The organism is Pantoea sp. M_9 (assembly GCF_008631385.1).
Lineage (GTDB): Bacteria > Pseudomonadota > Gammaproteobacteria > Enterobacterales > Enterobacteriaceae > Pantoea > Pantoea eucrina.
The window spans coordinates 1-175,079 of record NZ_VWUF01000007.1 but is presented as its reverse complement, the minus strand read 5'-3'; the positions used below and the strand labels follow the sequence as shown (position 1 = coordinate 175,079).

Sequence of the window (175,079 nt, the reverse complement as noted above, 5' to 3'; positions counted from 1 at the left end):
ATGCGGGAATAGCTCAGTTGGTAGAGCACGACCTTGCCAAGGTCGGGGTCGCGAGTTCGAGTCTCGTTTCCCGCTCCAGAATCTGTTTTGTAGTAACCTCTTTGCGGGAATAGCTCAGTTGGTAGAGCACGACCTTGCCAAGGTCGGGGTCGCGAGTTCGAGTCTCGTTTCCCGCTCCAGTTTTCTTATTCACGATTGTTTCCTGCCTGCGGGCGTCATCAGACATTAAGCACTGCTTTTGCTCTTTCTGCAGTCTGCGTTGTTCTGAACATTACACACGCTGTGTCAGCGTCGATATTGCCGATGGTTTGCTGCATACCGCTGCAAGTTATCCACAATTAGCCCGCGCCTGAAAGGCGGCGTTATACCCATCATGCAAAACCCTTTTAAACAGAGTTATCCACAGGCTCTGGCTCGACGCCTGCGCATTATTCAGCAAATATAAGTTTACAAATCACAGTTAACTTACTGTTATTTATATATAAATTAGTATTTCATTATGTTAATGGCCCCTATAGACCACTTGCGCCATTGCGTCACTGTTTTTGTGAAAAAATCTTATGCACAGCGTGTGGACAAGCCTGTGTGCAGCAGATGCGCTCAATCATGCATCACGTGTCAGACCCTTTTCCACGGCGCGGACTAAACGCAGCGTTTTCGCAGGCTGCACCTCAACAACCTCAGCTGCGCGCTTCTGCTGCTGCTGATTCAGCGCCCAGTCAATATGCTCATCCAGCAGCGGATCTTCACCGCGCCGCTGCTGCAGCGCCGCCACGCATTCAGCTGACCAGGGGGCGTTACCCAGCGCTACGGCAATGTTGCGCAGCCAGCGCAGATGACCAATCCGCCGAATCGCCGAGCCTTCCGTCACGCGCAGAAAACGCGCTTCGTCCCAGCCAAACAGCGCGGTCAGCTCTGGCGCATGCAGAACCGCACGCGGTGAAAAGTCCGCTTCATCCGTCAGCTGGCTGTAGCGGTTCCAGGGACAGATCAGCTGGCAGTCATCACAGCCATAAATACGGTTGCCGATTAGCGGACGCAGCGCTTCTGGGATGGCGCCTTCCAGCTCAATGGTGAGATAGGAGATACAGCGCCGTGCATCCACAACATAGGGCTCCACAATGGCCCCGGTCGGGCAGATCGTCATGCAGGCGACGCAGCGGCCACACTGCTCCTCCTGGGGAGCATCCACCGGCAGCGGCAGATCGATCAGCAGTTCACCAAGGAAAAACCATGAGCCCGCTTCACGATTCAGAATCAGTGAATGTTTTCCGGTCCAGCCGAGGCCCGCTTTCGCCGCCAGCTGCCGCTCCATGACGGGAGCGGAATCGACAAACGGGCGAAAATTGAGTTCACTGCAGTGCGCCTGGATCATTTCTCCGAGCTTTTTCAGACGATTGCGCAATACTTTGTGATAGTCGCGACCCAGCGCATAGCGGCTGACGTAGCCAAGCTGAGGATTTTTCAGGGTTTGGGCAAAGGCCGCTTTTGCGGGCAGATAGTTCATGCGGACGCTGATCACCCGCAGCGTGCCGGGCAACAGTTCATGCGGACGCGCACGCATCATGCCGTGGCGCGCCATCCATGCCATCTCACCGTGATACTGCTTGTCCAGCCACGCCTGTAGCTTTGGCTCTTCGGCACGTAAATCGGTATCGCAGATGCCGACCTGCTGAAAGCCGAGGTCGCGCCCCCACTGTTTAATCTGTTGAGCAAGCTGTTGAAGATCGAGAGGGTATGACATGAGAAACCAGGCAGTTGATGCAAACGCGCGCAGTTTACCACACTCTGTCTGGCCTGCGCAGGCCATGGCGCAGCTGGAGCAGGATGCAGCAGACAGCCTGGGGCTGACGCTTTATGAACTGATGCAGCGCGCCGGTCAGGCGAGCTTTACCCTGGCGCGTCAGAGCTGGCCAGAGGCCGGACACTGGCTGATCCTGTGCGGCCACGGCAACAACGGCGGTGATGGCTACGTCATTGCGCGGCTGGCTCAGGCAGCCGGTATGGCGGTCACGCTGCTGGCGTGTGAGGGCAGCAGGCCGCTGCCTGATGAAGCACGGCAGGCGCGTGAAGCCTGGCTGGACGCAGGCGGCGAGATCCATGCCGCAGACAGCCCGTGGCCGGAGCAGGTCGATTTGATTGTGGACGCGCTGCTGGGCACCGGCCTCAGTCGCGCGCCCGCGGCACCTTATGCACCCCTGATTGAAGCGATCAATCAGCACACCGCGCCGGTACTGGCTATCGATGTGCCGTCCGGCTTACTGGCGACGACCGGTGCCACGCCAGGCGCAGCGGTTGTCGCCAGTCGCACGCTGAGCATGATTGCGCTGAAGCCGGGTCTGCTGACGGGGAAAGCACGCGATCATGTCGGTGAGCTGCACTGCGATACGCTGGGCCTTGATGCCTGGCTCAGCGGGCAACAGGCGCCTGTCCGGCGCTATGCAGCGGAGCACCTGACGCGCTGGCTTAAACCGCGCCAGGCGACCTCACATAAAGGCGATCACGGACAGCTGCTGATTATTGGCGGCGACAGCGGTACCGCCGGCGCCATCCGTATGACCGGCGAGGCGGCACTCCGCAGCGGTGCCGGACTGGTGCGCGTGCTGACGCAGGCTGATAATATCGGTCCGCTTATTACCGCACGCCCCGAGCTGATGGCTGATGCATTTACGCACGAAAAACTGCATAACGCGCTGGCGTGGGCGGACGTCGTGGCGATTGGGCCGGGTATGGGACAACGCGACTGGGCACAGCAGGCGCTGCAGCAGGTCACGGCCTGTGAAAAGCCCATGCTTTGGGATGCAGATGCGCTTAACCTGCTGGCAATCAATCCGGATAACCGTCAGAATCGCATCATTACGCCGCATCCTGGCGAAGCGGCCCGGCTGCTTGGGGTAAAAACCAGTGAAATCGAGCACGATCGCCTGCAGGCCGCGCAGACCCTGGCCCGGCGTTATGGCGGAGTTGTGGTTCTGAAAGGCGCCGGTACGGTCATTGCCAGCGCCGCGGGCGAGATCGCTATTGCTGATGTGGGTAACGCCGGTATGGCGTCGGGCGGCATGGGCGATACGCTGAGCGGTATCATTGCGGCCCTGCTGGGCCAGCAGCTTTCGCTGTTTGAAGCCGCCTGTGCGGGCTGCGTGGTACACGGCGCAGCGGCCGATGCAGTTGCCCGCCAGCACGGAACGCGCGGTATGTTAGCCACTGATTTGTTTGAGCAACTGTGGCAGTTTGTTAATCCAGAGATGATGCAATAATAACGCATGAAAACCTGTGTAATTTCTTTGCCCGATGAGGCGGCAACCCTGAAAATGGGTGCGGAACTGGCTCGCGTTTGCAGCAGCGCGGCGGTTATTTATCTGTATGGCGATCTGGGCGCCGGTAAAACGACGTTCAGCCGCGGCTTTTTGCAGGCGCTCGGTCATCAGGGCAACGTTAAAAGCCCGACCTATACGCTGGTTGAGCCCTATGAAATTGGCGATCGTACCCTCTATCATTTCGACCTCTATCGCCTGGCCGATCCGGAAGAGCTGGAGTTTATGGGTATCCGCGACTATTTCAGCGGTGAGGCGCTCTGTCTGGTTGAATGGCCGCAGCAGGGCGCCGGCTTTCTGCCCGAGCCCGATCTGTCACTGACGCTGCGTTATGCAGAAACGGGGCGTGAAGCAGAAATCACGGCGGTTTCTGCGCACGGTGCCGTGCTGCTGGAGCAGATGCAGCAGGGAGATCCGGCATGAAGCCACGGATAAAAAGCATCGTGCTGGCCGTGCTCTGCCTGTTTTCCGCTACGTCATTTGCCGCCACGCTTTCAGATATTAAAGTTGAGAACGGGGCGAATCAGGCAACGGTGACGCTCAGCTTCAACGGCCAGCCGGTATACGGTTTTTTCCCGCTCCATAACCCTGACCGGGTGGTGCTGGATATTCGCCAGAGCGGCACGATCAAAGGGCTGCCGCTCAGCTTCAGCGGTGAAAACATCGTGCAGCGCATTCGCAATAGCCAGCCTAAAGATGCCCAGAGCATCCGGCTGGTGTTTGATTTAAACCAGTCCACCAAAACGCGCGCGGCGACGCAGCGTGACGGCAATAACTATCGCGTGGTGTTTACTCTGCGCGGCACCCGGCCGGTAAACCGCAGCAGTGCCGCAGTCGCGCCGGTTACCGCTGCGCGCCAGAGCGCCAGCGTCGCCAGCAGCCAGGGCAATCCGTTTGATGGCAATCCGGTCACCGCGGTGACCAACAGCAACACCACGATACGTCCGGGCGGTGCGGTTACCCTGAACGATGCGGTGATTGTAGCCATTGACGCCGGTCATGGCGGGCAGGATCCGGGCGCGATGGGGCAGCGCGGGCTGCGGGAAAAAAACGTTACTATCGCTATTGCACGCAAGCTTAAAGCGCTGCTGGATCGGGATCCGATGTTTAAACCGGTGCTGACGCGCAACGGCGATTACTTTATCTCGGTGATGGGACGTTCAGAGGTGGCCCGCAAAGAGAACGCCAATCTGCTGGTCTCTATTCACGCCGATGCAGCGCCAAACCACTCGGCAACCGGCGCTTCCGTCTGGGTGCTGTCAAACCGGCGCGCCAATAATGAAATGGCAAACTGGCTGGAGCAGAAAGAGAAACAGTCTGAGCTGCTGGGCGGAGCGGGCGATCTGCTGGCGAACAGCCAGGCCGATCCCTATCTCAGCCAGGCAGTGCTGGATCTGCAGTTCGGCCACTCACAGCGCGTCGGTTATGACGTAGCGGTCAAAGTTCTGCAGCAGTTACGCGGCATCACGCCGCTGCATAAACGGTTGCCGGAGCACGCCAGCCTTGGCGTATTGCGTTCACCCGATATTCCATCTTTACTGGTTGAAACCGGCTTTATCAGTAACGCCGGGGAGGAGCGGCTGCTTGGCAGCAGTGCGTACCAGGAAAAAATTGCGCTGGCGATCCATAAAGGCCTGCGCAGTTATTTCCTCGCACATCCGTTACAGTCCGTCCCAAAGCAGGAAAACCGGCCGCTGGACAGCGCACCAGCGGTTAGCGTCGCCAGCAATCCGGCCAGCGGAACCGTGCAGTATACGGGCGTGACGCAGCGCCACACGGTCACGCGCGGCGAAACGCTGTCGGGAATTGCCGCCAGGTATGGGGTCAGCATGGCGACGCTGCGCGATCTCAACAACCTGAAGCGCGACGTGGTCTGGGTGGGGCAGCGCCTGAAAGTACCGGCCGGCAGTCGCGTCAGCACCACGGCTGCACGCCCGGCGCGCCACAAAGTGGTTCGTGGTGATTCGCTGACGGCCATTGCCGTGCGTTACGGCGTGAGTCCGAAAGCGATTATGCAGGCCAATAATATGAAGTCAGACAATGTAATGCTGGGGCAGAATTTAAAAATTCCTCAATCCTGATCGCTGGCCTTCGGGCCAGCAAGCTACAAGGATCACCACCATGCCTATACAGATTTTACCGCCGCAGCTGGCAAACCAGATTGCCGCTGGCGAAGTGGTTGAGCGTCCGGCATCGGTTGTAAAAGAGCTGGTGGAGAACAGCCTCGATGCCGGCGCAACGCGTATCGATATCGATATTGAAAAAGGCGGAGCCCGGCTGATTCGCATCCGCGATAACGGCTGCGGTATTCCCAAAGCAGAGCTGGCGATGGCGCTGGCGCGCCACGCCACCAGTAAAATTGCGTCGCTGGACGATCTCGAAGCGATAGCCAGCCTCGGCTTTCGCGGTGAAGCGCTGGCCAGCATCAGTTCGGTTTCCCGTCTGACGCTGACCTCACGCACCGCCGATCAGCAGGAAGCGTGGCAGGCGTATGCCGAAGGGCGTGATATGCAGGTCACCGTTAAGCCGGCGGCCCATCCGGTGGGAACCTCGCTGGAGGTACTGGATCTGTTCTACAACACGCCGGCCCGGCGCAAATTTATGCGCACGGAAAAAACGGAGTTCACCCATATTGATGAAGTGATCCGTCGCATTGCGCTGGCGCGTTTTGACGTCGCGATTTCGCTGACGCACAACGGTAAACTGGTGCGTCAGTACCGCGGCGTGACGCAGACGTCGCAACAGGAACGCCGTCTGGGGGCGATCTGCGGTACGGCATTTATGCAGCATGCGCTGCGTATCGACTGGCAGCATGACGATCTGGCGCTGCGCGGCTGGGTAGCCGATCCGGCTGGCGCGCGGCAAACCCCGGATCTGCAATATTGCTACGTCAACGGGCGTATGATGCGCGACAAGCTGATCAACCATGCTATCCGTCAGGCCTGGCAGGACCAGGGGGGCGACGATCAGCAGCCTGCCTATGTACTCTATCTGGAGATCGACCCGCATCAGGTTGATGTCAACGTTCATCCTGCCAAGCATGAAGTGCGCTTTCACCAGTCGCGACTGGTGCATGACTTTATCTGGCAGGGCGTGATGAGCGTGCTGCAGGCGAGCCGCAGTGCGGAACTGCCGGAAGTCGCGGCAAGAGAGCCTGCTGCACCGTGGCAGCCAGAGAACCGCCAGGCTGCCGGCGGTAACCATTTTGCTCAGCCTGCCGCTGCGCCATCCCGACATGATGACGAAGCCGCCAGCTCGCGCGATCGTGCGCCCGCCCGTAGCGGAAACGCGGGCGCAGGCTGGCAGCATAAAGAACCCGCGTACCGCGCCCGTGAGGGCGCTGCGTATCAGCAGCTGCTGAAAACGCCCTCCGCCGCGCCTGCAGCACCGGCTCCGGCAGCACCACAGAAAACACGCGAGCCTGCAGATGCACCGCTGGCCGCGCACGCGCAGAGTTTTGGTCGCGTGCTCAGCGTCATCCGCGAGCGCTATGCGCTGCTGGAGCGGGGCGCAGTGCTCCAGCTGCTCTCGCTGCCCGTCGCCTCGCGCTGGCTGAAACAGGCGCAGCTTCAGCCGGGGGAGGAGGGGCTGCGGCCGCAGCCGCTGCTGATACCGGTACGCCTGAAAATTGCCGCCAGTGAGCAGGAAGTCATTACCACCCGGACTGCGCTGCTACAGCAGATGGGCATTGATTTACAGCGGGATGGGCAGCATGTCACCCTGCGTGCGGTGCCTTTACCGTTAAGAACACAAAATTTACAAATCTTGATTCCAGAACTGTTAGGCTACCTGGCCCGGCAGCAAGAGGTTTCTGCGTCCATGCTGGCCCAGTGGCTGGCACGTCGTGAGGATGCAGAAGAGCCACACTGGAATCACTCGCAGGCGATTGCGCTACTGGCGGAGCTGGAACGGCTCTGTCCGCAGCTGCTGAAGTCGCCGCCTTCAGGTCTGTTACAGACCCTGGATATTGAGAGCGCGATTAACACGTTGAAGCATGAGTGAACTAAACCAGGCTGGCCGGCCAAAGGCTATTTTTTTGATGGGGCCAACCGCCTCCGGCAAAACCGCGCTGGCCATTGCATTACGTCAGCAGCTGCCGGTAGAGCTGATTAGCGTTGACTCCGCCCTGATCTATCGCGGGATGGATATAGGAACGGCAAAACCTTCAGCTGAGGAGCAGGCGCTGGCTCCTCACCGTCTGCTGGACATACGCGATCCGGCGGAGAGTTATTCTGCCGCTGAATTTCGTCGCGATGCGCTGGCAGAAATGGCGGAGATTACCCGGGAAGGTAAAATTCCGCTGCTTGTTGGTGGAACCATGCTCTACTTTAAGGCGTTGCTTGAAGGATTGTCGCCGCTGCCCCCGGCCGATCCGCAAATACGTCAGCAGATAGAGCAAACGGCGGCTGAACAAGGGTGGGAAACCCTGCACCGCCAGCTGTGTGAAATCGATCCGGTCGCCGGCAGTCGTATTCATCCGAATGATCCGCAGAGACTTTCGCGAGCACTGGAAGTTTTTTTTATTTCGGGTAAAACTTTAACGGAACTGACAAAAACGTCCGGTGAAGCGCTACCCTACGATGTGCACCAGTTTGCGATCGCTCCGGCGCATCGTGAAATGCTGCACCAGCGCATTGCATTGCGTTACGACCAGATGTTAGCGTCAGGCTTTGAGGCGGAGGCTCGTGCCCTTTTTGCGCGAGGTGATTTGCATACGGATATGCCTTCCATTCGTTGTGTCGGTTATCGCCAGATGTGGTCTTATCTTTCAGGCGAAATCAGCTATGACGATATGGTTTATCGGGGAATTTGCGCCACCCGGCAGTTAGCCAAGCGCCAGATGACCTGGTTACGAGGCTGGGAAGGTGTGCACTGGTTAGACAGTGATGCGCCTGAAACAGCTCGCGACACGGTACTTCAGGTAGTTAGTGCTAAGCAGGGCTGATTGTGTACAATTGATCGGTTAGCGTGCGCAAATTTTTACGCAGTTTTTCTGAACCACGGTTCTTAAGTAACAAACAACAAGCATATAAGGAAAAGATAGAATGGCTAAGGGGCAATCATTACAAGACCCGTTTCTGAACGCACTGCGTCGTGAACGTGTTCCGGTTTCGATTTATCTGGTGAACGGCATTAAGCTGCAGGGACAAATTGAGTCTTTCGATCAGTTCGTTATTTTACTGAAAAATACAGTGAGCCAGATGGTGTATAAGCATGCCATCTCTACCGTGGTTCCTTCACGTCCGGTTTCGCATCACAGCAATAATGCGGGCGGCAGCGGTGGCAGCAACTACCACCACGGCGGAAGCAATCAGAGCGCTCAATCGCAGCCACAACAAGACGGCGATAGCGCAGAGTAATTTTGCGTAGCCGTAAAGCCAGGGTCGGGGAGCAGTCGGATTTCCCGTCCTGGTTATTTTATTTTAGCGAGGTTATAGCTTGTTTGACCGTTATGATGCCGGTGAGCAGGCCGTACTGGTACACATCTGGTTCTCCCAAGACAAAGAGCTGGAAGATTTGCAGGAGTTTGAAACTCTTGTCTCTTCTGCGGGCGTCGATGCACTGCAGGTAATTACCGGCAGTCGTAAAGCGCCACATCCCAAATATTTTGTCGGTGAAGGAAAGGCAGTTGAAATTGCCGATGCGGTAAAAGCGAGTGGAGCATCGGTCGTATTATTCGATCATGCCTTATCTCCTGCTCAGGAACGTAATCTCGAGCGTCTGTGCGAATGTCGTGTTATCGATCGCACCGGCTTAATTCTCGATATCTTTGCCCAGCGCGCCCGTACCCATGAAGGGAAATTACAGGTCGAGCTGGCGCAGTTGCGCCATCTGGCTACCCGCCTGGTGCGCGGCTGGACACACCTTGAACGTCAGAAAGGCGGTATCGGACTGCGCGGACCCGGTGAAACACAGCTGGAAACCGACCGGCGCTTGCTGCGCGGTCGCATCAGTCAGATCCTGTCACGGCTTGAGCGCGTTGAGAAGCAGCGTGAACAGGGGCGTCAGGCGCGTGCTAAAGCCGATGTGCCGACTGTTTCGCTGGTGGGCTACACCAACGCCGGAAAATCTACCCTGTTTAATGCGGTAACCTCTGCCAATGTGTATGCAGCGGATCAGCTGTTTGCCACGCTCGATCCAACCCTGCGCCGTCTTAATGTCGCCGACGTAGGCGAAGTGGTGCTGGCCGATACCGTCGGTTTTATCCGCCATCTTCCGCACGATCTGGTCGCGGCGTTTAAAGCAACGCTGCAGGAGACCCGCCAGGCAACTCTGCTGCTGCACGTCATTGATGCAGCTGATTTACGCGTTACCGACAACATTGACGCCGTAAATGAAGTGCTGGCTGAAATTGAGGCGGATGAGATCCCCTCGCTGCTGGTTATGAACAAAATCGATATGCTGGACGGGTTTGAACCCCGTATCGACCGCGATGAAGAGCAGCGCCCGACGCGCGTGTGGCTCTCAGCGCAAAACGGAGCCGGTCTGGAGCTACTGTGGCAGGCGCTCTCAGAACGGCTGGCAGGTGAGATTGCGCAGTATGAACTGCGTTTGCCGCCTGAAGCAGGACGTCTGCGTAGCCGCTTTTACCAGCTGCAGGCGATAGAAAAAGAGTGGAATGAAGAAGATGGCAGTACGGGTTTGCAGGTGCGTATGCCGATTGTTGACTGGCATCGTTTATGCAAACAGGAGCCGTTGCTAACCAGTTATATTGTTTGATATTGCCCAAACGCCTTTATCTGACACATGAGAATGGTGCTGTAAGTATGACTGCAGGCTGTCTGCGCCGGAACAGAGTTTCGCGGGCGCAACGTCAACTGCGCGCATGACCGGATGCTTACCTCTGTAGCGAATCCGGCGGCGGGCAGGCAGTTCACTACGCGGCGGCAGGCGACGTGAAAGGTAAAACACGTAAATACAATAAATGGAGTAGAAACATGGCGTGGAATCAGCCCGGAAATAACGGACAGGACCGCGACCCGTGGGGAAGCAGCAATAATCAAGGCGGCAACTCTGGGGGGAATAAAGGAGGGCGCGAGCAGGGGCCTCCCGATCTGGATGATATCTTCCGTAAGCTGAGTAAAAAACTCGGCGGACTGGGCGGTGGCAAACAGAACGATAACGGTCAGCGCAGCGGCGGTAGCGGTGGCAAACTGGTTGGCATTGTAGGCGCAGCCGTAGTGATTATCTGGGCGGCGAGCGGGTTCTACACCATCAAAGAGGCGGAACGCGGCGTTGTAACCCGTTTTGGCAAATTCAGTCATCTGGTTGAGCCTGGTCTCAACTGGAAGCCGACATTTATTGATAACGTACGCGCTGTCAACGTTGAAGCCGTGCGCGAGCTGGCTGCATCAGGTGTGATGCTGACATCCGATGAAAATGTGGTACGCGTTGAGATGAACGTCCAGTATCGCGTAACCGATCCGGAGCGCTATCTCTATGCAGTGACCAGCGCCGATGACAGCCTGCGTCAGGCCACTGACAGCGCGCTGCGTGGCGTGATTGGTCGCTCCACTATGGATCGCATTCTGACCGAAGGGCGTACCGTGGTGCGCAGCGATACACAGCGTGAGATTGACGAAACGATTCGTCCCTACAATATGGGGATTACGCTGCTTGACGTAAACTTCCAGGCGGCGCGTCCACCGGAAGAGGTAAAAGCCGCGTTTGACGATGCGATCGCCGCACGTGAAAACCGTGAGCAGTATGTGCGTGAAGCAGAAGCCTATGCCAACGAAGTGCAGCCGCGTGCTAACGGTCAGGCGCAGCGTATTCTGGAAGAAGCGCGAGCGTACAAAGAGCGTACCGTACTGGAAGCGCAGGGTGAGGTTGCCCGTTTTGCGCGTCTGCTGCCGGAATATAAGGCGGCTCCGCAAATCACCAAAGAGCGTCTCTATATCGAAACCATGGAGCGCGTGCTGAGTCATACGCGTAAAGTGCTGGTTAACGATCGCAGCAACAATCTGATGGTACTGCCGCTCGACCAGCTGCTGCGCAACGGCCAGTCAGGCAGCCAGAGCGGTCAGAACAACACTAACCTGATGAAATTGCCTTCGTCGCCAGGCAGCAGTGCCGATCGCAACAGTAACTCATCATATAGTCCGGACAGCGTCATGGACCAGCGTCGCGCAAACGCGCTGCGCAACGATACCCAGCGCGAAGGGAGGGAGTAACCGATGCGTAAGCCAATCATCGCCGTAATTATCGTAGTGCTGGTGGTGCTCTACGCGTCACTGTTTGTTGTGCAGGAAGGCCAGCGCGGTATCGTGCTGCGTTTTGGTAAAGTTCTGCGCGACGACGAGAACAAGCCACAGGTTTATTCGCCGGGTCTGCACTTTAAAATTCCATTCATTGAAACCGTGAAATCGCTGGATGCGCGTATTCAGACCATGGATAACCAGGCCGATCGCTTTGTCACTAAAGAGAAGAAAGATCTGATTGTTGACTCTTATATCAAGTGGCGTATCAGCGACTTCAGCCGCTACTATCTGGCAACGGGCGGTGGCGATATCTCTCAGGCTGAGGTGCTGCTGAAACGTAAGTTCAGCGACCGTCTGCGTTCAGAAATGGGTCGCCTTGATGTGAAAGATATTGTGACCGATTCGCGTGGCCGTCTGACCACTGACGTACGCGATGCGCTGAACACGGGCAGCGCGGGTAACGATGATGAAGTCCAGACGCCGGCAGCAGATGATGCCATCGCCAGCGCTGCCGCACGCGTTGAGCGCGAGACCAACAGCAGCGAGCCTGCGCCAAATCCAAACAGTATGGCGGCGCTGGGTATTCAGGTTGTTGATGTGCGTATTAAGCAGATCAATCTGCCAACCGAAGTCTCTGACGCTATCTACAACCGTATGCGCGCCGAGCGTGAAGCGGTTGCGCGTAGCCAGCGTTCGCAGGGTCAGGAAGAGGCAGAAAAACTGCGTGCGCAGGCTGATTACCAGGTAACCCGTACGCTGGCTGAAGCGCAGCGTCAGGCGCTGATTTCGCGCGGTGAAGGGGATGGTGAAGCCGCCAAGCTGTTTGCGGATGCTTTCAGCCAGGATCCTGACTTCTACGCGTTCATTCGCAGTCTGCGGGCGTATGAAAGCAGCTTTGCAGATAATCAGGATGTCATGGTGCTGAGCCCGGATAGCGATTTCTTCCGCTATATGAAAGCACCGACTAACGTTTCACGATAAGCGCTTATAAAGGCAGGGCCGACACTGATGTCGGCCCTTTTTTTTGGATAACGTATGAATTCAACCATCTGGATGGCGCTTGCGCTGGTGCTGATACTGGAAGGCGCAGGGCCGATGTTAATGCCGCGACTCTGGCGGCGCATGATCCTTTCTCTGACGCAGCTGCCTGACCGCCTGCTGCATCGCTTTGGCGGTGGACTGGTTGTAGCAGGCGTGGTGATTTACTGCCTGTTCAACCGGCATATGCAGGGATAATCGCGCCGCTTACCGGTTAAATTGTGCCTGCCAGGCTGCGCCTCCCCAACATGTTGTGAGCTGAACAAAAGGCAGGCAAAAAACAGCGCAAACGTGTGCTAAAAGTGCTGAAACTGTGAAAAACCGATGGTAGAATCCATTTTTAAGCAATCGGTGATTTTAGAAATGGGTAAGAACGTCGTCGTACTGGGCACCCAATGGGGTGACGAAGGTAAAGGTAAAATCGTAGACCTTCTGACTGAACGCGCTAATTATGTGGTGCGTTACCAGGGTGGCCACAATGCAGGCCATACACTTGTCATCAACGGTGAAAAAACCGTCCTCCACTTAATTCCTTCTGGCATCCTGCGTGAAAATGTTACCAGCATCATTGGTAACGGAGTTGTACTGTCACCTGAAGCGCTGATGAAAGAGATGAATGGCCTGGAAGCGCGCGGTGTGCCGGTACGTGAACGTCTGCTGATTTCTGAAGCCTGCCCGCTGATTCTGCAATACCACGTTGCAATGGATCTGGCACGCGAAAAAGCGCGCGGTGCCAAAGCGATCGGTACAACGGGCCGCGGTATCGGGCCTGCCTATGAAGATAAAGTGGCGCGTCGCGGCCTGCGGGTCAGCGATCTGTTCAACAAAGAGACCTTTGCAGCCAAGCTGAAAGAGATCGTTGATTTCTACAACTTCCAGCTGGTGAACTACTACAAAACTGACGCCGTTGACTACGAAAAAGTGCTGAGCGATGTGATGGCCGTAGCGGACATCCTGACCAGCATGGTGGTGGACGTGTCTGACCTGCTGGATGGCGCGCGCAAGCGTGGCGATCTGATCATGTTTGAAGGTGCGCAGGGTACGCTGCTGGATATCGACCACGGTACCTACCCCTATGTGACCTCCTCCAACACCACCGCAGGTGGCGTGGCAACCGGCTCCGGTATCGGTCCGCGCTATGTCGACTACGTGCTGGGTATCGTGAAAGCCTACTCTACCCGCGTCGGAGCGGGTCCGTTCCCGACCGAGCTGTTTGATGAGACCGGTGAGTTTCTGTGCAAGCAGGGCAATGAGTTTGGTGCCACTACCGGCCGCCGTCGCCGTACCGGCTGGCTTGATGCGGTCGCTGTACGCCGTGCTGTACAGATTAACTCGCTTTCCGGCTTCTGCATGACCAAACTGGACGTGCTGGATGGCCTGAAAGAGGTTAAAATCTGTGTCGGCTACCGTATGCCGGATGGCCGTGAAATGACCACCACCCCGCTGGCAGCTGAAGGCTGGGAAGGTATCGAACCGATTTACGAAACCCTGCCTGGCTGGAGCGAGACTACCTTTGGTGTTAAAACCGTAGAGGGTCTGCCGCAGGCCGCACGCGATTACATCAAGCGTGTCGAAGAAGTAACCGGTGTGCCGGTTGATATTATCTCAACGGGCCCGGACCGTAGTGAGACCATGATTCTGCGCGATCCGTTCGACGCATAATCTTCTCAGGCCGGACATGTTCCGGCCTCTGTTTATCCGCTGTCTGCTTCCGCTCACTCTGTTTTTTTCGGCTCAGGACCACACGGGCATGAAAAAAGCGCTCCGGGTTTTTCCGCACTGGTTTATCATCATTGTTAATCGAAGCGCGCACCTGGCGCTAAAACTAAAAAATCTGATGGTTTACTGAGGTATATGTGCAGCTAACAAGTTTTACCGATTATGGTCTGCGCGCACTGATCTACATGGCTACGCTGCCTGAGGGCAGGCAGACTAATATTAGTGAAGTCACCGATACTTACGGCGTATCGCGTAACCATATGGTAAAAATCATCAATCAACTGAGCCGGGCCGGCTTTGTAGCTGCTACACGCGGCAAAAACGGCGGAATTCGTTTAGGTATGGACCCGGAAAAAATTATTATTGGCGACGTTGTCAGAAAGATGGAGCCGCTGCAGTTAGTTAACTGTGCCACCTGCGCCATCACCCCAGCCTGCCGCTTACGTAAGGCGCTTAATGACGCCGTGCAGTTATTTTTGCAGGAGCTGGATAACTATACGCTGGCCGATCTGGTAAGAAACAACGATTCGCTCTACCACATCCTATTGTCCGAACCGCCGGTGGCAATCCACTCCAAATGACATCGGAGGAACCTAATGTCAAAAGATCCTTTTCAGGACAGAGAAGCTGAAAAATATGATAACCCGATCCCCAGCCGCGAATTTATTCTCGGGCTGCTGGAGCAGCGGGAAAAACCAGCCAGCCGCGAAGAGATTGCGGGGGCGTTAAACATCACCAGCGAAGAGCAGCTGGAAGCGCTGCGCCGTCGTCTGCGCGCAATGGAGCGTGACGGCCAGCTGGTCTTTACCCGCCGTCAGTGCTATGCGCTGCCGGAACGCCTCGACCTGCTGCGCGGCAAAGTGATTGGTCATCGTGACGGCTACGGCTTTTTACGCGCTGAAGGGCAAAAAGATGACTTCTATCTTTCCGCCGAGCAGATGAAATTTTGCCTGCATGGCGATGTGATCCTGGCGCAGCCAGGCGGAGCCGATCGTAAAGGTCGCCGTGAAGCACGCGTAGTGCGGGTGCTTGAACCGCGCAACAGCCAGATTGTCGGCCGCTACTTTACCGATGCCGGCACGGGCTTCGTGGTGCCGGACGATAGCCGCCTGAGCTTTGATATTCTTATTCCGCAGGACGCAACGCTTGACGCCCGGATGGGCTCTGTTGTCGTGGTCGAGATTGTACAGCGTGCCACGCGCCGCACCAAAGCTATCGGTAAAGTTACCGAAATCCTCGGCGACAATATGGGTACCGGTCTGGCAGTTGATATGGCGCTGCGTACGCATGAAATTCCGCACACCTGGCCGGAAGAGGTCGAAAAAGAGATTGCGAAGCTGAAAGAAGAGGTGCCGGAAGCGGCGAAGCAGGGACGTATCGATCTGCGTCAGCTGCCGCTGGTTACCATTGATGGCGAAGATGCACGCGACTTCGATGATGCTGTCTACTGCGAGAAAAAGCGCGGCGGTGGCTGGCGCCTGTGGGTAGCGATCGCTGACGTAAGTTACTACGTGCGGCCGGGTACGGCGCTGGATGACGAAGCGCATCAGCGCGGAACATCAGTCTACTTCCCGTCGCAGGTCGTGCCGATGCTCCCTGAGATCCTCTCCAACGGCCTCTGCTCGCTGAATCCGCAGGTTGACCGCCTCTGCATGGTCTGTGAGATGACTATCTCTGCCAGCGGTAAACTGACCGGCTATAAGCATTATGAAGCGGTGATGAACTCACACGCGCGACTGACCTATAACAAAGTCTGGAATATTCTGCAGGGGAATCCCGAGCTGCGTGAGCAGTATGCGGCGCAGGTAAAACATCTCGAAGAGCTGCACGCTATGTATGAGGTGCTGGAAACCGCACGCGAGCAGCGCGGTGGCATCTCATTTGAAACGGAAGAAGCGAAATTTATCTTCAACGCTGAGCGCCGTATTGAGCGCGTTGAGCGCACGGTACGTAACGACGCGCATAAACTGATTGAAGAGTGCATGATCCTCGCTAACATCGCGTCTGCCCGCTTTGTGGAGAAACATCAGGAGCCGGCGCTGTTCCGCGATCACGATCGTCCAAGTGAAGACAGCATTACCAGTTTCCGCACCGTACTGAGCGAGCTGGGACTGAGCCTGCCGGGCGGCGCAAAACCGCAGCCTGTGGACTACGCCGAACTGCTGGATCAGATCGCCGAGCGTCCGGATGCTGAGATGCTGCAGACCATGCTGCTGCGCTCCATGAAACAGGCGGTCTACGATCCGGAAAACCGCGGACACTTTGGTCTGGCGCTGGCTTCTTACGCCCACTTTACTTCGCCGATTCGCCGCTATCCGGATCTGCTGCTGCACCGTGCGATTAAATATCTGCTGGCAAAAGAGCAGGGCATGGAAAACGGTATCACTACGCCGAACGGCGGCTACCACTATGATATGCAGCAGATGCTGCAGCTGGGTCAGCACTGTTCGATGACCGAGCGCCGCGCTGATGAAGCGACGCGCGACGTTGCTGACTGGCTGAAGTGCGACTTCATGCAGGATCAGGTGGGCAATGTGTTTAACGGCGTGATCTCCAGCGTGACCGGCTTTGGCTTCTTTGTGCGGCTGAATGATCTGTTCATCGATGGCCTGGTGCATGTCTCCACGCTGGATAACGACTACTATCGCTTTGATGCCGTCGGACAGCGTCTGATCGGCGAATCGGGCGGCCGTACCTATCGTCTTGGCGATGCGGTGGAAGTGCGCGTGGATGCGGTGCACATGGATGAGCGTAAAATCGATTTCGCCCTGATCTCCAGCAAGCGCGTGCCGCGTGGCGAAGGTAAAACCGCGCGGGAACGCGAGAAGCGCAGCGGCAAGCCTGCCACAAAGCGCCGTCGCGACGCGGGTAAAAAAGGTAACTTTGAACCGGATGCGGCTTTCCGCGGTGAAAAGAAACCGGCTGCTGCGCAGAAAAGTGAGAAAAAAGGCAATAAAGTCTCTGAGAAAACCCGTAAAATCGCCGCCGCCACTAAGGCTAAGCGGGCATCAAAGAAAAGCAGCGCGACCTGATGGTCACCGGATTGTCCTGACGGGCAATCCGGGTATGCTTTACGCGCTGTACCGGATGCGCCGCCGCGCGCATCCTGAACCCGGATCTCAGCGATCGCTGTTCTAACCCAATCTTGAGCAAAATAATGAGCGAAATAGTTTTTGGCATTCATGCCGTGCAGGCGCTGCTGGAGCGCGACCCCCAGCGTTTTCAGGAAGTTTTCATTCTCAAAGGGCGCGACGATCGCCGCCTGCAGCCGCTGATTGCCGCACTGGAAGCTCAGGGTATTGTGATCCAGCTGGCTAACCGCCAGTGGCTCGATGCTCAGGTAGAGGGCGGCGTGCATCAGGGCATCGTGGCACATATCAAACCAGGTAAAAATTACCAGGAAGGCGATCTGCCCGATCTGCTGCAGTCGCTGGAGAAACCGTTTCTGCTGATCCTCGACGGCGTAACCGATCCACACAACCTGGGCGCCTGTCTGCGCACTGCTGACGCGGCGGGTGTTCATGCGGTCATCGTGCCGAAAGATCGTGCTGCACCGCTTAACGCCACGGCAAAAAAAGTCGCCAGCGGCGCTGCGGAAAACGTGCCGCTCATTCGTGTCACCAACCTGGCGCGCACGATGCGACTGCTGCAGGAATACAACATCTGGGTGGTTGGCACTGCCGGTGAGGCGGATCATACGGTTTATCAGAGCAAAATGACCGGTCCGCTGGCGCTGGTGATGGGGGCGGAGGGCGAAGGTATGCGCCGCCTGACGCGCGAACACTGCGATGAGCTGATCAGCATTCCGATGGCAGGCAGCGTCTCTTCGCTGAACGTCTCGGTGGCGACCGGCGTCTGCCTGTTTGAAGCCGTGCGCCAGCGCCAGGCGTGATCGGCACCGCAAAATATCAACAAGCGCTTTTCCCTCCTGTACGGCTCTCCTGAATAATTCAGACAGAGCAGGCTGCCAGACGGTTACTCTGCCTGGCAGCCTCGTCGCTATGATGCGTTATCATCAGGAGGCGCTATGTTTCATACCACTCATCACGTATTCAACCAGCCTCATCCTCTTTGCAACAGTAATCTGTTCACCCGCGACAGCGCGCTGTGCGATGCCGTGGTGCGCGAAGGCGCGGCCTGGGACCAGGCGTGGCTGGCGTCGGTTGGTCTGCAGCTTGGCAGCGCGGAATCGCTGGAGCTGGGACGGCTGGCCAATAGTGAACCGCCGGTACTGCAGCGCTATGATGCGCGCGGCGAGCGCATTGACGAGGTGCGGTTTCATCCCGCCTGGCACCTGCTGATGCAGGGCGTCTGTGCCAGCCGCTTACACAATCTCAGCTGGCAGCCTGATGCCCCGGCTCATGCCATGGTAGCGCGTGCGGCGCGCTTTATTCTGCATGCCCAGGCGGAAGCGGGTTCTCTCTGTCCGGTCACTATGACGCACGCCGCGCTTCCTCTGCTGCAGGCGCATCTGCCCGCAGCCTATGCGGACTGGCGCGCTGGCCTGCTGAGCGACCGCTACGACGCCCATCACCTGCCAGGCGGTCAAAAGCGCGGGCTGCTGATTGGCATGGGGATGACTGAAAAGCAGGGCGGTACTGACGTGCTGACTAACACCACGCGCGCTGAACCACTCGGGGTGCGTGCGCCGGGCGAGCCCTGGCGCATTACCGGTCATAAATGGTTTTTCTCTGTGCCGCAAAGCGATGCGCATCTGATCCTGGCTCATACCTCACGCGGTCTGAGCTGTTTTTTTCTGCCGCGACTGCTGCCTGACGGCACGCGCAATGCGCTGCGCATTGAGCAGCTCAAGGAGAAGCTGGGCAACCGCTCCAATGCCAGCGCTGAAGTGGAGTTTCAGGATGCCACCGGCTGGCTGATGGGCGAAGAGGGTGAAGGCGTCCGGCTGCTATTACGCATGGGCGGCATGACGCGCTTCGACTGCGCGCTCGGCAGCCACGGCCTGATGCGCCGCGCGCTGTCGGTGGCGCTGCATCATGCACAACAGCGACAGGTTATGGGCAAACCGCTCAGCGAGCAGCCGCTGATGCGCCTCCAGCTGGCACGACAGGCGCTGCAGCTTGAAGCGCAGACTGCACTGCTGCTGCGGCTCGCCCGGGCGTGGTCAGCGCCAGCCAGCGAGGCGGAGCGGCTCTATGCCCGGCTGTTTACGCCGGTAGCGAAGTTTGCCATCTGCCGGGCTGGTATGCCGTTTGTCGCGGAGAGTATGGAGGTGCTGGGCGGTATCGGCTACTGCGAACAGAGTGAACTGCCGCGGCTGTATCGCGAAATGCCGGTTAACAGCATCTGGGAAGGATCGGGCAATGTTATGTGTCTGGATATTCTGCGTGTACTGCAGCGCTATCCCGCATGCCATGCGCTGCTGCAGCAGGAGTTTGAGGCGGTGAGAGGCGCTAATCGGCATGTTGACCGCAGCTGGCGTCAGCTGCGTCTGCGGCTGCGTCATCCGCATGAAGCGCAGGCGCGTGACCTGGCGCAGGAGCTTTTCTGGCTGGCGAGCGCGGCGATACTGCTGAAAGTCGCAGAACCGCCGCTGGCCGATGCGTGGTGTGCGCTTGCGCTTGACGGGCGCGGCGCACGTGGCCCGGATGAGACGCTGGCCGCGCGTCTGCTACTGCGCGCCGGCGCTGCCTGAAGGCGCGCCGTAGAGAATCGCAGTGGCGTACCACAGGCCGGGAAAGGAGGTTTCATCCAGCATCACAATCTGATAATAGACAGCCCCCGCTTGGCTGGCGCGTGCGGCGATCGCGCGCTGTGCATCATCCGGTGAACCGCGCGTCGACGCGCTGATATTGCCCAGCTTCGGCAGCCCGGCGCTCTGCGCGCGCGAAATCTCCTGGGGCTGTGAGGCGGGCGGCGGCGGCGCCTGCGGGGTCGACTGCAGCGTTGAACATCCACACAGCACCAGACTCAACAGCAGTAACAGACGGGACATAACGGCTCCGGAAGTGCAGGGAAGATAGCTAAAGTGTAAGCCATCTTCCCGCAATCATCAGCTGTTGAGCCTGAACAGGCTGACCAGCGCCGTAAGATGATGCCCTTTCTCGCTCAGATGCCGGGCGGTGCTCTCGGACTGCATAACCATATCGCTGCTCTGATGCGTCGCCTGGCCAATATGGTTCATCGCCAGATTAACCTGACCGATACCCGCCGCCTGCTCCTGCGCCGCGATATTGATCTCATCCATCAGCGTTTTGACCTGCTCAAAATGCGTTACAATGTGGCTCATATTATCGCGCGTCTGCTCAGAGAGCGCATGGCCCGCCGCCACCCGCTCAATGGATCGGGCGATCAGCGTATCGATCTCTTTTGCTGCGCTGGCGCTGCGTTGCGCCAGCGCCCGCACTTCGGCGGCAACCACGGCAAAGCCGCGCCCGTGTTCGCCGGCGCGCGCGGCTTCTACGGCCGCGTTCAGCGCCAGGATATTGGTCTGGAACGCTATTGACTCGATCACATGCGTGATATCGGCAATACTCTGCGACGCAACCCGGATCTCCGCCATGGTTTCCGCTGAGCGTGCGACAGTGGCACCGCCCTGACTGACGGTACCGGCAGCTTCGCTCATCAACGCCATCGCCTGACGTACGTTAGCCGCGGTCTGTGCCACCGTGGCGCCAAACTCCTCCATGCTGGCGGAAGTCTCTTCCACGCTGCTCGCCTGACGGCCAATCTGCTCGCTGATGGTCGCGCTGCCGGCCGCAATCGTATCGGTGCCGTCACTGATCTCCTGAGCGGCGCCCCGCACCTGGCGCACCACTTTTTCCAGCCCGTCGCCAATGCCGTTGATGGCAGCCACCAGCTGGCCAACCTCATCACGTCGCGCTGAGTTAAGATGCGCCTGCAGGTTACCCGCCGCATACTCTTCGGCCAGATGGATCACCTGCTGCAGCGGGCGGGTAAGGGCGTGACGACAGTAAAAAACAAAGCCGGCAGCAAACAGCAGCACCAGCGCCAGGCCGATAGCCATAAACAGGTTGCGACTCTGCGTAACCGGCGCCAGCAGCGCGGCACGGCTGACCTCACCGGCAATAACCCAGTCCCAGCCCGGCAGCTGCTGCCACGCCAGCAGTCGGGTCTCACCGGCGTCCTCAAAGCTGAGCAGCCCGGCGGGCTGAGTCAGCAGCCGCTGCTGTACCGCCTCACTCCAGCGCGGCTGCTGACCCTCAGCGTGGCGGTCAAACAGGTAGGTGCCCTGTTTGCTGCCCGGCGTACCGTTCAGCACAAAGAAACTGCCGCTGTCACCGAGATGGCGCGCCAGCACTTTGTCGCGCATCAGCGCATACTGGGTATCGATTTTTACGCCGACAAATAGAATCGCAATGACGCTGCCGCTTTCATCACGCACCGGCTCATACTGGGTGATATAGCGATGCCCGAACAGCGTAGCCAGCCCGCGCCATGTGGTGCCTTGCTGCACGCTGCGCCAGGCGGCGCTGCTGCGATCCAGCCGGGTGCCAATGGCGCGGCTGCCATCCTCTTTTTTCAGCGACGTCGCGATACGCACGTAGTCATCGCCGTCGCGGACAAAGATGGTTGTCACCGCGCCGGTGCGCTCAAAAAAGTCATCCACGGCAATCTGATCGAGATTGAGCGTTTTCAGACCGGCACGCAGCACTGGCGTGCTCAGCTCGCCGGTCTGAACGCGGGTGCTCTCGTCACGGCTGAAACGTTTAGGTAAAAAGCTCTGGAACAGTCTGGTGTAGTTTGCCACCTCTTCGGAGAGCGTAGCGTTAAACAGCGTGGCCATTTCACTGATGCCCTGCACCTGATTGGTCATATCGTCGGTTGCCAGCTGTTCCAGCTGACGGGCGGCGTTATGGCTCAGGGTGAATGTCAGGACAAACAGTACGACGGCGACGCTGAAAGACGTCAATACAGACAGCCTGACGCCAAGGCTCAGGGCGCTGAGAGAAAGACGCTTCATAAAATACCTGTTATTTAGAATGGGGGAGAACGATCAACGGCAAAAACCGGCAAAGGTTTAGGGTGAAAAAGCAGCGACGTTAATCTGCTAACGCGCCGGCAGAGAACAGGTACACTCGGTATCAGATGCACGCTATTCAGGAGCGCTACCGTGATTGAACTGACAACAGAGACTCTGGCAGGAATCGAGTGTATTCATGCCGCACCCGCCGGTCAGCGGCAGACTCCGCTGCCCACCATTCTCTTTTACCATGGCTTTACCTCATCAAAAGAGGTTTACAGCTACTTTGCTGTGGCGCTGGCGCAGGCAGGATTTCGCGTTATCATGCCCGATGCAGAGATGCACGGGGCGCGTTATCAGGGCGACAGCGCGCTGCGCATGACGCGCTTCTGGGAAATTTTGCGTCAGAATATTGATGAGCTGCCGCAGCTGGAGCGCGCGCTGCGTGACAACCGCTGGATTGCCGGTGAACGTTTTGCGGTGGCGGGGGCCTCAATGGGCGGGATGACGGCGCTGGGAGCCATGGCGCGCTACCCGCATATTCAGAGTGTCGGCTGTCTGATGGGATCCGGCTATTTCCGGCAGCTCAGCGAGCAGCTCTTCCCGCCACTGGTGCCGAAAACCGCTGAGCAGCAGCTGCTGCTTGCCGCGCGCCTGGCGCCGCTGAGCGCTTACGATCCCGCCACAAAGCTGGCCCGGCTTGCCAGCCGGCCGCTGCTGCTCTGGCACGGCGAAGCGGATGAGGTGGTGCCCTTTGCTGAGACGCAGCGCCTTGCAGAGGCGCTACGCGCCACAGAGCAGGATGGTCAGCTTACATTTTTGTCTGAACCGCAAATCGGGCATAAAATTACGCCCGCCGCGCTGACCGCGCTGGTGGCGTTTTTTACACGTTCCTTCTGAGCAGCCGCCAGCGGTGGCTTCAGCGCTGCCCGGAGAGTCGATCGGCGGGGCGCTGCGCAGCGGTAAATGGGTTATCAGCCGGCGCATCCAGCCGGTTAACATAGATATAGCCTGAAGCCGCTTTGCTGCTGCTTCTCATCTGCTGCGCAGAGTCAGTAACGCTGGCCATGGCGGGGGAAGAGAGAAAGAGACTCAGTAAAGTGGCGACAATGACAGCTTTCATGATCGACTCCTCACCTGTAATACTTCATCAATCGCGCGCCCGGTGCATTGTTCAGGGCGCTTTTACAGAGTTTAGTTTTTAACCAGCGCAGCGCCAGCACGGCTTTTTGAACGCGTACCTCAATATTTTTGAAAAAACCCACGTAACAGGCTGAAGTGGCACGCTTAGCACAAAAAGGCGCGCTGGCTGGCACGCCTGCGCAAAACAGGCGAAATGTGCGCTTGTGTTTAGCCCCTGAGGCCAGTATGATTACGCGTCAATTTTTCAGCTGCATTCAGAGGTGTGTGTCATTCAACGATGATATGCAACCTATAACGTTCCTTGCTTCCATGGGCCGCAGCTGACCCTGACAGGAGGCTGAATAATCCGTAAGGAGCTATCGATGCGTCATTACGAAATCGTATTTATGGTCCATCCTGACCAGAGCGAACAGGTTCCGGGCATGATCGAGCGTTACACTGGTGCTATCACTGGTGCACAGGGCACGATCCATCGTCTGGAAGACTGGGGCCGCCGTCAGCTGGCTTACCCGATCAACAAACTGCACAAAGCTCACTATGTTCTGCTGAACGTAGAAGCGCCGCAGGAAGTGATCGACGAGCTGGAAACTAACTTCCGCTTCAACGACGCCGTTATCCGCAGCATGGTTATGCGCGTTAAGCACGCGGTAACTGAAGCTTCTCCGATGGTTAAAGCGAAAGACGAGCGTCGTGAGCGCCGCGAAGATTTCGCTAACGAATCGGCAGAAGAGTCAGATGCTGGGGATTCTGAAGAGTAATTCCCGATGACGGCAAATCAGCTGCGTCTGTCTGGCACTGTGTGCAGGACGCCAGTTAGAAAAGTCAGTCCGTCAGGGATCCCACACTGCCAGTTCATGCTTGAGCATCGTTCTGTGCAGGAGGAGGCCGGGTTTCACCGGCAAGCCTGGTGTCAGATGCCGGTGATTATCAGCGGCAGCGCCCATCAGGCGATTACTCAACATATAACGGTCGGCACGCAACTCACGCTCTCAGGTTTTATTAGCTGCCATCAGGCACGCAATGGCCAGAGCAAACTTGTGTTACATGCCGAGCAGATTGAATTGATAGATTCTGGAGACTAGCCAAATGGCACGTTATTTCCGTCGTCGCAAGTTCTGCCGTTTCACCGCGGAAGGCGTTCAAGAGATCGATTATAAAGATATCGCAACGCTGAAAAACTACATCACTGAAAGCGGCAAGATTGTTCCAAGCCGTATCACCGGTACTCGTGCTAAATACCAGCGTCAGCTGGCTCGTGCTATCAAGCGCGCGCGTTACCTGTCTCTGCTGCCGTACACTGATCGTCATCAGTAATCGGCAACTGTCCATTAACGACTTTAAGAGGATAAGGTAATGCAAGTTATTCTGCTTGATAAAGTAGCAAACCTGGGCAGCCTGGGTGACCAGGTTAACGTTAAAGCGGGCTACGCTCGTAACTTCCTGGTACCACAGGGCAAAGCTGTTCCTGCTACCAAGAAAAACGTTGAGTTCTTTGAAACTCGTCGTGCTGAACTGGAAGCCAAACTGGCTGACGTTCTGGCAGCTGCCAACGCACGCGCTGAGAAAATCAGCGGCCTGGGCACCGTTACCATCGCGTCTAAAGCAGGCGACGAAGGTAAACTGTTCGGTTCCATCGGTACCCGCGACATCGCTGATGCAGTTTCTGCAGCAGGTGTTGAGGTGTCTAAGAGCGAAGTTCGCCTGCCGAACGGCGTTCTGCGCACCACCGGTGAGCATGAAGTTGACTTCCAGGTTCATAGCGAAGTTTTCGCTAAACTGGTTGTGAATGTAGTTGCTGCATAATCTTATGCAGTGATGCGAAAACGCCGGCCCTGTGCCGGCGTTTTTGTTTCCGGCGCTTACTGAGCGCGGATAAAGGTGCCGTCGGGCTGACGGGTAAAGAGCACCGGACCGTTACTGCCATCAACGGTAAGACCGGTCACCACGCCGTCGCCATTCTGCCGAATCTTCACCTGCTGACCGCTCTGCAGCGAGCTCAGCGGTGAGCCTTCACCCTCTACGCGCGCCATAGCGAACACATCATTAACCGGCAGATTATTGTCCCGGAACAGCTGCGCCAGCGTCTGACCCGAGGCTACGCTGTAGCTGCGCCAGGTGCCCTGCGCATCAATAGCCGGCTGGCGGTTTTGCGGCGCAGAAGCGCTATCCTGATTACCAGAAAGCTCCGCCTGCATTGGCACCTCTTTCGGCTGACTCTCAACCGAACGTTCAACCGGATATTTTCCATTGCTGGTCGGCCAGAGAAACGCCAGCAGCACAATGATCAGGGCAATAACGATGCCGCGGCGATGAAGCGGCGGCAGGGGATCCATCCAGCGTACATCATCCAGCAGGTGCCAGACGCGCTGCAGGGCAGCAGGCATGCGGGACGGGGTATCTGTGGCCATAGGTGAATCCTCCTCGCCAGCGGTTTTATGCATTCTGGCTGGCAGCCAGCGTTGCAGCCAGGGTAACAGCGTTCGCGTGGTGCGCGTCCGGCGACGTCGTGGGGCAATCTGGCCCATGTTATCTCTCTTGTTTTACAGTATGGGCAATGACAGCAGGAAGTGCCCGCCAGCATTGAAAAATTTGACCTGCGTATTGTTTCTGTTTCGTCGCCAAATGTCATCACGCACCGCGTGAGATTTTACGCCAGCCGCGTGCGCTGCTATGCTGCCGGTTCACTTTTATCCGGGATTAAGGAATCAAGATGACGACCCCTTCATTTGACAGCGTCGAATCACAAGCAAGTTACGGTATCGGTTTACAGGTTGGTCAGCAGCTGCAGGAGTCTGGACTGCAGGGTCTGCAGCCTGAAGCACTGCTGGCAGGTCTGCGCGACGCGCTGGAAGGGAACTCACCGGCGGTTCCGGTTGATGTGGTACACCGCGCGCTGCGCGAAGTACACGAGCGTGCAGAAGGCGTGCGCCGCGAGCGCACCGAAGCGATGGCCGCACAGGGTCAGCAGTTCCTGGAGCAGAATGCTCAGCGCGAAGGCGTGAGCACGACGGAGTCAGGTCTGCAGTTTAGCGTAATCAAGCAGGGCGATGGCCCAATCCCGTCACGTCAGGATCGCGTACGCGTGCACTACACCGGTAAGCTGATCGACGGCAGCGTGTTCGACAGCTCCGTTGCCCGCGGTGAGCCAGCAGAGTTTCCGGTTACCGGCGTTATCGCTGGCTGGATCGAAGCATTAACGCTGATGCCGGTTGGCTCAAAATGGGAGCTGACTATCCCGCACAACCTCGCCTACGGTGAGCGTGGTGCCGGCGCCTCAATCCCGCCATTCAGCACCCTGATTTTTGAAGTTGAGCTGCTGGAAATCCTGTAACAGCTCCGCCGCCAGGGGCGCCATTTATGGCGCCCTTGTTGCGTACGGGGGCTGGAACCAGGGGCGCATTAATGCGCCCCCTACGGGTAGGCCGATGTAGGGGCGCCATTAATGGCGCCCTTGTTGCATGCGGGATTGAAACCAGGGGCGCATTAATGCGCCCCCTACGGGTGGGCCGGTACAGGGGCGCCATTAATGGCGCCCTGGTTACGTGCGGGATTGAAACCAGGGGCGCATTAATGCGCCCCCTACGGGCGGGCCGGTGTAGGGGCGCCATTAATGGCGCCCTTATTGCGTACGGGATTGAAACCAGGGGCGCATTAATGCGCCCCCTACGGGTGGGCCGATGCAGGGGCGCCATTAATGGCGCCCTGGTGACAGGCGGGGTCAGGGATGCTGCAGGTTGACCTGCCAGATAGCAAAGCCCGTCGCGTCTGTGCTCACCGGCTTCATCGGATAGTCAGCATACTGGTTTATAAACTGCGTTGCTTTACTGCCCGGTGCCGTTTCAAAACGAATATCCAGCGGCGTCTCGCTCTTTATGGGCGCTAAACGCCAGTTATGATCTGCCTGCGGCTGCACGGCGCCCTGTTGCTTGCTTTGGCTGCTGATATAGGCTGCCACCACGGCGCGATTCTCATCCGGTGAGGCAAAGGCGACAAACGGTTCGCCGGTACCAGCAAACTTACCGCCCCAGGCGCGATAATTATTGGTTGCCACAAGGAAGGTTGCCGCGGGATCAACCGGTTTACCCTGCCACGTAAGCTGGCGGATACGTGACGCATTTTGATTAATCAGGGCACATTCGCTGTCATAGCGGGCGGGCTGCGTCACGTCAATCTGATAATTCACACCATCTATCACGTCAAAATTGTAGGTGCGAAAATCCCAGTTAATCAGCGACTGCGGCTTGCTGCTGTGCGGGTCAATCTGATTAAACTGCCCGGCTGAGCACTCCAGCCACTCTTTAACCTGAGCGCCACTCACCTTCATTACAACCAGCGTATTGGGGTAGAGATACAGATCGGCGGCGTTGCGAAACGTCAGCTCACCTTTCTCAACCTCTACATAGCTTGCGGGATCGTTTTTGCGGCCGCCGACTTTAAACGGAGCGGCTGCCGACAGCACCGGCAGATCTCCCAGATCGGGATCGCCCTGAATAAAGCGCTCGGTATAGGCGCGCTGCGCGTTATTCACAATCTGCACGGTAGGATCGTCCTGCACCAGCGCCAGATAGCTGTACATCACATCGGCTGATTTGCCGATCGGTTTGGCGACAAACTCGCGCGTGGCGCGATGATCTTCCGCCAGTACCGCCACCAGCGCGGGATCTTCTGCCGCCAGCGATCGCTTCGCCGCTGCGTCATAAATCGGACGGGCAGCGGCGCTTCCCTGCGTCACCTGCCACGGCCCGCGATCGTTGCTCAGCACCAGATCGACCACGCCAAGATGATCGCCCCACATCCCCGGCATCACCGCGGGGATGCCGTTCAGCGTCCCCTGAGTGATATCCGCGCCTTTAATTGCAGCAAACTCTTTAGAGGGAAATATGGCATGTGCATGACCGAACATAATCGCGTTGATACCCGGTACCTGGCTCAGATACCACACCGAGTTTTCCGCCATCGCATGATAGGGCTCACTGCTCAGGCCGGAGTGGGGAATGGCAACAATAATGTCAGCACCTTTAGCGCGCATTTCCGGCACATAGCGTTTGGCGGTTGCGGTAATGTCATCAACCCGCACTTTACCCTGCAGATTATTGCGATCCCATACCATAATCTGCGGGGGCACAAAGCCGATATAGCCAATTTTAAGCGTGTGCTGAGCGCCGCTGCGATCGGTTACCAGGGTCTCTTTAATCAGATAGGGCGTAAACAGAGGCTTACCGCTGGCTTCATCAATGATATTGGCATTGACGTAAGGAAACCGTGCGCCTGCCAGCGCGCGCTGCAGATAAGGGAGGCCGTAGTTAAACTCGTGGTTACCCAGATTACCGACCGCATAATCGAGCGTGTTCAGCGCCTTATAAACCGGATGCACTTCACCCGGCTGCAGCCCTTTTGCCGCCATATAATCGCCAAGCGGGCTGCCCTGGATGATATCGCCATTATCGACCAGCACGCTGTTTTTGCGCTCGGCGCGCGCCTGCTGAATCAGCGTGGCGGTACGCACCAGGCCAAACTTCTCTGTGGATTTATCTTTGTAATAATCAAAATCCATCATATTGCTGTGCAGATCGGTTGTTTCCAGAATACGCAGATCCACAGTTGCAGCCTGAGCGGTAGCGGCTGCCAGACACAGCGCCAGTAACGACATGTTCATTCTGAACACGGCTCTCTCCTTGTTTATCTAATAGGCTTCTCAAAATAATGTAAAACCGTGACAAATTATCAGTTCAATTTGTGATAGATATCGGGGTTTTACTTTTTTTCCGCCACCGCAGGCGATTCAGCAATGCGCCATAGTTACCCTTTGCAATCTATGGTATTGATAATACGATCTATTATTGAATACGATGCCGGCAACAGACAGGCGGGTCTTTACCTGCCAGACTCTGAAGAGCAGCACTCCGGGTCGGAAAGCGCATTTCTGCGAAAATGAGGTGAAGCATGTTAGATAAAATTTGCCAGCTGGCGCGCGAAGCAGGCGATGCAATTATGCAGGTCTACGATGGCGCACAGCCGATGGACGTGACCCGTAAAGCGGATGATTCACCCGTTACCGCGGCGGATCTGGCCGCACATGATGTGATCATGCAGGGCTTAAAAACGATCGCGCCCGATCTGCCGGTCCTGTCTGAAGAGGATCCGCCAGCCTGGACGATCCGCCAGCAGTGGCAGCGTTACTGGCTGGTCGATCCGCTGGATGGCACCAAAGAGTTTATCAAGCGTAACGGCGAATTTACCGTCAACATTGCCCTGATCGACCAGGGTAAGCCGGTGATGGGTGTCGTCTATGCGCCAGCGCTGGGCGTGCTCTATTCAGCGGCAGAGGGTAAAGCGTGGAAAGAGGAGGCGGGGCAGACTACCCGCATTCACGTGCTGGATGCGCGGCCACCGCTGGTCGTCGTCAGCCGCTCGCACGCTGATAACGATCCGGAGCTGAAGGAGTACCTGACGCAGTTGGGCGAACACCAGACTACGGCTATCGGCTCATCGCTGAAGTTCTGCCTTGTGGCTGAAGGTAAAGCGCAGCTCTATCCGCGCTTCGGGCCTACCAATATCTGGGATACCGGCGCAGGCCATGCGGTTGCGCTGGCGGCGGGAGCCCACGTGCATGACTGGCAGGGGCGTACGCTTGACTATACGCCGCGCGAATCCTTCCTGAATCCCGGTTTCCGCGTTTCTCTGTTTTAATGCATCGGGAGGCGCACGCCTCCCGTTATTTACGGCTGCAGCAGAGAGCGAAGCAGCGTTATCACCTCTTTAACTTCATCCTGCGTCAGCGCGCCCTCTTTTGCAAAACGGATATGTGCCGTTTTATCCAGCACCACTACGGTCGATCCCCCTTTTCCCAGCTGCCAGGCTTTTCGCGCGCTGCCGTTGCTGTCGATAATGAACTGCGACCACGGGAACTGCGCTTTGTTACTTTCAATGCTATTGCGCACAAACATACCGGTCCCCGGAATGGCATCGTCGGTATCGACCAGCGTGGTGGTCTGATAGCGATCGTGCGGTAGCTGGGCTGCCTTGATCGCCTCGATCAGCGCCGCATTTTGCTCTTTAGCTGAGATGCGTCCGGCGAGATGCAGGATCACCCGTACCTTGCCGCTGAGCTGAGCGCTGTTCCACGGCTGATAGCTGAACTTATCCTGCTGATAGATCAGCTCGCCCCGGTCGGCAATGCCGACCGGCGGCACGCGTTCGCCGGTTTTAAAAGCGTGTGCTGCTGCCAGGCCAGGCAACAGCAGGGCGATCGCAAGCAGAGGAAGGGCCAGACGCATAGAGTGCTCCTTAGTGATCAGACCAGTTGGTCATATTTTTGTCATGGTAAGCGCGGATGATGCGCCTGTCGCGAAAACCTGGCAGCTTTGCAACCTGCGCCACAAATCTGTAACCAACAAAGGTTTATACTGGATTTTGTGAGCTGAATGACAGAGTTGTCTGTAATGATGTGTCAATTCAGTAAAAAATTCATGTTTCCGGAACCCGGATCAAAAATCCTGTTCTATATTTAGGCCTCATTTGCGCTTCATGAGTTCGTACCCATTTGGCAACGGCGAAGCGTATTACATCTGTTCAGGAGTTAAACAGCATGAAGATCTTCCAGCGATATAATCCGCTGCAAATTGCGAAATATGTGAAAACGCTATTTAAAGGAAGGTTGTATATCAAGGATGTTGGCGCGTTTGAGTTTGATAAAGGCAAAGTGATTTTGCCACGCGTTAAAGATAAACAGCACCTCAGCGTGATGTCAGAAATCAATCGTCAGGTGCTGCGACTGCAGGCTGAGTATAACTAAACGTTAAAATCAGGCAGTAAAAAGGGCGCCGCTGGCGCCCTTGATGTTTCTGTTTTAGCGCTGCGGCTTCATGGCCATGCGCTTATCGATCAGGAGAGGGATGGATTTTCATCATCGCTGGTTTTCACGCTGAGCGCCGGCGGGCGTTCGTCAATACGCGTTACCAGCAGCTGGTCGATACGGTAACTGTCGATATCCACTACCTCAAACTTATAGCCAGAGAACTTCACAAAGTCAGTGCGCTTCGGGATTTTGCGCAGCATATACATCATAAAACCACCGATGGTCTCATAGTTGCCGGACTGCGGAAATTCATCGATATCCAGCACGCGCATAACATCATCAATCGGGGTGCCCCCTTCGACCAGCCAGGAGTTCTCGTCGCGCGCGACAATCTGTTCTTCCAGCCCCTGACCCACCAGGTCACCCATCAGCGTGGTCATCACGTCATTCAGCGTGATGATACCTACCACCAGCGCATACTCATTCATGATCACAGCAAAGTCTTCGCCGGCGGTTTTAAAACTCTCCAGCGCTTCCGATAGCGTTAGCGTATCCGGCACAATCAGCGCCGAGCGGATCTGGACGCCGCTGTTGAGCGCCATGCTCTGATTACCCAGCACGCGCAGCAGCAGCTCTTTGGAGTCAACGTAGCCGACGATATGATCGATATCGCCGTCGCACACCAGGAACTTTGAGTGCGGATGCTGGGCGATTTTGGTTTTCAGGCTCAGTTCATCTTCACGCAGATCGAACCAGACGATGTTCTCGCGTGAGGTCATGGAAGAGGGAACGGTGCGCGACTCCAGCTCAAACACATTCTCAATCAGCTCATGCTCCTGCTTGCGCAGCACGCCAGCCAGCGCACCCGCCTCTACCACCGCATAGATATCGTCAGAGGTAATATCATCTTTGCGTACCATCGGCAGCTTGAAGAGACGGAAAAAGACGTTGGCGAGGCCGTTGAACAGCCAGACCAGCGGCCGCATGACCAGCAGGCAAAAGCGCATCGGATTGATGATACGCAGCGCGACGGCTTCCGGAGCGATCATGCCGACGCGCTTGGGCGTCAGGTCAGCAAACAGAATGAACAGGCTGGTCACGATGGTAAAGGAGCAGATAAAGCTGAGCTTCTCTGCCAGCTCAGGCTCCACAAAGCGGTTGAACAGGCTGCTGAAAGCGGGGGAGAACGCAGCGTCGCCAACGATACCGCCCAGAATCGCGACCGCGTTCAGGCCGATCTGCACCACGGTAAAGAACATGCCGGGCTGTTCCTGCATCTTCAGCACGCGCTGCGCGTTGATATTGCCTTCATCAGCCAGCAGTTTGAGTTTGATCTTACGGGCGGCCGCCAGCGAGATCTCCGAAAGAGAAAAAAAGGAACTGATGACAATCAGTAAAAGTATGACAAGCAGGCTATCTAGCATAAAAGATCCGTTGAGTTAATCACTTGTCATTTTTGGCCTGGGCAGCGCGAAGAGGGGTACGTCCGGTACACACCAGTCTGACAGGGCTATCCGTGCCAAAAATGTCTGCGCCAGTTCGACAATAGAAAGTAACGTCGGGGCAGAATTGAACGCAGGCAGGGCCTGCTGGTCGGTGATTATAGCAGCAGCGCCTGTCATGCCGCCAGAGGCACGATCGGTGACATCAGATTTATCCGACAGCAGCGCAGCGGTGCACAGAAGCACGGCATCCCGGTTGTATCACCGCGACCAATTACCGACAATAGCTATCAATTTGGCTTAGTCGTGGGTTTAACGTAGCCGCTTGTCCTAAAAGATGGCTATGCTGATGGGTAAATGGGGGAAGTGAAACCCTGCCTGACTGATTAACGCCCCTGCGGAAGGGGGGCAGGCATTGATAACAGGAGTACGCGTGCCGCGATTTCATGCTTATTGTTTGGCCAGCCTGCTGCTTGCTGCGCCTGCCGTTGAGGCAGCGAAAGTGCGACTGCAGGTAGAAGGTCTTACCGGGGATTTAGAAAAAAATGTCAGGGCGCGCCTGTCCACCATTGGCAGCGATGAAGTCTCCAGTGACGGGCGCTTTCAGGCGCGGGTCTCAAATGCCATTAAAGAGGGACTGCGCGCGCTCGGCTACTATGAACCGCAGATTGACTTTGAATCGCGTCCGCCCCCGCCACAGGGCGGCCGTCCGGTTCTGATTGCCCATGTGACAGCCGGCGAACCGGTGAAAATCGGCGGCAGCACCATTGTGATCGAGGGCGAAGCGAAAGACGATCCGGACTACCAGGCGTGGGTAAAGCAGGGCAGACCAAAAGTGGGATCGCAGCTGAACCACGGCACCTACGATAAATTCAAAAGCGGTTTCTCTAACCTGGCGCTGCGTAACGGCTATTTTGATGGTGATTTCAAAAAGAGCCAGCTCGGCGTCTCTGCAGAGCGGCGGCTGGCTTTCTGGGATATCGATTACGACAGCGGCCCGCGCTACCGCTTTGGCGACGTCAGCTTTGAAGGCTCGCAGATAGATGAAGCCTACCTCCATAATCTGGTGCCGTTTAAGAAAGGCGATCCCTACAGTTCACGCGAGCTGGCCGAGCTGAACCGCCGCCTTTCCGCCACCGGCTGGTTTAACTCTGTCGTGGTGGCACCGGAGTTTGATAAAGGGCGTAAAACCAAAGTGCTGTCGCTCAGCGCTGCACTTTCGCCGCGCGTGGAAAATACCATCGAAACCGGCGTAGGCTACTCCACTGACGTCGGCCCGCGCCTGAAAGGCACCTGGCGAAAACCCTGGGTTAACGATCGCGGCCACAGTCTTGCGGCCAGCGCCTATATCTCCGCGCCGGAGCAGCAGCTCGATCTCAGCTATAAAGTGCCGCTGCTGAAAAGTCCGCTGGAGCAGTACTACACCTTTTCCGGCGGCCTGAAGCGTACCGATCTCAACGATACGAAATCGGATACCACAACGCTGGCGATGTCGCGTAACTGGGACAGCAGCTCCGGCTGGCAGAAAGCGGTTAACCTGCGCTGGAGTCTCGATCACTTTACCCAGGGTAACGTGACCAACACCACCATGCTGCTCTATCCGGGCCTGAGCCTGAACCGCACGCGGTCGCGCGGCGGGCTGATGCCCACGTGGGGCGATTCACAGCGCTATTCGGTCGACGTTTCTGATACCACCTGGGGTTCCGATGTCGACTTCCTGATCCTGCAGGCGCAGAACGTCTGGATCCGTACGCTGGCGGATAAACACCGCTTTGTCGCACGCGGCAACCTGGGCTGGATTGAAACCAATAATTTTGAAAAAGTGCCGCCCGACCTGCGTTTCTTTGCCGGCGGAGACCGCAGCATCCGCGGCTATAAATATAAAAATATTTCACCGCGCGATGAAGAGGGCAAGCTGACCGGTGCCTCGAAACTGGCAACCGGATCGCTGGAGTATCAGTACAACGTCTCGGGCAAGTGGTGGGGCGCGGTATTTATCGACTCCGGGGAAGCGGTTAATGATATTAAGCAGAGTAACTTCAAGACGGGTGCAGGCGTAGGCGTGCGCTGGTCTTCGCCGGTCGGGCCCATTAAGTTTGATATCGCCCGGCCTGTTGGCGATGACAAGGAGCATGGATTGCAATTTTATGTCGGACTGGGGCCGGAACTATGAAGCTGTGGAAAAAGGTCCTGATTGGCCTGATTATTTTTCTGGTCGTTCTGCTGGGCAGCGTGGCGCTGCTGGTTGGCACGACGCCGGGTCTGCATCTGCTGCTGAAAGGGGCTGACCGCTGGGTGCCTGGTCTCTCAATCGGCAAGGTTGACGGCGGCTGGCGCAATCTGACGCTGAATAATGTGAAATATGAGATGCCGGGCGTCAGCGTGGATGCCGGGCGCTTTCATCTCGCACTGGATCTCAACTGCCTGCTGCACTCGTCGGTCTGCGTCAACGCACTCGCGCTGCAGGATGTCAGTGTGGTGGTCGACAGCAAAAAAATGACGCCGGCCAGCGAGCCGCCGCCGGAAGAGTCGGGCAGTACTAATCTCAGCACGCCTTATCCGATCGCGCTGCGGAATGTCGCGCTGCACAATATCAACGTTAAAGTTGATGATACGGCGATTTCACTGCTCGATTTCAGCACCGGTCTGCAGTGGCAGGATCGGGCGCTGACGCTCTATCCTACCCGTATCCAGAGCCTGCTGATTGCGCTGCCAAAAGCGGCTCAGGTGGCGAATGAAGAGATTGTTCAGCCGAAAGTTCAGCAGCCGCAGCCGGATGAAAAACCGCTGGGCGAAACGCTGCAGGCGCTGTTTGCCAAACCGCTGCTGCCGGAGCTGCCTGACTTCCGCCTGCCGCTGGATATCACCATCCAGTCGCTGCTCGGCGAGCAGCTGCGCATTACCGGGGATACGGATCTCACCCTCTCGCGCCTGCTGGTAAAAGCCAAAACGGCAGATACGCATCTGCAGCTGGAGACGTTTGATATCGATTCACCCCAGGGCCAGGTGAGCGCCCGCGGTGACGCGCAGCTGGCGGGCAACTGGCCGGTTAACTTCACGCTGAACGGCGCGCTGAATATCGATCCGGTTAAAGGCGAAAAAGTGAAGCTGACGCTGGGCGGTGAAATGCGCGACGAGCTGCAGCTGGGGCTGAACCTCTCCGGACCGGTGCGCGCGCAGCTTGCGGCGACGGCACAACCTGCCGTCGCTGAACTGCCGCTGTCGCTGACGCTGACCAGCCCGCAGCTGCGCTGGCCGCTGACCGGACCGGTGCAGTACCAGGCAGATAATTTCGACTATCAGTTCAAAGGCAAAGCTACCGACTATGTGATGTCGCTGCGTACGGCGGTAAAAGGCGAGGCGATCCCACCGGCAACGATTACGCTTGATGGCAACGGCAATGAGCAGCAGTTTACGCTGGATAAACTGCGCGTTGCCGCGCTGCAGGGCAACATCGATCTCTCGGCGCTGGTGGACTGGCGCAAAGCGATCAGCTGGCGCAGCGAGCTGACGCTGGCCGGTATCAATACCGCGAAGCAGTATCCTGACTGGCCTGCGAAGCTGGATGGCAAAATCACCACGCGCGGCAGCCTTTACGGCGGCAGCTGGCAGCTGCGCGTACCGCAGCTGGAGCTTAACGGTAACGTGAAGCAGAATGCCGTACGCGCGCAAGGCTCCCTGAGCGGTAATAGCTACAACCAGTGGAAAATTCCAGGCCTGAATGTGGCGCTGGGACGTAACTATCTGGATGTAAAAGGCGAGCTGGGCGATACGCTGAATCTGGATGCAATTGTGGATGCACCGCGTCTCGACAATGCGCTGCCGGGCCTTGGCGGCGTCGTCAAAGGGGCTATCAACGCGCGTGGCACGCTGCAGGCGCCGCAGCTGCTGGCCGATCTTACCGCTACCGGCCTGCGCTGGCAGCAGCTGCTGATTCGCCGCGCCACGCTGCAGAGCGACATTAAATCGGGTGAGCAGGTGGCCGGCAAGCTGCAGCTGCGCGTGGAACAGTTGCAGCAGGAGGCGCTGAAAATCAACCTGCTGACGCTGAACGCCGACGGCAGCGAGAAGCAGCATCAGCTGAAACTCAATGTTCAGGGTGAGCCGGTTTCAGGTCAGCTGGCGCTGAACGGCAGCTTTGATCGCCAGGCTGGCCGCTGGCAGGGGTCGCTGAATAATACCCGCTTTGATACGCCGGTCGGTGAGTGGCGCCTGACGCGCGCTATGGCGATTGACTATCTCAACAGCAAGCAGAGCGCAACCATTGGCCCGCACTGCTGGCAAAACCCCAATGCGCAGCTCTGCGTACCGGAACCGATTGAGGCGGGCGCGAACGGCCGGGCGCACGTTGTGCTGAATCGCTTTGATCTGGCGATGGTGAAGCCGTTTCTGACCGATGCCACCCGGCTTAGCGGTCTGTTCAGCGGAGATGTGCGCGTTAACTGGAGTGCGGACGGCGCGCTGCCAACCGGCACCGTGGCGCTGAAAGGCAGTGGCGTAAAAGTGGTGCAGGATGTGCAGGGCAATGCGCTGCCGATAGCGTTCGATACGCTGAACCTCAACGCGGCACTGCGTGACGGACGCGCGCAGCTCGACTGGCTGATCCGTATTGCTAACAATGGCCAGCTTAACGGCAACGTGCAGATCAACGATCCGCAGAACCGTAGACAGCTCTCCGGTAACATCGGCATCAGCAACATCTCCCTGGCGATGCTGAATCCGGCGCTGTCGCAGGGCGAGAAAGTGCAGGGCAGGCTCAACAGCAATCTGCGGCTGGGCGGGACGCTGCAGCGTCCGCAGGTGTTTGGCCAGCTCGGCCTGAGCGATGTCAACGCTCAGGCAAGCTTTATGCCGGTGACGCTGACGTCAGCTAACCTGAACATGGTATTCAACGGCATGAGCTCTACGCTGAATGGTCTGATTCAGACGCAGCAGGGCAGCCTGAATCTGGGCGGGAACGCTGACTGGAGCCAGCTCGATAACTGGCGTGCGCGTGTCACAGCGCAGGGCAGCCGCATTCGCGTTACCGTGCCGCCGATGGTGCGCATGGATGTCTCGCCGGATCTGGTTTTTGAGGCGACGCCTGCCGCGTTCAGCCTGGACGGGAAAGTGGATGTGCCGTGGGCGCGTATCACCGTACAGGAGGTGCCGGCGAGCGCTACCGGCGTCTCATCAGATGAGGTGATGCTGGATGAGAACCTCAAACCCATAGCGCCAAAAACGGCCGCTATCCCGATCAACAGTAATCTGGTGATCCACGTCGGTAATGATGTGCGCCTCTCCGCGTTTGGCCTGAAAGCGCGCCTCAGCGGCGACCTGAAGCTGGTACAGGATAAAACCGGGCTCGGCCTTAACGGGCAGATCAATATTCCGTCAGGCCGTTTCCACGCCTACGGGCAGGATCTGATCGTCCGCAAAGGTGAGCTGCAGTTTGCCGGCCCGCCGGATCAGCCGTATGTTAATCTGGAAGCGATCCGCAACCCGGATGCCACTGAAGATGACGTCACGGCGGGTCTGCGCGTGACCGGTCTGGCGGATGAGCCGAAAGTGGAAGTGTTCTCCGATCCGGCCATGTCGCAGCAGGAAGCACTTTCTTACCTGTTACGCGGTCAGGGACTGAACAGCGACGGCGACAGCAACGCATTAACCTCCGCGCTGGTGGGTCTGGGGGTTGCACAAAGTGGGCAGGTTGTGGGTAAAATCGGTGAGACGTTTGGCGTCAGTAATCTTGCGCTTGATACCACAGGCGTAGGTGACAGCCAGCAGGTTCAGGTCAGCGGCTATGTGCTACCGGGACTGCAGGTGAAATATGGCGTAGGTATCTTTGACTCACTGGCGACCCTGACCCTGCGTTATCGCCTGATGCCAAAACTCTATTTGGAAGCCGTGTCTGGTCTCGATCAGGCGCTGGATTTGCTCTATCAGTTTGAGTTCTAGCAATGCGAATAATTGTCTACGGCAGTTTACGGCGCAAGCAGGGAAATAGTCACTGGATGACCAATGCGCAGTGGCTCGGCGAGCACCAGATTAAGGGGTTTGACCTCTATAATCTGGGGCTTTACCCGGGTGTGGTGGAGGGCGACGGAACCGTCCTGGGTGAGGTATACCGCATTGATGCCAGCACGCTCGGTGAGCTGGATGCCCTGCGCTGCAAGAACGGCGAGTATAAGCGTCAGCTTATTCAGACGCCTTACGGCAGCGCCTGGCTGTACGTCTACCAGCGCTCAGTCGCGGGGCGACCGCACATTGCCAGCGGCGACTGGCTGCAACGCGATAACGCTGCAGATGCATAAATAAAAACACCGCCGTAAAGGCGGTGTTTTTTTATCGGTAACGCGCATCTCTGCCGGTCTGCCCGGCAAAGATTATTTCTGCTGCGCGCGCTCGAAAGAGGTGATGATTTCAGCTTTAGCCGCTTCTGCGTTATCCCAGCCGTCAACCTTCACCCATTTGCCTTTTTCCAGATCTTTGTAGTGCTCAAAGAAGTGGGTGATCTGCGCTTTCAGCAGCTCTGGCAGGTCGTTCACATCTTTAATGTGATCGTACTCTTTGCTCAGTTTGGTATGCGGCACCGCTACCAGTTTGGCATCTTCGCCAGACTCATCGGTCATCTTCAGAACGCCAACCGGACGGCAGCGGATCACTGAACCCGGCACCAGCGGATAAGGGGTTGGCACCAGCACGTCAACCGGGTCACCATCCAGTGACAGCGTGTTGTTGATGTAGCCGTAGTTGCACGGATAGAACATGGCGGTAGACATAAAGCGGTCTACAAACAGGGCGCCAGACTCTTTATCCACTTCATATTTGATCGGATCGGCATTCGCCGGGATCTCAATAATTACATAGATATCTTCTGGCAGATCTTTACCTGCAGGCACCTGGTTCAGACTCATCTGGCTTTCCTTCATTAGTCGTATGTTGAGTGACGGCTATTATAGCCAACTGACTCTGAAAGTATGCCCCCTTTTTGGCGTTTCGGAATGCTCCAAGCCCGCTACTTCGCCGTCACAAATAGCGAGACAATGCCTGCCGCAATCAGCGGCCCTACCGGCACGCCGCGAAAGAACGCCACGCCAATCACGGTGCCAATCAGCAGCCCGGCAACCACCGATGGCTGAATGCTCATAAAGCTGACGCCGCGCCCGCCGAGCCACGCAACAAATACACCAACCAGAATCGCCACGATGGACTGCCAGCTGGCAAATGATTTCAGCAGGGCGCTCACCGGCAGAGTGCCGCTCGCCAGCGGGGCCATGACGGCGACGGTCAGAATAATAATCCCCATCTGAATACCCTGTTTCTCCACGTAAGGAAAAAACTGCGCCAGCGGCGTGAGCTTGATGGCCAGCAGGATCAGAATCGAAATCGTCACAGCGCTGTTATGAACAAAATAACTCAGTATGGCGAGACAGATAAGGATCAGCGTTGAGGCGTAGGGGGCCATGATTTCTCCATAAATAATCAGCAGGCTGACAATGAGCCGTGCAACGGTTTGTCCGCTTTCCTTTATCAACCATCAGAAAAAATGGCGCAACCGGCTTATGCATAATTATCTCTGCTGCAGTAAAGAAAATTCACAGCATGAGCGATCATCATTCGCCCGATCGTCAGGCACCGGTAAAGTTTCCGCACGTCACAGCCGATAATTTCTTCGTTTAGGGTCACTGGATTCTCCCTTTTTTACCGCATACGGGAATTATCATGATTGCTCAGCTCTCGCTTCGCACTGCCTTACTTTCGCTGCTTATCTGCATGACGCTGCTGCTGCTGGCCGTCAGCGGCATGGGCATTTACGCCATCAATGCCGGTAATCAGTCGCTTAATGCCATCAATCGTATTCAGGGAATTGAACTGAACAGCCTTTATCAGAGCAATGCCGACCTGATGCGCGCACGCGCCAGCGCCGCGCTGGCGGTGCGTAAAATTGAGATTGGTCTGCTGGATGAGGGGACGGCCGTCACGAAGCAGGCCGCCGCGGACGTCGCCAGCTCGCAGCGGCATCTGCAGGCGTTTATCGACGCCGGCACGGTGACGGCTCACGGCAAAACGCTGGCGGAGGCGATCGCCGCCGCCTATAAAGCGTATCAGCAGGGTGCGGTTGCGCCGATGATGGCCGCGCTGGAAAAGCAGTATACCGATGAATATTACCAGGTACTGGAGGGCAATGTATCGCAGCTTGCTACCCGTTATGCCGGCGCGGTTAACGCATTCAGCCTCTACGCCGATGAGGTCTCTGCCGCACGGCTGGCGCAGGCGGCGCATAATGAGTGGCAGATGAAAATCCTGATCGGCATTGCGGTGGCGCTCACCCTGCTGCTGACCTGCCTGGCCTGGCTGCTGCTGCGTCAGGCGCTGCTGCGTCCGCTGGAGAGCGCCGTCCGGCATCTGGAGCAGGTGGCAGCAGGCGATCTGTCGCAGCCGCTGCCGGCTGCCGGGCACAATGAGATTGGCCGTCTGAATCAGGCGCTGGCCGCTATGCAGCGCGCGCTGCGCCACTCGGTGAGTCAGGTGCGCGAAGCGAGCCTGCAGATCGATACCGGCAGCCGCGAGCTGGCGGCCGGTACGGTGCATCTCTCACAGCGTACCGAGGAGTCTGCCGCCTCACTGGAGCAGACCGCTGCCAGCATGGAACAGCTCACCGCCACCGTGCGGCTCAACGCCGTTAATGCGCAGCAGGCAAATCAGCTCGCCAGCAGCGTCTCTGACACCGCTGGCCGCGGTGCCGAAGTGGTCTGCTACGTCATGGAGAAGATGCAGGAGATCACGCAGAGCTCCAACCGCATCGCGGATATCCTCAGCGTGATTGACGGTATTGCCTTTCAGACTAATATTCTGGCGCTTAACGCCTCGGTAGAAGCGGCGCGCGCTGGCGAGCAGGGCCGGGGCTTTGCCGTAGTGGCGAATGAAGTACGTACGCTGGCAGGACGCAGCGCCAGCGCGGCGAAAGAGATCCGGACATTGATCAGCGAGTCGCAGACGCGGGTGAAAGAGGGCAGTGAAATGGCGACGCGCGCGGGGGCGACCATGGATGAGATCGCCGGTGAAGTGATGCGCGTAACGACGCTGATGAAAGAGATCTCCGGTGCATCTGACGAGCAGAGTCGCGGTATTGAGCAGGTCAATATGGCGGTAACGCAGATGGATGAAGCGGCGCAGCAGAACGCGGCGCTGGTGGAACAGGCGGGAGCCGCCACCCGCCTGCTGGAAGCGCAATCGCAGCAGCTGCAGGCCTCAATGGCGCAGTTCCGCATCGCTGCGGCGTAAGCGCAAACCATAAAAAACCCGCTCAGCGGCGGGTTTTTTTATGGTCCGGCACGGCTCAGGCGCCGTGGTTATCCGGATATTCGCGGATAAAGCGCTCAACATCATCGACCATCGCTTCGTTACCACAGAAGAACGGGCAGCGCTGGTGCAGCGTTTCAGGCTGCAGGTCAAGGATACGGTTTTTACCGTCGCTGGCTTTACCGCCCGCCTGCTCGGCGAGAAACGCCATCGGGTTGCACTCATACAGCAGGCGCAGCTTGCCGTTGGGATGGCTGGCGGTGCTTGGGTAGAGGTAGATGCCGCCTTTCAGCAGGTTACGGTGGAAGTCTGCCACCAGCGAACCGATATAGCGCGAGGTATAAGGACGATGCGTGTCGATATCCTCTTCCTGACAAAATTTCAGGTATTTCTTCACGCCCTGCGGGAAGCGAATGTAGTTACCTTCGTTAATGGAGTAGGTGTAGCCCTTTGCCGGATAGGTCATGCGCTCGTGACTCAGGCAGAAAACGCCGAGCGACGGGTCATAGGTAAAGGCGTGCACGCCGACGCCGGTGGTATAGACCATCATGGTTGAGGAGCCATATACCACATAACCTGCAGCCACCTGCTGATTTCCCGGCTGCATAAAGTCCGCTTCCGTGATCGGCGTACCGGGTTCACTGATGCGGTGATAGATAGAGAAAATGGTGCCGACAGAAACGTTTACGTCGATGTTGGATGAGCCATCCAGCGGATCCATCAGTACCACATATTTGCCATCTTCTGAGCCTTCAAAGATAACAAACTCATCCTCTTCTTCAGAGGCGATGCCGGCAACCACACCACGCGCTTTCAGGGCAGCTTTCAGTTTTTCATTCGCGAAGAGGTCCAGCTTCATCTGCTGTTCGCCCTGCACGTTTTCCACGCCGCTGGCACCCAGAATATCCACCAGACCCGCTTTATTGATATCGCGGTGAATGATTTTAGCGCCCAGCTTGATGGAGGAAATCAGCGCCGTCAGTTCACCTGTGGCGTGAGGAAAGTCGTGTTGCTTCTCGACGATGAATTCGCCTAACGTTTTCATAACACATTCCCTGAATCTACGATGGAGTGGCAGCAGCTGTAACAAACTGCCAACGTATGCGTACGCAGTTTAGCCGATTGAACTTTAAAAACCATAGTCCTAATCCGTTTCTTCCCTTCAGACTCGGGGTTACACTGTGCGCCGAACTTTCAGTTAATGGATCTATTTATGCGCATTCACATCCTCGGCATTTGTGGCACTTTTATGGGCGGCCTGGCTATGCTGGCGCGTTCGCTGGGACATCAGGTAACCGGCTCGGACGCAAATGTTTACCCGCCGATGAGTACGCTGCTTGAGCAGCAAGGCATTGAATTAACTGAGGGTTACGAGGCGTCGCAGCTCGATCCGGCGCCAGACCTGGTGATTATCGGTAACGCCATGACGCGCGGTAATCCCTGTGTTGAAGCCGTGCTGGAGCGCAACATTCCCTACCTCTCCGGGCCGCAGTGGCTGCACGATTTTGTACTGCGCGATCGCTGGGTGCTGGCCGTAGCCGGAACGCACGGTAAAACCACCACGGCCGGCATGGCAGCGTGGATCCTTGAGGCGTGCGGCCTCGAACCAGGCTTTATTATCGGTGGCGTGCCGGGTAACTTCGACGTCTCGGCAAAATTAGGAAAAAGCCCATTCTTTGTCATTGAAGCGGATGAGTATGACAGCGCCTTCTTCGACAAGCGCTCCAAATTTGTGCACTACTGCCCGCGTACGCTGATCCTCAATAACCTTGAGTTTGACCATGCAGATATCTTCGACGACCTGCGCGCTATCCAGAAGCAGTTTCATCATCTGATCCGCATCATACCCGGTCAGGGCAAAATCCTGCTGCCGGAACACGATCATAACCTGAAGCAGGTGATGGCGATGGGCTGCTGGAGCGAGCAGGAGACCACAGGCGAACATGGCCACTGGCAGGCGAAAAAGCTGACGCCAGACGCCGCCCGCTGGGAAGTCTGGCTGGAGGGGGAGAAAGTGGCCGAGGTGAACTGGGGACTGGTCGGCGAACACAATATGCATAACGGCCTGATGGCGATTGCCGCCGCGCGTCACGTGGGCGTCAAACCGGCAGATGCGGGCGAGGCGCTCAGCAGCTTTATCAACGCGCGCCGCCGCCTGGAGCTGCGCGGTGAGGTCAACGGTATCAAGGTCTATGACGATTTTGCCCACCACCCGACGGCGATACACGCCACGCTGGCGGCGCTGCGCAGTAAAGTGGGCGGCAGGGCGCGCATCCTCGCGGTACTGGAGCCCCGCTCCAACACCATGAAAATGGGCGTCAGTAAAAACGATCTGGCGCCGTCGCTGGGCCGGGCAGACAAGGTCTTTCTGCTCCAGCCGCACCATATTCCGTGGCAGGTCTCCGACGTGGCAGACGCCTGTATTCCGCCTGCGCAGTGGAGTGCGGACGTCGATACGCTGACGGAAATGATTGTGAAAGAGGCGCAGCCAGGCGACTCAATTCTGGTGATGAGCAACGGCGGTTTTGGCGGGATCCATCAGAAACTGCTGGAGCGACTGGGACGCTAAGGCCGTGGCGTCCTGCAGGACGCCTCCGGAGAGAGTGCGGCCGGCAGGCCGCCTCTTACGCTTCAGCCAGCTCGCGCAGATACTGGAAGATCTGCCGGGCTGCTTTTGGCGTTTTATTCGCCGCCTTCTCTTTCTGCGCGTTGCGGATCATGCTGCGCAGCTGCTGCCGATCGGCCTGCGGATAGAGCGTGATCACCTCGGTCATCGCGTCGTCACCCTGATCGATCAGGCGATCGCGCAAATGCTCCAGCTTGTGGAACAGCGCCACCTGCTGGTTGTGACGGTTTTTCAGCTTATCCAGCGCCTGACGGATCGGATCTTCATCGCGCTGGCGCAGCATTTTACCAATCAGCTGCAGCTGGCGACGGCGACCCTCTTTCTTAATACGCTGCGCCAGCTCAATCGCATTGCGCAGATCCTCATCGAGCGGGATCTTATCCAGGGAGTTTTTCCCCAGATCAACCAGCTCGGCACCAAGGCGTTTCAGCTCTTCGGCGTCACGTTTAATTTCACTTTTGCTGACCCAGATAATCTCTTCATCTTCTTCTTCCTGATTATCCGGTACATCGTCGAGCCAGTCTTCGGGCTGCCTGGTCATCTCTTGGCTCCTTAAAAAAAGAGGCTAATCCTACCAGTTTATCGGGCGACTGCGAAATTGTTCTCTGAGTCTGATAGACTCAACAGATTCATACTTAAGATTAGACGGCAGGTCGATGAACGTATCTACTCAGGTTGCAGAACAACGTAAAGCGCTGGAACAGGCTGTCGCCCAGGCGCTGGAACTCGCTAAAGCCCACACCGATGGTGCTGAAGTTGCGGTGACAAAAACCACCGGCATCGGCGTCAGCACGCGCTATGGTGAAGTGGAAAACGTCGAATTCAACAGCGACGGTGCGCTTGGTATCACCGTCTATCATCAAAACCGCAAAGGCAGCGCCTCATCGACCGATCTCAGTCCCGATGCCATAAAAAGCACCGTGCAGGCAGCGATCGACATTGCGCGCTACACCTCACCCGATCCTTACGCTGCACCGGCAGAGCGTGAACTGCTGGCGTTTGATGCGCCCGATCTTGATCTCTACCATCCGTGGGAGATCGATGCCGATCGCGCCATCGAGCTGGCCGCGCGTGCTGAACAGGCGTCGCTGCAGGCGGACAAGCGCATCACCAATACGGAAGGTGGCAGCTTCAACAGCCACGTTGGCATCAAAGTGTTTGGTAACAGTCACGGCATGCTGCAGAGCTACTGCTCCAGCCGCCATTCGCTGTCGAGCTGTGTCATTGCCGAGCAGGATGGCGATATGGAGCGTGACTACGCCTACACCATCGGCCGCTCGATAGACGATCTGCAGAGCGCAGAGTGGGTCGGTAACGAGTGCGCCCGCCGCGTGCTGGCCCGCCTTGCCCCGCGCAAGCTGCCAACCATGAAAGCACCGGTGCTGTTTGCACCTGAGGTCGCCACCGGATTGTTTGGTCATCTGGTTGGTATGATTAGCGGCAGCAGCGTCTATCGCAAATCGACGTTTCTGCTCGACTCGCTGGGCCAGCAGATCCTGCCCTCATGGCTGACGATTCAGGAGCAGCCGCATCTGCTGAAAGGGCTCGCCTCGACGCCGTTTGACAGTGAAGGCGTGCGAACCGAAGCGCGCGATATTATCAAAGAGGGTGTGCTGCAGAACTGGCTGCTGACCAGCTATTCAGCGCGCAAGCTTGGCCTGCAGAGCACCGGCCACGCGGGCGGCATCCATAACTGGCGCATCGCCGGTCAGGGCCACAGCTTTGATGACCTCGTTAAACAGATGGGACGCGGCCTGATTGTCACTGAACTGATGGGCCAGAGCGTCAGTGCCATGACCGGCGACTACTCGCGCGGCGCGGCGGGCTTCTGGGTTGAAAACGGCGAAATTCAGTATCCTGTGAGCGAAGTCACAATTGCAGGAAACCTTAAAGAGATGTGGCGCAATATGGTTACGGTCGGTAACGACATTGAAACCCGCAGCAATATACAATGCGGATCGGTGCTGCTACCGGAGATGAAAATCGCCGGACAATAACGACATCGCTTTCAGAAAGCAGCCGGCAAGGCTGCTTTTTTTTGCCCGATAATAATTAAAAGGAACACGTCATGCGTAAGCATTTGATTGCAATGTTGTCTCTGTCGTTACTGTTCTCCTCTGCCAGCGTGCTGGCGGCAGATCTTGAACAGGATATGGATACGCTGAAAGAGAACCTGAGCGTAGTGAAGAAAACGGATGACGCGCAGGAGATGCATACTGCGCTCGGTAAAATGCGCCAGGCCGCGCAGGATGCCAAACAGTCAACGCCGGACAAGCTGGAAGGGCAGCCGGCGGATAGCGCACAGATCAAAGATTATCACGCCGGCCTTGACGCGCTGATTGCGCAGATTGACGTGGTCGACAAGCTCGCTCAGGCCAGCAAGCTGGATGAGGCAAAAGCCGAAGCGAAAAAACTGGAAGATATCCGCAACGCCAACCATAAGAAATTCCGCTGATACTCCGGGCCAGCCTGCGTGCTGGCCCGCTTTACCGATCCTTCCCTGCACGCTCCTCCGTAAATATATAACTTTTCCGCACGCCTGATGCATGCAAGCCGCCGGCATGCGCGATATGTGCTGTCTGCGATCTGACGCACCGCACGTTGCCACATTTCCGTTTCAGGGCGGAAAAAATGCGTCTCCACACGGCCGGACGGAACGCGTAGTTTGTTTTTTAACGCGAATTATCTGCCGTAAACAGGAGTAGAAGGGTGAGGAGTGATGCTGTCCCGCTGAACGCAGAAGCCGTTCAGGCGCTGGCGGATCGCATATTAAGTCAAATCGCGATCCTCTATACCGCGCACCAGATTAGCCCCACACCGGTGCAGCAGCAGATGCTGAATTCGCACGTTCAGGCGATGGCCAGCCGCTCGCTAAGCGGCGAGGCGCTGCCGGAGGTAGAAGCGGAGCTGTTTGATGATATTCCGCCTGACAGCCTGCAGCTGGCGCAACAGATTGTCGATCTGTTCGGCAATCTGCCGGTGGAAGAGGCCTGGCTGCTCTCGGTGCATATTGAAGTGGCGAAAAGTAACGACGCATAAACAGAGAGGAAGTGAACATGGTGACAGTGGTGATTGGCGATCGTCTGGGTAAAGGTCAGAAAGTGGCTGCCGGCATTGAAAAAGCGGGTGGACGCGCGGTGGTGGTGCCGGGCGTGGCAGCCGATATGAAGCTGGGTGATGTGATGAAAGCGGAAAACGCTGATTTCGGCATCTCTTTCTGCGGCAGCGGTGGTGCGGGTGCTATCACCGCGCAGAACAAATATGGCTATCGGGCGAAACATGGCATGCGCTCGGTAGACGAGGGCGTAACGGCGATTAACGAAGGGGCAACCGTGCTGGGCTTTGGTTTTATGGACAAAGAGGAGCTGGGCGAACGGCTGGTGCAGGCCTGGAACAAGAAGCACGGCAGCTGACGTATGAAACAGCACTATGAGACGCAGGTTATCGTGCAGGGAAAAGGCGATACCAAAGCAAAAGCCTTTGCCGATGCGCTCAGCAGCGTGCAGCAGCAGGTATTGCGCAACAGCCAGAAGCTGCTGCTGCGCATTGAGCCGCTGGATGTGCGGGTGCTGCACGCCAGGGTGCGTACCCGGCGGGAAAAGTTTCTGTTTTTTTTCCTGGCGCGCGAGCGGCATCACTACAGCGTTGAACTGGAAATCAGCGTCAGCGTCACCGTTATCGATATGGAAAGCGTGACATTTACGGCGACACCCTGAACGCGCTGGTCTGGTCGTTATCTCGCCAGGAGGGCAGGCTTGCCCGGCGCAACAATGACAATAAAGGGTACAACACTATGTTTCTCATCATTTTGTTTAAGTCGTTAATTATCGGCGGGCTGGTCGGCGTCGGGGTGGGAGCCGGCGCGGCGCGCATGTTCCACGCACCGGTCACGCAGGGCATGGGTGCATTTCGTACTCTGGGCGAGCTTAACTCGTGCGAAGGCGATCCCGCTTCCCATTTCTCTTTTGGTCTCGGCTTCTTTTTCAACGCCTGGGCATCCTCTGTGGCGGCTGGCTCCTTCACGCAGGATGTGGATCACCGCATTCTGCCGAACTGGGGTGCTGCGGCGCTGATGGTCAAAAATCGCAATGTGGCAGAGACGCTGCATAACCCGAAGCGTATGGCGATAGCGTGCGGCATCATCGGCATGATCGTCGTGGCTTTTCTGAACAGCACCGCCTCAGCCGTGCCGGCTGCGCTGCAGGTGACGGCAGTCAAGGTGCTGGTGCCGGCGGCTAACCTGCTGGTAAACACCGTCATGCCGGTCATTTTCTGGCTGGCAGCCATCGACGCCGGCAAAAAATCGGGCTTCTGGGCCACCATCTTTGGCGGCCTGGCACAGCTGATTATGGGTAATGCCGTACCCGGGCTGGTGCTGGGGATCCTGATTGGGAAAGGGGTAGAGGAGAGCGGCTGGAACCGGGTGACGAAAGTCATGATGGCGGCGATTGTGCTGCTGTTTGTACTGAGCGGCTTCTTCCGCGGGTTCGATATGAAACTGCTGCAATCTTTCCAGCTCGGCGTCCCTGGCTGGCTTGACATGATCCACAACAGCCTGAGCGGCAAATAAGGAGCCATCCATGAACGAACATGAAAATCGCGGCTTCTGGTATGCCGACTGGTCCTTCCCGATTTTTGTCGGTCTGCTCTCATCCGGCGTATTTGCCGGTACGCATATGTACTACCTCTACGGTATCGGCGCCTTTAACGAAGTGGCGTTTGTATCGATGCTACGCGCCGGCATGGAGACCGGCGTCTATGGCGCGGTCGCCGCGTTTGGCGCCAGCTTTCTGTTTGCCCGCATTATTGAAGGCTCGCTGGTCGGTATTCTGGATATCGGCGGTGCGATCCAGACCGGCGTCGGGCTGGGCGTGCCAGCGCTGCTGCTGGGTGCAGGCATTGTCTTTCCGGTCGCGAACTTTGCGGCTTCGCTGGTAACCGGTCTGGTGATCGGGGTGGCGATTGGTTACGTCATTATTCTGGCGCGCAAATTTACCATCAACCAGAGCGATTCCACCTATGGCACCGATGTGATGATGGGCGCAGGCAACGCCTCAGGACGCTTTCTCGGTCCGCTGATTATTCTGTCGGCGATGGCAGCCTCCATTCCTATTGGCCTCGGCTCGCTCGCTGGCGCCCTGCTATTTTACCTGTGGAACAAGCCGATTACCGGCGGCGCAATTCTTGGCGCCATGGTGCTGGGCGCGATGTTCCCGATTTCGCTGTAACAGGACGGGCGCCATGAATGGCGCCCCTACAGTAAAGATGTAGGGGGCGCATTCATGCGCTCCTGGCCGCAAACGAAGTGTGCCGCAGGGGGCGCATTCATGCGCCCCTGGCCGCAAATGAATTGTTCCGCAGGGGGCGCATTTATGCGCCCCTGGCCGCAAACGCAGTAAGGAGTAACCATGTTTGATCTGATTCTGCGCCGCGCACGCCTGTGCGACGAGCAACTGGTGGATATCGCCCTTCGCGACGGCAAAATCGCCGTCGTCGGCAACGTCACCGGCACCGCGCAGCAGGAGCGCGATCTGGCCGGGCGCTGGTACGTCAGCGCAGGCTGGATAGACAGCCACGTGCACTGCTATGCAAAATCGCCGGTCTACCACGATGAAGCGGACGCTGTCGGCGTTGCGCAGGGCGTCACCACCGTGGTGGATGCCGGCAGCACCGGCGCCGACCAGATTGATGACTTCCGGCAGCTGACGCGTCACGCCGCCACCGATGTCAGGGCGCTGATCAACGTTGCCCGCACCGGGATCGTCACCCAGAACGAACTGGCGGATATGCGACAGATTGATGAAGCGGCGGTGGTGCAGGCGGTCACGCGCCATCCCGGTTTCATTGTCGGCTTGAAAGCGCGCATGAGCAGCAGCGTGGTCGGGGAAAACGGCATTGCACCGCTGATCCGCGCCAAAGCGATCCAGCACGCTGCCGGCGATCTGCCGCTGATGGTACATATCGGTAACGATCCGCCGGTCCTGGAGGAGATCGCTGAGCGGCTGACCGCCGGCGATATCATAACCCACTGCTTTAACGGCAAACCTAACCGCATTCTCTCCGCGCAGGGTGAGCTGAAGGCGGCGGTCAGTCAGGCGCTGGCGCGCGGTGTCACGCTCGATATCGGGCACGGCAGCGCCAGCTTCAGCTTTGCGGTGGCGCGGCAGGCGATCGCCCGCGGCATTCTGCCCGATACCATCAGCTCCGATATCTACTGTCGCAATCGCCTGCACGGACCGGTACACAGCCTCGCGCACGTGATGTCTAAGTTCCTTGCGCTGGGCATGACGCTGCCGCAGGTGATCGCCTGCGTGACAACCCAGGCAGCGGCGGCGCTGCGCCTCAGCGGCAAAGGCGATCTGACGCCGGGCAGCGATGCCGATCTGACTATTTTCAGTGTGAATCAGGAGACCCGTCCGTTTACCGATGCAGAAGGCGAACAGGTGGCGGGAGAGCACCATTTTTTGCCGGTGGCTGTGACAGTGGCAGGCCAGTGGCATCTGACCGAAGAGGGAAAGCGTCATCATGTCTTCAGTTTATGAAAAATATCACCTGAAACAGGTGATTAACGCATCAGGCCGTATGACTATTCTGGGCGTCTCGACGCCGGCACCGGAGGTGGTGGAAAGCGTCAGCTATGGCCTGAACCACTACTTTGAAATGAAAGATCTGGTCAACCATACCGGTGACTACATTGCCGGACTGCTGCAGGCAGAAAGCGCCGTCGTGGTCTCCTGCGCCTCGGCGGGCATCGCTCAGTGTGTGGCCGGGGTCATTGTGAAAGATAACGCCTGGCTGCTGGATAACCTGCACGCGGCGCCGCTCACGGTTCCCCATGAGATCGTCGTGCCTAAAGGGCATAACGTGAACTACGGCGCGCCGGTCGGCACCATGGTCGCGCTGGGCGGTGGCCGGCTGGTGGAAGCGGGCTACAGCAACGAGTGTTCCGCTGCGCAGCTGGCAGCGGCGATCACGCCGGCGACGGCAGCGCTGCTCTACATAAAGTCGCACCACTGCGTGCAAAAAAGCCACCTCAGCGTGGCGCAGGCGGCAGAAGTCGCGCAGCAGCATGGCATTCCGCTGATTGTGGATGCGGCGGCAGAAGAAGATCTGCGCTGCTACTACCAGATGGGAGCCGATCTGGTGATCTACAGCGGGGCCAAGGCGATAGAGGGGCCCTCCAGCGGACTGGTGGTAGGGCGCAGCCGCTATGTCGAATGGGTAAAACGGCAGAGCAACGGCATCGGTCGTGCAATGAAAGTGGGCAAAGAGGGGATCCTGGGCCTGACGCAGGCCATTGAGCGCTACCTGTCGCAGCCAAAAACCAGCGGCAGCGAGATGGTTCAGCACATGACGCCATTTATCGACCAGCTTAACCAGCTGCCGGGCGTCACCGCGCGGGTGGTGTGGGACAGCGCCGGGCGCGACATTGCGCGTACAGAAATTCATTTCGATGAAGCGCTGACCGGCTGGGCAACCGGCGATCTCGTCCAGGCGCTGAAAAGCGGCGACATCGCTATCTATTTTCGCGGCTATAAGGCGAATGAAAGCATTATCGAAGCCGACGTGCGCAGCGTCACTGCCGCGCAGCTGCAGACTATCTTCAGCCGTATTGACGCGCTGCTGGCAGAAAGGAACAACGCATGAAGCTGACCCCCGATTTTTATCAGGATCGTCTCTGTCTCAACGTACTGGCGGGCACAAAGCAGAACGCACGCGACATCTGGCTGGCGGCAGAAGGACATGTTCTGGTTGGCGTGCTGTCAAAAAATTACGCCAGCCACGACGCGGCGCTGGCTGACATGCGCGATTACGCCGCGCTAATTGATAACGCGCTCTCTATCGGTCTGGGGGCTGGCGATCCGCGTCAGTCTGCTATGGTGAGCGAACTGGCAGCGGTGCTGCAGCCGCAGCATGTCAATCAGGTGTTTACCGGAGTCGCGACCAGCCGCGCACTGCTCGGGCAGTCGCAGACGGTGGTAAATGGTCTGATCTCCCCCAGCGGGACGCCAGGGAAAGTGAAGATCTCAACCGGTCCGCTAAGCTCACAGGCAGCGGAAGCGATTGTGCCGATCGACAGCGCCATCGCCATGCTGCAGGACATGGGCGGCAGCTCGGTAAAATATTTTCCAATGGGCGGTCTGAGCGCGGTGGCGGAGTATCGCGCGGTCGCAGAGGCGTGCGCCCGGCGCGATTTCTGGCTGGAGCCCACCGGCGGTATCGATCTGCATAATTTTGCGGAGATCGTGCAGATTGCGCTGGAGGCGGGCGTCAGTAAAGTGATCCCGCACGTTTACAGCTCAATTATCGACAGCGCAAGCGGCGAGACGCGCATTGACGATGTGCGCCAGCTTCTGGCAACGTGCAAGGCACTGCTGCAATAACTTCGTTACGGGTGAGGCTTTGTGAGATTTCCTAATCAGCGTCTGGCGCAGCTGTTTGCCGCACTGCAGCATGAAACGCTGCCGCAGGATGAGCTGGCACGGCGTTTCTCGGTCTCTACGCGCACGGTGCGCACCGACATTGCGGCGCTGAACGCGCTGCTGGAGCAGCACGGCGCACAGTTTGTGCTGGCGCGCGGCGCCGGCTATCAGCTGCAGGTGGCCGACGCGGCACGCTTTGATTCGCTGCAGCAGCAAAGCAGCGCGCCGCTGCGGGTGCCGCGCACCTCGCAGGAGCGGGTTCGCTATCTGCTCAGCCGCTTTCTTACCGCGGCCTGGTCACTGCGGCTGGAAGATCTCTCAGAAGAGTGGTTTGTCAGTCGCGCCACGCTGCAGGGGGATATGGCGGAGGTGCGGGAGTGGCTGGGTCGCTATCATCTGCATATCGAAACTAAACCGCGCTACGGCATGAAGCTGTTTGGCAGCGAGACGGCTATCCGCACCTGCCTTACCGATCTGCTGTGGCAGATCGATCAGGAGACGCCCGACAGTCCGCTGCTGAGTATTGAAGTACTGCGCAGTGATATGCTGACGCAGCTGCAGCCGCTGCTGCAGCACTGCCTCAGCCGTTACGCTATCCGTCTCAGCGATGAGGGCGAGCGCTACCTGCTGATCTACTGCGCGGTGGCGGTACGCCGCATCAGCGAAGGCTTTCCGCTCAGCGATCCGGGCGCAGAAGAGGTGGGCGAAGAGGTGCGTGAGGCGGCGCACGCGCTGGTGCATCAGCTGCAACCGCTTACCGGCAAAACCTTATCGCGGGCGGAGGAGAACTGGCTGCGCGTCAATATCGCCGCGCGCCAGATCCAGGCGCTGGAGCCAAGCACCATCAATGCAGATGACGCTGACGCGCTGGTGAGCTGGCTGCTGAGTTATATCAATACGCATTATGCCTACCAGCTGCAGCACGATGAGCAGCTGCGTGCCGATCTGCTTACCCATATCAAATCGATGATCACCCGGGTGCGCTATCAGATCCATATTCCCAATCCGCTGCTGAGCAACATCAAACAGCACTATCCGCTGGCGTGGGATGTGACGCTGGCTGCCGTCAGCAGCTGGAGCAAATATACCCCTTATACGCTGAGCGAAAATGAGATTGGTTTTCTGGTGCTCCATATTGGCGTGGGGCTGGAGCGGCACTATGACGTCGGCTATCAGCGCCATCCGCGCGTACTGCTGGTGTGCGATAGCGGAACCTCAACGCTGCGGATGATTGAGGCGCTGCTGCTGCGCAAATATCCGCAGCTGGTGGTCACTGCCCGGCTGACACAGCGCGACTACGCGCTGCGCGAGCGGATTGAAGAAGATTTTGTTATCTCTACGGTGCGGCTGCATGAAAAGAACCGGCCGGTGGTGGTGATGTCACCCTTTCCGACCGGCTTTCAGCTGGAGCAGCTTGGTAAACTGGTGCTGGTGGATCGCACCCGGCCGTGGATGCTGGAAAAATATTTCTCCGCGCAGCACTTTATGGTGCTGGATCAGCCGCTGACGCAGCAGGCGCTCTTTCAGCTGCTGTGCGATCGCCTGCAGGAGCAGGGCTTTGTTGCAGCAGACTTTTACCCGTCCGTGGTTGAGCGTGAAGCGATTGTCAGCACGCTGCTCGGGGATGGCATTGCGTTGCCGCACGCGCTCGGCCTGCTGGCGCAGAAAACCGCGGTCTATACCGTCATTGCGCCGCATGGCGTCAGCTGGGGTGATGAGACCGCCTGTGTGATCTTTCTGCTGGCCATCAGCAAACGTGAATATGAAGAGGCGATGGCGCTCTACGATCTGTTTGTCACCTTTTTGCGCGAACGTGCCATGCCGCGCCTGCGGGAGTGCCGTGACTTCGACCATTTTAAAACCGTGGCGATAGAGTGCCTGAGCCGCCCCTGACTAGGCCTGATTGCGCTTAGCCAGCAGCTTCGGGATTTCACGCAGGCACCAGGCTTTGGCTTCACCCATGCTGTCGCGACGCCAGGCCATAATAATATCCACTTCCCGCGTATACTCAGCGCTGACCACGCGCAGCCGGCCCTCGGCAATATCTTTCTCTACCATCGGATAAGGCATGGTGGCAACGCCCAGTCCCGCCAGCAGCGCCCGCCGTTTGTCATCCATGCTGCTGACCGTAAGACGCTGCTGCTTATCCAGCAGCTGTACCGTCAGCACCGGACGTTCACGCGCCGTGTCAGCGACGGCAATGCCGCGATATTTCACACGCGTGACTTCCGAAAGCGGCTCTGCCTCCTGATGAATAGGGTGGTCAGGGCTGGCGACATAGACGCTCATAATGGTGTAGAGCTTGCGGGTGTTGATCTCGCTGGAGGCGCGGAAGTGCAGGTCAGGTGCGATGACGATATCCGCCCGGCCCTGCTCCAGACGTTCCCACGCGCCCGCCAGCACTTCAGTGATCAGAGATATCTGCGTATTGGCTTTTTCTGACAGCTTGCTGACCAGCGGAAACAGCAGGTCGGTGGGGATGAGGGCCTCTGCTACGATAGTCAGCTGCGTTTCCCAGCCGCGCGCCAGCGCTTCTGCGTCAGTGGTCAGCTTATCTGCGGCCTCCAGCAGTACGCGACCGCGCTCCAGCAGCATCCGGCCCACGTTAGTGAATTTGGTGCGATGACCGGAGCGGTCAAACAGCACCACATCCAGCTCCTCTTCCAGCTTCTGCATGGTATAGCTCAGCGCAGAGGGAACGCGACCCAGCTCATCCGCTGCGGCGGCAAAGCTGCCACGCCGGTCAATCGCATCCATCACCCGTAACGCTTCTAACGTTAATGCACGCTCTTTAGCCATACTGATTCTCTGTCAGTAAATTTGAATATGCCAGGCAGATTAACTGGCTAACATTCCGCCGTCCAGCCTTTTACCATAAACCGATTAAGCCTGCAGTGAGCCTCTTCTGCAGTGCACCGGAGGTATAGCATGATGACAACCCGCTGCGCGTCCGCATGTGGCCAGGCTGATTTTGGCTGGTTGCAGGCGCGCTATAGCTTCTCTTTTGGCCACTATTTCGATCCCAAACTGATGGGATACGCCGCGCTGCGCGTGCTGAACCAGGAGGTGCTGGCGCCGGGTGCCGCTTTTCAGCCCCGCACCTATCCGCAGGTTGATGTGTTAAATCTGGTGCTGCAGGGTGAGGCGGAGTATCGCGACAGCGAGGGACAGCGGCTGACCGTACGGGCAGGTGAGGCGATGCTGCTGTCTGCGCGGCAGGGCGTAAGCTACAGCGAGATAAACCTCAGCAAAGATCGGCCGCTGACGCGCCTGCAGCTCTGGCTGAGCGCCTGTCCGGAGCGGGAAAACCCGCTGCAGCAGCGGATGATGCTCAATGGCGCATCGCCGCTGCTGCTGGCTTCGCCTGATGGGGCAGACCAGAGTTTGCAGCTGCGCCAGGATGCGAGAGTGTATCAGGTGACGTTAGCGCCGGGAGAGGAGCAGATTGTGCAGCTGCGCGGCGCGCGCGCGTACCTGCAGTCGATTCACGGCACGCTGGATGTGCGCAGCAGCAGCGCGAATCAGCAGCGGCTGCAGTGCGGCGACGGTGCATTTATTCGTGATGAGCAGCAGCTTATCCTGCAGGCAGAGACGCCGCTGCGTGCGCTGGTGATCGATTTACCGGCATAAAAAAGGGCGGCCAGCGCCGCCCTCACAGTAAGAATGAAGATTATTTCAGAATGGTAAAGGCGGTTGTCACGTGCTTCACGCCGCTGACCCGGCTGGCAACATCTGCCGCCGCCGTGGCTTCTTCCTGCGTGACCAGTCCCAGCAGGAAGACTTCTCCGTTTTCCGTTGTCACTTTCACGTTAGACGATTTGACCTGATCGCTGCCCAGCAGCTGCGAACGGATCTTGGTCGTGATCCAGGTATCGGAAGAAGAGGTGCCAAGGCTGACCTTCTCTCCGGTGCGGATCTCATTGTAGACCTCTGTTGCGCCGTCGACGCCCATAGCGATCTGTTTGGCCCGGCTGGCGAGATCGGCGGACGGTGCCTGGCCGGTCAGCAGCACTTTGCCCTGATAAGCGGTAACAATGACCCGCGCCTGCTTCTTAATCTGTTCATCTTTTGCCAGCGCGTTAGAGACGCGCAGCTCCAGCGTGCCGTCATCAACCTGCGTACCCACGGTGCGCGGGTCAGTGGCGGTTTTGGTGGCAACGGCGGCTCCGCCGGCAACCACTGCCACACAGCCCTGCAGCAGCATGGCGGTTAACAGCAGGGCGATAGCGTTCAATGCTTTCATGTGAGCTCCTTCAGTCATTCCTGGTGGGGAAAGAGAGTGTTATCGATCAAGTCGCACAGGCAGTTCAGCGTCAGCATATGCATCTCCTGAATGCGCGCACTGTGATGAGAGGGAATGCGGATTTCCACGTCATGCGGGCCGAGCAGGCCAGCCAGCTCGCCGCCGTCGTGTCCGGTCAGCGCGACAATGGTCATATCGCGCGTCACTGCCGCCTCAACCGCTTTGATGATGTCACGGGTATTACCCCGGGTTGATATCGCCAGCAGCACATCACCCGCCTGACCCAGCGCCCGTACCTGTTTGGCGTAGATCTCATCATGCAGCCGATCGTTGCCGATGGCGGTGAGCATAACGTTATCTGCGCTCAGCGCCAGCGCCGGCAGGCTGGGACGCTCGGTTTCAAACCGGTTAATCATGCTGGCCGCAAAGTGTTGCGCATTGGCCGCTGAAGCACCGTTACCGCAGCTGAGAATTTTATGACCATTCAGCAGCGACTGCACCAGCGTCATCGCGGCACGGGAGATCGCATCCGGCAGCGCTTCGGCTGCGGCAATCTGCGTCTGAATACTTTCAGTAAAACACGCTTTAATTCTGTCCTGCACAAGACCACCTGGTTCTATTCATCGGCATTAAAAGCAGCGGGCAGCCACGCCAGTTCGCGCCCGGTAATGGCAATGATGTCAAAACGGCAATTGACCGTCTCAAAACTGCCGCCGCGCGTCAGCAGCCAGAGCGCCGCTGCCCGCAGCAGCTTCTGCTGTTTCTGACGCGTCACGCTGGCGGCTGCTCCGCCGTAGCGGGCATCGCGCCGGTAGCGCACTTCTACAAATACCCAGCAGTCGGCGTCGCGCATAATCAGGTCAAGTTCACCTCCGCGAAAGCGGACGTTACTGGCGACCCACTTCAGCCCGGCGCGCTCCAGATAGTAACGCGCCTGCTGCTCATGCTCCGCGCCGATACGCTGGCGGTTTACTGTACCGGAACGACCTGTCCCTGGCGATACTGGTTCCATGCCAGCTTCCTGTTGATGACACAATCCGTGTCGGCGCTCAGCTTACCGGTGTTGCCATCAATGGCAAAGCCCGCTACCTGCCGCATCTGGTTAAACTGCGTTGCCAGCGTCCAGGCATCAATGCCCATTGCGTAGAGGCGCACCAGCGAATAGTCGTTGTTAAACGTCTTTGCAGCCTGCTGCATCAGGCCAGGATTAGCGCCAGAGAGCAGCGGAATATCGCTGTACTGCAGGCCTTCCATCTCCAGCCGGAAATCGGGACCAGCACCTGCCTGCGCGCTGCGCGAGCTGGCATAAAGCGCCGTGCTGTTGCGGCTGCTGGTGCGCATAGCGATCATCGGTTTGATCAGCTGCAGCTCATTCTGGCTGGCGACGATGTAAACGGCGTCCACACTACCGCCACTGCTGTCAGCCGCCGGTGCCGGAGCGCTACTCTGCGGTGCCGGGATCGTCAGGCCTGCGATGGCCACGCTTTGCGGCTGCTCCATTTGTATCGTCAGCGGCGTGCCGCTCAGCGCAATACCGGCTCCGCTGTTAATGCCCTGTTTCAGCTCGGCCACGCCACCAAAGCGCTGCTGCAGCACCGTGGCACCACCCAGCTGCTGCCACTCTTCTGCAAACGCTTTTCCGACCCGGTCGCCATAGCTGCTGCGCGGCAGCAGCAGCAGCGGCTGGCGCTTGCCCTGCTCATAGATATGGTGCGCCGCATCACGCGCTTCGTCTTCAGGAGAAAGCGCAAAATAGCAGATATTCGGATGGTTCTGGATCTGTTCCGGCTCGTTTAACGCCAGTACGTTGAGCGGGGTCTGGCTGTTTGCCACTTCTTCCACATGATTTTTCAGCAGCGGGCCAACGACCAGCGTGGCGCCATCCTGCTGCGCCTGCTGCATGACCTGAGCGATCGGCTGGCTGCTGGTATCGTACACTTTAATCTGTGCGCTGCTGGCGGCTGACTGAGAGGCTGGTGCAGCAGGCTGCTGCTGCGTGTTCTCCTGCGCAGGCATACTGGCCGCCGCCGGGCTAACCACGCTGTTGGCCGCTCCGCTATCCGCTGCTGCGTCCGGTGCAGGCTGGGCAGTGGCGCTTTCCGGCGCGCTGCTCTGTGCCGGGGCAGCCGCGCTCAGCACGCCATTTTTTGCATCGTTAAAGCCTTTCTGAATCGCACCCGCAAACACCTGCGCCTGACCGTTCAGCGGCAGCAGCAGGGCGATGGTACTGGTAGAGGCCTGACTGAAATTTTTGACCTGGCTGAGCTGCGCTGGCAGCGTTTTTGCCGCCGGGTTTTGCGGGTAGCGCGTCTGCCAGTCGCTAATGGCCGCCTTCAGCATCTGCGGATCCTGGCTGTTAGCGTGCCAGGTGTTGAGCAGATCGAGCCAGCCCTGCAGGGTATTCTCATCGGCATTGATGACAACGCTGTTAAGCTGATCCTGCGTCAGCTGGGTCAGCGCCTGCCAGGTCGCGTCGATGTTACTCTGGTGCTCGTCACCTTTTAAGAGCGGCTCCTGCGCGATATAGGCGCGCAGCAGCGCCAGCGATGGCCGGTTCTGCGCCGCGGCGATCTGCAGCGCGTAGTAGCGTACCTGCTGATCGGAAGAGAGATCGGCTGCCTTGATCGGGCTGAGCTGCTGCTGAGCGCCGCTGTAATTCTGCTGCGCAATCTGCAGCTGCGCGCGCAGCAGCTGCAGCTCCTGCTGCTGTACATCAGAGAGCTGCTGCGGCAGCTGGCCAAGCTGCGTCTGTGCCTGAGGATACTTTCCTTCCTTCAACAGGGCACGGATGGCAAGTAATTGCCAGTCGGTCTTGCTATCATCGCTGCTTTGCTGTGCCTGCTGCAGATAATAGTCAGAGCGTCCGGTTGCGGGCCCCTGAATATTGACGTTAGAGGTTTGCTGCGGACCCTGACCGCTACAGGCGGCCAGAATCAGCCCGGCGAGAAGAACAGGTACAAAGCGTCCTGCTTTACGACGTACGACTTTTGAAGGAAGCATACTGTATCCAGTGATGTTTTTTTCTTGATGCTCAATATTAAATCGGCAATTCGGATGAGACAATGAAACAACTCGATCGGGCAGAGATTTCTGCCAGTACGCTCTATATCGTTCCTACCCCGATCGGTAACCTGGGTGATATCACACAGCGTGCGCTGACGGTGCTGGCGAGCGTCGATCTCGTTGCAGCGGAAGATACACGTCATACCGGGCTGTTGCTACAACATTTCGCCATCAATGCGCGACTGTTCGCACTTCACGATCATAACGAACAGCAGAAAGCGGATGTGCTGCTGGCGAAGCTGCAGGAGGGGCAGAGTATCGCTCTGGTCTCCGATGCCGGCACGCCGCTGATCAACGATCCGGGCTACCATCTGGTGCGTCGCTGCCGCGAGGCGGGCGTGCGCGTTGTGCCGCTGCCGGGTGCCTGTGCAGCCATTGCAGCATTAAGCGCGGCGGGATTACCGTCCGATCGATTCTGTTACGAGGGGTTTCTGCCGGCGAAAAGCAAAGGGCGCTGCGATGCACTGCGCGCGCTGAGCGAAGAGCCGCGTACGCTGGTGTTCTATGAGTCAACCCACCGCCTGCTGGATACGCTGCAGGATATGGCAGCCGTATGGGGCGCCGCGCGCTATGTGGTACTGGCGCGCGAGCTGACCAAAACCTGGGAGTCGATCTATGGCGCACCGGTGGGAGAGCTGCTTGCCTGGGTGCGTGAAGATGAGAACCGGCGCAAGGGCGAGATGGTGCTGATTGTTGAGGGACACAAGGCAGATGAGGAGGCGCTGCCAGCCGAGGCGTTGCGTACGCTGGCGCTGCTGCAGGCGGAGCTGCCGCTGAAAAAAGCCGCTGCGCTGACCGCGGAGATCCACGGCGTGAAAAAAAATGCGCTGTATAAATATGCGCTGGCGCAGCAAGAAGAGTGACAAACGTGGTCAGATCGCCTATCATCCTGCGCCGAAGCTGACCAGACAGTCGCCGCTTTGTCGTCGTCCCTTTCGGGGGAGACAGGCAGAGGGGAGGAAAGTCCGGGCTCCACAGGGCAGGGTGCCAGGTAACGCCTGGGGGGCGCAAGCCTACGACCAGTGCAACAGAGAGCAAACCGCCGATGGCCCGGAAACGGGATCAGGTAAGGGTGAAAGGGTGCGGTAAGAGCGCACCGCGCGGCTGGCAACAGTTCGTGGCACGGTAAACTCCACCCGGAGCAAGGCCAAATAGGGGTTCACATGGTACGGCCCGTACTGAACCCGGGTAGGCTGCTTGAGCCAGTGAGCGATTGCTGGCCTAGATGAATGACTGTCCACGACAGAACCCGGCTTATCGGTCAGTTTCGACTTTTCAAATGAAAAGCCCCGCCTCGGCGGGGCTTTTTGTTTTGCGAGCCGCGAGTGCAGGTATTTCCGTTTCTCTCTGCGGCCCCTACGAATGATCGTAGGGGCGCCATTAATGGCGCCCGTTTCGTGTGCGGGTATTCGGTTCGCGGTTGTTCACAGGGCGCCATTAATGGCGCCCGTTTTGCACCCGATTAACCGCGGCCGTGGGGTTCATCCCAGTCAAATGCCGGACCGAGCGAAATCACGCCATTCGGGTTGATGGTCTTATGGCTGCAATAATAGTGATGGCGGATCTGCGGCAGATTCACCGTCTCTGCAATACCAGGCATCTGATAAATATCGCGCAGAAAGCCATTCAGATTGCGATAGTCACTGATGCGGTGCCTGTCGCATTTGAAGTGGGTGACATACACCGGGTCAAAGCGTACCAGCGTGGTCCACAGGCGCAGATCGGCTTCAGTCAGGCGATCGCCGGTGAGATAGCGATGCTGTCCCAGGATCTGCTCCAGCCGCGCCAGCGAATGAAACAGGGCGGTAACGGCTTCATCGTAAGCGGCCTGAGAAGTAGCAAAACCACTCTTATAGACGCCATTATTGACCGTATCGTAAATCCAGCCGTTAAGTTCATCGATCTTATCGCGCAGATCGGCAGGATAGTAGTCGCCGGCTCGTGCGCCCTGTGCATCAAATGCGCTGTTGAGCATGCGGATAATGTCGGCCGACTCATTGCTGACAATGGTGTGCTGCTGCTTGTCCCACAGCACCGGTACGGTCACGCGGCCGCTGTAGTGCGGATCGGCATGCAGATAGAGCTGGTAGAGAAACTCATGCTGATACAGCGTGTCGCCGGTTGCCTCCGGGAAGCTGTCATCAAACGTCCAGCCGTTCTCCAGCATCAGCGGATGAACCACGGAAACCGATATCATCTCTTCCAGCCCTTTAAGCTTGCGCATCAGCAGCGTGCGATGCGCCCACGGGCAGGCAAGTGAAACGTACAGGTGATAGCGATCGCGCTCTGCCGCAAAGCCGGGCTTACCGTCAGGGCCGGCGCTGCCATCAGGCGTGATCCAGTTACGCCACGCTGACTCTGAGCGTTTGAAACGCCCTCCGGTTGACTTTGTATCGTACCAGGTATCGTGCCAGACACCCTCAATCAGCTGTCCCATATGCCCTCCATAGAAAAAAGGGGCGAGGATGATCCTCTGCCCCTGTATTCAGTATATCTGCTGTAAGCTGCCTGCGCGCTTAACGGGCGGCGGCGGGCGCCATGCGCTGGCGGATCAGGCGATCAATACTCCAGGCGCCTGGTCCCACCAGACCCAGAACCAGGAAACCGCCAGCAATACTGAGGTTTTTCATAAACATCAGCTGGTTTACGCCTTCTGCAAAGTTGCTGTGAAACAGAAACGCGGTCAGCAGAGTAAAGCCTGCGGTAAACAGCGCGGTAAAGCGCGTCAGGAAACCAAACAGAATAGCCAGGCCGCCACCCAGTTCCAGCAGGATCACCAGCGGCAGCATAAAGCCTGGCACGCCCATGGCCTGCATATACTGCTCAGTGCCGGCATAAGCGGTAATTTTGCCCCAGCCGGCCGTAATAAACAGAATAGTCATCAGTACACGCGCGGCTAACAGTCCTGCATCTTCGAATTTTTTCATCATCTACTCCAGCGTAATTTTGTGGCAGGCTGAAAACCTGTCCGTTAATTTCCCGCTGCAACGCAGATAAACGTTCACCGGGCTGATGGAGAGAGATAATAATCGCGGCGCGAAAGGGTTGTAAGCAAGATAAACTGTCGAAGTTATTCAGGAATTCTGACGAAAAAAAACCGGACCTGCTGGTCCGGTTTTTTATAGAGCGGTTAGCGCCCCGGCATGGATGATTTAATCATACGCCAGGTGCTCCACAGGCCGAAGCCGCGTTTAACGAGGCGCAGCAGCCGGTTGGGGCTGCGCACTGACCAGATAGCCAGCGCGCTGCTGCCTATCGCCAGATAGCGGCGACAGCTGACCAGCGTCAGCCAGCCGCGATCGTAGCGGGCGGTATTTTCCAGCCAGTCACGTCCTGCTGCGCTTAAATCGAGCCGCTGCTGCTGAACCGTATTAAGGAGTTCATGAATGCGGGCTTCGCGTTCATAGCGACTGCTCATGAGCGGTCCTCCTCCAGTAATTTACGATCGGAATCGAGCTCTTTACGGGTATGACGCAGCAGCGTCGACTGACGCGATTTACGCAGCGTCCACAGACCAAAAATCAGCGCCAGCAAAAACAGTACGCCTGTGGTCACGCCGATTGCCATCAGCCGGTATTGCGCATCAACCGCCCAGATGATCAACACCATCAGGCTCATCAGCCCAAATGCCGTAAACAACATGGTCAGGCCAATCATGATCAGCATCTGGATCAGATTGGCTTTCTCTTCTTCCAGCTCAACAACGGCCAGCCGGACACGCGTCTCGACCATACTGACCAGCGTAGTCACCACGCGCTGACCGATGTTAAAGACCCCTTTGCCCGGGCCGTGGCTTTGCTGAGAATCGTTCATATCAACGACGCGAAATCAGAATGCCAATCAGCACGCCCACGGCTGCGCCAACGCCAACGCCGTGCCACGGATTCTCACGCACATAATCTTCCGCTTTCTCTGCGGCTTCGCGCGTGGATTTGGCAATACGCTCACCGGAATCGCCCAGGCGCTCGCGTGAACTTTCCAGTGCGCCGCGCGCTTTATGACGCAGGCGATCCAGCTCGCTGCGGGATTTATCGGCAGAGCTGCTTAATACTTCTTCCAGGGTGTCGGCCAGATTTTTCAGTTCGGCGCGCAGATGTTCAGATGTGGTGTCTTTAGCCATGAGAGTTCTCCATTACTTCAATTATTTATGTCCGATTAGTAAGGCTCTGCAGCCAGCTTTTTCAGCTCCTGCCGTGCCTCATCCAGCTTGCGTTCACGTTTTTCAATTTTGTCTTTGTCATCCCTGTCATCGCGCGCTTTCTTCAGCTCCTGCTCGCGCTCGGCCACCTTGTTCTGCTGCGACTTCAGACGCTCTGTGTGCGCTGATTTCAGCTGACGATCGCTGCAGCTGGCGCGAACTTCTGTCAGCGCCCGCTCCAGTCCGTTTACCCGGCGCTGATTATCGTGCTGTTTTGCCATTGCAATCTCATGCCGGATATCGCGCTCTTTTTGCTGACACAGCGACTCTGCCGCCAGCAGAGAGCCAGAGCAGGAGATAAGCATGGCACCCAGAAGAAGTTGTTTCATCACGTTCACACCTTCCATTGTTGATGAACTGCCGCCTGCCAGACAGGAGCGTATCCCGGCGTCGCGTCGGCTTGTGCTAACGTTAAGCATAGTCAGCCGGGGCAAAAATTCAAAAAAGACGAAGAGATAGCGGAGAAAAAGTATCGTCTGACCGCAGGTCAGACGATCGGATTAACTGTAGGTCGGGGGATTGGCGTCGCGTGGTTGCTGTGAAGCCTGCGGGCCGGCGGCCACAACAAAACCTTGTGGTAATAAGCGGCGCAATACCTTCTGCGCCGCCAGACTCTGTTCTTCATCTTCAAAGTGGATCACCAGCGCATCGCCTGCCGGCGTAATACTTTTAATGCGCACGCCCTGGGCGGAGAGCTGCTGATAAAGATAAAAGCCATCCGGCAGATTAGTGCCGCTATGCGCCACGCGAATTTGCACCACGGTTTCATGCTGCCACAGCAGCGGAGCGGCACCGGCCGCGAGCAGCAGCAGCAGGCCGCCGCACAGCCACGGCAGCAGCGGTCGGGTAAAGAGACGTCCTGTTTTCATTACTGCGCTTTCCCGTTTTGTCCTGCCTGACGCTTACGCCACAGCACGACCAGTGAGCCGACCAGGCCGATGACCAGCAGCGCCAGCGGCAGCATCATCAGAAAAAACATCAGCTCATCTTCGTAACGGCGAAACAGCGGCGTTTTTCCCAGTGCAAAACCAAGTACGGTCAGGATCAGTACCCACAGGAAGCCACTCATCCAGTTAAAGAACTGAAAGCGCGCATTGCTCAGGCCAGATAACCCTGCAATGGTGGGCAGCAGCGTGCGTACAAACGCAATAAAACGCCCAATCAACAGGGCAGAAAGACCGTGACGGTGGAACAGGCTATGGGCGCGCTGGTGATATTGTGCCGGCAGGTGTGAAAGCCATTTCTGTACTGTAGGGGTATTACCCAGCCATCGCCCCTGGATATAACTTACCCAGCAGCCGAGGCTGGCACCTGTAGTAAGAACCAGCAGCGTCAGGGGAAAACTCATTGTACCTTTGGCAATCAGCACGCCGACAAGGATCAGCAGACTGTCACCAGGCAGGAAGGCGGCAGGAAGCAGGCCATTTTCAAGAAACAGGATCATGAACAGTAAGCCGTAGATCGCCCACACCAGCGTGGGGTCAGAGAGCATCTCATAATCCTGCTGCCACAGGGCATGCAGCAGTGCTTTCAAAATATCCATCAATCTTTCCCGAACATCATTGTTAAACGAGCCCATCAGGGCTAAAGCGCAGGCAGAGGTGAGTTATACATTTTGGGTATGCCACCTGCGCAGGGGTCCGTATCCATACGGCTATGCGTGTTAAATTAGCGACTTTCTGACGCCCTTGTCGCAAACGGTAAAAAAAGGGCGATAACTGTAACAAATACTCCCTAATTCAGACAGTGCATTATGTCCGTTGTAGTGGAGTTTTACCCTTTGCTGTCAGGAGTAAAAGGAGCTTTACACGAGCTGACACTATTGCAGATTATCTGACCCCAGCTGCAGGTTGAGAATGTACAGATGCAGCCGTTTTTACGCGGTTCGGCTTAATTAACCAGCTTGCGGCAAACAAGTTGCACTTACGGTCAGAGGCTGTGTGATTTAGCGTAACGTTGCGCCGCCACCGCTTAGTATTTTCCAGATATGGCAACATTGCCAGTTTATGGCAGCAGTTTGTTACATGAGGCAGAAGGGAAGGATGGCAGCACAGCGGGTATGAAAGCGCGCGGCGCACAATGTGCGCCGCAGAGAAGAGGTCAGGCCGCGGTGCCGGGCTGGCGTTCCGCTTCTGCCTGGCAGACAGCCGCAGTGAACAGAATGTCGGTTGAGGAGTTCAGGGCCGTTTCCGCTGAGTCCTGCAGCACACCGATAATAAATCCAACGGCCACCACCTGCATTGCCAGGTCGTTGGGAATGCCGAACATATTGCAGGCTACCGGGATTAACAGCAGTGAGCCACCCGCTACGCCGGAGGCACCACAGGCGCACAGCGTGGCGACCAGGCTTAACAGAATCGCTGTCGGTACATCGACATTGATGCCCAGCGTATGCACCGCAGCCAGCGTCAGTACGGTAATCGTAATAGATGCGCCCGCCATGCTGATGGTGGCACCCAGCGGAATTGACACAGAGTAGGTGTCTTCATCAAGGTTGAGTCGCTTTGCCAGCGCCATGTTCACCGGGATATTGGCGGCCGAGCTGCGGGTAAAGAAAGCCGTCACGCCGCTTTCACGAATGCAGGTAAATACCAGTGGATAGGGATTGCGCCGGATTTTCTGATACACCAGCAGCGGGTTCACAATCAGTGCCATGAACAGCATGCAGCCAATCAGCAGGACCAGCAGGCTGCCATATTCCCACAGCGCCCCAAAGCCGGTAGAGGCCAGAATGGAGGCAACCAGACCAAAGATACCCAGCGGCGCGCAGCGGATCACGCAGCGCACGACCCACGTTGCCGCGTGTGAAGCGTCATTTAAAAAATCTTTGGTACCGGGACTGGCATGACGGAATGCCAGGCCAAGGCCCAGCGCCCAGACCAGAATGCCGATGTAGTTCGCATTCATCAGCGCGTCAAACGGATTAGCCACCATGCTCATCAGCAGGCCATGCAGCACCTCGGTGATCCCGGAAGGCGGCGTAATTGTCGTGTCGCCTGCAACGAGTGACAGCGTCTGCGGAAAGAGATGGCTGAAAATCACCGCAACCATCGCGGCAAACAGGGTGCTGAGCAGATAAAGCATAATGATGGGACGGATATTGGTTTTCTGTCCCTGCTGATGGTTAGCAATGGACGCGATGACCAGCACCAGAACCAGCAGCGGCGCAACGGCTTTCAGCGCCCGGACGAAGAGTTCACCCAGCAGGCCGGCGGCCAATGCAGCATCGCGTGACAGCCACGCCAGCGCTACGCCAGCCACCAGGCCCACCATGATTTGTTTGACCAGGCTGCCTTTAAACAGCACGCCTGCCACTCTGGAAAGGTTATTTTGCATATCGTGATCTTTTACTATCGGTCATGAGTGTGGTGCGCGTTTATTCCGCGCCAGAGGGTTTGCCCGGCGGAGTATAAGGAAAAGTGCTGGTGAGAAAAGCGATAATTCCGGCTTTGCGTGCGGGATCGATTTTTCAATCTGCTAAACAGAGGAAGTGTGACAGGGATAAAAAAGGGAAAGTCTCATTGAGGCAAAATAAAGCAGGGGCGATTTACGCCCCTGCAGAAGATTATGGTGAGATGCGCCGGCGGTCATTTCGGCGGTTAACCCAGGCGTTAATCAGCAGCGTTCCACCCAGAATAATGCCCACGACGCTGAGTGAGACAGCGACCGGAATGTGGTAGAACTCGACGATCAGCATTTTGATACCGATAAACACCAGCACGATAGCCAGACCATATTTCAGCATAGAGAAGCGCTCAGCCACATTTGACAGCAGGAAATACATGGCGCGCAGGCCGAGTATGGCAAACAGGTTAGAGGTCAGCACAATAAAGGGATCGGTGGTTACCGCAAAAATAGCCGGAATACTGTCGACAGCAAAAATCACATCGCTGAGCTCCACCATGATCAGAACCAGCAGCAGCGGGGTGGCAAACAGTACGCCGTTACGGCGAATAAAAAATTTCTCACCCTCCAGCGAATCGGTCATGCGCAGATGCTGACGCAGCCAGCGCACCACCGGTTTATCACCCACGGCCGTGTCATCCTCACGCGCCAGCGCCATCTTAATGCCGGTAAACAGCAGAAAGGCACCAAAAATATAGAGGATCCAGCTGAACTGCATGACCAGCCAGCTGCCGGCGAAAATCATGATGGTACGCAAGACAATGGCACCCAGCACGCCGTAAATCAGTACGCGCCTCTGCAGCTGGGGCGGAATAGCGAAGTAGCTGAACAGCATCAGCCAGACAAAGACGTTATCCACTGCCAGCGCTTTTTCTAGCACGTATCCGGTCAGGAAAGCGAGCGTCTGCGTAGTGGCAACCTCGCGCCCGGCGTGCGTATCGAGATACCACCAGAAAGCGGCAGCAAACAGCAGTGAAACGGAAACCCAGATCAGCGACCAGATAGCCGCCTGCCTGAACGACATAGTTTGCGCGCCGCGCCGGCCCTGCAGCAGCAGATCGATCACCAGCATAATCAGCACAACAACGGTAAAGCTGCCCCAGAGTAACGGTGTGCCTATCGATTGCATAATGGTGTCCTGTGCGAAAGTTAAAAAAAACGGCTCCGTCAGAAGACGTAAGCCGCTTTCATTACGCTGCAAGCGCTCCTCGCCTTCCGGCAAGGTCTCACTTACAACACAGAATCACTTCCGGGTTGCCTGACGACCGGATGCGCTACACATCGTAATGACGATCAATCAGCTGACAAGTTACTCCCCTTTGCTTAGAGAAAAATAGCGCAGCCGCTCTCCGATGCAATGCAGGACCAGTCATATTTAGCAATATTTACACTTCCTGGCGATCGGCGGGAAATACCACGCCGGTCTGCTGGCGGATGGTGGTCAGCAGTGCTGCTGTCAGCCGCGAAATTTCGAGGCCAGGGTGTGCGGTCTGCTGCGTTTCCACCAGGCTGGCAAACACCTCTGCTTCGTAGCGCATCGTATTGCTGTGCTGCGGCTGCGTCAGATTCTGCTCAGCACCGCTGCGTGGCAGTAGCCGCAGCTGCCGGCACTCTGCCAGTTTCTCAATGAGCAGCGAACCCTCTTCTCCCTGAATTTCACTCGGAATAGCGGAGTTGCTGACTTTGGAGTGCAGCAGAGTGACGTCAAACTCGCCATAGTGAAGTATCACGGTGCCGTGCGCATCTGTGCCGCTCGCCAGCAGCGTGGCTTCAGCCGTAACGCGCTGCGGCGCACCCCACAGCGTGACGGCAGCAGCGAGGCAGTAATAGCCAATATCCATGATGGAGCCATTGGACCAGCGCGGGTCAAACGTATTCGGGTTTTCACCGGCAAGATAGCGCGGGTAACGGGAAGAGTACTGACAGTAGCTGAACAGCGCCTTACGCAGCGTGCCCAGCTGCGGCAGGGTGCGCTGCAGCTGCAGAAAATTAGGCAGGCTGGCGGTTTTAAACGCTTCAAACAGCACAACCTGATGCTGTTGTGCGCAGGCGATCATCGCTTCGGCTTCACGCAGCGTGGAGGCCAGCGGTTTCTCGCAGATCACATGCTTACCGTGAGCCATAAACAGCAGCGCCTGTTCGCAGTGCAGTGCATTCGGACTGGCGATATAGACCGCGTTGATATCCGGGCATGCCGCCAGAGCCTCCAGTGAGGTGAACGTCAGCGGGCAGGCGTAATCTGCGGCAAAGGCGTCAGCCTGCTGCTGGCTACGTGAATAGACTGCGCTGAGCCTAAACCTGCCGCTCTCATGTGCCGCGTCAATAAACTGACGGGTAATCCAGTTGGTGCCGACAATCGCAAAGCGAATCACAGGTCTGCTCTCCTGACTAAATAAAGCCGCAGGGTAGCACGCGGCGGCAGGAAACCTGCCGGCACTATTTGATCCTGCGATCCGCATTCCAATATAGTGAGCCCTGTGTCTGAAAGCCTGCGAACGGGAGAGCCGGGTGAGCGGAAGCAAACATGCATTAAACTGGACCACGCTGCTGATCGCCATTCCGGTAGGGCTGATAGCCTCGCTGGTGACGCTGGCGTTTCGTGGCATCATCGATGTGATTAACCAGCTGCTGTTTAACAGTGACCATGAGATCACCGTGGCGATGCACGTCTGGCCATGGATCTTCTGGCCGCTGCTGGTGGGCGGCGGGGGCGTGCTGGCGGGCTGGTTCCTGCGCTATGCCGTCGCAATTGAGCAGCAGCAAACGGTAAAAACAGACTACCTGGAAGTGATTAACGCCAGGCTGGATGCCGTGCCGACGCGCACCTCACTGTTTCGCGCGCTCTCTTCAATCGCCAGCATTGGCAGCGGCGCTTCAATCGGTAAAGAGGGGCCGATGGTACAACTCTCAGCGCTCAGCGGCAGTCTGCTGGGACGCTGGCTGCCGGCATCGCTCAATCTGCGCAACAGCGACATTGTGGCCATGGCGGCGGCGGCGGGCCTCTCCTCGGTTTACCACGCGCCGCTTGCTTCGGCCATATTTGTTGCTGAAATTGCTTTTGGTATTTCAGCCCTGCAGCGACTGATCCCGCTGATTGTGGCCTCTGCGGTGGCGGTGATGACCATGTGGGCGCTGGGTTTTCGCAATGCGCTTTATCCGCTTGCCGATACGCTGTTTCAGATGGATGGGGTGAGCCTGCTGATGACAGTGCTGATTGGTCTGGTCGCGGGCGTTGCCGGCTGGCTGCTGATCGCGCTGATTGGCCGCAGCCGGCGGCTATTCAGCCGTGTGCGATCGCTGCCGCTGCGGCTTGGCGCAGGAGGCGTCGCTGTCGGCCTGCTGGCGCTGCTCTCCACGGATATTCTCGGCAATGGCTATGAAGTGATTGTGAAGATCATTGAGGGGCACTATGTCATCACCGGACTGCTGCTGCTGCTGCTGCTCAAAACGCTGGCGACAACCCTCTCCGTAGGCTCAAATGCCGTCGGCGGACTGTTTACGCCCTCGCTGCTGATTGGCGCCCTGCTCGGGGTAATTCTGGCGCAGAGCGCAGCCGCGCTGCAGCTGCCGGTAGGCGACACGCTGCTCTATGCAGCAATAGGCATGGCCGCCGTGCTGGCCGCTGTCAGTCAGGCTCCGCTGATGGCGATGCTGATGGTGCTGGAGATGACGCTTAACAGCAGCCTGCTGTTTCCGCTGATGATCGCCTCGGTGCTGGCTTCGATGGTGGTCTATCGCCTGCAGTCCGCCAGCACCTATCCGGTGGTCAGCCATCACCTGAGCCGTTCTGAAGCCTGGTATGATTTTGACCATATGCGAGTCGATCAACTGATTATTCCTGGTGCAGCGCTGCAGCCGGAAGAGTCGGTCGGACAGGCGCTGGCGGTCAGCTCGCTGAAGCGTGAACGCTATGTTTATGTACTGAATCAGGCGGAGCAGTTTCTGGGCGTGGTCTCCATTCACGAGATCTCACGCAAGGTACTGGCGCAGGAGATCACCCTGGACTCGCCGGTCAGTACCGTTATGGATAGCAACTTTCCCTGCATTTTTCAGGGACAGAGCATGCGCGAAGGGTGGGAGGCGTTTTCACGCGTGACGCTCGAGCGGCTGCCGGTGCTGAATAATCCGCAGGAGCGTCGTTTTATGGGCGCTCTGACCAAAACCAGTCTGATTCAGAAAGCGCAGGAGTTTCTTTAAGCCGCGTTGCCGCGCATCGCCTGATCGGTCATCCACAGGCGCGCGTCAAACTCCAGCTGATGATAATCAGGCTCCATATGGCAGCAGAGCTGATAGAACGCTTTGCTGTGCTCTTTCTCTTTGAGATGGGCAAGTTCGTGCACCACAATCATGCGCAGGAAAGGCTCAGGAGCAAGGCGGAAAAAGGTGGAGATGCGGATCTCCGCTTTGGCTTTCAGGTTGCCGCCCTGTACGCGGGAAATGGCCGTGTGCAGCCCCAGCGCATGCTTCATCACTTTGATTTTATTATCCCAGAGGATTTTGCTTACCGGCGGTGCGCTGCGCATATAGCGATTTTTTATCGCCTGCGTGTAGTCATACAGCGCGCGATCGCTGACCACATCATGCGTCTCAGGATAGCGCTGCTGCAGGAACGCGCCTAATCGCTGATGATCAATCAGCATTTGCACCTGTTCGAGGATATTTTCAGGGTAACCCTGCAGATAAATTAATGACATTGGGATTCCTGACGAAAGACAGTATACTGCGCCCCCCTTTTCAGGGCGAAAATTGCGCAAAGTGTACCACGCCGGAGATCCCATGAGCCAACTTGAACTGACCCATAGCACCCTTACGCTGGAGCGCTTTCCGCCGATGCGCGAAGAGAGCCCGTTACAGGCGTGGGATGCCGCCGATGAATATCTGCTGCAGCAGACGCTGCCGGAAGGTCCGGTGCTGGTGTTCAATGACAGCTTTGGGGCATTAACCTGTGGCCTGCAGGATCGGGAGATCTGGCACGTCAGCGACTCCTGGCTGAGCCAGCAGGCAGCCAGGCAGAATCTGCGCTTAAATGGTTTGTCTGACGATCGCATTCACTTTATTGACAGCCTGAGCGCGCTGCCTGCGGCGCCCGCGGCTGTCTTAATCAAAATTCCCAAAGCGCTGGCGCTGCTGGAGCATCAGCTGCGCGCGCTGCGCAGCGTGGCCACGCCAGAGACGCTGATTCTGGCGGCAGCCAAAGCGAAAGATATTCATAACTCCACCCTGCAGCTGTTTGAGCGAATTCTGGGTGAGAGCAAAACGTCGCTCGCCTGGAAAAAAGCGCGTCTGATCTACAGCCGTTACAGCGCGCCAGCGCTGGCTGAGGCGGCAGAAACTACCGTCTGGCCACTTGATGAGACGCCTTACCAGATCCATAACCACGCCAACGTCTTTTCACGCTCCTCGCTGGATATTGGTGCGCGGCTGTTTATGCAGCATTTACCACACAATATTGAAGGCGAAATCATGGATCTCGGCTGCGGCAACGGCGTGATTGGCTTAATGGCACTGGAGCAGAATCCGCAGGCTGAGGTGCTGTTTTATGATGAATCTTATATGGCGGTCGCATCCAGCGAGCTGAACGTCAGTGTTAACCGCCCGCAGGATCTGTCGCGCTGTCAGTTCCGCGTTAATAATGTGCTGAGCGGTTTTCCCTCCGACCGGCTGCATGCGGTGTTGTGCAATCCGCCGTTTCACCAGCAGCATGCGGTTACCGATCACCTGGCGTGGCAGATGCTGCGCGACGCAAAGCGCTGCCTGCAGTATGGCGGTGAGCTGCGCATCGTGGGCAACCGGCACCTCGGCTATCACCAGAAGATGAAGAAGCTGTTTGGTAACTGCGAACTGGTGGCGTCCAGCGCCAAGTTTGTGGTGCTGCGCGCGGTCAAACTACGCTGATCACAGACTCAGCGCCAGCGCGGTCGCCTGTGCAATAGCCCGCCGCGCGTCCAGCTCCTGCGCCACATCTGCGCCGCCGATCACCCGCACCGGTTTGCCGCGTGCGGCAAGCTCGTCAGCCAGCAGGCGCAGCGGCTCCTGACCGGCGCAAATCACAATATTATCCACGGCCAGCGTGACCGGTTTACCCTGGTGACGCAGATGCAGCCCGGCATCGTCAATGCGCAGATATTCCACATCCCCCCACATCTCTACGCCGTGCGCCTGCAGGCTGGCGCGGTGGATCCAGCCGGTGGTTTTCGCCAGGCCCGCTCCGGGCTTCCCGCCTTTACGCTGCAGCAGCCAGATTTGCCGGCCGGGAGAGGGCGGCCGGGCAGGAACAACGCCGCCGCGCGCCTGCAGCGTGCGATCGATCCCCCAGCGCTGGTAAAAATCCTCTGATGAATGGAGTAAATAGGCGGCCGTATCAAAACCGATGCCGCCTGCGCCGATAATGGCGATGCGCTGGCCCACCGGTTTTTTATGGCGCAGAAGATCCAGATAGCCGATCACGCTGGCATGATTGATGCCGGGAATAGAGAGCTGACGCGGCGTTACGCCGGTAGCAATGATAATTTCATCCGCGTCTGTCAGCTCTTCGGCACAGACCCGGTGGTTAAGCCGCAGCGTCACCTTCGCTGCCGCAAGCTGATGGCGGAAGTAGCGCAGGGTTTCGCTAAACTCCTCTTTACCCGGGATCTGTCGGGCGATACCAAACTGCCCGCCAATCTCCGCCTCCGCTTCATAGAGCGTTACTTTATGCCCGCGCTGAGCCGCCTGCAGGGCAAAAGCCATACCTGCCGGACCGGCACCAACCACAGCCAGCTGCTTCGGCTGCGTGGCCGGCACAACCGGCATCAGGGTTTCGTGGCAGGCGCGCGGATTGACCAGGCAGGATGTCACGTTGCCTGCAAAAATCTGATCGAGGCACGCCTGATTACACGCAATACAGGTATTGATAGCTTCAGGCTGACCCTGCGCCGTTTTGGAGACAAACGCGGCATCCGCCAGAAACGGCCGTGCCATTGAAACCATATCAGCAGTCCCGTCGCGCAGCAGGGCTTCAGCCACGTCAGGGTGGTTGATCCGATTGGTGGCAATCACCGGTACGGATACGCGTTCGCGCAGGTGGCGGGTTACCCATGCAAAGCCGGCTCGCGGGACACAGGTGGCTATCGTCGGGATGCGTGCTTCATGCCAGCCAATACCGCTGTTAAACAGCGTCACGCCACACGCTTCCAGCGCTTCAGCCAGTATCAGCGTTTCGTCCAGCGTGCTGCCGTGCTGCACCAGGTCGAGCAGCGACAGCCGGAAAATAACAATAAAGTCTTCGCCTGTGGCGTGGCGTACCGCCTGCGTCACTTCACGGGCGAAGCGCTGCCGCCGCTGCACATCGCCTCCCCAGGCGTCAGTGCGCTGGTTAGTCTGCGCCGTCAGAAACTGATTAATCAGATACCCCTCGGAGCCCATGATCTCTACGCCATCATAGCCCGCCTGCTGTGCCAGACGGGCGCAGCGGGCAAAATCGGCAATCGTCTGTTCAATTTCGGCTTCGCTCAGCGCATGCGGAGTAAAAGGATTAATAGGCGCCTGGAGTGCGGAAGGGCCTACCAGCGCACGCTGATAGCTGTAGCGTCCGGCGTGCAGGATCTGCAGCGCGATTTTTCCGCCCTGCGCATGGACCGCCGTCGTGATCTGACGATGCCAGCCGCACTGACTTTCATCGGTCAGCATCGCACCACCCTGAGCCACCACACCCTGCGCATTCGGCGCAACGCCGCCGGTTACAATCAGCGCCACGCCCTCGCGTGCGCGCTCAGCATAAAAAGCCGCCAGTCGCTCCGCACCGTCAGGGTGCTCCTCCAGTCCGGTATGCATTGAGCCCATCAGAAAACGATTTTTTAACCGGGTAAATCCCAGATCGAGAGGGGTAAATAAGCAGGGATAGTGCTCGATCATGATCGGGTACTCAAAAGTGGTCGGATGAGTTAACTCTAACGGTAATCGCGCATGATGGAAGAGGGGGACGCTGAGCTTGTGAGAGACGTCAAAAAAAGCAGGGCGGCGGGTTACGTACGAAGTATCAGCTTGTCTTCGTTACGCACGGGAAGGACCGGCGCGCCCTGAAAGGGTCAGAGTACGGGGCTAATGACTTAGCACTTTTTATATATCATCATGGATTCCTTTTTCNTCCGGGTAATTATCAGATCGCGGCAATATCTCTTCATTACAACTCGCCTGCGATTTAAATATTATAGTGGGAAAGTAATCAGGAAATAAGTCTTCAGATAGCGTCAGGCAGAGAATTTATCATTTTAATCGCTATTTTAATGTTATTAATAATGCTTGTTAAACATAGCGAACAGCTGAATGGCGCGATCGGGTGAGTGATATATATTGCGCGCCAGTCCGCACAAATAGCGGCAGCCAGCAGCCGGGGTGCCTCTTTTTCTGGATGGATTATCCTTTATTTTATTTGTGAAGCAGTGAGTTCTATATCTTAATAATTTTATATTTATCGGTTTTATATAATTACCTGAATAATCACATTGTGAAGGTGATTTTCCTGCTATTACCACTGAGTTAACTGAAAAGGTTAAACGATATAGCCCTTTTACCTGTCATATACTTTTAGAGGAGAGGCAGATTGGATTTAAACACTCAGCCAGTCCGTATTGCTGTTCTTGACGGTCATCCTATGATTCGTCTGGTTTTTGAGCTATGTCTGAAAAACCATCCCGATATTCACCTTGTTGCCGCCTGGTCTTCCGGCAGCGAGCTTTTCAGCGCGTTAAGTACGCACAGTGTTGATGTTCTGATTCTGGATTTCCTGCTGGGCGAGCGTGAAATTGACGGCCTGACGCTAATAAAGCAAATACGTAATCACTACCCGATGCAGAAAATGCTGGTTTTAACCTCTGCCGAAAGCCCGGCGGTAACAAGAATGGTACTCCGGGCCGGCGTAAACGGGTTTATCGGTAAAAGCCATCCCTTTGAAGAGGTGCTGGCAGCGGTCAGATCCGTTGCTGAGAATAACCTGTTTTTAGCCACGCACCTTGCTGAAGAGATCCAGACGCTGTATGCCATTTCCGGAAAAAAGGCGGACGATGATTTTGGTATCAGCTGTAAGCCGGTTCTTAACGAAAGAATAAGATTATTAAGCCCGCGTGAAGCAGAAGTGATCCGCTGCTTTCTTGATGGCATGAGCGTTTCACAGATTGCGGCCAAGTTCAGACGAAGCCGGAAGACGGTAAGCGGACAGAAGCAGTCGGCGCTGAAAAAGCTCGGCGTCCGTTCCGATTCGGAACTATTTAAATATAGCCGGGAGCTGCTGGCAGCCCGGTAATCGCGCAGGGCGGCCGCGCCCGGGTGCAGCAACCTGATAGCCAGTTCACGTTCCCGGTAACATCTTTTCTGTAACATCGTTCTGAGTGATGTTCATCACAGTTTTATCCTGTTTAACCCGTTTTTATAGTCATCACATCAGCAGACTCACAGGATAAACATGAATATTGAAACGCAATCCTGCGTTATTACCGGCAAAAAGCAGGTCAGTGTCGCACAGCAGCAGGTGCAATGGGATGGCTCCGGCACGCTGGTGCGTATTACGCGCGGCGGAATCTGTGGCTCCGATCTGCACTACTACCAGGAGGGAAAAGTGGGCAGCTTTGCGCTGCAAATGCCCATGGTACTCGGGCATGAAGTGGTTGGTTACGTCATTGAAAGCGACGATCCCCGCCTGCAGCCGCAGCAAAAAGTGGCTGTCAATCCGGCTAAACCCTGCGGTGAATGCAAATATTGTCAGCGCCAGCAGGAGAACCAGTGTACCGCCATGCGCTTTTTTGGCAGTGCAATGTATCTCCCGCACGTCGATGGCGGATTTACCCGGCACAAAGTGGTGGCGAGCAGCCAGTGCGTGCCTTTTCCACAGGATGCCGATGAAAAGGTGATGGTGTTTGCTGAGCCGCTCGCGGTCTGCATTCACGCCACGCATCAGGCTGGCGATCTTACCGGTAAGCGTATCTTTATCTCCGGTACCGGGCCAATTGGCTGTCTGATTGCCGCTGCCGCGCAGGCGCGTGGTGCTGCAGAGGTTGTCTGCAGCGATATCAGTGAACGTTCGCTGGAGATGGCGCAGCAAATGGGTGCCACGCAAATAGTTAACGCGGCAAGCGGCGATTTCACCGGCTGGATGGCGGATAAGGGTTACTTCGATGTTGCGTTTGAAGCGTCCGGCCATCCGGCGTCATTGCAGCGCTGCCTGGAAGTTGTGTGTGCCAGAGGCACGGTGGTGCAGGTAGGAATGGGCGGCGCATTTCCTGATTTCCCTCTCATGACGCTGATTGCCAAAGAGATAAATCTGACAGGGTCGTTCCGTTTTACGCATGAATTCAATACGGCAGTTGAGTGGCTGGCGCAGGGCGTTATCAACCCGCTGCCGCTCTACAGCGGAGAATACCCGCTTCAGGATAGTGATGCGGCGCTGCAGTTTGCCAGCGATAAAACCCGCGCGGCAAAAGTTCAGCTGACTTTTTAGGGAGATACTATGAACGCACTTTTTTCTCTGGCCGGCAAGCGTGTACTGCTGACCGGTTCAGCACGCGGTATCGGCTTTCTGCTGGCGCAGGGCCTGGGTGAAGCCGGCGCCGAAGTGATTATTAACGCGACCACAGCTGAAGGAGCTGAGCGCGCCGCCGCCGCCCTGCGTGAGCAGGGGATCACAGCCCGTGCCAAAGCGTTTGACGTAACCGATTCCGGCGCGGTGCATCAGGCGATCGATGAAATTGAAGCGCAGTGGGGCGCCATCGATATTCTGGTAAATAACGCCGGCATCCAGCGTCGGCGGCCTTTTCTGGAGTTTCCGGAGCAGGACTGGCATGACGTAATTGCGGTAAACCAGACCGCCGTGTTTTTGGTCTCGCAAAAAGTGGCGCAGCAGATGGTAACGCGCCAGCGCGGCAAAATTATCAATATCGGTTCAATGCAGAGTGAGCTGGGCCGCGACACCATCACGCCTTATGCGGCCTCTAAAGGGGCGGTCACCATGCTGACGCGGGGAATGTGCGTCGAGCTGGCGCGCTACAATATTCAGGTTAATGCGATTGCGCCGGGCTACTTTGTCACCGAGATGACGCAGCCGCTGGCTGACGATCCCGCGTTTACCGGCTGGCTGACTAAGCGTACGCCTGCTGCGCGCTGGGGTAAGCCGGAAGAGCTGATTGGTGCCGCCATCTTTCTGGCCTCTGCCGCCTCAGATTTCGTTAATGGCCATCTGCTGTTTGTCGATGGCGGTATGCGCGTAGCCGTGTAGTGCGTGGCCGGAGAGCCTGCCTGACAATATTTCAAACAGTGGAGATTCAGAAGGAAGCGCCAATCTCACCGCCTGGAGGCGCGGCTCCGCTGACGCTTAGCGCGCTTATCCACTGACCGGCCGTTCACAGGGCGGTAAAGCGATTAACGACGGCGGATCCACGAAAAGCGCGACTGGTATCCGATACTGAAGTGGGTATTGCGCCGGTAGCTGGATCCCGCCTCGGCCATACAGTAGGTACACACGTTGACCACATCAATCTGTGCCGGCGCGAGTCCGCGCTGCAGCAGGATGCTGCGCGCCAGCCCGGGCAGGCTGAACCACACCCCCTGCTGCTGCGCCAGCGCCTGCGCACGTACCGCCTGCGAATTCACGGGTTGCTGATGCGTCCACTGCAGCGGCGGCAGATCGCTGCGCTGCTGCATCTGGCGGATACGATCCTCGCCCAGCTCATAACAGCAGGGGCCAATGGCCGGACCGATAGCGACGCAAAGCGTATCGATCCTTGCGCCGCGTGCCAGCAGGGCATCCAGCGCGCTTTGCAGAATTCCGCTCAGCGTGCCGTTCAGCCCGGCATGGATCGCCGCCACCTGCTGCTGCACGGGATCGGCAAACAGCACCGGCAGACAGTCGGCAGTGTAAACCGCTACCGGACGGTTATCTTCAGCAATCACACCGTCAGATTCACAGCTTTTTGGCGGCCGGTTTTGTCCCGATAACACCACGCGGGCGCTGTGACGCTGATGCCCGTAAGCGGCAGCCTCAGGTGCAGGCAGGCCCGCAGGCTGAAAGGCATACTCCAGCCATGTCAGGCTATCCAGCAGCACTGAACGCGGACCGCAGATTCTACTCTCCATACTTCTCTCCTGTGACCTGAACGTAACTGGCGACTGCGCACAGCTTACGTTAACCGGTACGTTTTTACAGCGCTCCGGCAGATATCTTTCTCATCACGGCTAACGTTATGCGTTCGGCTTATGACTGCCCCTATCGCAGCGCTGTGCTTCACGATGGCCTGCGCTGAGATTGCCGGGCAGAGCCGGAGTAACTGCATAAAAGAGTGGGACGGTAAATAATTTGACCGCTGAAAAAACATCCGGCAGCGCAGGGGATTACGTTTTACCGTCAGAGCCACGCATATTTACATTTTGCGTTAGCTGCCAGGCGCTGGTGGCATTTCACAATATATAACCTGATTTTACGCCAGCGATGGGTGAATAGTTCTGATTTCTTCCGCGCATTACAGATTATTGCGCTAAGCATTAATTTTAATAACTAAGAACTATCCTGGTTATAGTGCGATTATTCACCAGCGCGGTGCACGCTGCTGCCCGATAATATGTATATTTTTGTCAGCCGGCTTCGTACTTTATTTTTCATGAGTTTTTACCCATTGAAATATAATAGCTTTAACTAATTATCCTCTTTTAAATATGCTTGCTTAAACTGACTTATTAATTACTTTTCCTGACTTTTATTTTACAAAACGGCTGCCGTCCCGCGGCGTTAAATAATAAAGATGCAACTTAAATCTTAAGCGGCTATAACCAATTTTTGTGAGGTGAAGCTGCTTTGTCCCCGCTGCGGAGGTTTACGGCCTCCTGCTCAGAGGGCGTTTATTATCTGCAAATCAGATACGCAGGCATAAAGAGAAGATGATTGTGATGATACAAAAACCGTTATCAGTGAAATATCGCGGCGCCGTTTTGCCGCGTCATAAATATAGCGCAGGTTGTGCTGAACACTACCCGCGTCATCTGTACCGCAATCAGCTGAGGATTATGTGCCATGAACGTTAAAACACTGCGGCAGGATATTCCGGCCGGGCTGGTGGTATTTCTGGTGGCGCTGCCGCTCTGCCTGGGCATTGCTCAGGCCAGCGGTCTGCCGCCTTTCGCCGGTCTGCTTACCGGTGTGATTGGCGGGCTGCTGGTAACCGCGCTGAGTCCGTCGCGTTTTGCAGTCAGCGGCCCGGCAGCAGGGCTGGTAACGATTGTGGTGGCGTCCATCCAGACGCTGGGCAGTTTTTCTGCTTTTCTGACTGCGCTGATTCTGGCAGGTGTCCTGCAGTGCCTGCTGGGCCTGCTGCGCGCCGGGCGGTTTATCGCGCTGGTGCCCGGCAGCGTGATTAAAGGCATGCTGGCCGCAATCGGCATTTTACTGATTATGCAGCAGATCCCGGTGGCGCTGGGCGCAGCCGGAGAGGGTGGGCTGGGGGCGCTGATGTCAGGCAATGTAGCGTTCTCAGCCAGTGCTATTGGGGTAGCAGCCGCGGGCCTGCTGACGCTCTGGCTCTGGACCACGCCGCTGGTTAAGTCAGTCAGGGTGCTCAGCTGGATCCCCGGTCCGCTGGTGGCGGTGCTGATTGGCTGTATGGCAACCCTCGCCGGAGACCGCCTCTTTCCGGCGCTGGGCGACGGGTTACCGCGTATCGTACTGCCTGCGTTTGACAGCCTTAGCGCGCTGGCCGCTGAGCTGGAAACGCCGGACTGGCTGGCGTGGCAAAATCCCGCCGTCTGGGTGGTAGCGGTCACGCTGGCGCTGGTCGCCAGCCTGGAGACGCTGCTTAGCCAGGAGGCGCTGAAAAAACTGCGTCCGCAGTATCCGGCTCCCTCGCCTGATAAAGAGATGGTGGCGCAGGGAATAGGTAACTTAACGGCAGGGTTACTGGGCGCAATGCCGATTACCGCCGTCATTGTTCGCAGTTCGGTTAACGTCAGCGTCGGTGCACAGAGTAAACTCTCAATTCTGATCCATGGCGTCCTACTGCTGGTCTGCGGCCTGTGGTTCAGCTCGCTGCTCAACGCGATCCCGCTGGCCAGCCTGGCCGCCGTGCTGCTTTATACCGGCTACAAGCTGGCGACGCCGCGCCTGTTTGCTGAGCAGATCCGGATGGGGTGGGCGCAGTCGGTGCCTTTTCTGGCCACGATTGGCGGCATCATCCTGCTGGGGATGCTGGCCGGTATTTTCCTCGGGATCGCCGTGCAGATCCTCTGCAGCATCTATCAGAGTCACCGCAATGCGCTGCAGCTGACCCGCCATGACGATCACTATGTGCTGCGCTTTCATCAGAACCTGACCTTTATGCATAACCCTAAGCTGCAGGGCGTGCTGGCAGAAATTCCGGAGAACAGCCTGGTGATTGTGGAGCAGGGTAACGCTGAATATCTCGATCCGGATGTGAAAGCGGTTCTGCGTGACTTTGGTGAGAATGCGCCGGAGCGGGGCATACGGCTGAGCCAGTGGCCGGTAGCCGTTAAGTAAGTGATTATGCCCGGCAAAAATCGGATATCACGGGTAGACGGTTTTTGTTCGGGCGCGGCATAATCGGCGGCAGAACGTCTGCAGGCCGGATGCCTTAGCCAGCCGAACAGGAGAGTAAACCCGAACCTGTTCGCTGAATTGGCACCGCGCGATGTGATGTTCAATAAAAGGGGGTGCCACTGCAACGCGGCAACGATTTCAGGTTACAGGATGCGGATGAATGCGCGTTTCGCTGTTTGATGAACATAACGATAAGAAAAATGCTCTCACGCTGTTCTTAATTACGCTCTTTTTCTGTTTTCTTGGCAGCCACCTGCGGGTTCCTGAAGAGTTTTCACTATTCTGGCCCGTCAATGCGCTGATTGCCGGGCTGATTGTCCGTCAGCCTTTTCTGCATACGCCCTCCAGCTATCTTGTTGCTCTGGCCGCGATGATTTTTAACGACACGGTCTTTTCAGGCTGGGCCTTTGCTGCTGTCACGATCAATATCGCCAATATTCTGTTTACGCTTGTCGCGGTCTGTATGCTGATCAGACCGTTGCAGACACCGGCTGCCAGCAGTCAGGTCGTCAACGCGATGCGCATTTTTCCCGCCTGTCTACTCGGGGCCGCTGCCTGTGCGACCTGGGGCGCCTGGGCGCAGGGCATCGATTTCAATGCGCGCTTTGTGGTCGCATGGGCTGACTGGTTCAGCGAACAGATCTCGACCTCGCTGATGCTGCTGCCCGTTATGCTGGCCCGCCCGCTGCGCAGCGTCTCTCTGCGTCAGCTGCTGACGCCGGCGACGCTGCTGCCGCTGCTCGCCGTGGTGCTGTCGCTGACAGCGGGCGCGCTGATTGGCGGTGCCGGCAGTCTGACCTTTCCGGTGCCGGCGCTGATCTGGTGTGCGATTGTGCTGCCTATGCCGGTCACCAGCGTGGTGATCCTGCTGACCGGTATTACAGAGATCGTGCTGGTTTCTCACGGCGTGATGAACATTCAGGGTAACGACGCGCTGTTGCCGATTGGCCACCTCACGTCGGCACGCCTCGGGGTGGCGACCGTTGCACTGAGCCCGCTGCTGGTAGCGGTCAGTATGGACGCTATCCGCCAGCTGAATCAGCGTCTGGCGCTGCGGGCAAACGTCGATGTGCTGACGCAGCAGCTGTCGCGCTCCGGCCTGTATGAACAGCTGAAACAGATGCCGTTTTCTCTGCAGCGCCATACCGGCGTGATCATGCTGGATGTCGATTACTTCAAAACCATTAACGACAACTTCGGACACGACGCCGGTGACAGCGTGCTGGAAGAGATTGGACGTCGCATTCAGCAGGTGGCGCAGCAGCAGGGCATGATCTGCCGCTTTGGCGGCGAAGAGTTTGTGATTGTGGTGTTTGATGCCGTGCCGGAACAGCTCTACCGGCTGGCGGAGTCCGTGCGTCAGGCGCTGGCGCGCGAAAAGTTCTGGATCAAAGGAAACAGCGTGACGGTGACGGCCAGCATGGGCCTTGCGTGGGATTGCGCGCGGCACGAGCGGGAGTGGCCGGAGGTGATCAACCGGCTGATTTCCGCAGCAGATAAACATCTCTATAGCGCCAAGCGCAACGGACGTAACCAGGTGGCGCCCGCCGCCGCGCTGAGCGCCAGTCATGTGGCCTGAGCGTTGCTTACATCGTGCTGGCTAAGCGCTGACGCTGCTGATGTCGCGCCTGCGCCAGCTCAATCAGGCGGCAGATCAGATCGCGATAGCTCAGATCTGCCGCCTGCCACAGCTTGGGATACATGCTGATATTGGTAAAGCCGGGCAGGGTATTCACTTCGTTCACCACGATCTCGTCGCGATCCGTCAGAAACACATCGACACGCGCCATGCCAAAACATTCGAGCGCTTTGAAGGCGGCCAGCGCGGTTGCCTGAATAGCCGCGCTGTTTTCCCGGCTGATGTTTGCCGGCACCACCACCTGCGCACCGCTGGCGTTGATATATTTGGTGTCATAGGCGTAGAACGCATCCTGCACCACCACTTCTCCGCACGGGCTCGCTTCCGGCGCGTCGTTACCCAGCACCGCGCACTCAATCTCACGCCCGTCAATCCCTGTTTCAATCAGGATTTTGCGGTCAAAACGGAACGCCAGATCGGCAGCAGCGTTAAACTCAGCGGCATCGGTAACTTTGCTGACGCCCACCGACGATCCCTGATTAGCCGGTTTGATAAACAGCGGCAGGCCCAGCTGCGCAATGACCGCTGCCGCGTCCAGCGTGTCGCGCTCTGCCTGCGTTACGCTGATCCACGGCGCAACGCGAAGGCCGGCATCACGCAGCAGACGCTTGGTAAAATCGGCTATTTGCAATATAAGGTTGGATTCTGTCTGAGTAGTTAAACTGGAATTAACCTCCCTTTTGTGCAAAAGGTGGTTGACAATCACTTGCTTGAAATTGTACTGTTTTGTGCAAAAGGTGGTTGGAGGCCAGAATGAACGAATTTACGGGATCGGCAGCTTCACAGGCTGACTTTATTTGGAAGAACGCGGAAGACCTGTGGGGGGACTTCAAGCATACGGACTTTGGCAAGATCATTTTGCCGTTTACCTTGCTGCGCCGCCTGGAGTGTGCGCTGGAGCCGACCCGCGAGGCGGTGAGAGAAGCGCATGACGCTTTCAAGGATGCCGATGTTGAGCTGGATACCATTCTGCGCTCAACCGCTGGATACCCCTTCTACAACACCTCTGAATACTCCCTTGGCACCCTGGGTAGCACCAAGACGCGCCGCAATCTGGAAGACTACATCGCACTGTTTTCGGATAACGCCCGCGCTATCTTCGAGGAGTTTGAGTTTGGCAATACGGTGATCCGGCTGGAGAAAGCGGGCTTGCTGTACAAGATTTGCCAGAACTTCGCCAAGATCGACCTGCACCCGGACGTGGTGCCGGATCGGGTGATGAGTAACATCTACGAACACCTGATTCGCCGCTTTGGTGCCGAGGTCAATGAAGGGGCCGAGGACTTCATGACGCCGCGTGACATCGTTCACTTGGCGACCGCATTGCTGCTTGACCCGGATGATGCCCTGTTTGAGGCCAGCCCCGGTTTGATTCGTACCCTGTATGACCCGACCTGTGGCACGGGTGGCTTCCTCACCGATGCCATGAACCATGTGAGCGACTACGGTAACCGCGACAAGATCCCGCCAGTGCTGGTGCCGCACGGGCAGGAATTGGAGCCGGAAACCCATGCGGTTTGTGTGGCTGGTATGCTGATCCGCCGTTTGGAGTCCGACCCTGGCCGCGATCTGTCGAAGAACATTCGTCAGGGCAGCACGCTGTCCAACGACCAGTTTGCCGGTGAGCGTTTCCACTACTGCCTGTCCAATCCGCCTTTTGGCAAGAAATGGGAGAAGGACAAAACCGCCGTCGAAGCTGAACACAAAAAAGGCGAGCTGGGCCGATTTGGGCCGGGCCTGCCGAAAATCAGCGATGGCTCCATGCTGTTTTTGATGCACCTGGCGAGCAAGCTGGAACTGCCGATCAACGGCGGTGGCCGCGCCGCTATCGTGCTGTCGGGTTCGCCACTGTTTAACGGCGGTGCCGCGTCTGGCGAATCGGAAATCCGCCGCTGGTTGCTGGAAAACGACCTGATTGAAGCCATTGTGGCTCTGCCAACGGATCTGTTCTTCCGCACCAATATCGCCACCTACCTGTGGATTCTGTCCAACAAGAAGCCGCAGGAGCGCAAAAGCAAGGTGCAGTTGATCAACGCCACCGACCTGTGGACTTCAATCCGCAACGAGGGCAACAAGCGCCGTATTGTCAGCGATGAGCAGCGCCGCCAGATTCTGGACATCTACGCCGCAGGCGAAACCGGTGCGCTTTCCCAGATGCTCGACTACCGTACCTTTGGCTACCGCCGTATCAAGGTCCTGCGCCCGCTGCGCATGACCCTGGAGCTGGATAAGGTGGGCATGGAGAGGCTGGAAGCCGAAGCTGCCTGGGAAAAGCTCTCTGACGCGCATCAGACATTCTGGCGCGAAGCCCTCAAGCCGCTGATCGGGCAAACGCAGCCCTATAGCTGGACAGAAACCTTTGTTAGGAACTCGATCAAGTCCGACGAAGCCAAGCAGCTCAAGGTCAAATCCAACAAGACATTGATCACCGCGCTGATCAATGCCTTTGGTCACAAAGACCCGAAAGCCGAGCCAGTCACGGATTCCAACGGCGAGCTGGTGCCAGACACAGATTTAACTGATTACGAGAACGTCCCCTATCTGGAGGACATCGACGACTACTTTGCCCGCGAAGTGCTTCCTCATGTGCCGGATGCCTGGCTGGATGAGAGCTTTACCGATGCCAGGGATGGTCAATTGGGCCGCGTTGGCTACGAGATCAACTTCAACCGCTTCTTCTACCAGTACCAGCCGCCGCGCAAGCTGCATGATATTGATGAAGACCTGAAGCAGGTAGAAGCCGAGATTGCGGCACTACTGGCTGAGGTGGCCAGCGAATGAGCCAGTATAAAGCGTATCCCGCGTACAAGGATTCCGGCGTAGAGTGGATTGGACAAGTGCCAGAAGAATGGAAAACAGGAAAATTGAAGCACCTAGGAACTTTAAAAGGAGGCTCTGGATTTCCAATTGATATGCAGGGGCGGCCTGATAATGAACTACCATTCTATAAGGTAGGTGATTTATCAAAATCACAAGATAACATCTCGTTGATTGGGTCTTCTAATACAATATCAAGAAGCGAAGCTAAAGATTTGGGGGCGACTGTATTTCCAAATAACACAATCGCATGGGCAAAAATTGGGGCTGCTTTATTACTTAATCGAAGAAGAATTTCAAGGACAGCATGTTGTTTAGACAATAACATGACAGGATTTATAGTTGACTCTAAAAAGGTTCCTGTTAAGTACGCTTTTTATTTGATGAATGCTATAGATTTTTCGTTCTTTGCTAGACCAGGAGCAGTTCCAAGTTTGTCTGAAGGCGAGCAATCTTCCATTCCAATTGCAATCCCATCTTATGAAGAAAGTCTTACCATCGCCGCCACCCTCGACCGCGAAACCGCCCGTATTGATGCGCTTATCGAGAAGAAAACCCGCTTTATCGAGTTGCTGAAGGAAAAGCGCCTGGCGCTGATTACCCATGCTGTCACCAAGGGCCTAGACTCCAACGCGAAGATGAAGGATTCAGGCGTTGAGTGGATTGGGCAGGTGCCGGAGCATTGGGAGGTCGTTCCAAGCACATGGCTATTTGTCGAAAGTAAAGAGCGAGCGCACGAGGACGACCAGCATCTTTCAGCAACTCAAAAATATGGGGTTATTTCTCTAGCAGAGTATGAACAGCTAGAAGGGCGGCAAGTCACCCATGCAGTGAAAAACCTGGAACAACGCAAACACGTTGAACTGGACGATTTTGTCATCAGCATGAGGAGCTTCCAGGGTGGTATTGAGAGAGTCAAAGCTCTTGGGTGTGTTCGCTCGTCTTACGTTGTTATACAGGCGGGAGATGGTGCAGATAAGAATTATTTTGCCTACCTGTTCAAGTCTGGATCGTACATACAAGGATTGCAGGCCACATCGAGTTTTATTCGTGATGGACAGGATCTTAACTATGGCAATTTTCGCCAAGTTAGACTCCCAAAGCCTGGCTCGGATGAACAAATGCAAATTGCAAAATTCTTGGATCAGGAAACGGCGAGGATTGATGCTCTTGCAAGAACAACAGAACAAAGTATCACCCTGCTCAAAGAACGCCGCGCCGCCTTTATCACCGCCGCTGTCACCGGCCAGATTGATTTGCGAGGAAAACAATAAATGCAATCAGCAGCACATCAGGAAAAACACTTCCAGCAATACATCATCGACCGGTTGGTAGAACAGGGCTGGAAGCTGGGTGATTCCAAGTTCTACGACACCGAGCGGGCGGTGTACCCCGAGGACCTGGAAAGCTGGATCAAAACCAGCGGCCAGCAGGAAAAATGGAACAAGCTGGAACGGCTCAACGGGGTAAAAACCTTTGAAGTGCTGATGGATCGCTTGGATAAAGCACTGGAGAAACAAGGCACCATGCAGGTGTTGCGCCAGGGCTTTTCCATTGCCGGTTGCGGCCTGATCGAGATGACCGAGGCCGCACCGGAAGACAAGCGCAATGCAGCAGTCATTGAGCGCTACCAGGCCAATATCCTGCGCGTGGTGCCGGAGCTGAAGTATCACCCGGCCCGTGAATTTGCCATTGATCTGGTGCTGTTTATCAACGGTCTACCGGTGGCAACCGTCGAACTGAAGACCGACTTCACCCAGTCCTGCGAAGCGGCCATGGATCAGTACCGCAATGATCGCCTGCCGTATGACGCCAAGACCAAACGCCGGGAGCCATTGCTGACCTTCAAGCGTGGGGCGGTGGTGCATTTCGCCATGTCCGACTCTGAAATCATGATGGCGACCAAGCTGGATGGAGAAAACACCTTTTTNTTCAATAAGGGGCGCAAGGACGAAAGCGGCACGGTACATGCGGGTAACCCGCCAGGTGAGATTAAGGCCGATGGTACCCAGGAATACCCGGTAGCCTACTTCTGGGAGGCGGTCTGCCAGCCGGATGCCTGGCTGCGGATTTTCCATAGCTTTGTCTACGTCGAGAAAAAGGACGTGGTGGATATTCAGGGCAACTGGTCGAAGAAAGAAACCCTGATTTTCCCGCGCTTCCACCAATGGACGGCAGTGAACCAGATGCTGGCCGATGCCCGCGAAAACGGCGCAGGCATGACCTACCTGTGTGACCACAGCGCCGGTTCCGGCAAGACCAGCACCATTTCCTGGACGGCCCATGACTTGGTGAAACTGCGCGAAGATAACGGCGACGCGGTATTTAACAGCGTGATCATTGTCACTGACCGCAATGTGCTGGACGGCCAGCTCCAGGACGCGGTGAAGCAGATTGACCATCAGTTTGGGGTGATCGCCGCCATTGACCGGCAGAAGTCATCCAAGTCCAAGAGCAAGCAGCTTTCGGAGGCATTGTTGTCTGGCACGCCGATTGTGGTGGTCACGATCCAGACCTTCCCTTACGCGATGGAAGCCATCATCACTGACAAGGCCCTGAAAGGGAAAAACTTTGCTGTGATCATTGATGAGGCGCATAACTCGCAGACAGGCTCTACCGCCGCTAAGCTGCAAGCCGCGCTGGGGATGAGCGGACAAGGCAAGATGTCCACCATGACGGTGGATGAACTGCTGGAGCAACTGCAAAAGTCCCGCGCCCGCCCGGACAATATCAGCTACTTCGCCTTTACCGGCACGCCCAAGCACTCCACTTTGATGCTGTTCGGTCGCCCGACAGATCCAAGCCAACCGGCCTCGGACGATAACCCGCCGCAAGCCTTCCACCTGTACACCATGCGCCAGGCAATTGAGGAGAAATTCATTCTCGATGTGTTGAACGGCTATGTGCCCTACAAAACGGCCTTCAACCTTTCCAAGCAGCTTGAAGACAGCAAGCGGGTGAGCGGCAAGGCCGCCAAACGCGCCCTGGCACAGTGGATGTCATTGCACCCCACCAATGTGACCCAGAAGGTGCAGTTTATCGTTGAGCACTTCACCAAGAACGTCGCCCACCGGCTGGATGGCAAGGCCAAGGCGATGGTCGTGACCAGCTCCCGTGCCGCTGCCATTCGCTACAAGAAGGCGTTTGACCGCTATATCGAGCAGCACAGCGAGTACGGCTTTATTCATTCACTGGTGGCCTTCTCCGGCAAGATGACCGGTGAGCAGGTGATGCACCAGGATGATGGCGAGTTCAAGGACGATGTGTTTATCGTCGATGAGAACGAGGAGTTCACCGAGCAGAGCATGAACCCGGATGTCCACGGGCAGGATTTGCGCTTTGCCTTTGACCGCCCGGAATACCGGGTGATGTTGGTGGCCGACAAGTTCCAGACCGGCTTTGACCAGCCCAAACTCGTCGCCATGTATGTGGACAAGAAAATCGCCAACCATGTGGAGATTGTGCAGACCTTCGCCCGCCTGAACCGGACGGCACCAGGCAAGGATGAGGTCTTTATCATCGACTTCGTGAACGACCCGGAGAACGTGCGCAAGGCCTTTGCCACCTATGACAAGGGCGCTCACATCGGCGAAGTGCAAGACCTCAATGTGGTCTACGAGATCAAAGAGCGACTGGACGAGCACGGCCTGTACGACGAGAAGGACTTGGCCGCGTTCAAGGAAGCCCGCTTCAAGACCATCCGCGATATCACCCATACTAAATCGCCGCAGCACAAGGCGCTGTATGCCGCTACGGCTGGAGCGACGGCCTTGTATAACGACAAGATGAAAATGCTGCGCGATGGCATGGCAACCTGGGAAGCAGCGTTTGAGAAGGCCCGCGCCAAGGGTGATGAGGCGGGCATGAAGTCTGCCGATCACCACCAGGATGAGTATGCCGAGCAAATCAAGGCGCTGATGGGCTTCAAGTCGGACCTGGGGCGCTTCTGCCGTACCTATTCCTATATCGCCCAACTGATTGATTTTGGCGACCCGGAGTTGGAGAACTTTGCCGCTTTCGCCAAGCTGCTGCAAAAGCGCCTGCTGCACGAAGCACCGGAAACCGTGGACTTGACAGGCCTGGTGCTTACTGGCTTCGACATCAATGCTCGACCCGATGACGTAGAAGACGAAGGCAAAACTCCGGTATTGCAACCAGCAGGTGCAGGCGGTGGTGGCGCGGCAGGCGACAAGCCGAAATTCGTCAAAGAGATTATCGAGAGGCTCAACAGCCTGTTTGGTGAGGCGACGCCGATCCAGGATCAGGTGGCTTTCGTTAATCAGATTTCAGCGATTGCCGGTGAAAGCGATGTCGTCATGGCTCAGGTGGAAAGCAACACCCGTGAGCAGGCCATGAAAGGCAACCTCCCTGGCGCTGTTCAGCAAGCGGTTGTTCGTGCTTTGTCCAGTCATCAGAAGCTGGCAACCCAGGTGCTCAAGTCTGACCGTCAGGGCATGACCGCATTGATTGATATGGTGTATGACCTGCTGCGCGAAGGCAAAGACATCGACCTGGATATGGATTAAGCCGATGCTTGACCTGCTGAATCTGCCAGGCATCAAGCCGGTCGATATGCGCCACGAAAGCAAGTGCCTTGTGATAGTTGCTGAGCCGGTAACGGTCGAGGTGCCGTTATGTGGGGACTGCAACACTCCTATGCACAAACACGGCACGCGCAAAAACAAGTTCATGGACACGCCGTTGTACATGGAGCCCGTCCGCCTTGAAGTTCAGCGCCCGCGCTTTCGCTGTGAGTCGTGCGGCAAAATGTCCATGCCGGAGTTGAGTTTTCTGGATGACAAACGCCGAGCCACCAAACGGCTGGTCGATGTCATTCGGCAACAGTGCCTGGGAACCACCTTCCATGCTTTAGCCGAGCAAACCGGTGTGGCGGTGAACACCGTCAAGAACATCGCTCACGATCTCATTGAGGAACTCTCCCAAACCGTTCGTTACGAAACCCCGGTCATCATGGGTATCGACGAAGTGAACCTGGCCGGTGGGTATCGCTGTGTAATCACCAACCTGGCAACCAACAACGTCTTTGATATGTTGGAGCATCGTACTCAAGAGCACCTGAAGCCCTTCTTCAAGGATTTGCCGGATGCTGACAAGGTGGAATGGGTCTGTACGGATATGTGGCGACCCTTCAAGCGTTCCTTTGCTCAGTATCTGCCCAACGCCAAACTGGTGATCGACAAGTTCCATGTCGTCAAGATGGCCTCTGAAGCCTTGGAAGCGGAGCGCAAGAACTATCAGGCACAGTTAAGCAAAGAAGATCGGATTTACGTCAAAAAGTCCATTCGCTGGCTCACCCTGAAGCGGCCCGGCAACCTGACGCCCGCAGAGCAAAAGGCGCTGGAGGTTGTAAAGCAGGCGATCCCAGAACTTGCCGTGGCCTATGACTTCAAGGAAACCTTCTTCTGCATCTACGACGAACCCGACAAGCAGAGCGCTCAGAACGCCTTTGAGGCTTGGGAGAACAGCCTGCCGCCTTATGGCATGNAAAAAACTGGTGAAAACGGTACACAACCATTACGACGACATCTTTGCCTACTGGGATGCGCCGTTCTCAATCACCAATGGGTATACCGAAGGGCTCAACGGCTTGATCAAGATGTCCAACCGGTTAGGTCGGGGTTACAGCTATGACATCATCCGTGCAAAGACGTTGTACTCCAAAGAAGCCCGCAAGGTCGGCAGTGGTATTCGAGCAGGACGAGGCAAGGTCGAGTATGGGCCGCACATTCCGACATTGTTGAGGCAGGCAGAAGGTGGAGAGTTGGATTAACGCGAGAGAGGGCGCGTCTGAGAATCCAACCAATGTTAGATTCTCGCAGGGTGGTAAAAAACAGAAAAATCCAACCAGAAGCAGCTTTTTTGTCCAACTAAGAATCAAGGGTTAGAATGGATGAATTCCAACCCTTGAATGCAAATAGCCGATTTATCGGGATCATCTGAGTTATCACGATAAAGGTCTCCATGCTTAAGCACGTCCATCGCGAGTTTTTCACCAGCCTCAGTATTGATTGTAAAGCTGCTGGCCGGCTCAACGGCACTTTGCACAATACCGACGCCTACATAACCTGTTTTTGGGATGTTAACCCAGACGCGTTGACCGGGCTGAAGCTGTTTTAAGGTCTGGCTGTACCAGCTTCCGCCACCGGCACTGATAAACCCGTAACGTCGCGCCTCTTCCCAGTTACGACTATTTGAGTCACCGAACGAGACATAGAACTCTCCGTTCCAGGGTTCTTTTGATTGGGCACTCGTACCTGCAGTGGCCTGAGAAGCGTTAGTTTGCGTCTCGCTGGGATCGAGAAGCCAGGCGCGACTTAAAAACTGCTCGTCCCCGTGCTGAAAGACTTTGAAGAACAGCACGTTAATAGAGATACCATTTTTGCTTAGATAGTCGACAATGCGTTCGGTGGACGGATCCAGTTCCGCCGCTACGATAATGATTTGATGTGACTGGTTAATAGACTCTTCTTCTAACTCAGTATTGAAACGTTGTTTAAAGGCGTCACCCAGATTACCGCCGCCAGAGAATTTTTCATAAATTTGTGACAGGCGGTCTGCGGTTAAATCGTCTACCCATGAAGCGTAATCCAGCGCCTGAGCGACTACCTCGCGCGGTGTGCGGTCGCGTTTCAGCTCTATCAGGATTAGCGAGGCATCAGGCGCTATCGCCAGCAGATCAATACGCCCCTTATCGAGCGTATTTTCCTGATGACCGATAATCATCCACTGATCTGAAAGAATGGTTGGGTCGTTCAAGATCATTCTTTCCAGCAAACTCTCGCTGGCCAGTTTGCTGATAGTCAGTGGCTGGGGGGTATCACCTACCCGCCAGATAGCATGATGAACCGGCATCGTCTGTTCCTTAGCTTAGCGCTGCGTCTGTGAGTACATTCGCCAGGTGTAGCTGGGTTTGCTGGGCTGATTGCAGTTGGGATTTTAGGCCGTCGCAAAGATTCAAAAGTGACATGTATTGATCTAAAATTCTACTTGACTCACTAATTGGAGGTAATGCAATAAAACATCCGCGAAGCTGAGTTTTATTTATTGACGCCAAATTTGTTGTTTGCTTGCTAGCACTCGCGAAATACTTTCGTGAAACCGATGAGTTCATAAATATTTCAACCCATTTGACATTCAACTCATTCATAATCGGTCTGGCTTTAAAAACATGGTTTTGATTAGCCATGTAAAATGAAGAGTCAGTCCAGACAGCAGTTCTTCCAACAGTATCCCAGTCACCGCCTTCTGTAATTAATAGATCATTTACTTTAACTTGATACTTGTCTTTTTCATCAGCAGGAATATCTATTTTTTTAATTTCCGATAAATCGAGATATCCCCGTTGAACATTTGCTACACGCAGATATGGTACTGAAATCAATTCTCTACCTACAAGGTTCCTACCTTTAGTTATACCACTTTGGATATCAACAGTATCTTCAAAGCGATACCACTCCCACCCTTCCGGCAACTCAAAAGGCTTTTCTTCGTCACTCACTGGCGGCAAAGGTTTTTGTTTTTTAATTTTACCTTCTTTCACCAGTTGCGCTTTTTCCTGCTCAATACGTTTAAGCAGTTCAGATGCAGGTTCATCGTTCGGATCCTGCGGCACCAGTTTACCCATCACCGCCAGTTGCAGAATGGTTTGCTTAAGTGCATCGATACTGGCTTCGGTGGTGAACAGCGTATCGAAATGCTGGCTGATTCGCGTCCAGTTTTCGGCTAATTCTTCAGCATTTTTGCTGTCGGTGAGTGTTGCCAGCAACGTTTCAACCAGCTGTGAATGTGCTTCCAGACTGGTCAGGGATTGCTGCTCCAGTTGGTCACAAAGGGACATGAGTTCATTTACTTTTTGAACGATATTTATTTGCTCATTCACAGGAGCTAGAGGTGTTAACGCATTTATTGCTTTATCAGTACCTAACCTTGGCATATTCATGCCATGTGTTGATTCGTTAGCGTATCTAATGAAATCAGGGGATTTTAGTAATATGCTCAGATATTCTGAAGTAATTCCGTTGAATGGTCTGACGGGAATTATCTCAGTGGTGCAAACGCCATCATCATCAGCAATAAATACTTTATTTAAATATGGGCGTAACTTTCCATATAGTACGTCCCCGCATGAAAATCTATTTTTTGAGCTTTTGAATGGGCGTTCGGCAAAAGTAACTCTATTTAAAAGTCTAGATGTTTCTTTTTCAATATCTTCGAGTTCAACAATCCATGTGTTTGAAGTGGTTTACTGAATTTGGCCACCTGAACAGAGGTGATATGCTCACCTCAGAACAATATAGGTGCACCAATGAAACGAAGAAATTTTAGTCCTGAATTCAAACGCGAATCCGCTCAGCTGGTTGTCGATCAAAACTACACCGTCTCTGATGCCGCTAAGGCTATGGATGTCGGTCTTTCCACGATGACAAAATGGGTCAAGCAACTGCGTGAAGAGCGTCAGGGCAAAACACCAAAAGCCTCTCCGATAACACCAGAACAAATCGAAATACGTGAGCTGAAGAAAAAGCTACAACGTATTGAAATGGAAAACGATATTCTAAAAAAGGCTACCGCGCTCTTGATGTCAGACTCCCTGAACAGTTCTCGTTAATCGGGAAACTCAGGGCGCGTTATTCAGTGGCCTCTCTCTGCCACGTGTTCGGGGTTCATCGCAGCAGCTACAAATACTGGCAAAACCGTCCTGAAAAACCAGACGGCATGCGGGCTGTATTACGAAGCCAGGTGCTGGAGCTGCATAACATCAGCCACGGTTCAGCCGGAGCAAGGAGCATCGCCACAATGGCAACCCAGAGAGGCTACCAGATGGGGCGCTGGCTCGCTGGCAGACTCATGAAAGAGCTGGGGCTGGTCAGTTGTCAGCAGCCGACTCACCGGTATAAGCGTGGGGGGCATGAGCACGTTGCTATCCCGAATCATCTTGAGCGACAGTTCGCCGTAACAGAGCCAAACCAGGTGTGGTGCGGTGATGTGACCTATATCTGGACTGGTAAACGCTGGGCGTACCTCGCCGTTGTCCTCGACCTATTCGCAAGAAAACCAGTGGGCTGGGCAATGTCGTTCTCGCCGGACAGCAGGCTCACCATGAAAGCGCTGGAAATGGCATGGGAAACTCGCGGTAAGCCCATGGGGTTAATGTTCCACAGCGATCAGGGCAGTCATTATACGAGCAGGCAGTTCCGGCAGTTACTGTGGCGATACCGAATCAAGCAGAGTATGAGCCGGCGCGGAAACTGCTGGGATAATAGCCCAATGGAGCGCTTCTTCAGGAGCCTGAAGAACGAATGGGTGCCGATGACGGGCTACGTAAGCTTCAGCGAAGCAGCTCACGCTATAACGGACTATATCGTTGGGTATTACAGCGCGCTCAGGCCGCATGAATATAACTGTGGGTTACCACCAAACGAATCGGAAAACCGATACTGGAAAAACTCTAACGCGGTGGCCAGTTTTAGTTGACCACTTCAAAGGAAGCCATCTTCAATGCCTTGTTTAAGCGAATAGGTATAAACCGGCTCACCGAAATAGTCCGTATTTGAGACCTCATGAGTCTCTTTCGGCGTCGCCGTTAAACCGACCTGAGTCGCACTACTAAAATATTCCAGAATCTCGCGCCAGGCACTGTCTTCAGCGGCGCTGCCGCGATGACATTCGTCAATGATGATCAGATCGAAGAAGTCACGCGCAACCTGCTTATACGCTTTTTCATGCTCTTCTGTTCCTGTCATTGCCTGATACAGCGCCAGATGGATTTCGTAAGCGGGATCGACAGTGCGGCCAGTGATTTTGGTCATTGCCTGACCAAAAGGCTGGAAATCGTTGGTACGGGTTTGATCAACAAGAATGTTGCGATCGGCAAGGAACAGAATGCGTTTCTTGTGCCTGCCTTTCCATAACCGCCAGATAATCTGGAAGGCGGTGTAGGTTTTGCCGGTACCGGTTGCCATCACTAATAAGATGCGGTTCTGGCCTGCTGAGATAGCCTCAAGCGTTTTATTGATTGCCTGAAGCTGATAATAGCGCGGCGATTTACCGGAGCCGTCGTCATAGTAGTCCTGCGTAATAACAGGCAGCTGTGCGGCGGTATAGCCTTTCCAGAGACAGAACTTCTCCCATAACTCAGCAGGCGTTGGAAACTCTTCAAGTATAATCTCTCGTTCCAGCTGATCGGGGTTCGTTTTGTCGTGAAATATGAAGCCATCGCCATTTGAGGCAAAGACGAAAGGAACCTCTAACAAGGCGGCATAACCCAGTCCCTGCTGCATCCCTTTGCCGATTTCATGCTTGTTTGCTTTCGCTTCGATCACTGCCAGCGGTAAACCTGGCTTATGGTAAAGCACTATATCTGCTGATTTGACTTTCTGACGGGATGCCAGTTTACCCCGCACAACTACCTTGCCATCACGTAACTTCACCTCCTGGCGAATTTGCGTCATATCATCCCATCCAGCCTTCTTGACCGCAGGCAGAATAAATTTAGTTACGATATCGGTTTCAGTCAGTTGAGCTTTGTTCACGCCAGCCATAGCATTTCCAGTCAGATAAATGTGAAGGAAGATGGACCGATTTTTGCACAAATAACGTGCTTCGTTAATGCCTTTAGCCAAGAAAATCAGAGCGGTGAGATCTTTAACCTTACTAAGTCAAATATGCAGCTTGGTGCTTTTTGTTAAACCTTCCTTATTGATTATTCTCTTGTGTTCATCACTGCTCAGAGTATGATTTTGCTATCCCGATGCTTACCGGTTGGGTTTCCCAGATAAAAAGGAAGCCTGTCTCCCGGTAAGGTCTGTCTCTGAATTCACTATCTTTAGTAATAAAAAACAGAACTCGTCACGATAGACATAATGACTTTAAGTGGCACGGCTTTTATTCCTGACAGACATTGAAAACAGACAGGTTGGTGAGTTCTTTTAATCTTTTGCTATGATCTACAGGGTTTGATATGGCGGAACACTCTTCTTCAATCGATGACAAATCTCAAGGTTATATCCTTAAATCACTTGAGGATATGCGGCGTAAATTGCTGGATTTGACTTCACGAAACCGGCTATTAAATTTTCCGGTTAACCAAAAGCACTCTTCATTACGTATCATCAATGAGCTGCCAGATCAGCTATTTCAAACCCTCAGGTCAGAACAGGTCATGCAGTTCGCTCCTGTTCCGGATCCGACCAAAGCACAGTTACAGCATTTTGGTTATCTGGAGAAAAATGCCTCTTCAGCAGAAGAGAAAGCAACGAAATCCTTACCCGATGCGAAAACCTGGGCTGGAAAATTGGGTATCAATACCAGCTATGAGTTGCTGAGTAGCGCTCAAAACAATATCTCATCAGAAGATTATGAGCTGGTAATCAAAGCAAGAGATGTCATCCTTGAGCATCTGCAAGAAAACGGGGGCTCTTTAGCAGGCATCAGAAGTACTGAGGCTAACTCTGGCCTTCCAGGCGAACATCTGGATGTTCTTCTTACCCGGCTTGGCTACAAAGATATCGGTGAGTTTGAGCGCGATACGAAAGCGGGCAAGCCGTTGCGTAAACCATCAGTTCAGGCATCCCTGACCGATGACCAAATTCAGACACTTTACTATCCAGCCGAGCTGGAAGCCGTGTTGCGCTCTATCCATGGTAAGGCGCAGGTCGCAATTGAAGAGACGGGGGCCGGTATTCTCTATTTGTCCCTTGGCTTTCTGGAATGGTATGAAAGCGAAGATTCAGATAAGGCTCGACTTGCTCCACTCTTTACTGTTCCGGTGACGCTTGAGAAAGGTAAGCTCGATCCACAGGCCGGCCTCTATCGTTACCACTTACGTTATACCGGGGAAGACATTATCCCTAATTTGTCGCTGCATGAAAAATTACAGGGCGATTTTGGTATTGCTTTGCCCAGCCTTGATGACGAGATGTTACCTGAAGCTTACTTCAAACAAATACAGGCAATCATCGAAAAGAATAAGCCGCGCTGGAAAGTGCGTCGCTACGGAGCATTGAGCTTATTAAACTTCAGCAAGATGCTGATGTATCTGGATCTTGATCCAGAGCGTTGGCCTCAAGGCAGTCAAAACTTACTGAATCATGAAGTGATCAAACGCCTTTTTACATCTCAGGCAGGAAATAATTCGAATACAGGAAGCTTGTCCAGGGAGTATTCGATAGATACTCTCGATAACATTCATGAAAAATTTCCGCTTATTTATGATGCCGATAGTTCGCAGCATAGCGCTCTGATTGATGCTGTAAACGGCGAAAATTTGGTAATCGAAGGACCACCAGGGACGGGTAAATCACAAACAATAACGAACCTTATTGCCGCTGCGATGCTAAATGGTAAAAAGGTTCTCTTTGTTGCGGAAAAGCTCGCTGCGCTAGAGGTGGTAAAACACAGGCTCGATAAGGCGGGATTAGGTGATTTTTGTCTGGAACTTCACAGTCATAAATCGCATAAGCGTAAGGTTTTAGAGGATATTCAGAAAAGGCTGCATAATCCGTCATTGCAAAAAACGCCTGCGCAAATTGACGCAGAGATTTCACGCTATGAAGATTTAAAGAGTCAGTTAAACAGTTACGCTCAGGAAATTAATGAGATCTGGAGGCATACCGAGCTTACTGTTCACCAGATTTTGACCGGGGCGACACGCTATCGACGCGAACTGGGTATCGATCCAACTCAACTGCATATAGAAAACCTTTCCGGGCAGAAATTGAATCGCGTGGCGCAGTTAAGACTACGTGACCAAATCAAAGAGTTTAAAGATGTCGTTGTGGAATTTCGTCAACAGGTCGGTGAGCAGGCTGAACTATTGGAGCATCCTTGGTATGGCATCAATAACGTCGATATCCAGCTTTTCGACAGTGATAGAATTGTTTCAGTTCTGAATGAATGGAATGTAGCGCTAATCTCATGGCAGCAGGCACTCTCAGATTTTCTAAATCAGTATTCGATTGTTACTGCCAACCATGACGAAATGAGCTGGCAGACTCAGTTAGTTGAGTTGTCCGGTCGACTTCCGGATCTGCCCGCTGAAGCTGATTTTCAGGCTTACGCTAGGCTTGATGACAATAAGGTTGAACATTTAAAAAATTGGTTGATGGATTTCAATGTCGTTCAGGCTGATTATCGTCATATGGCTGACTACCTGATGCCTGAAAAATTGCGTCTCCTTGAGGAAGGGACTTCTGCGCCTGACTTCCCGAATATCGCTAAAACGTTTGGTCTGGATAGCGTGACCACGCTTGCTGATGTCGTACGTCTGATTCGTAGTTTAGAGCAAATGCATACTTCTTTTGAATCAGATCGTGAGCATCTTTCCGCACTACTTGAATCTTTACCATCTTCTGTTTCCGAAAGATTTCCTGTTACTCCGCAAGGTTTTAGTCAAATAGCGACATTTATTTATGTTGCATTTGAGCTACCTGGCGATTTAGTTAAATACAGACATGAAAGGTTCGATGATGATGGTATCGAGCCGCTGATCGAAGAGTTAAGCCAGCGGTTGACATCGTTACAGACCTTGCGCGACCAGTTAAAGTCACGCTTTGTACTGAATAAAGTAACTGATGATGAACAGCTGAAGACTATTGAAAGCAGCTTGCACGACTCTGGCTTGTTCAGCTGGTTAAGCGGCTCATGGCGACAAGCCAAAAATACGCTAATCGGCTTATCCAGCGAACCTAATACAAAATGGAAAACGCTTTATGATGAACTGCCCAGGCTTCGTCAGTATGCTCAAGAACTAGCTGAGTTTGAGGCACGTAATTTTAGCCAAATTTTCGGTGAGCTTTATCAAGGATTAGAAACCGAGCCGAGCCAGATGCGGCAGCTTCGAGACTGGTATAGCAAAGTGCGTAGTGTCTGGGGGATCGGCTTCGGCGCTAACGTTGCCATAGGCAGCGCTTTACTCACTTTGGATAGCCAGATTTTCAAAGGCATCCAGCAGTTAAAACATCAAGGTGTAGATACTCAAATCTCGCAGCATCTCACCAAACTGAAAGAGTATGAGAAAACTATCCCGTCAAACGTTTTATTTCCTGAAAACGTTCAAACACTGACCGGTGACACAAATATTTTTTCACCTCTTATAGCGAACCTTAAGGATGCACTGTTTCCAATACAGCAATGGTTTACAGCTGAGCAACTTACTTTGGAGACAGTAAATGAAAAGGTCGTCATCTTGCATCAAATACAAGAAAAGCAGAGTGCTATAAGTGAAGATACCTTGCCTGGCGATATTTTTTCGATAGCCAATGAAATAGCTTTTGGAGCAAGTGAAGATAACACGCGTCTTCTAAATGTGATGAGTGAAACTATTACTTTTACAGAACAAATGCGTGAAGAAATCCACAATTCTGATTTGGCTGATGCAATCAAAAAGTTATCCGGCGGCGATGAGTACCGAAGCCTACAACAGCATTTAAACACCCTTGAGCACAAGTGGGGAATTCAAACAGACCGGCAAGTGAATTTTGCACAGGAGACTCATCTTGATATTGTGCAATGGCAGCAACGATGCCAGGATCGTCTCTCCGCATTAATAGAGCGTAATAAAGAAGCTATATCTAAACCTCGATGGTTAAATGGTTGGCTTAATTTTACCCGAGTATCTAAAGCTATTGAAAGTAACGGGCTACAGCGTATCCGTGATGCGATCATGAGCCATACACTTGCAATTGAACACATTGATACCGGCTTGCAGATGGCTATTTTCGATCAGCTGGCGCGCGAAGTTGCATCTGAACGTCCGCATCTTCTGCGGGTATCGGGTAATAGCCGGAGCGCCATGCAGAAAACATTTCGTGACTATGACAAGGCGCTTCAGAAACTGCAGCGTGAACGTATCGCAGCCGTTATTGCGAGAAACCCGGTTCCCCAAGGTGCATCAGGGGGAAGAAAAGCAGACTATACGGAAATGGCTCTTATCAGAAACGAGACTGGCAAGAAGACGAGGCATGTTCCGATTCGTCAACTTATTAATCGAGCCGGTCGCGCACTGCTCCAGTTGAAGCCCTGTTTTATGATGGGGCCAATGTCTGCGGCTAATTACCTTCAACCGGGTGACATTGAATTTGATCTTGTTGTGATGGATGAAGCTTCACAGGTTAAGCCTGAGGATGCGTTGGGAGTTATCGCGCGCGGTAAGCAAATTGTCGTAGTTGGTGACCCTAAACAGCTTCCGCCAACCAGCTTCTTTGATCGTGCAGGCATTGATGATGATGACGAAGACACCGCTGCAGTAAGTCAGACTGACAGTATTCTTGATGCCTCTTTGCCGCTTTTCAAAATGCGCCGTTTAAGATGGCATTATCGTTCTCAGCACGAGAGCCTGATCGCCTACTCTAACCGTCATTTTTATAACAGTGATTTAGTGGTTTTCCCATCACCTAACGCTCATGCTCCAGAGTATGGCGTTAAATTCAGCTTCGTTAAAAACGGCCGTTTTATTAATCAGCATAATATTGAAGAAGCTCGAGTTATTGCCAAAGCTGTGGCTTTACATGCAATTCATTCACCTGAGGAGTCTTTGGGGATCGTAGCCATGAACTCAAAGCAGCGTGAACAAATTGAACGAGCCATTGACGAAATGTGTCGTGAAGACTCTCAAGCTGAGGCGGCTATCGATCGATTAAGAACGAAAAGCGATGCACTCTTTGTTAAGAACCTCGAAAACGTTCAGGGCGATGAGCGTGATGTCATCTTTATTTCGTTTACTTATGGGCCGGGTGAGGCCGATGGCAAAGTATATCAACGCTTTGGCCCTATCAACTCAGATGTCGGCTGGCGTCGCTTGAACGTTCTTTTCACTCGTTCCAAAAAAAGGATGCATGTTTTCAGCTCAATGCGAGCGGAAGATGTTCAGGTAACAGAAACATCTAAGCGTGGCGTTCAGGCCTTACGCGGCTTTTTGCACTTTGCTGAAAAGGGCAACATGGATGGGCTTTCTCAGATTACCGGAAAAGCGCCGGATAGTGATTTTGAAGTAGCCGTTATTACAGCGCTGGAAAGTGCTGGCTTCCGTTGTGAACCTCAGGTCGGGGTAGCCGGATTCTTTATTGATATTGCGGTTCGTGATCCCGGTAAGCAGGGACGTTATTTAATGGGGATTGAGTGCGATGGTGCAACTTACCATTCTGCTAAGTCCGCTCGTGACAGGGATCGCTTACGGCAGGATGTGTTAGAGGGACTGGGATGGCGGATTCGTCGTATATGGTCCACAGATTGGTTTAGTAATCCTGAAGAGATTTTGGAACCTATTATTCGTGAATTACATCAATTAAAAACCACAGTTCCTGAACATGAATATTCTGAAGAGCAGGCTATCGAACAGTTAGTTGTTGAAGAACATGAAGTCAGTACGGATGTATCAGCTTTTAGCGATAGTGCCGAGCCGCTTAGATTGCGGCTTGAACGTTTTGCCAGAGAGGTGATAGACATAGAGTGTCCCTATATTGCAGATGAAAATAAATTGCTACGCCCTGCTATGATTGAAGCTTTAGTTGAGCATCAGCCGCTGTCACGCTCTGAGTTTGTAGAGCGTATACCTAAATATCTGCGTGAAGCGACCGAAAGCAAGATGGGTAAGACTTATTTAGATAGAGTTTTGTCTATCATTGACGGAGAAGGATTAGAGTAAAATTTTACAGTGAGGCAAGGAAGCCTCTTGTAACTTATCTGCATCCGGTTTTTATAAAGGTTATACATTTTTTAAGAATGCTTGATCATTACGTTGTTTACCATTTGGTGGTTTTTATCACTGTTTCGGTGATCAGTTTTGTGATCACATTTTCACACTAATCCCTACCAAAAAATCACATCCAGGGCTTGATCAACATTGGATCAAAAAGCCTTGTAGGAAAGTTAAAGAGATACTGTCTGGCCGTCGTGACGTTTATGGGCGCATTGGATCATTTCTCTTGCCCGATTAAATGACTTTTTTGCCTNTTTCCATTAAAGGAATTTCTCATTCTGCCGATTCAACGATGAGTGCTGTGTATATGATCGGCGCGCCTGAACCAGTCAACAACTTTAGGCTCTGGGTGACGCGGAGGGCTGCGGTCAGAAGTTTTACCTGAGCGGTTACTGCCCACGCTGCGTATTACAGCCGCGCCAAATGGATCAATTCAAAAGGATGCTGCATGTCTGTTGCCAGTGAGACCTCTACGCAGGTCTATAAAAAAATCTCGCAGGAAGTAGAACGAATTCTCGACAACCTGACCCTGCCTGTAAACGACCCTGCCTTACAGAAAGCCAACAGCAATGCCCGCCTTCAACTTGAGAGTTTCCAGACGCGCCTGAACGAGGCAATTGACAGCCTGCGTTCTAATGCTGAATGGGAGACGTTTACCATCGCCTTTTACGGGGAGACGAATGCGGGAAAATCAACGGTCATTGAGGCACTGCGCATCCTGCTCCAAGAGAATACAAAGCTCACCCGGCAGGCAGCGTTTCGCCAGTTTCAGCAGCAACACGATCTCTCACCAGAGGCGCTTGAAAACGCTGATCGGGCTTTAAAAGAAAACGAAGCATTAGCAGCCTCTCTAAGTCAGGCCCTGGCGGAGGTGCGAGGCCGCTACTCAGATCGCGAAGCTGAACTCGATAAAGAATTGTCGCGGCTGAGTACGTTGATTGAGGATCAGAAGACGCGCTGGTCAGCAATACGTCGGCTACTGGCTCTTTGGATCTTATCTCAAGAGCAAAAGCAGTGGCGTCAGGCGAAACAGAAGCAGCAGGCATTAGAGGCAGAAATTCATCAGGAAACACAATCGTTTGCCGTGCAGAAAGCGGACTGTGATGCACAACGGCAGACGATGCTGAAGCAGCGCGCGCGGATGGATGAAAAGTTTGCCGAACTGAACGCACTGGCGGACGGTGAAATCATCGGCACGGGTATGTCCGATTTCACCTTGGACGCCACTCTCTATCCTTTTGAGTCGTGCGGTCAGCGCTTTGCCCTGCTGGACGTACCCGGTATTGAAGGTAAGGAGAGCAAGGTGCGCGAGCAGATACAGCGCGCGGTCGAGAAAGCGCACGCCGTTTTTTATGTCACCAGTAAAGCCACGGCGCCGCAGAAAGGTGATGAGGATAATCCCGGCACACTGGAGAAAATCAGGTCACATCTCAATGCGCAGACTGAAGTCTGGACGTTGTTCAATAAGCGTGTAACGAATGCTATGGCGCTTGGAAGACCCCTCGTTAATGAGGATGAAGCGCACAGTATTCAGGATCTGGACGACAAAATGCGCGAGCAGTTGGGTAAAAACTATCGTCAAACGCTGGTTGTCAGCGCCATGCCTGCTTTTCTCAGTCTGGCCGAACACCTGGTCCCCGGTGGGCCCAACGCGAAGAGTCGCGATAAGTTCCTGAAAGCCTTTACCCCGGAAGAATTGCTCGAAAAAACGGGCGTTTCAGCGCTTGCGCGCGTACTGACACAACAGCTTGTCGCCGACAGCAAGTCAAAAATTGCCCGATCGAACATACAGAAAACCCGCGTTGTGCTGGATGACATTGCCGCACAGGTGAGCGTGCTGCAGTCAGACACCTACGCAAAACTTGTCTGGCAGCTTAATGAGGACAAAAACAGCGCACACAAGCAGCTTGATCACGCACTGAAATCACTGCGCCAGCGTCTGATTGACCGCGCGGAGGAGAGCGTTAGTCGTTTCCGCAATCATGCGCGCGAGCGTATCTATAAAGTGATTGACGGTGATATCAGTAACGATCGCTTTAAAAGTGAGCTGGAGGCCATGATTAGCCTAGAGCACGCTTCGCTTGAAAAGTCTCTTCCAGGGATACTTAAAGCCGAACTTGAGCGCTTTCAGTCAGAGATCAGTGACATTGTTGCGCAGTTTCAGCAGCACGCTCGCGGGATCCTCAATACCTTTTCACGCCTCCAGACGCACAGATTCAGCAGTAATATTCCCCTCACGATTGATATCGATAACGGCATCAACGTCACGGGACTTCTGGCGACACTCGCGGGCGGCGCGCTACTTTTCTGGAACCCCGCCGGGTGGCTTGTCCTCGGCCCGGCGCTGGCGAATCTGGCATTTGCGGCCTACAAAGCCCTGCGCAGCATGATCAGCTCCAGTTACAAAATGTCTCAGCAGAAGCAGTCCGCTGACAAAAATCTCAGCAATGTGGCTGCCCACATGAACGACGCCATTGTCGACGGCATTCAAAAAGCCTTCCCGGAGCTGCAAGAGAAAATCGCTGAGATTAAAGACATGCTGGAGGAGCCTGTGAAACAGGTTTCGGGCATCAATGAAATCCTGATCCAGGCCGCGGCCGGATTACGCCTTTTATCCACTGGAATTGATTTTTCTGGAGCGAAGTAATGGAAAAAACGCTGGATGTTTTTAAAGCGCAGCAGTCCCGCAATGTTCACATTCTGGATGAACTCACCGCCTTTCTTGAGCAGGGTGAGAAGGTCGGCGTCCCGGTCGATGTGCAGCTCATCAATAAAATTGAAGCGGCCAAAGAGAATGCCGCGAACGGGAAATTAAAAATCGCGCTGATTGGAGGGTTCTCCGAAGGGAAAACCTCAATAGCTGCCGCCTGGATGGGGCGTCTCGATAAAGCGAGCATGAATATCAGCCATCAGGAATCTTCCAACGAAGTCAAAGTGTACGACGTGGGATCGGACTTTGTCCTGATTGACACGCCCGGGTTGTTTGGCTTCAAAGAACAGTTCAACGAAGACACCCGGGCTGTCGAAAAATACAAGGACATGACCAAAAAGTACATCAGTGAGGCGCATTTGATCCTCTATGTCATGAACTCCACCAATCCGATAAAAGAGAGCCATAAGGCCGACCTTGAATGGCTCTTCCGTACCCTGAACCTGCTTGAACGTACGGTGTTCGTTCTCAGCCGCTTCGATGAAGTAGCGGACGTGGAGGATGAGGACGATTACGCCGCCAACGTAGAGGTGAAGCGCCAGAACGTGCGTGCGCGTTTGGACGACCTGATCGCGCTCACTTCCCTGGAACATGATGCGCTAAATATTGTCGCCGTCGCGGCTAACCCTTTTGATATGGGGACCGAATACTGGCTGGATAACCCGGAAAAATTCCGTGCGCTGTCTCATATCAGTGAACTGCAGGACGCGACGAGCGACAAGATAGAAAAAAGCGGGGGAGCACTGGCGCTGAGTGAAGAAACGAAAAAGAGTGTTATCAGGGATATCCTGACCCGGAAGCTGCCAGAAGCCATCGCGAATGATGTGCGTATCCGACAGGAAATAGAAGATCTCTCATCCATTCATGTCCGGCTCAGCAAAGAGCTGCTGACCATGCAGCGCGATATCGCGGAAGCGCGCATCAGTCTCAATAACTTTGTACTCGACTACTTTAAAGATTTGATACTTCGCGCCCGGGGCCTAAGTCTCGAAACCTATATGGAGTTTTTCGAGAGCGAAATCGGTGAGCAAGGCATCATCATTGATACCCGCCTGGACAACGAGTTCGCCCGCCGCGTGCAGTCCGTAAACAATGCCATCCAGAAGATGCATCTGGGCTACAGCGCTGAAATCAATCACTACAACGGCAATATGGCGGCGATGGGCAAGCAGGGTCTGAATTATGTCGTTAAGAGCAACTTAATTAACAGTGCAACCGTGATTGCCGCTCGTGATGGGGTGGTGTCCGTTGGTAAAATGGCCGGGTTAGAGCTGGGAAAATTGCTGAAGTTTAAACCTTGGGGAGCCATTAAATTTGCTAAAGGCCTGAACGGGGCGCTGGTGTTCGCCGGCGTGGCGCTGGAATTGTGGGATACCTACAGCCAGGCAAAGCGTGAGGCGGAGTTCAAAAAAATGATCGACTCCATGATTTCGAACTTTAACCAGCAACGCGATGGATTAATCAGTGTGCTGGGAGGAAGTGAATTCGCACGCGATTATTTTACCGGTTTCGCACTGATGCAGGATGAAATGGCGAGCCTTGAACGCGCAATGCAGGCGATTCAGGAGCAACAGTCACTCTTTGCCCGCTGGCGTGCGGATGCGGAAGCGATTGATGCGGAATACACGCGCGTGAACGACTAAGCTTCGGGAGAAAAAATGGACATTTTAGCGCTGGAAGCGTTGCTGAATCAGATGAAAAGCCTTCCCCAGCCACGTAAAACGGAAGCGAATATTTTTTCCTCAGGTGCCCGCGGGCACTATGAAAATCCTGTCAGCGATGTGCTGGCCTTCTTTCTCGATCCTGACGGTGGTCACGGGCTGGGGCCACTGGCGGCAGAGGCGCTGTTCAGCTGCATGGGGCTGGCAAACACGTTCAACGCCCAACTGTCCGCACCGCCTCAGCGTGAAGTCAGCACTGGAAGAGGGAACCGGATCGACATCCTGCTTGAGGGTGAAGACTGGGTAATGATCATCGAGAACAAGGTCTGGCATCTGCAGAATAATCCCTTTGATGATTACCTCACGTGCCTTCAACAGGAAGCGTATCAAGGCAAAACGCCCCTTTGCGTGGTGTTATCACCCAACGGTTGTGCGCCTGAGGGCTGGGTTGGGGTCAGTTACCGGCAGCTTACCGGTGCATTGTCTTCGCGGATCGGGGAAGACTATATGGCTTCATCATTAAACAAATGGCTGGTCATACTGCGTGAGTATGTCCTGCATCTGGAGTTACTTGTGAGCCACCCTGCTGTTACAACTGAAACCGAAGCGTTTGTTCTGACTAATCTCCATCGCATTGCAGAAATAGAAGAGCTCAAGAAAACCGTCATTAAAACGTTGTCCGGAGAATGCCAGCGTTACCTTACTGAACATTTCAGCGACAATGGCTATGAGATCAAAGCCCGTCTGACTAACTGGTCTGGCTTTCCGGTACTGCGCTTTAAATGTTCCCACTGGTTCTCACCTTCAGATGTGGTTCTGTATCTGAACGGAACGGTGGATGAGTGGTTTGAAGTGATCACTTACGCCTGCGATCTTGAAAATGAGCAGATGCGTGAAAGAGCGATCGCGATGCTCAACATCGAGGGAAGTGAGGAAGAGTATGAGGAAGAAGCCAACGGAAGAATTTTGGGTTTCTTTTCCTGCCATGTCCCGCAGGAAACCCCTAAATCTGAATTGCTTTCGGATCTGGCAAAGCGGATGACGTTACTGGATAACTTTGAGCGTGAGCTCCGCTGAGCTCTGTGGGACGGCAACCCGGCCCATTTTACGCTGGGTTTAAGAGGCGGCGCATGAATAACAGCGCGGCACCGGCTCAGCGTGGATTACGTTGCTTTGCGATGTTACTGACGTTGCAAAACTGAATTGGGCACGAGCGATTGTGACGTGCCTTGCCCGGATACGTTTTCAAATGATGCCTTGAAGATGGCAAAGAGCTTATTACATTAATTTTTAAATGTCTTATATGGAGAATGTATGGGGTTGTTCACTTTAGAAGAGCAGGAGTTTCGGGCAGTGTCGAAAACGACGTTTGCGCGCGAATCCATTCTTGAACGCAGAGATATCCAGTCGGCCTTAGCCAGAAAGATAAGCCATTTCGTTCCTGACTGCATGGTCATTCAGGAAGAGTTTAATAACTGGGAGGACAGTCAGCGCAGGATCGATTTGCTCTGCATCGATAAAAATTTCAATCTGGTCGTCATTGAGCTCAAACGTGATGAGCAGGGCGCCCATATGGAGCTTCAGGCAGTAAGGTATGCTGCTATGGTTTCGCAAATGACGTTTCATGAAGCTGCTGAGTGCTATCAAAAATATCTCGATAAAGAAGGTGTCGAAAAAAATGCAGAGAATGAAATCCTCAATTTCTGTGAGAGAGAAGAAAGCGAAATTGCTGATTTTAATACGCAGGTGCGGATTGTTTTAATATCAGCTGATTTCTCTAAAGAGGTCACAAACACAGTCCTGTGGCTTAACAATAATGGTCTTAATATCAGCTGTTTCAGGCTAAGTCCATATCTTCATCTCGACAAACTGCTGGTGAATTTCGAACAAATAATCCCGTTGCCAGAGGCAAAAGATTTTCTTGTCCGACAAAAGCGCAAAGAAATAGAAGCCATGAAGGCAAATGAAAAATCTGAGAAAGATTATTCTAAATTTGTTTTTAGAGGCGCGACATATAACAAGCGTAACTTGGCTTTTGAGCTTATAAGCGACTGGATAGCGGAGAATGAACCGGAGAATATAAACTCTGTTATATCGATCTTTGGAAAGGATGTTCATCGCAGTCTTATAAAGTTGGAATCAGACGTCACTCTGTCACGACGAAAGCGTTTTCATGAGGCGCCCATTGAGCTCATCTCTGGTGAGACGGTGCTGATTACCAACCAATGGAGTATCGGCTCTATTCAGCGGCTGATTACAACGTTTGAAAATCTTGGTTATAAAATAACCGGACAACGTCCTGAATGAGGCTAATGAGGGCAAAGAGCAAGATCTTGTATCAGAAATACCAGCTTTTTTAACCGTCTTGCTGGTTGAGGTGTGCATGTCCTGCTTTCAAAACTAACGTGCTAAGCCGATAGCAGTGCACGCTTCTTGCCCTCGACTTTAGCCGATTAGGCATAAAAAGCGCCCATAAGCCAGCCGTAGAGTTGGCGATAACCTGCGCTACGACTCGGCAGTCGTCTGGATTACTCGTGGCGATTCAGAAAACATAAATTAAGTCACACTGAGAAAATCTTAAAAACAATAAGCCGAACGTCCGACTTTGGCACAAAGCGGACTTGCAACAGGGTACACCTTCTGAGAGCGCATAGTGGAAATTTGCAAGGAATCACTGACATCATAAAGTTTTAATCAACGGGCAGTAGGTCTGTGAGCTTCGCCTCAGAGTTTTCCACTACCAGCAGCTTACTGCCTTATGCAGACGCACAGTCGCATGCAAAGCCGGGCATTTCATCATCAAGCGCCTATAGTGCTAACTGCCGCTGATTTCCAGAGCGGTTCACTAAGTTAAAACACAAGGTGTGTCTCTTTCTCACTTCAGTCAAGATATGCTTGTTTTATATACAAAAACTGATTGTAGGTTTTCAAATTCTGATCATTGCGTTGTTTACCGTTTGACGGTTTTGATCATTATCCAGTGATCAGAATTCATGATCATATTCTTCAGCGATGTGTTGAAAAATCATATCCAAGGCTTAATTAACATTGGGTCAAAAAGCCCAATGGGAAAGTTAAAAAGATACTGGCGGGCAGTGGTGACGTTCAAACCGTAAAAATCCGCATACTCTCTGACGTTACAATGCCTCAACCATGCATCACCGTAGTAGTTATCAAAATGCTGAGCCCAGATATTACTCATTGGCTGTCGCGACAACTGGCGATACGCTGTGCGTTGAGGAAGCTGATGCTCAGAAATGTATTCCTGAACCGTAAGCCGCTGCTGCTGGTGGAACTGCCGACGATGATAAACCCAAAACAGCACACGGATTGCTGCACCTCCACATTTATGCAGATTGTTGTACATCAAGCGTTTAGGAAGCTTATGCGCTTGTGCATATTGTTGCTGCGTTACGCCATTCAAAATCGCTTCACGACGATAATTTTGTTTGTGATATGCCCACTGGGTACGCCATGTCTCGCTCCAGAAGTTGTAATCCTTGTAATGCACGTCGCACTCTATGGCAGGCAGCAGGAAACGCTCAAACAACTCATCCAGCGTTGCAGGCAGAGCATGCAGGTGCTGCTTTCTTTGCATACGCTGTTCATCAGTCAGCGGCACAATTTCATAACCGGTTAGCCAATCAATGCCGCCTACATAAGTCTTCATCTTACGATTAAGTGAGTGAGGCAGCGAAATTCTAGCGTTTCTGCTTGTTTTGTTTTCCATCTTTATCAACTTTCAAAATATTTACAGCCAGCACGCTAACAACCATGGATTAACCAGATTAGCCGGGTAGTTACACAAATAGCGGCTTGCGGTGGACGTATTTAGGTAATACCAGCGGCAATACTGTGAAACGCTGATATTGCATGGCCAGTAATAGCGGTAATAACGCTCAAAATGACGGTGCCAGTGAGGGCTCAGTTTAGTACCAGCCACGACGCTATTACCGTCAGGCAGGCGGCCCCTGAGTGTACTAAAACGCTGCAGCGCTCGTCTGAGCGCCTTCATTGGCAGTGAGGCAGCCTTATCCAATTGTTGGCTATCTGACAAAGTTAGTGCCGTAGGCTTACCAGCAGAGTGCTCTGCGGGAGTGAAAAGCGAATCCAGCTTTCCGGGAAGAGGGCAATGCGCTTGTGCCCGATCAAAATGGGCAATCTGAGTACGTAATCGTGCAGTTTTAGTATGTTTTTCTTTTTTCAAATACGGGTAATGCCGGGTTCCGGAACGCGCGATGTCTTTAGCAATTCCTTCCTTAGAGTGCCGCTTAGCAAAGTAACTCACCCGCAGTAACAATGCGGTCATAGCCTCAGCATTGTTCTTTCGAATTAAGTAGTAACCATGCTTTGGAAACCAGACCGTTCCGCCCGTTGCTATTTTCCAGCGGCTCTCCACCAGCTTGTTAATTTTAAGAGGATGACGCACGTAGTTGCTATCAACCATCAACAGGTAATGATAATGCTGTGCTGGTGCCTGATTCTGTTCTCTTACCCAAAATACCCGAGCAAAGCTTTTGGGATACTCCTTCCTTAAAGCAGGAATCAATAGCTGATGAAAGCGGGTAATAACGCGGTTGTCAGCCGTGTATTGAGGCAGATGAAAATCATAACGGATTGCCAGAAAGCGAGAGCAACTGGCATAAGTTCTATCAACTGCCTTGAACAGAGAATTCATGATCTTCACATCCTGCTGACTCTCTTCAGGCATGACTGGCCAGAGAACATCGTCATACAGAAACTCGCCTTTAGCCCGGATATCCGGATAAACCGTTCTGCGCGTAATATTATTAATTACCGGCTCCTGATGGGCTGAATCCAGACTGCCAATTTTACTGTTTATCATAGGGTTACGGATGTATCAGAATCACGGATTGATAACGATTTGATGCGCTTGTTGTTTCAAATGGTTGCATCAGCAGATAAAAAGAAAGGCTGGAAATTCCAGCCTTGCTTAGAGGTTTAGCAGCAATTATCGAGCCACTGTTGATACTGTGTGACTGTCCAGCCCATAGTTCTGCCTGCACGTTTTTTTGGCGCAGGGAATTCACCACTGTTTGCCCAGCGGTAAAGAGTAGTACGACTGCAATTCAAAAGAGCCATCATTTCATGAATGCGGATCAGGCGTTGGGGCCCGGGAAGATGGCTGACAGTTGTAGATAAAGAGTTGATGTGTTTCATGTTAGGTCTCTCGGTAAAGAATTAAGATGAAACGTATCTTAAAAACCGAGAGAGTTTATGTCGTGGATACCTTAGAAAGATACCTTGGTGACCTTTGTTATCCTGCTGATTAAGATGACTTAATTTTTCTTGTTTTTTGCATCTGTCTCTTTTCAATCCGCAACTGATGAAGATCAGTCACGTCGCGTTCAAGCAGGCTAATCGCTTCCCGAAGATTTTTCAGGCATTGCTCTTCACTCATTGGAAAACACCCTTCCGCTGGCCAGAATAGCGGGATCTTACTTTCGACCAACCTCAAAAGCTCTGGCGCTTTTGGCAGTAGATCTTTTGAAGAGGTGAGCCTGTTTTTATCGTACAAACTGGCTATGACAGCAATGAGAAACTCTTCCCGTTTAGCTGCATAAGTTTCGGCTTTCTCTATAGGAGCAGCCAGACGTTTTTCCAGCGCCTCAATTTTTTCTTTAAGTACCAGGTTTTCGGCTTTTATGTCCGAGCTATCTTGTTCACTTGCCAGCTCTTCTGGTCTTGCCGTATCAAGTGTAATCCCAAGCGCAGCAGTAATTTCTGTACGAAGAAAACCACAATCAGCCAGCTTATTAGTATTCATGACATCATCTCTCACTGCTCGCAGTGCTGCCTCAGCATTCGGATAGTAATCAGGGGCACCTATGTTTGGTGCGCCGTGTTTATCTAAAAGCTGAAAAAAGGCAACTGGCGGAATGTCGCTCCAACGTCCATCACTAAACCAGTGAAGTGATGGCTGCACTTTTGCACTTCGATACTTTTTCAATGCCAGAAGACACAAGGCATTGTAACTTTGATCTGCGTAAAGTTGTTTAAGCTGTTCAAAAAGAGACTTAACACTGATAAAGAGTTCTGCATCTGACTGGTGCGCGAGCTGTTCTTTGCGCAGTTGCTGAATGGAATCGTCGAAACTCATAACTTGTTTTTGACCTGTAATCCTGGGATGGTTCAGATAAGGCTGTGTTGATGATTGAATCGAACGGCTGTAAGGCTTTTCGAAAACAGGAAATCAGGATTCTGGCAAACATCCAGACAGACATTTAAACCCAAGCTGCTTGCGTCACCCAGCCATTCACTTACGTCACCCACTACATCACCTGAATCGCATCCAAAGAAAAAGGAGTCAGACGATTTCTCATCTAACTCCTTGTTTTATTTGGTGGCCCCTGCTGGGTTTGAACCAGCGACCAAGCGATTATGAGTCGCCTGCTCTAACCACTGAGCTAAGGGGCCAGTAGTGCGGGGATTATAAAGTATCTGGCAGAGGCGATCCAGCGTTCACCGATCGGTTGATGAAAATTAGCACAATGGTGAGTGATTGATATTAATGAAAAAATCCGCCTGCTGCTGTGACAGGAGTGATTGCCACAACACTTTGAGCGTTTTTTTACTGCACAGGCGGTAAAAGAAATCGTTAACTGGTCGGGCGGCGGGCGCTGGGTTTTCACTTATCGCAATCGCCACGCTTTCCCCATCCCGCTGAATACTCTACGCTTTAAGCACGTTTACCAGGCATTCAGAGGCATATGCAACCCGACCACGACATTCGCGATATTCTCTCGCACGATCTGCAGGTGCTGTTCTGCGGCATTAATCCCGGCAAGTCATCTGCGCATACCGGTTACCATTTTGCGCATCCCGGCAACCGCTTCTGGAAAGTGATCTATCTGGCTGGCTTTACGCGCGAGCTGCTGAAGCCGGAGCAGGAGCGGCGGCTGCTGGAGACCGGCTGCGGCATCACCGCGCTGGTTGAACGTCCCACCACGCAGGCGAGCGAGCTGAGCGGTGATGAGCTGCGCGACGGCGGGCTGCGGCTGCAGGATAAAATTTTACGCTATCAGCCGCGGGCGCTGGCGGTGCTGGGCAAGGATGCGTATCAGCGCGCGTTCCGGCAGCGTAAAGTGGCGTGGGGCGAGCAGCCGCAGCCGCTGATGGAGACGCGCATCTGGGTGCTGCCAAACCCCAGTGGCCTCAACCGCGCTTCGCTGGAGGAGATGGTGGCAGCATATCGCCAGCTGGCGGATGCGCTGGGTCTGCCGGAGAGCGGGCAATAAAAAACCCCGGCGTGCCGGGGTTTTTGTTTTCCTGCAGACGATTAATCGTCGAGGAAGCTGCGCAGCACTTCCGAGCGGCTCGGGTGGCGCAGTTTACGCAGCGCTTTGGCTTCAATCTGACGGATACGCTCACGCGTGACGTCAAACTGCTTGCCCACTTCTTCCAGCGTGTGGTCGGTGTTCATATCGATACCAAAACGCATACGCAGGACTTTCGCCTCGCGCGCGGTCAGGCCCGCCAGCACGTCGTGGGTCGCAGAACGCAGGCTCTCAGAGGTAGCAGAGTCCAGCGGCAGCTCCAGCGTGGTATCTTCGATGAAATCGCCCAGATGCGAATCTTCGTCATCACCAATCGGCGTCTCCATGGAGATAGGCTCTTTGGCGATCTTCAGCACCTTGCGGATCTTATCTTCCGGCATCAGCATACGCTCAGCCAGCTCTTCCGGCGTCGGCTCGCGGCCCATCTCCTGCAGCATCTGGCGCGAAATACGGTTGAGCTTGTTGATGGTCTCAATCATATGCACCGGAATACGGATGGTACGCGCCTGATCGGCGATAGAGCGGGTGATCGCCTGACGGATCCACCAGGTGGCGTAGGTTGAGAACTTATAGCCACGGCGATATTCAAACTTATCAACCGCTTTCATCAGGCCGATGTTGCCTTCCTGAATCAGGTCAAGGAACTGCAGGCCGCGGTTGGTATATTTTTTCGCGATAGAGATAACCAGACGCAGGTTAGCTTCAACCATCTCTTTCTTCGCGCGGCGCGCTTTCGCTTCGCCGATCGACATGCGACGATTGATGTCTTTAACCTGTTCGATGGTCAGGCCGGTCTCTTCCTCAATCTGCAGCAGCTTCTGCAGCGAGCGCATGACATCTTCTTCAACATCTTTCAGCTTTTCAGACCACGGCTTGTTCATCGCCAGGGCTGCTTTAAACCAGCTCTCACTGGTTTCATTACCGGTGAACAGCGTAATAAAGTTCTTTTTCGGCATTTTGCACAGTTCAACACACAGCTTCATGATCAGGCGCTCTTGCGTACGCACGCGCTCCATCATTTCACGCATGTTGTTTACCAGGTAGTCGAACTGCTTCGGCACCAGGCGGAACTGCTTGAAGACTTCAGAAAGGTTGTTGATTTCGGCAACGGCATCAGCGTGGCTGCGGCCTTTCGCCTTAATAACGGTGCGGGCTGCTTCATACTGGGTGCGCAGCTCAAGGAACTTCTCGCGCGCCAGTTCCGGATCGATAGAGTTGTCGTCGTCGCTGTTGTCGTCGTCGTCGCTCTCTTCATCTTCCTCTTCGTCGTCATTGCGATCTTCTTCAGACAGCTCAGAACCAACGTGGGTGGCAGTGGGGGCGAGATCTTCTTCAGCGTTAGGATCGACAAAGCCGGTGATGAGATCGGACAGGCGCGATTCGCCCGCTTCCACACGATCGTACTGATCGAGCAGGTAGGTGATAGCTTCCGGATATTCGGCAACAGAGCACTGCACCTGGTTGATACCGTCTTCGATACGCTTGGCGATGTCGATTTCGCCTTCGCGCGTCAGCAGCTCTACGGTACCCATTTCACGCATATACATGCGCACCGGATCGGTTGTGCGCCCGATTTCAGATTCAACGCTGGATAAGACCTGCGCGGCCGCTTCTGCAGCATCTTCATCTGTATCGGAGCTGTTCTCATTCAGCATCAGATCATCGGCATCAGGGGCTTCTTCCACCACCTGGATACCCATATCGTTGATCATCTGGATGATGTCTTCGATCTGATCGGAGTCGACGATATCTTCCGGCAGATGGTCATTGACCTCAGCATAGGTCAGATAGCCCTGCTCCTTACCACGGGTGACAAGCAGCTTAAGCTGTGACTGCGGGTTTTGCTCCATAAGACGGTATCCACACTTCTGTTAATTAGATTGGTGTCGGTCGGCAGCGAGCCAACTATAACAGTGAAGGCATTATGTTTTTGCCGCTGCCTTCAACGCGGCCAGGGCTGCAGCCCCTTTTAGTTCGGCACTTAAGCCGCTTGATATTCGGTCTGAAATCGTTGTGCTCCGGTTCCGCTTATATGGCGTGTAAACCGAAAGCCGCAGGCCAGAACGGGGAATACTCCGCCATTCTGGCCTGGCTAAATCTTATTTTTTCGCTAATGCCTGGCTTAATGCCCAGAATTCGCGCCGCTCAGCGGCACTGAGCCCTTCGGTACGCTCACGCGCAATCAGCGCTTCCAGGCGCTGCTCCAGCGCAGCATCATATATGCTTGCCAGCGAGTCCTGAAACACCGCTTCGGCTTCCTCATCCACTATCATGTGGTTCCAGGTGGCCAGTGTTTCAAGGGGCTGGCTAAAATTTGTCCCGCGATATAACTCTAGTAGCTGTCCGGTCGTCAGGCCAGGATTCTCTGTGCAGCGGCTGACCAGGTCAACAAACAGCGACAGGCCGGCAAGTTTTGACTGCGCCAGCCCGTCAAGCGTGGGCACAATCGTCGCAAACTGCGGATTCTGCACCAGCAGCGCAATCAGTACGCGCATTGTGGTGCGCTTCAGCGGCGGCGCGACGGGCGGCGTCGCGTTTTCTGCCGCCTTTGGCATCAGCTTGTCTAACTGGTTATCGTCCAGAATGCCGAGTTTATTACCCAGCGTCTGGCGCATATAGATCCGCAGCGTTTCGCCCGGGATCTGACTAATCAGCGGCAGAGCAAGCGTCGCCAGCTTGGTACGACCATCGCGGGTGCTCAAATCCACCTGTGGCATCAGGCTGTCAAACAGAAACACCGAGAGCGGCATCGCCTGCTCCATGCGTGCTTCAAACGCTTCTTTTCCCTCTTTACGCACCAGCGTATCGGGATCTTCGCCATCAGGCAGAAACATAAAGCGTAGCTGACGCCCGTCATTCATGTAGGGCAGGGCGGTTTCCAGCGCGCGCCAGGCGGCTTCGCGACCGGCCCGGTCGCCGTCATAACAGCAGATCACCGTGTCAGTCGAGCGGAACAGCAGCTGAATATGTTCAGCTGTGGTGGAGGTCCCCAGCGACGCCACGGCATAATCGATGCCGAACTGTGCCAGGGCGACCACATCCATATAGCCCTCCACCACCAGCAGGCGCGCCGGCTGAGGATGGTTTTTTTGTGCTTCATACAGGCCATAGAGCTGGCGGCCTTTATGGAAAATCGGTGTTTCCGGCGAGTTCAGATACTTAGGCGTATCGTTACCCAGCACGCGTCCGCCAAAGCCAATCACGCGACCACGCTTATCGCGGATCGGGAACATCACGCGATCGCGGAAGCGATCGTAGCTGCGGCCTTTATCGTTGGTGACCAGCATGCCCGCTTCCATCAGCGACTCGCGGTCTTCCTGCTGCTCTCCGAAACGCTTCAGCACGTTATCCCAGCCGGCGGGCGCATAGCCAATCGCAAAGTGATCGATCACCTGCTGGCTGAGCCCGCGCGAGCCTAAATAGCGCTGGGCCGCCTCCGCTCCCGGACTGCGGAAGCTTTGCTGATAGAAACCATCCAGTTTTTCCAGCAGCTGGTAAAGACTCTGACGCTGATGACGCTCAATCGGGCTGGGGCCGCTGCCTGTTTCGTACGGCACTTCAAGGCCGTGCTGGGTGGCGAGTTCCTCAACGCTTTCCACAAATTCCAGACGATCGTGATTCATCAGGAAGTCGATAGCGTTGCCTTTGGCACCACAGCCAAAGCAGTAGTAAAACTGCTTTTCACCGCTGACGGTAAAAGAGGGGGTTTTTTCGTTATGGAATGGACAGCACGCGTGATAGTTCTTACCCTGCTTTTTCAGCTTAACGCGGGCATCGATAAGATCCACGATATCCGTGCGGGCAAGTAAATCATTGATAAAAACGCGTGGAATTCGTCCAGCCATAAGCCCCGATTTTTTCAGCTCTTAAACGGCAACAAGCCGCGCTTCCTTTCGGAAAGCACGGCCTCTTACTTGACTCTGTCTGCGTTTAACACGCGGCGGAAGCGAACTTCCGAAAGAAATTAGTACAGACGAGTGCGGCGTGCGTTTTCGCGAGCCAGTTTCTTGGCGTGACGCTTAACTGCTGACGCTTTAGCGCGCTTACGCTCGGTCGTTGGTTTTTCATAAAACTCACGACGACGAACTTCAGCCAGAACGCCTGCTTTCTCGCAGGAACGCTTGAAGCGACGCAGTGCTACGTCGAATGGCTCGTTTTCACGTACTTTAATTACCGGCATGTAACTCTCACCTCGATAAAATTCGGTTTTTGCTGCTGACTGCGGCGTCAGCACATTTCAAAATGGTGCAGCATTTTACTCCAGCCGGGGCCGGCTTGTAAAGCACCATGGACAATTTAGAACCAACAGGAGCGTTTGCCTGTGCGGCTGCCGGTTTTTTCAGGCCGTGGAGTATAGCGCACTCTTTGTGCGGCAGAAAAACACTTTTTCCCGTCAAAGTAGTCCGGCGGCAGATTTGCCTGTGCTACACTGCGCGCCGCAAGAAGAGGGTAATAAAGCTATGCGAGTTCTGGGTATTGAAACGTCCTGCGATGAAACCGGCATCGCGATTTATGACGATGCGTCCGGTCTGCTGGCGAATCAGCTGTATAGCCAGGTGAAGCTGCATGCTGACTACGGCGGCGTGGTGCCGGAACTGGCATCGCGCGACCACGTGCGTAAAACGGTGCCGCTGATACAGGCCGCGCTGAAAGAGGCAAGCCTGCAGGCCAGCGATATCGATGCGGTCGCCTATACCGCCGGTCCGGGTCTGGTGGGTGCACTGCTGGTCGGCGCCACGATTGGCCGCGCGCTGGCGTTCGCCTGGAATGTGCCGGCGGTCCCGGTACATCATATGGAAGGCCATCTGCTGGCTCCGATGCTGGAGGAGAATCCGCCGGCGTTCCCGTTTGTCGCGCTGCTGGTCTCCGGCGGACATACGCAGCTTATCAGCGTCACCGGTATCGGCGAGTATACGCTGCTGGGCGAGTCAATCGACGATGCGGCGGGTGAGGCGTTTGATAAAACGGCCAAGCTGCTGGGTCTGGACTATCCGGGCGGCCCCATGCTGTCGCGCATGGCGCAGCAGGGTGTTGCGAACCGCTTCCGCTTCCCGCGTCCGATGACCGATCGCCCGGGCCTCGATTTCAGCTTTTCAGGGCTGAAAACCTTTGCGGCAAATACTATTCGCGAGCATGACGGCGACGAACAGGCGCGGGCCGATATCGCCCGCGCATTTGAAGATGCGGTGGTGGATACGCTGATGATCAAGTGCAAACGTGCGCTGGAGCAAACCGGCTTTACGCGGCTGGTGATCGCCGGTGGCGTCAGCGCTAACCGTACGCTGCGCGCGCGAATGGCAGAGATGATGAGTGCACGCGGCGGCGAGGTGTTTTATGCCCGGCCTGAATTCTGCACCGATAACGGCGCGATGATCGCCTATGCCGGCATGGTGCGTCTGAAGGGCGGCACACGGGGTGAACTCGGCGTCAGCGTTCGTCCGCGCTGGCCGCTGGCGGAACTGCCCGCTATCTGAAAATAAAAAACCGGCGCGCAGCCGGTTTTTTTTATTCTTTCTTTTTTTTCCGTTTCCAGACGCGATTTTCCTGTCCGCGCCAGAGCCGCTGAATATTGTCATGATGCCGCAGCAGGATCAGGCAGGAGAGCATGGAAACCGGAAACGTAAACTGCGGCTTGAACCACCAGACGTAGAACGGTGCGATCAGCGCGCTGACAATGGCGCCCAGCGAGGAGTAGCCGCTCAGCAGCACGGTCAGCAGCCACGTTCCGGTCATCAGGCCGGTAAGATCCCAGCCAATCGGCGCAATCGCGCCAAACGCCGTCGCCACCCCTTTGCCACCGCGAAAGCGGAAAAAGATCGGATAGATATGACCCAGGCAGGCAGCTATTGCGGTCAGGCCAAGATACATAGGCGTTACGTGCAGCATCCAGGCGATCCAGACCGGAACCATCCCTTTGGCCACATCAAATATCAGTACCGCCGCTGCCGACGCTTTGCCGCCGATGCGCAGGACATTTGTGGCGCCAGGATTACCGGAGCCTGAGGTACGCGGATCGGGCAAGCCTGCGAGTTTACAGACCAGAATCGCACTGGAAATCGAGCCGCAAAGATACGCGAAAATAATCATACCAAGCGCGATAGCACTCATAGCGTCGTACCGTTCCTTTTGGGTCGTTTTGTTGCCGGTAAGCGTGGATAATACGCATAATCCGCCGGAAGTGGTATCCGGCCTGGCCAAAAACAGAGAGTGACATCATGGATATCGTATTTATAGAACAACTCACCGTGTTCACCACCATTGGCGTATATGACTGGGAACAGGGGATGCAGCAGAAGCTGGTGCTCGATGTCGAAATGGCGTGGGACAACCGGCGTGCCGCGGCCAGCGACGATGTCAGCGACTGTCTGAGCTATGCCGATGTCACCGACGCTATCCTCGCGCATCTGCAGGGAAACCGGTTTGCTTTGGTTGAGCGCGTTGCGGAGGAAATCTGCGATCTGTTGATGAATCGTTTCAAAACGCCCGGTGTGCGTATCCGGGTAGGTAAGCCGGGTGCAGTAGCCCAGGCGGCGAGCGTTGGCGTGCGTATTGAGCGCGGGACAATTCCTAAATAAACCCCCTGTGATTGCCATCACAATGAAACCAAATCAAATTATGGTGTGTCTTAGCTGAGGCCGTTGCGTTAAGCGAAACGAAGTAGCAGAAAACCCTAAGGTTTTCTTCAGAACGACGCCGGCATAATTTCAGGCGGTAGCAGTTTGCGACCGCCTTTTTACTGTTTAAAACGGATAGGGGAAAATTTTGATGGCAGATATGCATCAGCTATGGGTCGCTGCGATCCTCGGGGTTGTCGAGGGGCTGACCGAGTTTCTGCCGGTCTCATCCACGGGCCATATGATTATTGTCGGGCACCTGCTGGGATTTGAGGGCGATAAAGCAGAGACGTTTGAAGTAGTGATTCAGCTCGGATCGATTCTGGCAGTGGTCGTGATGTTCTGGCGACGTCTGTTTGGCCTTATCGGTATCCATTTTGGTCAGGAGCGTCATGAAGGCACCGGCACCGGTAAGCTGACGCTGATCCACATCCTGCTCGGGATGATCCCGGCGGTGGTGATCGGTTTACTGCTGCACGATCAGATTAAAACGCTGTTTAATCCGATCAACGTCATGTATGCCCTGGTGGTGGGCGGTGTGCTGCTGCTGGCGGCGGAGTTCCTGAAGCCAAAACAGCCAAAAGCGGTCGGCGTGGATGACATCACCTATCGTCAGGCGTTTATGATTGGCTGCTTCCAGTGTCTGGCGCTGTGGCCGGGCTTTTCCCGCTCGGGTGCGACAATTTCGGGCGGTATGCTGATGGGCGTCAGCCGCTACGCAGCGTCGGAATTCTCTTTCATTCTCGCCGTGCCGATGATGATGGGCGCGACCGTGCTGGACCTCTACAAAAGCATGGGCTTCCTGACGATGCAGGATTTCCCGATGTTCGCAGTGGGCTTTATTACCGCGTTCATCGTGGCGCTGCTGGCCATCAAAGTTTTCCTTGAGCTGATCAAGCGTATCTCGTTTGTATCGTTCGCCATCTATCGCTTTATTGTTGCAGCAGCGGTTTACGCCGTGTTTATGTAACAGCGGCTGCGCGGCGGGTTATGCCGGCCGCGCACCAATCAGCGTCTCTTCAATAGCCGCAATCCGGCGCCTGCCCAGCTCTTCCCGCACCTCTGCTCCTTTAAAGCCTGCTGCAATCACCTGCTGCACCGGTACTGCCTGCGCGAGCGCAAACGCCTGACGCAGATAGTTACCCTGCGGATAGGGCATACTTTCGAGCGTAGCGCGTCCGCGCGCGTCCGCCTCACTGGTCAGCGCCATCTTTTCCACCCGCTCCGGCTTACGCCAGGCGTCGATGCGATCAAACAGCGCCACCAGCGCCGCCGCTGACTGCCGCTCAATGGTGTGCACGATGTCATGGAACTCTGTCACGATCAGCGCCAGATCGCGTACGTGATTAGGGACGCGCAGCCGCTGGCACAGGGCGGCGACAAGCGGGACACCCGCCGGGCCATGACCGTGATGCGACGGCCACTTCTCAGGAGGAGTCAGCGCCTTGCCCACATCGTGAAACAGCGTAGCGAAGCGCACGTCGAGCTCATCAGAGAGCGCGGCCGCCAGCGTCAGCGTCATCAGCGTATGCACACCGGTATCGATCTCAGGGTGCCACTTCGGCGGGGCAGGAATGCCGTACAGATTATCGATCTCCGGAAAGAGCACCTGCAGTGCGCCACAGTCGCGCAGTGCCTGAAAATAGACCTGCGGATTGCGCGTCAGCAGCGCGTTTTCCGTCTCTTTCCAGACGCGCTCTGCCGTCAGATGCGCCAGCTCGCCGCTGGCTGCCATCTCTGCCATCAGCGTCTGCGTTTCAGCGGCAATGCGAAAGCCAAGGTGGGCATAGCGGGCGGCAAACCGCGCCACGCGCAGCACGCGCAGCGGATCTTCACTGAACGCTGCCGAAACGTGACGCAGCGTGCGGCTGGCAAGATCGCGCTGGCCGTGGCAGGGATCGATCAGGCTGCCATCTTCCGCCTGCGCGATGGCGTTAATGGTCAGATCGCGCCGCTGCAGATCCTGCTCCAGCGTGACGTCAGGCGCAAAGTGCGTGATAAAGCCGGTGTAGCCGCTGCCCTGTTTGCGCTCGGTGCGCGCCAGCGCATACTCTTCACGGCTGTGCGGATGTAAAAAGACCGGAAAATCGCGGCCTACCTGCTGATAGTTCTGCGCCAGCATCTCATCAGGCGTGGCGCCAACCACCACCCAGTCACGATCTTTTACCGGCAGCTGCAGCAAGGCATCACGCACTGCACCACCGACCAGAAAGGTTTTCACTCAACAACTCCAGAGGTATTCAGATAACTGCGCGTCAGGCGCCTGTTTCGTAATTGTTGCATACTTTGGCGGAAAAGCGGGCATGCGAAAGGGGGCATCTGGCGATCCCCCCGGACAAACGGCTGGCGTACGGCAGATTAATTCATCCAGCGATCTTTCTTTTTACGGCGCGGCACCATATGTGGCAGCAACAGCCCCAGCAGCAGGCCAACGCCCAGCACGCCGCCCCCGTACATAAACCACTGCATGATAATAGTGCGCTGTTTGTCATCCAGCTGTACGTTGGCTGCGCTCACTTTTTTCTGCGCCACGATCAGCTCATTTTTGAGCTTCTGGTTTTCCTGTTTCAGACCATCAATCGTGCCGTCGCTGTTAGCGACTTTGTTCTGCATTTCTGACGTGCGCTGATTCCAGCTGTTGTCGATATTAGCCAGCTTATCAGTCAGATCTTTAACCTGCTGCTCCAGTTGCGGCACGCGGGTGCGCAGACTCGGGGTCGCGCTGAGCTGCGACAGCGGGATCCAGTTGGTTTTGCCTTCTGCATCGCGGATTTGCGCATACTGCGCATCGCTGTTGGTCTGCAGTACGGTAACTTCTTCCCCGGCGTTCAGCTTACCGACCAGGCGATACTGATCGCCCGGACCGCTGCGTACCCAGGTTGATAACTCATCGGAGATATAACGCTTTTCATCGGCAGCGTGAGCGGGGGTGATGGCGCTGAAAGCCAGCAAAGAAAGGGCGGCAAGTGTAATTTTTTTCATTCGATGTCGTGTTTTCTTGATGGGCGTAAATTTACCGGCACAGTCTGGAGTTGCCTCGCATAAATCTGAATGAGAACTATCCTGGTCTCAATCCGGCGCGAAAAGGGGCGTAAAAGCACAAGAAAGCCGAGACAGCGTGCTTGTGGTGCATTACTCTCGCCAGATTAACCGTATAAGTGCCAGCAGCGTAGTAAATAAAAAATTATGACCACTGAAATCGAATTAAAGTTCATTGCCACCCCGCAGGCTGCCGCCACCCTGGCAGAGACACTGGCCGCCTGGCCGCATCAGCATGAAGCCGCTCGCGAGCTGACGAATATCTATTATGAAACCGACGACAACCAGCTGCGCCGCTGGGATATGGGGCTGCGCATCCGGGGGGTGGACAAGCGTTATGAGATGACGCTTAAGGCAGCGGGTCAGACGCTGGGCGGTCTGCATCAGCGCCCGGAATACAACGTGGACATAACGGCGCCACAGCTTGATATCGCCCGGCTGCCGGCAGAGATCTGGCCGCAGGGTACCGACATTGCCACCCTGCAGCAGCGGCTGCAGCCGCTATTCAGCACGCATTTCCGGCGCGAAACCTGGACGGTAGAGGCAGGTAACAGCACCATTGAAATTGCTTTCGATCAGGGCAGCGTGGCGGCCGGTGAACTTAGCGAACCGCTGTGTGAAGTTGAGCTGGAGCTTAAACAGGGCACGCCTGCCGATCTGCTCAGACTCGCGCAGACGCTGGCAGCGGGCGGCGGACTTCGTCCCGGCAGCCTGAGCAAAGCCGCGCGTGGCTATCAGCTGGCGCAGGGCGACGCGCTGCGTCCGGTTCGGGCGCTGCCGCTGCTGAAAGTGACGCCAAAAGCGACAGTAGAGCAGGGGATGATTGCCGCGCTCAGCGCCGCGCTGGATCACTGGCAGTATCATGAAGAGGTCTGGCTGCGCGGCAATCCGGCTGCGCGACACGCCGTGCTGGAGGCGCTGGAAACGCTGCGTCAGGCGTTTTCGCTGTTTGGTGCGCTGGTGCCGCGTAAGGCTAACAGCGAGCTGCGCCAGAAGCTGACCCGCCTTGAGGAGCTGCTGCAGGATGAGGCCATCAGTGCGGAAACCCTCTGTTTCTCTGCCACCTCAGTCGAGGCGCAGATGGCGCTGACGTGCTGGCTGGCAGAAGCGCAGTGGCAGCCGTGGATCGACAGCAAAAACCAGATCAAGCTGCAGGGCTCTTATAAACGCTTTTGCGACATCATGCTAAGCCGCGTGGCAGCGGATCTGCGGGAAACCTTTACGGATGTAAAACTGGTCAGCGAGTTTCAGGACAAGGCCACGCGCCTGCAGCGGCAGCTGCTGGCTGTCTGCCTGCTGGCGGCGGCGTATCCGGCTGAAGAGGTATGCCAGTGGATGGCGGGATGGCAGGAGCTGCAGCTCGCTATCCGGGAAAAACAGCAGCACGGCCTGATTCAGCTCGCCAGGATGGCCATGCGCCAGCCGCCTTTCTGGCTGAGCAGCGGCGTCAGGCGTTAACGACACTATGTAAAATTCAGGGAGAGAGGATGCAGTTACCGTTACCTTCGCTGATGCAGGCGCAGCTGGCCGGCATCGCAGAACGCCTGCAGCTGTCGCTGCCGGCGCTGACGTCTGAACAGGCTGGCGCGCTGGCCTTTAGTGACTTTATCGCAGATAACCTGCAGCAGCAGCCAGCATGGTGGCTGCAACTGCAGCAGCAGCCTCCTCAGCCTGATGAATGGCAGCACTATGCCCTGTGGCTGCGGCAGGCGCTGCAGCATGCGGATAGCGAGGCCGCGCTGATGCGTGAGCTGCGCCTGTTCCGCCGGCATATGCTGGTGCGTATCGCCTGGATGCAGGCGCTGCAGCACGCCACCACCGAACAGAGCCTGACGCAGCTTAGTGTACTGGCAGAAAGCCTGATCGCTGCCGCCCGCGATCGCGTGTGGCAGGATTGCTGTCGCGATTTCGGCACGCCCTGCAACGAGGCGGGCGAGCCGCAGCCGCTGCTGATCCTCGGCATGGGCAAGCTGGGTGGCGGAGAACTCAACTTCTCCTCTGATATCGATCTGATTTTTGCCTGGCCGGAGAGCGGCGTCACGCGCGGCGGACGACGCGAGCTGGATAACGCGCAGTTTTTTACCCGCATGGGGCAACGCCTGATAAAAGTGCTGGATCAGCCTGGCGTCGATGGTTTTGTTTACCGCGTGGATATGCGACTGCGCCCGTTCGGCGATAGCGGTCCGCTGGTGATGAGCTTTGCGGCGCTGGAAGATTACTATCAGGAGCAGGGGCGTGACTGGGAGCGCTACGCCATGGTCAAAGCGCGTTTGATGGGCGACGATCGCGGCGAGTGGAGCCAGGCATTGCAGCAGATGCTGCGGCCGTTTGTCTATCGCCGCTATATCGATTTCAGCGTGATTCAGTCGCTGCGTAACATGAAAGGGATGATCGCGCGTGAAGTGCGCCGCCGCGGCCTGAAAGATAATATCAAGCTGGGCGCCGGCGGTATCCGCGAAATCGAATTTATTGTGCAGGTGTTTCAGCTGATTCGCGGTGGACGTGAGCGCTCACTTCAGTCGCGCTCACTGCTGCCGGTACTGCAGGCCATTGGTGAGCTGGAGCTGCTGCGTCCGCAGCAGGTCAGTCAGCTGCATGACGCCTACCTTTTTTTACGCCGGCTGGAGAATCTGCTGCAGAGCATCAATGATGAGCAGACGCAGACGCTGCCGCAGGATGCGCTCAACCGGGCGCGTCTGGCGTGGGCGATGAACTGCGCCGACTGGGAAGCGCTGACGGCACAGCTGACGGCGCACATGGCCGCCGTACGCGCGGTGTTTGATGAGCTGATTGGCGACGATGCGCCGGACGTTGATGACCAGCCGGAACTGGCGGAATTTGCGGCACTCTGGCAGGACACGCTGGAGGAGCATGAGCTGACGCCGGTGGTGCCGCAGCTGAATGAAACGCAGCGGCAGCGCTTTTTTTACGTGCTTAATGACTTCCGGCAGGATGCCAGCCGGCGCACAATCGGGCCGCGTGGCCGGCTGGCGCTCGACCAGCTGATGCCGCGCCTGCTGGGGGAGATCGCTTCGCGTGAGGATGCTGACAGCGTACTGGAGCGCCTGACGCCGCTGCTGCTGGGGGTGCTGACGCGCAGCACCTATCTCGAGCTGCTGACCGAGTATCACGGCGCGCTGCGTCACCTGATCCGCCTCTGTGCCGCCTCACCAATGATTGCCAGCCAGCTGGCGCGCTATCCGCTGCTGCTGGATGAGCTGCTCGACCCCGCCACGCTGTATCAGCCCACTGCCACTGACGCCTACCGTGACGAACTGCGGCAATATCTGCTGCGTATTCCGGCAGAGGATGAAGAGCAGCAGCTGGAGGCGGTGCGCCAGTTCAAACAGGCGCAGCTCTTGCGTATTGCCGCAGCAGATATCGCCGGAACGCTGCCGGTCATGAAAGTAAGCGATCACTTAACCTGGCTGGCAGAGGCGATGATTGAGTCGGTGGTGCAGCAGGCCTGGCAGATGATGGTACAGCGCTATGGGCGGCCATCACATCTGACGCGTGACGATGAGCGCGGCTTTGCCGTGGTCGGCTATGGCAAGCTGGGGGGCTGGGAGCTTGGCTACAGCTCCGATCTCGATCTGGTGTTTCTGCATGATTGTCCGGAGAGTGCAGAGACCGACGGTGAACGCGTCATCGACGGACGGCAGTTTTATCTGCGTCTGGCGCAGCGCATCATGCATCTTTTCAGCACCCGCACCGCCTCCGGTATTTTGTATGAGGTGGATGCGCGCCTGCGTCCTTCTGGCTCAGCAGGCATGCTGGTCAGCACCTTCGACGCCTTTGAAGCGTATCAGCGTAATGATGCCTGGACCTGGGAGCATCAGGCGCTGGTGCGTGCGCGTATTGTCTTTGGTGAGCCGGCGCTGATGGCGCGTTTTACGCAGATCCGCCACGCTATTCTCAGCCTGCCCCGTGCGACAGCACCGCTGCGGAATGAGGTACGTGAAATGCGCGAGAAGATGCGTGCGCACCTGAGCAACAAACATAAAGGGCGCTGGGAGATAAAAACAGATGCAGGCGGTATTACCGATATTGAATTCATTGCCCAGTATCTGGTCTTAGCGTCAGCGGCGGATCGGCCGGCCCTGACGCGCTGGTCAGATAACGTGCGCATTTTTGCTCTGATGGCGGAGCACGATATTATGCCTGGCCAGGAAGCGCAGGCGCTGACGCATGCTTACGTCACGCTGCGTGATGCGCTGCATCATCTGGCCCTGCAGGCGCTGCCGGGTCACGTGGCACCGGATCGTTTTGCCCGCGAGCGCGGCATTGTCAACGCCAGCTGGCAGCGCTGGCTGGGCACGGTTGAGCCAGACAGTTGAGGCGTGCGGCGGCATCTTACCCTGCGGCGGGTATATGGTATTATCCGCGCAATATTTTGAGCGTAGTCTGGAGTCTCTGAAATGAAAGTAACACTGCCCGCGTTTGGCAAGGCCACCGTACTGGTTGTTGGCGATGTGATGTTAGACCGCTACTGGTATGGCCCGACCAGCCGCATTTCACCCGAGGCGCCGGTGCCGGTCGTCAAAGTGGATACCATTGAGGAGCGTCCGGGCGGCGCGGCCAACGTGGCAATGAACATTGCCGCGCTGGGTGCCGCATCGCGTCTGATTGGGCTGACCGGTGAGGATGATGCCGCGCAGGTACTGAGCCGCACGCTGGAGCAGGTTAACGTCAGCTGTGACTTTGTGGCGCTGAAGACGCATCCCACCATCACCAAGCTGCGCGTGCTGTCGCGCAACCAGCAGCTGATCCGGCTGGACTTTGAAGAGGGTTTTGATCAGGTCGATCCGCAGCCCATCCACGATCGTATGCGTCAGTCGCTGTCACAGGCTGGCGCGCTGGTGCTGTCAGACTACGCTAAAGGCGCACTGAGCAGCGTCCAGACCATGATCGGGCTGGCCCGCGAAGCGGGTGTACCGGTACTGATCGACCCCAAGGGCACCGACTTTGAGCGCTATCGCGGTGCAACCCTGCTGACGCCAAACCTGTCTGAATTTGAAGCCGTTGCCGGCAAATGTAAAACCGAAGCGGACATTGTCAGCCGGGGAATGCAGCTGATTGCTGACTATGCGCTCTCAGCGCTGCTGGTGACCCGTTCTGAAAACGGCATGACCCTGCTGCAGCCGGGTAAAGCGCCCCTGCATATGCCGACGCAGGCGCAGGAAGTCTATGACGTGACCGGCGCCGGCGATACGGTCATCGGCGTTCTGGCCGCGGTTCTCGCGGCGGGTGACACGCTGGAAAACGCCTGTTTCCTTGCCAACGCGGCGGCAGGCGTGGTGGTAGGCAAGCTGGGAACCTCCACCGTCAGTACGGTGGAGCTGGAGAACGCTATTCATGCACGTCCCGAAAGCGGCTTTGGCGTGATGACGGAGAGCGAGCTGAAAACCGCCGTGGCTCAGGCGCGTCAGCGCGGCGAGAAAGTGGTGATGACCAACGGCGTGTTTGACATCCTGCATGCAGGACACGTCTCTTATCTCGCCAATGCCCGCAAGCTGGGCGATCGGCTGATTGTGGCGGTGAACAGCGACGCGTCAACCCGACGACTCAAAGGCGAAACCCGGCCGGTTAATCCGCAGGAGAACCGGATGATCGTGCTGAGCGCACTCGAAGCGGTAGACTGGGTTGTGCTGTTTGAAGAAGATACGCCGCAGCGTCTGATTGCCGATGTGCTGCCGGATTTGCTGGTGAAAGGCGGAGATTACAAGCCGGAAGAGATCGCAGGCAGCAAAGAAGTGTGGGCCAACGGCGGTGACGTACGCGTGCTTAACTTCGAAGATGGCATCTCCACCACCAACATCATTAAAACGATCCGCAGTCACTGAGCAGACAGCCGGGGGCAGCAGCCACCCGGCTGATAATATTTACTGTGGCGTATCGATTTTACCGGCCGGATCGGGCGTCACCACTGCTGGCGCCGGTGCCGCCGGGCTTTCACTCTCCAGTTTCGCCAGACGCTGCTCCAGGGCTGCCAGCTTTTCGCGGGTGCGCAGCAGGACCTGAGTCTGGACATCAAACTCTTCACGGTTAACCAGATCCATACGGGTCAGCTGCGCCTGCAGAACCTGCCGGATTTTCTTCTCCACGTCGTCGCCAAAGTCGCGGATGCCTTTCGGCATCGCTTCATGGACCTGGCGCGCCAGTTGTTCAATTTTTTTTGTGTCGATCATGGTTATTTCCTGATTGCGGTGGCTGTGAGCAGCACGTTTTCCGACGGTACAAGAAGTAAGTGTAATGCCAGAACCAAAAAGGTTAAACCCGAAATCCGCAACGCATGATGTGCAAAAGCAATTGCACTTTTGTCGATTGCCCGTCCCGGTGAATAACGCTATAGTGATTTTGCTTATTCTCAGGGCGGGGCGAAATTCCCCACCGGCGGTAAATCAGCTTCTGCTGAAAGCCCGCGAGCGCTTTTGCTACCGAGCAAAAGGACAGCAGATCCGGTGTGATTCCGGGGCCGACGGTTAAAGTCCGGATGGGAGAGGGTAACGACATCAGCCGGGTTTATGCCCGCGTTACGTTTTTGCCATGTGTATTTTTCACGCACTCCTAAGCTCGCCCTGGTTCTGGTAACTCATAATATTTTAAGGTTAATTACCATGAATCAGACGCTTCTTTCTGAATTTGGCACGCCGGAACAGCGTGTAGAACGTGCACTTGACGCACTGCGCAACGGTCGCGGTGTAATGGTTCTTGACGATGAAAATCGCGAGAACGAAGGCGACATGATTTTTGCCGCAGAGACCATGACCACAGAGCAGATGGCGCTGACTATCCGCCACGGCAGCGGTATTGTCTGCCTCTGCATCAATGAGGCCCGCCGCCAGCAGCTCGATCTGCCGATGATGGTAGAGAACAACACCAGCTCTTACGGCACCGGATTTACCGTTACGATCGAAGCCGCAGCGGGGGTGACCACCGGCGTCTCTGCAGCGGACCGCATCACCACTATCCGCGCCGCGATTGCTGATAACGCTAAACCAGCTGACCTGCACCGTCCGGGACACGTTTTCCCGCTGCGCGCGCGCGAAGGTGGCGTACTGACGCGCGGCGGTCATACCGAGGCCACGCTCGATCTGGTCACGCTTGCGGGTTTCAAACCGGCTGGCGTTCTGTGCGAGCTGACTAACGACGATGGCAGCATGGCGCGCGCCCCTGAAGCGATCGCGTTTGCGCAGCAGCATGATATGCCCGTGGTGACCATTGAAGATCTGGTGGCTTACCGCCGCCAGCGTGAAACCCGTCAGGCCAGCTAAGGCTGGCATACAAAAGCAGACCAGCCGGAGGGCGGGAAATCAGCCCGCGCCGGCGGTCTGCAGCAGCGTCAGACTCAGCCCCATCACCGTCATCCCACACAGCACGCCATAGCTCGGGTTATTGTGCGGATCGATTTCGCGCGCCAGCGGCATCAGTTCATCCACCGAAAGTGCGACCATAATCCCTGCGACCGCGGCCATAATGGCGGCAATCACTACCGGCGACAGCGCCGGACCGAGCAGCAGAAAGGCAATGACGCCGCCCAGGATCTCCGCCATACCGGAAATACAGGCCCAGAACAGCGCTTTAGCTTTGGAACCGGTCGCCGCGTACATCGGCCCGGCAACCGCCAGTCCTTCAGGAATATTGTGAATGGCCACGGCTAAAGCGATGCCCAGCCCCAGCTCCATATCGCTGCTGGCGGTAACAAAGGTGGCAACCCCTTCAGGAAAATTGTGCAGGCTGATGCCCAGCGTCAGCAGCACAGCGGTTCGCTTCAGGTTAACCGGACGACCCTGAGTCGCCATCAGATCCTGCGGATGCTGATGCGGCAGCAGGCGATCCATCGCGAAATAGCCGATCAGACCGAGCATAAACATACCGTATCCCAGCATCGGTGACATTCCCGCAGTATGCAGCGCCGCTGGCAGCATCTCCATCAGCGAAATCAGTAGCATAATGCCGGCGGCGAAGCCGAGCGCAAAGGCGAGCAGGCGGTTTGATGGTTTTTGACCGAGAATGCCAAACAGGGCGCCAATAAAGGTGGCACCACCGGCCAGAATAGTGAGCAGTAAAGGCACCGACATAACAAGCTCCACGATGATAATGATTACCAGTTACATTATAATTAACCTTATAAAATATCGAGTTATTAAGCGTAAAGTTATGTCGTCTGCACTTGTTCAAATTTGCTGACAGACATTATCACGCATCTCCGCGTTTAAGTGGCCAGGCAAGCGCGTATTGTGGCGCTCATGAAAGCAACAGCGATGAGGTGTGAAAATGCGTGATGGCCGTATGCCTGCTCTGTTTCTGGGTCATGGCAGCCCGATGAACGTGCTGGAAGAGAACCGTTATACCCGGGTATGGCAGCAGCTGGGCAGAGATCTGCCGCGCCCGCGCGCTATCCTCGCTATTTCCGCGCACTGGTACACGCGCGGAACGCGCGTCACAGCCATGGAACAGCCGCGCACTATTCACGATTTCGGCGGATTTCCGCAGGCGCTGTTTGACGTGCGTTACCCGGCACCCGGATCGCCTGCGCTGGCGCAGCGCGTAACGGAGCTGCTGCCGGCGGCAGAAAAAGATGAGAGCTGGGGGTTCGATCACGGCTCGTGGGGCCTGCTGGCTAAAATCTATCCTGAGGCGGATATTCCGCTGGTGCAGCTCAGCGTGGACAGTACCCGGCCCGCCGCATGGCATTTTGAGGCCGGACGTAAACTGGCTGCGCTGCGCGATGAGGGGATCCTGCTGGTGGCGAGCGGCAACGTGGTGCATAACCTGCGCAAGCTGCAGTGGCAGGGGAGTGCGCCGGCGTATCCGTGGGCCGAAGCGTTTAACCAGTATGTGCGCGATAACCTGCACAGCGACGCGCCGGCAGCCGATCATCCGCTGGTTAACTATCAGCAGCATCCGGGCGCGGCGCTTTCGCATCCGACGGCTGAACACTATCTGCCGCTGCTCTATATTCTGGGCGCACGCGCAGCGGGTGAGGCGGTCAGCGTGCCGGTTGAGGGCATGGAGATGGGCGCCATCAGTATGCTGTCAGCGCAGGTGGGATAACGGCCCGCGTTGTCGCAGGCCGGAAAGGGGCGCACCGGAACGCGCCACCAGGTTAGCCGATAAAAGTATGCGGATAGAAGCGCGACAGATCCTGGGTGATCAGCGCCCGATCTTCGCGTAAGCCAATCCCCGCCGGCTGATCGTCTATCAGCCAGCTGCCAATCAGCGTATAGCTGTCGCCAAATCGGGGCAGCGCGCAGAACTGCTGGATAATCATGCCCTCTTCGCCATAGGGACCGTCAGCGCGCGCAATTTCGTTGCCGTTTTCAATAATACGGATATTGGCACCCTCACGGGAAAACAGCGGCTTCACCACATATTTATCCATCTGCGGCGCCTGGCTGTCATCAGCAAACCAGGCGGGCAGCAGATTGGGATGATCCGGGAACATCTCCCACAGTAGCGGCAGCAGGGCTTTATTGGAGAGAATGCTTTTCCAGGCGGGTTCCAGCCAGCGTACGCCGGCATCGGCCAGCTTGGTCGAGAACACCTCGCGCAGCATGAACTCCCAGGGGTAGAGCTTGAACAGGTTGCTGATGACGCGATCGTGCTGGTCGGTAAACTGGCCTTTTTCGCCCAGTCCAATCTCGTCGATATAGAGAAACTCGCCGGGAAGCCCCGCTTCTGTGGCGCAATCCTGCAGATACTGTACCGTCGCGCGATCCTCTTCCGTATCACGGCAGCAGGCAAAGTGCAGCCAGTTAAAGCCGTGCTGCTGCTGCAGGACCGCAAACCGCTCAATCAGCTTCTCCTGCAGGCTGTTGAACTGATCGCTGCCCGCCGGCAGGTTGCCCGCTTTAAGCTGATCTTCGAGCCAGATCCACTGAAAAAAAGCGGCTTCATAGAGTGACGTCGGCGTGTCGGCATTGTTTTCCAGCAGCTTGATCTCACCGCTGCCATCCCACACCAGATCCAGACGGGAATAGAGCGAAGGCTGACGCTGAGCCCAGGATTCGCGGACAAACTCCCAGGTGTGTTTCGGAATACAGAAGCGGGTCAGCAGCGCATCGCTGTTAACCACTTTTTCCACCGCCTGCAGGCACATCTGATGCAGCTCTGCCGTAACGGTTTCCAGCGTCTCCACCTGTGCCAGCGTGAACTGATAATAGGCCTCTTCACACCAGTAAGGCTCACCATACATCGTGTGAAACTGAAAGCCATATTCAGTGGCTTTTGCGCGCCAGTCCGGGCGTTCGCTGATAGCAATACGTTGCATACGGCGCTTAGCCTCCCAGCGAGCGACTGCTGGTGCCGCTGGCGCTGCTGCGCTGCATACTGTTTTGCTTCGCGACCGTCTCACCAAAGCCACCGCGGGTAATGGTTGAGGTCGTGGCCGGTTTAGGCGCCATCGCGGTTTTAGGCACGTTCATGGTGCGGCCAGAGGTCGCTGAGCCATAGTTTTTACCGGCGGCGTCTACGAACTGTCCGTTAGCCGGGCTGGCAGGCGTTTTAGGGGAAAACAGCGGCTGCTGAGCAAAACCGGCGCCGCCGCCCATCATACGTCCCATCATGTAGCCCGCCATCAGCGGCATCCAGAAGCCGCCGCTGTGCTGTGCTTCGGCATTGTTTGCAGTGGTGCCCGCACCCGCCTGAGCCGGTGCCTGCTGGCACTGATTTTCGCCAAATTCCGCCACGCAATCTTCGCGTGAGGCATATTTAGGCGCGGTGCGCTCCGCCTCTTTCAGCGCATTGTTATAAGCGGCTTTACACTGACCGCTCTGATCCGGATTGGCTTTCGCACAGTCGTCAGCATTCTGATAGAGCGAAACTGTTTCATCGCTCTGTTCACAGCCTGCCAGCATAAATACTGCGGTGACCGCCAGCGCGACGGGCGTAAGATGACGTGCCTGCCAGCCTTTACGAAAAGCGGCATGACGGATATTTTTTGTCCGTTTCATAATGATTATCCTGTACCCAGAGTTGCAGTCAGGATAGGTGATGCGAGGGGGGATTTAAAGCGCGAAGCCTGACAGGGCGCGGATCTTTACGTAGCTATACGTTCAAATGCGAAAGGGGCCGCAGGGGCCCCTTTCACTGTCAGCGGCTGAATGGATTGCCGCTGTTGCGCGCTGCCGGCTGAGCAGACGCCGCCGGAGCGGACGCTGCCGCCTGCGGTACGCTGTCGGCCTGTGCAGTCTGCTGGCTGTTTTCCGGCGCGACGACTTCAGGTGAGGTCGTCACCTCTTTGCCCAGCGCGCTGTTCAGCTGCTGCAGGTCCTGTTCATTGAGGGTGCCCAGCGCATATTTGATATTCAGCTGGTTAATCAGATAGCTGTAACGCGCGTTAGAGAGCTGCTGCTTAGCGTTAAACAGCGTAGTGGTCGCGTCCAGTACATCAACAATCGTACGGGTACCCACCTGATAGCCCGCTTCAGAGGCGTCGAGTGAGCTTTGCGCAGAGATCACCGCCTGTTTGTACGCGTCGATGCTGCTGATTGACGCATTCACGTTGTTAAATGAGGAGCGCACGGTCTGCACCGCGCTGCGATGCGCGCCTTCCAGCTGTTCGCTGGCGGCGACAAAGTTGTACTGCGCCTGTTTCACCTGCGAGGTCACTGAACCGCCGCTGTAGAGCGGTAATGAGAAGCTCAGGCCCACCTGATTTGAACCCGAGATTGAGTCGTTGTTGGTAATGCTCTGGTTCGCCCGGCTGCCGCTATATTTATTGTTAGACAGACCGGTCGACGCCGTCAGATCCAGCGTAGGCATATGGCCCGATTCAGCATAGCGGATCTGCTCACGTGCCAGATCCTGGCTCAGGCGCGCAGAGAGCAGGTTAAGGTTGCGGCTCTCAGCCTGCTTCAGCAGGCTGGCGACCGCATCAGGCCGGGCTGTTTTAAAGCGGTCAATGCTCAGGGATGCCAGGGAGAGGTAGTCCATCCCGGTGATCTGACGCAGCGATTCAACCGCATTATCCAGCGTGTTTCGTGCCGTTACTTCGTTCGCCAGCACGCTGTCATACTGCGCGCGGGCGTTCTGGACATCGGTAATCGCCACCAGGCCAACATTAAAGCGCTGCGTGGTTTGATCCAGCTCGCGATAAATGGATTGTTTCTGCGCTTCGGTATAGGAGAGCGTATCAATCGCATTCAGCACGTTGAAATAGGCGGTAGCGGTATTGAGGATCAAATCCTGCTGCGCAACCTGGTAGGTGACATCCTGAATGCCGGCAGTTTTTTCCTGCAGCGTCAGGCTACGCCACTTTGACATATCAAAAATCGTCTGCGTTAATTGCAGCGAGGCGCTTTTAGTGGTGGTGTTCAGGCCGCTGCTATCACGATAGCCGTTGTTATAGGTGTAATCTGCACCCAGGCCCAGTTGCGGCAGTAACGGGCTGCGCGCTTCGTTGATCTTTTCAAACGCAGCGTCGCGATCGGCGGCAGAGGCACGCAGATCGGGATTGCTCAGGCGCGCCTGCTGATAAACCTGCAGCAGGTTTTCTGCCTGGCTGGCAAGGCTGAATCCGCCCAGGCTCAGTCCAATAAAAAATGGGAGCAGTTTTTTCATTTGCATTCCTTTTGTTGCAGCCTGTGACGCGAAAAGTGCTGCTGCTAAGCCAAAAAATAATCGCCGATTTTACAGAGGCGCTGTCAGAGATAGGTTGGCTGAACGTGCCTTCTTTCCCTAATTTACGTAAATAATTCAGAAAGAACCACTCGGATGGAGCACAAGGGTTGGCTTTTCGATGCTCTATCCCAATCTGCATAAGGAACCAGACGATGGCGGGCGAAAAAAAATCCCCTGTGACTTTCACAAAAAACGATGTAGAAATTATTGCACGCGATACCCGTTATGACGGTTTTTTTTCCATCGTCAGCTATCGCTTTCGCCATCGCCTTTTTAATGGCGGAATGAGTGGTGAAGTGGTGCGTGAAGTTTTCGAGCGCGGACACGCCGCCGTGCTGCTACCCTATGATCCCCTGCGCGACGAAGTCGTCTTAATCGAACAGATCCGCATACCGGCTCTTGATTCCAGCGCCACACCCTGGCTGCTGGAGATGGTGGCAGGTATCATTGAGCCCGGAGAAACGCCGGAAGAGGTCGTACGACGCGAAGCACAGGAAGAAGCGGGCCTGAATGTCGGGCGCGTGAAACCGGTTATCAGTTATTTAGCCAGCCCCGGCGGCACCTCTGAACGGTTGTCGGTGCTGGTGGGTGAAGTGGATGCCAGCCTGGCAGAAGGGAACCATGGGCTGGAGGATGAGAATGAGGATATTCTCGTACATGTGGTGAGCCGCGAACAGGCTTATCGCTGGGTGGAAGAGGGGATTATTGATAACGCAGCTTCTGTCATTGCGCTGCAATGGCTGGCGTTGCACCATGAAACACTACGACGTGAGTGGAAGGTAAAATGAAACAGCGCTATACCCCTGATTTTCCCGAAATGATGCGCCTGTGCGAAACGAACTTCGCACAGCTGCGTCGCCTGCTGCCGCGCAGTGATGAAGCAGGCGCCTCGGTGCTCTATCAGGTCAACGGCGCCCGTTATCAGCTGACGATTGAAGAATCAACGCGTTATACCACGCTGGTTGAAATCCGGCAGGTGGCGCCGGCGGTAAGCTACTGGAGCCTGCCCGCGATGTCAGTGCGGCTCTATCATGATGCGATGGTCGCTGAAGTGTGTTCCACACAGCAGATCTATCGCTTTAAAGCACGCTATGATTATCCCAATAAAAAATTGCATCAGCGTGATGAAAAACATCAGATTAACCAGTTTCTGGCTGACTGGCTGCGCTACTGCCTGGCGCACGGTGCTCTGGCCGTGCCTGTTTGCTAAACGCGTCTGACGCATTGATGGCGTGGAGATTAAGGAAACGCTTTGGATAGCCTGCTCACATTTCCTGCGGCACCAGGATCCGCAATCCGGATCCTGCAGATCACTGATACCCATCTCTTCGCGGGGAAGCACCAATCTTTGCTGGGGGTTAACACCTGGGCGAGCTTCGATGCGGTGCTGGATGCCATCGCGGCACAGCAGCACGAATATGATCTGATTATCGCGACCGGCGATCTGGCGCAGGATCATACCGTGGAAGCGTACCAGCATTTTGTTGCCGGTATTGCCCGTCTGCAAAAGCCATGCGTCTGGCTGCCCGGTAATCACGATTTCCAGCCAGCCATGGTAAACACCCTTGCGGAAGCAGGAATAGCGGCAGATAAACACGTTCTGCTGGGGGAGCAGTGGCAGCTGCTGCTGCTCGATAGCCAGGTCTCTGGCGTGCCACACGGCATGCTGAGCGACTATCAGCTGGAGTGGCTGGCAGCGTCACTCACGCGGTTTCCTGAGCGGCACTCGCTCATCCTGCTGCACCATCATCCGGTGCCTTCCGGCTGTACCTGGCTCGATCAGCATAGCCTGCGTAATCCGCACCAGCTGGAAGCGGTGTTACAGGCTTTTCCGCAGGCGCAGCATCTGGTGTGTGGCCACATTCATCAGGAGCTCGATCTTCACTGGCAGGGGCGCCGGGTTCTGGCCTCGCCTTCTACCTGCGTCCAGTTCAAACCGCACTGCACCAGCTTCACCATTGACACGCTGGCCCCCGGCTGGCGCTGGCTGACATTAGCGGCAGATGGCTCACTGGAGACAGAAGTGAATCGTCTGCAGAGCGATATGTTCCGGCCGGACCTTGACTCAGATGGGTACTGATTGATGGCCACGCTGCTCTATCTGCACGGATTTAATAGCTCGCCGCAGTCAGCCAAAGCGACGCAGCTGCAGGCGTGGTGCGCCGCAGCGCAGCCGCATATAAATGTTCTGGTGCCTCAGCTGCCCGCTTTTCCGGAGGAGGCCGCCAGCCTGCTGGAAGAGTTAGTGATGCAGCATACCGGCGAACCGCTGGGGCTGGTTGGCTCATCGCTGGGCGGCTATTTCGCGACCTGGCTGTCGCAATGTTTTATGCTGCCAGCGGTGGTGGTGAATCCGGCGGTACGCCCGTTTGAGCTGCTGACGGATTATCTGGGCGAGAACCGTAATCCCTACACCGGCCAGCAATATGTGTTAGAGTCACGCCATATTTACGATCTGAAAGTGATGCAGATTGACCCGCTTGATGCGCCCGATCTGCTCTGGCTATTGCAGCAGACCGGCGATGAGATCCTCGACTATCGCCAGGCACTGAATTACTACAGCGCATGCCGGCAGACGGTTGAAGCGGGCGGCAATCACGCCTTTATCGGATTTGAACGCCATTTTACGCAGATAGTAGATTTTCTGGGTTTATCCCTCTCCTAAGCTGCGTCATGGGCTCCTTTTCCTCTTGTTCATCAGACAAATACAATGAGCCAATCAAACTATAATGCTGACGCAATTGAGGTCCTGACCGGCCTTGAGCCTGTGCGTCGCCGCCCGGGTATGTATACCGATACCACCCGGCCAAATCATCTGGGTCAGGAAGTTATCGATAACAGCGTCGATGAAGCGCTGGCGGGCCATGCCAGCCGGGTCGAGGTGATCCTGCACGCCGATCAGTCACTGGAAGTGATCGACGACGGACGCGGTATGCCGGTGGATATCCATCCGGAAGAGGGCGTACCGGCCGTTGAACTGATCCTGTGCCGGCTGCACGCAGGCGGTAAATTCTCCGGTAAAAACTATCAGTTTTCCGGTGGCCTGCACGGTGTGGGCATCTCGGTTGTCAACGCGCTCTCCACGCGAGTGGAAGTGACCGTACGGCGTAATGGTGAAGTGTATCGTATCGCTTTTGAGCATGGCGAAAAGGTTGAAGACCTGAAAGTGATAGGTACGGTCGCCAAACGTAACACGGGCACCAGCGTGCATTTCTGGCCTGACGTCAGTTTCTTCGACAGCCCGCGCTTTTCCGTATCGCGCCTGAAACATTTGCTCAAAGCGAAAGCGGTACTCTGTCCCGGCGTAGAAATTGTCTTTAAAGACAAAGTGAATAACAGCGAGCAGACCTGGCTCTATCAGGATGGTCTGACCGATTATCTGAGTGAGGCGGTCAACGGGCTGCCCACGCTGCCGGAAACGCCGTTTACAGGCAGCTTTGCCGGCGACGTGGAAGCGGTAGACTGGGCGCTGCTGTGGTTACCGGAAGGGGGCGAGCTGCTGACGGAAAGCTACGTTAACCTGATCCCGACTATGCAGGGCGGAACGCACGTAAACGGTCTGCGCCAGGGACTGCTGGATGCCATGCGCGAATTCTGTGAATACCGCAATATTTTACCGCGCGGCGTTAAGCTGTCAGCGGAAGATATCTGGGATCGCTGCGCCTACGTATTATCAGTAAAAATGCAGGATCCGCAGTTTGCCGGTCAGACCAAAGAGCGTCTCTCCTCGCGCCAGTGCGCGGCCTTTGTGTCGGCGGTGGTGAAAGATGCGTTCAGCCTGTGGCTGAATCAGAACGTGCAGGCGGCAGAAATGCTGGCTGAGCTGGCGATCTCCAGCGCCCAGCGCCGTATGCGCGCGGCAAAAAAAGTAGTGCGTAAAAAACTCACCAGCGGGCCGGCGCTGCCGGGCAAGCTGGCAGACTGCACCGCCCAGGATCTGAATAAAACCGAGCTGTTCCTGGTAGAGGGTGACTCAGCGGGCGGTTCGGCTAAGCAGGCGCGCGATCGCGAATACCAGGCGATTATGCCGCTGAAGGGAAAGATCCTGAATACCTGGGAAGTCTCTTCTGATGAGGTGCTGGCGTCGCAGGAGGTGCATGATATTTCCGTGGCGATTGGTATCGACCCGGATAGCGAAGATCTGAGCCAGCTGCGCTACGGCAAAATCTGTATTCTGGCGGATGCGGACTCCGATGGTCTGCACATCGCCACGCTGCTGTGCGCGCTGTTTGTGAAGCACTTCCGTTCACTGGTGCAGCAGGGACACGTCTATGTTGCGATGCCGCCGCTCTATCGTATCGATCTCGGTAAAGAGGTCTATTATGCGCTGGATGAAGATGAAAAAGAGGGCGTGCTGGAGCAGCTGAAGCGGAAAAAAGGCAAGCCGAACGTACAGCGTTTTAAAGGGCTGGGTGAAATGAACCCGCTGCAGCTGCGCGAAACCACGCTCGATCCGAATACCCGGCGTCTGGTACAGCTGACCATTGCCGATGAGGATATTGAGCAGACTCTGCGCGTAATGGATATGCTGCTGGCGAAGAAGCGCTCCGAAGATCGCCGCAACTGGCTGCAGGAGAAAGGCGATCTCGCCGATCTTGACGTTTAATGACGGCAGCGCGCGCTGAGGATAACACGGTGAAAATTACTCTCGAAGAGCTGCGCGCCTGGGTGGCGGTGGTCGACAGCGGTTCAATCACCGCCGCTGCAGAACAGCTGGAGCAGACCACCTCCGGTATCAGCCGCGCGCTCAGCCGGCTGGAGAGTAAGTTACAGACCACGCTGATGCACCGCACCACGCGCCGCCTGGCGCTGACCGATGAGGGCGCGGTTTTTCTTGAGCACGCCCGCCAGATCCTCACCTCCGTTGAGCGGGCCGAAGAGCAGATAGCCCGCCGCCGTGAGACGCCTGCCGGGCGACTGCGCATTAACGCCAATACCCCCTTTATGCTGCACGTCATCGTGCCGCTGCTGGCGGAGTTCCGGCAACGCTATCCGCAAATTGAACTTGAACTCAACACAGATGATATCGTTATCGATCTGCTGGAACAGCAAACGGATATTGCTATTCGCATTGGCGAACTGCGCGACTCGACGCTGCGCGCCAGAGTGTTAGGCAGCAGCGCGACGCGACTGGTAGCCAGTCCGGACTATCTGGCAAAACATGGCATACCCGATAGCGTAGCCGCGCTGAGCCAGCACCAGCTGATCGGGTTCAGCCAGCTGGATACCCATAACATCTGGCCCGTCTGGCAGCAGGAGGGGGAGTTTCTGCGTATTAAACCGACCCTGACCGCCTCCAGCGGCGAAACGCTGCGCCAGCTCGCCCTGCAGGGGCTGGGTATTGTCAGACTCTCTGATTTTGTCAGCCGGGAAGATCGCGAACAGGGGCGGCTGATTGATGTGCTGGCGAGCGAAACCCGGGAGCTACGTTTGCCGGTGCACGCCGTCTACTATCGCAACCAGACGCTGAGTTCGCGCGTCACCTGCTTTCTCGATTTCCTGCAGGAGAAAATCCAGCGTCAGCAGCTGATTTAAGCATTCGGGCGGCAGACGCTCCGGCATAGCCAGAGCGTTGCCTGAGGAGAGGATCAGCTGGCTGGTTCCAGCACCAGGATTTTCACATCCACCACGTCGTCTTTGATGCGGGCGCGGTGTGCATCCATATGCGGCATCTGCTGATGCTGCTCCAGCGCCCGCAGCGAGACCCACTGCTCCAGCATAAAGATGGAGTCAGGTGAGTTTTGCTTCCACGGCACCTGCGCCTGGTGGTCGAGCAGCGCATCATACTGATGGCAACCCTCCTCCAGCAGTACCGCCGGAATCAGCTCATTGATGGCATCCAGCACCGCCTGACGACGGCCCGGTTTAACACAAATTTCAGCGACGACTGTTAACATAGCGCTTCCTCTTTTCCCGTTGTGCTTACAGTTAAGCAAAGATTGCGCTGAGATGAGTCCGATAACGCGCAATATCGCGCGGCACATCGGGCTGTTTGATAACGTCGTTGCAGATAAAGGTGGGCAGCGCCTCCATTCCGAGGAACTGGTTGGCCTTATGGAAGTGCAGATAAAGACCATCCACGCCCACGCCTTCAAAGAACTGATCGGCTTCAGTAAAGGCTTCCAGCGGCGCGTTCCACGTCAGCGACAGCATATATTTTTTACCCTGAATCAGACCGCCGGAACCATACTTTTTGCTGGCGTCGCTGCGTGAGCGGCCATCGCTGGCGTAAAGTTTGCCGTGACCTTCAGTAAAGACCTCATCGATATATTTCTTCACCGTCCACGGCTCGCCCATCCACCAGCCCGGCATCTGATAGATCACCACATCGCTCTCCAGATACTTCTGGATCTCCTCTGCGACGTCGTAGTTACTGTCAGCCAGCGTAACAGAGACCTGATGACCAAGATCGCGCAGCTGGCTGGCCGCGACGTCGGTCAGCGTATGGTTGAGTTCACCTTTTGAGTGAGCAAAGGTTTTGCCACCGTCAATGATCAGAATATTGCTCATACTGTTTTGCACCTGAATGTTAGTTTGATACGGCACACTCTACGCGCGAAAGCTGCGGGGAAAAATGTGTCACGGGTCACAATACTGTTGCTTATAAAGCAATAATGCTTCGGCGTATGAAACACTCTGTGCGCAACCCGGAATTAAACTAAGAAGAGGCTATGAAAAAACAGGTCACTATCGCGCTGCTGCTGGTAACGGGCACGGCTCAGGCGCAGTCACGTCTCGATCTCATTCAGCAGCAGCAGACGCTGCGCGTCTGTACTACTGGCGACTATAAGCCCTACAGCTTTCTGCGCAGTGATGGAAAATATGAAGGGCTGGATATCAGCATGGCGGAGTCGCTGGCCGCCAGCCTGGGCGCCAGAGTCGCCTGGGTGCCAACCACCTGGAAAACGCTGAGCGCTGATTTTGTTGCCCGCCAGTGCGATATCGCGCTGGGCGGCATGTCGGTCACGCTGAAGCGCCAGAAAATCGCCTGGTTTGCCCGGCCGCTCGGCACTGATGGCAAAATCCCGCTGGTGCGCTGCGAGGACAAAGCGCGCTATCAGACCATTGCGCAGATCAACCGGCGTGAGGTGCGGGTCATCGAGCCTGCCGGAGGCACTAATGAAGCGTTCGTGCACAGTCATCTGCCGCAGGCTACGCTGCAGCTGGCAGAGAATACGACCATCTTTCAGCAGCTGGCGGATAAAAAAGCGGACGTGATGATCACCGACGCGTCTGAAGCGCAGTTTCAGCAACAGCACTATCCGTCGCTTTGCGCCATCAATCCGGATAAGCCGATGCAGTATGGTGAAAAAGCTTACATGCTGCCGCGCGATGATATGAGCTGGAAACTCTACGTGGATCAGTGGCTGCATCTGGCGACTGCCACAGGCGAATATGCGGCGATCCAGCAAGCGTGGCTGGGCAAAGCGCCCTGATGCGGTGCGCCGTCATAGCGGGTTTTCTGCAGCAAAATCAGCGGCTTTATTAGCGGGAAAAAGCGGCCGGATCCGCCTGCTGCGCTGCTGTTTTTTAACGCAAACCTTTCTGCCGCAGAGACACGGCTTCTCTGTGACTAACTCGCGTGAATAAGGTACTATCCTCGCCAAATGACCCGCCGGTGCGGGCCACGAAGTGAGGATGCAAACGTAATGAGCGAAATGACGCAGGATGGTGCAGAGCGTCTTGCCCTGCACAAGTTTACCGAAAAAGCGTACCTGGACTACTCCATGTATGTGATTATGGATCGCGCGCTGCCCTATATCGGTGACGGTCTGAAGCCGGTGCAGCGCCGTATCGTCTACGCCATGTCAGAGCTGGGCCTGAGCGCCAGCGCCAAATTTAAGAAGTCAGCGCGCACCGTCGGTGACGTGCTGGGCAAGTATCATCCGCATGGCGACAGCGCCTGTTACGAAGCGATGGTATTAATGGCGCAGCCGTTCTCCTACCGTTATCCGCTGGTCGATGGTCAGGGTAACTGGGGCGCACCGGACGATCCCAAATCCTTTGCCGCGATGCGCTATACCGAATCGCGCCTCTCTAAATATGCGGAAGTGCTGCTCAGCGAACTGGGTCAGGGCACGGTTGATTACATCCCGAATTTTGACGGCACGCTGCAGGAACCCAAAATGCTGCCGGCGCGGCTCCCCAACATTCTGCTTAACGGCACCACCGGTATCGCCGTCGGCATGGCAACGGATATCCCGCCGCACAACCTGCGCGAAGTGGCTGAAGCTGCAGTGCGGTTGATCGACAAACCCAAAACCACGCTGGATGAGCTGCTGGATATCGTGCAGGGTCCTGACTATCCGACGGAAGCAGAGATCATCACGCCGCGTGAAGAGATCCGCAAGATCTACCAGAGCGGGCGTGGATCGGTACGCCAGCGCGCCGTCTGGAAAAAAGAAGAGGGTGAGGCAGTGATCACTGCGCTGCCGCATCAGGTCTCCGGCGCGCGCGTGCTGGAGCAGATCGCCGCCCAGATGCGTAACAAAAAGCTGCCGATGATTGAGGATCTGCGCGACGAATCCGATCACGAAAACCCGACGCGGCTGGTGATTGTGCCGCGTTCTAACCGCGTCGATCTCGATCAGGTCATGCACCATCTCTTCGCTACCACCGATCTGGAGAAGAGCTACCGCGTTAACCTGAACATGATTGGTCTGGATAACCGTCCGGCAGTGAAAAACCTGCTGGAGATCCTCTCTGAATGGCTGGTCTACCGGCGCGATACGGTCACGCGCCGTCTGAATTACCGGCTGGAGCGCGTGCTGCGCCGCCTGCATATCCTTGAGGGGCTGCTGGTCGCGTTTCTGAACATTGATGATGTGATCCACATTATCCGCAGTGAAGATGAACCCAAAGCGGTCCTGATGTCGCGCTTTGCAATCAGTGAAACGCAGGCGGAAGCGATTCTGGAGCTGAAGCTGCGCCATCTTGCGAAACTCGAAGAGATGAAGATCCGCGGCGAACAGGCCGAACTGGAGAAAGAGCGCGATCAGCTGCAGGCCACGCTGGCGTCTGAGCGGAAAATGAACAGCCTGCTGAAGAAAGAGCTGCTGGCTGACAGCCAGGCATACGGCGACGAGCGCCGCTCGCCGCTGCACGAGCGCGAAGAGGCGAAAGCGCTGAGTGAAAATGAGCTGGTGAGCGCTGAGCCGGTAACCATTGTGCTGTCGCAGATGGGCTGGGTGCGCAGCGCCAAAGGGCACGATATTGACCCTGCCGGTCTGAGCTATAAAGCGGGAGACAGCTATCGGGCGGCGGCGCGCGGCAAGAGCAATCAGCCGGTGGCGTTTATCGACTCCACCGGACGCAGCTATACGCTCGATCCCACCTCGCTGCCGTCGGCGCGCGGGCAGGGGGAACCGCTGACCGGCAAGCTGACGCTTCCGCCGGGCGCAGTGATGGAGCAGGTGCTGATGGAAGCGGACGATCAGAAGCTGCTGATGGCCTCTGATGCCGGCTATGGCTTTATCTGTACCTTTGCCGATCTGGTATCGCGCAACCGCGCCGGTAAAGCGCTCCTGACGCTGCCGGAGAATGCGCGTGTCATGACGCCGCTGGCGGTCAATTCCGGCGATGACATGCTGCTGGCAATCACCCAGGCGGGCAGAATGCTGATGTTCCCGGTGGCTGACCTGCCGCAAATGTCTAAAGGTAAAGGCAACAAAATTATCTCAATTCCTGCCGCAGATGCTGCCTCCGGTGCCGACCGGCTGCAGTGGCTACTGATTCTGACGCCGGGCAGCACCCTTACCCTTTATGTGGGTAAACGTAAGCTGATCCTGCGCGATGAAGAACTGCAGAAAGTGCGTGCCGATCGCGGCCGTCGCGGCAGCGTATCACGCGGCCTGCAGCGTATTGACAGCGTTGAAGTCAACGCGCCGGCACGCCCTAAGCGTGACGCAAGTGCAGAGTAATCGGGTTATCTGCGAAGGAGTACTTTTTTGAGGACGCTATGTTACTGATTTTACGCGCGATAATTATTATCATCTATTCCGTACTGGTCTGTGTCTTCGGCAGCATCTGGTGCCTGTTTTCACCGCGCAACCCGCGCCATGTCGCGACGTTTGGCCATCTTTTTGGCAAGCTCTCCGGGGTGCTGGGCGTCAAAGTTGAACTGCGTAAGCCGCCGGAGGCGGCGAATTACGGTAATGCTATCTATATTGCAAACCATCAGAACAACTATGACATGATCACGGCGGCGAAAATCGTACAGCCGACCACCGTTACCGTGGGCAAAAAGAGCCTGCTGTGGATCCCGTTTTTCGGGCAGCTCTACTGGCTGACAGGCAACCTGCTGATCGATCGCGACAACCGTGCAAAAGCGCACGGCACTATCGGAGAGATCGTCGGGCAATTTAAAAAGAAGCGTATCTCGTTCTGGATGTTCCCGGAAGGCACGCGCAGCCGCGGACGCGGTCTGCTGCCGTTTAAGACCGGCGCGTTTCACGCTGCCGTCGCCGCTGGCGTACCCATTATCCCGATCGTCGTCTCCAATACGCATGGCAAAATTAATATGAATCGCTGGAAGAATGGCCTGGTGATTGTAGAGATGCTGCCACCGGTCGATACCGCACAGTTTGAGACCACTTCTGTGCGTAAGCTGGCGACCCACTGCCGTGAAATAATGTCTGCTAAGCTGGAAGAGTTAAACGCAGAAGTCGCTGAACGCGAAAAAAACGGTAAAATCTGAGCCTCATCCGGGGGGTGGATGCCGCCCCCGTGCATCACAGCAAAATTAACAACAACAACATGGACACGGCGTTTTACGCCCCGCTCAAAAGGTCTGAAGTTTTATGTCTTGCAGCAGACGTCACTTTATTCAGCTTTCTGCCGGCGTTGCGCTGGCCTCTTCGGCATTGCCTTTTTCAGCCCGCGCCGCTGCTCCGGCTGGCGATGTCCCACTGCCGGTCCCGCCGCTGATTGAATCCCGCCGCGGACAGCCGCTGTTTCTGACGCTGCAGCGCAGCCACTGGTCATTTACGGGCAGCGGCAGCAAAGTTCCGGTCTGGGGCATCAACGGTCTCTATCTGGGGCCGACGGTGCGGGTCTACAGCGGTGATGACGTCAAGCTTATCTACAGCAACCGGCTTAATGAGCCGGTGGCGATGACGGTCAGCGGCCTGCAGGTGCCGGGCGCGCTGATGGGCGGGGCGCCGCGCATGATGTCAGCGGGCGCTGACTGGTCGCCGGTGCTGCCTATCCGGCAGGGGGCGGCGACACTGTGGTATCACGCCAGCACACCGAATCATATGGCACCACACGTCTATAACGGCCTGGCGGGAATGTGGCTGATTGAAGATGACGTGAGCAAATCTCTGCCGCTGCCTAAGCACTACGGCGTGGATGATTTTCCGCTGGTGATTCAGGATAAGCGCCTCGATAACTTCGCCACCCCGGTCTATAACCCGCCGTCAGAGGGCGGGTTTCTTGGTGATACGCTGCTGGTTAACGGCGTGCAGAATCCCTATGTGGATGTTTCCCGCGGCTGGGTGCGCCTGCGCCTGCTGAACGCCGCCAATGCGCGCCGCTTTGACCTGCGTTTTTCAGACGGTCGTCCTTTTACCGTCATTGCCAGCGATCAGGGCTTTCTGCCCTCGCCGGTTGCGGTACAGACGCTCTCTCTGGCGCCTGGCGAACGGCGCGAGGTGCTGGTGGATATGTCGCAGGGTGATGAAGTCTCAATCACGGCGGGCACGGCGGCAGGGATTATGGATCGCCTGCGCGGCCTGTTTGAACCCTCATCCATTCTGACCAACACGCTGGTGCTAACGCTGCGCCCCACCGGGCTGCTGCCGCTGGTCACCGATAACCTGCCGATGCGGCTGCTGGCCGATCAGATCCTTGACGGCGTCGCGGTGCGGACGCGCGAGTTTCGTATTGGCGACAGCGTACCGGGCATTAACGGCGCGCTGTGGGATATGAACCGCATCGATACCACCACGCAGCAGGGAACGTTTGAGCGCTGGATTATTCACGCCGATCGCCCGCAGTCGCTGCATATTCAGGGCGTCATGTTCCTTATCAAAAGCGTCAACGGCGCGCAGTCGATGGGCGAAGATCGCGGCTGGAAGGATACCGTCTGGGTTGATGGCAGTGTGGAACTGCTGGTGAGTTTTCCGCAAAGCGCCAGCGATCACTTCCCGTTTGTCTATTACAGCCAGACGCTGGAACTGGCCGATCGCGGTACGGCAGGGCAGATGGTCGTCAATCCGCTCTCCTGAAGAAGAAAAAGGCCGCCGTGAGGGCGGCCGCAATTGTCGTGCTGCTCTAGCCGTTAAACGTCTCCGGATCGGGACCCAGACGCTGGCCCTTATCCAGTTTGGTGATTTCGCTGATCTCACTTTTCTCCAGCCGGAAATCGAAGACGTTAAAGTTCTCCTCAATGCGTGCCGGCGTCACTGATTTCGGGATCACCACCAGGCCGCTGTCCAGATGCCAGCGGATCACAATCTGCGCCGCGCTCTTACCATACTTTTTCGCCAGCGTGCGGATAATCGCCTGATCGAACACCCCTTCGCCGCCCTGCGCCAGCGGGCTCCAGGATTCAGTCTGGATCTGATGCAGTGCGTTCCAGGCGTGCAGCGTACGCTGCTGCAGCATCGGATGCAGCTCAATCTGATTCACGACGGGCGTTACACCGGTTTCATCAATCAGGCGTTTCAGGTGCGCCTCATGAAAGTTGCAGACGCCGATGCTTTTGGTCAGACCCTGCTGCTGCAGCTCAATCATCTTCTCCCATGCCGCAACGTAGTGATCTTTTTCCGGGCAGGGCCAGTGCATCAGGTAGAGATCAACGCTGTCGAGCTGCAACTTCTCCAGGCTGGTCTCCATCGCCTGCTGCACATTCTGCTGGTCATCATTCCACAGCTTGGTGGTGACGAAGATATCGTTGCGCGCGACCGGCGTATCCTTCAGCGCCCGGCCAATCGCCTCTTCATTTTTATAGGCGGCAGCGGTATCGATTGAGCGATAGCCCACTTCCAGCGCTTTCAGTACGGCGGTATGCGCCTCTTCCTGACTTGCCTGCCAGACACCGAGGCCAAGCTGCGGCATCATATTGCCGTCGCGCAGTTTGATAATAGGTTGATCTGCCATTGGGGCTCCTTTTTCATTGCGATCGCTGAATGGAAAACTGTGTGCTTAAGTCTAGACAACAAACGTGCAGTGCGGATCGCTCTGCCAGAGCGGACTCTGACCCTTTTCTGCAAAAATCTTGCCTGATTCTCCAGGGGAGTAGAGCTTTGTGCAGCGTTACGGCACACTGAATTTTTTATCCGGAAAGCCGCCATGTCCCATGACGCCCTGTGTCGCCAGCTTGCCCGCCGGGTGGTCGCGCTAATGTGCGACCCGCAAAAACCGCACTGTGCAGTGAAAAATGTCCGGCTCATTTACGCCAGCGAAACGCTGCCGCGTACACCGATGATGTATCAGCCCGGCATTGTGATCCTGTTTCAGGGACGCAAAACCGGCTATCTCGGCAGCACGGTCTTTCACTATGATGCCAGTAAATATCTGATGCTGACGGTGCCGCTGCCGGTTGAGTGCGAAACGGAAGCCACGCCCGATGCGCCGCTGGCGGGCATGTGTCTGAGCGTGGATACCGCTTCACTGCAGGATCTGCTGCTGGATATCGGTGATGATGAGCAGTTTCAGCCCGCGGCGCAGACCTCGGGTATTCATTCAGCCTGGCTGAGCGAAGAGATGCTGTGCGCCGCAGAGCGGCTGCTGGATGTGATGAGCCATCCGCGCGATGCACGGGTGCTCGGCCCGCAGCTGGTACGGGAAATCCTTTATTATGTACTGACCGGTCCGATTGGCGGTGCGCTGCTGTCGCTGGTTAACCGGCAGACGCAGTTCAGTCAGATTGCGCGCGCGCTGCGGCGGATTGAAACGCACTTCGCCGGCAGCCTGAGCGTTGAGACGCTGGCGGCCGAAGTCAACATGAGCGTATCCGCTTTTCACCACAATTTTAAGGCGGTAACGCAGACGTCGCCGCTGCAGTACCTTAAACGCTATCGCCTGCATCAGGCGCGGCTGATGATGCTGCAGGATGGCGTAAAGGCGAGTGCAGCCGCGCTGCGGGTAGGGTATGAGAGTCCGTCACAGTTTTCCCGGGAGTTCAAACGGCTGTTTGGCACAACGCCGGGTGAAGAGGTCAGCCGCGCGCGTCAAACGGTGCAGTCGCTGCCGTTTGACGCGGCGTGATAATTACGAGGTTTTCTGGCGGCGTTTTTTCCAGATTACTACAATGCTGCCGGCCAGCCCGGTAAACAGCAGCACCAGCGGCAGGATCATCAGAATAGCCATAACCTGATCTTCATGCCGCTTAATAAACGGCACCTGGCTGATGCCATAGCCCATCGTAACGACAATACCGACCCACAGCACGCCGCTCAGCCAGTTAAACAGCTGAAAACGGCTGTTACGCAGCCCGGAAATACCCGCCATGGTAGGCAGCAGCGTGCGCACAAATGCCAGGAAACGGCCCACCAGCAGCGCCATCAGGCCGTGGCGGTTAAACAGATGCCAGGCGCGCTGATGGTACTGTGCGGGCAGATGCATCAGCCAGCTTTTGACCAGCCGGGTATTGCCCAGCCAGCGCCCCTGCAGATAGCTCAGCCAGCAGCCGAGGCTGGCGGCGGTGGTCAGGATCACCATGGTCGGCACAAAGTCCATTACGCCTTTAGCAATCATGGCACCCGCCAGCAGCAGCAGACTGTCACCTGGCAGAAACGACGCCGGCAGCAAGCCATTTTCCAGAAACAGCGTCAGAAACATCACGCCGTAGACAATCCATACGACATCCGGATTGGCCAGCGCAGCAAAATCCTGATGCCAGAGCGCCTGGACAATCTCATGTAAAACACCCATCTGCTATCCCGTCGAGTTACAAGGCTTCTATAGTAGCCCTCCGCGGCCGCCTGCGCGTTGATCTGATATGGCGAGCCACGGATGGTTGAAGGTTGGTTTAATTCGTTAAGCGGTCAAAACCCGCCTGCAGATCGGCCAGCAGGTCGCTGACGTGCTCCAGACCGATATGCAGACGTATCAGCGTGCCCGTAAAGTCGACGCCGCCTGCCGGGCGAATCGCCGCCAGCTCTTCTGGCTGGCTGGCCAGGATCAGCGACTCATAACCGCCCCACGAATAGGCCATGCTGAAATGATGGAAGCGATCGAGATAATTTGCCAGCCGCTGCGCATCCAGCCGCTCATGCAGCACAAATGAAAACAGGCCGCTGCTGCCGCTGAAGTCGCGCTGCCAGAAACGGTGCCCCGGGCTCTGCGCCAGCGCCGGATGATTGACCCGTGCCACTTCAGGCCGGCCAGTCAGCCACTCCGCCACCTGCAGCGCGCTCTCTTCGTGCTGGCGCAGGCGGGTGCCTAAGGTGCGCAGACCGCGGCTCGCCATATAGGCCGTATCCGCATCGATCATCTGCCCCATCAGGTAGGAGTTTTCGCGCAGCTGCGGCCAGCAGCGGGCGTTGGCCACCGCGGTGCCGATCATGGCGTCACTGTGACCAATGATATATTTGGTGCCGGCCTGGATAGAGATATCAATCCCGAACGACAGCGCGTTAAACAGCACGCCCGCCGCCCAGGTGTTATCCAGCATGATAATCGCCTCGGGCGCTTTGGCACGTACGGCGGCAACAATGGCCGGAATATCCTGCACTTCCATCGTCACCGACGCCGGCGACTCAAGAAAAACCACGCGGGTATTGGGCTGCACCAGTTCACCGATCTCACTGCCAATGCAGTGATTAAACCAGGTGGTGGTGACCTGCATTTTGGTGAGGATTTTGCTGCAGAAATCCTGCGTCGGTTCGTAGACCGCTCCGCTCATCAGCACGTGATCGCCCGCTTCAACAAACGCCAGGATGGCGTTGGCAACGGCGGCTGCGCCGCAGGGATAGAGCGCACAGCCTGCGCCACCTTCCAGTTCAGTCATCGCATCCTGCAGCGAAAAGTGCGTAAGGGTGCCGCGGCGGCCATAAAAGAGTTCGCCTTCAGCCCGCCCGGCGGTGGCGCGTTGTTTATCCGCGACGGTATCAAAAACCAGGGATGAGGCGCGCTGTATTACGCTGTTCACCGCGCCCTGCGTATAACGTTTATTACGTCCTGCGCTCACCAGCGCGGTATCCAGTTTTTTCGTAGCCATCACTGCCTGTCCTGACCCATCTTACAAAGCATTCACGTTACCACGAATCAGGGGAGGGGTTGAGCCTGTTTACCGATTATCAGAGTGGCGCCAGCCCGGCGGCAAAGGCACTGCCGCCGCCGTCACTGCTTTGTAAATAGTAATGAGAACGACTATCACTTAGATCCTTTTTTTTGCTATGATCGTCTCTTCAGTCGTGAACTCTACAACAGAATCTGGAGATGCAGCGTGGTAGCCAGTGATTTAATGCAGACAGACCTCTCCGTCTGGGGGATGTACCAGCATGCCGACATCGTGGTTAAAATTGTCATGATTGGCCTGTTGCTGGCATCCGTCGTGACCTGGGCTATCTTTTTTGGCAAATATGCTGAACTGAGCGCCGCGAAACGTCGCCTGAAAAAAGAGCAGCAGGCGCTGGGCGCAGCACGCTCACTGGCTGACGCTTACCGTGCGGCAGAGAGCTTCAAAGCCGGCAGCCACAGTGCTGTACTGCTGGCCGATGCGCGCGAGGAGCTGACGCTGTCAGCGGGCACAGACGATCTGGCGGGCATCAAGGATCGCACCAGTTTTCGCCTTGAGCGTCGCGCAGGGGCGTTCAGCCGTCATGCCGGACGCGGCAATGGTTTTCTGGCAACCATCGGTTCCGTGGCGCCTTTTATCGGCCTGTTCGGTACCGTATGGGGCATTATGAATAGCTTTATCGGCATCGCTAAAACGCAGACCACCAATCTTGCTGTGGTCGCGCCAGGCATTGCCGAAGCGCTGCTGGCAACAGCGGTTGGTTTGGTTGCCGCTATTCCTGCCGTGGTTATATACAACGTCTTTGCACGCATGATTGCCAATTATAAAGCGTCGCTGGGTGACGTTGCGGCCCAGGTGCTGCTGCTGCAAAGCCGCGATCTGGATCTCGGCACGGCGCACGTCGCGGCGGAAACCAGCCGTCCGGCTGCTACGCATAAGCTGCGCGCAGGATAATCATTATGGCGATGCGTTTAAACGATGAGGCCGCTGGCGACAGCGAAATGCATGAGATTAACGTCACGCCGTTTATCGACGTTATGCTGGTGCTGCTGATTATCTTTATGGTGGCGGCACCGCTGGCAACAGTGGATGTGCGCGTTAATCTGCCAGCGTCCACCAGCGCACCGCAGCCGCGTCCGGAGAAGCCGGTCTATCTCTCAATCAAAGCGGATAAGCAGATCTATATCGGCAATGATGCGGTGACGAAAGAGACGCTGGTAAACGCGCTGACTGCGCAGACCGCGGGAGATAAGCAGACCACTATCTTCTTCCAGGCCGATCAATCAGTGGACTATGCCACGCTGATGGCGGTGATGGACCAGCTGCGCGCGGCGGGCTATCTGAAGATTGGCCTGATGGGAATGGAAACGGCCGGCAAATAGCCGGACTATTTTGCCGGAGAGAAAGCCGCTGATAACAGCGGCTTTTTTTATCCCTGCTTTCTGCAGAGCGGCGGTCAGAACCGCGCCACATTGTTAATTTCCTGTTACCTTTTGTCAGTCTTTGTAAAGCACAATGGTGATTCAGATCACATTCATTCCCGGCTGAGCAGGCTACAACGGGTAAAAAACCAAGAAGGACAGTATGAGCAGCCAGCTATCTCTGCAAAAACCTGCGCGCAGCGGGGCGAAAACCATCTTTAGCGTTACCAGCGGTAACTTCCTCGAGATGTATGATTTTATGGTCTTTGGCTACTACGCCACCGCCATCGCGAAAACCTTTTTTCCCGGCGACGATCCCTTTGCTTCGCTGATGCTGACGCTGATGACCTTTGGGGCCGGATTTCTTATGCGTCCGCTGGGTGCCATTGTGCTGGGTGCCTATATCGACCATCACGGCCGGCGCAAAGGCCTGCTGCTGACGCTGGGGCTGATGGCGATGGGTACGCTGACCATTGCGCTGGTGCCGGGGTACGCCACGCTTGGCGCCGCGGCACCGATTTTGATTCTGCTCGGACGCCTGCTGCAGGGTTTCTCCGCAGGGGTAGAACTCGGCGGCGTCTCGGTCTATCTCGCAGAAGCTGCGCCCGAAGGGCGTAAAGGATTCTGGGTCAGCTGGCAGTCGGGCAGTCAGCAGGTGGCGGTAATTTTCGCCGCGCTGCTGGGACTGGGGCTGAATCATTTGCTGGCGAAAGAGGCCGTTACCGAATGGGGCTGGCGTATTCCGTTTGTGGTGGGCTGTATGATTGTGCCGTTCCTGTTCTGGATCCGCCGCATGCTGGAAGAGACGGAGGCGTTCAGCCAGCGTAAAACGCATCCCTCCATGCGCCAGATTGTGCGGTCAGTCGGACAGAACTGGGCGCTGGTGCTGGCGGGCATGCTGATGGTGGTCACCACCACCGTTATGTTCTACATGATCACCGCTTTCACGCCGACTTTTGGCAAAACGGTGCTGATGATGAGCGATAAACAGAGCTTTCTGGTAACGCTGTTTGTCGGGATATCCAACCTGTTCTGGCTGCCGGTTATGGGGTCACTTTCCGATCGGGTCGGGCGGCGGCCGCTGCTGATTATCTTTACCGTGCTGATGATCCTGACGGCGTGGCCGGTGCTGCACTGGCTCACCGGCTCCGCGAGCTTTGCGCATCTGGTCGAAGCGGAGCTGTGGCTCTCTTTTCTCTATGCCAGCTATAACGGTGCCATGGTAGTTTACCTGGCGGAGATTATGCCGGCAGAGGTGCGCGCATCCGGCTTTTCCCTGGCCTACAGCCTGGCGACCGCACTGTTTGGCGGCTTTACGCCAGCTATCTCCAGCTACCTTATTCATGCCACTGGCGATAAAGCGATGCCCGGCGTCTGGCTCTCATTTGCTGCCGTCTGCGGACTGGCAGGCACGCTGCTGATTGGCCGGATGGTGAGACAGTATCAGCAGCGCCATGCGGTAACGCCCGCCAGCGCCTCACTCTGATGCTTTTCCGGCCGCGCTCTGCGGCCGGCTCTTATCCCTGCTAAAACGCCACGTCCACCACCACGTTATCCGTGTAGTTTCCGGCTGCAGGCGTCGCCTGCGTCGTCAGTATCCGGGCCGTGTAGGTAAAGTTGCGCGTTACCGTATCGGGATTCAGCGAGGTTGACGTTGCGCTGCTCCAGCGATCGCTGCCGGAGGGGCCCCAGCGCGAGGTGGTGGCCGCGTCTTTATAAATGTCATAGGCCAGCCGGCTGGCGCCGTTTGCCATCTGCCGCGCGGTGCCGCTGAAATTATTGCCGTTGCTCAGCCCGACGCTATAGGTGCTCCCTTTAGAACAGACCACGCTGATGGTCTGCTGGACGGCAGAGAAGCTGCCCGCCAGCGGGGCGCTGCCAAAGTTGAGGTTCGGGGCGGTAATGGTGGTGCAGTCGTTGGTGACCACCAGCGTCACGGTCAGCGGCAGGGCGGTGCCGCTGCTGGTTTGCACGGTTCCCAGACAGATACCGGCCACGCCAGCGCTGGTACAGACGCTGTAGCTGACCGTCAGCGTCAGGGTGGTGGTGTATGTGCCTGCCGCAATCACCTGGCCTGGCACGGTGCGGAAATAGAGCGGGATAGTAAAGTTGAGGCTGTTGCCCAGCGCCAGCAGCGCCGAGGCGTTCCAGCGGTAGCTGTTGCCCTGACGCAGCTCGGTGGCGCAGGCGCTATCGATACAGAGCTGAATCGGGACGTTGTCGTTGCCACCGGCGCTCGCTTTCAGCGTGGCGCGGGTCCCGTTCAGGTAGCTGGCAGCGGTAAACGCATAGGCAATATAGTCGTTGCCCAGCAGATTAAGCGTGGCGGAGCCGCAGTTGACATTTGTATTGGCGGAGGTGGGGATAACCTGGGATTGCACAGAAAAGGTGGTCTGGCTGCCAAAGCTGGCCGGCGAAGCGGAGAGCGGGCAGAGCGCATAGCTGGCGCCAGGCAGCAGCAGTGCCAGCATCAATAGTAACTTAATCATGTTGTACTCCTGCTGAGGGTGTCTGCGCCAGCGCACCGGCGCCGGGCTGCGGGAGAGGTAGCGCGCAGACCAGCGGGCCATAGGTTTTCAGCGCTTCTGGTTCGCCGCGCGCGACGCTAAACGTGGTTTCGCACTGGCGGCCATCGGGCGTGATAACCTGCAGCGTATTACGCGCCTGCAAATTCTCCAGCCAGACGATGCCGTCCCAGCCCACATAACTGTTCTCTTTACCAGCGCGCAGCACCTGACTGGCAAGCGGCAGCGGCTGACCGCGCGTGTCCTGCAAAATAACGCTGGCAGCGCGCAGCGGCTCAATCGGGAAGTCGAGCAGAAAACCGCTTTTACGCTTCACGGCAATGCGCTGCTCCACCCGGGACGCGGCGACACTGGCAGGCAGATCCAGCGTATCGATATCATATTTTGCGCCGTAGTAGCTGCTGACCGCCGGCACCAGCAGATAGCCCTGGCCGTCAGTTTTCCCCATCGCCTGGTTCTCATAGCGCACCGTAACGCCGGGATAGCGGGTCTTCACCAGCACAAAGGCGTCGTTGATATCGTTAGCAGCAAAGAGGCGGTTATCCATCAGCACCAGCGCGCCGGAGAGATCTGCCCATTGGGTTGTATTGTCATCGTCGCCCCAGAATCCGGCTGATGTATCGATCCGGTTGTTGCGATAGCGCAGGCTGCCCTGACGATAATCGCCGCTGTCGCCCCCCTGACGTGCCCAGGAGGCGTCCCAGGCAATGCCACCCTCGGTAGGCATTGCCCGCGAGGCATACAGCCGCTGGTTACTGCGCCCCTGGCGATCGCGCTCCACGCTGACAGACGCACTGCTCTGTTCGCCAAACGGGATCACCAGGGAAATCGCCCCGTCCCAGCTGCCGAGATCGCGATCGCGGCTGGCTGAAATATAGAGGCTGCTGTTGCCCCACAGGTTTTTGCTCCAGGTCAGGTTCCACAGACGCGTGCGCTCACCGTAGCCGCCGCTGATATCGAGATAAGCGAGCCCCAGGCTGCCGTAGTCGCTGAGCGACAGGCTGGCCGTATATTGTGCGCTACGACGCGCGAGTGAATAGCGGCTGTCGGCGCTTTCACTGCGGCTGCCGATCAGCGCCAGATTACTGAACATGGTATCGCGCAGAATGTGCTGGGTGCCAAGGCTGAACCAGCTGTTGTTGTACTGATATCCCCAGCTGTACTGCATGCCGCTCTGACCCTGCGCGTCGCTCTGCGCCACCGCCGCGTTGATGACGCCCAGACTTCCCGCTTTCAGCAGGCCGCCCGCACCGCCCATGACAACCTCATTACTGCCCTCGGCGTGCGACTCCAGCGTCAGCCAGTCGCTGATACCGTAGCGATAGGAGCCACTGGCAGCGGCGGCGCCGTAGTCGGCACTCTTCACACCGTAATTTTGCCGGACAGCGCCGGCAGAGAAGGCGTAATCAGCCAGGCCGCTTTTTAACAGGCTGGCCGACACGTAAAAGGGCAGCGTGGTGGTGACCTGACGCCCCAGCGCATCGGTGGTGGTGATCACCGCATCCCCGGCACCATTGACAAAGGGGATGTTGGTCAGCGACCACGGTCCGGGCTGCACCGCCGTTTGCGCACTGCGATAGCCGTTGATAAACAGATCGACCGAGGAGGGCACCGCCGCCTGGCCGCTAAAGGTGGGCAGCGGCCAGGTTACTAAATCGGGACGTACGCTGAAATCACGCGCTATCTGAACCCCGCCCAGCCGCACGCTGTTGCTCCAGCTCAGGGCGTCAGTGATAAGGTCGCCCACCCGCCAGCTGAGCACGGCATCTTCATTCTCATTGCTGAACCAGGTGTCATAACGCAGATACCCCTCCTGCTGACCGCTGAACGATCCATTCAGCTGCTGCGTATAGACGCCGTTAGAGGAGAACTGTCCTGCCGGGCCGAACAGCCGTAACTCATTCCACGAGGAGAGGCGTGAGCCGGCCCGATCGGTGTGGGTCAGATAAACGTCGTAATTCAGCAGCGCGCCGTTGCTGGCGCGCGCCGGAAAGCGGGGACGTTGCTCAGCCTGCCCGAGCCGCTGCGCCGGCAGCCAGGCTGGCGGCACCGTCAGCAGCAGCCGCTGCCGGGTCTCATCATAGGTAACATCCGCGCCGGGTAGCTGCCGGAGATCAACCCGCTCATCCGGCAGCTTTTCCGCCGCTATCCCCGCCTGCAGCAGATCGCTGCGGCGCAGCCAGAAATGATCCTGCTGATGTTCAACGGCAACGATATCGCCGCGCGCGCGCTGATTAATAATTAACTCCAGCATCAGCTGCTGTCCCTGTGCGCTGCTCTCCAGCGCGGGCGGAGGCGGCAGACCAGACCAGCTCTCCGCACGCCCGGACGCAGGCAGGATCATCAGTACGCTGCCCAGCAGCAGATAACGCGAGGGCGCAGGCGTCATTAGCGTGCGGCAGTGCTGCGCCAGGCGCGGTTATTGACATCGGCTGCCAGCTCTCCGCGCAGAGGCTGGCTGACCGGCCAGCGCTGGCTGCTGTGTGCCAGCACATAGCCGAACAGGCCGTTGCCCAGGGCGGTTCCGCCGGCGCGGACATTGCTCAGGCGCGCATGGCCGCTGCCGCTGTTGGTCAGCTCCAGCCAGCGCCTGCCGCCGCTGCTGACTTCGCGCCAGCTCAGTACCGCTTTCGCGCTGTCGCGCGTCAGGCCGCTGCCGTAGACAAACAGCGGAACGGAATAGCGCATCTGAAAGTTAAGCCCGGCCTGATTGTCACCAGGCTTACGCGGTGACGGGATCTCATCGAGTACCACGCGATAGGCGCTCTCCTCACCGGCAGGTGGCGGCGTCTGTTTGATCAGGCGCACCAGCTGTTTTTGCCCCGGCTCCAGCCGCACCATAGGCGGACTGGCGGCGACCTGCTGCTGCGTCTGATACTGCTCCTGCCCCTCGCGCTGCTGCCAGGCAAAGATGCGTACCTGCATAATGGTGCTGCTACTGCCGCGGTTCTCCAGCCAGAGCTCGCTGGCTCTATCTTCAGAAGCTATGGCAGGGTCAATGGGCCAGATCATCAGCGAGTTAGCAGCCCGCACTGAGGGAACGATTAATAACAAAAGCAGCGCGCACAGGTTTCTCATGGTTCATCCTTTTTTTTCAGCGTCACCAGCTCAGGGTGACGGTCAGCGTGTCGGTATAGGTTCCGGCTCGCGCTGCGCCAGGCAGCGTCAGCTGACCATAAACAGGCAGCGTAATCGTATTCGCATTGCTATAGTTCAGCGCTATAGCGCTGTTGATGGGTATAGGCACAGTCAGCGCAGCATTGCTGAAGAGCCGGTAGGCAATGGTATTGCTGCTGCTGGTATGTTTGAGATTGCGGAGAGAGGTGTAGTTAGCGCCGCCGTTAATACTCATGCTGACGGCGGTGCCTGGCGTGCAGGCCAGATTCAGCGTCGTGCTCTGCAGATAGCTTGCGCTGAGGTTTCCCGTGGCCACGCCGGACTGCGTGCCAAAATTAAGCGTACCAAACACGCCTGTGTTGCTGCCCGACACCACGCAACCCGCCACGATGGACGCAGCGACCTGAAAGTTTGCCGTGGGCAGCGCGTGTGCCGGCAGGCAGGCGAACGGCGCAATCAGCCCCGCCGCCCGCCAGAGATCCACGGATAGTCTCACTGCGTGTACACCCGTGCTCAGTAATTCACCGCCACGTTTATGGTGTCAGTATAAGTACCCGCCGGAATCAGCGGATTGAAGCCGCCGCCGACGACCCGACCATAAATGGCATAGTTGGTGCCCAGCGTCGGATCGGTGGTGCCGCTGGCGGCAATGTTGGTATTGTTCGCTATCGCGGTAGTAAAGGCGGCGTCGCTGTAAAGGGTATAGGCGATGCCCTGCGTATTATCCGAGCCCAGAATGAGATAGCGCGGCTGGCCGCTGACGGTGCCGTACACCGTGCCCGGCGCGCCGTTGCTGCTGGTGACCTGTACATTAAAGGTCTGTCCGGTTGTGCAGCGCACATAGATACCGCTGCCGGCTGCGCCTACCAGCGTGGCATTCAGCGTATCAAAGGTGGCTGCGCTGCTGCCAAAATTCAGGGTACCGAAATTGACGCCGGTGGTGGCTGACTGACCGTTGACCAGACAACCGGTTGTCAGCGTGAGCGTGGCGTTAATCGCCCCGGTGGTGGTGGCTGCCAGGGCCGTTACGGATGTCAATCCTGTGTACAGGCCTGCGGCCATAAGAAAAAGCTTGATTTTCATAATCATTCCTTACTGATTATCCGGAGTCGATGCTTTTCCACCTGGCCTGTTAATAAAAAACGAACCCGTAAAGTGCCATTGGCAAAGAGAATTAAGACGATATCTGTCGCTGGCCTCATATGAGTATTGAGGTTGCTTTATGATTTACATTAGTTTTGTTTACTATAGTTCAGAGCGGTAGTACGTCTAATAGCTGATACACATTTTTTACTCATTATTTTTGCTGCCAGGCCGATAATGCAGTCATAACAGTGGCTGGCCCATGCTGCCAGCCTGCTGTCGTCTGGCGCGAAAAAAGAGCTGGATTTCTGCCTCGTTCAGGAAGGGCGATAGCGGTTTACAAGCTGCAGGGATGCTGTTTGCACGATTTTATAGCTGGAAACAGCGTTAATCCGGACTTCCCTATGCTGGTAACGTCATACGACTCATTTACGGTTATCGTTTCAATTGTTGTCGCCATGCTCGCCTCCTTTACTGCGCTGGATATGGCAGGCCGGGTCGCCTCCTCGTCAGGTCGCGTCGCGCTTATCTGGCTGCTGGGTGGCGGTTTTGCCATGGGCGTAGGAATCTGGGCGATGCATTTCATTGGCATGCTCTCCATGAATCTCGATATGGAGATGAGCTACGATCCCGTGCTCACTGCGGCATCCATGCTGGTCGCTATTCTCGCCTCGATTTTCGCCCTGCGGCTGGTCTGCATGGGGGAGCTGCCCTGGCAGCGACTGGCTGGCGGGGCGCTGGTTCTGGGATCGGGCGTGGTGGCCATGCACTATACCGGCATGGCGGCGCTGATGTTTCTGCCGGGTATTATCTGGAACCGGGGCTGGATCGCCGTTTCAGTGCTGATTGCACTGCTCGCATCAGGAGCGGCGCTCTGGCTGGCCTTTCACCTGCGTCATAGCTATGGCCGGGTGACGCTGTTGCGTTTTGGCGCCTCGGTTGTCATGGGGTGCGCCATTGCCGGCATGCACTATACCGGTATGGCGGCGGCCGGATTTCCGGCGAGCAGCCACGTCACACATCACGGGGTGAACAGCGACTGGCTGGCGATGATTGTCACCGTGGTGACGCTGGCGATACTCGGCATTACGCTACTGGTCTCTATGCTGGATGCGCGTATGCAGGCGCGCACGTCAATTCTGGCGCGCTCGCTGGCAGAGGCGAACCGTGAACTGGCGCAGCTGGCGCTGCATGACAACCTGACCCGGCTGCCCAATCGCATTTTGCTGGAAGATCGGCTCGATCAGGCGATCAACAAAGCTAATCGCGAGAAGTCGCAGTTTGCACTGATGTTTATGGATCTCGATGGCTTTAAAGCGGTTAACGACGCGTTCGGGCATCATATCGGGGATAAACTGCTGGTGAGCGTGACGGAACGTATGATGGGCCAGATGCAGGGGCACTATACGCTGGCGCGGATGGGCGGAGATGAGTTTGTGCTGCTGCTGGAGATTGACGATCCCAACGACGCCGCCTCAGTGGCCGATACGCTGGTGAAGGCCGCTGACCGGCCGTTTGCCATATCGCGTTATGAGCTGATGGTCTCTTTAAGTCTCGGGATTGCCGTCTATCCCGGCGACGGCAGAGATGAGCGTGAGCTGATGTTTAACGCCGATGCCGCGATGTACCACACCAAACACAATGGCCGCAACGGCTACACCTTTTTTCAGCCCTCAATGAATATTCTGGCGCAGTCGCAGCTGCAGCTGAATAACGATTTGTGGCAGGCGCTGGATAACCATGAACTGCGGCTGTTTTACCAGCCGAAGTATTGTGCCCCCGGCGGGCCGATTCTGGGGTTTGAAGCGCTGCTGCGCTGGCAGCATCCACAGCGCGGGCTGCTTATGCCTGACGTCTTCCTGCCGGGTGCAGAAAAAACCGGTTTGATCATAAATATAGGGAACTGGGTGATCAACGAGGCGTGCCGCCAGCTGCACTGCTGGCATCAGGAGGGGCATACCGCCTGGTCAGTTGCAGTAAACCTCTCTGCGCTGCAGTTTGAGCAGTCCGGGCTGATTACCACCGTGACGCAGGCGCTGAAAACGCATCAGATCCCGGCAGAGCAGCTGACGCTGGAGGTAACCGAAACCACGGCGATGCGCGATCCGGAAGAGAGCGTACGTATCCTGACTGAACTCACCAGCATGGGGGTAAAGGCGTCGATTGATGACTTCGGAACCGGCTACTCCAGCCTGCTCTATCTGAAGCGGCTGCCCGCCAGTGAACTGAAGATCGACCGCGCGTTTGTGAATGAGCTGCAGGCAGATTCTGAGGATGCCACTATCGTTTCCGCTATTGTCGCGCTGGCGCAGTCGCTGGATCTGAAAGTGGTCGCGGAAGGGGTGGAGACGCCCGATCAGCAGGCTTTTCTGACCAGCCTCGGCTGCGACACGCTGCAGGGATATCTGCTCGGCAGGCCGCTGCCTCCGGAGCGCGTAAATGAGCTGCCCGATTTTGTCAGCAGCCAGTGCGATCTGGATAAAACCGCCTGATTGCGCGTCCGTAACCTCTTTGCCTGACCGCGATCGCCGTCACAAACCGGCAGCGCCGGAAAATAAAATTTGGCTTAAGTCACTAAGTAACTCATTAACAGGGATTTTTTAAGATATTGCCACATTGCATTGCCGCCTGAAATTGCCACAATTAATTAACATTATTTGTCGGAGCACGTTCATGGCGTCCTGTTCTTCCAGCCTGCTGTTATCGATGTCGTTTGCTGCCGGCACCTTTTCAGCAGGCGCCTCCTTTAACCCGCAGCATCTGCGGCTCTCTCACGCCAGCGGCGGCGTGCCAAACAGCCCGCTGCCGCTGATTATCTGGCCGCGTGTGGTGCCGGATGACACGGAAGATAGCGCACGCTGGTTTGAAACGACCTTTACCGCCAGCGGCTGGCCTGCCGCATGGCGCGCGCCGGTATTCCCTTATACCCACTATCATCCGAATACGCATGAGGTGCTGGGCGTCGGGGCGGGCTGGGCTGAGATCCTGCTGGGCGGCGACAGCGGGCGCATGGTGGTGCTGCGTGAAGGTGATGCCGTGCTGATCCCGGCAGGCGTCGGGCATAAACAGGTTTACGCGTCAGACAATTTTTTCATGGTGGGCGCTTATCCGGAAGGAATGACGCCCGAGACGGTACGCGATGAACCCTCGCGGCTGCGTGCAGCCAGAGAACAGATTCAGCGCGTTCCTCTGCCCCCGCGCGACCCGCTTACCGGTGGCAAAGGGATGATGACCGACCTGTGGCTGCCGGTTATGCAGCAGCTGGCAGCCCGATAGGCCAGCAACAGCGCCTCGCCTCTCTGCCCATACCGGCGCTCTCCGGTATGCGGCTTCCCTGCATGCTCTTCCCCGACTGACCTGCCATAAATAGCAGGTAGCCCCGGGGAATGATGCATTTCTCTGAACGTTTTCTCGCCACTGCCGATAACACTCCTGCCAGATGTTGTCTGAAATCGATTAGCGCTTGTCAGCGCTGCACTTTTGCGTTTAAGTCTGAAATAATTAAGAATATTCTGAAAGGCCGATGCTGTATCAGGCCGGAACAGGCACAAAATATGAACAATAACTCTGATGTAATGTATCGGCTGCTGGTGCAGAGCGTCGTAGATTACGCCATTTACATGCTCAAACCTGACGGTACCGTTGCTAACTGGAATCCTGGTGCGCAGCGCGCCAAAGGGTATGCGCCAGATGAGATCGTTGGTAAAAATTTTGCGCTGTTTTACAGCGAAGAGGATCGCAAAAACGGCGCGCCGCAGCGCGGTCTCTCCGTTGCCGCCGCAACCGGTAAGTTTGAAACCGAAGGCTGGCGCTATCGCAAAGATGGCAGCGCGTTCTGGGCTCACGTCGTAATTGACGCTATCCGGGATGAGCAGGGCGAGCTGCTGGGTTTTGCCAAAATCACCCGCGACTGTACCCAGCAGCAGGCGCATCAGCGCAGGCAGCGTGAACAGGAGCAGCGCTTTCGTTTACTGGTAGAGGGCGTAACCGACTATGCGATTTACATGCTGGATCTGGAGGGCAACGTTGAGAACTGGAATGCCGGGGCTCAGCGAACAAAAGGTTACGTGGCAGAGGAAATTGTCGGACAGCACTTCTCCCGCTTTTACAGCGCGCAGGATCGTCTCAACCATATACCGGAAAAAAATCTTACAACCGCATTTAAAACCGGACGGTTTGAAGATGAGGGTTGGCGCTATCGTAAAGATGGGTCCGCTTTCTGGGCGCACGTTATCATCGACGCGATTCGCGACGACGCCGGCAAACTGATTGGTTACGCAAAAATTACCCGCGACTGCACTGAACAGCAGGCGCTGCTGCGCCAGCAGCGCGAACATGAAAAAACGTTTCGGCTGCTGGTGGAAGGCGTCACCGATTACGCTATCTACATGCTGGACCTGAAGGGGCGAGTCGTTAACTGGAACGCCGGGGCGCAGCGCGCTAAAGGATATCGCGCAGATGAGATTGTGGGGCAGCACTTCTCACTCTTTTACAGCGCGCAGGATCGCCAGCGCCATCTGCCGGATGCAAACCTCGGCATTGCGCTAAAAACCGGGCGGTTTGAAGATGAGGGGTGGCGCTACCGGAAGGATGGATCGGCTTTCTGGGCGCACGTGGTAATTGACGCGATTCATGATGAGAGTGGACACCTGATCGGGTTTGCCAAAATCACGCGCGATGTGACGGAGCGGCGTGAACATGAACAGCAGCTTCTGCGCGCGCGCGATCTGGCGCAGGCGCAGAGCAGCAGAATGTCGGAGCTGTCGACCTTTCTCGACACCATCATCAGCAACATCCCCTCCTGCGTGATCGTGGAGGATGCCATCAGCCGCGAAATTCTGATGGTGAACGCCAAGGCTGAGCAGCTGTTTGGGCTGAGCCGATCGCTGCTCATGCATAAGCGTCCGCATGAGTGCATGTCTGCCGAACTGAGCGACTACTTTAATAGCCTGGCGGATATTGCGCTGCGCAGTGAAGGCATTCACACCCGCGAGCAGCTGCTGCTGACCGCCAGCGGTGAGCGGGTACTGCATACGCGCGCCACCACCATCACCGGCAAAGATATGCGGCAAAATTATGTCATGCTGATCGTTGAAGATGTGACTGACCAGCGTGAAGCGGATGCGCGTATCCACCATATGGCGCATCACGACAACCTGACCAGCCTGCCTAACCGTATTCTGTTCCGGCAAAAACTCAGCGAAGCGCTGCGTAACGACACGGCCCAGAACCAGATCAGCGCCACGCTGTGTCTTGACCTCGATAATTTCAAAAACGTGAATGATGCGCTTGGCCACCAGATTGGTGATGATCTGCTGCGCGCGGTGGCTAAGCGGCTGCGCAGCGTACTGCGTGAGCGTGATACGCTGGCCCGCATCGGCGGCGACGAATTTGCTATTGTACTGCCCGATATCCATAACGCTGACGAAGCGGCCACGGTGGCGCGGCGCCTGATTGAGGCGATTCAGCCGCCCATGAATATCGAAGGGCATAATCTTACCGTAGGCCTGAGCGTGGGGATCGCCCTGACCACCCAGGCCGTCAACACGCCGGAACATATGCTGCGCTGCGCTGATATGGCGCTCTACGAGGCGAAGCGTAACGGCCGTAACCGCTATGAGCACTTTACGCCAGAAATGGATGACCAGGCGCGCAGCCGGCGCATCATTGAAAACGATCTGCGTGATGCGATTACCGGACGGCAGCTCAGACTTTACTATCAGCCCATTACCAGTCAGAGCGGTATTATTGGTTATGAAGCGCTGATGCGCTGGCACCATCCGGTCAAAGGCTTGATCATGCCGGTAGATTTCATCCCGATCGCTGAAGAGACCGGGCTGATTCATATGCTGGGTGCCTATGCGCTGTATGAGGCGTGCCGCGAAGCGCAGAGCTGGAACACCGAACAGTCCGTTTCGGTAAATCTCTCACCGCTGCAGTTTAAAAACAGCTCGCTGGTGTCGGTGGTAGAGGGGGCGCTGAAGGAGTCAGGCCTGGCACCGCATCGGCTGGAGATGGAGATTACGGAGTCGGTGCTGCTGGACGATACGCTGGGCAATATCCGGACGCTGCAGAACCTTAAAGCGCTCGGCGTACAGATTGCGCTGGATGATTTTGGCACCGGCTACTCTTCGCTGAGCTATCTGCGCTCATTCCCGTTCGATAAGATCAAAATCGATAAGTCTTTTATCAACGATATGGGCGACAGCCGCGAAGCGCTGGCGATCATCCGGGCAATAACCGGCATGAGCCGCAGCCTGGATATTCAGATCACGGCGGAAGGCGTGGAGAACAGCGAACAGTTTGCGAAACTGCGTGAAGAGGGCTGCACGCTGTTTCAGGGTTACCTGTTTGGCCGCCCGCAACCTTCAGAGCTGCGACTGAAAGCGCTGGAGTAAGATGTCGGCCATGGGTGGCAACGTGACAACGCACGGGGCGCATGTATGCGCTTCTGGCCGTCTGAGCGCACGATTCCAGCATAAAAAAACGCCCGGCAAAACCGGGCGCTGCTGCTTGCTGTATGTCATCTTTTTTTATTATTGACCGTGACCTTCCACGTTCATACGGCCCAGGTCCTTGTCCACCAGGAACAGACCTTCACCTTTGTTACCCACCAGCGCCAGTTTATCGAGCACGGTTTTAAACAATTTCTCTTCTTCATGCTGCTCTGCCACATACCACTGCAGGAAATTAAAGGTGGAGTAGTCCTGCGATGTCAGCGCGGTATGCACCAGCTCATTGATTTTCTGCGTGATCAGCTGCTCATGCTTCAGCGCTTCGCTCAGCACGTCGCTCAGAGAGTTCCAGCTGACAGCCGGTGCCGCGATGCTGCCCAGCACCGGCATGGAACCCGCGTCGCTGACGTAATCAAACAGGCGCTGCATATGCTCCATCTCTTCACGTGAATGCATTTTCAGGAAAGAGGCGGCCCCTTCAAATCCTTTATCGCTGCACCAGGCGCTCATCTGCAGATAGAGGTTGGCAGAGAAGAACTCCAGATTAAGCTGGTCGTTCAGGCGAGAGGTCATTTCAGCAGTTAGCATAGCTGCGTCCTTATTAAGCAGTCAGAAAAATTACGGCGAATTATGCAGCAATATCAGCGTTTATGTGAAGGTTTTTTTACACGAAACTTTAATTTATATCATTGAATATAAATGGAATTATTCAACATTCTGAATGCGACGAATTCTCATTGTTAACTGATTGCCATTTGGCTGCTATGACCGGATGCGAATGGAGCCGGAAGGGGCTACCTGCGCACTACAGTCGTGATTTCCCCGCCTGCTGAAATATTGTATGCTATGCCGCCTCAACGCTGACCGGATAACCGGAGCACCGCCAGCGCAGCCGCGAACCGCTGCTGTGCAGTGACGCCACGGCGTTGCCACTGGCACTGTTACCCACCGGACAGGTTCCGGAACGATTTATCTGCCGCGCGTTACAGACGCGCCGCCCTGAAGAAGAACGCACTCATGTCTAATGCTCCCTTTTTAGAAGAAGTGGCGCGCCGCCGTACCTTTGCGATTATCTCGCATCCGGACGCCGGTAAAACCACAATCACCGAAAAAGTCCTGCTGTTCGGACAGGCTATCCAGACTGCCGGTACTGTTAAAGGTCGCGGCTCCAGCCAGCATGCTAAATCAGACTGGATGGAAATGGAGAAGCAGCGTGGTATTTCAATCACCACCTCGGTGATGCAGTTTCCCTATCGTGAAAGCCTGGTCAACCTGCTGGATACGCCGGGGCATGAAGACTTCTCGGAAGATACCTATCGCACACTGACCGCCGTTGACTGCTGTCTGATGGTTATTGATGCCGCGAAAGGGGTTGAGGATCGTACCCGCAAGCTGATGGAAGTAACCCGTCTGCGCGATACGCCCATCATCACCTTTATGAACAAACTGGACCGCGATATCCGCGATCCGATGGAGCTGCTGGATGAGGTTGAGAGCGAGCTGAAGATCGCCTGCGCCCCCATTACCTGGCCAATCGGCTGCGGCAAGCTGTTTAAAGGGGTCTACCACCTTTATAAAGATGAAACCTACCTCTATCAGAGCGGTAAGGGCCATACCATTCAGGACGTGCGCGTTGTAAAAGGATTGAATAATCCCGATCTCGACGCGGCGGTGGGCGAAGAGCTGGCGCAGCAGCTGCGCGATGAGCTGGAGCTGGTGCAGGGCGCCTCACACGAATTTGAGCAGTCGCTGTTCCTGAACGGCGAGCTGACGCCGGTGTTCTTCGGCACTGCGCTGGGCAACTTTGGTGTCGATCATATGCTGGATGGCCTGGTCTCCTGGGCACCTGCGCCGATGCCGCGCAAAAGCGATACCCGTACTGTGGAAGCGCGTGAAGAGAAGTTCAGCGGTTTTGTCTTCAAGATTCAGGCGAATATGGATCCCAAACACCGCGACCGTGTTGCGTTCATGCGTGTGGTATCGGGTCGTTATGAAAAGGGCATGAAACTGCGTCAGGTGCGTACCGGCAAAGATGTGGTGATCTCCGATGCGCTGACCTTTATGGCAGGCGATCGTTCGCACGTTGAAGAGGCGTTCCCGGGCGATATCATCGGCCTGCATAACCACGGCACGATTCAGATTGGCGACACCTTTACCCAGGGTGAAGCGATGAAGTTCACCGGCATTCCGAACTTTGCGCCAGAGCTGTTCCGCCGCATCCGCCTGCGCGATCCGCTTAAGCAGAAGCAGCTGCTAAAAGGTCTGGTTCAGCTCTCTGAAGAGGGCGCCGTGCAGGTATTCCGTCCGGTGCATAACAACGATCTGATTGTTGGCGCCGTCGGCGTGCTGCAGTTTGATGTAGTTGTCGCCCGCCTTAAGAGCGAATATAACGTTGAAGCGATCTATGAAGCGATCAACGTCTCCACCGCCCGTTGGGTAGAGTGCAGCGACGCGAAGAAGTTTGACGACTTCCAGCGTAAAAATGAGGTCAATCTGGCGCTGGATGGGGGAGATAACCTCACCTATATCGCGCCGACAATGGTTAACCTGAATATTACGCAGGAGCGCTATCCTGACGTGGTTTTCCGCAAAACCCGCGAACACTGATCCCGCCTCGCTATCAGGACCAGTCATTACTGGTCCTGCTTTTTTTGTTACAGACTCCTCTTAATTACGCTGCCATTCTCACTTTCTGGCGAGATATCAACCACAAAAGCCAGCAAAAGCTGTAATCCCTACTATGATTATTCTGTCGGACGAAAAAACAGGCCTGCGAGTTTGGTTACGTCCATCAAGGCAACGGCGCCGTTGGCTGTTGTGCATTCGCGCTTGCGGGTGAATTAACTGATAGAAGGATCATATCGATGAATAAGACTAAGATTGCCAAGACCCTGATTGCTGCACTGGCCGGTACGGCGCTGTTAAGCGGTGCGGCATTTGCTGCTGATACCAGCTCGACGGGTTCCAAAATCGATAGTTCTATGAAAAAAGTCGATGGTTTTATGGATGACAGTGGCATTACAGCCAAAGCCAAAGCGGCGCTGGTTGATGATGACGCGATTAAAAGCACGGATATCTCCGTCAAAACGCAGCAGGGTGTGGTGACATTAAGCGGTTTTGTTGCCTCGCAGGATCAGGCTGAAAAGGCTGTTGCCCTGGTGCAGAAGGTTGAAGGAGTGAAATCCGTCAGTGACAAACTACACGTCAGAGACAATAAAGAAGGATCGCTGAAAGGTTATGCCGGTGATGCCGCCACAACCAGCGAAATTAAAGCTAAGCTGTTAGCAGACGACATTGTTCCATCGCGCAATGTGAAGGTGGAAACCACCGATGGCGTGGTTCAGCTGTCAGGAGAAGTTGCGAATCAGGCACAGTCTGAACGTGCTGAGAAGATCGCAAAAGCCATTGAAGGCGTGAAAAGCGTGAAGAATGACCTCAAGGTGAAATCTTAACGCAGCCGGAACGGCATCGCTCTGATGCTGTTCCGCAATAAAACAGTGAAGTGAAGAATAAGCAGTTCGATTTCTACTATGGTAAAGGAGAGGCTTATGTTTCGTTGGGGTATTATCTTTCTGGTCATTGCACTGATCGCGGCAGCCTTAGGATTCGGCGGTCTGGCAGGTACGGCAGCATGGGCAGCTAAAATTGTCTTTATTGTCGGTATTATTCTGTTTCTGGTTAGCCTGTTTACCGGGCGCAAAAAACTCTGACCAGACACATCTATGCAGTAACCCGCTATTGATGTAAAGCGGAGGCCAGTCATTGACGGCGCTGTCTGCCGTCGCAGCTGCCCGTGCAGTGGGTCAGGGAGTGACAATGACTGGTTCTCCGGGATGCCGCTCTGGCCTCCCTCAGAGCAGCAACTACTGAGGGTACGCCATTGGGTATACGCATTCCGGTCTCGCTCGGTTCGTTCGAACCACTGGCGCTTCAGCCATTTAAATCCCGCAAAATTGCACTCGTCTGTGAAGGTGGCGGCCAGCGCGGAATATTCACCGCAGGCGTACTGGATGCGTTCCAGCGTGCCGGCTTTAACCCTTTTCATCTGATGCTGGGCACTTCCGCCGGCGCGCAAAATCTTTCCGCCTTTGTCTGCGCTCAGCCGGGCTATGCCCGATGTGTGATTACCCGCTATACCACCAGCAAGCAGTTTTTCAATCCGCTGCGCTTTGTGCGCGGTGGCCACCTTATCGATCTCGACTGGCTGATTGACATTACCCGCAGTGAATTTCCCCTGGCGTTCAGCAGCGCGCAGAAACTGTTTGCCAGTGGCAGCGAATTTTATATGTGCGCCTGCCGCAGTGATGATTATCAGGCACACTATTTCAGGCCTGATGAGCTGACCTGGCATGACATCATCAAAGCGTCCAGTGCCATTCCTGGCTTTTATCGCAGCGGCGTGCTGATGGATGGCGTCAGCTATCTGGATGGCGGCATCAGCGACGCGATTCCGGTGCGCGAAGCCGCGCGGCGTGGCGCGGATACCGTTGTGGTGATCCGGACCACGCCTTCGCAGATGTTCTATACGCCGCAATGGTTTCAGCGGATGGAGCGCTGGCTGGGTGACGGTGCGCTGCAGCCGATGATCAATATCCTGCATCATCACGAAGCGAGCTATCGCGAGATCCAGCAGTTTATTGAACAGCCGCCGGGTAATCTGCGCATTGTGGAGATTTGCCCGCCTCGTCCTCTGGCCAGCATGGCGCTTGGCAGCCGCGTTGCCGCGCTGAACCACGATTATCATCTTGGCCGGCGCAGCGGACGCTACTTTCTGGCTACGCTGGGGCAGTGGTTAAGTGACGCAGAGCCGGCCCGCAGGCCGCTGCCGATTGCACCGCCTGCCGCCGCTGCCAATGCACCGCACACGCGACCGCTACACACGCCGCCGCTGGCGGGAAACGATGCTGCCTGGGATGAAGGATCGCTGGCATGAAATTTATCGACACGCACTGCCATTTTGATTTCCCGCCATTTGTTGATGATGCGGTCGCAAGCATTGCCCGCGCCGCCGCCGCCGGCGTTGAGCGCATTATTGTGCCCTCGACAGAAGCGAGCCGTTTTGCACGCGTCAGGCAGCTGGCAAAAGATTATACGGCGCTCTATGCGGCGCTGGGCCTGCATCCGATCAATATTGCCCGCCATCAGGACGATCATCTGGATCTGCTCGCGCAGCATCTGGCAGAGGCAGACAGCAACTGCGTAGCGATCGGTGAGATCGGACTGGATCTCTATATGAACGATCCCGATTTTGACAGGCAGACGCGGCTGCTGAACGCGCAGTTCACTCTGGCAAAACGTTTTGATCTGCCGGTGATCCTGCACTCCCGCCGCACCCACGATCAGCTGGCGATGCTGCTGCGACGACATAATCTGCCGCGGCGTGGCGTCGTGCACGGCTTTGCCGGCAGCCAGCAGCAGGCAGAGCGCTTTATCCAGCTTGGCTATGCTATCGGCGTGGGAGGCACCATTACCTATGAGCGCGCCAGCAAAACCCGCCATACCATTGCCAGCCTGCCGCTGGCGTCGCTGCTGCTGGAAACAGACGCTCCTGATATGCCGCTGCAGGGTTTTCAGGGAGAGCCCAACCGGCCTGAGCGGGCGCGTAATGTGTTTGAGGTGTTGTGCACGCTGCGTCCTGAACCGGCTGACGTGATTGCCGATGCGCTGTGGCAGAACAGCCTGCGTATATTTGCATTTCCTTCCCAGGCGCCGTCAGGCGATCTATCAGAGTGATACCATTCAGCCCGCGATTTTGTGATAATAATTACATCTGCATTGCGAGCCGCTTAGCCATCCATTCACGTTAAAAAGAGATCTGTTGCGTCTTTTCTATGTAATTTCGGGTAGCTATCTCTTTTTTATGTGATCGGATTCGCAATGGCAGTTCCCGACAATTGTTAAAATAATCACATTATCCGGCAGCTCGCTGCTGGCCTGACATCCGGAGCCTGTTATGACTGACCTTAATGCTGCCGCGCAGCGCGCGCTGCAACTGATGGATCTCACTACCCTGAATGACGATGACACTGATGAAAAAGTCATTGCGCTGTGTCATCAGGCCAAATCCCCCGCGGGCAATACCGCCGCTATCTGCATCTACCCGCGCTTTATCCCGATTGCACGTAAAACGCTGCGCGAACAGGGTACGCCTGAGGTGCGCATTGCGACCGTGACCAATTTTCCGCACGGTAATGCGGATATTGAGATCGCTCTGGCGGAAACGCGTGCCGCTATCGCTTACGGCGCTGACGAAGTGGATGTGGTATTTCCCTATCGCGCTCTGATGGCCGGCGACCGCGATACCGGCTTTGCGCTGGTCAAAGCGTGCAAAGAAGCGTGTGCGGCAGCGGGCGTGCTGTTGAAAGTAATTATTGAAACCGGCGAGCTGAAAGATGAGGCGCTGATCCGTACGGCATCAGAGATTGCGATTGATGCCGGCGCTGATTTTATTAAAACCTCAACCGGTAAAGTGCCGGTGAACGCCACGCCGGAAGTTGCCGCCATTATGCTGCAGGTTATTCGCGATAAAGGCGTGCAGCAGCAGGTTGGTTTTAAACCGGCCGGCGGCGTGCGCACCGCAGAAGATGCCGCTCTGTATCTGAAGCTGGCTGACGACACCCTCGGTGAAGGCTGGGCTGACGCCCGTCATTTCCGCTTTGGTGCCTCCAGCCTGCTGGCAAACCTGCTCAGCACGCTGGGCCACGCAACCAGCGGCAGCAAAACCGGTTACTGATAGCGGCCCGGGTTAAATCCCGTCGCGG

At 56.0% G+C, this 175,079-nt stretch carries 146 protein-coding genes, 3 tRNA genes, 1 other RNA gene, 5 pseudogenes and 1 riboswitch; of the genes and pseudogenes, 93 read left to right on the top strand and 62 right to left on the bottom strand.

The features are described from left to right. Positions 1-2: 2 nt before the first annotated feature. Positions 3-78, top strand: a tRNA-Gly gene (locus F3I15_RS12285). Between the two features lie 25 nt (positions 79-103). Continuing rightward, a tRNA-Gly gene (locus F3I15_RS12280) sits at positions 104-179 on the top strand. Positions 180-604: 425 nt separating this feature from the next. Here the strand turns inward: F3I15_RS12280 and queG are convergent. Next, positions 605-1,744, bottom strand: coding sequence for a tRNA epoxyqueuosine(34) reductase QueG (gene queG, locus F3I15_RS12275; protein ID WP_150018104.1), 1,140 nt, complete (start codon positions 1,742-1,744; stop codon positions 605-607). Between queG and nnr the strand changes: the two genes are divergently transcribed. From nnr to F3I15_RS12200, 15 genes are all read left to right on the top strand, one after another. Next, the gene (gene nnr, locus F3I15_RS12270) at positions 1,743-3,257 is read left to right on the top strand and encodes a bifunctional ADP-dependent NAD(P)H-hydrate dehydratase/NAD(P)H-hydrate epimerase (RefSeq protein ID WP_150018103.1); all 1,515 of its coding nucleotides are present in this window, start codon (positions 1,743-1,745) and stop codon (positions 3,255-3,257) included. The two genes, queG and nnr, sit on opposite strands and share 2 nt — an antisense overlap. A gap of 6 nt (positions 3,258-3,263) precedes the next feature. After that, positions 3,264-3,737, top strand: a complete 474-nt coding sequence (gene tsaE, locus F3I15_RS12265) for a tRNA (adenosine(37)-N6)-threonylcarbamoyltransferase complex ATPase subunit type 1 TsaE (RefSeq protein WP_108569958.1) — start codon at positions 3,264-3,266, stop codon at positions 3,735-3,737. Then, positions 3,734-5,395 (top strand): N-acetylmuramoyl-L-alanine amidase AmiB, encoded by a 1,662-nt coding sequence (amiB, locus tag F3I15_RS12260; RefSeq protein ID WP_150018102.1) that lies wholly within the window; start codon positions 3,734-3,736, stop codon positions 5,393-5,395. Before tsaE ends, amiB begins: the two co-directional genes overlap by 4 nt. Before the next feature lie 40 nt (positions 5,396-5,435). After that, on the top strand, positions 5,436-7,316 hold the full coding sequence (mutL, locus tag F3I15_RS12255) for a DNA mismatch repair endonuclease MutL (protein WP_150018101.1): 1,881 nt from the start codon (positions 5,436-5,438) through the stop codon (positions 7,314-7,316). Beyond that, the gene (miaA, locus tag F3I15_RS12250) at positions 7,309-8,259 is read left to right on the top strand and encodes a tRNA (adenosine(37)-N6)-dimethylallyltransferase MiaA (RefSeq protein ID WP_150018100.1); all 951 of its coding nucleotides are present in this window, start codon (positions 7,309-7,311) and stop codon (positions 8,257-8,259) included. Before mutL ends, miaA begins: the two co-directional genes overlap by 8 nt. A 100-nt stretch (positions 8,260-8,359) precedes the next feature. Beyond that, positions 8,360-8,674 (top strand): RNA chaperone Hfq, encoded by a 315-nt coding sequence (gene hfq / locus F3I15_RS12245; RefSeq protein ID WP_150018099.1) that lies wholly within the window; start codon positions 8,360-8,362, stop codon positions 8,672-8,674. 79 nt (positions 8,675-8,753) lie between these two features. Then, the gene (gene hflX / locus F3I15_RS12240; protein ID WP_150018098.1) at positions 8,754-10,034 is read left to right on the top strand and encodes a ribosome rescue GTPase HflX; all 1,281 of its coding nucleotides are present in this window, start codon (positions 8,754-8,756) and stop codon (positions 10,032-10,034) included. A 218-nt stretch (positions 10,035-10,252) separates the two neighbouring features. Further along, a complete protein-coding gene (hflK, locus tag F3I15_RS12235; protein WP_150018097.1) occupies positions 10,253-11,488 on the top strand; it encodes an FtsH protease activity modulator HflK in 1,236 nt (411 codons plus the stop codon). Between the two features lie 3 nt (positions 11,489-11,491). Further along, positions 11,492-12,496, top strand: coding sequence for a protease modulator HflC (hflC, locus tag F3I15_RS12230; RefSeq protein ID WP_150018096.1), 1,005 nt, complete (start codon positions 11,492-11,494; stop codon positions 12,494-12,496). A 54-nt stretch (positions 12,497-12,550) separates the two neighbouring features. Beyond that, positions 12,551-12,751, top strand: a complete 201-nt coding sequence (locus F3I15_RS12225) for a DUF2065 family protein (RefSeq protein ID WP_150018095.1) — start codon at positions 12,551-12,553, stop codon at positions 12,749-12,751. Positions 12,752-12,916: 165 nt separating this feature from the next. Then, positions 12,917-14,215: an adenylosuccinate synthase gene (locus F3I15_RS12220; RefSeq protein ID WP_071669175.1), complete on the top strand. Its 1,299-nt coding sequence runs from the start codon at positions 12,917-12,919 to the stop codon at positions 14,213-14,215. 194 nt (positions 14,216-14,409) lie between these two features. Then, positions 14,410-14,853: a nitric oxide-sensing transcriptional repressor NsrR gene (gene nsrR, locus F3I15_RS12215; protein WP_150018094.1), complete on the top strand. Its 444-nt coding sequence runs from the start codon at positions 14,410-14,412 to the stop codon at positions 14,851-14,853. Between the two features lie 15 nt (positions 14,854-14,868). Further along, positions 14,869-17,304, top strand: coding sequence for a ribonuclease R (rnr, locus tag F3I15_RS12210; RefSeq protein ID WP_150018093.1), 2,436 nt, complete (start codon positions 14,869-14,871; stop codon positions 17,302-17,304). A gap of 125 nt (positions 17,305-17,429) precedes the next feature. Beyond that, a complete protein-coding gene (gene rlmB, locus F3I15_RS12205) occupies positions 17,430-18,164 on the top strand; it encodes a 23S rRNA (guanosine(2251)-2'-O)-methyltransferase RlmB (protein ID WP_150018092.1) in 735 nt (244 codons plus the stop codon). A 135-nt stretch (positions 18,165-18,299) separates the two neighbouring features. Next, on the top strand, positions 18,300-19,928 hold the full coding sequence (locus tag F3I15_RS12200; RefSeq protein WP_150018091.1) for an isovaleryl-CoA dehydrogenase: 1,629 nt from the start codon (positions 18,300-18,302) through the stop codon (positions 19,926-19,928). On the opposite strand, the gene bsmA is transcribed toward F3I15_RS12200, so the two are convergent. Continuing rightward, positions 19,905-20,228 (bottom strand): biofilm peroxide resistance protein BsmA, encoded by a 324-nt coding sequence (gene bsmA, locus F3I15_RS12195; RefSeq protein WP_039380612.1) that lies wholly within the window; start codon positions 20,226-20,228, stop codon positions 19,905-19,907. The genes F3I15_RS12200 and bsmA overlap by 24 nt on opposite strands. A 57-nt stretch (positions 20,229-20,285) precedes the next feature. Next, on the bottom strand, positions 20,286-22,217 hold the full coding sequence (locus F3I15_RS12190) for a methyl-accepting chemotaxis protein (protein WP_150018090.1): 1,932 nt from the start codon (positions 22,215-22,217) through the stop codon (positions 20,286-20,288). 150 nt (positions 22,218-22,367) lie between these two features. Here F3I15_RS12190 and yjfP point away from each other — a divergent pair, with 150 nt between their 5' ends. Next, entirely contained in the window at positions 22,368-23,117 is a 750-nt protein-coding gene (gene yjfP, locus F3I15_RS12185; RefSeq protein ID WP_150018089.1) for an esterase, read from the top strand. A gap of 19 nt (positions 23,118-23,136) precedes the next feature. Here the strand turns inward: yjfP and F3I15_RS12180 are convergent, their stop codons facing one another. Beyond that, a complete protein-coding gene (locus F3I15_RS12180) occupies positions 23,137-23,340 on the bottom strand; it encodes a hypothetical protein (RefSeq protein ID WP_150018088.1) in 204 nt (67 codons plus the stop codon). Between the two features lie 382 nt (positions 23,341-23,722). Here F3I15_RS12180 and rpsF point away from each other — a divergent pair, with 382 nt between their 5' ends. From rpsF to rplI, 4 genes are read left to right on the top strand one after another with little or no spacing between them, the layout of a single operon-like run. Then, positions 23,723-24,118 (top strand): 30S ribosomal protein S6, encoded by a 396-nt coding sequence (rpsF, locus tag F3I15_RS12175; protein WP_039380603.1) that lies wholly within the window; start codon positions 23,723-23,725, stop codon positions 24,116-24,118. Positions 24,119-24,124: 6 nt separating this feature from the next. Continuing rightward, the gene (gene priB, locus F3I15_RS12170; protein ID WP_150018087.1) at positions 24,125-24,442 is read left to right on the top strand and encodes a primosomal replication protein N; all 318 of its coding nucleotides are present in this window, start codon (positions 24,125-24,127) and stop codon (positions 24,440-24,442) included. A gap of 4 nt (positions 24,443-24,446) precedes the next feature. Next, complete coding sequence (rpsR, locus tag F3I15_RS12165; RefSeq protein WP_000135199.1) at positions 24,447-24,674, top strand: 30S ribosomal protein S18; 228 nt, start codon at positions 24,447-24,449, stop codon at positions 24,672-24,674. A 39-nt stretch (positions 24,675-24,713) separates the two neighbouring features. Continuing rightward, complete coding sequence (gene rplI / locus F3I15_RS12160; protein WP_065648101.1) at positions 24,714-25,163, top strand: 50S ribosomal protein L9; 450 nt, start codon at positions 24,714-24,716, stop codon at positions 25,161-25,163. 56 nt (positions 25,164-25,219) lie between these two features. Here rplI and F3I15_RS12155 read toward each other — a convergent pair whose 3' ends face one another. Beyond that, entirely contained in the window at positions 25,220-25,885 is a 666-nt protein-coding gene (locus F3I15_RS12155) for an OapA family protein (RefSeq protein WP_150018086.1), read from the bottom strand. 185 nt (positions 25,886-26,070) lie between these two features. Between F3I15_RS12155 and fklB the strand changes: the two genes are divergently transcribed. Beyond that, positions 26,071-26,691, top strand: coding sequence for an FKBP-type peptidyl-prolyl cis-trans isomerase (fklB, locus tag F3I15_RS12150; protein ID WP_071669180.1), 621 nt, complete (start codon positions 26,071-26,073; stop codon positions 26,689-26,691). A gap of 387 nt (positions 26,692-27,078) precedes the next feature. Here the strand turns inward: fklB and F3I15_RS12145 are convergent, their stop codons facing one another. Further along, positions 27,079-29,016 (bottom strand): bifunctional 2',3'-cyclic-nucleotide 2'-phosphodiesterase/3'-nucleotidase, encoded by a 1,938-nt coding sequence (locus tag F3I15_RS12145; protein ID WP_370513344.1) that lies wholly within the window; start codon positions 29,014-29,016, stop codon positions 27,079-27,081. A gap of 287 nt (positions 29,017-29,303) precedes the next feature. Between F3I15_RS12145 and cysQ the strand changes: the two genes are divergently transcribed. After that, positions 29,304-30,050, top strand: a complete 747-nt coding sequence (cysQ, locus tag F3I15_RS12140) for a 3'(2'),5'-bisphosphate nucleotidase CysQ (protein ID WP_150018084.1) — start codon at positions 29,304-29,306, stop codon at positions 30,048-30,050. A gap of 29 nt (positions 30,051-30,079) precedes the next feature. Here the strand turns inward: cysQ and F3I15_RS12135 are convergent, their stop codons facing one another. Beyond that, the gene (locus F3I15_RS12135; protein WP_150018083.1) at positions 30,080-30,637 is read right to left on the bottom strand and encodes a YtfJ family protein; all 558 of its coding nucleotides are present in this window, start codon (positions 30,635-30,637) and stop codon (positions 30,080-30,082) included. Positions 30,638-30,948: 311 nt separating this feature from the next. Between F3I15_RS12135 and F3I15_RS12130 the strand changes: the two genes are divergently transcribed. Further along, positions 30,949-31,155 (top strand): DUF1107 domain-containing protein, encoded by a 207-nt coding sequence (locus F3I15_RS12130; protein WP_039380586.1) that lies wholly within the window; start codon positions 30,949-30,951, stop codon positions 31,153-31,155. Between the two features lie 89 nt (positions 31,156-31,244). Here F3I15_RS12130 and F3I15_RS12125 read toward each other — a convergent pair whose 3' ends face one another. Then, complete coding sequence (locus F3I15_RS12125) at positions 31,245-32,582, bottom strand: hemolysin family protein (RefSeq protein WP_039380584.1); 1,338 nt, start codon at positions 32,580-32,582, stop codon at positions 31,245-31,247. A 451-nt stretch (positions 32,583-33,033) separates the two neighbouring features. On the opposite strand from F3I15_RS12125, the gene F3I15_RS12120 reads away from it, so the two are divergent. Genes F3I15_RS12120 through F3I15_RS12110 form a run of 3 tightly spaced genes read left to right on the top strand, consistent with a single transcriptional unit; the run spans position 33,034 to position 38,893 of the window. Continuing rightward, entirely contained in the window at positions 33,034-34,773 is a 1,740-nt protein-coding gene (locus F3I15_RS12120; RefSeq protein ID WP_150018082.1) for an autotransporter assembly complex family protein, read from the top strand. Beyond that, positions 34,770-38,537: a translocation/assembly module TamB domain-containing protein gene (locus tag F3I15_RS12115; protein ID WP_150018081.1), complete on the top strand. Its 3,768-nt coding sequence runs from the start codon at positions 34,770-34,772 to the stop codon at positions 38,535-38,537. Before F3I15_RS12120 ends, F3I15_RS12115 begins: the two co-directional genes overlap by 4 nt. Before the next feature lie 2 nt (positions 38,538-38,539). Then, positions 38,540-38,893 carry a gamma-glutamylcyclotransferase gene (locus tag F3I15_RS12110; protein ID WP_150018080.1) on the top strand — a complete coding sequence of 118 codons (354 nt, stop codon included), beginning with the start codon at positions 38,540-38,542 and terminating at the stop codon, positions 38,891-38,893. A 72-nt stretch (positions 38,894-38,965) separates the two neighbouring features. Here the strand turns inward: F3I15_RS12110 and ppa are convergent, their stop codons facing one another. Beyond that, positions 38,966-39,496 (bottom strand): inorganic diphosphatase, encoded by a 531-nt coding sequence (gene ppa / locus F3I15_RS12105; protein ID WP_039380576.1) that lies wholly within the window; start codon positions 39,494-39,496, stop codon positions 38,966-38,968. A 101-nt stretch (positions 39,497-39,597) separates the two neighbouring features. After that, entirely contained in the window at positions 39,598-40,047 is a 450-nt protein-coding gene (locus F3I15_RS12100; RefSeq protein WP_039380575.1) for a DUF441 domain-containing protein, read from the bottom strand. Positions 40,048-40,307: 260 nt separating this feature from the next. On the opposite strand from F3I15_RS12100, the gene F3I15_RS12095 reads away from it, so the two are divergent. Continuing rightward, positions 40,308-41,867, top strand: coding sequence for a methyl-accepting chemotaxis protein (locus F3I15_RS12095; protein WP_150018108.1), 1,560 nt, complete (start codon positions 40,308-40,310; stop codon positions 41,865-41,867). Positions 41,868-41,922: 55 nt separating this feature from the next. Here the strand turns inward: F3I15_RS12095 and fbp are convergent, their stop codons facing one another. Next, positions 41,923-42,930 (bottom strand): class 1 fructose-bisphosphatase, encoded by a 1,008-nt coding sequence (fbp, locus tag F3I15_RS12090; protein WP_039380574.1) that lies wholly within the window; start codon positions 42,928-42,930, stop codon positions 41,923-41,925. Between the two features lie 168 nt (positions 42,931-43,098). Between fbp and mpl the strand changes: the two genes are divergently transcribed. Further along, on the top strand, positions 43,099-44,454 hold the full coding sequence (gene mpl / locus F3I15_RS12085; RefSeq protein ID WP_150018079.1) for a UDP-N-acetylmuramate:L-alanyl-gamma-D-glutamyl-meso-diaminopimelate ligase: 1,356 nt from the start codon (positions 43,099-43,101) through the stop codon (positions 44,452-44,454). A gap of 55 nt (positions 44,455-44,509) precedes the next feature. On the opposite strand, the gene yjgA is transcribed toward mpl, so the two are convergent. Further along, positions 44,510-45,052, bottom strand: coding sequence for a ribosome biogenesis factor YjgA (gene yjgA / locus F3I15_RS12080; protein ID WP_065648113.1), 543 nt, complete (start codon positions 45,050-45,052; stop codon positions 44,510-44,512). A 115-nt stretch (positions 45,053-45,167) separates the two neighbouring features. Between yjgA and pmbA the strand changes: the two genes are divergently transcribed. The 11 genes from pmbA to F3I15_RS12025 all read left to right on the top strand — a co-directional run bounded on the left by pmbA (position 45,168) and on the right by F3I15_RS12025 (position 54,827). After that, the gene (gene pmbA / locus F3I15_RS12075) at positions 45,168-46,508 is read left to right on the top strand and encodes a metalloprotease PmbA (protein WP_094111026.1); all 1,341 of its coding nucleotides are present in this window, start codon (positions 45,168-45,170) and stop codon (positions 46,506-46,508) included. 71 nt (positions 46,509-46,579) lie between these two features. Continuing rightward, a complete protein-coding gene (cybC, locus tag F3I15_RS12070; protein ID WP_150018078.1) occupies positions 46,580-46,966 on the top strand; it encodes a cytochrome b562 in 387 nt (128 codons plus the stop codon). Between the two features lie 254 nt (positions 46,967-47,220). After that, positions 47,221-47,550, top strand: a complete 330-nt coding sequence (locus F3I15_RS12065; protein ID WP_039380564.1) for a glycine dehydrogenase — start codon at positions 47,221-47,223, stop codon at positions 47,548-47,550. 17 nt (positions 47,551-47,567) lie between these two features. After that, a complete protein-coding gene (locus tag F3I15_RS12060; RefSeq protein ID WP_039380562.1) occupies positions 47,568-47,924 on the top strand; it encodes an SFCGS family glycine-rich protein in 357 nt (118 codons plus the stop codon). A gap of 3 nt (positions 47,925-47,927) precedes the next feature. Next, entirely contained in the window at positions 47,928-48,227 is a 300-nt protein-coding gene (locus tag F3I15_RS12055; RefSeq protein WP_071669186.1) for a DUF4312 family protein, read from the top strand. Positions 48,228-48,304: 77 nt separating this feature from the next. Next, positions 48,305-49,081, top strand: a complete 777-nt coding sequence (locus tag F3I15_RS12050) for a DUF4311 domain-containing protein (protein WP_071669187.1) — start codon at positions 48,305-48,307, stop codon at positions 49,079-49,081. A gap of 10 nt (positions 49,082-49,091) precedes the next feature. Continuing rightward, positions 49,092-49,739: a DUF4310 family protein gene (locus F3I15_RS12045; protein WP_150018077.1), complete on the top strand. Its 648-nt coding sequence runs from the start codon at positions 49,092-49,094 to the stop codon at positions 49,737-49,739. A 180-nt stretch (positions 49,740-49,919) separates the two neighbouring features. Beyond that, positions 49,920-51,053 carry an amidohydrolase/deacetylase family metallohydrolase gene (locus F3I15_RS12040; RefSeq protein ID WP_150018076.1) on the top strand — a complete coding sequence of 378 codons (1,134 nt, stop codon included), beginning with the start codon at positions 49,920-49,922 and terminating at the stop codon, positions 51,051-51,053. Further along, positions 51,037-52,158 (top strand): DgaE family pyridoxal phosphate-dependent ammonia lyase, encoded by a 1,122-nt coding sequence (locus tag F3I15_RS12035; RefSeq protein ID WP_150018075.1) that lies wholly within the window; start codon positions 51,037-51,039, stop codon positions 52,156-52,158. Before F3I15_RS12040 ends, F3I15_RS12035 begins: the two co-directional genes overlap by 17 nt. Further along, the gene (locus tag F3I15_RS12030) at positions 52,155-52,895 is read left to right on the top strand and encodes a KDGP aldolase family protein (RefSeq protein WP_150018074.1); all 741 of its coding nucleotides are present in this window, start codon (positions 52,155-52,157) and stop codon (positions 52,893-52,895) included. Before F3I15_RS12035 ends, F3I15_RS12030 begins: the two co-directional genes overlap by 4 nt. 21 nt (positions 52,896-52,916) lie before the next feature. Beyond that, a complete protein-coding gene (locus F3I15_RS12025) occupies positions 52,917-54,827 on the top strand; it encodes a transcription antiterminator (RefSeq protein ID WP_150018073.1) in 1,911 nt (636 codons plus the stop codon). Here F3I15_RS12025 and F3I15_RS12020 read toward each other — a convergent pair whose 3' ends face one another. After that, on the bottom strand, positions 54,828-55,733 hold the full coding sequence (locus F3I15_RS12020) for a LysR family transcriptional regulator (protein WP_039380543.1): 906 nt from the start codon (positions 55,731-55,733) through the stop codon (positions 54,828-54,830). A 129-nt stretch (positions 55,734-55,862) separates the two neighbouring features. Here F3I15_RS12020 and F3I15_RS12015 point away from each other — a divergent pair, with 129 nt between their 5' ends. Next, on the top strand, positions 55,863-56,564 hold the full coding sequence (locus tag F3I15_RS12015) for a pirin family protein (protein WP_150018072.1): 702 nt from the start codon (positions 55,863-55,865) through the stop codon (positions 56,562-56,564). Between the two features lie 40 nt (positions 56,565-56,604). On the opposite strand, the gene dolP is transcribed toward F3I15_RS12015, so the two are convergent. From dolP to F3I15_RS11995, 4 genes are read right to left on the bottom strand one after another with little or no spacing between them, the layout of a single operon-like run. Beyond that, positions 56,605-57,177, bottom strand: a complete 573-nt coding sequence (gene dolP, locus F3I15_RS12010) for a division/outer membrane stress-associated lipid-binding lipoprotein (protein WP_039380536.1) — start codon at positions 57,175-57,177, stop codon at positions 56,605-56,607. A 14-nt stretch (positions 57,178-57,191) separates the two neighbouring features. Next, positions 57,192-57,779 (bottom strand): DnaA initiator-associating protein DiaA, encoded by a 588-nt coding sequence (gene diaA, locus F3I15_RS12005; RefSeq protein ID WP_150018071.1) that lies wholly within the window; start codon positions 57,777-57,779, stop codon positions 57,192-57,194. Positions 57,780-57,793: 14 nt separating this feature from the next. Further along, positions 57,794-58,189: a YraN family protein gene (locus F3I15_RS12000; RefSeq protein ID WP_150018070.1), complete on the bottom strand. Its 396-nt coding sequence runs from the start codon at positions 58,187-58,189 to the stop codon at positions 57,794-57,796. Continuing rightward, complete coding sequence (locus F3I15_RS11995; protein ID WP_150018069.1) at positions 58,147-60,177, bottom strand: penicillin-binding protein activator; 2,031 nt, start codon at positions 60,175-60,177, stop codon at positions 58,147-58,149. The genes F3I15_RS12000 and F3I15_RS11995 overlap by 43 nt, the downstream gene beginning before the upstream one ends. Positions 60,178-60,239: 62 nt before the next feature. Here F3I15_RS11995 and rsmI point away from each other — a divergent pair, with 62 nt between their 5' ends. Then, positions 60,240-61,103 carry a 16S rRNA (cytidine(1402)-2'-O)-methyltransferase gene (gene rsmI, locus F3I15_RS11990; protein WP_039380525.1) on the top strand — a complete coding sequence of 288 codons (864 nt, stop codon included), beginning with the start codon at positions 60,240-60,242 and terminating at the stop codon, positions 61,101-61,103. A 33-nt stretch (positions 61,104-61,136) separates the two neighbouring features. After that, positions 61,137-61,513: RNase P RNA component class A (gene rnpB, locus F3I15_RS11985), an RNA gene on the top strand. A gap of 189 nt (positions 61,514-61,702) precedes the next feature. On the opposite strand, the gene F3I15_RS11980 is transcribed toward rnpB, so the two are convergent. From F3I15_RS11980 to F3I15_RS11930, 11 genes are all read right to left on the bottom strand, one after another. After that, a complete protein-coding gene (locus tag F3I15_RS11980) occupies positions 61,703-62,677 on the bottom strand; it encodes a glutathione S-transferase family protein (protein WP_150018068.1) in 975 nt (324 codons plus the stop codon). Positions 62,678-62,756: 79 nt separating this feature from the next. Then, positions 62,757-63,167: a DoxX family protein gene (locus F3I15_RS11975; protein WP_039380520.1), complete on the bottom strand. Its 411-nt coding sequence runs from the start codon at positions 63,165-63,167 to the stop codon at positions 62,757-62,759. 203 nt (positions 63,168-63,370) lie between these two features. Next, on the bottom strand, positions 63,371-63,658 hold the full coding sequence (locus F3I15_RS11970) for a YqjK-like family protein (RefSeq protein WP_150018067.1): 288 nt from the start codon (positions 63,656-63,658) through the stop codon (positions 63,371-63,373). Continuing rightward, positions 63,655-64,053 carry a phage holin family protein gene (locus F3I15_RS11965; RefSeq protein ID WP_039380515.1) on the bottom strand — a complete coding sequence of 133 codons (399 nt, stop codon included), beginning with the start codon at positions 64,051-64,053 and terminating at the stop codon, positions 63,655-63,657. Before F3I15_RS11965 ends, F3I15_RS11970 begins: the two co-directional genes overlap by 4 nt. A 1-nt stretch (position 64,054) precedes the next feature. Then, entirely contained in the window at positions 64,055-64,360 is a 306-nt protein-coding gene (locus tag F3I15_RS11960; RefSeq protein WP_039380513.1) for a YqjD family protein, read from the bottom strand. A 35-nt stretch (positions 64,361-64,395) separates the two neighbouring features. Continuing rightward, the gene (locus tag F3I15_RS11955; protein ID WP_150018066.1) at positions 64,396-64,767 is read right to left on the bottom strand and encodes a DUF1090 domain-containing protein; all 372 of its coding nucleotides are present in this window, start codon (positions 64,765-64,767) and stop codon (positions 64,396-64,398) included. A gap of 171 nt (positions 64,768-64,938) precedes the next feature. After that, positions 64,939-65,307 (bottom strand): EnvZ/OmpR regulon moderator MzrA, encoded by a 369-nt coding sequence (gene mzrA / locus F3I15_RS11950; protein ID WP_094111020.1) that lies wholly within the window; start codon positions 65,305-65,307, stop codon positions 64,939-64,941. Next, complete coding sequence (locus tag F3I15_RS11945; RefSeq protein ID WP_150018065.1) at positions 65,307-65,981, bottom strand: DedA family protein; 675 nt, start codon at positions 65,979-65,981, stop codon at positions 65,307-65,309. Before F3I15_RS11945 ends, mzrA begins: the two co-directional genes overlap by 1 nt. A gap of 557 nt (positions 65,982-66,538) precedes the next feature. After that, positions 66,539-67,774, bottom strand: a complete 1,236-nt coding sequence (sstT, locus tag F3I15_RS11940; RefSeq protein WP_150018064.1) for a serine/threonine transporter SstT — start codon at positions 67,772-67,774, stop codon at positions 66,539-66,541. A gap of 229 nt (positions 67,775-68,003) precedes the next feature. Then, positions 68,004-68,972, bottom strand: coding sequence for a TerC family protein (locus F3I15_RS11935; RefSeq protein WP_150018063.1), 969 nt, complete (start codon positions 68,970-68,972; stop codon positions 68,004-68,006). 256 nt (positions 68,973-69,228) lie between these two features. Continuing rightward, positions 69,229-70,215: a Gfo/Idh/MocA family protein gene (locus F3I15_RS11930; protein WP_150018062.1), complete on the bottom strand. Its 987-nt coding sequence runs from the start codon at positions 70,213-70,215 to the stop codon at positions 69,229-69,231. Between the two features lie 136 nt (positions 70,216-70,351). On the opposite strand from F3I15_RS11930, the gene F3I15_RS11925 reads away from it, so the two are divergent. Next, on the top strand, positions 70,352-72,040 hold the full coding sequence (locus tag F3I15_RS11925; RefSeq protein WP_150018061.1) for a chloride channel protein: 1,689 nt from the start codon (positions 70,352-70,354) through the stop codon (positions 72,038-72,040). Here the strand turns inward: F3I15_RS11925 and F3I15_RS11920 are convergent. Next, complete coding sequence (locus tag F3I15_RS11920; protein ID WP_150018060.1) at positions 72,037-72,537, bottom strand: M48 family metallopeptidase; 501 nt, start codon at positions 72,535-72,537, stop codon at positions 72,037-72,039. The genes F3I15_RS11925 and F3I15_RS11920 overlap by 4 nt on opposite strands. Before the next feature lie 82 nt (positions 72,538-72,619). On the opposite strand from F3I15_RS11920, the gene rlmG reads away from it, so the two are divergent. Next, positions 72,620-73,738, top strand: a complete 1,119-nt coding sequence (gene rlmG, locus F3I15_RS11915; protein WP_150018059.1) for a 23S rRNA (guanine(1835)-N(2))-methyltransferase RlmG — start codon at positions 72,620-72,622, stop codon at positions 73,736-73,738. Here the strand turns inward: rlmG and F3I15_RS11910 are convergent, their stop codons facing one another. Continuing rightward, complete coding sequence (locus F3I15_RS11910; protein ID WP_150018058.1) at positions 73,739-75,736, bottom strand: NADPH-dependent 2,4-dienoyl-CoA reductase; 1,998 nt, start codon at positions 75,734-75,736, stop codon at positions 73,739-73,741. A gap of 688 nt (positions 75,737-76,424) precedes the next feature. Between F3I15_RS11910 and F3I15_RS11905 the strand changes: the two genes are divergently transcribed. From F3I15_RS11905 to idnO, 3 genes are all read left to right on the top strand, one after another. Next, positions 76,425-77,123: a response regulator transcription factor gene (locus F3I15_RS11905; RefSeq protein ID WP_223810710.1), complete on the top strand. Its 699-nt coding sequence runs from the start codon at positions 76,425-76,427 to the stop codon at positions 77,121-77,123. Between the two features lie 159 nt (positions 77,124-77,282). Beyond that, positions 77,283-78,314, top strand: coding sequence for an L-idonate 5-dehydrogenase (gene idnD / locus F3I15_RS11900; protein WP_150018057.1), 1,032 nt, complete (start codon positions 77,283-77,285; stop codon positions 78,312-78,314). A gap of 9 nt (positions 78,315-78,323) precedes the next feature. Beyond that, positions 78,324-79,088 (top strand): gluconate 5-dehydrogenase, encoded by a 765-nt coding sequence (gene idnO, locus F3I15_RS11895; RefSeq protein ID WP_150018056.1) that lies wholly within the window; start codon positions 78,324-78,326, stop codon positions 79,086-79,088. Positions 79,089-79,231: 143 nt separating this feature from the next. Here idnO and F3I15_RS11890 read toward each other — a convergent pair whose 3' ends face one another. Then, entirely contained in the window at positions 79,232-79,945 is a 714-nt protein-coding gene (locus F3I15_RS11890) for a polyphenol oxidase family protein (protein ID WP_150018055.1), read from the bottom strand. Between the two features lie 931 nt (positions 79,946-80,876). Here F3I15_RS11890 and F3I15_RS11885 point away from each other — a divergent pair. Together F3I15_RS11885 and F3I15_RS11880 are read left to right on the top strand one after the other, a co-directional pair. Next, positions 80,877-82,352, top strand: a complete 1,476-nt coding sequence (locus F3I15_RS11885; RefSeq protein WP_150018054.1) for a SulP family inorganic anion transporter — start codon at positions 80,877-80,879, stop codon at positions 82,350-82,352. A gap of 220 nt (positions 82,353-82,572) precedes the next feature. Continuing rightward, positions 82,573-83,991: a GGDEF domain-containing protein gene (locus F3I15_RS11880; RefSeq protein WP_094111012.1), complete on the top strand. Its 1,419-nt coding sequence runs from the start codon at positions 82,573-82,575 to the stop codon at positions 83,989-83,991. Between the two features lie 7 nt (positions 83,992-83,998). Here F3I15_RS11880 and F3I15_RS11875 read toward each other — a convergent pair. After that, a pseudogene (locus F3I15_RS11875) lies at positions 83,999-84,670 on the bottom strand (D-alanine--D-alanine ligase family protein); the annotation flags it as partial. Positions 84,671-84,804: 134 nt separating this feature from the next. Between F3I15_RS11875 and F3I15_RS11870 the strand changes: the two are divergent. The 4 genes and pseudogenes from F3I15_RS11870 to F3I15_RS11855 all read left to right on the top strand — a co-directional run bounded on the left by F3I15_RS11870 (position 84,805) and on the right by F3I15_RS11855 (position 92,659). Beyond that, positions 84,805-86,832 (top strand): class I SAM-dependent DNA methyltransferase, encoded by a 2,028-nt coding sequence (locus F3I15_RS11870; protein ID WP_150018052.1) that lies wholly within the window; start codon positions 84,805-84,807, stop codon positions 86,830-86,832. Beyond that, positions 86,829-87,554, top strand: a pseudogene (locus F3I15_RS18465) (restriction endonuclease subunit S); the annotation flags it as partial. The gene F3I15_RS11870 and the pseudogene F3I15_RS18465, both read left to right, overlap by 4 nt. 588 nt (positions 87,555-88,142) lie before the next feature. After that, positions 88,143-91,394: a type I restriction endonuclease subunit R gene (locus F3I15_RS11860; protein ID WP_150018050.1), complete on the top strand. Its 3,252-nt coding sequence runs from the start codon at positions 88,143-88,145 to the stop codon at positions 91,392-91,394. A gap of 4 nt (positions 91,395-91,398) precedes the next feature. Then, positions 91,399-92,659 (top strand): annotated as a pseudogene (locus F3I15_RS11855) (ISL3 family transposase). A gap of 104 nt (positions 92,660-92,763) precedes the next feature. Here F3I15_RS11855 and F3I15_RS11850 read toward each other — a convergent pair. Both F3I15_RS11850 and F3I15_RS11845 read right to left on the bottom strand, forming a co-directional pair. Then, a complete protein-coding gene (locus F3I15_RS11850; RefSeq protein WP_223810709.1) occupies positions 92,764-93,741 on the bottom strand; it encodes a nuclease in 978 nt (325 codons plus the stop codon). A gap of 10 nt (positions 93,742-93,751) precedes the next feature. Further along, positions 93,752-94,783 (bottom strand): annotated as a pseudogene (locus tag F3I15_RS11845) (restriction endonuclease subunit S); the annotation flags it as partial. 411 nt (positions 94,784-95,194) lie between these two features. Between F3I15_RS11845 and F3I15_RS11840 the strand changes: the two are divergent. Continuing rightward, a protein-coding gene (locus tag F3I15_RS11840; protein ID WP_150018048.1) for an IS3 family transposase occupies positions 95,195-96,363 on the top strand; the annotation gives its coding sequence in 2 pieces (ribosomal slippage) (positions 95,195-95,444 and positions 95,444-96,363; 1,170 coding nt in all). Positions 96,364-96,371: 8 nt separating this feature from the next. Here F3I15_RS11840 and hsdR read toward each other — a convergent pair. After that, positions 96,372-97,430, bottom strand: a pseudogene (gene hsdR / locus F3I15_RS11835) (EcoAI/FtnUII family type I restriction enzme subunit R); the annotation flags it as partial. A 419-nt stretch (positions 97,431-97,849) separates the two neighbouring features. Here hsdR and hhe point away from each other — a divergent pair. The 5 genes from hhe (at position 97,850) to F3I15_RS11810 (ending at position 110,263) form a co-directional block, all read left to right on the top strand. Beyond that, positions 97,850-103,531 carry a DUF4011 domain-containing anti-phage protein Hhe gene (gene hhe, locus F3I15_RS11830; RefSeq protein ID WP_150018047.1) on the top strand — a complete coding sequence of 1,894 codons (5,682 nt, stop codon included), beginning with the start codon at positions 97,850-97,852 and terminating at the stop codon, positions 103,529-103,531. A 502-nt stretch (positions 103,532-104,033) separates the two neighbouring features. After that, a complete protein-coding gene (locus F3I15_RS11825) occupies positions 104,034-106,232 on the top strand; it encodes a dynamin family protein (RefSeq protein ID WP_150018046.1) in 2,199 nt (732 codons plus the stop codon). Next, the gene (locus F3I15_RS11820; protein ID WP_150018045.1) at positions 106,232-107,938 is read left to right on the top strand and encodes a LeoA/HP0731 family dynamin-like GTPase; all 1,707 of its coding nucleotides are present in this window, start codon (positions 106,232-106,234) and stop codon (positions 107,936-107,938) included. The genes F3I15_RS11825 and F3I15_RS11820 overlap by 1 nt, the downstream gene beginning before the upstream one ends. A 15-nt stretch (positions 107,939-107,953) precedes the next feature. Further along, positions 107,954-109,033, top strand: a complete 1,080-nt coding sequence (locus F3I15_RS11815) for a PD-(D/E)XK nuclease family protein (RefSeq protein ID WP_150018044.1) — start codon at positions 107,954-107,956, stop codon at positions 109,031-109,033. Positions 109,034-109,270: 237 nt separating this feature from the next. Continuing rightward, complete coding sequence (locus tag F3I15_RS11810; RefSeq protein ID WP_150018043.1) at positions 109,271-110,263, top strand: hypothetical protein; 993 nt, start codon at positions 109,271-109,273, stop codon at positions 110,261-110,263. A 718-nt stretch (positions 110,264-110,981) separates the two neighbouring features. Here F3I15_RS11810 and F3I15_RS11805 read toward each other — a convergent pair. The 5 genes from F3I15_RS11805 to F3I15_RS11785 form a co-directional block, all read right to left on the bottom strand. Then, a complete protein-coding gene (locus F3I15_RS11805) occupies positions 110,982-111,686 on the bottom strand; it encodes a hypothetical protein (protein WP_150018042.1) in 705 nt (234 codons plus the stop codon). Positions 111,687-111,707: 21 nt separating this feature from the next. Continuing rightward, positions 111,708-112,802 carry an inovirus-type Gp2 protein gene (locus F3I15_RS11800; RefSeq protein ID WP_150018041.1) on the bottom strand — a complete coding sequence of 365 codons (1,095 nt, stop codon included), beginning with the start codon at positions 112,800-112,802 and terminating at the stop codon, positions 111,708-111,710. A 116-nt stretch (positions 112,803-112,918) separates the two neighbouring features. Next, positions 112,919-113,137, bottom strand: coding sequence for an AlpA family transcriptional regulator (locus tag F3I15_RS11795; protein WP_150018040.1), 219 nt, complete (start codon positions 113,135-113,137; stop codon positions 112,919-112,921). A gap of 109 nt (positions 113,138-113,246) precedes the next feature. Beyond that, entirely contained in the window at positions 113,247-114,077 is an 831-nt protein-coding gene (locus tag F3I15_RS11790; RefSeq protein ID WP_150018039.1) for a hypothetical protein, read from the bottom strand. Positions 114,078-114,318: 241 nt separating this feature from the next. Further along, a tRNA-Ile gene (locus F3I15_RS11785) sits at positions 114,319-114,394 on the bottom strand. 293 nt (positions 114,395-114,687) lie between these two features. Here F3I15_RS11785 and mug point away from each other — a divergent pair. Next, positions 114,688-115,215 carry a G/U mismatch-specific DNA glycosylase gene (mug, locus tag F3I15_RS11780; protein ID WP_150018038.1) on the top strand — a complete coding sequence of 176 codons (528 nt, stop codon included), beginning with the start codon at positions 114,688-114,690 and terminating at the stop codon, positions 115,213-115,215. 41 nt (positions 115,216-115,256) lie between these two features. Here the strand turns inward: mug and rpoD are convergent, their stop codons facing one another. From rpoD to rpsU, 3 genes are all read right to left on the bottom strand, one after another. Continuing rightward, positions 115,257-117,104 (bottom strand): RNA polymerase sigma factor RpoD, encoded by a 1,848-nt coding sequence (rpoD, locus tag F3I15_RS11775; protein ID WP_150018037.1) that lies wholly within the window; start codon positions 117,102-117,104, stop codon positions 115,257-115,259. Positions 117,105-117,353: 249 nt separating this feature from the next. Next, positions 117,354-119,099: a DNA primase gene (gene dnaG / locus F3I15_RS11770; protein ID WP_039380239.1), complete on the bottom strand. Its 1,746-nt coding sequence runs from the start codon at positions 119,097-119,099 to the stop codon at positions 117,354-117,356. A 119-nt stretch (positions 119,100-119,218) separates the two neighbouring features. Next, the gene (gene rpsU / locus F3I15_RS11765) at positions 119,219-119,434 is read right to left on the bottom strand and encodes a 30S ribosomal protein S21 (protein ID WP_001144069.1); all 216 of its coding nucleotides are present in this window, start codon (positions 119,432-119,434) and stop codon (positions 119,219-119,221) included. A 280-nt stretch (positions 119,435-119,714) separates the two neighbouring features. Between rpsU and tsaD the strand changes: the two genes are divergently transcribed. Further along, complete coding sequence (gene tsaD, locus F3I15_RS11760; protein ID WP_150018036.1) at positions 119,715-120,728, top strand: tRNA (adenosine(37)-N6)-threonylcarbamoyltransferase complex transferase subunit TsaD; 1,014 nt, start codon at positions 119,715-119,717, stop codon at positions 120,726-120,728. Between the two features lie 31 nt (positions 120,729-120,759). Here tsaD and plsY read toward each other — a convergent pair whose 3' ends face one another. Continuing rightward, positions 120,760-121,362, bottom strand: a complete 603-nt coding sequence (plsY, locus tag F3I15_RS11755; protein ID WP_150018035.1) for a glycerol-3-phosphate 1-O-acyltransferase PlsY — start codon at positions 121,360-121,362, stop codon at positions 120,760-120,762. A gap of 107 nt (positions 121,363-121,469) precedes the next feature. Here plsY and folB point away from each other — a divergent pair, with 107 nt between their 5' ends. Both folB and bacA read left to right on the top strand, forming a co-directional pair. Continuing rightward, entirely contained in the window at positions 121,470-121,829 is a 360-nt protein-coding gene (folB, locus tag F3I15_RS11750) for a bifunctional dihydroneopterin aldolase/7,8-dihydroneopterin epimerase (RefSeq protein WP_150018034.1), read from the top strand. Between the two features lie 190 nt (positions 121,830-122,019). Further along, positions 122,020-122,838, top strand: a complete 819-nt coding sequence (bacA, locus tag F3I15_RS11745; protein ID WP_039380233.1) for an undecaprenyl-diphosphate phosphatase — start codon at positions 122,020-122,022, stop codon at positions 122,836-122,838. An 18-nt stretch (positions 122,839-122,856) separates the two neighbouring features. On the opposite strand, the gene F3I15_RS11740 is transcribed toward bacA, so the two are convergent. Further along, positions 122,857-124,089: a multifunctional CCA addition/repair protein gene (locus F3I15_RS11740; RefSeq protein WP_150018033.1), complete on the bottom strand. Its 1,233-nt coding sequence runs from the start codon at positions 124,087-124,089 to the stop codon at positions 122,857-122,859. Positions 124,090-124,226: 137 nt separating this feature from the next. Continuing rightward, a complete protein-coding gene (locus F3I15_RS11735) occupies positions 124,227-124,850 on the bottom strand; it encodes a TIGR04211 family SH3 domain-containing protein (RefSeq protein WP_094110976.1) in 624 nt (207 codons plus the stop codon). A gap of 204 nt (positions 124,851-125,054) precedes the next feature. Between F3I15_RS11735 and F3I15_RS11730 the strand changes: the two genes are divergently transcribed. The 3 genes from F3I15_RS11730 to hldE all read left to right on the top strand — a co-directional run bounded on the left by F3I15_RS11730 (position 125,055) and on the right by hldE (position 130,750). Beyond that, positions 125,055-126,365: an inorganic triphosphatase gene (locus tag F3I15_RS11730; RefSeq protein ID WP_150018032.1), complete on the top strand. Its 1,311-nt coding sequence runs from the start codon at positions 125,055-125,057 to the stop codon at positions 126,363-126,365. A gap of 29 nt (positions 126,366-126,394) precedes the next feature. Next, positions 126,395-129,244: a bifunctional [glutamate--ammonia ligase]-adenylyl-L-tyrosine phosphorylase/[glutamate--ammonia-ligase] adenylyltransferase gene (gene glnE, locus F3I15_RS11725; protein ID WP_150018031.1), complete on the top strand. Its 2,850-nt coding sequence runs from the start codon at positions 126,395-126,397 to the stop codon at positions 129,242-129,244. Positions 129,245-129,325: 81 nt separating this feature from the next. Next, entirely contained in the window at positions 129,326-130,750 is a 1,425-nt protein-coding gene (gene hldE, locus F3I15_RS11720) for a bifunctional D-glycero-beta-D-manno-heptose-7-phosphate kinase/D-glycero-beta-D-manno-heptose 1-phosphate adenylyltransferase HldE (protein ID WP_039380223.1), read from the top strand. Between the two features lie 39 nt (positions 130,751-130,789). On the opposite strand, the gene F3I15_RS11715 is transcribed toward hldE, so the two are convergent. Then, positions 130,790-131,095 (bottom strand): accessory factor UbiK family protein, encoded by a 306-nt coding sequence (locus F3I15_RS11715; protein ID WP_034828368.1) that lies wholly within the window; start codon positions 131,093-131,095, stop codon positions 130,790-130,792. Between the two features lie 171 nt (positions 131,096-131,266). After that, a riboswitch (FMN riboswitch) is annotated at positions 131,267-131,416 on the top strand. Positions 131,417-131,524: 108 nt separating this feature from the next. Here F3I15_RS11715 and ribB point away from each other — a divergent pair. Continuing rightward, positions 131,525-132,181, top strand: a complete 657-nt coding sequence (ribB, locus tag F3I15_RS11710) for a 3,4-dihydroxy-2-butanone-4-phosphate synthase (RefSeq protein ID WP_150018030.1) — start codon at positions 131,525-131,527, stop codon at positions 132,179-132,181. A 39-nt stretch (positions 132,182-132,220) separates the two neighbouring features. Here ribB and zupT read toward each other — a convergent pair whose 3' ends face one another. Continuing rightward, entirely contained in the window at positions 132,221-132,988 is a 768-nt protein-coding gene (zupT, locus tag F3I15_RS11705) for a zinc transporter ZupT (protein ID WP_039380219.1), read from the bottom strand. Between the two features lie 196 nt (positions 132,989-133,184). On the opposite strand from zupT, the gene ygiD reads away from it, so the two are divergent. Beyond that, on the top strand, positions 133,185-133,964 hold the full coding sequence (gene ygiD / locus F3I15_RS11700; RefSeq protein WP_190315021.1) for a 4,5-DOPA dioxygenase extradiol: 780 nt from the start codon (positions 133,185-133,187) through the stop codon (positions 133,962-133,964). Positions 133,965-134,016: 52 nt separating this feature from the next. Here ygiD and F3I15_RS11695 read toward each other — a convergent pair whose 3' ends face one another. From F3I15_RS11695 to tolC, 3 genes are all read right to left on the bottom strand, one after another. Further along, positions 134,017-135,180, bottom strand: coding sequence for a glutathionylspermidine synthase family protein (locus F3I15_RS11695; RefSeq protein ID WP_150018029.1), 1,164 nt, complete (start codon positions 135,178-135,180; stop codon positions 134,017-134,019). A 7-nt stretch (positions 135,181-135,187) separates the two neighbouring features. Continuing rightward, positions 135,188-135,862, bottom strand: a complete 675-nt coding sequence (locus F3I15_RS11690; RefSeq protein ID WP_039380215.1) for a DUF1190 family protein — start codon at positions 135,860-135,862, stop codon at positions 135,188-135,190. A gap of 139 nt (positions 135,863-136,001) precedes the next feature. Continuing rightward, entirely contained in the window at positions 136,002-137,471 is a 1,470-nt protein-coding gene (gene tolC / locus F3I15_RS11685; protein ID WP_150018028.1) for an outer membrane channel protein TolC, read from the bottom strand. A 212-nt stretch (positions 137,472-137,683) separates the two neighbouring features. On the opposite strand from tolC, the gene nudF reads away from it, so the two are divergent. Genes nudF through F3I15_RS11655 form a run of 6 tightly spaced genes read left to right on the top strand, consistent with a single transcriptional unit; the run spans position 137,684 to position 143,066 of the window. Continuing rightward, entirely contained in the window at positions 137,684-138,319 is a 636-nt protein-coding gene (nudF, locus tag F3I15_RS11680) for an ADP-ribose diphosphatase (protein WP_150018027.1), read from the top strand. After that, on the top strand, positions 138,316-138,741 hold the full coding sequence (locus F3I15_RS11675; protein ID WP_039380208.1) for a DUF1249 family protein: 426 nt from the start codon (positions 138,316-138,318) through the stop codon (positions 138,739-138,741). The genes nudF and F3I15_RS11675 overlap by 4 nt, the downstream gene beginning before the upstream one ends. Before the next feature lie 42 nt (positions 138,742-138,783). Next, entirely contained in the window at positions 138,784-139,611 is an 828-nt protein-coding gene (cpdA, locus tag F3I15_RS11670) for a 3',5'-cyclic-AMP phosphodiesterase (RefSeq protein WP_150018026.1), read from the top strand. Between the two features lie 3 nt (positions 139,612-139,614). Next, the gene (gene yqiA / locus F3I15_RS11665; RefSeq protein WP_039380202.1) at positions 139,615-140,196 is read left to right on the top strand and encodes an esterase YqiA; all 582 of its coding nucleotides are present in this window, start codon (positions 139,615-139,617) and stop codon (positions 140,194-140,196) included. A gap of 45 nt (positions 140,197-140,241) precedes the next feature. Beyond that, on the top strand, positions 140,242-142,137 hold the full coding sequence (gene parE / locus F3I15_RS11660) for a DNA topoisomerase IV subunit B (RefSeq protein WP_039380200.1): 1,896 nt from the start codon (positions 140,242-140,244) through the stop codon (positions 142,135-142,137). A 29-nt stretch (positions 142,138-142,166) separates the two neighbouring features. Next, positions 142,167-143,066 (top strand): LysR substrate-binding domain-containing protein, encoded by a 900-nt coding sequence (locus tag F3I15_RS11655; protein WP_150018025.1) that lies wholly within the window; start codon positions 142,167-142,169, stop codon positions 143,064-143,066. 53 nt (positions 143,067-143,119) lie between these two features. On the opposite strand, the gene F3I15_RS11650 is transcribed toward F3I15_RS11655, so the two are convergent. Continuing rightward, entirely contained in the window at positions 143,120-143,428 is a 309-nt protein-coding gene (locus F3I15_RS11650) for a putative quinol monooxygenase (RefSeq protein ID WP_150018024.1), read from the bottom strand. Between the two features lie 31 nt (positions 143,429-143,459). Then, positions 143,460-144,041, bottom strand: a complete 582-nt coding sequence (locus F3I15_RS11645; protein ID WP_150018023.1) for an NAD(P)H-dependent oxidoreductase — start codon at positions 144,039-144,041, stop codon at positions 143,460-143,462. A 161-nt stretch (positions 144,042-144,202) separates the two neighbouring features. Here F3I15_RS11645 and F3I15_RS11640 point away from each other — a divergent pair, with 161 nt between their 5' ends. The 4 genes from F3I15_RS11640 to ftsP all read left to right on the top strand — a co-directional run bounded on the left by F3I15_RS11640 (position 144,203) and on the right by ftsP (position 149,758). Continuing rightward, a complete protein-coding gene (locus F3I15_RS11640) occupies positions 144,203-144,967 on the top strand; it encodes a transporter substrate-binding domain-containing protein (RefSeq protein WP_150018022.1) in 765 nt (254 codons plus the stop codon). Positions 144,968-145,180: 213 nt separating this feature from the next. Next, positions 145,181-147,451, top strand: a complete 2,271-nt coding sequence (gene parC / locus F3I15_RS11635) for a DNA topoisomerase IV subunit A (protein WP_150018021.1) — start codon at positions 145,181-145,183, stop codon at positions 147,449-147,451. A gap of 38 nt (positions 147,452-147,489) precedes the next feature. Beyond that, complete coding sequence (locus tag F3I15_RS11630; RefSeq protein ID WP_150018020.1) at positions 147,490-148,227, top strand: 1-acylglycerol-3-phosphate O-acyltransferase; 738 nt, start codon at positions 147,490-147,492, stop codon at positions 148,225-148,227. Between the two features lie 103 nt (positions 148,228-148,330). Then, the gene (gene ftsP, locus F3I15_RS11625; RefSeq protein ID WP_150018019.1) at positions 148,331-149,758 is read left to right on the top strand and encodes a cell division protein FtsP; all 1,428 of its coding nucleotides are present in this window, start codon (positions 148,331-148,333) and stop codon (positions 149,756-149,758) included. 46 nt (positions 149,759-149,804) lie between these two features. On the opposite strand, the gene dkgA is transcribed toward ftsP, so the two are convergent. Then, entirely contained in the window at positions 149,805-150,632 is an 828-nt protein-coding gene (gene dkgA / locus F3I15_RS11620; protein WP_150018018.1) for a 2,5-didehydrogluconate reductase DkgA, read from the bottom strand. 192 nt (positions 150,633-150,824) lie between these two features. On the opposite strand from dkgA, the gene F3I15_RS11615 reads away from it, so the two are divergent. Continuing rightward, positions 150,825-151,742, top strand: coding sequence for an AraC family transcriptional regulator (locus F3I15_RS11615; protein ID WP_150018017.1), 918 nt, complete (start codon positions 150,825-150,827; stop codon positions 151,740-151,742). Between the two features lie 3 nt (positions 151,743-151,745). On the opposite strand, the gene F3I15_RS11610 is transcribed toward F3I15_RS11615, so the two are convergent. Together F3I15_RS11610 and metC are read right to left on the bottom strand one after the other, a co-directional pair. Beyond that, complete coding sequence (locus tag F3I15_RS11610) at positions 151,746-152,408, bottom strand: DedA family protein (RefSeq protein ID WP_150018016.1); 663 nt, start codon at positions 152,406-152,408, stop codon at positions 151,746-151,748. 97 nt (positions 152,409-152,505) lie between these two features. Continuing rightward, positions 152,506-153,696: a cystathionine beta-lyase gene (gene metC, locus F3I15_RS11605; RefSeq protein WP_150018015.1), complete on the bottom strand. Its 1,191-nt coding sequence runs from the start codon at positions 153,694-153,696 to the stop codon at positions 152,506-152,508. Between the two features lie 246 nt (positions 153,697-153,942). On the opposite strand from metC, the gene exbB reads away from it, so the two are divergent. From exbB to F3I15_RS11590, 3 genes are all read left to right on the top strand, one after another. After that, positions 153,943-154,671 carry a tol-pal system-associated acyl-CoA thioesterase gene (gene exbB / locus F3I15_RS11600; RefSeq protein WP_190315024.1) on the top strand — a complete coding sequence of 243 codons (729 nt, stop codon included), beginning with the start codon at positions 153,943-153,945 and terminating at the stop codon, positions 154,669-154,671. Between the two features lie 5 nt (positions 154,672-154,676). After that, positions 154,677-155,099: a TonB system transport protein ExbD gene (gene exbD, locus F3I15_RS11595; protein ID WP_039380171.1), complete on the top strand. Its 423-nt coding sequence runs from the start codon at positions 154,677-154,679 to the stop codon at positions 155,097-155,099. A 202-nt stretch (positions 155,100-155,301) separates the two neighbouring features. Further along, on the top strand, positions 155,302-156,624 hold the full coding sequence (locus F3I15_RS11590; protein WP_150018013.1) for an MFS transporter: 1,323 nt from the start codon (positions 155,302-155,304) through the stop codon (positions 156,622-156,624). Positions 156,625-156,664: 40 nt separating this feature from the next. On the opposite strand, the gene F3I15_RS11585 is transcribed toward F3I15_RS11590, so the two are convergent. From F3I15_RS11585 to F3I15_RS11565, 5 genes are read right to left on the bottom strand one after another with little or no spacing between them, the layout of a single operon-like run. Beyond that, complete coding sequence (locus tag F3I15_RS11585) at positions 156,665-157,627, bottom strand: spore coat U domain-containing protein (protein WP_150018012.1); 963 nt, start codon at positions 157,625-157,627, stop codon at positions 156,665-156,667. Continuing rightward, on the bottom strand, positions 157,620-160,052 hold the full coding sequence (locus F3I15_RS11580; protein ID WP_150018011.1) for a fimbria/pilus outer membrane usher protein: 2,433 nt from the start codon (positions 160,050-160,052) through the stop codon (positions 157,620-157,622). Before F3I15_RS11580 ends, F3I15_RS11585 begins: the two co-directional genes overlap by 8 nt. Then, positions 160,052-160,741, bottom strand: a complete 690-nt coding sequence (locus F3I15_RS11575) for a molecular chaperone (RefSeq protein WP_150018010.1) — start codon at positions 160,739-160,741, stop codon at positions 160,052-160,054. The genes F3I15_RS11580 and F3I15_RS11575 overlap by 1 nt, the downstream gene beginning before the upstream one ends. 22 nt (positions 160,742-160,763) lie before the next feature. Then, positions 160,764-161,264 (bottom strand): spore coat U domain-containing protein, encoded by a 501-nt coding sequence (locus tag F3I15_RS11570; RefSeq protein ID WP_370513343.1) that lies wholly within the window; start codon positions 161,262-161,264, stop codon positions 160,764-160,766. 29 nt (positions 161,265-161,293) lie between these two features. Next, a complete protein-coding gene (locus F3I15_RS11565) occupies positions 161,294-161,863 on the bottom strand; it encodes a spore coat protein U domain-containing protein (RefSeq protein WP_150018009.1) in 570 nt (189 codons plus the stop codon). 404 nt (positions 161,864-162,267) lie between these two features. On the opposite strand from F3I15_RS11565, the gene F3I15_RS11560 reads away from it, so the two are divergent. From F3I15_RS11560 to F3I15_RS11550, 3 genes are all read left to right on the top strand, one after another. Continuing rightward, a complete protein-coding gene (locus tag F3I15_RS11560) occupies positions 162,268-164,355 on the top strand; it encodes a bifunctional diguanylate cyclase/phosphodiesterase (RefSeq protein ID WP_150018008.1) in 2,088 nt (695 codons plus the stop codon). A 181-nt stretch (positions 164,356-164,536) separates the two neighbouring features. Beyond that, a complete protein-coding gene (locus F3I15_RS11555; protein WP_150018007.1) occupies positions 164,537-165,139 on the top strand; it encodes a hypothetical protein in 603 nt (200 codons plus the stop codon). Positions 165,140-165,417: 278 nt separating this feature from the next. Next, complete coding sequence (locus F3I15_RS11550) at positions 165,418-168,261, top strand: bifunctional diguanylate cyclase/phosphodiesterase (protein ID WP_150018006.1); 2,844 nt, start codon at positions 165,418-165,420, stop codon at positions 168,259-168,261. Between the two features lie 138 nt (positions 168,262-168,399). Here the strand turns inward: F3I15_RS11550 and ftnA are convergent, their stop codons facing one another. Beyond that, positions 168,400-168,906 carry a non-heme ferritin gene (gene ftnA / locus F3I15_RS11545; protein ID WP_039380152.1) on the bottom strand — a complete coding sequence of 169 codons (507 nt, stop codon included), beginning with the start codon at positions 168,904-168,906 and terminating at the stop codon, positions 168,400-168,402. Positions 168,907-169,335: 429 nt separating this feature from the next. Between ftnA and prfC the strand changes: the two genes are divergently transcribed. The 6 genes from prfC (at position 169,336) to deoC (ending at position 175,051) form a co-directional block, all read left to right on the top strand. Beyond that, positions 169,336-170,925 carry a peptide chain release factor 3 gene (gene prfC / locus F3I15_RS11540; RefSeq protein WP_150018005.1) on the top strand — a complete coding sequence of 530 codons (1,590 nt, stop codon included), beginning with the start codon at positions 169,336-169,338 and terminating at the stop codon, positions 170,923-170,925. 257 nt (positions 170,926-171,182) lie between these two features. Beyond that, positions 171,183-171,770, top strand: coding sequence for a molecular chaperone OsmY (gene osmY / locus F3I15_RS11535; RefSeq protein ID WP_065648196.1), 588 nt, complete (start codon positions 171,183-171,185; stop codon positions 171,768-171,770). 96 nt (positions 171,771-171,866) lie between these two features. Then, on the top strand, positions 171,867-172,028 hold the full coding sequence (locus F3I15_RS11530; RefSeq protein WP_065648197.1) for a DUF1328 domain-containing protein: 162 nt from the start codon (positions 171,867-171,869) through the stop codon (positions 172,026-172,028). 170 nt (positions 172,029-172,198) lie between these two features. Further along, positions 172,199-173,251 carry a patatin family protein gene (locus F3I15_RS11525; RefSeq protein WP_150018004.1) on the top strand — a complete coding sequence of 351 codons (1,053 nt, stop codon included), beginning with the start codon at positions 172,199-172,201 and terminating at the stop codon, positions 173,249-173,251. Next, positions 173,248-174,051: a TatD family hydrolase gene (locus tag F3I15_RS11520; RefSeq protein WP_150018003.1), complete on the top strand. Its 804-nt coding sequence runs from the start codon at positions 173,248-173,250 to the stop codon at positions 174,049-174,051. Before F3I15_RS11525 ends, F3I15_RS11520 begins: the two co-directional genes overlap by 4 nt. Before the next feature lie 220 nt (positions 174,052-174,271). Then, positions 174,272-175,051 (top strand): deoxyribose-phosphate aldolase, encoded by a 780-nt coding sequence (gene deoC, locus F3I15_RS11515; protein WP_150018002.1) that lies wholly within the window; start codon positions 174,272-174,274, stop codon positions 175,049-175,051. The last annotated feature ends 28 nt before the right edge of the window (positions 175,052-175,079 follow it).

What these genes read in the sequence shown, in the direction of transcription:
- nnr (WP_150018103.1), top strand. Translation starts at nt 1,743, where the DNA reads ATGAGAAACCAGGCAGTTGATGCAAACGCGCGCAGTTTACCACACTCT.
- queG (WP_150018104.1), bottom strand. Translation starts at nt 1,744, where the DNA reads ATGTCATACCCTCTCGATCTTCAACAGCTTGCTCAACAGATTAAACAG.
- tsaE (WP_108569958.1), top strand. Translation starts at nt 3,264, where the DNA reads ATGAAAACCTGTGTAATTTCTTTGCCCGATGAGGCGGCAACCCTGAAA.
- amiB (WP_150018102.1), top strand. Translation starts at nt 3,734, where the DNA reads ATGAAGCCACGGATAAAAAGCATCGTGCTGGCCGTGCTCTGCCTGTTT.
- mutL (WP_150018101.1), top strand. Translation starts at nt 5,436, where the DNA reads ATGCCTATACAGATTTTACCGCCGCAGCTGGCAAACCAGATTGCCGCT.
- miaA (WP_150018100.1), top strand. Translation starts at nt 7,309, where the DNA reads ATGAGTGAACTAAACCAGGCTGGCCGGCCAAAGGCTATTTTTTTGATG.
- hfq (WP_150018099.1), top strand. Translation starts at nt 8,360, where the DNA reads ATGGCTAAGGGGCAATCATTACAAGACCCGTTTCTGAACGCACTGCGT.
- hflK (WP_150018097.1), top strand. Translation starts at nt 10,253, where the DNA reads ATGGCGTGGAATCAGCCCGGAAATAACGGACAGGACCGCGACCCGTGG.
- hflC (WP_150018096.1), top strand. Translation starts at nt 11,492, where the DNA reads ATGCGTAAGCCAATCATCGCCGTAATTATCGTAGTGCTGGTGGTGCTC.
- F3I15_RS12225 (WP_150018095.1), top strand. Translation starts at nt 12,551, where the DNA reads ATGAATTCAACCATCTGGATGGCGCTTGCGCTGGTGCTGATACTGGAA.
- F3I15_RS12220 (WP_071669175.1), top strand. Translation starts at nt 12,917, where the DNA reads ATGGGTAAGAACGTCGTCGTACTGGGCACCCAATGGGGTGACGAAGGT.
- rnr (WP_150018093.1), top strand. Translation starts at nt 14,869, where the DNA reads ATGTCAAAAGATCCTTTTCAGGACAGAGAAGCTGAAAAATATGATAAC.
- rlmB (WP_150018092.1), top strand. Translation starts at nt 17,430, where the DNA reads ATGAGCGAAATAGTTTTTGGCATTCATGCCGTGCAGGCGCTGCTGGAG.
- F3I15_RS12200 (WP_150018091.1), top strand. Translation starts at nt 18,300, where the DNA reads ATGTTTCATACCACTCATCACGTATTCAACCAGCCTCATCCTCTTTGC.
- bsmA (WP_039380612.1), bottom strand. Translation starts at nt 20,228, where the DNA reads ATGTCCCGTCTGTTACTGCTGTTGAGTCTGGTGCTGTGTGGATGTTCA.
- F3I15_RS12190 (WP_150018090.1), bottom strand. Translation starts at nt 22,217, where the DNA reads ATGAAGCGTCTTTCTCTCAGCGCCCTGAGCCTTGGCGTCAGGCTGTCT.
- F3I15_RS12180 (WP_150018088.1), bottom strand. Translation starts at nt 23,340, where the DNA reads ATGAAAGCTGTCATTGTCGCCACTTTACTGAGTCTCTTTCTCTCTTCC.
- rpsF (WP_039380603.1), top strand. Translation starts at nt 23,723, where the DNA reads ATGCGTCATTACGAAATCGTATTTATGGTCCATCCTGACCAGAGCGAA.
- priB (WP_150018087.1), top strand. Translation starts at nt 24,125, where the DNA reads ATGACGGCAAATCAGCTGCGTCTGTCTGGCACTGTGTGCAGGACGCCA.
- rpsR (WP_000135199.1), top strand. Translation starts at nt 24,447, where the DNA reads ATGGCACGTTATTTCCGTCGTCGCAAGTTCTGCCGTTTCACCGCGGAA.
- rplI (WP_065648101.1), top strand. Translation starts at nt 24,714, where the DNA reads ATGCAAGTTATTCTGCTTGATAAAGTAGCAAACCTGGGCAGCCTGGGT.
- F3I15_RS12155 (WP_150018086.1), bottom strand. Translation starts at nt 25,885, where the DNA reads ATGGGCCAGATTGCCCCACGACGTCGCCGGACGCGCACCACGCGAACG.
- fklB (WP_071669180.1), top strand. Translation starts at nt 26,071, where the DNA reads ATGACGACCCCTTCATTTGACAGCGTCGAATCACAAGCAAGTTACGGT.
- F3I15_RS12145 (WP_370513344.1), bottom strand. Translation starts at nt 29,016, where the DNA reads ATGAACATGTCGTTACTGGCGCTGTGTCTGGCAGCCGCTACCGCTCAG.
- cysQ (WP_150018084.1), top strand. Translation starts at nt 29,304, where the DNA reads ATGTTAGATAAAATTTGCCAGCTGGCGCGCGAAGCAGGCGATGCAATT.
- F3I15_RS12135 (WP_150018083.1), bottom strand. Translation starts at nt 30,637, where the DNA reads ATGCGTCTGGCCCTTCCTCTGCTTGCGATCGCCCTGCTGTTGCCTGGC.
- F3I15_RS12130 (WP_039380586.1), top strand. Translation starts at nt 30,949, where the DNA reads ATGAAGATCTTCCAGCGATATAATCCGCTGCAAATTGCGAAATATGTG.
- F3I15_RS12125 (WP_039380584.1), bottom strand. Translation starts at nt 32,582, where the DNA reads ATGCTAGATAGCCTGCTTGTCATACTTTTACTGATTGTCATCAGTTCC.
- F3I15_RS12115 (WP_150018081.1), top strand. Translation starts at nt 34,770, where the DNA reads ATGAAGCTGTGGAAAAAGGTCCTGATTGGCCTGATTATTTTTCTGGTC.
- F3I15_RS12110 (WP_150018080.1), top strand. Translation starts at nt 38,540, where the DNA reads ATGCGAATAATTGTCTACGGCAGTTTACGGCGCAAGCAGGGAAATAGT.
- ppa (WP_039380576.1), bottom strand. Translation starts at nt 39,496, where the DNA reads ATGAGTCTGAACCAGGTGCCTGCAGGTAAAGATCTGCCAGAAGATATC.
- F3I15_RS12100 (WP_039380575.1), bottom strand. Translation starts at nt 40,047, where the DNA reads ATGGCCCCCTACGCCTCAACGCTGATCCTTATCTGTCTCGCCATACTG.
- fbp (WP_039380574.1), bottom strand. Translation starts at nt 42,930, where the DNA reads ATGAAAACGTTAGGCGAATTCATCGTCGAGAAGCAACACGACTTTCCT.
- mpl (WP_150018079.1), top strand. Translation starts at nt 43,099, where the DNA reads ATGCGCATTCACATCCTCGGCATTTGTGGCACTTTTATGGGCGGCCTG.
- yjgA (WP_065648113.1), bottom strand. Translation starts at nt 45,052, where the DNA reads ATGACCAGGCAGCCCGAAGACTGGCTCGACGATGTACCGGATAATCAG.
- pmbA (WP_094111026.1), top strand. Translation starts at nt 45,168, where the DNA reads ATGAACGTATCTACTCAGGTTGCAGAACAACGTAAAGCGCTGGAACAG.
- cybC (WP_150018078.1), top strand. Translation starts at nt 46,580, where the DNA reads ATGCGTAAGCATTTGATTGCAATGTTGTCTCTGTCGTTACTGTTCTCC.
- F3I15_RS12060 (WP_039380562.1), top strand. Translation starts at nt 47,568, where the DNA reads ATGGTGACAGTGGTGATTGGCGATCGTCTGGGTAAAGGTCAGAAAGTG.
- F3I15_RS12055 (WP_071669186.1), top strand. Translation starts at nt 47,928, where the DNA reads ATGAAACAGCACTATGAGACGCAGGTTATCGTGCAGGGAAAAGGCGAT.
- F3I15_RS12050 (WP_071669187.1), top strand. Translation starts at nt 48,305, where the DNA reads ATGTTTCTCATCATTTTGTTTAAGTCGTTAATTATCGGCGGGCTGGTC.
- F3I15_RS12045 (WP_150018077.1), top strand. Translation starts at nt 49,092, where the DNA reads ATGAACGAACATGAAAATCGCGGCTTCTGGTATGCCGACTGGTCCTTC.
- F3I15_RS12040 (WP_150018076.1), top strand. Translation starts at nt 49,920, where the DNA reads ATGTTTGATCTGATTCTGCGCCGCGCACGCCTGTGCGACGAGCAACTG.
- F3I15_RS12035 (WP_150018075.1), top strand. Translation starts at nt 51,037, where the DNA reads ATGTCTTCAGTTTATGAAAAATATCACCTGAAACAGGTGATTAACGCA.
- F3I15_RS12030 (WP_150018074.1), top strand. Translation starts at nt 52,155, where the DNA reads ATGAAGCTGACCCCCGATTTTTATCAGGATCGTCTCTGTCTCAACGTA.
- F3I15_RS12020 (WP_039380543.1), bottom strand. Translation starts at nt 55,733, where the DNA reads ATGGCTAAAGAGCGTGCATTAACGTTAGAAGCGTTACGGGTGATGGAT.
- F3I15_RS12015 (WP_150018072.1), top strand. Translation starts at nt 55,863, where the DNA reads ATGATGACAACCCGCTGCGCGTCCGCATGTGGCCAGGCTGATTTTGGC.
- dolP (WP_039380536.1), bottom strand. Translation starts at nt 57,177, where the DNA reads ATGAAAGCATTGAACGCTATCGCCCTGCTGTTAACCGCCATGCTGCTG.
- F3I15_RS12000 (WP_150018070.1), bottom strand. Translation starts at nt 58,189, where the DNA reads ATGGAACCAGTATCGCCAGGGACAGGTCGTTCCGGTACAGTAAACCGC.
- F3I15_RS11995 (WP_150018069.1), bottom strand. Translation starts at nt 60,177, where the DNA reads ATGCTTCCTTCAAAAGTCGTACGTCGTAAAGCAGGACGCTTTGTACCT.
- rsmI (WP_039380525.1), top strand. Translation starts at nt 60,240, where the DNA reads ATGAAACAACTCGATCGGGCAGAGATTTCTGCCAGTACGCTCTATATC.
- F3I15_RS11980 (WP_150018068.1), bottom strand. Translation starts at nt 62,677, where the DNA reads ATGGGACAGCTGATTGAGGGTGTCTGGCACGATACCTGGTACGATACA.
- F3I15_RS11975 (WP_039380520.1), bottom strand. Translation starts at nt 63,167, where the DNA reads ATGAAAAAATTCGAAGATGCAGGACTGTTAGCCGCGCGTGTACTGATG.
- F3I15_RS11970 (WP_150018067.1), bottom strand. Translation starts at nt 63,658, where the DNA reads ATGAGCAGTCGCTATGAACGCGAAGCCCGCATTCATGAACTCCTTAAT.
- F3I15_RS11965 (WP_039380515.1), bottom strand. Translation starts at nt 64,053, where the DNA reads ATGAACGATTCTCAGCAAAGCCACGGCCCGGGCAAAGGGGTCTTTAAC.
- F3I15_RS11960 (WP_039380513.1), bottom strand. Translation starts at nt 64,360, where the DNA reads ATGGCTAAAGACACCACATCTGAACATCTGCGCGCCGAACTGAAAAAT.
- F3I15_RS11955 (WP_150018066.1), bottom strand. Translation starts at nt 64,767, where the DNA reads ATGAAACAACTTCTTCTGGGTGCCATGCTTATCTCCTGCTCTGGCTCT.
- mzrA (WP_094111020.1), bottom strand. Translation starts at nt 65,307, where the DNA reads ATGAAAACAGGACGTCTCTTTACCCGACCGCTGCTGCCGTGGCTGTGC.
- F3I15_RS11945 (WP_150018065.1), bottom strand. Translation starts at nt 65,981, where the DNA reads ATGGATATTTTGAAAGCACTGCTGCATGCCCTGTGGCAGCAGGATTAT.
- sstT (WP_150018064.1), bottom strand. Translation starts at nt 67,774, where the DNA reads ATGCAAAATAACCTTTCCAGAGTGGCAGGCGTGCTGTTTAAAGGCAGC.
- F3I15_RS11935 (WP_150018063.1), bottom strand. Translation starts at nt 68,972, where the DNA reads ATGCAATCGATAGGCACACCGTTACTCTGGGGCAGCTTTACCGTTGTT.
- F3I15_RS11920 (WP_150018060.1), bottom strand. Translation starts at nt 72,537, where the DNA reads ATGTCATTAATTTATCTGCAGGGTTACCCTGAAAATATCCTCGAACAG.
- rlmG (WP_150018059.1), top strand. Translation starts at nt 72,620, where the DNA reads ATGAGCCAACTTGAACTGACCCATAGCACCCTTACGCTGGAGCGCTTT.
- F3I15_RS11910 (WP_150018058.1), bottom strand. Translation starts at nt 75,736, where the DNA reads ATGATCGAGCACTATCCCTGCTTATTTACCCCTCTCGATCTGGGATTT.
- idnD (WP_150018057.1), top strand. Translation starts at nt 77,283, where the DNA reads ATGAATATTGAAACGCAATCCTGCGTTATTACCGGCAAAAAGCAGGTC.
- idnO (WP_150018056.1), top strand. Translation starts at nt 78,324, where the DNA reads ATGAACGCACTTTTTTCTCTGGCCGGCAAGCGTGTACTGCTGACCGGT.
- F3I15_RS11890 (WP_150018055.1), bottom strand. Translation starts at nt 79,945, where the DNA reads ATGGAGAGTAGAATCTGCGGTCCGCGTTCAGTGCTGCTGGATAGCCTG.
- F3I15_RS11885 (WP_150018054.1), top strand. Translation starts at nt 80,877, where the DNA reads ATGAACGTTAAAACACTGCGGCAGGATATTCCGGCCGGGCTGGTGGTA.
- F3I15_RS11880 (WP_094111012.1), top strand. Translation starts at nt 82,573, where the DNA reads ATGCGCGTTTCGCTGTTTGATGAACATAACGATAAGAAAAATGCTCTC.
- F3I15_RS11870 (WP_150018052.1), top strand. Translation starts at nt 84,805, where the DNA reads ATGAACGAATTTACGGGATCGGCAGCTTCACAGGCTGACTTTATTTGG.
- F3I15_RS11850 (WP_223810709.1), bottom strand. Translation starts at nt 93,741, where the DNA reads ATGCCGGTTCATCATGCTATCTGGCGGGTAGGTGATACCCCCCAGCCA.
- hhe (WP_150018047.1), top strand. Translation starts at nt 97,850, where the DNA reads ATGGCGGAACACTCTTCTTCAATCGATGACAAATCTCAAGGTTATATC.
- F3I15_RS11825 (WP_150018046.1), top strand. Translation starts at nt 104,034, where the DNA reads ATGTCTGTTGCCAGTGAGACCTCTACGCAGGTCTATAAAAAAATCTCG.
- F3I15_RS11820 (WP_150018045.1), top strand. Translation starts at nt 106,232, where the DNA reads ATGGAAAAAACGCTGGATGTTTTTAAAGCGCAGCAGTCCCGCAATGTT.
- F3I15_RS11815 (WP_150018044.1), top strand. Translation starts at nt 107,954, where the DNA reads ATGGACATTTTAGCGCTGGAAGCGTTGCTGAATCAGATGAAAAGCCTT.
- F3I15_RS11810 (WP_150018043.1), top strand. Translation starts at nt 109,271, where the DNA reads ATGGGGTTGTTCACTTTAGAAGAGCAGGAGTTTCGGGCAGTGTCGAAA.
- F3I15_RS11805 (WP_150018042.1), bottom strand. Translation starts at nt 111,686, where the DNA reads ATGGAAAACAAAACAAGCAGAAACGCTAGAATTTCGCTGCCTCACTCA.
- F3I15_RS11800 (WP_150018041.1), bottom strand. Translation starts at nt 112,802, where the DNA reads ATGATAAACAGTAAAATTGGCAGTCTGGATTCAGCCCATCAGGAGCCG.
- F3I15_RS11795 (WP_150018040.1), bottom strand. Translation starts at nt 113,137, where the DNA reads ATGAAACACATCAACTCTTTATCTACAACTGTCAGCCATCTTCCCGGG.
- F3I15_RS11790 (WP_150018039.1), bottom strand. Translation starts at nt 114,077, where the DNA reads ATGAGTTTCGACGATTCCATTCAGCAACTGCGCAAAGAACAGCTCGCG.
- mug (WP_150018038.1), top strand. Translation starts at nt 114,688, where the DNA reads ATGCAACCCGACCACGACATTCGCGATATTCTCTCGCACGATCTGCAG.
- rpoD (WP_150018037.1), bottom strand. Translation starts at nt 117,104, where the DNA reads ATGGAGCAAAACCCGCAGTCACAGCTTAAGCTGCTTGTCACCCGTGGT.
- dnaG (WP_039380239.1), bottom strand. Translation starts at nt 119,099, where the DNA reads ATGGCTGGACGAATTCCACGCGTTTTTATCAATGATTTACTTGCCCGC.
- rpsU (WP_001144069.1), bottom strand. Translation starts at nt 119,434, where the DNA reads ATGCCGGTAATTAAAGTACGTGAAAACGAGCCATTCGACGTAGCACTG.
- tsaD (WP_150018036.1), top strand. Translation starts at nt 119,715, where the DNA reads ATGCGAGTTCTGGGTATTGAAACGTCCTGCGATGAAACCGGCATCGCG.
- plsY (WP_150018035.1), bottom strand. Translation starts at nt 121,362, where the DNA reads ATGAGTGCTATCGCGCTTGGTATGATTATTTTCGCGTATCTTTGCGGC.
- folB (WP_150018034.1), top strand. Translation starts at nt 121,470, where the DNA reads ATGGATATCGTATTTATAGAACAACTCACCGTGTTCACCACCATTGGC.
- bacA (WP_039380233.1), top strand. Translation starts at nt 122,020, where the DNA reads ATGGCAGATATGCATCAGCTATGGGTCGCTGCGATCCTCGGGGTTGTC.
- F3I15_RS11735 (WP_094110976.1), bottom strand. Translation starts at nt 124,850, where the DNA reads ATGAAAAAAATTACACTTGCCGCCCTTTCTTTGCTGGCTTTCAGCGCC.
- F3I15_RS11730 (WP_150018032.1), top strand. Translation starts at nt 125,055, where the DNA reads ATGACCACTGAAATCGAATTAAAGTTCATTGCCACCCCGCAGGCTGCC.
- glnE (WP_150018031.1), top strand. Translation starts at nt 126,395, where the DNA reads ATGCAGTTACCGTTACCTTCGCTGATGCAGGCGCAGCTGGCCGGCATC.
- hldE (WP_039380223.1), top strand. Translation starts at nt 129,326, where the DNA reads ATGAAAGTAACACTGCCCGCGTTTGGCAAGGCCACCGTACTGGTTGTT.
- F3I15_RS11715 (WP_034828368.1), bottom strand. Translation starts at nt 131,095, where the DNA reads ATGATCGACACAAAAAAAATTGAACAACTGGCGCGCCAGGTCCATGAA.
- ribB (WP_150018030.1), top strand. Translation starts at nt 131,525, where the DNA reads ATGAATCAGACGCTTCTTTCTGAATTTGGCACGCCGGAACAGCGTGTA.
- zupT (WP_039380219.1), bottom strand. Translation starts at nt 132,988, where the DNA reads ATGTCGGTGCCTTTACTGCTCACTATTCTGGCCGGTGGTGCCACCTTT.
- ygiD (WP_190315021.1), top strand. Translation starts at nt 133,185, where the DNA reads ATGCGTGATGGCCGTATGCCTGCTCTGTTTCTGGGTCATGGCAGCCCG.
- F3I15_RS11695 (WP_150018029.1), bottom strand. Translation starts at nt 135,180, where the DNA reads ATGCAACGTATTGCTATCAGCGAACGCCCGGACTGGCGCGCAAAAGCC.
- F3I15_RS11690 (WP_039380215.1), bottom strand. Translation starts at nt 135,862, where the DNA reads ATGAAACGGACAAAAAATATCCGTCATGCCGCTTTTCGTAAAGGCTGG.
- tolC (WP_150018028.1), bottom strand. Translation starts at nt 137,471, where the DNA reads ATGAAAAAACTGCTCCCATTTTTTATTGGACTGAGCCTGGGCGGATTC.
- nudF (WP_150018027.1), top strand. Translation starts at nt 137,684, where the DNA reads ATGGCGGGCGAAAAAAAATCCCCTGTGACTTTCACAAAAAACGATGTA.
- F3I15_RS11675 (WP_039380208.1), top strand. Translation starts at nt 138,316, where the DNA reads ATGAAACAGCGCTATACCCCTGATTTTCCCGAAATGATGCGCCTGTGC.
- yqiA (WP_039380202.1), top strand. Translation starts at nt 139,615, where the DNA reads ATGGCCACGCTGCTCTATCTGCACGGATTTAATAGCTCGCCGCAGTCA.
- parE (WP_039380200.1), top strand. Translation starts at nt 140,242, where the DNA reads ATGAGCCAATCAAACTATAATGCTGACGCAATTGAGGTCCTGACCGGC.
- F3I15_RS11650 (WP_150018024.1), bottom strand. Translation starts at nt 143,428, where the DNA reads ATGTTAACAGTCGTCGCTGAAATTTGTGTTAAACCGGGCCGTCGTCAG.
- F3I15_RS11645 (WP_150018023.1), bottom strand. Translation starts at nt 144,041, where the DNA reads ATGAGCAATATTCTGATCATTGACGGTGGCAAAACCTTTGCTCACTCA.
- F3I15_RS11640 (WP_150018022.1), top strand. Translation starts at nt 144,203, where the DNA reads ATGAAAAAACAGGTCACTATCGCGCTGCTGCTGGTAACGGGCACGGCT.
- parC (WP_150018021.1), top strand. Translation starts at nt 145,181, where the DNA reads ATGAGCGAAATGACGCAGGATGGTGCAGAGCGTCTTGCCCTGCACAAG.
- F3I15_RS11630 (WP_150018020.1), top strand. Translation starts at nt 147,490, where the DNA reads ATGTTACTGATTTTACGCGCGATAATTATTATCATCTATTCCGTACTG.
- ftsP (WP_150018019.1), top strand. Translation starts at nt 148,331, where the DNA reads ATGTCTTGCAGCAGACGTCACTTTATTCAGCTTTCTGCCGGCGTTGCG.
- dkgA (WP_150018018.1), bottom strand. Translation starts at nt 150,632, where the DNA reads ATGGCAGATCAACCTATTATCAAACTGCGCGACGGCAATATGATGCCG.
- F3I15_RS11615 (WP_150018017.1), top strand. Translation starts at nt 150,825, where the DNA reads ATGTCCCATGACGCCCTGTGTCGCCAGCTTGCCCGCCGGGTGGTCGCG.
- F3I15_RS11610 (WP_150018016.1), bottom strand. Translation starts at nt 152,408, where the DNA reads ATGGGTGTTTTACATGAGATTGTCCAGGCGCTCTGGCATCAGGATTTT.
- metC (WP_150018015.1), bottom strand. Translation starts at nt 153,696, where the DNA reads ATGGCTACGAAAAAACTGGATACCGCGCTGGTGAGCGCAGGACGTAAT.
- exbB (WP_190315024.1), top strand. Translation starts at nt 153,943, where the DNA reads ATGCAGACAGACCTCTCCGTCTGGGGGATGTACCAGCATGCCGACATC.
- exbD (WP_039380171.1), top strand. Translation starts at nt 154,677, where the DNA reads ATGGCGATGCGTTTAAACGATGAGGCCGCTGGCGACAGCGAAATGCAT.
- F3I15_RS11590 (WP_150018013.1), top strand. Translation starts at nt 155,302, where the DNA reads ATGAGCAGCCAGCTATCTCTGCAAAAACCTGCGCGCAGCGGGGCGAAA.
- F3I15_RS11585 (WP_150018012.1), bottom strand. Translation starts at nt 157,627, where the DNA reads ATGATTAAGTTACTATTGATGCTGGCACTGCTGCTGCCTGGCGCCAGC.
- F3I15_RS11580 (WP_150018011.1), bottom strand. Translation starts at nt 160,052, where the DNA reads ATGACGCCTGCGCCCTCGCGTTATCTGCTGCTGGGCAGCGTACTGATG.
- F3I15_RS11575 (WP_150018010.1), bottom strand. Translation starts at nt 160,741, where the DNA reads ATGAGAAACCTGTGCGCGCTGCTTTTGTTATTAATCGTTCCCTCAGTG.
- F3I15_RS11565 (WP_150018009.1), bottom strand. Translation starts at nt 161,863, where the DNA reads ATGAAAATCAAGCTTTTTCTTATGGCCGCAGGCCTGTACACAGGATTG.
- F3I15_RS11560 (WP_150018008.1), top strand. Translation starts at nt 162,268, where the DNA reads ATGCTGGTAACGTCATACGACTCATTTACGGTTATCGTTTCAATTGTT.
- F3I15_RS11555 (WP_150018007.1), top strand. Translation starts at nt 164,537, where the DNA reads ATGGCGTCCTGTTCTTCCAGCCTGCTGTTATCGATGTCGTTTGCTGCC.
- F3I15_RS11550 (WP_150018006.1), top strand. Translation starts at nt 165,418, where the DNA reads ATGAACAATAACTCTGATGTAATGTATCGGCTGCTGGTGCAGAGCGTC.
- ftnA (WP_039380152.1), bottom strand. Translation starts at nt 168,906, where the DNA reads ATGCTAACTGCTGAAATGACCTCTCGCCTGAACGACCAGCTTAATCTG.
- prfC (WP_150018005.1), top strand. Translation starts at nt 169,336, where the DNA reads ATGTCTAATGCTCCCTTTTTAGAAGAAGTGGCGCGCCGCCGTACCTTT.
- osmY (WP_065648196.1), top strand. Translation starts at nt 171,183, where the DNA reads ATGAATAAGACTAAGATTGCCAAGACCCTGATTGCTGCACTGGCCGGT.
- F3I15_RS11530 (WP_065648197.1), top strand. Translation starts at nt 171,867, where the DNA reads ATGTTTCGTTGGGGTATTATCTTTCTGGTCATTGCACTGATCGCGGCA.
- F3I15_RS11520 (WP_150018003.1), top strand. Translation starts at nt 173,248, where the DNA reads ATGAAATTTATCGACACGCACTGCCATTTTGATTTCCCGCCATTTGTT.
- deoC (WP_150018002.1), top strand. Translation starts at nt 174,272, where the DNA reads ATGACTGACCTTAATGCTGCCGCGCAGCGCGCGCTGCAACTGATGGAT.